This window comes from Rhizobium sp. C104, assembly GCF_022354505.1.
GTDB classification, from domain to species: domain Bacteria; phylum Pseudomonadota; class Alphaproteobacteria; order Rhizobiales; family Rhizobiaceae; genus Rhizobium; species Rhizobium redzepovicii.
This window is the reverse complement of record NZ_CP092348.1, coordinates 742,470-968,156: the sequence shown is the minus strand read 5'-3', so window position 1 is coordinate 968,156 and position 225,687 is coordinate 742,470. Positions and strand designations below refer to the sequence as shown.

The following is a 225,687-nucleotide window of genomic DNA, read 5'->3' as shown; positions in this document are numbered from 1 at the left end:
ACCGATATGCCCCGAGAGCCAGGGATAGAGAGCTGCGAGCGTCGAGACGGCAAGCCAGATATCCTCGACGCAGCCGCCGATGATATAGGAGTCCTTCTTGTCGATTTCGTGCAGCACGTGCCAGGAAGGATTCTGCGAAATCGGCGGATGGGCGCTGAGCGACAGCCCGCGGCAGCAGGGAAAGATCAGCGCCGTTTCCTCGACCGGCAGGTCGAAATCCGGCCGGTCGCGCCCGCCGTAACCATGGCCGACGACGAGACCGCGCCGCACCTGCCCGCCGCGCGGCAGGAGCAGCCAGCCGCCGATCCGGAACGCATTCGTAGAGAGATAGACGAGGTCGAGCACGTGCCAATCGGGATGGGTGAGCTGGCTCCGGGAAAGAACCGGCTGCGGATCGACCGTCAGCGCCTTTTGATAGCGTGCCTTCCAGAATGCGTCGAAACCATCAGGCTCCTCCGGCGGCTCGACCGCAAGGAGTTCCTCGAGCCGCATGCCGTAGGTCGGATCGAAGGAGAAGGGATGGGTTATGGGAATGCTCATCCGGACTTTGTCGCGTGAAAGCGCCCGGCGCGCAAGACGATGTGGCGGCACTTGCCCACCCGCTCTCACCAGCAGCGCTCATGCGCCCGCAGGCCAATAAGCCGATGTGAATTCCCCTAAGGGATCGGGCAGTGGTATTTATAGTGAGCCAAGGTCATCATCAGCTCGTCGCCCGTCGCCTCGCGTATGCCGGGATTTTCTTCGAGGAACGTGCATAGCGCATTGCCGATCGCTTCCGCCGTGGCCCCGGTTGGAATGCAGACGTTAACTCCAACGGCGATTGCAAAATGCGCCGAGTTCACCATCCTGCTGGGTGTGGGAGCGGCCTCGGTAAAAATGCGACGGGCGAGATACTCGTCACTATTCCATTTGTCCAACCAGCCGGCAACATACCCGACGACAAACTGCCGGGACCCGCTGCAATCAGAATAGAGAACGTCACCGCCAGATAATCCGGCGGGAATCTTTGCTGAAACCGTTGCCAACAGGGTGGCGATAAGAATGCCCGACATCACATCTCCCCAAGTCTCAATGGCGCGGAGCTTCGATCGGGAAAATGTCGGAAATGAGCTTCAAACGTGTCATCTTTTGTGCCGCATTCAAAAGTAGCAATGAGCGGCAATATGTGTGCGGTTACGAGGTCGACAAAACGCGGTGCAATCCCACGATACGCCCTCGCCTAAGGAGTTGGACGCACCGGATTCTCGTGATCGCCCGCCGTCAACCGCGGTCGAAACGGCTGACCTCAAGTCCGCTGCCAACCGGCAGCAGCACGCTTGAGATTCCCGGCCTGGCGCGGATGGCTTCGCCGTAGCGCCTTACATCCTCGCCCCGGGCCGGATCATATTGTCGGCGACGATGATCGCGCCCGAATTGAGCTTGGGATAGAAGGCCTCGAGGCAGGGAAGGTAGAGATCCTTCCAGAGATCCACGAGCACGAAGTCGATGCCCTCAGAAAGCGCGTCGATCATCTGGACGGCGTCGCCGACTTTGAACTCGACATGGTCGGCAAGGCCCGCCTTGACGGCCATATCGCGCGCATAGGCCGACTTGTAATCGTGCATTTCCATGGTGATCAGCCGGCCGCCTGAAGCGCGGGCGGCTTCCGCCAGCCATATCCCCGAATAGCCGAAGGAGGTGCCAAGTTCGAGAATGGTCGGCGCCCTGAGGCTCCTGGCGAGGATGTTGATGAACTGCCCGGTCTCCGGCCCGACCGCGCGCAGCCGCTGGTCCTGCCCTCCGTCGCGGCCGCCGGGAGGCAGCTCGCGCGGGCTGTTGCGCTCCGTGTCGATCATGCTGTGATAGATATCGAGCACTTCCTCGATCCTGTTGTCCATCGGCCCGCCCTTCTGTCTCGATTGTTGGCCGACATTGCCCGACCGAACGGGCTGCGAAAAGTTAAAGTTCGGCAATCATCGGGTTTTGCGGCCTCGCTGCGGTTGCACATGCCGCCGCGCTCCGCTACATCAAACCCGTCAATGGCCGGGTCACCCAGCCACGTAAGCGTTAACGTCACTCAACGCGTATGATCGAACGGCTTTGCGGCTTCGATCTGCGCGACTGTGTCCTGCGGATCGAGTTTCAAAAGCTCATGAGGACACATGGATAACAATCAATTCAAAGAGCAGACTTCACCGGCCCCCGGCATCGAGCGGGTGCGCCACGACACACGGCGGCGCACCCTAACGGTCGAAAGCGTCATCGACATCACCCCCGGCATGCGCCGCATCGCATTGAGCGGCGACGATCTCGCCGATTTCACCAGCCTTGCGCCCGACGACCACATCAAGATCTTTGTTCCCGCCGCCGATGGCGGAGAGAGCGCCGGGATTACACGCCGCGCCGCTATGACAATGCCGCGCGCAGATTGACCATTGACTTCGCCTTGCACGAGGGAGGTCCGGTCACGCAATGGGCGATCGGCGCACGCCCAGGCGACCGGCTCGAGATCGGCGGGCCAAGGGGCTCCGCCGTGGTTTCGAAGGCGGTGACGCGATGGTTGCTGATCGGCGACGAGACCGCGCTGCCGGCGATCGGCCGCCGGATCGAGGAGAGTGCGGCCGAAACTGCCATCACCGCGATCGCCGCCGTCACCGGCCCGCTGGAAGAGCAGAGCTTCGAGACCCGAGCGGACCTTGATATCCATTGGGCGCACCGGCCTCTCTCCGAGGCAACCGATGCCGCGGCACTGCTTAAACTGTTGAGCTTGATCGACATCAAGCCGGAAACCTTCGTCTGGGTCGCGGCGGAAGCCTCGGTGACACGCGAGATCCGCGCCCATCTGCTGGAACGGGGCTACCCGCTGAGCTGGATCAAGGCATCCGGCTATTGGGTATTCGGCAAGGCCGATACGACGGAGAAGTTCAGTTAACCCGTAGGACGCCGACGCTGGCCGCCGCTCCGGAAGCCGGAGCGACGGCCGGATACACTGTCAGAAAAGCAGCCGGATACACATTGCGATTTAATCGGATGCGATATATATGTATTCGTAAGCAACCAGAGCGTCGATAGGATTCCTATGCCCACCACCAAAACCGCGAAAAAGCCCGAGATGCCTGCACCCCCGCCCCAGGTGCGGACCGCCGTAAGCTTTCGACTTTCCTGTGCTTCGCGGTCTATTCGGCCAATCTCGCCTTCGGCCGCGCCTACAAGCCGGTCCTGGACGCACTGGGCCTGACCTATACCCAATATATCGCCATGGTGGCCCTCTCGGAGGATGACGATCAGACGGTGAGTATGCTGGGGAAAAACTGTTCCTCGAATCCAACACGCTGACGCCCATTCTCAAGAAGCTGGAGTCCTCGGGCTTTATCACCCGTCATCGCGACCCCGCCGACGAACGCCAAGTGCGTGTCAGCCTGACGCCGGCGGGGCGCGATCTTCTCGACACCGATCCCGGCTCTGTCCTGATCGACGCCGTCGGCCTCGGCGACGATTTCCCCATCGTGCAGAAATCGGTGACGCGGCTGCGCGACAACCTGCTGCGGGCGCGGGCGCAAAAACCATGATCGCGACACATGTCGACATTCGGTGACATGCCCGAGATCGCGATCGGCGCATTGATCGGGAATGGCAGCGTTCTTCTCGCCAGGCGAAGTTCGGAGCGCAGGACGCACCCGGATCGGTGGAGCCTGCCGGGCGGTCACGTCGAAGACGGCGAAGATGCCGAGACCGCACTGCGCCGCGAATTGCTGGAAGAAATCGGCGTGACGCCGCAGCGCTGGCTGTTTGCCGGAAAGTTCGTTTCGGAAAGCCCGCCTGGGGCATCCGCCATCTTCCATGTCTATCACGTCGACCGATGGCAGGGCTCTCCGCGACTTATCGGCGATGAACACACGGCGCTCAGATGGTTTACCGCCGCGGAGATAGAATGCGAAGCGGAACTGGCGCCGCCTCAGCTTGGTGAAATGCTCCTAAAGCTGCTCAGGCGGGAGTGACCCGCAAGACACGATGAAGGAGAGTGCATTCCCACCCTCCTTATTCCTGTGCTCGTCACAGGAATCCAGCCACCGCGCGTCCGCGCGGTGAACGACTCCTTTTTACCTTTAATATTCTCCCGCGCCCAAGGACTTGGGCGCACTGGATTCCTATGACAAGCACAGGAATGAAGGAGGACAAGTAGTGCGAACCCCAGCCTACAACGGGCACGACCGCGCCACCTCCGCAAGTGCGCCCTCCTCCATCATCTCGGCCGCTTTCGCGTAACCGCCGCCCATTCCATCGAGGAAATGCAGATGCGAATCCGGCCGGCCCGATGGCACGAGGCAGGTCATCAGCGCGTGAGACTGGCGGTGCAGACCGAAATCAATCTCGCCGCGTGCCCGGGCCGCAATGAGCATGGCTTCGACACTGTCGATCTGCTCCGGCGCGCAGTCCAGCGTCAGGCGCAGGCCGTCGTCGAACTTGCGGAAATCCGAATTGGAGGCAACGTCCGACCAGCGTTTCGCGCTGACCTGCTTTTCTCTTGCCATATTCGTCCCTCCGGACAGCGGATGAGACCGGCGCGGCGCGGCGTCGAAAACCGCGAGTACGCGTTTCGCCAGCGCCGCAAAGACTTCCGGGCGCGTCTGGTAGCGCGGCTCGACCAACAACGATAGTATCTCGCCGAGCTGGCTCGGGAACGGTGCCCAGTCGCAGCTCAAGCCCGTCAGGTCAGGCTTCATCGCATAACGGCCGGGCTTGACCAGAAGGCGTCCCTTCTTGAGCTGCTGTTCCGCCCATTTGAGCCCGCCTCCGGCAAACATCGCATAGGTCGCACTCTCGGAAGCGGCATAGCGCGCGATCCTGACGTCGCGCCCGTTCGCGCGGATTTCGCCGACGGTGACGAGCCCGACACGCAGGTCGAGATGAAGCTCGGCTTTGGCAAAGCCCGCGACATCACGCAAGGCCGATGTCGCGGCCATGATGCCGTTTTCCGGCAAGGCGAAGGCTGCTCCGTCTCCGCGAAACACAAAGGGAAAATCGAACGAACCCCAGGCATTGCCGAGAGCGGCGATGATCGATGCGCCGGCATAGTTGACGTCTTCATAGCGCCCCGATCGGATTGCCGCGGTCGAGCTGACGACGTCGGTGATGCCGATCAGCCAATCGTCAGGCAACGGCTCGTAGACATCGGGATCGAGCACAAGCGAAAACTCGTCATAGGCTTGGTGCGGCTCGGCCTGGCTGTTGATCATGGCGCATCCTCCGGATCGGCAGGTTGGACTGTTGGCTCAGAAACGGGTCTGCCGCCAATCGGCAGACCCCCGCTTGAAGGTGACGGCGCGAGGCCGGCCCTTCCCGTTCAGACGAGCCTGGTTTCGACGTCGATATTGCCGTGGACCGCCTTGGAATAAGGGCAGATGCCGTGGGCCGCCTCGATCAACTCCTGCGCGATCCCGCGATCGATGTCTGCCAGGCTGACATTGAGCCGTGCGCGCAGGAAGTACGAGCCGTTATCGCCGTTGAGCGTGATCTCTGCATCGACCTCGGGACCGGCTGGCAAGGTGATCTTCCGCTGCGCGGCGGCGAGTTCGATGGCGCCAATATAGCAGGCCGACCAGGCGGCGCCGAACAGGTTTTCGGCCGCCGGATGCGGCTGCGGCAGCTTGATGTCGAGCGTGCCGTCGCTGCTGCGTGCATAGCCGTTGCGGCCGCCGGCGATATGGGTCCTGCCGGCGAAAAGAAGCTTCTCAGTCATTGTCGTATCCTTCCGGTTTGATATTTTTAGCGTATCCGATTTAATCGGATGCGCTCTAATACGCCGAGCCGATTTTGATGTCAACATTATTCCGATTTAATCGGATGCGATTTATTATCCCCCATAGGGCTTGAGCCTGCCGTGCAGGCAGGCCCAAGCGGCGCATAGTCGCGTCTTGTCCGGGAACGAAGCCCTCTATAGGCTCTGCCTTAAGGCCCCGGGACTTGACGAGGAAGACGGAGAATTGAGATGTCCTCCATAGCCGAAGGCAATGCCGTGCAGTATGGCGACAGCCGCAAGCTCGCCGCCCGCGCCAGACTCCATACCGAATATACCATCGCCAAAACCGGCTGGTTTCCGTGGGTTGCCGGGCAGTTGCCCCTGAAACCTGGAGATCGCGTACTCGACGTCGGCTGCGGGCCGGCATGGTTCTGGGCGGCAACGGCAAGTCTGCTGCCGGAGGATCTACTTGTGACGCTGACCGACCTTTCGTCAGGCATGGTCGATGAGGCAGTGGCGCGCTGCAGCGCGCTGCCCTTCAGCTCCGTTCGAGGCTGCCGGGCCGATGCCGCCGCACTTCCCTTCGAAGACGGCGCCTTCGATCTGGTGATCGCCATGCATATGCTCTATCACCTGCCCGACCCGGCCGCCGGCATCGCGGAGATGGCAAGGGTCTTGAAACCGGGCGGCTTTCTCGCGGTCACCACCAACGGCATCGGCAATATGCGCGAGATCTATCGCCTGACGACCGTCTTCGGCAGCGCGCCGACCGATCCGGCCGCCGTAGCCTTTGGATATGACGCAGCCGAGCAAATGATGCGGACGCAATTCGGAAACGTCGCCATGTTGCAGTATCCGGCAAGCATGCGGATTACCGAGCCCGAAGATGTCTTCCTGGCCCTCACCTCCTATCCGCCCGGCGAAGGCGCCGGCGAGCCTCAACTCACCCGCTTCCGCCAAGCGATCGCCGATGCCTTCAGGCAAGGCAGCGGCGCACTCGATGTCAGCAGGGAGACCGGCCTGTTCCTCAGCAGGAAGCCAGTCTGATCGGATCACCACCTTTCAAGATGGCGACAGGCCGGTACAGGAGCGGCCCTCAGGCCTTCTCTTTATTCCTGACCTTTTCCTCTGGCTCCGCCGGTGCATCGGGCGTCGGGGCGAGCAGCTTGCGCAGTGATGCGATCTTGTCCTTCACCAGCGGCCGGAAGCGCGTCGCGCGATAAGGCATGTCGGCCGCGCCGTAACCTTCCGGCCCGTCGTCATTGCCGCGATGGATTTCCGCGAGCTTCACCCCGATGAATGTGCCGTCGACATAATGGGTATATTCCCCCACCCAGCGGATCGTATAGATCTCGCCTTTGCGGATGAGCTGGTCGATGCTGACGTGTTTGAAGGTATCATTGATGCACACGACCTTCTGGCCGACATGGAAATCGTAGCTCATGGATCTAACTCTCAAACGGCAATCCGCCCGGCAATCTATAGCGCGCCGGGCGGCCAGGATGAACCATTTTCTGCCAGCAGGCCTATTTGCCGCGACCACAGCCGCACCCGCGCCGCACGGTTCAAGGGGACAGATATTAGTCGCAATAGACCTTGCCGCTCTTGCGGGAACGAAGGTCGAAGTGGAAGTGGTTCCAGTGCTCCGGGTTGCTGCCGGGCCCGAGCACGGTGTTGAAATAGCGGCAGCTGTCAGTGCGCACCGCCTTCAAGAGCCGACCCTCGCGCAGCGAGAACAGGCCCTTTTTGCGCACATCGATCTCATGGCCGTTCTTCAGCACGAACTTGCCGACGTCGATGGCATTGCCGTGGGCGTGTTCAGACATCGGATTGTATCGCTGCCGGCTGTTGTTCATGCGGCGGCAGGAATAGCCGCCAAGAGGCTGGATCGTCCTGATGCCGCTCCAGTAGCGGTAGCGGGCTGACGGCGCCAACTCGTTCTTCACCCATTTGGCGAAGGCGAGCGTCACCTGACAGTTCAGCGTTACCGCCGGCTTGACACCGATACTGCCGGAAAGCCCCTTCAGCGATACCGGATAGGGCACCTGGCAGGCCGGCCCGTTCGAGATCGGCGGCTTCTCGTCGAAGAGCACGCCCATGCGCTTCAGCTCGCGCCGGCAGGCAAGCTCGGAGGTCGGCATGACGCTGGGATCGACGGGTGCGGCCGGTTCGCTCATCATCGGATTGTTCGGCCGCAACATCGCGACCTCTTCGCTTTCATCCTCTTCCGGAACGCGTGCCGGCGCCACCACAGGGCTGCCGTCGTTCCAGGCGGGCGCCCGGCTCATCTGTGCCTGTGCCGCCGGCTGCGGCATCGGCTGCGGTGCGGGCTGGCGTAGCGGCTGGTTCACCTGCTTAGGACTATCGGTGCCGATGCCGTCAACGACGGGCTCGGTCGCATTGCCCTCGGCGATCTGCTGCTGTTGTTCCTGCGCCAACCCGACGACCGGCTCTGCTCCAAGTTCGTCATCCATATTGACGCCACCGGAAGGGATCGCAAGGTTCTGCGTGCCGCCCCAGTTGCCGCTCGGCTGGCCCGCCGCCAGCGCCTCATCGCTGTCGATCATCGGCAGCCGCCCCCGCGCGCCGCCGGTTGGGAGGGCGCGGCATGACCGGTGCCGGCAAGGTTCGGCGTATTGAGGTAATCGACCGAGCCCTGGCTATTGCCGACCGGCGCATTGGAAACGGGATAGGAAGCCTGACTTTCCACCGGCGCCATGCGCACCGAGGGCGCCATGCGTGCCGCCGGCGCCCGTGCGGGCGAGATCGAGCTGACTCTGGTGCCGCTGTCGACATTGGCCGGCGGCACCAGCCCGTCGCTGATCGAACAGGTCGTCAGCGTCGCCGAGAGCAGCAGGGGCAAAAGGGATCGCCGAGGAAAGGAAACAAACGCCATACTCTTATCGCTTCCGCAGGCCGACTGGGCAGTGACAGAAAAAACTCACTCCAATTTTAATTAAAAACGGTGAATGAAAACTTACCGGCACAATCTGAACGCGACGGAGATGAAAAAGGCCGCTTTCGCGGCCTTTGATCTGTCGTTTAACTCACGCTGCCCGTGTGTACCGGGCTCCAGGCGATTGCCCTGCTCCGCGCAGCCGGAAATTCGAAAGAAGCGTCTCCAGCTGGGTACTTTCGTCGGCCAGCGTGCGGCTTGCCGCCGTCGTCTCCTCGACCATTGCGGCATTCTGCTGCGTCATCTGATCCATATGGTTGACGGAGCCGTTGATCTCGTTCAGCCCGGTCGACTGCTCGCGTGCCGCCGTAGCGATCGACGCGACGTGGTCGTTGACCTTGTTGACCAGCGAACTCGATCTCCAGCAGCGCCTCGCCTGTCGAGCGCACCAGTGCCACCCCGCCCTCGACCTCCGTCGCCGACCGGCTGATCAGTTCCTTGATCTCCTTAGCCGCATTGGCCGAACGCTGGGCGAGTTCGCGCACTTCCTGCGCGACGACGGCAAAGCCGCGGCCCGCCTCGCCTGCCCGCGCCGCCTCGACGCCGGCATTGAGCGCCAGCAGGTTCGTTTGAAAGGCGATCTCGTCGATAACCGAGATGATCTGGTTGATCCGGCTCGAAGATTCCTCGATCCGGCCCATCGCCGTTACCGCATTGCGGACGATCTCGCCGGAGCGTCCGGCGCTCGCCTTGGTCTCGGCCACCATCTCGCGCGCCTCGTTCGCCCGCTCGGATGCCGTCTTGACCGTGGCGGTGATCTCGTCGAGCGCTGCCGCCGTCTCTTCAAGGGCCGCCGCCTGCTGTTCCGTCCGCTTCGACAGGTTGCCGGTTGCTTCGCTGATATCGGAAGCGCTGTCGTTGACGACGCGGCTCGATTCGGCGATCGCGTGGATGACGCCGTTCAGCGCATCGACGGCGGCGTTGAAGTCACCCCTCAGCTTGGCGTAATCCTCGCCGATATCGCCGATCGCAACCGTCAGGTCGCCGCCCGCAAGCTTTTCCAGGCCGACGCCGAGCGCCTGCATCGCGAGTGTCTGCCGCTCGGAAGCCGAACGCAGGCTCGCCTCGTTGCCGCGGCGCTCGTCCTCGATCTGCCGCTGCCTTTCGTCTTCCCGGCCGCGCAGCGCGCTGCGCTCGTCGACGGAATCGCGCAGCACCAGCAGCGCCTTGGCCATCTGGCCGATTTCGTCGCGACGATCGCTGCCGGCGATCTCCACCGATGCTTCCTCGGCGGCGATCGCATTCATTGCCGTCTTCAGCCGGGCGATCGGCACGGTGACGCTGCGCACGATGGCATAGGCGATGGCAATCGTGGCGGCCGCACCGAGCAGGCAGAGCACCGCCGCCCAGATCGCATTCTGGCGATAGAGGGCGGCAAGGTCGTCGGCATAGACGCCGGTACCGACGATCCAGCCCCAGGGCTCGAAGCCGGCGACATAGGAATATTTCAACACCGGCTCGTCGGCGCCCGGCTTCGGCCAGTAATAGTCGACGAAGCCCTTGCCGTCCTTCTTCACCTTGTTGACGAATTCGACGAACAGGAACTTGCCGTTCGGATCCTTCATCTGCGAAATGTCGGTGCCATTCAGTGCCGGCTTGATCGGATGCATCACCATGGTGGGATGCATGTCGTTGATCCAGAAATAGCCGTCGGCGCCGTAGCGCATCGCGCCGATCACGTCTTTGGCGGCTGCCTGAGCCTGCTCGCGGGTCATCGTGCCCGCCTGCTCCATCTTGTAATATTTGTCGAAGATGCCGATCGCCGTCGCCTCCATCTTCTCCAACCCCGCCTTCCGCTCCGCTTGAAGCTCGGAATAGGAATAGTTCAGAAAGAACACCATCGTTGCTGCGAGCACGGCAAGCGTGAAGCCGACGAGGCAGTAAAGGCGTGTGGAAATCTTGATGTTGCGCATGAGGTTCCCGGCGAGTCTTCTATGTGAAATCGTTCACATACTGGCCCATCAGAATTACTGGAGCGTAAAGTTTGATTAGAAGACAATTAAATAACGTAAGGGAGGTATTGGCTTTAATATTCAACCAATTGAAATTGAATGGAATTTGGATCGGTGCCCGGTTCGGCATCTTTCGGCCGCCGTCTACCCCAAGGATCTGGTCCGGCAGTCTTTTACAGCCTCCAGCCTTTGCACTAGGGTACTCATCAGTGAATCGCCGGTCCATGACCCGCACCAGATGGAGAACCCTTGATGACCGATGCCGCCAAGCCGAGAGGCGAACTGACGCTGCGCACGCTCGCCATGCCGGGTGATGCCAACCCGGCCGGCGATATCTTCGGCGGCTGGGTCATGGCGCAGATGGACCTTGCATCGGGTATCCGCGCCGCCGAGCGCGCCAGGGGCCGCGTCGTCACTGCCGCCGTCAAGGAGATGGCCTTCGAACTGCCGGTCAAAATCGGCGACACGCTGTCGGTCTATACCGACATCGAGCGCGTCGGCCGCACCTCGATCACGCTGATCGTCGAAGCTTGGGCGCATCGTGCCCGTTACGCCAAGATGGAGAAGGTTACCGCCGCCACATTCATCATGGTGGCGCTCGACGAAGAGGGCAAACCGAAGGCCGTCCCCGAGGAGTAACACTCTCGAAACCGAGGGATAAGGCATGGAAACGGTCAGCGCGCCGGAAGTCTTCCTTCACATCAAGGTGGTGATGGGCATGGTCATCAGCCTTTCGCTTGCCAGGCTGCTGACCGGCGTTGCCGGCATCGTCCAGCATCCCGGCAAGGCGAAAGTCTATGCCGTCCATCTCGGCTGGGCGCTCTCCCTGTTCCTCTTCATCATTCACATCTGGTGGTGGGAATATCGCCTGCAGGCCGTGCCTGCGATCGGCTTCGGCATCTATCTCTTCCTCGTCTGCTTCTGCAGCCTGTTCTTCCTGCTCTGCGCCCTGCTCTTCCCGGCGAGCCTCGATGAATATGGCGGCTACGAGGAGTATTTCATTTCCCGGCGCAAATGGTTCTTCGGCATCCTCGGCCTGATCTATGCCGTCGATATCCTCGACACGGCGATCAAGGGGCCGGAACGCATCCTCTCGCTCGGCTGGGAATATCCCGCCCGCAACATCGTCTACATCCTGCTGTGCGTCCTCGCCGCCTGGACCCCCAACCGCCGCTTCCACACCGGCTTCATCATCGCCAACCTGGTCTATCAGGTCAGTTTCATCTTCCGGCTCTATGATGTGCTGGGGTGAGGAGCGATCGGGAGCGGCCCGAGCAATCGATCCAGTGAATCGATTGCAGCGACGAACGCCCTGAGCCCAAGCGAAGGGCCGGGCAGCGGCTTGCTCCCTCTTCTCCCCAGCGGGGAGAAGATGCCCGTCAGGCCAGATGAGGGGGTGAGCGGCAAGGCCGCGAATGCGCGGAGCGCAAGCGAAGGGCAATGAATGGCGTACCGCGCGGCCCCCTCATCCGACCCTTCGGGCCACCTTCTCCCCGCTGGGGAGAACAGAGAGCAGCCCATTCACCCTCTCAAAAACTGCGATCCCTTATCAAACCCCAAACCCGGAAAGATCTTCCCCGTCAGATCGTCCACCCCGACATCGAACAGCCGATAGAGCATCGCCGCCGCCACCTCGCGCACGTCGGCGGTCGGCATCAGGTCGCGGTCGTCGAGCAGCTGGCCGTCGCCGATGCCGGGCCACTTGCCGAGAATACGGCCGCCGTTGATCGCGCCGCCCGCCAGCAGCGCACAGCCACCGGTACCGTGGTCGGTGCCGGCGGAGCCGTTCTGGCGGGCGGTGCGTCCAAATTCTGTCATGGCGAGCACCACGGTCTTTGACCAGATCTCAGGCCCGAGCGTCGTCTTCAACGTGTTGATCGCCTGGACGAGATCCTGTGCCGGCCGCTTGAACTGGCTGGCCTGGCCGATATGCGTATCCCAGCCGGTGATCGAGAAACTGGCGATGCGGTAATCGCCCTTCAGCATGTTGGCGGCGAGCGCCGCCACATCGGCAACCTTCTCGCCGCGCTGGCCATCCGGCTCGACCATCATCAAGGCGGCGTCGGCCCGCGTCGCCTCGGCAAGTGCCGCGGCAAACGGCGGATCGCCGGCATAGAGCCGCACCAGGAACTGCATCTCGTCGCGCGCCGGCGCCAGATTGGAATCCGACGCCCAGACATCGACGTCGTTCGGCCCGGAGAGGATCAGCTCGGTCGAGGTATTGACGTCGATTGCCTTGCGCGCATCCGAGCGCGGAATGACCGCAAGTGCCCGGTTCAGCCAGCCGGTCTTTTCCTCGGCGACATGTTCACCGCCCGATTCCAGCATATCCTGACCGTCGAAATGGCTGCGCTGGTCGCGATAGGGCGTCGACACCGCCTGCACGAAGGCGAGTTCCCGGCTCTTCCACAGCGGCATCAGATCGGCGGCGGCGGGATTAAGACCGAAATGTCCATCGAGGTCGAGAAGCCCTGTATCGGGCGTCAGCGCCAAGGTCGGCCGGAGCGCGGCAAAGCCGGCATCGCCATAGGGCTGCACCAGATCCAGCCCATCCATCGCGCCGCGCAGCACGATGGTGACGAAGCGGTTGTCACCCGGCATCGCCGCGAAGGTGACCGGGGTGAAGACGGGAGCGGCAGCGAGACAGCAGGCTGAGGTCAGAAAACCGCGGCGGGAAAGCGAGATCCGGTTCATCGACAGTGTCATGGCGAAAGTCTCCTATCGGCGGTTGAATTCAGGCGATGCCAGCACCAGCGTCAGGCCGCTGATCTTGTTCGGCGCCTGCGACACCACGCGGATCGTCTCGTCGCGCGCAGCATCGGCAAGCGTCGACTTCAGGAATTCGCGCGGATCCTCGTCGCGGCCGAACTGTGCAGAAGCGCGTCTTGCCCAAGCCAGTCGCTCGGCGAGCTGGCTGCCTGTGATCCAGGCGGAAAAACCTTCCTCGAAGCCGGCTGGGCTCGGCGGCAGCCAGGTCGGCTGTCCCATGCGCTTCAGTGCCCCCTGCCCCAGCGCCCGCGCCGTCCGGAAGGCCTTGAGACGCTTGTCCCTCGCCTCGCCGGCAGGATCCTTGGTCACAGGCGATCCCACCATGCCGGGCGTATTGGTCGCCATGTCACCCTCCTCAGTGCCCTGCTGGTTTGCCGCCAGGAAGCTGCCGACGACGCCGTTGACCGGCCCCGCATTCAGCGCCCTGAGACCCGCAACGACGTAGTCGAAGGGCTGTCGCGCCTTGGCGCCCTCGTTCTGCCAGGCGGCGGGATGGTCGAGCATGGCGGTGTAGACGGCGGTGAGATCGCCATCCGTCTTCTTCCAGATGGTCGCCATGTTGGACACCATGCCCTCGTCGGGCTGGTCGGAGACGAAATGCACTGCCAGCTTGCGGCTGATATGCGCCGCCGTCTTCGGATGGACGGAAAGATCGTCGAGCATATCGAGATAATCGTCTCGCGAGCGCTTGCGCCCGCCATAGCTGACGCCGAGCACCTCATGCAGGCCGGGCTCGGAAATATTCGGCCGAAAGGCGATGTCCATCTCCTTGCGGTCGATGGTGAGCCCCGTTAGCACCATGGCCGCCGCCGTCACATCGGCCTGGCTGTAGCCGCTGCCGGCGCCGAGCGTGTGCAACTCCAGCAGTTCGCGGCCGAGATTTTCGTTCAGCCCCTTGTTGCGCTTGATACCGCCGGCCGAATCCGGCCCGAGCGAATCCGCCTGGTCGAGATAGATCAGCATGGCCGGATGGGCCGTGGCGCTGCGCAACAGATCACCGAACTTGCCTGCGATAAACGGCCGGATCGCCTCGGTCTCATAGAGCGGCACGATGAGGCGCATCGGCAGGCTCTTATTGGCGCTGGTGGAGAAATGATCGTTCCAGAAGGTCGAAAGCCGCTCGTAGAAGCCGTAGGGCGACAGCACCGCCTGCATCAGCCGCAGGTTCGCATCATGCTGGAACTGCTGCTGCGCCTGGTGCTGCACGCCCTTTCGCATCTCGCGCCGCGCCGGGTCGTCGGTCACCGTCTTGGCGTCCTCGCGGATCTGCCTCAGCTGCTCCTGCAGGCTGAGGATCGCGCGATGGCGCATGTCGGGACCGCCGAGCGGAAAGTCCGGCGTCGCCGCCACGCCCTTGCCGAGCTGACCGATCAGCTCGTCCTTGTTCTGCGGCGGCGTCTCGCCCGGCCGGAACCCATAGCCGAACCGGATCGCAGCCATCGTCGGGAAAGAGAGGCTCATGGCCGGTCAACTCCTGATCAATAAAGAGTGACAGGCTGCCAGCCGATTGCGACGGCAATCTGTAGGAAATGTGGCGATATCCAGACATGGACGATTTGTAATCTGTTGAAAAAACTACAATTTACGCCCGAAAGATGAAGGATGCTCCAATTGCGATAAGCGCAAAGCCGATCGCGTGATTCCAGGTCAGGTTCTCGCCGAGCCAAAAGATCGAAAAGCCGGCAAAGACCAACAGCGTGATCACCTCCTGCATCGTCTTCAACTGCGCCGTCGTATAGACCGCCGAGCCGATACGGTTGGCCGGCACTGCCAGGCAATATTCGAAGAAGGCGATGCCCCAGCTGACGAGGATGGCAAGGAAGATGGCGCTGCTCTTGTGCTTGAGATGGCCATACCAGGCAAAGGTCATGAAGATGTTGGAGGCAAACAGCATGATGACAGGCCAAAGGGCGGCGGGAGAAAAGGACATGGAGTAACTCGGGCTGTGGAGGAAACGGTCGATCCGGTTCGATACCGGCGAGCTCTACCTAGCACGCCGCCATTCGACGGCAAGCCCCCGAGGCTCGGACCGATCGTCTCATGCGGCAGAGACGAGGCGGATAGCCGGCGGCACGTTTTCCAGCACTGGCCATGGCCGGTAGGCCATGAGCAAAGACCGGCGACATCAGCCGCCGGCCTCTGTAACCGCCGGCAGCGCTAGATTCGCATCGCGCCATGCGGCTCCTTGGCTTCCTCCATGCCGAAGCGCACATCCTTTTCTCGTAGCCAAAGCCGGCGAGCAGGGCGACGGCGAGCGCCACCACCGCCGCGACGATCAGCAGCGCATAGGCGTAATCGCCATCCCAGCGAGCGGCGAGGCCCGCCTGCAGCGTCGCATTGCCGGAGGCCAGCAGGTTGCCGAGCTGATAGGCGAAGCCCGGGAAGGTGCCGCGCACCTCGTCCGGCGACAGCTCGTTCAGATGCACCGGCACGATGCCCCAGGCGCCCTGCACGAAGAACTGCATGAGGAAAGCACCGATGGCGAGCAGCACCGGCCCCGGCGCATAGGCCCAGAGCGGGGCCACCGGCACGGCGATCAGCGCGGCAGTGACGATCGCCCGCTTGCGGCCGATCCGCTGCGACAGCGCCCCGAAGAACAGCCCGCCGCAGATCGCGCCGATATTGTAGACGATGGCAATGGCGCCAACCGTATAGCTCGAATAGTTGCGCTGGCTTTCGAGGAAGGTCGGGTAGATATCCTGCGTGCCGTGGCTGAAAAAGTTGAACGCCGTCATCAAGAGCACCGCCCAGATGAACAGCGGGATATTTTCGCGCAGCACTGTCAAGAACGGCGGGCGCCCCTCGGCCTGCCGTCTCAGAAAGGCGGGACTCTCCTCGACATTCCGCCGGATGTAGAGCACGAGCAGCGCCGGAGCCGCGCCGATGAAGAACATGCCGCGCCAGCCGATGACGGGAAAGAGCAGGAAGAACACGATCGAGGCGATCAGATAGCCCGAGGGATAACCCGCCTGCAGGATGCCTGAGACGATGCCGCGGCTTTCCTCCGGCACCGTCTCCATGACCAGCGAGGCGCCGACGCCCCACTCACCGCCCATAGCAATGCCATAGAGTGCTCGGAGAACCAGGAACATGGTGAGGCCGGTGGAAAAGCCGGTGAGGAATTCGAACAGCGAATAGAGCAGCACGTCGGCCATCAGCGTGATGCGCCGGCCGTATCGATCGGCCGCCAGTCCGAAGATCAGTGCGCCGAGCGCCCGCATGGCGAGCGTCAGGAAGATCGCCACCGAGACGGCGGGGACGTCGGTATGGAATTCCTCGGCGATATATTTAAGAACGAAGACGAGAATGAAGAAATCGAAGGCGTCGAGCGTCCAGCCGAGATAGCTGGCGATGACGGTGTTACGCTGCTGCGGCGTCAGCCGGCGCAGGCTTTCCAAAGCGGACATCTGATATTCCTCCGTCCGAAAGCGGCGGCGAGGCGGGCAATTCCGGATGCCGTCGGAAGGGGTGCCCAAAACGGGCGGGTTGCGGCTGTCAGGGCTGCGGTTGCGGGAAAGCACATTCGCAATCGGAGACAGCGGAAACAACGGCAGCGATGCTGACCGAGTTCCATCACGTTTGTCGTGATTAAGAGCGGCGGTCCGGTGGCGGGAGCACCTCCCGGCGCTCCTTGTCCGCGGGGCGGCACCCACCAATCCCCCTCATGCTGAGGTCCGCAGCCCGACAGGGCGGAGCCTCGAAGTACGCGCCGCAACATTGCTTCTTGCATCCATCAGCCGCCGGAGCACCCGTCTCGCCCTTCGGATGAGGAGCCTCGGAGCATCCGCAACGTCACTCAAACAACCCTGCCCCGGCACGCCCACGCCACCGACGCAAACGACCGCGGCCCATCCGGCTCGCCGGCTTCATATGCCGCCCTGACGGCCGCATCGACTGCCTTTCGCTTGGCCGGGTCCAGCCCGGCGACATATTTGCCGAGCGGCCCCTCGCCAGCGGCGATCGGCCCCCAATAGTCCTCGAAGGAGCCGTATTCCATCCGGATCAGCAGCGACGTCTCCTCGACGTCGACGAGGCCTTGACTGACAAAACTCTGCTTCATCTCCCCCGGCCGCATCATCGGCTGGAAGCAGTATTTGCGACGCAGCGGCAGCGCGTCCTCGTCGAGCATGACAGCCGTGTCCCACATCATCCGCATGACCGGCATGCCGCCGTAATGGTCCCAGACGGCGGCAGCAACCACACCGCCCGGGCGCACGACGCGGGCCATTTCCGAAACAGCCTTGCCCGCCTCCGGCACGAAATGCAGCACGAGCAGCGAGATCGCCCGGTCGAAGCGGTTATCCTCAAAGGGCAGCGCGCAGGCATCCGCCTGCCGGATCGCGATCCGCGGATCGGTATTGCGCCGTGTCGCCACCTCGACAAAAACCGGCGAATAATCGATCGCGGCGATCTCCTTCAAGCCCGGTCTTCCCGCCAGCGTGAAGGTCAGGCTGCCGGTGCCGCAGCCGACATCGAGCACGCGGTCGCCATTCGCAAGACCGGCAAAATCGATCAGCAGCGGCGCCAGCCTCTTGCTCCAGCGCCCCATCAGCCGCTCATAACCATCCGCACTTTCGACATTGAAACTCGACGGCATCGAAACCTCCCTCTTCAACAACGATGGTCTATCGCCTTGGAGCCGAGCGATCCGTCGCCTTGCGCAAGGCGGGTCAGGCTCCCCGTCGTCCCCGGTTCAGGCCGGGGACGACGGGGAGTGTATCAGGCGGATGCCTTGGCGAGAACGCTCCAGTCGAAGCCCCGCGCCCAATCGGCATAGCTGTGCCAGCCGACATCAGGGAAATCGCGGCGCAGGGCAGCGATGTCGGCGTCGTAGCCGGTGCGGTCGAACCATTCGAACATCAGCGCCGCGTCCTCGCTCTGCTGCCGCATGGCGGCGATCGGCAACTCCTGGTAGCGTATCGGCCGATCGAGCGTCTCGGACAGGATCTTCACCTGCTGCTCGCCAGACAATTCGTCACCGGCAATATCGAAACGCTTGCCGAACACCTGTTCGCGCCGCTCGGCCAGTGCTGCAACGAAAGCGCCGATGTCCTTGATGGTGATCTGCTGCAGCGGGCGGGTCGGCGGCAGGGCAGCGGCGTAGACGCCCTGGCGCAACCCGTCGATCGCCCAGGGCGCCACCGTATTTTCCATGAAGGCGACGGGCGCGCTGATCGTATAGGGAATGCCGAGGCCTGCGATATGCTTTTCGACGAGGTACTTGCTGTCGAAATGCGGAATGCCGGTTTTCTTGTCCGCATCGCCAACGGAGGAATAGATCAGGTGACCGATGCCGGCGGCCTTTGCCGCATCGGCCACGGTGATGCCCTGGCGCGTTTCCGCCTCCGTCCCGGCCTCGTAGCTATTGCCCATCAGGAACATCGTATCGACGCCCTCAACCGCCCTCGCCACGGATGCGCCATCGTTGAGATCGCCGGCGACGACCTCGACCCCAGCCGCGGCCAGCCGCTTTGCGCCATCGCTGTCCGGCTTGCGTGAGATCGCCTTGACACGGTGTCCCCTCGCGATCAGGGCGCGAACGACCGCGCCGCCCTGCTGGCCGGTGGCGCCGGCAACCAGAACGTTTCGTGTGTTGTTCATCTGTCTGCTCCTTGCTTGTGACTGATGGAGCAAAGTTAGGGCCTGTTGCATTGGACCATAATGGCCTATAATTGGGAAACATCGTACCATATCAGGCTACAATGCTCGACCTCAACGATATCATGATCTTCGCCCGCGTCATCGAGGCCGGCAGCTTCACCGCCGCGGCGCGCTTGCTCGGCATGCCGAAGACAACAGTCAGCCGACGCATTGCCGCTCTCGAGCGCGAACTCGGCCTGCGCCTGCTGCAGCGCACGACCCGCAGCCTCAGCCCGACGGATGCCGGCCGCCTCTATTACGAGGAAAGCAGCCAGGCGCTCCGCACGATCGAAGGCGCCAACCTGCGTCTTGCGGAGGCAAGGGCGGAGCCCGCCGGCACGATCCGCATATCGGCGCCGGTCGGCTTCGGCGGCCACTTCCTGCAGGACGCGATCTTCGACCTTCTGACGACCTACCCGAAGTCGAGGGTCGAATTGCGGCTGACCGACGACAGGCTGAATCTCGTCGAAAACGGAATAGACCTCGCCTTCCGCACCGGCATTCTGGAGGATTCGACGCTGATCGCCCGCAAGCTCGGCTCTACCCATCGCTTGCTCTGCGCGAGCCCCGACTATCTCGCCCGCTGCGGCGCGCCCGATCGCCCGGCAGATCTCGTCCGCCACGACTGCGTTATCGCCGGCCAATCCACCCATGCGCAATGGCTGCTCGAAGGCCCGCACGGACAGGAAACGATCCCGGTCTCGGGGCGCTTCGCCGCCAATGAAATGCAGGCGGTCATGGCCGCGGCGATCGCCGGTTACGGCATCGCCCGACTGCCCCATGGGGTCGCAAACGCCTATATCAGGGATGGGCAGCTGTGCCGCGTTCTCGACGGCTACACGACCCCAGTCGGCGGCCTGCACGTCGTCTATCCGAGCAGCCGGCACCTGCCGCCTCTGGTCAAGACCTTTATCGAACTCGCCGCCAGACGGTTGAACGCGGGAGCCGATGGCAGCGACGACTTCGCCATCATATAGCGGTAGCCCCGTTACACTTCCTTCAGCACCACCTTGCCGTCGAGGCTTTCTATCAAGGTTGCACTCGCCTGATTGAGGCCTGCGACCTCAACGGCGATGCCATGTGCCTTGAATCGCTGCACGACCTTGTCGAGCGCTGCGACGGCGGTGATATCCCAGAAATGCGCCTCGGAGACGTCGATCAGCACGGTCTTGCCGATCGCGTCCTGAACGTCGAAGGCGTCGACGAAGACATCGGCGGAAGCAAAAAACACTTGGCCCGACACGCGATAGGCGCGCCGTCCGGCGGATTGATCGGGCGCGACATCGATGCGCAGCAGGCGGGCGACCTTGAAGGTGAAGAACACGCCACTGAGCAGCACCCCGACCGTCACGCCCAGCGCCAGATTGGCGGTGAAGACGGTGACCACGACGGTCGCCACCATGACGGCGCTCGACATCCGAGGATGGACCACCACGGCCCGCAGCGACGACCAGTCGAAGGTGTCGATCGAGACCATCACCATGATCGCCACCAGCGCCGCGACCGGAACCTCGGAAACCCATGGCTTCAGGAGCACCATCAGGATCAGCAGGAACGCGCCGGCAAACAGCGTCGAGAGCCGGCCGCGCCCGCCATATTTCACGTTGCTCACCGTCTGGCCGATCATGCCGCAGCCGGCGATGCCGCCGAACAGGCTCGCGGCCGCATTGGCGAGACCGAGACCGGTGCATTCGCGGTTTTTCGAACTCGGCGTATCCGTCAGATCGTCGACGACGCTCGCGGTCATCATCGATTCCAGCAGCCCGACCATGGCGATGGCCAGTGCGGGGCCGGCGATGATCCGCAGGGTTTCCAGCGTCAGCGGCACCGCCGGCAAGGCGAACACCGGAAGCGAATCCGGCAGCCTGCCGAGATCGGCGACGGTGAGAACGGGAAGCCCTGAAGACACCGAGGCGACGGTCAGGATCAGGACGCAGATCAGCGGCGACGGGATCGCCGTAGTGATCCGCGGCGTCAGATAGATGATCGCAAGCCCGGCGCCCAGCACGGCATATTCCATCCAGCCGGCGCCGATAATGTGCGGCATCTGCGCGGCAAAGATCAGGATGGCAAGCGCATTGACGAAACCGGTGCGCACGGATTTGGAGACGAAGCGCATCAGCACGCCGAGCCGCAGCAGGCCGAACCCGATCTGCAGCAGCCCCGCCAGCAGCCCGGCCGCGAACAGATAGGGCAGTCCATGGGCGTGCACCAGCGGTGCCGCCACCAGTGCGACCGACCCGGCCGCCGCTGAAATCATCGCCGGGCGCCCGCCGGTAAACGCAATGACGATGCCGATGACGAAGGAGGCGAACAGGCCGACTTCTGGATCGACCCCCGCCACGAATGAAAAGGCGATGACCTCGGGGATCAGGGCGAAGGTCGCCACCGCCCCGGCAAGCATTTCGCGCATGGGATTGGCGGCCCAATCGCGACGGATAGAGGAAAGCAGCATGGGATGGAGTCTCGCAAAGCATGGCCCGACACGCTCTGCCGAGCGGTCGCGTGATGGCGTGCAGGTTTGCGTTGTCTGGCGGATCGGCGGCCAGAAGAGCCACCCGGGGTCTCACCGGGTCCGTGGTGAATGCCTGGGGTATAGACGAAAATTTTGCCGCAGTGCAACATTCAAATGTGCAGGAATGAAAGCGAAAGCGGCGAGCGAATTGATAACAGCCTGAGCGCGCCGCTTGAGATCACGCCGGACGCCACGATGAAACTCGTCGCCGAGGTGCTCCTTCGCTGCGCGACCGCAGCCGAGGCCCCCTTCATTGCCAGAGGAAATCCGGGCCTGTGCTCTGCGACGTAAGCTTGAGTGTGCCATCCGGTTGAACCACATAGGTCTCGAATACACGATAACCGAATTGGCCGAGAAAGGTATTTTTGACCACAGTCCCCGGTCGATAGGGTGAGTGAACGACCTTTCCGCCATAGGTCAGGCTACCCGAAAGAGGTTGAGGGCCTTCCGCGTTGGCGCAGGCCGTGAGGGTGAAGAGAATGGCAAGGAGTATGTGCCTCATCCGGATGATCTCCCTGGAAGGGTCCAGCGACGTGCACGACGTCAATCTCCTTTTTATCAGATCGCTGCCCTGCTGCTGTCAAAATCTTTGCGTCGGGCCGCCTCTGCTCGCGAGAGCGCGCTGACAATCCTTTCGTCGGTGAAAGGCTTGGAGATCACGTCGAGCGCTCCAGCGATACCGTTGCCGACACTCTCGGGACTACCGGTCACGAAAATAACGTCCACGCCGAAGCGATCGATCAGCCGGCGCGCAAGCTGGGCGCCGCTCAGCCCGTCGGAAAGGCTGAGATCGACGAGCGCTACATCGCTTCTCGGAGCGTAGGCGAGAGCTTGCTCCACCGTCGAAAGCGGCCCGACAGTCTGGTGTCCAGCCTCTTGCGCAATGCGTTCCAGCTCCAGAGCGATAATATTCTCATCTTCAACGATCATGACCTTCATGAATAAGCCTCCTTATCCGGCCGCGGGGCACACCGCCGGCAACGGCTACAACGCGGCTGGTTCCAGAATGTTTCCACTCTGCATTGAATTTCCTTCAAGACCTCGGACGCCGCCCGGTCGAACTTCGGCCGAGCCGGTTGAAATCCGGTCATCGGCGCCCGCCTTGCCGGCTGCTATCCAAGGCCGGCAAGGCAATTGCCCTCTCGTCACGATTTCTCGTTTGCACCCTCGGCCCGGAAAGCCGCCTCGCCGGCATCGGAGACCTCGACCCACTTCTTGTCGGGCTCGGCGTCGGCGACATAAGCGTCGTTCCAGTTCCACCACTTGTAGGTCGCTGTCTGGGGATAACCCTCCGGCGAATCCTCCCAGACTTCCTGGCGGCCGAGCGGCGTGATGTCGAGATAGTTCCAGGTGCCGCCCATCTGCTCGTCGCCGCGGTTGTTGATGAAATAGGTGCGGAAGATGCGCTCGCCGTCGCGGTAGAACACGTTGGTGCCGTGCCACTCGTCGACGCCGAAATCCTTGTCGAAACTGTCTGTGATCGTCACCCACGGCATCGTCCAGCCCATCCGCGCTTTCAGCCGGGCAATATCGGCCTGCGGTGCGCGTGAGGCGAAAACCAGCGTCGTATCGCGGGCGTTGAGATGGGCGACGTGGGCGACCTGATCGGCCACCATCGAGCAGCCTCGGCAGGCGTGCTCGGGCCAACCGAAGACGCCTGGCTCGTAGAAAGCGCGGTAGACGATCAACTGGTGCCGGCCTGCAAACAGATCGAGCAGGCTCACCCTTCCCTCAGGCCCTTCGAAGACATAATTCTCTTCCACGACCACCCAGGGCATGCGCCGCCGCTCGGCGGCAAGCGCATCGCGAGCGCGGGTATGGGCCTTCTCCTTCACCAGAAGTTCCCTACGAGCCACTTCCCAGGCCTGCTGCGAGACGACCGCGGGCTTGTGCATCGCCTGCCCACCTTTTCCATTCTCCGTTGTTGCAGTCATTGCGTCGATCTCCTCTTTGAGGCGAATTCCCGCGCTCCGTTGGCGAAACCGGTTCATCGCGCATTGATCGGAGATAGTTTCGCATCGGAAGATCGGACAGTGGGAGTAACAAGTGTGACCGTAATTCCCCCGGTCGGCGCCGCCGATCCGGCCGCCGGCAACGAAGTGATTGGCTAGCGTTAGCGCAAGTCACCCTCGCAGCGCGACCAGCCCAGCCGGCGCGCATCGATTGGCAAATCTTGTTTCATATGGCGCTGCAGATCGCTTCCCGCCGGTAATAGCCTTAATGAGGCAGCGTTTCGTCAGTCCGGCTGAAAACGCGCGTGCCCTCTTCTTCGATCTGGCTCAATCGACTGTAACCGATGACATTCGGCTTGGCAGCGATCTGGGCGACCAGAATCGCGCCCGCCGAAATACTTCAAACCATCGCAGCCGGTTTGATCGGGAGAGAGTTGCCAAAAGCAGGCGAGTATCGGAAGCTCGCTTTTTTGGCTATCAGGCGACGGATTGTTCGATATGACGACAGCCTCTTCCAGGGAGCCGGCCAGGCACGGCAGCGCCAGGATCTGCCGCGGCTGCTGGGATCAGATGCATATGCCGATCCCGATCGGCGGCCCGCTCGCGCTTCCTTTCCGCGCCTTCGGCATCACCCGCAGCAAGATGAACCCCGATATCTGCACGATCTGTGAACGCTCTTTCCAGTACGTCAAGAAGCAGCGCCAGATCACCGTCGACGCCACCATCCTGTTTGCCGATATCAGGGGATTCACGGACCTGTCGGAGCGAATCGAGGCGGTGCAGCTGAGCGAGATCGTCAGCCTGTTCCAGGATCGCTGCGCCCAGGCGATCTGGGCGCATGACGGCATCGTCAACAAGCAGATGGGCGACGGCCTGATGGCGATCTTCAATTTTCCCATTGTCAGCAAAAATCACGCCAGCGCCGCGATCCTGGCCGCCCAGGAGATCCAGCGCAACTGCGCCGCGGCGCTGAATGGCCTGACGCTCGAGGCCCTACCCGGCCGCACCCTCGGCGTCGGCGTCGGCATCCATTCCGGCGAGGTGCAGATCGGCGAATTCTCGACCTTCCGCAGCGATTTCACCGCCATCGGCGGTGTCGTCAACCAAGCCGCCAGGCTCGAATCCCATGGCGCCGCCGGCGAGATCCTGATCTCGGCAGAAACGGCCGCGAAGGCCCCCGACCTCGCGGCAGGCGCCGAAACCCGCATGTTGGCCCTGAAGGGCATCGAGCAGCCGGTGCAGGCACGTGTGCTGGCCAAGCACTGAGCGACGGCGATTGCGGCCCGCTCAAAGCATCATCCCGCCGCCGACATGGCGGCTGCAGTTTCTCACGCTGTGATTGCGAAACATATTCGATTGCCAGCCGGTTAATCCTCCGGAAACAAACATCGCTTATCTCTAAGCCGTTTAACAGCTGGGGTTTCTCATGGGCAGTTTTTCTCTGTTTCACTGGTTGATCGTCTTGATCCTGTTCGGCGTGCCATTGTTCTTCGTTTTCAGAAAACCGCTGGTTGGGCCGAACCGCTTCGGCGGCCGGCCGCCGGCCATGGGTTTCGGCCAGGCGGTTGGAAGCTATTTCAAGAACTATGTGAACTTCAACGGCAGAGCGAGCCGATCGGAATTCTGGTATTCGGCACTCTTTGTCTCTCTCGTCGCCATCGCTTTGCTTGTCGTGGATCGGAGCCAAACCTTGAACCTGATCTGGTCGCTGGCCACGTTTCTTCCGTGGATCGCCGTGGCCGCCCGACGCCTTCACGACATCAACCGAAGCGGATGGTGGCAGCTTCTTGCACTATTAGTTCCCGTTGGGTCGGTCGTCGTGCTCGTATGGTACTGCAGGGCGTCGACAATGGATGATTCCAGGGAAGCCGTGTTCGCGTGAGCAAGGTGTGAGAATGGTCCTCGCGGGTTGAGCGGGTCCGAGGCACCGGTCATCGTCGTTACGCGGACTGCGGGGTGCGGTCCGCTTCTGACGGCATCCCGAAGGGGACCGGCGCGGTTGGCAAAAGCCCGCCTCTGCCTCAGTACTTCATGTTCCGTAATTCAGGAAAATCATAGTAACGCAGCCGCTTGTCATGGCAGCGATAGTCGTTCTTTTTCAAGTCCACTATCAAGTCGTGTTGCAAGCTCAAGCCGATATAGGACCAGTTCGGATTGCTGCGTTCCGTCGTGCGCGTGCAATAAGCATATATCTGCTTTTCCGGATTCAGCAGAACCACGCTCGAAATCTCGGCCTTTACGAAGTTCCCCGGCTTAATGGTTCCCTGCAGCACATCGACGTGCTCGCGCCGAATTGCGCTGGAAGGCGGCCGCTGGGAATCTGCAACGGATTGCGGAACCGGCGCCTGGCAGCCGGCCAGCGCCAGCAGGGCAGCGCAGACAAGGAATTTGCTTTTCATTCGGCTGGATCTTCCTCTACGAAAATCGATGGACTGAACTTTCCGGATGGACAGCGCTCGCACAACGCTGGGGTAAATCGCGCCGCCACTCAACAATGCCTGGAACGGCGACTCAACCCGAGCCCTCGTCCTGGGTCAGGTCTTCATGCCGGCCAGCTCGGGAAACGGGTAGTAGCGCAGCCGCTTGTCTTTGCAGCGATTATCATTCGCGGTCCCGCCTAGGATTTGGCTATCCGTGAAGGAGATGCCGAGATAGGCCCAGTCTCCCCAGCTGCGTTTGGGCACCACGCGGACACAGTAGGCATAGATCTTCTTCTCGGGATCAAGCAGCACAACGCTCGAAATCCGGGCCCAGACGACTTCTCCCGCTTCGTGTCTATAACTTCTCTTGAATATGAGGTTGATGAAGTTTTGCCGGACGTCATTCGAGGGAGGCCGCTGGGAATCGGCAACGGATTGCGACACCGGGGCATTGCAGCCGGCGAGCATCAGGAAGGCAGCGCAAGCAAGGACTTTTATTTTCATTCAGTTGGATCTCCAAGAATCGGAGCGTAATAAACGCTTCGCATTCTTACAAACAGAGCGGGAACAATATTTGCAATACGCGGAAATGAATATTATTGAACCTGCGCATGTGACTGCATGACAGTGGATATGGCTGCGTCGCTCGACTTATACCGGAGGGTTTGAAACGGAACTTGCGGCCCCGTTCTCATCATCGGCGATTGGTACGCCCGCTTCCAACGCTGCGAGGATAAAAGCCTGCCGCACCGTCTCGGCCGGCATCCGCCCGGCAAGCCAGGCACGACAGAAATCGATGGCTCTTTGCTGATGAACGCCGTCATGGATCGGCCAGTCGGAGACGAGTGCATAAAGCGCGTCCTGCGGTGAGCGGAGAACCAGCCGTTCGCCGGCATCAAGATCGATCGAGATCGTTTTTTTCCAGAACGCGGAATGGTCGCTAATGGCAGTAGCACCTGAAGGTGAATTGACCAGGAATAACTGCGGAAGCCCGATCTCGGTTCCAGTGTGGGTCCGGATGGTATCACTATTGGAAGGGGCGATACGCCGACATGGGAAGGATGCAAGGAGAAGCGTTGCGGCGCGTCCTTTGAGGCTCCGCCCGATTGGGCGTGCGCCTTCAGAATGAGGATCGGCGGGAATGCCGCGCCAGCGCTCAAGAGAGACCTTGAGATGATCGCCGGAACCCAAGAAAGCCTCATCCTGAGCGCCGCCGCTTTCAGGCGGGCAGCTTGCAGTCCTTGCTCATGCCGGCGGACTGCATGGCGGAGACCTTACCCTTTGATGCAGCAATTTCGCCCTCCTTGTCTCCCCCTGCAACGCTGCCGATGGGGACGCCGACAAGAAAGACGCCGAAGGCATCGCCGTTCGCCGCGCTGATCTGCTGCTTCGACAAGTCGTCCAGCTTGGCTCTCTCCTTTTTCAGTTCGGCGGCGAGAGCTTCGCAGCTAAGGTTCGTATAAGCCGCCATTGGAATGTCGACCTGCACAATAGCGTCAGGACGTTTGGCGCAGCCGGCGAGTGCCGCCGTCGCCGCAAATGCGATAATGATCTTTTTCGTGAATGGTCCCCAATTCCCGCAATAGCTGTAACATTGCCGCCCGCAGATGATCCGTCTTTCAACCACAGACTTTTATTGATTTCACTCGGGAAAACCGCATTGCAGACTCTTTGCCGACATTCCGCGCCCAACATTATTCGCCAATCCGAACGATTCATTCGTTTCCCTTTTGTACTCTTCCCTCTTCCCTTTCGCGCTGACTCTCTCCATATTCCCGCCATGGCCAAATCTCCGAAGAAATCCCCCGCCCCGAATGGCTTCGAGGAAGCTCCGCAGTCGTCCTTCGAGGGCGCTCCCCTGTCCGGCTCCGTGGCCGACTGGGTGAAGCAGCTGGAGGCTGATGCCGAAGCGTCGGGCGTCGAGACCCAGCGCCAGATCGCCTCAAAGGCCGGCAAGCACCGCAAGAAGGTGGAAATCGCGGCTTCGAAATCGGCGCGTGGCACTTCGATGGGCGGCTCGACCGACCCGAAGACGCGCGCGGCCGCAGGCCTCAACCCCGTAGCGGGCATGAATACGACGCTGGAGGAAGCCTCGTCGCTGCAGGCCGGCACCGCCGTCACCGCCACCGTCGAGGCGCTGTCGGCGCTGATCGAGAGCGGCAACCCGCTGCATAAGAACGGCAAGATCTGGACGCCGCACCGCCCGGCCCGGCCGGACAAGTCCGAAGGCGGCATCCGCATCCTGATGAAGTCGGATTACGAGCCGGCCGGCGATCAACCCACAGCTATCCGCGATCTCGTCGAAGGGCTGGAGAATGGCGACCGCAGCCAGGTGCTGCTCGGCGTCACCGGCTCCGGCAAGACCTTCACCATGGCCAAGGTGATCGAGGCGACGCAGCGCCCGGCCGTCATCCTGGCGCCGAACAAGACGCTGGCCGCCCAGCTCTATTCGGAATTCAAGAATTTCTTCCCCGACAACGCGGTGGAATATTTCGTTTCCTACTACGATTATTACCAGCCGGAAGCCTATGTGCCGCGCTCCGACACCTATATCGAGAAGGAAAGCTCGATCAACGAGCAGATCGACCGCATGCGCCACTCGGCGACGCGCTCGCTGCTCGAACGCGACGATTGCATTATCGTCGCCTCGGTCTCCTGCATCTACGGTATCGGCTCGGTCGAGACCTATACCGCGATGACCTTCCAGATGTCGGTCGGTGACCGGCTGGACCAGCGCCAGCTGCTGGCCGACCTCGTCGCCCAGCAATATAAGCGCCGCGACATGGATTTCACCCGCGGCAGCTTCCGGGTGCGCGGCGACACGATCGAACTCTTCCCCGCCCACCTTGAAGATGCCGCCTGGCGCATCTCGATGTTCGGCGACGAGATCGACGCCATCACCGAGTTCGATCCGCTCACCGGCCAGAAGGTCGGCGATCTGAAATCGGTGAAGATCTACGCCAATTCGCACTATGTCACGCCGCGCCCGACGCTGAATGGCGCCATCAAGTCGATCAAGGAGGAGCTCAGGCTTCGCCTTGCCGAGCTTGAGAAGGCCGGCCGCCTGCTGGAAGCCCAGCGCCTGGAGCAGCGCACGCGCTACGATATCGAAATGCTCGAAGCCACCGGCTCCTGCCAGGGCATTGAGAACTATTCTCGTTATCTCACCGGCCGCGACCCCGGCGATCCGCCGCCGACGCTGTTCGAATATATCCCCGACAACGCCCTCGTCTTCATCGACGAAAGCCATGTCACCGTGCCGCAGATCGGCGGCATGTACCGCGGCGACTTCCGGCGTAAGGCGACGCTGGCCGAATACGGCTTCCGCCTGCCCTCCTGCATGGACAACCGGCCGCTGCGCTTCGAGGAATGGGACGCCATGCGCCCCGACACCATCGCCGTTTCGGCCACCCCCGGCAGCTGGGAGATGGAACAGTCCGGCGGCGTCTTCGCCGAACAGGTGATCCGGCCTACGGGCCTGATCGACCCGCCGGTCGAGGTCCGCTCAGCCCGCACCCAGGTCGACGACGTGCTCGGCGAGATCCGCGAAACCGCCGCCAAGGGCTATCGCACGCTGTGCACCGTGCTGACTAAGCGCATGGCCGAAGACCTCACAGAATATCTGCATGAGCAGGGCGTGCGCGTCCGCTACATGCACTCCGACATCGACACGTTGGAGCGCATAGAGATCCTCCGCGACCTCCGCCTCGGCGCCTTCGACGTGCTCGTCGGCATCAACTTGCTGCGCGAGGGCCTCGACATTCCCGAATGCGGCTTCGTTGCCATCCTCGACGCCGACAAGGAAGGTTTCCTGCGATCCGAGACATCGCTGATCCAGACGATCGGCCGCGCCGCGCGCAACGTCGACGGCAAGGTCATCCTCTATGCCGACCAGGTCACCGGCTCGATGAAGCGGGCGATGGAAGAAACCGGCCGCCGCCGCGAAAAGCAGATGATCTATAACCAGGAGCATGGCATCACCCCGGAATCGGTGAAAGCCAGAATCTCCGACATCCTCGACTCTGTCTACGAACGCGACCACGTCCGCGCCGATATCTCAGGCGTTTCAGGTAAGGGCTTCGCCGATGGCGGCAACCTCGTCGGCAACAACCTACAGGCCCATCTCAACGCGCTCGAAAAGAGCATGCGCGACGCCGCCGCCGATCTCGACTTCGAAAAAGCCGCCCGCCTCCGCGACGAAATCAAACGCCTCAAGGCCGCCGAACTGGCCGTGATGGACGATCCGATGGCCCGAGAGGAATCCAAGGCAATGGAAGGTAAAGCTCGCGACAAATACCCTTCTCCCCAGCGGGGAGAAGGTGCCGGCAGGGCGGATGAGGGGGCCACCCCCTCCTACTTCGCTAAGCCTTCAATCGACGACATGGGCCCAGGCACCGACACTGCCACGCCCCTCTTCCGCAAACCCGCCCTCAATGACATGGGCCGCGACATCGCCGAACCCGCCAAGAAGAGCCTGTTCCGCAAAAACGACCTCGACGAAATGACGGTCGGCCGCACGGAGAAGCCGGTCGCCGGACAGCTGCCGGAAAAGCCCGATGCCGCCAAGGGTTCGAAGCGGTTTTCACCACTGCTGGAGGGCCAGCCGGAGCGCGACGATGGCCTGCGGCCCGTAGTACGCGCCCGGGTGGGCGCCGGCAGCTACGAGGATCCGGGCGAACAGAAGCGTAAGGGCCGGACGAAGGGGAAGACTGGGCGGCCGGGGCGGTGAGCGAACGGGACGCCGAGTGAGGGAGCCCACTCCGCAAAATAACCAATGCCGCGGCGAACATACTTCCCCCTCATCCAGACCCGACCCTCCCCGTCCCCGCTACCAGCGCAAAATAAATCCGCTCTACCCGACAGGCTGCACTCCTGGCGTTCGCCTCGAACCCCGCCGCCGGCCAGCCGCGCCGAGGGCTGCCGTCGGCCGCAATCAGCCAGTACCAGCGCTCGTCCGACCCCGTCAGGTCGATCTTGAAGATCCGCCCCATGCAGGCATCGCCGTAGAAACCGATGAAATCGTCGCCGGGCTTTTCCTTCCAGGAGTGGCGCCACCTCCCCCGCGGCGTCTCGCCGCTGACGACCATCTCCCAGCTCTTCCAGCCGTTATAGTCCGATTGCGCCGTCAGGGAGCCATCATAGGGTTTCGCCTCGATCTGCAGGCAGCCTTCGAGAAACTCTGCGACCGAGTTGCAAACGCTGTTCCATGCCTCGTCACTGTGCCAGGTCAGTTTGTAGGCGAACTCATCAGAGACATTCTTCAAGGCAGCGGCGACGGTGGAGGCCACACCTTCCCGGCTCGCCGGTTCGCCGCGCAGCCTGATAAGGAGATAGGTGCAGAGAAAATCTGCCGTATCCCGCGCGATCGGTTTGATGACATGAAGGTTTCGGCGCTTGCCGACCTCATAGCCGCCGAAATCCCGGATGCGGCGCTGAGGCTGTTTGCGAAGGGCATTATTGAGGAACGATCTGAGAAGCGTTCCGATATCGTCTTGCATGCGTTTCCTCTCCTCGTGAGGATGTCTCTGCCGCATGGTTTCGTGAATGGCTCCGCCCGAGCCGTAAAATCAGAGCAATTCCGGGCGCAAAACGCCGCACGCTTTTGCCCGGATTGCTTTAGATCAGCGTCGGTTCCGGATCGTCCTCGACCTCTTCGATGATCTCCGGCCTATCGTTCTTCGGAGAGCCGACATCCCGGCCGATCTTCCACATCGTCATCAGTTCGGAGGGGAAGGATTTCAGGAGATCGTTCGGGTCCGGTTCGGGCGACAGCCATCTCTCGTAATCGGCGCGATGCAGAATGACGGGCATGCGGTCATGAATCTCAGACATCATCTCGTTCGGCTCACAGGTGACGACGGCAAAGTTGCGGATGGACACGCCCCCTCTCATCCGTCCACGTCTCCCAGATGCCGGCGAGCGCAAAAGGCGAGCCGTCGGTCATGGCGATGGCATAGGGCTGTTTGTTCTTGCCGGTCCCGTGAATGTCCTTCCATTCGAAGAAGCCATTGATGGGAATGAGGCAGCGACGCGATCGGTATGCCGAGCGGAACATGCCGTTGCCGCTGATCGTCTCGCATCTAACATTGACTGGCGGCGGCCTGCCGCCGGGTTTCGCCCAGGAAGGCATCAGACCCCAGCGCGCGGTCACGAATATAGGCCCCGACGTATCGGGTTCGCGCACGATATCCCTGATGATAATAGGATAATCTTGCGACGGCGCCCCATTCCAGCGGGGAAAGCGGTTTCCCAGCCCGTCGATATCCCCGCCCTTCACTGCAAAGGCGAAATTGCCGATCAATTCTTCAAGCGAAGTTTTTACGAAGATGCGTCCGCACATTGTGCTTCCTGTCGATCGAATATTAGACGTTCTGATTATGTTCTCAGCGGTGACGTCGTCAACGAAGCGTCAGTTGTGGCCGTTCAGGAATGCCCCTTCGCGGCCAGGATGACACAGAAATGAAGGATGAGAAGTAGGCGCCCTCTCGTCGAGGCTGAGAGGAGGCCTGCCCCATCAATCGGTCTATTGCGAAGCAAGGCGAATTGGCGGAAAAAACACGTCAGGCAAGCGGCGTGACAAACGAATCGGAAACCACCCATGCCCGAACTCCGCATCGACCCCTTCCCCTCGCCCGCCGAACTCAACGCCCTCTGGTCGGCAGCCTGGAACACGCCTGAAGCACCGGATTTCTCCCGCATCCTCCCCCGCAGCCTCACCCATATCGGCGCCTATCACGACGACACACTCGTCGGCTTCGTCAACGTCGCCTGGGATGGCGGCATCCATGCCTTCATTCTCGACACCTCAGTGCATTCCGACCTGCGCCGGCAGGGGATTGCGACGCGGCTGGTCAGGGAAGCGACGAGAGTTGCGCGGGAGCGCGGCGCTGAGTGGCTGCATGTCGATTTCGAACCGCACCTGACCGGCTTCTACCGCGCCTGCGGATTTACCCCCACCGCGGCGGGCCTCAACAAGCTCAGATGAGACCGCACCTTCCTGGTCCTGTCTCAACACCAAGAGGTCGCGGGATCGGCCGGAGAGCGTTATCTGCGCTGATAATGAACCGGCAGATGGTTGACGTGGCCAAGCAAGGCGGCGTCGATTTTACCTCCGCTCGGATTTTGAACGAGACTGGACAGCTGGCTCGCCTCGGTTGTGGAATGACGACCGAAGGCGAAAGGCCGCCCGGTGGGATACCTTCCAAAAATGCACCTCCACCTTGATACCCGTTTCGGTTATGATTTCTCGTCATCCGAGGAGAGCCCGCATGCGCCTGCCCACATTCATCCTGGCCCTGGCCGTCTCAGCGCTCGCAGCCTTGCCCGCATCGGCCGAGACGTACAAGACGCCGAAAGCGCTGCTCAAGGCTCTCTACAGTTATAACACCGACAACAGCGACGCCGAGGCGCCCTCGCCTTACTCGATCTTCTTCTCCGACCATCTGAATGAGCTCCTGCAGGCCGACCTCGACAACACGCCCGAAGGCGATGTCGGCGCGATCGACTTCGATCCCGTCATCGCGGGCCAGGATGGCACGGCGAGCGACGTCAGGATCGGCCAGCCGATCCTGCTGGATGACAAGGCCGAGGTGGAGGTGCAGTTCGAAAACGGCGAAGAGGTGACGCTCTTCTACACGCTGGTGCGGCAACACGGCGGCTGGAAGGTTGACGACATCGCCAATCAGAAAGGGGATAATCCGTGGAGCCTGAGCGCGTTGTTGGGTGATGCGCAGTAGGCGATTGTCAATGGCCCCAAGATCAGCCCTCATGGTGAGGAGGCCCGAAGGGCCGTCTCGAACCACGAGGGCGGGCGTGGAAACCTCTGATGCACCGCATCCAGAATCGAGGTGATGGCGCCGGTGGCCGCCCCCGTCTTTCGAGGCTTCAGCCTTTGGCTTCCGCACCTCAAGATGAGGGCGGAGCGAGGGCGGCGCCAGGGGCACTGGACCTCCCAGGGCTGCCCCCACCACCGACGCCAGCCCCCCGGCCATCCACCCTCGTAGTTCGAGACGAACCTGCGGACCTCCTCACCATGAGAGCTGATTGATGTACCGAAGCAGCAAGCGCCGCCAGACGACAAAATCCATGCCCGGCTATCGAATCTACCCGCTCGTCCCGTTTCGGCACGGAATCGCGCTATGGCACAGCCGTGCAAGGAACCGCTAACTTTTGGTCAAGTATCTGAATCTTCGACATTTCCCGACTTCGATGCGGGCATGCCAAAATAATCCCGCTTGCTTTTTGCCCGAAAAGCTGGCACCAATTCACCTACTCGGGCATTTGCATGCCGGTGACTGGACTGATGTGGTAATCCCTTCCGTTTGGAAGGCGGCGCGGGACTACCCGCCTACGTAGACGTTCTTTCCCCGTACGTGACTTCTCCGACTGACCCTTCGTCCCAATCGATCGGGGCGAAAGCTAAAGCCGTCCGCTTCCTCTCGGGGGCGCGGATACTACACAGACTAAGGGAAAAGGACGATCCCAATGGCCACCAAGGGCACCGTAAAATTCTTCAACCAGGACAAGGGTTTTGGTTTCATCACGCCGGACGGCGGCGCAAAGGACGTTTTCGTCCATATCTCTGCGCTGCAGGCTTCTGGAATCCAGTCGCTGCGCGAAGGCCAGCAGGTTACCTTCGACACCGAGCCGGACCGCATGGGCAAGGGCCCGAAGGCCGTCAACATCTCGGCTTCGTAAGTTAGACTTTCCGCTTCGGCGGCATGAACGGCGCTCCACAAGGGGCGCCGTTTCTGTTTGCGTGAACGCCATTTGTCGATCTCACCGCCGGATGTTATATGCGCGCTGAAGAGATGATCCCGCCCCATGGCGGTGCGGCGCCCATGCGGCCCCCAGAGAACAACGAATTATGGAACGTCGATGACGCAGAAGAGCCCGATTTTCGCGGTCGCCCCGATGATCGACTGGACGGATCGGCATTGCCGTTATTTCCATCGCCAGATCAACCGGCAGGCGCTGCTCTATACCGAGATGGTGGTGGCCGATGCGATCATCCACGGTCCGCGCGACCGGTTGCTCGGCCATGACGCAGCGGAACATCCGCTGGCCCTGCAACTCGGCGGATCGGATCCGGCCAAGCTTGCCGAAGCGGTGAAGATATCGGAATCCTACGGTTATGACGAGATTAACCTCAATGTCGGCTGCCCCTCCGACCGGGTGCAGTCGGGCACCTTCGGCGCGTGCCTGATGCTGACGCCGGAAACGGTGGCCGAATGCATCGCGGCGATGAAGAGGGTCGCAACCGTGCCGGTGACGGTGAAATGCCGGATCGGCGTCGACGAGCAAGAGCCGGAACAGGCCCTGCCGCAGTTGATCACCCGCGTTCTCGATGCCGGCGCCGACGCGATCTGGATCCATGCCCGCAAAGCCTGGCTGAAGGGCCTGAGCCCCAAGGAAAACCGCGAGATCCCACCGCTCGACTATGAGATCGTCTACCGGATGAAACAGCGCTGGCCCGATGTCCTCATCGGCATCAACGGCGGCATCCGCACGCTTGATGAAGCCGCCGCCCATCTCGCCCATGTCGACGGCGTCATGCTTGGCCGCGTAGCCTATCAGAATACGGCGATCCTTGCCGAAGTCGACCAGCGCTTCTTCGGCGCTCCCGCGGGAGAACCGGACTGGGAAGACCTGCGCGATCGGATGATGATCTATGCCGAGCGCCATATCGCCAGTGGCGGTCGGCTGCAGCACGTGGCCCGCCACATGGTCGGCCTGTTCACCGGCCTGCCCGGCGCCAGGCGCTACCGACAGATCCTGTCGACCGACGCGGCCAAAAGCGGTGCCGGGCCGGAGGTACTGGCCGCAGCTTTTGCGGCAGTGGATTTTTCGGGAGTGGAGCAGGAGGCGGTAAGCGCCTGACGGAACGTGACGTCTTTGTCACGACGTCCGCGCCACCGGCAACAAGGTCTTCTTTTCGATCCGACCCGCCACCGAGAACACCAGTATCTCCGTATCCCGGTCGATCCTGCTGCCATCCATCAGCCTGACGATATCGTCGACACCGCCGACCGGACTGCCGTCGATGGCGAGGATGTAATCGCCCTCCTGCAGCCCTCCCTTTGCTGCCGGTCCGTCCGGCTCGACGCGCCGGATGCGAACGGAGGTCGTCTGCACCGTGCCAGCCGCAAGCGCGACGCGGCGCGGCAGCACGATCGTATCGCCTGCGATACCGATGAAGGCGCGCCTGACCCGGCCGTAGCGGAGAATTTCCGAAACGACAAAATTGGCGGTATTCGACGCTACGGCAAAAGCGATGCTCTGCGCGCCCTGGATGACGGCGGTATTGACGCCGATGACCTCCCCGCTGGAAGACACCAGCGGCCCGCCTGAGTTGCCGGGATTGAGCGCCGCATCGGTCTGGATGACATCCTCCATCAGGCGGCCGCTGGCTGCCCGCATCGACCGGCCGAGCGCCGAGACGATGCCGGCGGTGACAGTCCATTCGAAACCGAGCGGGTTTCCGATCGCGATGGCGATATGGCCTCGGCGCAACCGCTGGGAATCTCCGAGCCTCGCCCAGGCGCCGGTGCTTGTGTCGGCGCGAATGACGGCGATATCGGTATCGACATCGCGGCCCAACACCCGGCCTTCCGTAACGAAGCCGTCGGGCGTGGTAATGCGGACGACTTTGGCGTCGTCGACGACATGGCTGTTGGTAATGATCAGGCCGTCTGGCGAGACGGCGAAGCCCGACCCATGCCCCTGCCGGCCACCGACCCTCTCGATCCGGCTGACGGCCGGCCCGACCGTGTCGACTGCTGCTGCGATCGATTGTGAATAGGCATCGATCAGCGCCCCATTATTCTGAGGCGCTATCGCTTTGTCCATGTAACCCATGATTTGATCCTCAGGCGGGAATAACCGTCGTCCGCGGCCCAAGCGGTCTTGGTTGCGACGGTTCGCCATCATACTGTTGTTGAGGATTAGATGGTTGGGCCTCGAACGCGGTTCAAGTGAGCGAGGGTAGCTCCCGCAATTGCGATAGCACGCGAGCATAACTAGGCGGACAGCTATATCGAACTACCCGGACAGATATCTTGAACGAACGGCAAAAAACTGGCTCACTGCAGATGTTCGCCCGTGCAATCCGCTGCCCTCGATACGCTATGACCAGCCTGTTACGGCGACAATGCATCGAACCATACAAACTGCGGTCATATCAATAGAATAGAAACAGGCCTTCAATAACAACATCGAGCCGGCGTTGCCTGCGGCTTAACCTTCTTGCCCAAGCCTCGCGCGGCAGCGCTCGTCGTCTTGCCAATTCTGCCGGCAACGGCGCAAATTTCCGACCGCATCAACCCCACCAACAAGGAAGCTATGAAATGAGCAAAGTCACCACCAAGGACGGCGTCGAGATCTTCTACAAGGATTGGGGGCCGAAGGCCGCTCAGCCGATCATGTTCCATCACGGCTGGCCGCTCTGCTCCGACGACTGGGACGCCCAGATGCTTTACTTTCTCGAGAAGGGCTACCGGGTCGTCGCCCATGACCGGCGCGGCCACGGCCGCTCGACCCAGGTCGGCGAAGGTCACGACATGGATCATTACGCCGCCGATGCCGCAGCCGTCGTCGAGCATCTCGATCTCAGGAACACCGTCCATGTCGGCCACTCCACAGGGGGCGGCGAAGCGACCCACTACGTCGCCCGTCATGGCCAACCCCAGGGCCGCGTCGCCAAGCTCGTCATCATCGGCGCCGTACCGCCCATCATGGTGAAAACGGCTGCTAATCCCGGCGGCCTGCCGATCGAGGTGTTCGATGACCTGCGCAAGCAGCTCGCCGCCAATCGCTCGCAATTCTACCGTGACCTGCCGGCTGGCCCGTTCTACAGCTTCAACCGGCCGGGTGCGAAGGTGTCGGAACCGGTCATCAACAATTGGTGGCGCCAGGGCATGATCGGCGGCGCCAAGGCGCACTACGACGGCATCAAGGCCTTCTCGGAAACCGACTTCACCGAAGACCTGAAGATCATCACCGTGCCGACCTTCGTCATGCACGGCGACGATGATCAGATCGTGCCGATCGCCGACTCCGCTTTGCTCTCGTCGAAGCTGCTGCAGAACGCCACGCTGAAGGTCTACGAGAAATTTCCGCACGGCATGTGCACCACCCATGCCGACATCATCAATCCCGACATCCTCGCCTTCATCAAGGGCTGAACGATCAATCCGCCGGGCGCCGATCAGGCGCCCGACGGCCGGCATCACAAAAGGGCGCTGTCGCCGCAGACTGATCGATTGATAGCCGGTGACGCATTTTCTCATGAAACCGTTTTCGCCGATTTGCGTTTAGCGGCCATGACAAGAGAACGTGAACCCTCATCAAAGGCTTACCGGCAGGATCGGTTCGAGAACACCGAGCGAGCTGCCAAGGAAACCATCGAGGCTGAACAGCGGGCCCGCCGGGAGAAAACCAAGCGGCTGAAAGAACTGCGCCTGTCGAAGCAAATCGGCAAGGACCCCACAACCAAGTAGATTTTCTGTCAGGTCGAAACGCTCATCGCTATCATCCCATACCGCGCTGCCTCGCCAGTATCCTTCCGAGTGGGCGCTCCCCGAATTGTTTTGAATATCGGACGTTCGCCCATCTTGCAGAGCAAGGATCGCGAAATTATCTTTTTTTCACCGTTAGCGATTTCACGGCATCGAAAGAGGGTAGATTGCGATGTCAGACAAGCTGTTCAGCACGCGTGACGAACCGCTCGCATCCGAAGACCTCGATGTGTGTAGGCGGGTCCATGAAGCGCTGTGTAGCGAGTTCCAGATCGACCGGTCAGGCGAGCAAGCCGACCGCCTCGGCGCTCTTATCATCGAGCTTTACCGGCAAGGCGTGCATGACGAGAGCCAGCTTCGATTGCTGGCCGGCGGGAAGCGAACCTGATAACGCAATTCCGCCGCGCGCTGGAAGAGCATCCTTCAGCCTCCGGCAGGACACGCTCCGCCGGTGGCCGAGCTGCTTTTTACGTTAGCGGATACGCACATAGGTCATCCCTCCCCATCCCAAAATGAAACCAATTGCCTTCCGCTGCGTTATGCCCTGGATACATCCGTTTACCCAAGGTGAGTGAAATGAACAGGTTCGCCATCATTGCGCTGTCGATAGCCACGGCTTTCTCCGGAGTGCCGGCTTCGGCAGGCCCGGTCTTCGTGCCGAACACCATGCAATCGGCTCCGGGGTCAGGTAATGCCGATGCCCGGATTATGACCGTCGGCTGCAGTCCTTACTCCATCGTCTGCTCGCGCTACGGCGAAACCCGCAGATACAACAATAACCGCAGCTACTATCGCGATCGCCACTATGATCGCGACCGCCACTATCGCGACGACCGCTACGGCTGGGATCGCCGCTACGATCGCCGGTATCGTCACCACGACAATAGCGGCGCCATCATCGGCGGCCTGGCTGCCGGCGCCCTCATCGGCGGCATCATCGCCTCGCAGCCGCGCGCCTATTCTTCACCCGGCTACAGCTCGCATGCCGACTATTGCTACAGCCGCTACCGGTCCTATCGCGCCTACGACAACACCTATCAGCCTAATTACGGCCCGCGCCGCCAGTGCCGCTAGCCAGTCTACCCGTCAGCAGCAAGCCTCGCATGAAGATGCGGGGCTTTTTTTGATCTTGCTCGGGCAACGCCTGCGCCATCAGTGACGCCCGCGCCCCAACACAACTCGCTTCCCAACAGCGCCCAGCCGTGCTTGTCTTCCAGCTTGTGAGCCGCGCGCATCGATGAATTGCGCCGCCGGCTGGTCTCCCGATCCACACCGCGCCGGCGACCAAGCCTATATTTTGGGCGAACTCCAGCGGCTACGCCAGCACAGATCGGGGTTCCTCAACGGCCTCATTGCTGGTGACCAACGGGGCAGCGGGATCCGATCGCCGGAGTTGATCACCCGTCTGTTCTAGATATGGGACGGCGAATTCTGCGGCAGCATCAGCCTGCGTTTTCAAGCCGGCACCGAGGAACTGCCGTCCGAAGTATCGGGACATGTGGGATACTCCGTCGTGCCGTGGAAACAGCGCAACGGCCACGTGACCACCGCCCTTAAACTGCTGCTGCTGGTCGCGGCAAAGGAAGGCCTCCACCGCCTCGTCATCCTCTGCAACGAGGACAATCATGCCTCGCGGCGCGTGATCGAGCGCAATGGCGGTGAATTGTTTATGCGCGGCCCGCATCCCTCCGACAGGCCCGATCAGCTCAAACTCTATTTCCGGCTGAAGGCAGGAGCCACCGGCTGACGTGAAAATGCGGGACGGATTTCCAGACGGACGGAACACGGGCCTTGCCCGCCTTTGCTCCGTCCGTCCCGTCAGCCTGGGCGGGGCTGAGCGCGCATTTTTTCAATAAGTCGCCGCCGGTGTCGGCTTCTTCTCCGTCCATTGCGGCGGCACGCCGTATTTGGCGGCCACCGCGCCGATCAGTCCGGGCGATCGCCCGAAGGCATCGCAGGCGGCGTATTTCGGTTTTCCGCCGAGCCAGGATTTCATCCGCTGCCCAGACGGCAGCGAGATATCCACACCCTTCGGCTCCCTGCCCTTGATCAGCATCCGGGAAAACTCGCTGCTGAATTTCGACGCCAGGCTATAGGCATCGCCGACTTCGGAAACGCGGGGCGTGTTCTGCAGCGAGTTTGCCCCACGCGACCAGACGATCGCCGCCCGCTGCACGCCACCACTGTCGACGGCCTCCGCCTCGACCGCCAGTCCGCCGAGACCGGCCGGCAGCCGCGGCACGGCGACCGGCAGCACGAAACCGGTACCAACGGTGACGACGGTGGAAACACCAGCCATCGCCTTATTGGTCGGCACGATGTCGGTAACGACGGAGCGAATCGTCAGGTCCGCCGGCTGGCCTGAAGAGACCAGCTGAAATTTGTCGCTGAGCGAAATGCAGAGCGCTCGGTCCAGCGCATTCGCCACCATCACACGGTCCGCGTCCGATTTGACACGGGTCGCGGCGCTGAAAGCGAAGCTCGTCGGCACGATGCTCACCGTATTTGCCGAGATAAGGCGCGTCCCATCGACATAGACGCGCGATTTCGACAACTTGCCCTTCGGCGCGCCGAGATTGCCGTAGGAGGAAAGCGTGCCGGCCTCTTTGAGCGGCACCGAGCTGCATCCTGCCCCTGCCATAGCGAGCGCCATCAACACGGCGAGAGACAAGCCTCTCGGCGCCCATGGCAAAGAAAATGGAAATGGATTGCTGAGCACGCTGTCTGGCCTCCGTCGCCGGTAGCGCATAACCCCGAAAGTCGAAATCGATTTTCGGAAAATTATGCGCGGGTTTAAAGCGCTAGAGCGTCCTTGGCGCGTCTTGTAAGACGCGCGGCGCTCTAGGTGTTTAGTCTCCAGCGAAAGTGGCGGTCGAGAATTGCCGCAACATTACAGGCCGCTTCCGACAGGCGTACGCGTCTATGCGAGTTCGATCGTCACCCGCGTCCCGGCAACACTGCTTTCGATGCCGACTTCGCCGCCATGGTTTGCGGCGACCTGCCTGACGAGGCTGAGGCCGAGACCGGCGCCCTTGCTTCTGGGGGTGACGCGATAGAAGGGCTCGAACACCAATTCGCGATGTTCGGCCGGAATGCCCGGCCCTTCGTCGGCGACGCTGATCCTGTCGCCGCCCGAAACCGCGCGCGAGACCGAAACCGTGATCATACCTCTGTTGCCGCCATGATCGATGGCGTTGCGCACCAGGTTGCTGACCGCCCGCGGCAGGGCGGAAGGGCTTCCGCGGCGTTCAAGCCTATCCGCATCGCTTTGAAAGCAGATCTGGTAACCGCCCGCGATTGCCAGCGGCGCGAGGTCGGCCACCACGGTACGGGCGATGCCGACGAGATCGACCGTTTCGTCAAGATCGACCGCCTGGTCGTTTCGCTCGAAATCGAGGAGCTGCTCGGCCGCCTCGGCCAGCCGCGCCACGTCGTCGAGCATCCGCCGCCGCTCCCGGCCGTCGGGCATCCCGTCGATACGTGTCTGCATGATGGCGATCGGGGTGCGCAGTTCATGCGCAGCGTCGATCAGGAAGCGCTGGCGCTTGCGGAATTCATTCTCCAGCCGTTCCAGCGCGCCGTTGAAGGCCGCTACCAGCGGCGACACTTCCCGGGGAATGCCGCTCACGGGAAGGCGTGCGCCCTGCCGGCGCGGGTCGATTGCCGCCGCCTCACGCGCCACCTCGCTGATCCCCCTCAGCGACCGCCCGACGATCCTCGGGACCGCAAAAAACACCGCCGGCAGGGCGATCACCAGAAGCGGCACATAGATCGGATAGGTCTCTGTGAGCATGGTCAGGAAGGTGGCGCTCCGGCTCGGGTTGCCGCCATACATCACCCGCAAAGGCCCGATCCCGGTCTCGACGCTGTCGATCGAGGCACTCTCGCCGACAGATGCGGCACCGCGTATATCGGCCTCCTTGATCAGATACACATAGGGGCCGAGCGCCTGATAGGCCTCCGGCACGGCGCCATAGGAAACCGTCTGCCCGTCCGGCGTCGCCACGACGAACCAGAGCCTGTCGCTCTCGGCCTTGAAGGCGCGAAGACGCGGGCTGTCGGTCATGACGAGCCTGCCTTGAGCATCGCGGGCCAGCGCCTCATCGAGCGCCACAGTCAGCCTGTCCTCCGTGGCGACGTTCGGCGAAAGGATTATCGCCCCATAAATGCAAAGGCCGACGATGACAGCCGCCACCACAGCGACGAAGACGATGCTGAGCTGCCAGCTCGAGTCGCCACCACAGCGACGGATTGGCGTCTTGCGCCTTGGCCATCATTCTTCCTTCATGAGATAGCCGACGCCGCGGATATTATGGATCGCGACGCCAGCGCCGGCATCGATCAGTCGCTTGCGCAGCCGCGAAATATGCGCGTCGAGCGCGTTCGACTGGATCTCCTCCTCGTAATTATAAACCGCCGCCTCCAGCGTCGAGCGGAGCACGGTCTTCTCCTTCCGCCTGGCAAGGGCTGCCAATACCAGAAGTTCGCGTCGCGGCAGGTCGAGCGGCACCGTGCCGACCGTGACGCTGAGGTGCAGCGGATCAATCACCATCCGCCCGGCGGCAATCTGCAATTCGGCAAGATCCGGCGCCCGCCGCAGCACCGCCCGCAGCCGTGCCATCAGTTCTTCCACGAGAAACGGCTTGCCAAGATAGTCGTCGGCGCCGAGGTCGAGGCCTTCGACCCGCTCCTTGGGCTCGTTGCGCGCCGTCAGCACGATGATCGGCGTATGTTTTCCGGTCCGCCTCAGCTCCGGAATGAAGCTCAACCCCTCTCCGTCAGGCAGGCGCCGGTCGAGCAGAATCGCGTCGTAGTGGTTCTGCCGCGTCAACTCGACGGCATCGGCCAGATGCATCGTGTGGTCGGTGACGATCCCATGTTTGCCGAGTGCTGCCGACAGTGCCTCGGCCAGTTCCCTCTCGTCTTCTATCAACAATATTCGCATCGCCCGCCTGTGTCTCAGTTTCCCTTTTCTCCGCCACAAGGGTTGCGGCAGCATTGCGGAGCTTGCAAGGCGCCGGTCATGCTGCCGCAATTGTCGAGGTCCAGCACAGAAGATATCCGCGGCGCCTAGAAATCGAGATGATCAGACCTATCCTTCGTCTCCTCACCAGACATGCCCTCTCCGCCTTCATCGTCGCGGCGCTGCTCGCAGCCCCGCTCGCAATACTGCACTCGCTTCACGGAAAAGCGGCGTTCGAGAGCGGCCTCATGATGGAGGTCCGATGACCGTCTGGCCAGCTGCCTCGCAATAGGCCGAGAAGGCCTGAAGATAGGCCTGCACCCTCGAACGGTTCTCCGCCGTCTCGACCGCCCGCAACACCTCGGCCGGTTCCAGCTTCATCAGAGGAAGCCGGAGAAAGATATCCGCTGCGAACCGATCGGTGATGGTGGCAAGGATCGTGCGCAGGCCCTCCAGCATGTCATCGCCCCGATGCGATGCGTGCAGCAGCGCAACGGGCTTGTGGACGATCTGCTCGCCAGAGACCAGCCAGTCGATCGCGTTCTTCAGGCCGCCGGGGATGGATCGCACATATTCCGGGCTGGCGATGATCACCCCGTCGCTCCCAGCGATCGATGCGACGAAATCCCGCACGGCCGCCGGCAGAGCTTCCCCTCGAGATCGGGCGAGAATACCGGCAAACCTCCCACACCATCGAAGATCGCAATTTCGATATCACTTGGGGCAACGGCGCGGACAGCCCGCAGCATGGCCGTATTGGTGGAATCGCGCCTAGCGCTGCCGGATATTGCGAGAATCTTCATGAGCCCAACAGCGATCGATTGACCGCGGCTGTCAACGCAAAAGGCTGTGGCGCCGCGCGTCTTTTCGGAACGGCAGGCGGCGCGGGAGCGCTTCGAATTGCGCGATTGAGGGAAAGGCAAAAGCGACTTTTGCTTGCACTGGCCGAGCCCGGCGTTAGCTTGGGTTCCAATCCTGACAGCTGCCGAATCGGCGGGAAATACAGATGACGGCTTTGATCGAGGCACGGGGCGTCAGCAAACGCTTCCGGCAGCACAAAAGATTTCCGGGTTTTCTGGGCGCCCTGAAGACGCTGGTGACGAGCGAATATACCGAAGTTCTGGCCGTTTCCGACATCGATTTCGACGTCGCGGCCGGCGAAGCGGTGGGGTATCTCGGCCCCAACGGCGCCGGCAAATCCACGATGATCAAGATGATGACCGGCATCCTCGTGCCGAGCGCCGGCACGGTCTCGGTGCTCGGCCGCACGCCGCATCTGAGCCGCATGGATAATGCTCGCGAAATCGGCGTCGTCTTCGGCCAGCGCAGCCAGCTGTGGTGGGACCTGCCGCTGGTGGACAGTTTTACCTTGCACCAGCGCATCTACGACATACCCGTTGCCCGCTATGCGGATAATCTCCGGCGCTTCAGCGAGCTGCTCGACCTGACGCCCTTTCTCGACCGCGCGGTGCGCCAGCTCAGCCTCGGCCAGCGCATGCGCGCCGAGATCGTCATGTCGCTGCTGCACGATCCGAAAATCCTCTTTCTGGACGAACCGACCATCGGGCTGGATGTGGTCGCCAAGGATGCGGTGCGGCGCTTTCTTGCCGAGATCAACCGCGAGCGCGGTGTGACCATCATCCTCACCACCCACGACCTGCAGGACATCGAGACCATCTGCCCGCGGCTGATCATGGTCGATCACGCCAGGCTGATCTTCGACGGCGAATTGAGGAGCCTGCGCGCCGCTTTGGGTTCGGCCCGGCGGCTGACCCTCGAATTTGCCAGCGACCCCGGGCCGCTGCCGCTCAGCACCGCTTCGCTCGTCAGCGACGAGGGCCTGCGCAAGAACTATCTGATCGAACGCGAAGACGTTTCGCTGGTCAGGATCCTGTCGGAGGTCGGAAGCGACCGCGGCCTCAAGGATGTGGCTTTGCACGAGCCGGACATCGAAGAAGTCATCCGCACCTTTTACCAGGGGCGCAACGCCAGGGCGCGGGCGTCATGAGCGCCTATCTCGCCTTTACCCGGAGTTCCTTCCATTCCCAGCTCGCCTATCGCAATGAGGTCTGGGCCAACATCTTCGGCAAACTGGTGCAAGTCTTCGCCCGCGTCGCCATCTGGCAGGCCGCCTATGCCGGGGTCGGTGCAGTCGTGGTCGACGGCGTCTCGCTGCAGCAGATGGTAACCTATGCGCTGCTCGGCGGCACGGTGATGGGCGCCACCCGGCCTGAAAGGATCATCGGCGAGATCGGCCGGTCGCTCAAAACAGGCGATATCGCTGTCTGGTTGCTGAAGCCGCTATCCTATCCGCTCTATCTCTTCGCCAACGAATGCGGCAGCTTTTTCTATCGGCTGATGACGCAGGTGATCCCAACCATCGCCTTCACCGCATTGTTTTACGGCATGCTACCGCCGGCAAGCCTGTTCCACGCCCTGATGTTCATCGCCTTCTGGGCACTTTCCTTTACGCTCCTATTCCTGATGTCGGCGTTCTTCGGCCTCATCGCCTTCTGGCTGATGACGAGCTTCTCACTCGACTGGATCCTCGGCGCCCTGCTGCAATTGTTCTCCGGCGTACTCGTGCCTTTCTGGTTCTTTCCCGAGCCGCTGGCGACGGTCGCCCGCCATCTGCCCTTCGCCTGGGTCGTCTATTATCCCAATGCCGTCTATCTCGGCCGGCTTTCGACTGCCGACACCTGGCTTCATCTTGGCCTCGGTCTCGGCTGGGCCGGATTGTTCCTCTTGGGCGTCCTTTGGCTATGGCACTCAGCCTCCACCCGCATCACCGTGCAGGGAGGCTGACCGTGCTCCTCCACCACCTCCGCGTCATCCCGTTGCTGGTGCGCATGTATGTCCGCTCGCAGATGGAATATCGCGGCGCCTTCTGGCTCGATCGTCTTGCGCAGATCCTCTCTTACGGCAGCGTCTTCGCCACCATCGGCATCCTGCTAGCGCGATTCGACACGCTCGGCGGCTGGACCTGGCCGGAGTTGGCGCTGTTGTTCAGCTTCCAGCTGCTCGCCTATTCTCTCGGTGCAGCAATGAGCTTCGTGCAACTGCGCGACCTGGAAGAACTGGTGCGGCTTGGCACCTTTGATACGCTGCTGGTCAAGCCATTCAGTCCCTGGGCCTATCTGATCTTTTCCGGTCTCAACATCAGCTACGCCGGCCACGTCATCCTCGCGGTGGCGCTGATGGGCTGGGCCGTCCTATCCGTCGATTTCGGCTGGTCGGTCTGGTCCGTGTCATTCCTCATTGCCACGCTCACCAGCGCGGCGTTGCTGACCGCCTCGTTGATCACGATGATCGGCGCCACGGCACTGATCTGGGTGCGCTCCAATCACTTGTTCTCGATCTTCTTCGGCTTTTGGGAATTGACGCGTTATCCCCTCAACATATTTCCCGGCGGCATTCAGATCACCCTCATCACCGCGGTGCCATTAGCCCTCACCAGTTCGGTTCCCGTCGCCGCCCTGCTCGGCAAACCCGTCCCCATCCTCGGGGACTGGGCCGCGCCTGCGGCTCTGGCGGCCGGCCCGGTCTGGGTGCTGATCGCAATGGCGTACTGGCGCTACGCCACCGGGAAATACCAGGGCGCCGGCGGCTGATCGGGCCGGGTGATTTCCCACGATATCAGGAGGCCAGCGCCGACGATTTCGCTCGGACCTCGAGGAACGCCGCCGTCAGCTTGGCCAGCACCGCCGAGGTGCGCGTGCCGTTGGCTCCGCCGATCGGATCGACGATATGGATTTGCCGGAGATCCTTCATGAAGTCGTCCCAGAGCGGCGGCCCGCCTTCTTCGAGAAGCTGCGCCCGGATGCTCAGCTCCTCGCTGACAGGCAGATGGCGCCGCCCCCAGGCGCCGATCATAGCGAAGACGGGAACAAGCTGGATGGCCGGCTCCTCGAGGCTGTAGATTGCCTTCTGGCTGTGGCTCGGATCGTCCCGCTTGCTGATAAACCCCAGCGAGAGCAGGCGCTTCAGCCTCGCCGCCAGGATGTTGGAGGCGATCCCCTCTTCCGAATGGGTCAGAAGATCGCGGAAATGGCGACGGTTGCCAAACATGATGTCCCGGATGATGATGAGGCTCCACCTGTCGCCCAGCACCTCCATCGTCAGGTTGATCGGGCAGCCCGACCGCAGTTCGATATCCACGACATGCACTCCTAGAAAAAACTGGTTGCAATATAGGATCACTCGTGAGATAACGCAACCGGTTTCAAATCGCAATTAGATGGAGGAGAACATGTCAAAGGTGCGTGTCGCAGGGTTTTCCCTGTCCGTAGATGGTTTCGGTGCGGGTCCGGAACAAAGCATGCAAGATCCGCTCGGCAAACGCGGAGCCGAGATGTTTCAATGGTTTTTCCATACCAGCACTTTCCGCGCGATGCAGGGAAAGGACGACGGTTCACAAGGGATTGACGAGGACTATGCCGCCCGCGGCATGGCGAATTTCGGCGCCTTCATTCTCGGGCGCAACATGTTCGGCCCCATTCGCGGCGATTGGCCTGATGAGAGCTGGAAGGGCTGGTGGGGGCCGAACCCGCCCTATCACGCGCCAACCTTTATCCTGACGCACTACCCGCGCGAACCCCTCGTCATGGAGGGCGGTACGACCTTTCACTTCATCACCGGCGGCATCGAAGATGCACTTAAAAAGGCGAAGGCTGCGGCCGGCGACAAGGACGTGAAAATCGGCGGCGGGGTCAGCACCGTCCGCCAATATCTGCAAGCCGGCCTGATCGACGAATTGCATTTCGCCATCTCGCCCGTCGTGCTCGGCAAGGGAGAAGCGATGTTCGCCGGCATCGACCTGCCCGCCCACGGCTTCCGCGTCGCCGAGCATGTCGCCACTGAACACGCCACACATATCGTGCTGGCAAAATAAACCAGCCGCCGATCTGACTTGATATCGCCTTTGCCAGCGCGCATGCCGCAGGATGTCTGCGGCAAAGATGGCGATGACGACGGTCGGAAGCACCGGCAGCCTAGCCGCATCCAAAGCGTCCGCAACATCAAGACCGAAACCCCGATGCAGAAGATCAGACAATCCTTAGCAGGTGCCGGTCTGACGGCCGTCAATACATCCCGTTGGCCCCTGGAGCCGGCCCGGAACCGTACGTCATCGCACCATTCTAAAATGGCAGTGGTGTTCGCATTTTATAAGCGTAAAATTATATTGTCGGCCATAAGATTTTTCGGCGGGACCGCTTAAGAGTTGCTGCGGGTTCTTGCCGGTCAACGGAGTGCGCGTGATGCTCCAATCCCTGATTTACCTCGACGACCGCGAAATAATCCTCGTCACCGATGCCGTTCGGCAATGGTGCTCCGACAGGAAGGTTGACGTCGACAGCGTCGAAGGACGCCGCGCCGTCACCGCCGCCGTCGATCTTGTCCAGACGACCACCGACCGCGACAGGCTTTTGGCCGAACTGTCGAAGCATCTGGCTCACCAGTAGGGCCATCGATCCATCGAACTTCTTCTAAAGACGCTTTTCAAAAAACGTGTCGGGATATGGGTCGTCATTGAAACGGCCGATCTCAACCCAGCCGCTTCCGCGATAAAGCTGTTGCGCCTCGGAAAGCGCGCTGTTCGTATCCAGGCGCAGGAGCTTGACGGACAGTTCGCGGGAGATGGTCTCGGCGGCCGTCATCAGGCATGTTGCGAGCCCGAGACCACGTGCGGATGGGGCGACCCACAATCTCTTAACCTCTGCGACCTCGCCGCCATCGCCCTTCATTCCAACGCAGCCGATCGGCAGGCCATCGGACATGGCCACCAGAAACGCACCGCGCGGACGGATCATATCCGTGGCATCGGGATCGCGGGACAGCGACACATCGAAACCCTTCTCGAAGCGGCGTGCAAGTTCGCCGTAATATTCGCTTAGGCAATAGCGGGCATCCTCGTGCCGAGGGTCCTTCTCCTCGATCACGATCTGGTCGCGCTTCAGCGAGGAAGCAATCATATCCATGGCGCACAGAAGTTCTTCCGGACGGCGATGGCGCGCCAGAAATGCTTCCGCCTGCGCATTGGAAAGCGCTTCATAGGCTTGAAACTCGGACCGGCCGTTTTCGGTCAATCTGACGACGCGGCGACGTGCGTCCTCAGCGTTCGGCACCGTCTCGATGAGACCCTCCTCTTCCAGGCTGCGCAGCAGGCGGCTCATCAAGCCGGAGTCGAGGCCCAGATAATCGCGGATCGCGGCAACATCCGATTGTCCCCGGCCGATCGAATTGAGCACGCGGGCAGCCCCCAGCGGACGTCCGCGTCCGAGGAACGAGCTGTCGAGAGCCCCGACCTCGGAGGTGACGGCACGGTTGAAGCGACGGACGCGAGAGATAGGATCGCAAACCATATTATCTGACTTAAGTCAGATAACTGCCGCTGTCAATTTGGAGCGCACTGGCCGGTCGCCGGCCTGCAGCTATCTTGCCGATCAGCATCCCCTCGCCTATGGGATGACAACGTCCCGCAAGGCTCTCCCAGTGTCCCGTTTTACCCTCCACGTCCTGATCGTCGTCATTCTGACGCTGCTCACGCAGATCGGCGGCGTCGCCTATGTCATCGCCCTCGCCGCGTCACGCGCCTGGCGCATCCGCCGCTTTCTGGCAAAGCTGACCATCTTCCTGCTTTTTTATGCCGGTGCGTCGTTTGCCGCGGGCCTCGCAGCCCCGATGTTCGGGCGCGTTCCCCTCTCCTGCAGATCGGTCGCCACTGACAGGCTGGTGATCCGCTCCCCGATCTATTGCCTGCTGAACCGCAATTACGTCACGCCTGACCTGCGCGATCTGGCAAAGGCGCTTGCCGCTCACATGGACAAGGAATTTCCGGGCACCGTCACCGTTGCGCTCGATTCAAATTTCCCCTTCGTAAACGGCTTTCCGCTGCTGCCGCATCTGTCGCATGCTGACGGGAAAAAGCTCGACTTCGCCTATTATTACAAGAATGCCGACGGCGCCTTCCTGAATGGCGCCACCCGCTCCCCGATCGGCTATTTCGCCTTCGAAGAGCCGGCACCAGGCGACGAACTGCCATGCCAAGGCCGCAACGACTGGCTGACCACACGCTGGGATTTCGACGCGCTGCAGCCATTGTTTCCGGCCTATGGCATCGAGGAGCAGCGCACATCGGCCGCGGTCGCCTGGCTGACCAGCGAAGGCGTGGCACGCTTCGGCCTGCAGAAAATCTTCATCGAGCCGCATCTGAAGAACGCGCTTGGCATCACCGACAGCCACGTCCGCTTCCAAGGCTGCCGTGCCGCCCGCCACGACGACCATATCCATATCCAGATTGAATGAGGGACGTTGCTCCGTATGAATATTTTCATTCTGCTGATCGGTTTTCCGGGCGTCGGCAAACTCGCGATCGCCAAAGAATTAAGTCCGCTTGTCCCCGCAAAGATTATCGACAATCACTGGTTCAACAACCCGATACTGCGCCTCCTGGATGACGGCGGGACGTCCCCCTCCCGGAAGGAATATGGGAATACACCGGCAGGGTTCGGCAAGCCGTCTTGGATGCGATCGTGGCCTATAGCGCGCCTTCGGCCAATTTCATCTTCACGCATGCCGGGATTGACGGCGATCAGCGAAGCATGCGCACGTTTCAGCAAATTGCTGCCGCAGCACAACAACGCCAAGCCTTGCTGGTGCCAGTGCGAGCTGCTCTGCGATGAGGACGAGTTGGCGCGCCGGATTTCGACACCGGCACGCCGTGCCCACCTGAAATCCACAGATGCGGAGGCGTCGAGAAAACGCAGCCGACAAGCTTGCGTTCTCGATCCTCAACATCAAAACACCCTCGTCCTGGATGTCACTTTCGCGTCACCGCAGGAAAGTGCGGACGCCATTCGAAATCATGTTTCGGAGGCGGTAGGCAAGGCGACGACTGGCCATATTTTGAAAGCGGACAATGGCAGCGCTTAGTATCGACAAAGATCGGCGCAAGGTCACGAGATGGAGCAATCGGTCCCTCATCGGCTGCCAAGGAGAGACGCCATGAATGCCCTCACGATCCTCTTCCTGATTGAAACCTGCCTCTATGCCACCGCTTCGCTCACCCATGCCGGCTTTATCCTTGAAGCTCACGAGCACCGCCAAGCGATGATCGCCGAAGCGGTGATAGCGGCCGTCCTTCTGCTCGGCTTGATCTCGTTCATCCTCAACCGCCCATGGAGCCGAACGGCGGCGCTCTGCGCCCAGACCTTCGCGCTCCTCGGCACTCTCGTCGGCGCCTTCACCATCGCCGTCGGCGTTGGCCCGCAGACCACGCTTGATTATATGACTCATGTGGTGATGACCCTGCTGCTGGGTTTGAGCATGGTCTGGCTCGCGCGAAGGCGGAACCCTCCTGCCGCTGGTTTCTAAGCACGCGTGATCTCTGGCCTCTCCTTCCAGCCCTCATCCCGAGAAAGGCCGGGCTGGCCATCCACCGACATGCAGGATGCCACGCGCACCTATCGCAAAGGCAGTTCGTAGCTCCGCTTCAACGTTTCCATCGGCACATCGGTCTTGACGCTGAGGACGCTCGGAATGCGGGTCAGGTGGTCGGCCTGGAAACGCCAATAGCTGTGCAGGTCGGCAGTGACGATCCGCAGCACGGCATCACATTCTCCTGTCGTCAGGTAGCACTCCATCACCTCGGGAAACCGCCGGACCGCTTCGGCGAAGCGCAGCGTAACCTCGGCATCCTGGGTCTTGAACCATACGCGGGCAAAAACCGTCAGCCCCGCCCCAACCTTTGCCGGGTCCAGCACAGCAACATACCGATCGATAACACCCGCCTCTTCCAAGAGCCGCACGCGGCGCAGGCAGGGCGAAGGCGACAGCCCCACCTCCTTTGCCAGTTCGACATTCGAAATGCGCCCGTCGCGCTGAAGCACGCGCAGGATATGGCGATCGATCGCATCAAGGATGTTCGGCACTTTATAGCTCCGAGTTCTTTCATAGTGGCATAATATGCCAAACGATCGCAATTTTGAGGCTTCTTCGCAAGCTAGTTGCGCAAGACATGACCTATCGTTGCAAGCATCGATATGGAGACGGTTGATGGCAAGACAGATAGATAAAATCGTGCTCGCTTATTCCGGCGGCTTGGATACCTCGATCATCCTCAAATGGCTGCAGGAGACCTACGGGTGCGAGGTCGTGACCTTCACCGCCGATCTCGGCCAGGGCGAGGAGCTTGAGCCGGCGCGGGCGAAGGCAGCAATGTTGGGGGTCAAGGACATCCGTATCGTCGATCTGCGGGAGGAATTCGTTCGCGACTTCGTCTTTCCGATGCTGCGCGCCAACACGCTTTATGAGGGGCAGTATCTGCTCGGCAGCTCCATCGCCCGGCCACTGATTGCCAAGCATCTGGTCGCCATAGCCCGGCAGGTCGGTGCTGATGCCGTTGCCCACGGCTCGACAGGCAAGGGCAATGACCAGGTCCGGTTCGAACTCGCCGTCAATGCACTCGATCCGTCGATTGAGGTCGCTGCTCCCTGGCGCCAATGGAACATCCGCTCCCGCATGCAGCTTCTGGAATATGCCGAGATGCATCGGATCCCGGTGCCGAAGGACAAGCGCGGCGAAGCGCCCTTCTCGATCGACGCCAACCTGTTGCACACCTCGACCGAAGGCAAAATCCTCGAAGATCCGGCCGAGGCCGCGCCCGAATACATCTATCAGCGCACGGTCGATCCTGTCGACGCTCCCGATACCCCCGAGACCGTCACCATCGGCTTCGAAAACGGCGACCCTGTATCCGTGAACGGCCAGGCGATGACACCCGCTGCCTTGCTCACAGAACTCAACAGCTTCGGCGGTCGACATGGCGTAGGGCGGCTCGATCTCGTCGAAAACCGCTTCATCGGCATCAAATCGCGAGGCATTTACGAGACGCCGGGAGGCACGATTTTGCTTGCGGCGCATCGCGGCATTGAAACGATCACGCTCGATCGTGCCGCCGCACACCTCAAGGATGAGATCATGCCCCGCTACGCCGAGCTGATCTACAATGGCTTCTGGTTCTCTCCCGAGCGGGAAATGCTGCAGGCTCTGATCGACCGGAGCCAGGACTTCGTCAGCGGCGAAGTGACGGTACGGCTCTACAAGGGAAGCGCTACGGTCATCTCCCGCACCTCGCCCTGCTCACTCTATTCCGCCGATCTCGTCACCTTCGAGGAAAGCGCCGTCGCCTATGACCATCACGACGCCGAAGGCTTCATCAAACTCAACGGATTGCGGCTCAGGAGCTGGGCAGCCCGCAACGGCAGATGAGCCTGCCTTGCGTCGGCGCGTTGGCAGCCGCGACCGGGAATCCGATTTCAAACGATCTTAAAAAGACACACGAAAAAGCTAATCGATTTTAATTTTATCATTAAAATTTTCTTGTTGCGGCGCAAAAGAATTTAGACATTAGCTATATCGGATGCTCACTGTGTTCGTTGGAAGGAACTCGCATGACTGTGACATTTCCGCTTACTGAGAAGCGCGATGCGGAGGCGTTGCTGAAGCACTTGACGATGCACAAACTCAGTTTTCCGGGAAACTGCGTCGTGTCGCTCAAAACGCATATCGCGCAGGTATCATCCTCGCATACAACAGCACTCGGCACTGCCCGTACCGCCTGGTAGCGATTGAATATTCGGGCTTCTTGCCCGATCTCCGTGCCACTCGCTCATGCTCAGGATCGAAGCAATCCTGCTGGACGGACTTGTGTGGAGAGGATGGGCCGAGCGCGCCGACAACAGCCTATCTCGCTGCAGGCAATCCCATGCCGACGAGCTTCAGGATTTCCTCGACCTTCGCATCGGGATCGGCTCCGGCTTCGACCTGGCCGTCTATCATCAGCAAGGCAAGGCCATGCGTCAGCGACCAGAGGAAGAGCGCGGCGTTCGGCACGTCCCCGGGCCGTCATCCTCGGCGCCGGGTTCGACACCTTCGCACTGCGCAATCCTCATGCCGGCTTGAAGGTCTTCGAAGTCGATCATCCTGCCACGCAGAGCTGGAAGCAGCGGCGGCTGAGCGAGATAGGGGTGACGCAAAATCTGCCGACATTCGTTCCCGTCGATTTCGAGCAGGAAGATCTCGGAACGCGCCTGGTCGATTGCGGTCTCGAACTCGAAACGCCCTCCTTCTTCATCTGGCTCGGCGTCGTGCCCTATCTCACGGAACCGTCGGTGTTTGCCCTGCTGCGCTTCGTCGCCGGCCTGCCGAGCTCGTCCATCGTCTTTGACTACAGCGAACCCTTGGAGAACTATCCGCCCGAACGCCGCGCCCGCGCCGCGGAAATGGGGTCGCGCACGGCCGCTGCCGGCGAGCCATGGCTGACGCACTTCGATCCCAAGCAGCTCGCGGACCGATTGCTGAGCCTGGGCTTCCGATATCTGGAGGGTATCGGCCCGACCGAAATGGCCAAACGTTTCTTCGGCCAGCCCGCAGATGCGCCGGATCGCGGCGCCGGTCCCCATGTCGCATTCGCCGGTAAATAGGAACGGACCCAAGGCTGCCGCTCGCTGCAGGCGGCCATTGCTCCGTTTGCAAAAATTCCTATTCTGGCCGCCGCTATCCCGGCCGCTGCGACAGGAAATTTGGATTGTCTCATGATGACTTCGAGTCACCCCGACCTCAGCGACATCCACCATGGCGACTGGGTGGATCGCCGATTGCCGGTCGCATGGCGGCCTTATACGCGGCTCGCGCGGCTGGATCGGCCGGTCGGAATATGGCTGACGCTTTTCCCGTGCTGGGCTGCCCTCATTCAGGCGTCGCACGGCCTGCCGGACCTCGGTGAACTCGTGATCTTCTCTCTCGGCGCCTTGCTGATGAGAAGCGCCGGCTCCACGGTCAACGACATCGCGGATCGGAATTTTGACGCTCACGTTGAGCGGACCCGTTTTCGGCCGCTCGCAAGCGGCGATATCGGTGCGATGCACGCCTTCGTCTTTCTGGTAGCCGAACTGATGCTCGCGGCCTCGCTTCTGTTTTTCCTGACGCCTTACACGCGTTTGATCGCGATATCGGTTCTGCCGCTCGTCTTCGTCTATCCGCTCTGCAAGCGATTCACCCATTGGCCCCCGGCCGTGCTGGGCGCGGCGTTCAACTGGGGCATGCTGATGGCATGGGCCCAGATTGCCGGCCATATCCCGGCCGGCGCTGTGCTGATGTGGGCCGGGGCCGTCGCCTGGCAGATCGGCTATGATACGGTCTATGCCTATGTCGATGTCAGGGATGACACCCGCCTCGGCCTGAAATCGACGGCAATCCTGTTCGGCCGGCGCGGCAAGTTGTGGATCGGCTTGTTCTATGCTCTGGCCGTTGCGGCGTGGTCGCTCGGGGGTTGGCTGCTGGAGATGTCGTCGCCTTATACGATCGGAATGCTGGTGATCGCAGCCCAGCTTGCGTGGCAGACCCGGCGGATCGACCTTGCCCGCCCGGACCTGAATTATCGCCTGTTCCTCGCCAATATACCGACGGGCGTGCTGCTCGCCGGCACGGCTCTGTCAGGCACATGGTAGACAGCTCAAGGACGTGACGCCGATGACCTATTTTAAACAAGCCGCGTTCGCGGCCACCATGATGCTGGCAGCAACGATGACACCCCTGCATCAGGCCCATGCCGAGCAATGCGACCAGGAGACTTTCGAAGAGGCGAAATACGTCGTCTGCACGCTGCAAACGGGGAAAGCCGACCTGCGCCTGTTCTGGAAGGGCGCCGATGGCGAGCCGTACCGGACTTTTTCAAGCCTTGCCGAAGCCGTTCGCGCCGAGGGGAAGACGCTGGTGCTGGCCGTCAACGCCGGCATGTACCGGGCCGATTTTTCGCCGATGGGGCTGTATGTCGAAAACGCCAGGGAATTGAAACCCGCCAATACCGCAAAGGCCGAAAGCTCCGCCGGCCAGGTGCCGAATTTCTACAAGAAGCCGAACGGCGTATTCTTTCTTGGTGAAGCAGGCGCCGGCATACTGCCGACCGATGAATTTCTGAAAAATGCGCCCAAGGTGCGGTTCGCCACGCAGTCCGGTCCGATGCTTGTCATCGCCGACAAGCTGAACCCGATCTTGATCCCCGGCTCGACGGATCGAACCCGCAGAAGCGGTATCGGCATCTGCGCGGCCGGCACGGTCCGCTTGGCAATCAGCGAAGACGGAGTGAATTTCCACGATTTCGCACGGCTCTTCCGCGACCAGCTGCAATGCCCCGACGCGTTGTTTTTCGACGGCGGAAACGGTGTCGGGCTCTACCATCCGGCGATGGGCCGCAACGACCGCTCCTGGCACGGCGGCTACGGCCCGATCCTTGGGCTTGTCGAATAGTGCCCGAGGAAATCCGCCTGGATCGAAGTGGGCATCGAGCCGCGTACCGCATCTTGATTCGCCTCAAATCGGTTGGGCACTGAAAAACAGTGCAGTGGCGGTGATCAGCTTGTCCAGCATCTCGACGTTCTCAGAAGTGTTGAAGATATGATCCATGGGAGCCTCCCAAACTTGGTGTGCACCCTTGTGCGCCTGAGCGAATTTTGCCGCTGTTCCCAGAGGAATAGCAGTGTCCAGGCTACCTTCAGCAATAAAAACCCGTCCACGATAGTTAGCGATCTCGTTTAACGGATCCAGATTTTCGACGTCGGCAAAGAATTCATGCCCGAGGGTTAGCGACGCGCCCCACGGCATCTGGACATTGGTAGGCGATCGGCTTGCGAGTGCCCGTTCATACACATCGCGCCCGATCAAGGCTGGAAAGGAAACTTTGGGTTCGCCGACGGGGGCCCAGAGCGCAACCGCCGCTGGTCGATTTGTACGGCCCGCCGCCGCGGCAGCAACCAGCCCACCCTGGCTCCATCCCAGCAGAAATATCGCATTTGGACCACCCGACGGCAGATCGCTGACGAAGTCCATCGCAGCGATGCAATCCTCGACTTGGTGATTGTACGTCGCGTCTTGAAAGCGTCCGCCGCTTTCGCCAACACCTCGAAAGTTAATCCTAAGGCTCGAAAACCCCAGAGACGCGAGCTTCTCCGCCGTATGCGCCAGAATACCGGTGCCGGTGTGAGAAATTATGAGTTCGTGCCGCGTTCCTCCGAACCCATGGAGAAGCACGACAATCGGTGCGTTTGCCGAGACCGCCAGACACAATGTTCCGACAACACGACACCCATCGACCTCAAAGCTTACCGTTTCTTCTGCGGCCATAACTTCCTCTAAACTGACCCATCAAAGCCTACCCCCTCCCCGCACGCGTCATTTCGGCCCGCATCCAGCTCGAGTCTCCCCAGGTGGAGAGCCAGATCATCAGGTCGGTCAGGGCACCGATGACGGGCAGGAGCAAGGCGTGGCGCAGGCCCCGTCTCTTCTGGCTGTCTTCGGCTTTCCTGAGATGCGCCAGCTCCTGTTCCTGGATCGACGCGATGAGGGCGTGAAGTTCGGGATCACGCTGGGCGAGGAAGGCCAGCTGGTCTTCGAGATGGCGATGGACCGTGCTTTCCACCGCCTCTGTGCAAATCCAGATCATGTTGCGCCCGCCAAGCGCCGTCAGGATGCCGAGCACGGAACCACCGAGGCTCCAGAAGGCCATGACGCGACACGGCCTGGCGCGCCTTGCAGGCATGGCCTCGCGAAACAGCCGGCAATGCTCGATCTCGTCCTCGCGCATTTCTTCGAGCGCCGGCACGATGCCGGGAAACAGCCGCCGGGCCATCAGGATTTGGGCGCCATAGATCCTGATGGCGCCGAACTCGCCCGCATGGTTGACCTTGAGAATGCGACGGACGGTGACATCGGGGTCGCGCATTCCCGCGTTGCTCGACGGATTGATCATAACCACTCTGCCCCGGTTCCCTTGCCGGCAGTAGGCAGGATTGCCGCCGTGATCGTCAAGAGGCGCCGCGGGCGGGCCCGTCAGCCCTTGAGTGATGGGCCCTTTCAATAACCACCGGCCTCGCATAGGCACTCCGGCCAGCAACGTAGGAAAGCCGGATGGACCATATCAATTCGCTCGCATTGCTCGTCAGCGTCTACATCGCCTCCCTCGTCAGCCCCGGACCGAATTTCATCATCGTCACCAAAACAAGCATGTCGGTATCCCGCGCTGCCGGGCTCTTTGCGGGTCTCGGAATTGCGGTCGCATCCCTGACCTGGGCCGTCATGGCGATGGCCGGGCTCGGGTTTCTCCTGACCCATTTCGAATGGCTGCATATGATGTTGCAGGTGGCCGGCGCATTGTATCTGATCTGGCTGGGGCTGAAGATGATCCGCAACGCGTCCAAGCCCTTGAAGCCGACGGGACCGAGCGAAGCCGCATGGTGCTCCGCCATGCGCCGCGCTTACGTCGTCAGCATGACCAATCCGAAATCGGTGGCTTTCTTCGGCAGCATCTTTGCGCTTGTCATTCCCGCACATGCGCCCGTTTGGCTCTATTGCTTCATCGCCCTGACCTGCTTCCTTCTTTCGGCTCTCTGGTATTGCGGCCTGGCCTTTTTCTTCTCGAACCCGCGCGTTTCCGCCGGCTTCCTGCGCTTCAAGGCCGGCATGGAGCGCGTGATGGGCGTCGCCCTGAGCTTGATCGGCGACCGCCTGCTCTTGGTTCGCTGACGGCATCCCAATTTAGCCTTAGAGATGGCCAGTCGCTCGTCAGGTCGCAGGCGAAGCCGGCAATGCTTCATGAATGTCTTCAGGAATGAAGCCGCCGGTCTGGCGTTTCCACAGACGGGCAAACAGGCCATCGCGTTCGACCAGTTCCTCCGGTCTGCCCTCCTCCACGATCCGCCCGTGATCGAGCACGACGATCCTGTCCATTCTGGCGATTGTGGACAGGCGGTGGGCGATGGCAATCACTGTTTTCCCCTCCATGACGAGGTTTAGCCTTTCCTGGATGGCGGCTTCGAATTCGCTGTCGAGCGCCGAGGTCGCTTCATCCAGCACCAGGATCGGCGCGTCCTTCAGCAGAACGCGGGCGATAGCAACACGCTGCCGCTGGCCGCCGGAAAGTTTGATGCCGCGATCCCCGACGAAGGCGTCATAACCCTTGCGGCCCTCGCCGTCGGCAAGATCGGCAATGAAGGCATCGGCGCTTGCCATCTTCGCCACCTCTTCGATCTCGTCCCGCGTCGCCTCCGGCCGGCCGTAGCGGATATTGTCGCCGACCGACCGGTGCAGCAATGCGACGTCCTGCGCGATGACCCCGATGGCGCGGCGAAGGCTCGACTGCGTGACCGCTCGAATATCCTGCCCGTCGATCAGGATCGCGCCGTCGCCGATGTCGTAGAAGCGCAGGAGCAGATTTGCGAGCGTGGTCTTGCCGGCTCCGGAGAGACCGACCAGGCCCACCTTCTCGCCGGGCCGCACCGTCAGCGACAACGCATCGATGACCGGCTTGCCCGACTTGTAGGCGAAGTGGACTTTTTCGAAGCGGATCTCCCCGCGGCTGACCGTGAGACTCGACGCATCCGGCCGGTCGGTGATGGTCGGCGGCGTCGTCATGACCGGCATAGCGTCCTTGATCGTGCCGATCGCCTGGAAAATCTGCTGTCCCATCTGCAAGAAAGTAAAGGTGTGCCCGGACAGCCGGTGCAGGATATAGACCGCGCCCACGAACTCGCCAACCGTGAGAAAGCCGTTGATGAGCCCGGAAAAGCCGATAGAAAGCATGGCGAGCCACAGCATCATGTTGAGCGCCACGACGATCAATTCCGACGTGCGGTAGATGCGTTGCTCCCTGTGCTGCGTCTGCACGGATTTCTGGATGATTCGTCGGATAGCACCCGCTTCGCTGTCTTCAGCCGCAAACTGCTTGATCATCTGCATGTTGGTGTAGAGATCGGTAATAGCACCGGCGACAAGGCTGCGCTGCTTGGCGGTGCGCCGCGAACGCTCAGTAAAGACCGGCGCCATCCTGGTGGCGAGCGCTACATTGAGCGCGATCCAGATGACGACCGGCAGGGCAAGCTGCCAAGACAAACTCACCAGCAAGAGCACCGAGCCGACCATCTGCAACAGGAAGCGCGGAATGGCCTGGAAGGCGACAACGATCTGCTGCTGGACGGAAGACGCCACTTGTGACAGGCGCGAGGAGACCTGCCCGGCAAAAACATCGTGAAAGAAAGCGAGATCCTGCCGCTCCACCGCCTTGTGACCCTGCCACTGGATTGCGGCAGGCATACCGACACCGAGCGTATGCGAATTGAAAGTGTTGAGAAGAAACGAGGCGATTGGCATGGCTGGAAAAATCAGGAAGCCGAGGAAGGCAAGCAGCGGCCATTCACTGTTCAGGAAAGCAGGCGCGCCCTTTTGGGTCACACCGTCGACAATGACCGCAAGTCCCCAGACGATCGTGAGGTTGATTGCTTCGATTGCCATCGAGGAAAACGCCAAAGCGATGAGAACGCCTCGAAACATCGAAATGAAGTGCAGAAGGACGGCCACAGGCCCGTTAGAAGGAAGCGGTCGGTACGGAATGTCGAGCGGCCGGATCCAGGTTTCAAAGGGACGGTAGATCGCATCGGAAATCGACATGGATCGCTCGGATCAAAAATTGGGAGGAAGCGTGGACTCGGCTACGCCAAGTCGCATGGGATCATCTTTCGGCCGCCATCTCAACTAGAAATTTCATAAATTAACCGAACGGGCTCGCGAGCGGAGGGAAGCGAGGCGCTTGAAAGCCCAATTGTGATCGTCTCGCGATTGGGGCAGGATGCCCGGAAGAAACAGCTGGATGGAACACTCATGCTGACGGGCTCATGTCATTGCGGCAAGGCAAGCTGGACGCTCGAAGGCGATCCCGGCTCGATCACCGCCTGCAACTGCACCCTCTGCCGCCGTTACGGCACCCTCTGGGCCTATGATTACGAAGGAGAGCGTATCGCTCTCAGCGGAGAAACCGCCTCCTATACCCGCTCGGGCCGGGAGACGCCGTCTCTCGAAATCTTGTTCTGCCCATCCTGCGCCTGCGTCTTGAGCTGGCGCGGCCTGCGGCTTCAAAAGGATGGCCGCCGGCGCATGGCAGTCAACATGCGGCTTGCGCCGCCGGATCTCGTCGCCGATCTGCCCATCGATCATTTCGACGGCCTGGACACGTTCGAAGATCTTCCATCCAAAGGGCGCTGCGTGCGCGACCTCTGGTTCTGACAGCGGGGCATCTATTGATTTCGCGCAGGCGCCTCAACCGCGCCGGGCCGCCTCGATCGCGGCGACATCGATTTTCCTCATCGTCATCATCGCGTCAAAAGCACGTTTTGCCTGACCACCGCCTGCCGCCAGCGCTTCGGAAAGGACACGCGGCGTGATCTGCCAGGAGACACCCCATTTATCCTTGCACCAGCCGCACTCACTTTCCTGGCCGCCATTGCCGACGATGGCGTTCCAGTAGCGATCGGTTTCTTCCTGATCGTCGGTTGCGATCTGGAACGAGAAAGCCTCGCTGTGTTTAAACGTGGGACCCCCGTTCAGGCCGATGCAGGCAATACCCGCGACGGTGAATTCAACGACCAATACATCCCCCTGCTTGCCATCCGGATAATCTCCCGGTGCCCGAATGACGGCGCCGACGGCACTGTCGGGAAACGTCGCCGCATAAAAGCGGGCCGCCGTCTCGGCGTCTTTGTCGTACCATACGCAGATCGTGTTCTTTGCCATTGCGCGGGTCCTTTCGCGTTTCGTTTCGAATTCCCTCGGTGAAATAAGAAGCAAACCGTGTTTCTCCAGCCCTTGCAGCTTATTTCCTCGGCGACAGCTGAGCGCTCCTAAATCGCCGAACCCTCGGGTCGCCATGCCATCATTCAGGTTCGATTCGGGGGCTTTGCACTAAGGAAGATCGCGGTGGTTCCGACGGACGAGTTTCGGACGGGCCACCTTGACCCACCCGCCAAGGCGGGTCGACGCGGTTGGATCCGGCGAAATAAAGGATGATGCGGTTACCGCCAGGGTCGAGCAGCTCCGCCTCGCGCCACAGCCAACTCTTGTCCTCGGGTCCGCTCACGAATTGCAGGCCGGCCTCGCTAAGGCGGCTGACCGTCTCGTCCAGGCTCTCACACTCGAAATACACTGTGGTTCCGCCACCGCCACTTTCGCCCTGATGCAGCGAGAAGGTGCTGTCCCCGTCCGGGCAGAGGAAGCGTGAATACCGTGGACGGGCATCAACGACGGGCCTCAGACCGAGGACGCTGTAGAAGCTCCAGCCCAGATCGAGGTCAGGCATCGTAACGGTCACCTGATTCAGGCGCATGATCTATCCTTCTCGACTGAGTTCTCCCAAAACTGCGCGGCGGTGCCATGGCCGCGACGTCCATAAAAACAAGAACCTGAAACCATCGCCTGAATCAAATTCTAAACGACACGCTTTTTGTGTCCTTGCCACAAAACTCGTGTCAGACTGCGTAAGCTGCGCATCGCCTGCGCGCCGATCGAAAGGCTGACCATGCATAAATTCACCGTTGCCCTCACTCGGGAGATCGAGGCCGATACCGCCGAAGAGGCCGCCCTGCTCCTGTATCAGGAACTTTCAAAAGGACCGCTCCCTGACTGCTACGCCGTCACCGACGAGACGAGCCTGACTATGGAGGTGAAGCTGGATCGAGAAAAGGCGGATGAATTCGCCAGCATCGATCACACCGCCGACCCCGGCAACTGGTAAGGACCCGCCGTTCACGGGGACGGCCGGAGGAGATCCCCACTTTGCGCCGGGAGCGGAAGTGCGGTAGGTGCAAATCCCCTTCTCCGGCGCGAACGCCGGATGACGACAGCCCTCCATCGGAATACCGCAGCAAGGAAAAACTGTGACCTCACCAATTAAAATAGCGGTCGCCGGCGCGAACGGTCGAATGGGTCGCGCCGTCCTGCCGCCGCTGGCGGCCGATCCGGCTTTTGCAGTCATTGGCGGCATCGGTCGCCCCGGCTCGATCGGGGAAGGGCTGATCGACCGTTCGGACGCGATCGCGACCGCCGACGTGATCCTGGATTTTACCACGGGACGTGCCGCTGCCGAACTTGCCGGCTTGTGCGCCTCGGCCGGCGGACCGGCCCTGGTGATCGGGGCGACGGGTTTCGAACCGGACGAACTCGAGCGGATCATGGAGGCCGCCCGGACGATTCCCATTCTGCGCTCCGGCAATTTCTCCATCGGCCTGAACATGCTGCTCGGCCTCGTTGCCCAGGCCGCCCGCGCCCTTCCCGCGCAGGGCTGGGATATCGAAATCCTCGAAGCCCACCATAACAGGAAGATCGACGCGCCGTCCGGCACGGCGCTGATGCTCGGTGAAGCCGCCGCCGAGGGCCGCGGCGTCTCCCTCGCCTCCGTCGAGCGGCGCGGCCGCGACGGCATCACCGGCGAACGGCCGCCCGGCGAAATCGGCTTCGCCGTCCTGCGCGCCGGCGGGCTTGTCGGAGAACACAGCGTTCTGTTTGCCGCCGCCGAGGAAGTCGTGACACTTTCGCATTCGGCGCTCGACCGCGGCATGTTTGCCCGCGGCGCACTTGCCGCCGCCCGCTGGGTCGCGGGACGCGCGCCCGGCGAATACAGCATGCAGGATGTCCTCAATCCGGCCTGAGAAAGGGCGAAGAGACAGGGTTGACCAGAGGCTTGAAGCGCGTCGTTGAATCAAATTCTAAGCGCGTCCCTGGTTGTGCCCGGCCTCCAAGAGAGCCTCATCCTGAAGTGCCCCGTAGGGGCCTCGACGGACAAGGCGGGCGCTCCGGCAGCTGATGGACCTCAACGGAAATATGCATGAAAACAAAGACTTGAAGACATCCCCTGAATCAAACCCTACGCCGATGCCCCTAGCCTATCGAGGATTGCCGAAGCGACGACGACTTCAGTTCCCCCAAGGCCGACCGAGCAAAACAACGTCGTCTCCCCGGACGATCCCCGCCCGGCAGCTGTCCCGGCAATGATGTTGGCAAGGTCGGCCATGCGATCTTCGTTGCCGGAGCCGGCGAGGAAAAAGGGCGAAGCGTAAGCCCGGCTTTGTTCGGGGGAATCCGTCGCGATCACGGCAGCGGCATCCGCGATATCAAGACCGAGTTCGTATCCATGAAGCGTTTTCGGACCGACAGTGTTGACGTGCACGCCGGGCTTCAGATCACGCGCATGGATGACAGGCTTTTGGCTCGTCGTCGCGCAGATGACAATATCGGCGTCCTCAACGGCCTCAGTGACGCTTTCGACAGGCTCCACCTCCAGCCCGAGGGCGTGCTGCATCTCGCTTGCGAAGGCGGTGCGATTTTTCTCGTCGCGGCTATAGACGCGGGCGCGATCCAGTTTTCGAACGGCGGCGGCTGCGGCAAGCTGGGTTCGCGCTTGCGCTCCGCTGCCGATGATCCCGACGATCCTGGCGCCGGGCGCGCTGAGGTGGCGGACGGCGAGACCTCCAATGGCACCGGTCCTGAGGTTGCCGAGGCGCTCACCGAGAACAATGCCCTTGAGCCTGGCATCGTCGGCCGACCATACCGCGACGATCTGCGAATGCTCTGCCCCGTCGAATGTTTCGTACACGCGAAAACCCGCAAGTGGTTTGTCGCCAAGCATGCCGCCGACGGTGAAGACGAGATCGCCTCGATCGGGAAAGGACACATGATGTCGGGGCGGAGAGACCAGCCGATTGTCGGCTCTCGCAAGAAAAGCGGTCTCGAGCGCATCGATGGCAACACGCATCAACGTATTGCCGGCCAGATCCTCGTCTTTCAGAATTTTCGTCACGGCAAACCCCCAGCCTCTGCCGGCATCCTGCGACCCCAACCGTGCTTGAGGTCAATAGATCCGGTAAGGCAAATGCGCTGAAATTTCGCGTGAGGCCTAATCGACCAGACGGCGAGCCATGATGACGTCGTCGATCTCCCTGCCCTCTTCCAGAACCCCGGCAGGGATCCTGCCGACCTCGGAGAAGCCCTGTCGATGATAGAACCGGATCGCCGCCGCGTTCTCGGCGCTGACGAAGAGTTCCAGCTGCCGGATGCCGATTTGGCGCGCATGATCGACAACGACATCGAGAAGCCTCTCGGCAAGACCGGTGCCGCGCAGGCTCCTTCCGATGTAGACCATGATGATCGTCGCACGATGGGCCATCTTGCTCGACCGCTGGCGGATCAGGCCCATTATGCCGACGGGCTCACCATCCTGAAACGCGATGAAGACCGGCTCGCTCAGGCGGTTGCGCCACTCATCGAGGGAAAGAGCCGCCCAGTCTTCATAGCGGCTGGCAAAGGAGGCGGGTTCGGTGCGAAGCGCTTCCAGACGAATGCGCCGGAAGGCCTCCACTTCGCCTGCCTGGATATGCCTGATCGTTACGCCGCTTGCATCCATTCTGAGACCTCCCGAGATATCTCGGCTGTCGTCATGACAGTGTGCTCCAGCCGACGCAAGCGGAGACGATGACTCAAATCCGGCCCCCATTGCACCCGCCTAGCGCCAAAGCCTGGAAAAGCCTCAGCCCGAGAAGGCCCGCAAGGGGCCTCGAAGACAAGGCGGGTGCGCGGGCGGCGGAAGAATGCAGGGGTAAATGCTGGAGCCTGTCCTTCGAAACTCCGAGGGCGTCGGAAGAACCGCGCCCCAGACAGCCTTATTCTGAGAGGCCTCGAAGGACGAGGCAGGGCTCCGGCTGCAATTACTGCGCCGGGGTTCCCACCCGGCCGCCCTTCCGGACGCCCGACGGATCGCCGTCCGTCGGCTGGTTCGTTGGCCGGAGGTCCCATTGATTGGACGGCCGGATGGCCGGTCGCTCGGTCGCCGGTTCGCGCGTCGACCGCACAACCAGATTATCCGGCTGATCGGTGGACCCCGCCGCCGATCCATCAGCTGACCACTCGGTCCTTTGATCGCTCGGCTTGTCCAGCTTGAAGGGTGCAGTCTGACGGACAATGACGAGAAGAACCATCCCGACCACCATGCAAATCAGCGTATAGAGAACGAAATACTTCAGTGCATATCCCTCGCTGATTGGCAGAGCGACCTTGACAGCGGCGCGAATGATATTTCCGCATCATTGAATGATACTTGAAAAAAGGCAATAGATTTTAGATGAAACCAGTAAAATTCAGAAATTGACCACGCAGAATAAGATAGTTATTGGCGATTCCCAGACAACATCTCCCGCACTGCTCGATTTATCTTGGCCATCCCGGTAAAGGCGAGACGCGCATGTCAACGTCGGCTGCCGCTCAATCCTCCCATCTCGCTTCCGGAATTCGCGGGGTGCAGTTCGTCAAAGATGCGTGTCGGCTGGCATCACAATGCCTCAGCGCGCGCCAAAACACCTGCCTGTTCCAGACTGATACCCTTGGCGAGGGGATCGGCATGGCGGTGCGCCAACCGCCATTCTTCGTCCTCGCGGCGATAAACCAGGGTGACGCGCAACGGCCAGTCCTGCATCGGCAGACCGCCGACCTCCACCCGGCATCGTTCGATAATGGCGAGGACAATCATGTCGGCTGATGCATAGGCCTGCACGACCTCCTGTTCGAAGGTGCCGTTCGCGAAGAAACGGCCGATCGCCTGCCAGCGCTCCTGCGTCAACTCTGCCTCATGCGTCGGCCGCCCGCCGAATGGCGACATCAGCGTGTAATCGGCCGCGTGCGGATTCAAGGCGCGGTATGCATCGATATCGCCGCGCATCAGCGCCGCATTCGCCTCTGCCGTGCGGCAGATGAGCTCCGCACAGGCCCCTTCGGCGATGGAACTCTCGGCCGGCATCGAACTGGATGGGAATGACATGACCTTGCTCCTTCGGCTATGCGGATGCCGTTTGCGCCCGCTACAGTGCAAATCCCACTTCAGCGGCACTGAATCCAATGATATGATTTCAGCGATATGCTGAATCCAGTTGATCTCTCCCGCAGCGATCTCAATCTGCTCGTGCTCTTCGAGGCCGTGCTGGAGGAGCGTCATGTCGGCCGCGCCGCCGAGCGGCTGAACCTAACCTCTTCTGCCGTCAGCCACGGGCTGGGCCGGCTGCGGCGACTGCTGAACGATCCACTGTTCCTGCGAACGCCCAAGGGCGTCGTGCCGACGGCGCGCGCCACGGAACTGGCGGCACCGATCGCCGATGTTCTCGCCCGCGTGCGAAGGATGCTTTCAGCCGCCGAACCCTTCGATCCCGCAAACTCCACCCGCCGCTTCACGATCGCCGCACCGGACGGTGTTTCGGCCGTGCTGCTGGCGCCGCTCCTGGACAAGCTTCACCGCACCGCACCCGGCATCGATATCGGCATCCGCCAACTGCTGCCGGCGCCCAACGAAACCTCGCCGGAGCGTGCGTGGCGCGACGCATTCGCCGATCTCGACGACCGGCTGACCGACATCGCGGTCATTCCCACCGAGCACATTCCGCAGCGCTTCCACGTCAGCCGGCTTTATGAAGAGGATTTCGTCGTGGCAATGCGGACCGGCCATACCTTCGCCGGCCAACCGACCCTGGTCAGATACTGCGAGATGCAGCATCTGGTCGTCTCGCTCAGCGGCGATCCCCATGGTTTCGTCGACGAGGCCCTGGCCAAGCACGGCTGCGCGCGGCGCGTCGCGCTGACCGTGCCGAACTTCACATTCGCCCTTGCCATCCTCGCCGAGACCGATTTTCTCTGCGCGTTGCCGAGACGGTTTGCCGCCATGCATGCGGCGCGCTTCGACCTGGAAAGCGTCAACGCGCCGCTGGAACTCACGCGACTTCACATCAATGCCGTTCTCCCCAAGGTCGCCTTGATGGATGCCGGCGTCGCCTGGCTGCTGGGCGTTATCGAGCAAACGCTGCCGGCGGCGCCGTAAGGCTGCAAAATTCCGCGACGCCCAAGATCGATCTTATATTTCGCTGCCAAGACAGCGTCGGCAAGATCGGCTAGACTGCATGCGCCGACAGCTTGCGTCGAGGGCATCCAGGGGACGTCGGCGGCAGGGGGATCTGCATGTCGGCAATTGCATCTCTGTTTCAGGAAGCTGCCCGGCTTGCGGCCGGGTTTCGGCAGACGATACCCGCCCGCCATATGCCCGCTCACGACTATGCCACCTCGCTTGCCGCCTTCAGTGAGCCGCTGCCGACGGTCGGTTCGCAAATGCTTGATGTCATCACGCAGCTCGCAGGTGGCGCCGAACCCGGGCTGCATGCAACCACCGGACCACGCTTCTTCGGCTGGGTCATCGGCGGTTCCCATCCCGTCGGCGTCGCAGCCGATTTCCTCACCAGCGCCTGGGGCCAGAATGCCGGAAACCATACCGCCGCCCCGGCCGCTGCCGCCATCGAGACCGTTGCTGCCAGATGGCTTCTCGATCTTCTGAAGCTGCCGGCTGAAAGCTCGGTCGGTTTCGTTACGGGCGCGACGGTGGCGAACTTCACCTGCCTTGCCGCGGCGCGGGGCGAGGTGCTGCGCCAAGTCGGCTGGGATGGCGATGCCCGCGGCCTGTTCGGCGCGCCCGAAATCACCGTACTGATCGGCGACGACGCTCACACGACGGTGTTCTCTGCGCTGCAATTCCTGGGCCTCGGCCATGATCGCGTGCTGCGCGTGCGCACCGATCCGGTGGGACGGATAGACCCGGCCGCGCTGGCGGGCGCGCTCGAGAGGGTCTCCGGTCCCGTCATCGCCATTCTCCAGGCGGGACAGATCAATACCGGCGCTTTCGACGACTTCGCCGCGATCATCCCGCCGCTGAAAGCGAAAGGCGCCTGGGTGCACATCGACGGCGCCTTCGGCCTCTGGGCGCAAGCGTCGGTGAAGACCAGCCATCTCAGCCGCGGCATCGAATCCGCCGATAGCTGGGCGACCGACGGTCACAAATGGCTGCAGACACCCTATGATTGCGGCTATGCGATCATCCGCAATGAAATCGCTCATCGCCGCGCCATGACGATTGCCGCAAGCTATCTGCCGCTCGCCGGCGAAGGTGAACGCGATCCTTCCCATTACGTGCCCGAGCTATCAAGGAGGGCGCGCGGCTTTGCCACCTGGGCGATGCTGAAACATCTCGGCCGCGACGGTGTGGCCGCCCTCATCGACCAGTGCTGCGCTTCGGCGCGGCTGGCGGCCGAATTGCTTGGGCGCGAGCCCGGCATCGCCATTCTGAACGAGGTCACGCTGAACCAGCTCATCATCCGCTTCGCGGCCGACAGTCCGGACGAAGAAGGCGACACCATGACCCGAAAGACGATCGAAAAGATCCAGGCGGATGGCCTGATCTTTGCCGGCGGCGCCAAATGGCACGGCCGCGACGTGTTGCGCCTCTCCGTCACCAATTTCCAGACGACATCGGATCAGGCGGAACTGGCGGCGGAGAGCATCATTGCCGCGTTCAGGAGCGTCGGTCGGGGGTGACACTTCCGTTGCGGCACATCAAGTCCCTGCGTTCTAAGAGGGCGCGGACGCCCACCCGCACTCCCTCATTCCTGTGCCCGTTACAGGAATCCAGTGCGCCCAAGTCCTTGGCCGCGAAGACTCTTTTCCGTTGCAGTATCGGTTCAATCACGCGCGGACGCGCCGTGGCTGGATTCCTGTGACGAGCACAGGAATGAGGGGAGCGTGGGGTGGACGTTCTTGCTCCAATCTTCCGCTGCGACTATAGCTCCCCCCCATTCCGATCGCGCAGAGGAGCAGAGCCATGAAAGCCAGCGACGTCGCCGCCCATTGGGAGAGCAATGCCGAGACCTGGACGATTTATAGCCGGGCCGGCTACGACAAATATCGAGACGCGCTGAATACGCCGGCATTTCTCGAGATGCTGCCGCCGGTCGCCGGCCTTGCTGGGCTCGACCTCGGTTGCAGCGAAGGCTCGAATACCCGCGCCGTCCCGTCTCGGCGCCCGCATGACCGGCCTCGACATCGCGCCGACCTTCATTCGTTATGCCCGCGAGACCGAAATGCAGGCGCCGCTCGGCATCGATTACATCCTAGGCGACGGCCAGTGCATTGATTTCCCGGAAGCGAATTTCGATTTCATCACCGCCTTCATGTCGATGATGGACATGGCCGACCAGCGCCAGGTGCTGAAGGGTATCCACTACGTCCTGAAACCCGGCGGCTTCCTGCAGTTTTCCATCCTTCATCCGTGTTTCATGCCGCCGACGCGCCGCAATATCCGCAACGAGGCCGGCGAGCGGGTCGCGGTAGAGATCGCCGACTATTTCGACGAGAGCGACAGCCGGATCGAGCGCTGGATCTTTTCCTCCATACCCCAAACGGAGCGGGCGATGCTAACGCCCTTTGCCATCCCGCGCTTTCACCGGACGCTGTCGACCTGGGTTTCGATGATCGTCGGCGCGGGGCTGACTATAGAGGCCTTCGGCGAGCCGACAGCGGCTCCGGAGCTGGCAAGGGCCGAGCCTGTCGTCGCCGACACCCGCATCGCGCCGATCTTCCTGCATATAAGGGCGCGCAAACTTTAAACGCGCCGCGATCGAAGGAAGGCACTCTCAAGGGATGGCGGCGAAATCAGCTTCGCAGCAGAGGCCAAGCCGGCATCATCGTCGCACCGCCACGACCGAGCTGGCGCGATACCTGGACAATTGCACCCGGTTGGATTGATTGCCGCCGAACAGGTAGACGTACTGCCGGCGCTGGTCGATGTGATCGAAAAGGCTCACATGAAAGCGCCTGCCCGTGCGGATCACGACGACATCCCCTCGCCTGGCGGCGCGGAAGAACACCGGCTTGCCGAACTTCCTCCAGGACACCGCCATATTGGGGTTGGGCGGCGGTTGTCGCGAAGACCGCTTGGCGACAAAGGCCAGGAACGCCCCGCACCACGATACCCTGCGGGGATTGATGCTGAGGAAGGAGATGGAGCGTTCGTGCATGCTCTTGTACTTGACTGCCGTGCCCAGCATGTCCGCCTCACAGGGCACGGCAAGCACCGTGAGGACGATGACGAGAATAACCTTCATAGTTACCCACCATTGTTTGTATAACGCTGAAATTCAGAAATGTGGCGAAGAATAAAACAGGCGCGGCAACGTAGAAGCCAATTATGGCGTGATTTAGAAACAACTAATACTGGCATTTTGGCGGCGGAAATTAAGCCGGAGAAAGGCACGAAACCGCTGCAGGCAGGGGCTGACCCCGACCAACAAACTCCGCAAACCGCATGTTTGTCGGGCCGAAAGAGGAGAGTTTCACCATCCGAACCCAGCTCCTTCCGGGTTGGATGAACTTCACCCGCAAGTGATTGAGCAACAAGTTGATTCACCAAAAAGTTGACAGCAGTGAGCGACCGCGGCCATCACCTGTACGAGCTATATTTAAGATAGCCACAGTAATACTCAATTTCGATGTGAAATACATTGCGCCCGCGCCCATTCAGGGGCCAAAGGTGGTCGTGCACCACCCTGTCGGTTGCGGAGATAGACACTGCCGGATAGCGGATAGCCACCGCGGCGAGTTAACCGTGAGGTTGCACCGGTTCAGGCCGGTCGGTGACCGGAGCAGGATCCGCGGCAAGCGCCCTGGTGACCAGAAGTGCCGCGACGAGAACAGGGACGACTGTCCAGTACGAAAAGCGGATGCCGAGCTGTTCGGCAACGAAACCGAGCAGCGGTGGCCCCGCGAAAAACACGAGAAACGTCGTCTGCCCGAGCGCTGCAACGCTGACGAGTGCAGGTCGATCCCTGCGCCGGGCCGCAGCCGAGATGGCAAGCGGATAGACCGATGAGCAGCCGATCCCCGTCAGGCCGAAGCCCGCAAGCGCGACAACAGGATGCGTCGCCGTCGCAACCGTCATAACACCGATGACCGTGATCCCAAGGAGGGTTATGGCGACCGGGCGGGGATTGAAGCGGTCGACGACCGGGTCCATGCCGAGCCGCCCGATGGCGATCAGCAAGGAGAAGATGGTCACGCCGAGCCCGCCGACGAAGGGTTCGACGGCAAATACGTCCCGCATATAGATCGCCGACCAATCGACGCTTGCGCCTTCGGCAAGAAGCGGAGCTGCACCGACGAGGCAAAGGGGCAGGAGCCCGACGGTGGGAAAGGCGATAAGCGGCGGATGTCCGGGGTGTGCATCGCGCCGCTTGGGCGCATTCTCGATCCCGGAGAAAACGATCGATCCAGCAATCAAGACAATGACGAGGGTGAGGAAGGTATGCAGTTCGATGGACACGGCAGCCTGCCGCATGCCGGCGGCAACAAGGGCGGTGAGGCAGAAGCCGAGGCTCCACATGCCGTGAGCCCGGTTCATGATGCGATACTTAAGCAGCGCCTCATGGCGATCGGTTTCGATATTGGCGTTGATCTCGAATGCTCCGGTGAAAATGCCGGCAATGAAGAATAAAGGCACCGCCGACGGAGCCGAAGGCATCCAGGGGATCAGCGCCAAAAACAGCGACGCGCCGAAGACGGTGACGAAGGCGGTTTTGCGTGCACCGAGCCTCTCGATGAACCTCACCGCGAACGTCAGTCCGCACAGAACCCCCGAGGACAAGACAGCGAGCAAAAGGCCGAGTTCGCCCTCGGCAAGGCCGAACTTGCGCTGAAGGTCGGGCAGCCGCGAAAGAAACGCACCGACGGAAAGGGCCACTGCAAATTGAATGAAGAAAATGCGATAATGCGGCTTCATCTCGGGGACTTGCTCCGATTGGGGCGGGGTTGAGCCCAAGCATCCGAGATAGCCGGACATTCCGACGAAATGGCGACTGGCCCCAAAATCCGCGGTTTTCGCTTTTCTCCCACCGTTGCTGACAGTTCCTGTCAGCATGCTGACGCCCCCGCTCGTTTCAAGAGCGGTTGGCGGCTCGCCGGAAGCAGCCGTCAAGCCACTGCTTATGACGCCACAAGTGGATGCTGGCCTCCTCAGCCCCGCCTTCTGCCCTCACAAAAAATTCGCATCCGCATCAATTTACTTGCCGTTCTGCAATGCGGCATATGTTTGTGTGCATGGCCAAGTGGCATGAGCGGGGAACCATGACATCAACACGTGCAGACAATACGGGTGAAGGTGCCGGCCATAAGGGCTTTGTCGGATTGGTCGTCGGCGCGATCGGCGTCGTCTATGGCGATATCGGCACCAGCCCGCTCTATGCCCTTCGTGAGGCGCTGAGGCCCTTTGCCGCCGATGGCGTGCATGAGGCCGAGGTTATCGGGCTCATTTCGCTGATGGTCTGGACGCTGACGATCATTGTGACCTTCAAATATGTGCTCTTCCTTCTCAGGGCGGACAATGACGGCGAAGGGGGCACGCTTTCGCTTCTCGCCCTCCTGATGAAGAAGATGGGACGGAACGTTCCCGTGCTCTTTTTCGCCGGCCTGATCGGAGCGGCTCTCTTCATCGGCGATGCAATGATCACGCCAGCTCTGTCGGTCATGTCGGCGCTGGAAGGCCTGAAGCTGGTCACCCCGGCCTTTGCCGACTATGTCCCGCTTGCGTCGGCTGCGATCATGATCGTTCTGTTTGGCGTCCAGTCGAGGGGAACCGCTGCCGTCTCGATGTTTTTCGGGCCGATTACGGTGTTGTGGTTTCTGGCGATGGCGGCGGGCGGTCTGATCCATATCGGTGACGATTGGGCGATTCTGGAGGCGCTCAATCCGGTCAATGCATTCCTGTTTCTTACCCATGCCGGCACTGTCGGCCTCATTGTGCTCGGCGCCGTCTTTCTGACTGTCACCGGCTGCGAAGCGCTCTATGCCGATCTCGGGCATTTCGGACGCCGCCCGATCCAGACGGCATGGTTCGTGCTCGTCTTTCCGGCATTGCTCCTCAACTATCTCGGACAAGGCGCGCTCGTTCTCGCCCATCCCGAAACGGCTGCCAATCCATTCTTTCTGATGTATCCCGATTGGGCCTTGCTGCCGGTGGTGCTGCTGGCGACGATGGCGACGATCATCGCCAGCCAGGCCGTCATCACCGGTGCGTTTTCGCTGGCCCGTTCGGCGGTTCACCTCGGCTTCCTGCCGCGGCTGCGGATCAAGTTCACGTCGGAGACCAACACCGGCCAGATCTACGTGCCGAGCGTCAATCTTCTCCTCCTGGTCGGCGTCCTGATGCTGATCTTCTCCTTCGGCGACTCCGAGTCGCTGGCGACGGCCTACGGCATCTCGGTGACCGGAACCATGGTCATTTCGACCATGCTGGTCTTCCAGTTCCTTCGCGCCGTCTGGGGCTACTCCCTCGTGCTCGCCGCTGCCCTGCTGCTGCCGCTCTTTATCATCGAAGTCCTGTTCCTAGCGGCCAACCTCCTGAAGATCTACGATGGCGGCTGGGTTCCGGTCGCCCTTGCGCTGGCGATCATGATCCTGATGTGGACATGGACCCGCGGGCAGGCCTATCTGAAGAGACTGCGCGCCAACAATGAAATCCCGCTCGACTCCTTCATCAGGTCGATCGAGCGAAAGTCGGACCATTCGCCGGTCACCGTTCCGGGAACGGCAGTCTTCCTGACCAGCGTCCCGGACCGGACGCCGAACGTTCTGCTCCACAATCTCAAGCACAACCACGTGCTCCATCAGCAGAACGTCATCCTGACCGTCTGGACCGAAGACGAACCTTATGTCCCCGACAACAGGCGCATCAAGATCAGCCAACTCTCGCCGCGCTTCGTGCGCCTTGACCTCACCTTCGGCTTCATGGACGATCCTGATGTCACCAGGGCGCTGGCGCTCTGCCGGGAGGGAGGTTTCAAGTTCGAGATCATGAAGACCTCTTTCTATCTCGGTCGCCGGAACCTTGTGAGGACGCCGAACACCGGCCTGCCCGGCTGGCAGGAGCGCATATTCATGGCATTGGAAGGCTTGGCGATCGATCCCTCCGATTACTTCAACCTGCCGTCAAACCGCGTCGTCGAGCTCGGCGAACAGATTGCGATTTAGAGCACGGCAGCGAAGTGAGTTGGGAGAGTTGTCCCGCATCGCGAACTCCGCGGCGTAGGACATTGAACGTCAGGCCTTGGCCGAGATCGCGCTCAGTTCCTCGAGATCGAGATCGCGTTCCAGCTCGTCCAACGTCTCGTCATCGATGTCGCCGGCGCGGTGGAGACGAATGAGTTCCCGGCGCCCGGTCGCGACCGCTTCGAGAACGACGTCGAAGTGAGCGTGCAGCAACGGCACGTAGTGCTCGGTTCTCTCGGCATAGTCGACGATCGCCGTTGCCCTGCGCTGGTAGCGTTCCAGCAATTGCGGGTGGATGAGCTTTCCCTCTGCGTCATAGGCCAGGTTTTGCACGATCCCGAACTGCACCTGTGCCATGGCGGCCTCAGCCTGGCTCATGGTGAGACGCGCTCTTTCCGTCTCCGGCGGTAGCCGCGCCCAGGCAATCACCCGCCCCAATGTCGTGCCCTGCACGAGCACGGTTCCGAGAATGACGGCAAAGGACGTGGCGAGGATGAAGTCGCGGCCCGGGAACCCCTCTGGCAGGCTAAGCGCCAGGGCGAGCGTGACCACGCCGCGCACGCCTGCCCAGCTCAGGACGGTCGCACCGCCGGTTCCGAGCGGCCGGGCGCGTGTGAACCCCAGAGCCGCGCAGACGCGGATGACGAGATCGGAGGCGAAGACCCAGGCAAAACGCGCGACCACGAGCGTCACGAGGATTGCCAGCATCGGCAGCCCCATGGTCGCGATTACGGTAGTCAAACCGCCGCCGCGTTCGACGACATCCCGCAGCGACAGCCCGATCAATGTGAAGACCGCCGCTTCCATCAGGAAGATCATCACCGTCCAGAACGACGTGCCGCGCATGCGCGTCGCCGCTGAAAAGACCGTGTGCTGATGCCAGGAAGCGATCAGGCCCGTGCTGACGGTGGCGATGACGCCGGAGACATGCAGCAGTTCGCCCAACAGATAGGAAATCCAGCCGAGCAGCACGGTGGCCGCGATGATGAGATAATCATCGCCGAGATGGCGGATGAGTTTGACCCAGGCCAATCCGACCGCGATGCCGACGACGGCGCCGCCCAGCGCCAGCACGAAGAAACTGCCGGCGGCCTCCCCCGCGCTGAAAGCGCCTGTTGCGGCGGCGGCAACGGCAAAACGGAAGAGCACCAGGCCGCTCGCATCGTTGAGCAGGCTCTCGCCTTCCAGCAGAATCTGAAGCCGCCGTGGCAGTCGTACGCGCTCCAGCACGGCGCGCGCCGAAACCGCATCCGGCGGCGCAACGATAGCACCCAGTGCCGCGCAGGCGCCCCAGGGAAGTGACGGAAAGATAAGGTGGGCGACAACGGCCACGACGACGCAGGTGAAGAATACCGCGCCGACGGCAAGCGAAGCGATGCCGATCATATGCCGCCGCAGCCGCGACAGCGCGATCGACCAGGCGCCGTCCATCAACAGCGGCGGCAGGAAGATGACCAGCACCAACTCGGGATCGACCGAAATCGCCGGCAGTCCCGGCACAAATGCCAGCAAGGCGCCACCGGTCAGCAGCGCGACGGACGGAGGCAGTCCGAGCCTGTGGGCGGCATAATGCAGCGCGATAATCGCGAGAAACATCGCGATAACAAGCTCGAATAAGTGGGTTGGTTCCATGCGCCCTGCCCCGGCTCGGAAACGAATGTCGAATGCCTGCTGCATAATTGAAACCAAAATCGATTCAAGAAATTTTGCAGCAATTCAACCTGCTTGGTAGCGCATTATCGTGACAAGATTTCACCTGCGATCAACGAGATGCGCACGCGAGGGTGCAGGTTCAAACCGATCGGCGAAATATTGCGTTTCGTTGGCCACCAGGCCTTCGCGGAATTCCATGATGCTCACCGCGTAAGATGGCACGTCGTCGTAGGTCAATATGAAGTCAGTGACCCAGAGGTCACCGCCGCCGATCATTCGCCGCACCGTAAAACGCTTCCTGTTCGGCTGGACGAACCGGCTCTCCTGGATATTCTGCCGGCCGCGGATCAGCTCGCCCGATTGCGGGTAGTAAAGCACGGCGTCCTCGGCGTAGATTTCATGTTCGACGTCGAAATCGCGGGCGTCCGAAGCCTCCCAATGACGCTCCAGCGCCGTCCGCACTGTTCGATCATCCATCACAGTCTCCCATCTTCGCTTTAATGATCGGGAATTCGACGGCGATTATGCCTCAATGACCCGGCCGGCGCATGTAATGATGCTGATATTGGACCGCCGCGCCTTTAGGTTACGCCGTCTAATTTCATCGCGGGAAGTTGCGCCCAGTATGGCCATGGCGACGATACATGACGCGACTTCGACTTGTCTCAGCCTCAAACCTGTTTGCGGGTTGCACGAACGAGACCTGAGAGACCTGGCCCGGGAGGGCGTCCGCAGGGATAGAGTTGGTGAGCGCATCTCTGTCCCTTACAGGGGCGAGAGCTGAGCCGCCATATGTCACCGTCGAGCCCGGCGCTCCCTGGATGCCGAAGATTTCGCTGCCGTCGATCATTGCCAAGATTTAATTGGAGTTTCCGGCCCGCTCCCTTACATGCGTCTTGAGGCAGAGGAAGACAGATGAAGAGGCGGACCCTGGTGCTTGGAGGTGCGACTACTGTCGCTTCGACCGTGGCCGCGGCGGCGATCTGGCCACGGCGGCATATCACTGTTGCCGCCAGGGCATTCGACTGGAAGGGAACAGACTTCCTGAGCGGCGGCACAAAATCGGTCGCACTGGAAAAGCTGCCTGCGCCGCTCTTCCGCAGCCGTCCGAATTGCATCGTGACATCAGCCCAGACCCTTGGCCCCTGCCATGTCAACAATATTCCGGCCCGTCAGGACGTCTCGGAAGGAAAGGCAGGACTGCCGTTGCGGCTGGCCCTTCGCATCGTCCATGCAGCCGATTGCCGGCCGATCGAAAATGCCGATATCGAAATCTGGCATACCGATCGTCGTGGCATCTATTCCGGCCGCGAGGCCGCCGACATGTGTACGCTCGGCGACGCCGAGGCAATCAGCGGCCTCGCTTTTCGCGGACGCCAGCTGACGGATGCAGAGGGGCAGGCAAGCTTCCTGACGACCTATCCAGGATGGTACAAGGGCCGCACGCCGCATGTTCACTGCCGCATCCTCGTCGAGGGCAAGGAGCTTCTCGTCAGCCAGATCTATTTCGACGATACGCTGAGCGACATCATCTATGGCGAGCATCCGGACTATCTCGGACGCCCTGCCCGCGATACCCGCAATGAAGCTGACGGCATCATCCCGGAAGACGCCGCCGATCACATGTTCGACCTCGAGAAGCTCGACGGCGGCGTGCTTTCCGCCACCATCGCGATCGGCCTCTCTTCGTAAGCGGATAGCAGAGAAAGCCGCCGATCGCCAACGGCTGGCCTTGCCGGACTTCCTCCACCATCGGGGTTTTAAAGGACGATCTTGCATCCGGCATGAAACCAGATGCTGCATTCCCGCGTACTAACTCTCGACAGCGGAATATAGGCAGCGAGGGTTGACGGCATGGTCAGGAAAGAAGGCGTAGCGCACATCCCCCGGCAAATCGCCGAACAGGGACTGGCCAGGCTGATGATGAGGCTGCCCGCGACGCGGGCAACAATCAGGGCCGCCGCGGCGAGCCAACCGCATCTTTACGAACTCTGCGGAGCCTATGGCGAGGCCTGCGCCGTTCTTGATCGCATGCGCAAGGATATGTCGGCCGACCCGGCGATCGTCACCGAATACGAGATCATCTGCGCGGAAATCGAAATCGACGTCACCAGAATCCTGCTCGGCGGCCGATGAGTTTGCCGGCATCCCTTGTCAGGTCAGCACGCCGTCCACATCGATGGAGATGCTCAGCGTATCCGTATCGTAATGATGCGCTGCCCCATCCGAAATCTTATAATAGAACGTCTCGCTCACATCTCCGGTAAGCCCGGCAAGCTTCGCCGCGTCGAGCGTGTAGCTGTAGTCGCCATGATCGTCGACATGGATGCTGCCGTATTGGCCGGTCAGCGTCAGACCGTTCTTGCCGACGACTTCGCCGTCGAAGCGGCGAAGCAGCAGGATCCCATTGGCCGAACTGTCGTTTTCGAGGAGATTGCCATGATGGGCAACATCCGTGTCGGCTGAGATCTTCAAACTGTCATGGGCTGCGACGATTATCGGAACCGTGTCCGCATGCGCTGTATCGCCGGCAGCGTGGCTATCAAGGCTCACAAACAGGGCGTCGGCCTCGTCGAGCGTCGTGTTGTTGCTGACGGGAAAGGTGTTCGCGGCGATGATGGCCGGCGATATGCTGTAGGGCGTGACATCGCTGGCGATGACATTGTCGTGGAACGCTCCGGATGCAGGCCTGTCGACCTTCAGCGCCGCCTGCGACAGGTCGTCGAAAATGTTGCTGTGGACATCGATATCTTCGCGAACGTAACTGGTGGTGCCGGCGGAACTGACCACCACGCCCCATACGCCGTCATGGATGTAATTGCCTGAGATATCATAGTCTCTGGTGTCGCCCTGGTCGCCGAGGCCGACGGCGTAGGACCAGCTGTAGCCGCCATACCCCGATATGTCGTTGTCGTGGATGGCGATATTCGTGCCCGCCTGAGCGGCCACCCCGAAGCCGCCGCCAACCAGCGTGTTGTCCTCGATCACGGCATTGACAGGCCGGACGAGCGCCAGCACGCCCTTCGGGCTAATGGCGCCCGTCTGGTCGAGATAGTTGCCGCTGATCAGGATGTTGCTGCTGTCGTTCATCTGCACGGCATCTGCCGTGGTGCCGTGGGCATTGGTAACGGTGTTGTTGAGAAGATTGACGCCATTGATCTTCTCGATCCAGACGCCATCGCCGTTCACGTCGTTGATCGTGCTGTTTTCGATGGTGATATTCGAGCCTGTTCGGAAGGTGACGGAACCGGACTTGCCCGCCAAGCCGGTGTGATCGACCTCGACATTGCGCACGGTCCAGTTCGAGACATAGCCGCCATAAATAGCTGCACCGCCGGTATCCGAGATCTTGATGTTCTCGATGACGATGTTCGACGCATAAAGGCTGTGAATGCCGTCGCCGGGACTATGGATGACCGGCGCATCGCCGATCCCGTAGCTGCCGATGGTGATCGGGGCGCTGGCGGTGCCGGAATATTTCAGGTCGAGTTGGTCGTTGTAAACGCTTCCCGCGGCGAGCAGCACGCTATCGCCGGGCTGCAGCTTCAAATTTTCCACCGCCCAGAAGGATGCAAAAGGCGCATCCTCGCTCGTGCCGCTGTTGTTGTTGGCGCCTGTCGCCGAGTTCACATAATAGACTGTCATATCGCCATATGCTCGCATTGTCGCGCAGCTGTGTGGGGATCAGCTGCGATGAGTGGATCGGATGCGGTCGGGGCGAAAGGCCATAGAACAATCTTCGATTGTCACGACGGCGGTAGACAGGCTGTGGCCTGCAATGCTCCCGAGAAGCCTGGCGGTGGCTGCATCCTCGACAATACAACTTAAGAGAAAATAATCTATAAAATAACGACCGAAAGGTGAATGAAATGGTAATGGACCGTTTGCAATTACCGTAAGGGAACAGCCGCCCTCGCCCTTCAATGCCCCTTACGGGACGCTTCAGGACGAGGGCGGAGAGAGGCCGTCCCCTATCTTAGCTTAGCAAGCCATCCATATGGATGAAGACGGTCAGCGTATCCGCGTCGCTGTGATGGGAGGTTCCATCGTCGATGCCGTACTTGAAAGACTCGCTCACATGTCCACTATGGTCGTCGGGCAGCTTCGTTTCATCGAGCGTGTAGGCATAGTTGCCTTCCCGGTCCACGTGGATGGAACCGTAGTCTCCAGTCAGTGTCAGGCCGTGCTTGCCGACGGCTTCGTCGCCGAAGCGGCGAAGCACCAGCGTATCGTTGTCGGAGCTGTCGTTCTCCAGAAGATTGCCGCGATGGGCTTCGCCCGTATCGGTGAAGATCTTCAGATTGTCGTGAACGGCGACTACTGCCGGGTCGGAGACCGCCTCCGTCGTTGCGGCAACCTTGGCCTCGGTGCTTGCAAGCGCCGTCTCGACACTTGCGACCGTGTGGTTGTTACTGACGGAAAAGGTATGCGCGTCGACGATGGCGGGGGATATGCTGGTGGCCTTGACGCCGGTCTCGATGGTGTTGTTGTAGAAGGAGCCGGATGCCGGCCTGTCGACCTTCAGCGCCGCCTGTGTGAGGTCGTCGAAGACGTTGTCGTGGACCTTGATATTCGTCAGGCTATAGCTGGTGCCGGTGGCGCCGCTGACGGCCACGCCCCAGGCGCCATCGTGAATGTGGTTGCCAGAAATGTCGTAATCCCGTGCGCTGCCCTGATCGCCGAGGCCGACGGCGAAGGACCAGCTGTAACCGTGATATCCCGATATGTCGTTGCCGTGGATGGCGACATTCTTGCCCGCAGGCGCGCTGATACCGAAGCCGCCGCCGGTCAGGACATTGTCCGCGACCACGGCATCGGAGGCCCGCACCAGCGCGATTCCCCCTTCGGACTGACGGCATGGGTCTGGTCGAGATGATTGCCCTTGATCAGAATATTGCTGCTGTCGTTGACCTGCATCGCATCGGCCGTAGAGCCGCTGGCACTGGTGACGGAATTGTTAAGAAGTTTGACGCCACTGACCTTTTCGATCCAGAAACCGTCGCCTTTGACATCAGATATCTTGCTGTCTTCGACCGTGACGTTCTTGCTGTTCCTGAAGGTGACGGCGCCTGCGTTTTCCGACATCCCGCTCTTGGCGATCTCGACATTGCGGACCGTCCAGTTGGTGACATCGCCGCCATAGATGGCCGCACCGCCGGTGTTCGATATTTTGAGGTTTTCGATGACGATGTTCGAGGCATAAAGACTGTGAATGCCATCGCCGCCGCTGTGGATGACGGGTGCGGTCCCCGTCCCGTAACTGCCGAACTTGATCGGCGCACTCTCGGTGCCGGAATATTTGATATCGAACTGCTCGTTGAAGACACTGCCCTTGGCAAGAAGCACGCTGTCGCCCGGTTTCAAAGTCAAGGATTCCACTTTGGACAAAGTCGCAAAAGCCGAGTTCTGGCCCGTTCCGCCGTTGCGGTCGGAGCCAGTCGCTGAGTTCACATAGTAGATTGTCATATCGCCAATGTTGCCCTGTTCGTCGGATCGCTACATCGCCACTCGAATCGACCGGAACCGGCCGTCCGAACGCGGCGGGAGCAACCCGCCACGGCAAAAGGGCGAGAAGATGTTGTCAATGCGGCAGCGGGCCAGTTTGCGGACCTTACTCCACAGGCAATGGCGCGGATTTGCTAACACACTGGAAAGATGCAACTTATCCGAAAATTATCCGGCGGGGTAATTGCATGAATCGGCGGTATGTGGAGCGATGGAGCAATAAAAGATATGCCGTGTAGCCCCCTCATCCCACCCTTCGGGCCACCTTCTCCCCGCTGGGGGAGCAAGCCGAAGGCTTCGTGTCTACACAGGATGCGTTCGAGAAGGGCAAAACGTTCCCACGATTCCACTTCTCCCCAGCGGGGAGAAGATGTCGGCAGGCAGATGAGGGGGCCAAACGGCACGGCAGCCAAGGTCTTCGAGGCACTACTTCACCCCCTCTCCCGCAACGCCGCCCTCAGCGGCAGCCTTGCCGCCGCCAGCGCCGGCAGGGCACCACCGATCACGCCGACCGCCAGCCCGAGCAAACCTGCCGTCAAAATCACATCAGGCGTAACCACAAGGTCAAACGCCATCTTGGTATTGTTTGCGCCCATCGTGCTTGCCTGCCAACCGTCAAAGGCGAGCCGGGAGGTGAGGATGCCGACACCGGCGCCAGCCACCGATAGCAGCACCGCCTCGAACCAGGTGGTGGCGAATGCCGGCAGGCGGGAAAAGCCGAGCAGACGCAAGGTGGCGATCTCAACGCCGCGGTCCGAGACCGAGCTCATCATCGTGTTCAGCGCGCCCGCCGTCGCGCCGACCGCCATCAGCAGCGCGATCGGCCAGCCGAACAGGCGGATCAGGCTCTCGGTGCGTTCGGCCTGCGCGGCATAAAGATCGGCCTCGGGGATTGATGTGAGTGGCGTGCCCGATATATCGGACAGTCTCTCGCGCAGCACCGCCAGCGCACGCGCGGGATCGCCCCCGCCGGCAAGCCGCACGCGCAGGCTCTGCACCTGTCCCTGCCGGCCGAAGGCCGCTTGCACAGCATCCAGATCCGCCCAGATCTCGGATTCGAAGGCGCTGCCGCCGGAAGTGAAATGACCGGCGACGGTCCAATCGACAGCGCCGAACCGCACTCTCCGGCCGACGGCAAAGCCGGGGAAAGCGTCTGCGATGCGGGCGCCGACGACGATCTCGCGTCCGCCCGGCGCAAACAGCCGCCCCTGCGAAAGCCGGGCGCGGCCGCGCAGATCGAGCCCTGTGCGGTCCATGCCCCGCAGCGACAGCGTCTGCTCGGCGCCGTCGCTCCCCTTCACATCGATCGGCACGATGGTCTCGCGCGACAGCGCCAGCCCGCCGGCCCGGTCGCGCGCGATGCCGGTGTCCCCGCTGATGGCGGTCAGGCTGCGGATCGCATCTGCCGGCACGTCGGAACCGGTTTCCTGGTTGGTGCCGCCGCCGAGGATGACGGCGATGTCTGGCGAGCCGGCACCGGCAAGAGCCGCCTCGAAGCCGCGCGCCATCGCTAGAAACCCTGCCAGCACCGCCACCACGAGAGCGACCGACAGCACCATCGACAGCGAAATCGCGAGCCGACGCGGCAGGCTGCCGAGATTGATTCTCATCATGAGAAAGGTCTGCTTGAGCGCTGATGACATTGGATTATCTCGTTTTGAAAGCGTTGACGATCGGCAGACGCATGGCGTTCACGGCCGGCAGCAGCCCGGTCAGTAGGCCGAGCCCGGCAATGATCGCGATGGATTTCAGCAGTACCTCGCCGCTGAAGACGAGGCCGAATTCCGGCCCGATCGACAGTGTCGCGAGCTTGGCCAGGATGAGCCCGCCGGCCCCGCCGATGGCGAAGATGAACAGCGTCTCGCCGAGAATGAGCGCGACGATGCGACCCCGGGAAAAGCCGAGCACCTTCATCACGCCGATTTCGAAGCGGCGCTCCCTGACGGCAAAGAGCATGGTGTTGACCGATATCATCAGGATCGTCACGAAGGCCGCGCCGACGACGAGGCTGACGATCAGCCCGACATCGGCGAACTGCCGGAGAAATCCTTCGAGGAACTGTTTTTCCGATTGCGTCTGGGTCTGCGCCGCAGAATTGGCAAAGAGCGCGTCGATGCGCGCCGCCAGCACGCCCGAAGCGATACCGTCGCGCGGGCGCACCACGAAGGCGTCGACGGTATCCCTGTCCCGCGCGCGGGCGGCATTGACCATGTCGTAGCGAGCGAGCATGAAATAGGTGTCGCTGCCGGCATCAGCCCCCTCGAAGATGCCCGCGATGGTGAAGCTCCAGTTCCGGCTGCCGTCGGCCTTCATGAGCTGACTGGTGAGGCCGATGCGCTGGCCGACCGACCAGTTCTGCGCCTCAGCCAGCGCTCTGCCGACGAGCACCCGGTCGCCGCCTTCTTCCAGCGCCGAGATCAGCTCGGGCGTCAGCCGGAGTTCGGCACCATTGGCCGCGGCAATCGCCTGCGGATCGACCGCGCTGACGGCGACGACATTCTTCTCGACCTCGACGAAGCCGCGCATCCGCGCCGTATAGGCGACGGCGGCGACACCACCTTCCGCCGCGATCCGGTTGAGATAAGCAATCGGCAGCGGCAGCCCCCGGCCCGATTTATTGAACACGCCGAGCAGATTGTCGCTGGCGCCGGCCGCCCCCTGGCTGCCGCTGACGAAACTCGCCGTCAGTCCGTAGATCAGGAAGGCGATGCCGACCGAAAACATCAGCAGAATGGCGCGCAGCCGCTTACGCCAGGCATTGCGCCGCATGAGCTGGAAAAAGGTCATCGGCCTTCCCCCTCGACGAATTCGCCTTTGTTGAGATGCAGCGTGCGCCTCGCAAAGGCGGCGGCCTCGGGATCGTGCGTGACCATGATGATGGTCTTCTGAAGCTCGCGATTGAGGAAGACCAGCATCTCCAGGATATCATTGGCCGATTTCCGGTCGAGATCGCCGGTCGGCTCGTCGCAGAGAATGAGATCAGGATCGGCGACGATGGCACGCGCAATGCCGACGCGCTGCTGCTGCCCGCCCGACATGCTCGACGGAAACTGCCGCTGGCGCCCGGCAAGCCCGACCAGATCCATCACCGTGTCGACACGCGCCCGACGCTCCTTGCGCGTCAGCGGCTTCAAGAGCAGCGGCAACTCGATATTGTCAGCCGCATTCAGCATCGGCAGCAGATTGTAGAACTGGAAGACGATGCCCATGCTGTGCGCCCGCCAGGCGGCCCTCGCCCCTTCGCCCATCTGCTCGAGATGGCTGCGCCCGATCCGGATCTCGCCGGCGTCAGCGCTGTCGATGCCGCCCAGCATATTCAGCAGCGTCGATTTTCCGGAACCCGACGGCCCCATGACCGCAACGAAATCGCCGCGCGGAATGGAGAGGTCAAGCCCCGAAAAGATCGGTATCGTCTCCGCCCCGATCCGGAACGCCTTCCTGACGCCGGCAAGCGCGATATAGGGGTCTTGAGTGTCGGTCATTGCTCTGCTCCTTGGTGGTTTGTTGATCTGTGGCCGGTAACCGGTGGCCGCCCTGGTTCTTCGAGGCCCCTGCGGGGCACCTCAGAATGAGGTCGGAGAGAAGCTGCGATCTCCGGCACAACAAGCCGAACCGCACGGCACCAATCAGCCCGCCTGCCGCACGGCACCCGATCAGCTTTCCAGCCACACGGCACAACAACCAGCCCTCATCCTGAGGTGCGCAGGCCGAAGGCCGGAGCCTCGAAGGACGAGGGCGGGTGATGAGCACCAGCGGCCGACGCACCGGAAGCCGCGGCATCCCCCACCACCAGCCGGATACGCGCCGCCATGGCAGGCCGCATGCCCAGCGGCGGCGACGTCAGCGACAGGCGCAGCGTCACCGTCCCCTTTTCCCGCGAAATGACAGGCGCGATCTTCGACACCTCGATCGCAAAGGGCTGGCCGGGGAAGCCGTCGAGAATCGCCTCGCCCGACAGGCCCGGCCGCATCAGCGCGATATTGGCCTCGGCCACATCGGCATCGATGACCAGGCTCGCCATATCGGTAATAGTGAGCAGGCTTTCATCCTCCCGCACGCTGTCCTCGCGCGACAGCACCGTGTCGCCGACATGCGCGTCGAGCCGCGTGACGATGCCGGAGATCGGCGCACGCACGATCAGCGCCTCCACCCGCTCACGCGCCTTGTCGATCTCGAGCTCCGCCTTTTCAGCATCCTGGCGCGCCTGCAGGACGGCATTCTCGGCCTTATCGACAGCCGTTCTCGCCTCCTCCAGCGACTGCGCCGACATGGCGTCGCGCCCGGCGAGCCGTTCGCTGCGCGCAAACGACAATCGCGCCTGTGCAAACTCGATGGTCCTTGCATCAAGCGCCAGCGCCGCCGCCCGTCCCGATATCTCGGCGCCCCGAAGCGAAAAGCCTGCGCCGGCATCGTCAAGCCGCACCAGCACCTGCCCTGCGACGACGCTGTCGCCCGCGTCGACCTCGACCGCGACGATCCGGCCCTCATATTTGGAAAAGACTGTGGCGATATCGGTGGCGACAACATAGCCGGAGCCGGTGATTTCCCGGGTCGACGCAGCTGTGCTCTTCGCTCCATCCTCGGTCGGAGTCCGCATCGCCCCAACAGCGACGCCGTCTCTGACGCGCCTCTCCACCCTATCAGCGGATATCGCAAGATCACCGCCCGAAAAACCCGCAAGCGCGGTCTCGACACGCTGCAGCGTCTCGGCCCTATAGAAAAGAGCCGCCGCCAGCGGTGCCGCCGCAGCAAGGACAAGCATCGCGCCAGGGATCACGCGCCGCCGGGCACGAGGCTTCGGCGGCGCCATCTTCAAGGTCCCGGGCTCGATCGAAAGCGATCTGAGCTTGGCCGCAAGGTCTCGGTCATGTTCTGATGTCGTGTTCATGCCGGCAAACATCGCCGACCCGACAGCAATCGCGACCTCGAACACGATCCAGGGAGTCCTCGATCGCGATTGTGTACGTGGCAGTGGCCGTCCTTGTCCTTCGAGGATCAGGCCGTCCGCCTCACCCCTTCCTCTGCCGCCACGCAACCGGCGTCATATCCGTCACCCGTCGGAATTCACGGTTGAAGTTGGACTTCGTCTGGAAGCCGACCTCGAACATCACCTCAGTCACTGGTTTCTCGGTGCCGGCAAGCAGCCGGCAGGCCTCGCCGATCCTGTAGTCGTTGACATATTGCGAGACGTTCTTGTCCATCGCCCGGTTGATCGCCGCCGAGATCTGGCGGGCGGGGATGCCGGTCTTGCGGGCCAGCCGGTCGAGATTGAGATTGGTATCGCGATAGAGTTTGCGGGCCTCCATCAGCGCATCGACCGCGGCGATCGTTTCCTTGTCTTCGCTCGTCTCCGGCCGTGGCGCCGTCTCCACCATCTCCGCCGGCGCCCGGCTTCGGCTGGCGGCGGCCGCCGCAATGCCGAGAATGACGAGGACGGCGAGATTTCCGATACTGATCAGCATCAGCGCCCGCGCACTATGGGCCGAGGTGAGGTCGAGGAAGACGAAGGTATCGATCGCAGCCGAGAGACACAGGGCGGCGGCGGTAAAGATGATTGCCCGGTAGGCCGGCACCGCCCCTTCGAAAGGCGCCAGCCGCAGCGCATCGGCGCCCGGGCCCATCAAAAGCAGGATCGCCAGGGCATAACCGACGAAGATCAGCACCAGCGCGATGTCGATCGCCTCCCGCCAAACGGCCATCAGCAGCAGGATAAGGGCGGCGGGCACGGCATGCAGGGCCATCCGCGCCGGCAGCGGCCGCCGGCTCGTTCTCACCAGCCGGGAAACCCCGGCATAGGCAAGCGGCGGCACCATCGCCGCGATCACCGGCGCGACCAACCCAACGGCCTGGACCCCATATCCCCAACGCAGGCCGGAGAGCACGGATTGCAGCGCGGCAAGCAGGATGAGCGCCAGAAACGGCCGGTTCGGCACCGCCTCCTCGTCGCGCCTGAGGACGGCAACGAAGAGGACAAGCAGCAGAAGGGCAACGGCGAAGGGAAGCGGAATAAACAGCATGGCCTGACAGGATCGTGGCGAATAGGCGGCCATCATTGCCGAGATCGTCGCCCGGCGCGACCTCCATCATGTTTTAGGACGCGATTTAGGTGGGGATTTTGTGGGGTCGGTGGCCGCCGGGATCAGCGGCGATCCAGGAATGCGAGCACCCGGGTAACGAGGAGCGCGGTCGCATCCGCGTCATAGGACGGCAGCGAACTGTCGGCGAAATAGTGCTGATCGCCGGGGTAGAGGAAAAGCTCGGCGTCATCGACCTTCGCCACGATCTCGCGGGCCGCGTCGATATCGCCCTCGCCGACAAAAATCGGATCGTTATCCATGCCGTGGATCTGGACGGCGACGCCCTCCGGCCAAGGCCCGAAGGCCCATCTTCCACTGATCGGCAGGCAGGAGTAGAAAAGCAAGGCCCCGCGGGCGCCACGCCGTGTCTGTGCCAACTTCTGCGCCGGCAGCACGCCGAATGAGAACCCGGCATAGACCAGTTCGCGGGGCAGTTCGTCGGCGACCTGGACGCCGCGCTCCCTGATCGCGTCGAATCCGATCTGGCCGATATAGGCAAGCCCCTCCTCGATGCTGTCGAAGATGCGCCCGTCGAACAGATCAGGCGTATGCACGATGTGGCCGGCTGCCCTGATCTCGTCCGCGAAGGCGCGCACGCCAGGGGTCAGCCCTTGAGCGTGGTGGAACAGCAGAATCTCGGCCATCGTTGCTCCGGTGGAGATAGTTGCACCTGATAACCGATGTCTAAGGCGTGGCACCGAAGAAAGCCAGCCGGGTGAAGATCGTATAGTCCGCTTCCGATACCATCAGTGCCACGAAAACCAGCACCAGCACGGGCGGCAGCAGGATCGCGTAGACCAGCGCCAGCCGTTCCCAGGCCATGTGCATGAAGATGGCGACGATCAGCCCGGCCTTCAGCATCATGAACAGCAGGATCAGCGTCCACCGGAGATAGCCGTGGATCCCGAGATAATCGACCATATAGGAAAAGGCGCTGAGCACGAAGAGCAGGCCCCAGACGAAGAGATAGAGCCGGATCGGATGCTGCTGTCCGTGATCTTGCGCGTGCAGTGCTTGTGTATGCGGGCTTTGCCCGTGCGCCGTTGTCTCGCTCATAACGACCTCACCACAGATAAAAAAACGCGAAGATGAAAACCCATACCAGGTCGACGAAGTGCCAGTAGAGGCCCATGATCTCGACGGCCTCGTAGCGCCCTCTTCGGCTGGTGAAAAAGCCGCGCCGCTCCACGTCGAAATCGCCCCGCCAGACCTTGCGGGCGGTAATCAGCAGGAAGATGACGCCGATCGTCACGTGGGTGCCGTGAAAGCCGGTGATCATGAAGAAGGTCGAGCCGAACTGCGCTGCCCCCATGGATTCTCCCAGGGGCGCACGCCTTCGGTGATCAGCTTGGTCCATTCGAAGGCCTGCATGCTGACGAAGGTTGCCCCGAGAGCGGCCGTCAGCAGCATCAGTATCGCGGTCACGCGGCGTTCGCGGCGATAGCCGAAATTGACCGCCATCGCCATTGTGCCGCTGCTCGAGATCAGCACGAAGGTCATGATCGCGATCAGGATCAGCGGAACATCCTGCCCGCCGATATGCAGCGCGAAAACCTCGCTCGGATTGGGCCATGGAACCGGCGTCGACATGCGGGCGGTCATATAGGCGATCAGAAAACAGCCGAAGACGAAAGTGTCGCTGAGGAGAAAGATCCACATCATCGCCTTGCCCCAGGAGGCGGTCTTGAAGGCGCGCTGATCCGAGCTGAAATCGGCGGCGACACCGCGAAGGCCGGCCGGCCTGAGGTCTGCCCCGCCGTGTGTCTCGATAGTCTGTGCCATCTGCAAACCCCTTAGTTCAGTAGTGTGCGGCAGAGATCGACGAAGTCGTTCGCCCAGCCGGCAAAAAGCGCGAAAAGCAGCAGCCAGACGGCGAACATGAAATGCGAATAGATCGCGGAAAGATCGACGCTGAGGCGCAGCCTGTCCGGCGCGACCTCCGCTGAAAATGCCCTGACCGTGGTATGCGTGAGCACGGCGAGTCCGCCGAGAATATGCAGGCCATGCAGGCCGGTGAGCATATAGAAAAAGCTGTTGGCGGGATTGTCGGCCAGCACATAGCCGGCCGCCGTCAGCTCCCGCCATGCCTGAATCTGCCCGGCGAGGAAGAAGACGGCTAGCGCAAGTCCCGTCACCAGCGCTGGCCGCAGGCTTTCCATGCGGCCATGCTGCGCTTCTCGTTTTGCCCATTGCAGCGAAGCACTGCTGAGCGCAAGCGCCGCAGTATTCACCCATAGCAGGCGCGGAACCGGCATCCCCCACCAGTCGGCCGACGCAGCACGCATGAAATAGGCGCTGACGGCAAGGCTGAAGAGCGCGCCGACGACGCCGAGAAACACGAAGAGGCCGATTTTCACCGCCGGCACGGGCGGCCGCTCGGTGCCGTGTTGATCCGGCAACTGCACCGAGCCGGTTTCCAGCCAGGGCTTCGAGGTCAGCCGCTGCCCTGAAAGCCACCAGATGATGATGGCGGCGATGGCGGCGAGGAAAAGCAGGATGACGTTCATGCCGGAGCCTCGCGGGTAACGCCATCGCTTGCCGGCACATTTTGCGGAATGAAATCTTCGGCAGCCCCGGGTACGCTGTAGTCATAGGCCCAGCGATAGACGACGGGCAGGTCCCTGCCCCAGTTGCCGTGCGCCGGCGGCGTCTGCGGCGTCTGCCATTCGAGCGTCGTTGCCCGCCAAGGATTGCCGCCGGCCTCCCGGCCGCGGAAAAGGCTCCAGACGAGATTGAACAGGAAGACCATCTGGCCGGCGCCGACGACAAGCGCCATGACGGTGATGAAGATGTTCAGCGTATGGGCCGATGGCGGAACGAAGGCGGTCTCTCCCATCTCGAAGTAACGGCGCGGCACGCCGAGCAGGCCGAGATAATGCATCGGAAAGAAGATCGCATAAGTACCGAGGAAGGTGATCCAGAAGTGGATCTGGCCGAGCGTCTCGTCCAGCATGCGCCCGGTCACCTTCGGATACCAGTGATAGATCGCCCCGAAGATGACGAGGATCGGCGCCACCCCCATGACCATGTGGAAATGCGCGACAACGAACATCGTATCCGACAGCGGCACGTCGACGACGACATTGCCGAGGAAGAGGCCGGTCAGCCCGCCATTGACGAAGGTGACGATGAAGGCGAGCGCAAAGAGCATCGGCAGCGTCAGGTGGATGTCCCCGCGCCAGAGCGTCAACACCCAGTTGTAGACCTTGATCGCCGTCGGAATCGCGATGATCAGCGTCGTCGTGGCAAAGAAGAAGCCGAAGGCCGGGTGCATGCCGCTGACATACATGTGGTGCGCCCAGACGACGAAGCTTAAGCCCCCGATGATGACGATCGCCCAGACCATCATCCGGTAGCCGAAGATGTTCTTGCGCGCATGCGTGCTGATCAGATCCGAGACGATGCCGAAGGCAGGCAGCGCAACGATATAGACTTCGGGATGGCCGAAGAACCAGAATAGGTGCTGGAACAGGATCGGGCTGCCGCCGCCATGCTGCAATTGCGTGCCCATCTCGACGATGGCGGGCATGAAGAAGCTGGTGCCGAGCACGCGGTCGAAGAGCATCATGACGCAGGCGACGAAGAGCGCGGGAAAGGCAAGCAGTGCCATCACGGTGGCGGTGAAGATGCCCCAGACAGTAAGCGGCATCCGCATCAGGGTCATGCCGCGTGCCCGCCCCTGCAGCACCGTCACCACATAGTTCAGCCCGCCCATGGTGAAGCCGATGATGAAGACGATCAGCGAGGTGAGCATCAGCAGGATACCCCAGTCCTTGCCGCCCGGCGTGCCGGAAAGAACGGATTGCGGAGGATAAAGTGTCCAGCCGGCCCCCGTCGGACCGCCCGGGGCGAAGAAGCCGGCGGCGAGGATCAGCACCGCGAGCAGATAAATCCAGTAGCTCAGCATGTTCGCGTAAGGAAATACCATGTCGCGCGCACCGACCATCAGCGGGATGAGGTAATTGCCGAAGCCGCCGAGGAAAAGTGCCGTCAAGAGATAGATCACCATGATCATGCCATGCATGGTGATGAACTGGTAATAGTGATCGGCATCGATGAAGGCGAAATAGCCTGGAAAGGCGAGTTGAATCCGCATCAGCCAGGAGAGCACCAGCGCCACGAGGCCGATCGAGATCGCCGTGATCGAATATTGCACGGCGATGATCTTGGCATCCTGGCTGAACACATATTTGGTCCACCAGCTGTGCGGATGATAAAGCTCGACATCCTCGACTTCGGCGGAGGGGATGCTGCCGGATGGAATCTCGACCATGATCTCTCTTCCCTTCCCGCCGGTTCCCTGAACCGGCCTGCGACCGCGTCACCGCGTCAGTTTGCCGGCGGCGGCTCTCCCGATGACGCCGTAAGCTGGGTGAATGTCTGTTGCTGCCCGAGCCAGGTCTGGTAGTCCGCGTCGTTATCGACCACGACGGTGCCGCGCATTTGCGGATGGCCGACGCCGCAGAGTTCGGCGCAGAGGATCTCGAAAGTCCCTGTCCGCGTCGGCGTGAGCCAGAAATAGGTGATCATGCCGGGGATCATATCCATCTTGGCGCGGAATTCCGGCACATAGAAATCGTGGAGCACATCGACGGAGCGCAGCAGGATGTGTACCGGCTTGCCGATCGGCAGGTGCAGCTCGCCGCCCTCGATGATGATGTCGTCGAGGCCGCTTGCGTCGTTCTTGTCCAGCCCGAGCGGGTTCTCGGGGCTGACGTCGCGCGTCTCCGCCCGGCCAAGCTTTCCGTCCGCACCCGGCAGGCGGAAACTCCACAGCCACTGCTGGCTGACGACCTCGACCGATGCGGCATCGGCAGGCACCGTGATGAACTGGTTCCACACGATGAGGCCGGGCGCCAGCATCGCCGCGACACCGACCGCCGTTCCCGAGGCGAGCAGCACCTCCAGCCTGCGGTTTTCAGGCTCGTAATGCGCCTGGTTGCCCGGCTTGTGGCGAAAGCGGTAGACGCAATAGGCCATGAACAACACCACCGCCACGAAGACGATACCGGTGATCCAGAAGGTGATGACGAGGGTACTGTCGATATAGGTCCAGTTGGACGCGATCGGCGTCCACCACCATGGGCTCAGCACATGAAACAGCACGGAGCCGACGACAATCAGGACGAGGATCAGCACGACAGCCATTTCCGCTCCTCCTCGAGCAGGTTGACCCGTGAAACCGCATTCCGCAAAAAGTCCGTCTTTATTATCGCACAGATAGAAAATATCGGCAATTACGGCAATTTAGCCATGCGCCACCCCGGCCGCGGCCCGTCATTTGGGGTATTGCCCGTTACTGCGAATATTGCCCATCACTGCGAATACTGTTTGAGATAGGCGATGAGATCGGTGATCTCCTGGTCGTCCTTCACGCCGACAAAGGCCATCTTCGTGCCCTTCACCTTTGCCTTCGGATTATGGAGATAGTCACGCAGAACCGTCTCGTCCCAGACGAGGCCGCCTTCGCCGGCCGCCTTCATGGCGGCCGAATAGGCGAAATCGGGATGCGTCCCGGCCTTCCTGCCGAACAGCTTGTTCAGCGACGGACCGACCTTGTTGGTATCGGACTCGACGACATGACAGGTCGCGCATTTCTTGAAAACAGTGGCGCCGGCCGTCGCATCACCCTCCTGCGCCCCGGCATCACCGGGGAAAAGGGCAGTGACAGTTGCACCAATCAGCAGAACAACACGGTAATCCATGGCAAACCTCATCCTCCTCAAGGTCGCCGGCCACTCACACCCTCCATTATCTCTCGCGTGTGGGTGGTGGTTGTTATGGCTCGAAGCTTAATCCTTCGCGGATGCAAGTCAATCGCCTCACAGTTGGGTTCACCTGAACGCAGATGAGATCAGGTGAACCCGAGGCGGATAACGGCCACTACACCCCGATCGAAAGCGCCTCCTTCACCGCCAAATCGGCCATGGCAAGTGCTGCCTCGCGAGTCTTGGCGGCGGCGATGAAGCGGCCGTTGTGGCAGAAGCTCGCGCCCTCTATGCCGCAAACCGCCTCCAGCTCTCCATTGGCGAGACCGGCCCAGGCTGCCGGCAGATCCGCCCTGAGTTCGAAGCCCTCGTCGGCGCGGCGGATGCCGGTCACGCACCAATCCTTTTCGCGCGGATGGACGACGAACAGCAGCTGCTCGGCGCCTGCCTTGACGATGGCGGGACGGAACGGCATTCCCCTCGGCAACTCCAGAACTCGGCCCTGCCCCGCAGCCTCGATTGCCCGATGCACCATCGCCTCGGCCCGCAATTTTGCGGCACTCTGGGCGATCCTCGCCTCGACGAAACTGCGGGCAATGGCAAGCGCCGCGTGGAAGGCGCGATCGTCGGCCTCGGGTTCAGCTTCGTCGAAAACCGGTTTCAGCGTCTCCAGCAGCGCAGGCAGCGCCAAGCCCGCCAACGGCCCCGAGGGGCTGAGCGCGCCATTGTCGGTCAGATCGATCGGCAGCACGAAGCCCGCATCGAAAGTGCCATGCACCACCTCGACATGGGCTTCGGGAAGGCCGGAGGCTGCGAGATAATCACGGCCGTAATGCTTCCAGATCAAGCCGAACGAGCTGTAGGGCTGGCCATCGTTGCGCATCGGGGCGCCGCGTTGGTGGTGATCGAATATCCCGGCAGCAGGATCATAGGCGCCGCCGACATCGTAGATGATGCGGCCTTCGCCTGGCGTGATCCATTCCGGCGCCCGGCTGCGGACGATACGCGCCTGCGGGAAAAGCCGGGTCAGGATGACGCTCGACAGCAATTCATCGGCATGGAAGCCACCGGAATGGGTGACGAGGAAATCGGGGATCATGGGAGCTTTGCGCCTTGTCGTTCGCGGAGGGTCCGCTTGCGGTCCGGAACCAGATAGCCGTTGCCGGCGACGATCTCAACCCATGCTTGGCGCATTTCACTTCAGCGCCTTGCCGTTCGCCACCCATTCGTGCTCGTTGGGCTTGCGAGCGAGCGCCGCGGAGCCGAGAGCGAGTGAGCATCGATCTTGAAGATCGCCGTTGCAGCCCTTGCAAAACTGCTTATTCTCCCGCGTTGAAATGTTCCTTTGCGAAAGCGAAAGAGGCGGCGCTTGCAGATTCCTCTGCAGTTTCATGTTGCCGAGACCACGGGATGGCTCGTAAACCACCGGATGAAGTCCGCCCTTCCCGGCTATCTCATGATCAGTTCCAAGACCGACACGACTGACCTTTCGGATTTATCGGAAAAGGCGTTGGGCGAATTCGGCCCATTGCTTGCAAGAACGCAGAAGGCGCTGAAACAAGACCTGAATGCTCAGCGCGTCTATATCGGCCGATACGGGCACTCGCCCGGTTATCCGATCCATTTTCATGTCATTCCGATATATGACTGGGTGGAGGAGTTGTTCTGGAAGGACGGCCGGTATCGTCTGCTCGAGAACTTTGCAGAAGGACGCGGAGAAACCGCAGCGGACGGCGCGGAACTGACGCTGTTCGTCTGGCGCGAGTTCTGTGAACGCGCAGTGTCGCCACCGGTCAGAGGGCCGTCGGTCTCAGAGGTCATTGCGCTGTTGCGGGAGGTAATGCGGTTTCCGGCACCTTAGGTCTTTGCGCCTAAGGCAACGCCGGTCCCGCCTGGCTTGCAACGAGCGCACGGCCGGCTGCCGCGCCGGCGTGAAGGCAGACCAGGCCGATCGCGGCCAGAGAATTGATCAGCAGGACATTCGCCACCACAGACGCCGAAAACGCTTCCTCGCCTGACGGAAGCACCGCCGTCGCAGCAAAGAGCACGCCTTCATAGGCAACGAAGCCGGCCATGAAGGCGCCGGCCGCGGTGACGGTCAGGCCGGCCGCAAGGTGAAGCACGCCGAGCGCTGCGGCCAGGGATGCAAATGCGGCAAGACCGATCGCCAGACCCCACGCATAGCTGTCCCAAGTCTGGGGATAGCCGAGCACGAGATACCCGACCATCTGGTGGCGAGCCAGGCCAGCAGGACCGCCGTCAGCGCCATGCGCCGGGGAACAATGACCGCCGATACCGCCGCCAGGGCCACGAAGGGCGTGACGCAGGCAAAAATCAGGCTGAGAGCGACGCTCGCGCCTGAAATGATGGCGACCCAGGCGACAGCGAAGCCGGGGACGACGGGCCGCAGGGGAAACTGATTTCGTTCGAGCATCTCGAAACTCCGTTCGACCGGGCGCAGGCGCCCTCGGAAATCATACGCCAGTCCAGGAAAAAGGCCATTCCTCAATCCAGGACGTATTGGATGTGGTGCCGCCCATGCACTGCCGACTTCTGGACATGGGCGCGAACGCCGAAAACCCTGCCGATCATATCCTCGGTAAGCACCTCCTCCGGCGCGCCCGCGGCGACGACCTCACCCTTCTGAAGCACCGCCAGGCTGTCGCAGAACATTGCCGCCAGGTTGAGATCGTGCAGAGCGACGATGCAGGTGATGCCGAGCTTCGAGATCAGCCGGAGAATGTCGAGCTGGTGCTGGATATCGAGATGATTGGTCGGCTCGTCGAGCAGCAGCTCGCCCGGCGCCTGCGCCAGCGACCGCGCAATATGGACGCGCTGTCGCTCGCCTCCCGACAGCGTCTGCCAGAGCTGGCCCGCCCTCGCCTGCATGTCGACCCGCAACAGCGCCTCCTCGACCGCGGCATCATCCTCCGCGCCGAAGGGCGCAAGCATCCCGCGATGCGGCGTGCGGCCGAGCCGCACCACGTCGCGCACGGTCAGTTGCGTCTCGGTCGTCGATTGCTGCTCGACGAAGGCGATGCGCCGCGCAAGGGCGGCGCGCGACAGCGAAGCGATATCGTCGTCGCCCAGCCGGATGACGCCGCTGCGGACCTTGCGCAGCCGGCAGATCAGCCTCAGCAGGCTCGATTTGCCGGACCCGTTCGGCCCGAGCAGACCGAGCACCTTGCCCTTTGCCACCGTCAGGCTGACGCCGTTGACGATGACCGTGTCGCCTGCGGCGAAACTCACCGCGTCGATCGTAATGCTCATGCGCTCCTCCGCACGCGATAGAGGATGACGGCAAAGGCTGGCGCGCCGAAGAGCGCCGTAACAACGCCGATCGGCAGGACCTGCTGTGGGATGATGATGCGCGAGACGATATCGGCGCCGACCATGTAGATCGCGCCGCCGAGTGCTGTTGCCGGCAGCAGCCGCCGATGGCCCGGCCCGACGAGGAAGCGGGCGGCATGGGGAATGACCAGGCCGACGAAGCCGATCGAGCCGACCATGCTGACGACGCTTGCCGTCATCGCCGCTGTCAGGCCGAACAGCAGGATCTGGACGCGGCGCACCGCAATGCCGAGCGAGGCCGCCGCATCCGTACCGAAGGCGAAGGCATCGAGCGCCCTGACATGGGCCATGCAGATGACGAAACCTGTGAGCGCGATCGGCACCGAGAGATAGACATCCGGCCAGCGCACGCCGCTGAGCGAACCCAGAAGCCAGAACAGGATGCCCCGCGCCTGCTCGGCATTCGCCGATGTCGTCACGATGTAGGAGGTCAGCGCAGTGAAGAGCTGCGAACCGGCGACGCCGCACAGGATGATGCGTTCGCCGGTTCCTCCCGCACCCGTCGCCAGGAAGCCGACCAGCAGAAAGGCAATGACCGCGCCGATGAAGGCGCCGCTGGAAAGGCCAAGAACACCGTAGCCGAGGCCGAGGATCATCACGCAGACGGCTCCCGTCGAGGCGCCGGCGGAGATGCCGAGCACATAGGGTTCGGCCAGCGGATTGCGCAGCAGCGCCTGCAGCACGGCGCCGCAGAGCGAGAGCGACGCGCCGGCGCTGGCCGCAACCAGCGCCCGGCTCAGACGATAATCCCAGACGATGCCCTGGTGGATGCGGCTGAGTTCGAACTGCGTTCCGAACAGCCGGTTGGAGACGGCCTCCGCCGTTGTCGCCAGCGGGATCGCGATCTCGCCGATCGAAACGGCAAGGCTGATCATCAGTCCGAGAAGGAGAAGGGCTGAAATGGTGAGCGCGGCGAGCGCCCACCATCCTTGTTTCCTGACCGACGCTGCCTTCACTGCGAGAGGCCGAAGGATTTGATGCCGTTCGCCAAGGTCTCGATGCCGTCGATCGTGCGGATCGTTGGGTTCATCGATTGCGCGTCCATCATCACGAAGTGCCTGTTCCTGACGGCATCGAGTTCCTTGGTCACGGGGTCGTTCTCGAGAAAATCGATCTTGACCTTCGGATCGTCGGCGGCGTAGCGGCGCCGGTCCATGGTGGCGAGCACGATGACGGCCGGGTTCGCCTGGGCGATGGTTTCCCAGCCGACCAGCGGCCATTCCTCCTCGGTGGTGACGACATTCCTGGCGCCGATCGCCTTCAGTATATAGGCAGGCGCGCTGTTCTTGCCCGCAATGAAGGCGTCGCCGTTGACTTCCTTGCTGGAGAACCAGAAGACGATGGGCAGGCTCTTGCCCGATGCGGCTGATATCGAGGCGACGGCATCCGCCTCGCGCTTCTTCAGCTCGGAAATCAGCGCATCGCCGCGCTCCTTCACGTCGAAGATCTCTGAGAGTTCGGCGATTTCGCGATAGATCAGCGCCATCGTGAACAGCTCCTTGCGCACACCGTCGCCGCCATCGGTGTTGACCTTGGCGACGCAATCGGCCGGCGAAAGATAGGTATTGATCCCGAGATCCTGAAACTGCTCCCGCTTGCCGACGGAGCCCTGCGCGCCGACATGCCATTCGAACTCGGCCGCCACCAGGTCGGGCTCCTGTCCGACGACGGATTCGAAGCTCGGATCATTGTCGGCGAGACGCTTTATCCTGCTGTTCGCCGCGGCATATTGCGGCAGCACGGGACCGACCCAGACGGCCGTGCCGGCGATCTTGTCGGCAAGGCCGAGCGAGAAAAGAATTTCGGTCATTCCCTGGCCGATCGAAACGATCTTCGACGGCGCCTTCTGGAAAGTCACCTGCTCACCGCAATTGGTGATGGTCAAAGGATATTGGGTGGCAGCAAGGCTCGGTGCCGCAAGGCCGATCAGCCCGAAGGCAAATGTCATGGTGGCGAGAATCTGGCGCATGAAAAACCTCGATTGAAGGAAAAAGCACGGTTATGCCGCACGCGCGGCCGAAGGCACGCTGACGCGCGCGCTAGCCGCAGGAGGCCCAATCGAGACGGATGCATGCCGAAATTCGGCGAAGGTTCAGAAGGTCAATCATGTCTGTTCCTTATCCGGGCATCCCCGCCCGGTTGATTGGATCGTGATTGACGGCAGGTCTCCTGGCTTGCGGATATAAGTCGTTCATCCGCCTTCCCGCGATATATCGCAGTGGCAGGGCCATAAGCCCTTCAGAGATGGCCAGTCGCTGGCCACAGCTGAGATGATCGACAATCCGCTTACAGTTGCGGGGGCAGCCACGGTCTCGGTCCCTACTGGGTCGTCCTCACCGTGTTCCCTATTAATCCCCTTGGAGTCATCTTCAGGGAACCGTCACCGCCAGTTACGTCGCCCGCCCGCACGACGTCAATCATTATTGCGGAAGATTGGGTTTGGTGGGCGAAATATGGAGACGGAACGTCGGAGCGCTGTTGGCCGGTATGATGCCAGCATTCTCATCCCCAGGATGGAGTCTCTTAAGCATCCTACTATTCCCGCTGTCGTGGGCGCGGCATCCACCAACCTCCCTCATGCTGAGGTGCGCAGCCCGAACGGGCGAAGCCTCGAAGCACGCCGCAACGCTGCTCCCTGCGTTCCTACAACGCATCCAGCGGAATCTTCAGATACCGTCGCCCGTTCGCCTCCGGTTCGGGCAACCGCCCGCCGCGGATGTTGACCTGCAGCGCATGCAGCATCAGCTTCGGTTTCGGCAGCGTGCGGTCGCGCGCCTGGCGCAGCGCCACGAAGCCGGCTTCGTCGATGCCTGATATATGCGGATTGGCGCGCTTCTGGGCGGCTACCGTGCTTTCCCAGCGCGGGTGACGGCCGCCAGGCTGATAGTCGTGGCCGGAAAAGAGCCGGGTCTCCTCGGGCAGCGACAGGATCGCCTGGATCGAGTGCCAGAGAGCGCTGGCGCTGCCGCCGGGAAAATCCGTGCGCGCCGTGCCGGTATCCGGCGTGAACACGGTGTCGTGCACGAAGGCGGCGTCGCCGATCACATAGGTCACCGAGGCAAGAGTATGGCCGGGCGAGAACATCACGCGGGCTCTAAGCCCGCCGATCTCGAAAGTGTCGCCATCAGCAAACAGCCGGTCCCATTGCGAGCCGTCGGTTTCGAGTGCCGGCCAGTTGTAGATTTCCTTCCAGAGCACCTGCACGTCGGTGACATGGGCGCCGATCGCCGTCGGCGCGCCGGTCTTTCCTTTGAGATAGTGCGCGGCGGAGAAATGGTCGGCATGCGGATGCGTGTCGAGGATCCACTCGACCGTCAGCCCTTCGCTGTCGATATGCGCGAGGATGGCATCGGCATTGGCCGTTCCCGTCGCACCCGACATTTCGTCGAAATCGAGCACCGGGTCGATGATGGCGCAGCGTTTCGTTACCGGGTCTGAAACGACATATTGCACACTGCAAGTGCGGGGTTCGAAGAAAGCCTTCACGACAGCCGCCTGCCCTGCCCGCTTTTCCAGCCAGCGGCGCGCGCCGGCAAGATCGAAGCCGAGGTTTTGACCGAAGGCCTCGACGTCCCCGGGCTGCATCCGCCCGTCAAGCACCTCTCCGAGCGCATAGAGCGTCAACGCCCGGGTGCCGCTCTTGCAATGAGCGACGACCGGCCCGTTTGCTTGCATCATCGCCCTCTGGAAGGCGCGGATATCGGCCTCGGTAATCTCGGGCCCTTTCACCGGCACGAAGCTGTATGCGAGCCCCACGGCAGCGGCAGAAGCCTTTTCCGCCGCATCGCCCGGCTGCCCCGGCTCCTCGCCATCCGGCCGGGCATTGATGACGCCGGCAAAACCGTCCGCCGCAAAAGCAGCAAAACCGGCGGCATCGGGCTGCCCCGCCACCGATATCAGCTCATTGACCCTTACGGATGTCATCGAAGCCCCCGCGCTGCCTGCATCGGCAGTATCGCATGTATATCGGTACAATCTCACAAGTATATTGCCGAGCGCAAGAATAGTCGCTTGGCACTCCGTCGCGCCTGCGCAGGCCGGTGAATGTGGGCGCCAAGACACTCCCGATAGTCGCCCGGCCCGGCGCAGCCAGTCAAAACGACAGCGTTGCCGCGCCCTCTTTGATTTCGGCATGCATGGCGCTGGCGCCGACGATGACGATGCCGTCGAGCATGTCTTCCTGCGTATAACCGCGCGAGGTGACGCAGGGCGGGCAGGCCCAGATCGTGCCGCCGCGCTGCTGGAAATTCTCGATAAGCGTCGACAACGGATCGAGCGGCGGCACATGCGTCATCCGTTGGCCGCCCTTGCGCACAAGGTTCGCAGCCTGCGTCGTCACCCTCACGCCGCCGGCTCGTTGAGCATAGCCTCGATATTGTAACCGTCAGGATCGAGAACGAAGCAGGCATAGTAGTTGTCGGCATATTCCGGCCGCGGGCCGGGCGCACCATTGTCCCTTGCGCCGGCTTCAAGTGCTGCGCGATAAAATGCCTCGACCTCCGCCCTGCTTCGGACCCGGAAGGCAACGTGCAAACGGGTCAGAGGCGGCTTGTCGTCAGTGTGCTGGATTTCGAAGAGGCTGCCACCGACATCGAAAGCCCAGAAAACGCCTTCCTTCCCGAAGGTAGCCCAGAGGGTCGAAAGCGCGTTCATAAAATACCTTGCTCTTTTCAAGGTCACTGACCGCCATGGTGATATGATCGATCATGCCGTGCATCCTATCGTTCAAGCATCCCATGATAGTCGAATCCGCGGCGGAAAACACACAAAACCCACGCGATATCCAGCAATGCCGGCCGCCTCCGTTAGCTCCGACCGGGCGCTCGACATCGGCAACAATATCGGCCTAAAGTCCAGGCGCGATGGACTGGATAACGCTCGCAAATGCCTTACGGGATCAGCCTCAAATGTCTGAACGAGACCGCATCGCCGGTTTTCAAACTCTGGGATGAAGCGGCGGCATTCGAAGAGACGGCTTCGATGCGGACCTTGAATTATCCTCCCCATCTGACCCTCGCAGTTTATCAGGCGTTTGATGCAGATCGATTGGGCGAGGCGCTTGAAAGTGTTTTCCGCGCGCGCTCCACCGTCACCTTAGCCTTTTCGGGCATCGGCTATTTTCAGAACGAGTTCCTCGTTCTCTGGGCGCGCCCGATCCCAGACGACGCTCTTCTCCAACTGCACGCGGCTTTCCATCGAAAGATTGATCCTGCCTTCTGTCATGGGCACTATCGACCCGGCAATTGGGCGCCTCACTGCACCATTGCAGCGAAAGTGCCGGAGGCGAAATCAGCGGCCGCGATCAAATGGGCGAACGAAAATAGCATGCAGTTCTCGGTAAATTTCGATGCCGTCGATTGTGTCCGGTTTCCGCCTGTGGAGATATTGAGCGAGATCAGGTTGGCGCCGCGATGATGCTGCCGGCACAAGGCCACATCGGCGGCGGCCTGATGACTCGACGCCAGTCGCAGAATCCACCGCTGCGACTGACATTTTCAAACCATGCTCCAAAGCCGCTAATGCATGTCGCCAGGAAGTGTGCAGCGGTTCCGGGAGAACGACATCCATTCAACCAAAGAGCTAAAGCGCGTCGCATGAATCAAGTTTGATGCGACGCGCTTTCGACGCGCCCCACTCCATCAGCTGACGCGGCAAACAGCGCGGCGCCAACCTCGCCGGACAGCAGCATCTCGTTGCGCGCCCGGCCCGGCCCGATCATCGGCAGGCGGTCGGCGAGTTCGGCGACGCGGCAGTCGAACAGAACAGGCATGTTCACCTCGATCATCTCCAGGATCGCATCATCGAGTTCGGCGGGCCTCTCGCAGCGAATGCCGTGTCCGCCATAGGCTTCCGCCAGTTTCACGAAATCCGGATTTCCGTGCTGCCGAACCGATCCCTGATCGCCGCTGTTGAGAATGAAGATCTTGATGGGCGCGTTGTGCTGCACGGCGGCCGACATTTCCTTCATCGTCATCTGCACGGAGGCGTCACCGGCCATGTCGATGACGAGGCTGTCGGGATTGGCGATCTGCACGCCGAGGGCGGCAGGCAGCCCGTATCCCATCGTCCCCAGGCCGCCTGATGTCATCCAGCGGTTCGGCTGCTCGAAGCCGTAATATTGCGCCGCCCAGATCTGATGCTGGCCGACCTCCGTCGTGATGTAGGTATCCCGATCCTTCGTCAGGTCGTAAAGCCGCTCGATGGCATATTGCGGCATGATGACGTCCTCGCGCACCGCATAGGAAAACGATCGCCGTGCGCGCCAGCCCGCAATCATGCTCCACCAGTCGGCCAATCTCGCCCGGTCCGGCGCCCGCGGCAGCGCTCGCCAGAGACGAAGGAATTCGGCAAGCACGCCGCCCGCATCGCCCTGGATACCGATATCGGCGCGCACGGTCTTGTTGAGCGAGGCAGCATCGATATCGATCTGAATCTTCCGGGAATGCGGTGAAAAACCATCGACGCCGACGGCCAGCCCGCCGTCGAAGCGCGCCCCGATGCACAGCATGAGGTCGCAGTCCTGCATTGCCATGTTGGCCTCATCGGAGCCGTGAAGCCCGGCCATCTTCAGCCAGTTCGGGCCGGAAGCCGGATAGGCGCCGAGCCCCATCAGCGTCGACGTGACGGGAAAGCCGGTGAGATCGACCAGCTCGCGCAGCCGATTTACCGCTTCGGGACCGGAATTGATGACGCCGCCGCCCACGCAGATAACCGGCCTGCGTGCCGCTGTCATCAAAGCGATTGCAGCCTCGATCTCCCTGATGCCGCAGCTGTTGTCCGGCTGGTAGCTCGGTCCCGGGGCGACAGCCTCACGCAGTGAATAACTGCCGCTTGCAAACAGCACGTCTTTGGGCATGTCGACCAGAACGGGTCCGGGCCGGCCTGATCCGGCGATGCGAAAGGCCTCGTGGATGACCGCCGCGAGCTCATTGACGTCGTTGACCAGCCGATTGTGTTTCGTGCAGGCTCGGGTGATGCCGACGGTATCGCATTCCTGAAACGCATCGGACCCGATCAGCGTCGTCGGCACCTGACCGGACAGGCAGACGAGCGGCACGGAATCCATCAAGGCGTCCTGAAGGGGCGTGATCGCGTTGGTGACGCCGGGTCCTGAGGTCACCAGCATAACGCCGACCTTGCCCGTTGACCGGGCGTACCCCTCGGCGGCATGGCCGGCTCCCTGTTCATGGCGAACCAGAATGTGTCTGATGTCTTCCTGCTGGAAAAGCTCGTCGTAGATCGGCAGTACGGCAGCGCCGGGATAGCCGAATATATGCTTGACGCCATTGTCTCTCAGCGCCTGGAGAACGATTTCAGCGCCGGTCATCTGCGCGCGCGGGGTGTCGATGGAATGACGGGATCTCATGGTTCCGTTCCTTGATCAGTGTGATGATGTGTGGAAAGTCCGACGAGGCGCCCGCCCCGGATTCAGGGCATAAAAAAAGGCCCCGTCAGGAGCCTGCTTACCGCGCATGGGTGCTTTCGCCGGATGGTTACACCATCCTGCCCATGCGCCCGATCACCAATGCCAGAACCATTGCGATTTTCATAGCGTCACAGCTAAAGCCAAATCGGGCCGCCGTCAATGCTTGCGGAGGAGACGAATGGCGGCTGTCGGCGACGGTGGCCTTCGCAAAGCCGCCCGCGAGAGAACGCGGACGGTTGCAATGTCGTGCGGCGTCCCGGCTATGCCAGGATGTTCAAGCCTAGTCCTGGCCCTGCAGGCGGTCCATCACCTGGAGCAGCAGATCGGCGCAGGCCTTCATCGGTTCGTCCTCGGCGCATTTCAGATCGATCCGGGTGTTCCCATCCTCGATCCGGAAATGCGCTGCCTTGGACGGCGGTGGCGGTGACGGGCGATGACCACGGAAACCACGGAAGCCTCTGTCGTCACGGAAACCCATATCGTCTCTAGAACGATGCCACCGATCATCGGGCCGATCTCCCGGCCGCGCATCCGGCTCGCCCATCATCCGCTCGTCATCGGCGGAAGCAGACGGGTTCGTTGGCGGCGGTGGCGGTGGCGAGGCCGGGTCGACCGCAGCGGGTGGGGTCGCGGCGGGCGGCGGGGTGGGCGGTTGTTGAGCGAAGGCGGCGCCGGCGAGTGCGGCAAGAGCAAGGCCTGATAGGAGAAATCTTTGCATGGGAATTGTTCCTTTGCCGGAATTGAGAAGCATGTCTGTAAACACCGCAGCGCGGCTATGGTTCATGGCCCGTCAAGGCCTGTGATCGAAATCCTCAAATCGTCTATGCGGCGGACCTTTCGGCGGACCCAGCGCTTCGGTTCGTCCGTCCTGGCGAACGAGGTAGCTCGCACGCACGAAGCCGTCGTCGAAGCGTCCCTGTACGGTGACAGCTTCGTCACGGCTAACGAGAGTGCCGCCCTCACCGGCTCGGCCGGCTTCAATAAGCGCCTTGCCGCTGTCGTCCTGCAACACGAACTTGTTGCCGTAGATCTCGGCGACCTTGCCTTTGATCGTCACGAGGCTCGATGCGGGCATGGCCGAAATCGCCACCGGCGTCAGCGGCGCCATTTCCGGCGTCGGACGCATCATTTTGACAGCACCGGCGCCCCCGGCAGCCCCAATGACCAGCGCCACGGCGGCGGCGATGATGGGAAGCGCCAGCCGACGCCGGCGCTGTCTTGGCGGGATGGGCATGGCTGCGCCCTCGGTATGCACGTTGTCCTGGTCTTCATTCGGCATATATCTGCTCCTTGCATCAGTCGTTGCCGCACTCTAACCGCCCCGTCCCCTCGCCCGCCTGAACCTCTCCGTTCAGATTGAGTTAAGCTCGGCCCGATAGTTTTGGCCTGTCCCCAGAGATGCCCAGCCTTGAGGAAAGCCCTGCCCCATGCGCGTATTGCTCGTCGAAGATGACGAAGACCTCAGCGGCCGGATCGCCGCCGTGTTGCGATCGGAAAACTTCGTGGTCGATATCGCGCGCAACGGCGAGGACGCTCTCCATGCGGGCCTGACCGAACTCTTCGATGTCGCGATCCTTGACCTCGGCCTGCCGAAGATCGATGGCGTCAGCGTGCTGAAGGAATGGCGCGATGGCAGCCGCGACCTGCCGGTTCTGGTGCTGACGGCGCGCGACGGCTGGCCGGACAAGGTCGCAAGCTTCAAGGCCGGCGCCGATGATTTTCTCGCCAAGCCCTTCAAGGTGGAAGAGCTGGTGTTGCGCCTGCGCGCCCTGGTGCGCCGGGCGGCCGGCCACGCCGCCGCGCGGCTGACCTGCGGCGCGCTGGTCTTCGATGCCCAGCTCGGCACCTTCGAACTCGACGGCCTGCCGCTGAAGTTGACGGCGCTGGAATGGCGAGTGCTCTCCTGCCTGATGCTGCGCAAGGAGATGGTCGTCGACCGGCGGGAGCTGACCGAGCGCGTCTATGACGGTGATGCCGAGGTCGACTCCAATTCCATCGAAGTGATCATCGCCCGGCTGCGCAAGAAGCTCGGGGTGATCGCATCGAGACGGTGCGCGGCCGCGGCTATATGCTGACGTCGGCATCATGAAGGCCCCCGCCCTCAAACCGAGATCGATCGCCGGCCGGCTGCTGATGTTCTCCGGCATCTTCGTGACGCTGGCGCTCGTTGTGGCCGCGATCGTGCTCTGGCTGGCGCTGAAGACGGTGGTGCGCGAGCAGGTCGATCAGCGTCTGGACACCCAGATCGGCGCCCTTGCCGGCGCGGTGACGCGCGATGCGCAAGGCAGGATCACCTTGTCCGCGCCGCTCGACGCACCGCCCTTCGATCGCCCGTCATCCGGCTGGTACTGGCAGATCGACGACGGGCAACAGCGCCTGACCTCCCGCTCCCTGATGAACGGCACGATCGACGCGCCGCCGCCCCGGCAGGATCTGCGCCATGTGCTGATGGGCATGCCGACATCAGGCACGGGCGGTGATCGCGGAAGACGACCGCTCTATCTTCGGCAGGCCATCCGCAGCATCGACGGCATGACGCTGACAATCACCACGACGGCGCCGATGATCGCCCTCGTCGGCCCCGCGCTCCGCGCGCTCTTCTGGCTGGTTCCCTCCATGCTGCTGCTCGGCCTCGTGCTGATGGCCGGCACGCTCTGGCAGATCCGCTTCGGCCTGCGCCCCTTGAAATCCATGGCAGCCAATATCGATGCCATCAACCGGGGAGAACGCGCCCGCCTGCCCGATGAGGCGACCGTCGAGCTTGCGCCGCTCGCGCTGAAAACCAATGCGTTGCTGGCGGCCAATGAGGAGCGGCTCGCGGCAACCCGCATGCAGTTCGCCAACCTCGCCCACGGCCTCAAAACGCCGGTGGCGAGCCTGTTGCTGGCGCTCGACGAGAAAAACGATCCGCAAGGCGCCTTACGCAGCCTCGCCGCCCGGATCGACAACAGGATCAAACACCACCTCGCCGCCGCTCGCCGCGTGATGGCCTCGACGGACAATGTCGCCAGCATCGACCTGGCGGCCTCGGTCGCCGATCTCCACCGGGCCATCAGCCAGATTCATGCCGAGCGCAAGATCGCCTTCGACACCGATATCGCCAAAGGCCTGCGCGTCGCCTGCGACGAAAGCGATGTCGAGGAAATGCTCGGAAACCTGATCGACAACGCCTTCAAATGGGCCACCTCCCACGTCACCCTCCGCGCCCGCCGCGACGGCCCGACCGCCCGTATCACGATCGAGGACGACGGGCCGGGGATACCGGCAGACCGGCTGGATGCTGTGCTGCTCCCTGGCGTGCGGGAGGATGAGCAAGTGCCGGGGAATGGGTTTGGGCTGAGTATCGTGAGCGAACTTGCGGGGCTTTACGGCGGGTCTTTGGTGTTGGAGGCGAATGGGGTGGTGGGGTTGCGGTGTGTGTTGTGTTTGCCGGTGGCGGTGGGGTTGGGGCGGTAGGCGTCGTGCCGGCGGCAACCTTTATGAACCGGACGACGCTTGAGGACGGTGTTATTGTTGGCCGTCCTTCGGACCCTTTATGTAATCACAGATTGACGTGAAATAGAGAGTTTCCCCGGCGTGTTCGGCTTTTGACAAGCCGAATTCGACGACGAATTTCTTATCGCTGTAGTTATATGCCGAAGCGATGAACTCTCCTAAACGACCGCAATCTCCCATACCGGAACCCGTATACATCGACAGGTTTTTGCCCTTGAAGGTTCCCTTCAGCACTTTCTGGATCTCAAATTCGCCACGCGTCATCCGTATTGTTTCGCCGTCCGACCCGCCACCCGGCATCTAGACACCGTAAGTCACCAGCTTCATGCGGCCTCTTACGACCAAATCGGAACTAGCGAAGCTTTCTTTCGTGGACACCTCTTTGCAACTACAGGCGGATGCTTCCGAGGCCGACAGCGCCAGCAAAGCCGAGGCGACAACCAAAACTGCTGCGCGATATGAATTCATGGAAATCCCTCATCGACGTCACCTATGCGAATCGATTTCATAGCATGACCGCAGATCGGGTTAGAATGATGAGATGATCGTCCTCAGTATGGCTAGAAACCGAAAATTCCTGGCGACGGGCGGAGGTCTGGGGGTGGCCGAATTGGCGGGTTTCAATTCCCGACCGTTCTCGACATAAAGTCCCATCGGTGAAAAATCGGAGCGGTACATGCCGGCGTTGACGGCGAGCGTCGGCGTTTTCCCTTCGGCGCGAACAGCTTCCGCAATGCTCGAAAACGTGCGGTACGGCGCGCCATCGGCGTTCTTCCCAAACAATCTGAGGTCGGCTAACATCCACGACGCTTGTGTACGATGAGAGTGATGAGATTGCCCTGCCCAGAGGCGAGCAATCCACCGCCTGGCAACAGCGAACCCAAAAATTGTGCTCGGAAAAGAAAGAATGCGTCAATCTCTATCCTGGTTCGGACTGGCCTTTCAGCGTCAGCAAGGTTGGCGAACACTTCTATATTGTGTATCAAAACTTCATTGACGCGTTTCCCTAGCGATCTCGTAGGGACGGATGCACGATCCGCCTGTCGCCCCAGTGCCGACTGGACAGCCGGCGCGATCGATAGTGGCTTGCGGGAAATCGCTGCGATCACCTGTCGTTGATCGTGGGAAGGTGCGTTTCGACCTCTACGCGGCGCCGCTCATCCAGCGGCTCAATGTTCTTCTGCCAGAAAGCCTCGGCCTCCGGCGTGTCATCCTCCCAGTGGCGGATCTTGACGATATTATCATCGATCTTGGCCAGCCGTTTACCGCCCAGTCGCAGATATTCATCCGCCAGTTCTTTCGATCGGGTCGTATGCATGTCGCGCTCCTCCATAGGTGAACTAAAAGACCGATCGTCCTTCCAGTTAAACAGCACGGGTGCGATCCTGGTTCCAATTCATGGGCCGAAACCGGTCCACGCATCCAGTTCAAGGAGTGGCCGCCACGGCGCCCTCCCTGAAAAGCACCAAGCCCCGTCCCGATCTTGATCTCTCCCGCTGAGACGTCTTTCGCCTCGCCTCCGCCTTGTTGGGCGGCTATCCTAAGCGCCGATTCGCTATCCGCGACGAGGGCGTGGCGTGAACGAAGCATCAAAGGAGAGCGCGATGACGGACGCCAAGGGCGGCATTTCGGGACTGCGGCCGCACATTACTGTGATCGGCGTCGGCGGTGGTGGTGGCAATGCGATCAACAATATGATCGCGGAAAACCTGGCAGGCGTCGAATTCGTCGCCGCAAACACGGATGCTCAGGTGCTCGCCACCTCCAAGGCGACGCGCCGTATCCAGCTCGGCGCCAATGTGACCGAGGGTCTGGGCGCCGGTTCCCTGCCGGAGGTCGGCCACGCGGCGGCCGAGGAATCGATCGATGAGATCATGGATCACCTGGCCGGCTCGCACATGTGCTTCGTCACCGCCGGCATGGGCGGCGGAACGGGCACGGGCGCAGCACCCGTCATCGCCCGCGCCGCACGTGCGGCCGGCATCCTGACGGTTGGCGTCGTCACCAAGCCCTTTACCTTCGAAGGCAACCGCCGCATGCGGATGGCGGAAATCGGCATCGAGGCGCTTCGCCAGGCGGCCGATACGGTCATCGTCATCCCCAACCAGAACCTTTTCCGCATTGCCGATGCGAAAACCACTTTCGCCGATGCCTTCATGACGGCCGACCGCGTGCTCTATGCCGGCGTTGGCTGCATCACCGACCTGATTGTCAAGGAAGGCCTGATCAACCTCGATTTTGCCGACGTGAAATCGGTCATGCGCGGCATGGGCCGCGCCATGATGGGCACTGGCGAAGCCTCCGGTGAAAGCCGCGCGATGAAGGCGGCGGAAGCGGCAATTGCCAACCCGCTTCTCGACGATATCTCGATGCGGGGCGCCAGGGGCGTGCTGATCTCGATCTCCGGCGGTTCGGATATGACCCTGTTCGAAGTCGACGAAGCCGCAAGCCGCATTCGCGACGAAGTGCAGGACGACGCCGATATCGTCGTCGGCGCGATTTTCGACCGCAGCCTTGACGGCAGGTTCCGCGTCTCGGTCGTGGCGACCGGCCTGGAAGGCGGCGCCGTGCCCACCTCCGCTTCTCAGCCAGCCGTAGAGCAGATCCAGACGCGCACGCTGCAATAGCGCCATATCGTGGCTAAGCGTCGCCCGGTGCAAGAACGGACGGGGCGACGTCGCCGCTTGGCCAGCTGAAACCCGGTCAGCGAAGAGCATGTCCAAGATATCCAGACACGGAGATTTCGACGATCTCCGAATTTGGGATGTAGAGAGTATCCCCTGCGGAAAATCATAGACGACGTTGGAGATGAATCGTCTCCGCTAAGGAGAGCGTCATTCTGAGGCGCAGAAGCCGAAGGCTGGCGCCTCGAAGGACGAGCCGGGTGCGCCTCGCATAAGTCCCGCACTGAGAACCCGACTAATACCTCACCCCACCAGCCCTCTGATTTTCTCCGCATCCTCCGCCGTGGCAGGATTATACACCACCATGCTGAGATCCGGGCGGCCATCCACCTGAAATGCTGAGTATTCGAAGGCGAGCAACCCCAGCACCGGGTGCTTGATGTGTTTGGCGCCCTCGCCGTGGGTGCGGACATCGTTGTCACGCCACATTTCCAGGAATTCCGGGCTCTTGCGGCAGAGTTCGTCGACCAAGGGCTCGACCTCGGCCGCAGCACCCGCGCGGGCCGCGTCCACACGGAAGGCTGCAACGACGAAGCGGGCGACGCTTTCCCAGTCGTGCTGGGCTGCGCGCACGCGCGGCTCGAGGAAGATGAAGCGCAGCACGTTGCGTTCTTCCGGCGGCAGTGCGCCGTAGTCGGTCAGCAGCATGGTTGCCGCCCGGTTCCAGGCAATCACGTCCCAGATGGCGTTGCGGATCAGCGCCGGGCTCGGGTCCAGTGCATCGAGCACGCCCTGCAGCCTGGGCGTCACCCCGTCTTGCCTGCAATAGCGCACCTCGGGCGGGCGGCCGAGGCCGATAAGGAAAAGATGCTCGCGCTCGATATCGGTGAGCATCAGCGCCCGCGAAATCCGGTCGAGCACGTCGGCCGACGGCGCGCCGCCGCGCCCCTGCTCCAGCCAGGTGTACCAGGTGGGGCTGATATTGGCGCGGCCTGCTACCTCCTCGCGGCGTAGCCCCGGCGTGCGGCGACGCTCGCCGGCAAAGCCGAGCGCGGCCGGATCGAGCTTGGCGCGGCGGTCCTTCAGATAGGCGCCCAGCCGGTTTTCGGAGGTGACGAATTCGCTCATCCTGTTATGCATTATACCATGATAATATCACTACTTTACCATGATAGCAGCGTGGTCGATATCTGTCTCCAGCAAAACAGGAGACGCTGACATGCGCGTATTCGTAACCGGAGCCACCGGCTGGGTTGGCTCGGCCGTCGTTAGTGAATTGATCGCCGGCGGACACCAGGCGCTTGGCCTCACCCGCTCGGAAAAAGGAGCTGAGGAATTGGCGGCCGCCGGCGCTGCGGTCCATCGCGGCATGCTCGAGGATGTAGAGAGCCTGAAGCGCGGCGCCGCCGAGGCCGATGGCGTCATCCATACGGGCTTCAACCATGATTTCTCGAAATTCGCCGAAAACTGCGCCCTCGACCGGCGCGCCATCGAGGCGCTCGGCGAAGCTCTCCAAGGCTCCAGCCGTCCCCTGCTGGTCACCGCAGGCCTCGGCCATGCGCCCGGCCGCGTCGGCACCGAAAAAGATCCGCCCATGCCCACCACAGAGACCTATCCCCGCGCCTCGGAAATCACCGCGGTATCACTTGCGGCACGCGGCGTGCGCGCCTCGACTGTCCGGCTTCCGCCTTCGGTGCATGGCCACGGCGATCACGGTTTCGTGCCGATCCTGATCGATTTCGCCCGGCGGACGGGCGTTTCGGCCTATATCGGCGAAGGCCAGAACCGATGGCCGGCGGTGCACAGGCTCGACGCCGCCCGCCTCTATCGGCTGGCGCTGGAGCGCGGCGCCGTGGGCGGCCCCTTCCTCGCGGTCGCCGAGGAGGGCGTGCCGTTCCGGAAGATCGCCGAGGTGATCGGGCGGCGGCTCAATGTTCCGGTGGTCTCGAAGTCGCGCGAGGAAGCGGCTGCGCATTTCGGCTGGTTCGCGATGTTCGCGGGCTTCGACGTGCCAACGTCGAGCGAGCACACCCGCGCGCTCCTCAACTGGCAGCCCACCCAGCCGGACCTGCTCGCCGATATTGACCACGCGGCTTATTTTTAAGAGCTCATCCTCACGCCCACCCGCAGGAGCATCGCCGCCCCCAACAAGCCGAAAGCCGGGGTCGGCTTGCCTGCAGACTTAAAGGGGAATTCTTCGCCTACCGCATCCGCCCCTCATTCATATCGGAGGGATCGTAGTTGATGTCCCAATCCTTCTGCGGGTTCTTCTTGTCGGGCGGGTTCTTGTGCACTGTTGCATCTTCGGAGCCGGTGATGACGGTCGGCTTGGCGCTGGCAACGCCGGTGCTCTTCCTGTCGGCGCGGGATTTGGCGAACTGGCCGGCCGCGTCTTTCTCGGGGTTGGCCATCTCATTCGCCCTTCTGCTTCAGCGCATCGCCGAGATCCTTGGTCTCGGGATCGCGGTTGTTTTCGCCCTTCGCGTCGCGATCACGATCCGGATCGTCTTTGGCTTTGAGATAGCCGTGCGGGGTGTTTCCCTTCGGGCCTTCCCATCGGGGCGACTGATCTGTGGTGCCGGGAGCGCCATCTTTGGGGGTCGTCATGCCCATCGTCGTTCCTCCTTGGTTGAAGAGGAAAAACCGGGAAAGGCGCCAAGTGTTCCCGCAGAAAATATGGAACAGTGTCGTCCCCCAACGGTTGTCCCGAGGTCGCAACCTCGAACAGGGAGCCGAAAATGAGCAAGACCAACGTCCGTGAACTACAGAAACGCGCCGAACAGCAGGTCAAAAACACCAGCGCCGGCGGCCACCTCGGCGGCACATATTTCGGTCAGCAGCCCGACGGCAAAACTGCCTCGGACAGCAGCAACGACAGTGCCAAGGCGCGGCCGAACGACGGGAGCAATTGAGCGGCGCGTGCCGCCAGCTTACCTGGTGGCGATATCACCGCCAACAGTTGTGTGGAAGCGCCACCTTTCCCTCATTTCTGTTCTCGGGCTTTGACCCAAGGACAGAGATGAGGAACCCAGTGAGCGCTTCCTGTCAAATGTTGTACAGGCATGCACACGCCGCAACCCCCGCCTGTTCATTGACCGACAACGCCTCTGCCCTACCTTCTACTCGCGGCCGGCCGAGGGGATAGGAGCCGGGGCGAAAGCGGAGGGGCGACGTGGCATCCTATTCTATCGACGATGCCGGGAGCTTGCTCCCGTTTCGTAATTCAGCCCCGGTAGCCCTGGCGCAATCGCGCTATTCCTGGATATCGGGCTCGATCACCCTGGCGAGGTTTTTCAGCGACTCCTGCCAGCCGAGATAACACGCCTCCGGCGGGATGAGGTCGGGCACGCCTGCCTGGGTGATATCAACCTCGGTACCGACCAAGACCTTTTTCAGCGTCACGGTAACTTCCATTTCGCCCGGCAGGTTCGGATCGTCGAACTTGTCGGTGTAGCGGACGCGTTCGCCCGGGACGAGTTCGCGGAATTCGCCGCCGAAGGCATGGCTGTTGCCGGTGGTGTAGTTGCGGAACGACATTCTGAACGTGCCGCCGACGACCGGCTCCATATGATGAACGGTGCACAGAAAGCCATTCGGCGGCAGCCACTTGGCAAGCGCGTCCGCCTCGATAAAGGCGCGATAGACCTTTTCCGGGCTGGTCGCGAAAACGCGGTGCAGGCGTATGGTGTTCGGCATGGTGGTGATCCTTGTGGTGGACGAAATGAACAAGCTAAGGACGGACAAGCCTTCGCCGATCCGACACGGGATCGATCTTTTCTTCAAGAAAAATCGCGTGAGGCTGCGCAGCCGTCAGCTGGGCATGCCTTCGAACTGCGGAAGGTGAAGGGGCGTTGCCCAAGCCAGCCGCCGTTTGGTGAACATCTCGACACCCGACTGTATCAGCTCAGCGCATGCAGCAGCAGGCGTGCGGCCTGCTTCGACGAGGCCGGATTCTGCCCGGTAATCAGTTGATCGTCCTGGACGACATGCACCGCCCAGTCTGCCGTCGTCGAAAACTTCGCCCCCTGCTCTTTCAGCACGTCCTCGAGCAGGTAAGGCACGACCTCGACGAGCTGCACTGCGGCCTCCTCGGAATTGGTAAATCCGGTCACCGTCCGACCCTTTGCGATCGGCCCGCCGTCCGGAGCCTTGACCTTGGTCAGTATCCCCGGCGCGTGACAGACGAGCGCCAGCGGTTTTCCCGCAGCAAGCGTCTCCTCTATCAACGTGTGGGCGTTGCGGTCGTTTGTCAGATCCCAGAGCGGGCCATGGCCGCCGGGAAAGAACACGCTGTCATAATCGGCCTGGTCGATGTCAGACAGTTTTAGCGTGTTGGCAAGCGCAGCCGTTGCCGACGGGTCGCGTTCGAACCGGCGCGTGTCGTCGGTCTGAAACGCCGGCTCGTTGCTCTTCGGATCAAGCGGAGGCTGACCTCCTTTGGGCGAAGCGAGCACGACCTCGGCCCCGGCATCACGGAAGACGAAATAAGGGGCGGCGAGTTCCTCGAGCCAGAATCCGGTCTTCTTGCCGGTATTTCCCAGCTGGTCATGCGATGTGAGAACCATGAGAATTTTCATTGCCCAGCTCCTTCGGCCGGCCGGAGGACAAAGTCCCCCGCGTCCGGTTTAACGGTGAAATACTGCCTGCAATCTCATGTTGAAGTGGAAGAAATCATAGATCGACTGCACCCGCGATACAAGTGTCGCTCAAACCCTGCACCGACCAGCCTCTGTACGTTCCGAGGCTCCGGTGTATGAAGAGGGACGGATTGCCCATAGGATCGATCCGATCGCGTTGGCCATTCCAGGGACCTGAAAAGTGAACAAGCCGAATTATCGGGATATCGCCCGCCATGCCGGCGTCGGGACGGCCACGGTCGAGCGGGTCCTGAACAGACGCGGCGGCGTTCGCCCGGAACTGGTCGAGAAGGTGATCATTGCCGCGCGCGCACTGGATTATCCCCGCAAGCTCCCGGACACGCATCGCGGCCTGCTGCGCATAGAGGTGTTGATGGTCCGTCCTGAAACGACCTTCTATCAGCGGCTCTCCGCAGCATTCGAGAGGATCGCGGCCACCCTCGACCCACTGGTGATCGTGCATCGCAGCTTTACCGAAGAGATGAAGCCGGAAGAAATCGCGCGCCGCATCTTGTCGGCCGGCCTGCGGCGCGCCGGCCTGATCCTGGCGGTGCCCAGCAATCCGGTGATCGGCGCGGCCGTCGAGACGGTCAGCGCCCAAGGCTTGCCGGTGGTCCACGTCGTCACTCGCGCCTCGGAACGGACAGGCGAATTCGTCGGCATCGACAATTATGCCGCCGGCCGGACGGCAGCGCTCTTCATCAGCCGAATGGCACGCCGGACTGGTCCGGTCTTTGCGATCTGCCATCCGATCTATCAGGTGCACCGCGATCGCATCCGCGGTTTTTCGGATTATTTTCTCGAGCATCCCGGCTTCACCAGCTTCCAGCAGTTGGGGTTCGGTCTCGACGACGAGCATCTCGGCGCCGAACTCCTGTCTTCGGCCTTGCGGATGTATCCGGACCTTGCCGGCCTCTACAATGCCGGCGGTGGCAATTCGGCGCTGATCAGTGTGCTGCGGCGGCAGGCGCGCGAACGCGGCATCTTCTTCGTCGGCCACGAACTCACCGATTATACGCGCAGCGCCTTGCAGGACGGCATCATGGATGTGGTACTCGACCAGGCGCCCGAGGCGCAGGCCAGACGATCGCTCGATCTGATCCTGCGCCGGGTTGGCCTGACCGATATCAAACCGGACCAGGCACCAATCCGTTTTATTACCATCACCAAGGAAGGGCTTTGATCTAATCAGATCAAGGAAGGCTTCGGCATTTACCGGCGTCCCTGCTAATTTCCAGTCAGCAGAGAGATGCGGGCGGACGCGGAAACATCCGGCCCGCCGTAAGGAGATGCCAATGGATGATCTGAAATTCGGCAAGCGCAACAAGCGTGGCGACTGGGCGCCGAACCAGCCTGCCGAAACCGCCCCGCTGTTTGCGTTTCCGCCGCGGCTGATGGCGGTCCTGAAATGGCTTCCGCATTACTTCTTTCCCTGGAATGCGATTTTTGCCGCCTCCGCCGTCGCTTATTGGGCCTGGGTCATTCCGCCGGTGGAAACAATGCGCACGCTCAGCTTTGGCTGGATCGCCTGGCTCTATGCGGTGAACGCCGTCGCGGTCTTCCTGTTCTACGGCGCCTTCGAACTGCATCTCTACGTGCTGAAACGGCAGGAAAACCGCTTCAAGTACAATGGCAAGTTCCCGGCCGACCACAAGAGCAACGCCTTCTGGTTCGAACGCCAGAACCTCGACAATATGCTGCGCACCTTCCTGTGGGGTGTGACGATCTGGACCGCCGTCGAGGTCGGCATGCTCTGGGCCTATGCCAATGGCTACGCGCCGTGGCTGAGCTTTGCGGAAAATCCATGGACGCTGGCGCTTGTCGCGCTCGTGGTGCCGATTATTCATGAGTTCCATTTTTCTGTATACACCGGCTGATTCACACGCCCTTGCTCTACAAATGGGTGCACTCGGTCCACCACAATTCGGTGAACCCCTCACCCTGGTCGTCGCTGTCGATGCATCCGATCGAGCACCTGCTTTATTTTGGGACCGCCTTCTACCATCTGTTCCTGCCCTCCAACCCGATCCTCATGCTCTACCAGCTGCACTATGCGGGTTTCGGGGCCATTCCCGGCCATGTCGGCTTCGACAAGGTCGAGATCGGTAAGGAGAAACTGGTCGATAGCCACGCCTATGCGCATTACCTCCACCACAAATATTTCGAGGTGAACTACGGCGACGCACTGATCCCGCTCGATAAATGGTTCGGCACCTGGCACGACGGCTCGCCCGAAGGCGAAGCGCAGATGCAGGAGCGCTACCGCAGGCGCAAGGAAAAACTCGCGGCCCGCAAGGCCCGCCTGGAAGTCGGGGGAGCGGCCGAATGACCTGGGTTTCAGCTGGCAAACTCGACGACATCGAACAGGAAGGCGCCATCCGCTTCGACCATGGCGGGCGCACCTACGCGATCTACCGTGGCCCGGATGATAGCGTCTACTGCACCGCCGGGCTCTGCACCCACGAGGCGATCCATCTCGCCGACGGATTGGTGATGGATTTCGAGGTGGAATGTCCAAAACATTCCGGCGCGTTCGACTATCGCACTGGCGAGGCCATCAGGCTTCCGGCCTGCGAAAATCTGAAAACCTATCCGGCAGAGGTCATCGACGGAGAGGTTCGCGTCGCTCTGGCTTGATGCATGTCGCCCGGACATGCGCAGCGCTTTAGGCCTTGGTTTTTATGTCGTCACGAGCGCCGGCCGCTTTTTTCACGGAGAAAACATGGACGGTATGGTCATCATCGGCGCCGGCGAATCCGGCACCCGGGCAGCCTTTGCCCTGCGTGAAGCAGGCTATTCGGGGCCCGTCACGCTGGTCGGCGCCGAGCCCCACCTGCCCTATGAACGGCCGCCTTTGTCGAAGACCGTCGGCGATGCGGTGCAGATGAAGCTGATCTGCGCTGCAGAAGCGCTGGATGCGGCCGGCATCACCTATCTCAAGGGCTTGTCGGCCGCCGAGCTGGATGCTGGCGCAGGAGCGGTGCGCTTGAGCGACGGCCGGGTGCTCCACTATGAAAAGCTGCTTCTGGCCACCGGCGCGCGGCCGAGACGGCTCACATGTCCCGGTGCAGCGGGCGCACTCGATTTCCGCACCCACGCCGATGCCGAAGCGATCTTCTCCCGTGTTGCGCCGGGCCGGAGCGTGGCGATCATCGGCGCCGGCCTGATCGGGATGGAACTCGCAGCGGTCCTGCGCGGAAAGGACGTTTCGGTCAGCGTGATCGAAGCCGCGCTGAGACCTTTGGGCCGTGCCGTCCCCGCCCGCTTTGCCGAAACGCTGCACGCCAGACATGTTGCGGAAGGCGTGCGCTTTCACCTCGATCGAGGCGTGGCGGCGATCAGCGACGACGGCGTCACCCTGACCGATGGCAGTCTGGTGCATGCTGATCTCGTCGTTAGCGCCATCGGAGTGGTGCCTGACATCGCTTTGGCGGAAGCAGCGGGACTGGCCACCGGCAACGGCATTCTGACGGACGCCGATCTTCGCACCAGCGCACCGAACGTCTTCGCTTCAGGCGATTGCGCGGCGGTGGCCCAGCCGGGCGGCGGATATATCCGCTATGAAAGCTGGCGCAACGCCAGGACGCAGGCGGAGACCGCGGCGCGAAATATGGCCGGTGCCGCCGAGACCTTCGGCGCCCTCCCCTGGTTCTGGTCAGACCAGTATGATCTCGGCCTCCAGGTGGCGGGACTGCCGCAGCCCGCCCATCAGATCGTCCTGCGTTCGGCCGCGGAGGGCGAACTGGAGTTTTATCTCGACGACGGACGCCTCGCGGCATCCGCGGGCCTTGGCACCGGCAATGGCCTGGCCAGAGACATCAAGCTCGCCGAGATGCTGATTGCCGCGGGCCTCAGCCCCAGCCCCGCAGAACTGGCAGACCCGGGCGTAAACCTCAAAATGCTTCTGAAGAGCGCGCGGGCCGCATGACACAGAAGCTGCTGATCTTCCAATCGCTCTGGGCCATGGAGCGGCGGCACACGGATGGGTTCGAGCGCACACTCGACGAGAACATCGCGATGATCTCAGAGGCGGGCTTCGACGGCATCAGCGCGCATTACACCAACCGGGGCGATGTCGTTGCCCTCAACGAGGCCATCCGGGGCAGCGGCTTGAAGATCGAAGGGGGCTGCTTCCCTCGCTGTGTCGACGATCTGCGTCTGCCGCTGGAACTGGCCGCGGAGTTTCCGGTCAGCCACCTCAACCTGCAACCCGATATCCGCCCGCGCCGCATCGATGCCTGCCTGCCGCTTCTCGACGGCTGGATGCGGCTCGCGGAAGATGCCGGCATCCCCGTGTTCATTGAAACGCATCGCGACAGGATGACCGCGGACCTGTTCTTTACGCTGGATCTGCTCGATCAGCGTCCCGACCTCCCGCTGCTGGCCGACCTGTCGCATTTCCTCGTCGGCCGCGAATTCGCCTTTCCGGTCGATGAGGAAAACCACGCTCTGATCCGACGCATCCTAGGGAACACCCAGGCATTTCACGGTCGGGTTGCCTCGCCTGAACAGGTGCAGATCGAGATCTCCTTTCCGCACCACCGGCCCTGGGTCGATCTCTTCATCGAGTGGTGGGAGTATGGTTTTCGCCACTGGCGATCCCGCTCCGCCGAGGACGCTGAACTGATCTTTACATGCGAGCTGGGTCCCAAACCCTATGCGATCACCGGCAGAGACGGCAACAACTCGACCGATCGATGGGCTGAGGCCCTGGCGCTGCGGCAGCTGGTGCGTGAACTCTGGGCCGCCGCTGCCTAAATCCCGTTACTCCGCGTCCTCATCGTGCAAATCCCCTGTTGGATCAGTGCAGTGTGCCCCAAATCGTAAGCGTGTCGGCAGAGGTTTGGGATTGTTAATCAGGGGTGCCTAATGTAAATCTTGACGTGCACAAGTTGTGCGACAGTTGATTTGCTACGATATCTGGTTAGGACATTCGACTGAGAGAGGCCCGAAGATGCGGAAAATTCGTGCGGCCAGCTCGGCCCTCGGACAAACACAGCCAGAAGCTTCGACTTCGATCGACCGGCTTTTGTTCTTTGACCGCGACTTCAATCCCGTCGAGAATTTGCTGGGCAATGAACTGCCTGCTTCCGTCAAACCGGCCGCGTCACTTTGGGAGCATTTTCCACAGCTGGACAAATCAGCGATTACGCTCGCTTTCCGCTCCTTGGATGACAGCGCCCAGCCGTTGCGAATATCGGGCGATCTGGGCAGGCCGGGCGCGCACGGGCTGACGATCTATCGGATCGGAGAGCTGTTTGCCGTGGTTCGCTCCGAGGAGCTTGTCGACGATGAGCGCGCGACCCTTTTGCATCTGGCGACCCACGATCCGCTGACGGGACTGCCGAACCGACGCCAGTTCAGCGACGACCTTGCTGCGCTGCTGCAGGAGACCGCAGGCTCGGACGAGACCCTGTCTCTGATGCAGCTCGACCTCGACGATTTCAAGCCCGTCAACGACACGCTTGGGCATCCAGCCGGTGACAAGCTTCTTCAATTTGCCGCAAGGCGTATTCAAGACTGCCTGACCAGCGATGACAGAGCCTACCGACTGGCCGGCGACGAATTCACGGTCATTTCCAGGGGCTCGGGACATCCGGCCAAAGCGCACCGGTTGGCGGAAGCTTTGGTTGCCGCATTCAAAAAGCCTTTCACGATCGATGGCATCGCGGTCTTTGTCGGCACCAGCATCGGCATATCCACAGCTCCTCCAGATGGAACCAATCCGGAGCAGTTGATGAAGGCATCCGATCTTGCGCTTTATGCCGCCAAGCAAGAGGGGCGCGGCCGGGCAAAAGCCTTCGATGCCGCAATGCTGGAATTGCTGGAGCAACGCGAATTGCTGCGCCGCAGCCTGCGCATGGCTTTGGACCAACAGCAATTCTTCGTCGAATATCAACCCCTTGCCGAAGGCGGCTGCATTGTCGGGTTCGAAGCGTTGCTGAGATGGCACCACCCGCTGCTTGGAAAAATTCCACCGGCGGCATTCATTCCGATGGCCGAGGCCGATGGAATGATGCCTGACATCGGCGCATGGGTTTTGGAGCAGGCATGCCGCGAAGCGATGAAGTGGCCTGAGAATTACATCGTGGCCGTCAATGTCTCGGCGGCAGAATTCCTGACGAGCGGCCTCACGGATCGCATATCGCAGACGCTGGACCTTGTCGGACTTCCGCCCGAGCGTCTGGAGCTTGAGATCACCGAAAGCGTGCTGCTCGAGCGCACCGTCAACAACATCGACACGCTGAATACGCTCAACGTACTGGGGATACGGATCTCGCTGGATGATTTCGGGACCGAATATTCTTCACTCAGCTATCTCAAGACATTCCCTTTCGACACGATCAAAATCGACAAATACTTCATCACCGATCTGGAAAGCGATCCGAAAAGCCAGACGATCGTCCGCTGCATCGTCAACCTCGCACATGGCCTCGACATGCAGGTGACGGCCGAAGGGGTCGAGACGCCGGCTCAGGCGGAATGGCTGCACAGTGTGGGCTGCGACAGGCTTCAGGGCTATCTGGTGAGCAGGCCGCTTCCGGTCGAGGCGATCGGCGAATTCATCAACCGGGCTGAAACACCTGTGAGCCACGCGCTGGTATAGCAAGCCAGAGATTTTTCGCCGTGCTTTTTTGAGGGCATCTGACGCGCCAGACAAACTGATGGAGGCTGTATTGGAAGAGCAAGCATCTGGCTTCGATGACCATGCATTGGCGCCGATGGTATCGCTGGAACTGAATGTTGCGACGTTCAAATCTCAGTGGCAGTTTTGCGACAGGATTACCGAATATCTCTCCGACATTCTCGGCCAAGGTCACAGCGACCCGGCTCGATATTCGAATTTTCTTTCCGTCGCGGCCAACGAACTCATTGAACTTGCCTTCCGCTCGACGCGTGAGCCGGGAAGGATAAGTTTCAGTCTCTATCGCGTCGCGACGTCCAACCGGCTGAGAATTGCCTTTGCCCGCGAGGACCGCGAGAGCACCGGCATGAGGTCAAGTGGACGCCAGCCTCTCCCGGGCGCCGGGCCTGACCTGAAGTCCGACGGGACGATTTTGCTCAAAGATCTGGCCACCATATTCCGTGCCGCTATCCGAATTGAGCAGGACGGCACCCACGGGATGCAGATCATCGCGGATTTCCCCTCGGCCGAGGATTTCCAATGAACCTGCTTGCCCGCCCGTTCACCGTCCATTTTGATCCGACAAATCAGGAGCTGCTGCTGTCCGGCAAGATGCGGCCCGAAAGTGCAAACGAGATTGCCGATGCTCTTAAGCTGGTGCGGCAAACTTTGGAACAATACAGCGGCGTCGTTTACCTGAACGTCAAACGTTTGACGCACATCAACATGACGGCGTTTACAGCCCTCTCCGATATTTTGACGGCACACTGCCGGACAAGGCCGGAACGGAAGATCGTCATCATTACGTCGAGCGTGGTGGCCTGGTCGACCTCATTGTTCCAGACGTTGGCGACATCACAGCCAAACCTGTCGATTGAAGTCTACGATTCGGCGTTTTATCCGGGCCAGACCTTTGTCGAGGATGAGAGCTTCATCCCCATCCTGCGGACCCAGACGAAAATGACATGGAGGCACGAACGCGAGCTGCTGCCGCGCCACGGCCTGCGCAACGGCCTTGTCATGGCGGACATCTGTTGCGGAATTGGTGATTTCGCCGCCTTGGTTCAACGGGAATTCAAACCGGAACGGCTTGTGGCGCTCGATCATTCCATGCGCAGCCTCGACTATGCCCGCAGGGTCGCTGCCGACTTCGATCTGCAGGGGATCGAGTATACCTATGGCGACGCCTCTCAAATGCTGCTTCGGGACAACCAGTTCGACTTTGTGACCTGCCGGCATTCGCTGCAGATTTTCAACCGTCCCGAGATGCTGTTGCGGGAGCTTTACCGCATCTGCAAACCCGGCGGCCGTGTCTACATCACCAACGAAAAAAATTCGCATTGCCTGGGCGAGCCGCATGCGGAAACGATCAAATGGACTTACGAGGAAGTCGCCAAACTGTTCAGGCACTTCGACATGGATGTCGAGATGGGGCCGAAAAGCCGGCATCTTCTCGCCGATGCGGGATTCGATGCCATCAAGGTCGATTGCTTCATGGTGACGAACCTCGACGGGGATCCTCAGGACTTCGCCGACATCATCGTAGCCTGGGAGAATGTCTATGCTGGTGAGATGGCGGTCCGGCGCGGCGACTCGGTGGACTTTATCCGCAGGTTCCGGCAAGGGTTCAAGGATCACGTTTTTGCCGCCCTTCACCCCAAGGGTTATGCCGGCTGGCCGATCTGGGCGGCTTCCGGACGAAAGCCACTGTGATGGGAGGCAGATCACTGAAAAGACCGGCAGGAATAGGCTTTCGGGCAAAGTTCATCCTGGTCGTAGGCGGAGCTGTCCTCTTCGACCTGCTGGTCAGCGGCGGGCTGGCGCTCTGGAACGTTCAGAGGCTGTCGCGCGACGCAACGCTCGAGGTCGGCCAGGGTCTCGAAGCGGCAAGCCAGGAGTACATCCGCACCTACGCGGATTCGACAGCGTCACAGGTGAGTTTGCTGCTGCGGCAGGTTCATAGCGACGTCAGTACGCTCGCCGGCGTGCTGCAGGCGCAGATCGACGATCCCGCGCGCAATTCCGACGTCGGCGCGGCCATCTCCCGCACATCTCCGGGCAGCGTCAGCCTTTCCTATGATCCGCAGGGGAAGTGGTCTCAGAACGCTCCGGGCTCGGTCTCGGTCGTGAGCGTCTGGGGTTACCTGCTCGGACAGGACCGGCAGCCAAGGCAGGACGTCGAGAGCGATATCCGCACGAGCGCGGTTCTGGATCTTGTTGCGCCGAGCCTGCTGCAGCACGGTGCTTCGAAGCTGCAGATGTATTACATCGGCTCGAAAGAACGGCCGATCTTCAGAACGGCGCCCTATACCGACCAGGCCCAGACTTTCGACCGCCTTTATCCCGGCCATAACGAGGCCAATTTCTGGGACTTCTTTTTCCCGGACTTTACGAATCCTGGCAGGGCTGGGCCAAGGATATGAAGACGCGGCCTGTCGCGGATGACATCACCCAGACAGCGCCCTATACCGACGCCATTACCGGCAAGCTGATCGTCAGTTTCTTTCATCCCCTATGGACAGCCGACAGGCAGGATGTCGCCGGGACGGCCGGCGCCGACATCACGCTCGATCAGCTGGCGCAAACGGTTGAAAATGTCAAAGTCGCCCAATCGGGCTTCGGGTTTCTCGCCATGTCCGACGGCAATGTCGTCGCGATTAACAGCACGGGCGAAAAAACCCTCGGCCTGCGCTCCGCAAGCGGTGCGAGCGGAACCGGCGTGACCGGCCTGGAACGCTCGCTGAAGGGAAGCTCCCAGCCTGCAATCGCCAAACTGGCCCTCGACCGCGAACAGGGCATCCAACACTTGCTGTTACAGCAGGACGGCAGCGAGGTCCCGTATATCGCCATCGTGAAGAAACTGCCTGCGACCAATCTCTGGGTCAGCGGCCCGGTTCGCCAAGAGGCAATGCTGCTTGGGGTGGTCGTGCCCGAGCGTGAAATCGACGCCTCGCTCTATGCGGCCCAGGCCAAGATTTCCGAGGCGACGAACCGGATCGTGCTCTACCAAATTCTGGCGATCCTGATGTCCCTGCTGATCGTGACGATCGCGGTCTTTGCGGCATCGAAACGAATAACCAGCGGAATCAGCGCCCTGGCAGGTGCTGCCAAACGAATCCAGACGAAGGATTATTCGGTCAGGGTCGCCATTTCGAGCAAGGACGAAGTCGGTGAGGCCGGTGAAGCCTTCAATCGCATGGCCGAAGAAATCAGCTATCACACCGAAAATCTCGAGCAGCTCGTCGAAGAGCGAACCGCTCAAATCGAAGATGCAAAGGAAGAGATTTCGACGCTGAACGCACAACTGCAGCGAGAAAACAGACGTCTTGGAACGGAGCTCGCCGTCGCCGAGAGAATCCAGCTGATGGTGCTTCCGCTGCATCAGGAGCTCGAGGACTTTCAGGCACTCGAGATCGCCGCCTATATGAGACCTGCGGAAGAGGTCGGCGGCGATTATTACGACGTCTTGAAGAACGGAAGCCGGTTGAAGATCGGCATCGGCGACGTCACCGGACACGGGCTGGAAAGCGGCGTGTTGATGCTGATGGTTCAGTCTGTCGCCCGCGCCCTGCAGGAAGCCGGAAACACCGATGCCGTCGAATTCTTGACAAATCTGAACAGCGCCCTGTTCAAAAATATCGTCAGGACGAAAATCGATAAGCACCTCACTTTGGCGTTTCTTGACTACGACGGAAAAGAGATGATCCTGTCGGGGCAACACGAGGAAGTTATCGTCGTCAGGGCAAACGGCGAGGTCGAACGCATAGACACCATGGATCTGGGCATACCGATCGGGCTGGAGGCGGATATCTCCGCCTTCATCAAAACCCGTGAAATCGCGTTCGAAAAGGGGGATCTCATACTCTTGCATACCGATGGCGTCACGGAAGCCGAAAACGACGCCGGAGAATTGTTCGGCATGGACCGGCTGTGCTGCGAAGCCGTACGCCTCAGGAATTTGAGCGCTGAGAAAGTCGTTTCCGAAATTGTGGCGACACTCATGCTCTTTATCGGATCGCAGAAAATCTACGACGACATCACGCTTCTCGCAGTACGGCATAGGTCGAGTCATGGCGCCAACGGTATACGGCATCGAATCTCTGACTGACATAAGCCTGGATTCGGGCACGCGCCTCACCTTGACCGATGGACCGCTTCAGCTTGGATGGAAGCACTCGGGCATGACGGCCGACTTCATCGCTGAGGTCATGGCCCTGCCCTTTTCACGTTCAAGAAAGGACTACATGCAGGCGCATCATGACATCGGCTATCTCAGCAACGAGCTGATCGAAAACGCCGTCAAGTTTCGACAGCCGGGTGAGATCCTCATTGAAGCCGGCATATCCGAGGGGAGCTTTTTGATACGGGTAAAGAACACCATCGACGGCGCGACAGCCTCACGCTTTCAGCAACTGCTGCGCCGCCTGCAATCGAAGGATCCTGGGGAACTTCTTCTTGAGCAAATCGAAACCAACGCCATATCGTCTGCAAGCGGTTCCGGCTTGGGCTTGCTGACCCTTTTGAGCGATTACGACGCAAAAATGGCATGGGCATTCGAAGAGAATAATAATGAGCGTATTATCCTGACGACGACTGCAGCCGTGGCAATGCCGCCCTCCTCCAATCCGTGAGCGAAGAATGGAAATCAGCGACGAAAACTTCCGTGTATGGGCGGAACAGAACGAAGTCTATTTCGACGGCGTCTTCCGGCTGGCCGGACCGGACGCCTATGCACCGATCTATTCATTGATCTCCGGCCTGCTCCACGACGGACACAAACAGGTGACGTTCAACCTGACCGGTCTCGAGTTCCTCAATTCCTCCGGCATAAATCTCCTGGCCAAGTTGACCATCGAGGCCAGAAAGATGGGCGACCTGCTGCTCATCGTCAAAGGCACGCATCAATATCCCTGGCAAGCCAAATCCCTCCCGAACCTCAAGAAGCTGCACCCGCTTCTTGATTTGCGGTTGGCGTGATTTGGGGCGTCCGTGCTTCAAGGCATTCATGTCTCCACCCCTATTCCTGTGCTCGTCACAGAAATCCAGCCACGGCGCGTCCGCGCCGTGAATGAACCAAATCGCGCGGAAAAAGTCTTTCACGCCCAAGGACTTGGGCGCACGGGATTCCTGTGACAAGCACAGGAATGAGGGAGCACGGCTGGCGTCCACGCGCCCAATCCTCCGCTCACATGGTGTAGCACACACCCTGTTCCTGCTCGCCCCTCCCGCATCGACTCCACCAGATTGGCCGCGATGATGGCCGCCGGCACGTCGGCGGTCAGAACCGACTCTGCGCCGTGAATAGATGTTTGTGCCCGCCCTCCCTCCGTCGTGCTTGGCCTTGAGCCGAGCATCCACCGCATCGTGGCGTGGGTCCTCGGCTCAAGGCCGAGGAAGACGGAGAGTGGGCTGGTTTTCCAGCCAAACTTGGGGGCTTACAAGCCGCTGGGTCTCGGCTGTTTCATCGGGCCGGCACACCTTTCCACCCTCACCAAGTCAGCTAAGCCGGCGTTTCCTCTAAGACCATAGCCGTGGGCCGGGACCAGACCTCAGTCCGATGTGCAGAATGCGATCGCGGTTTAATCTTTCACAACTGCTTACGTCGTGAAACTGCACGGCGCCTATTGATCTGATCCGGAGGAAAACGATGCGGATAGCAACCTTAGCGTCTCTGGCTGTGCTCTCGCTGGCTCTTGCCGCAGGCCCGGTCACGATTGCCGGTATTGATATGGCCGCGCTAGCGAAGGACGGCGGCAATGGTGGTGGCAACGGCGGCGGTAACGGCGGCGGCAATGGCGGCGGTCATGGAAGCAGCGGCAGCCACGGCAGCGACAACCAGGGCAGAGGTTCAGCCAATAGCGGCTCCAAATCGACAGGCTTGAAAGGCAAATCGTCGGAAGCGGAAGGCAAGTCCAAGTCGGCAAAAACAGACAGGGTCATAAAAGAGAAAAACCTTTCGGCGCAGCTTGCGGGCCTGAACTCCTTGAAGCGGAATTACAGGGCGTTGATGCATACCTCGGACCCACGCATGACGGCCATCTCGGCCTATGCCGTGGCTTATGCCCAGTATGAAATCGACAACGGAATCGAGCCCACAGCCACCGATCCTCTGCTTGGGGACGCGGCGCTGGAGGATGCATTGGCTTCCGCAACGAAATCCGGTCAGGTGAGCCCGGCGGTCCTGGCTGAAGCGAAGACCATTCTGGGCGTGGGCGATGCGGACGGTAAGATCGATCAAATCCGCACCTCGCTGGAAAACGCCGCGCCGGCGACGTCAGACGAATAGCCACCAGTGGGTTGCGTGAGGTGCGCAGCTAATCGGTTATGTTGCGCACCAGACTATGAGAGCATTTCCGTCTTTGTTTGAGTAACGGAATGCTCTCTTTTTTGAGCAAATTCGGGGCGCGAACGTGCTCTGAGAGATCGGCAGGGATGCCCCTCATCCACCTGCCGACACCGATCGGAGTCGAGCCACCGGCCTCGATTCCGGTCGGATTAGGGTAACGGGCAGCGACCTGACGCACCGTTCGGTGCACAGGCGGGGTGGCGCCTCAAGCCGCCTTGCTCGACGGAGACTTCCGCTACGACGATTGTCGTATCGCGGCCATAGGCGCGGAAAAACTGGCGGGCCTGGCTGAACCTGCTGCGCGGCGATCGCCACCTGAAAACCTCGCGATAGTCTTCCCTGAACCGTAAGCGCTGTCTCGCTCCCACCTTGAAGCTTCTGCCGTTTCGAAGCCTGCCGTCGTGAAGGTGCGACGGCGCTTCGCCGCAACATAGGGCGTTCCGACAAGGTCGATCAGCGCTATTTTCGGGGCCGCATTGATGCCCACCACTTGTTCGAGATGCCGTTCAGATGATCACGAAGCCTGTCTTCGACATGCTCAGGGCTCCAAACAGCAGCGCATTCTAGGCAGTCCGCCTCTTCAAAGCTGAGCGGAGAGTCGGCATTCGCGATGGCATCATACGCTGAAATTCTGCCCGAAATCCGGTCCTGCTTGAAAAACACCGCGCCGTCCAACGCGGACACCGTGGGTGGATCAACCTTTCCAACGATGGGCCATCGCCCGGACTTCGCAGCGCTGTCCATCACCCATAGCTTGAAGAGAACCGCTCGATCTCGCACGTCTTGAACCGGCTCTTCACGTTCGGTAACACCGTCGAGGAAAGCGAACAGCGGATGTGTTAGGGCGACGGCGTGAAATTGCTTTCCGTTTCCAATGTCGATCCTAACGATATCGCCTCGCTTCTGCTTTCTGCCTCTGACCATCGCGCCCTCGCTGTTCCAGCGGCACGTTTAGCCGGTCCCGAGAAGTCCGCAAAGGGCCGACGAAAGCCTTTGGCACATCCAGCGACGCGGGCACGATGCTGAGTGAGCCAGGTTCGCATGTCCGCAATCAACGAAGCTGATCGTTCCTGCCGCCCGGCGAAGCGAGCTTCTGGGGAAAGATCAACGTAACTCAGCCTCAATGCGATAGAGTTCGCCGATTTGCTTCATGCCTTCCTCTGCAATCGGCGCTTTGCCAATACGAGTGATCTCGACCAGCTTGCGCCCAACAATAGGCTAGCCGGATGTCAGGGCCGACGCGGTCGGGTGCGATCAGCCGACTATATCCGGCATACCCATCGACCTGGAGGACCCGTGCCCCGGTTCTCGATCCCGGTTTCTCGCAAGACGAAGACTGGATACTTCTGGGCGCTGGCGCGGGATGATCGCCCTTGGGGCGGCAGCGGTCCGCCAGGCGTCGCGTGCCCCCACCCGGTGTCGCTTTTACCTATGCTCCCGGCCGTGGCGGGCAGCATGCCGAGCGGATATTGCAAGGGTTCACGGGCGAGGAGCGGCCGCGTAGCCTAGGACCATAGCCGAGGCCGCGAACCCGACCTCAGCCCGATGTGCAATGCGCGACAGCAATCTATCTTTCATCAGGTTAAAATGGCATGCACATTGGGCGCCAAGACAGCCGCCGACCAAGATCTCACATGTCGCCAAGATTATCTGAAATCGCTTAAAGAGACCGGCCGAGAGTTCGCATCTCGGCAAACACGTGAAAGAATTGCTCTCTCATGCTGTCAAAGCTGGACGGTAAATCGTCACCGACCCTTGCCTCAAACTGATAGTCATCGGACGTATCCCTGGTGTGTCGCGTGAGCGAGCCCGAGATTTTCCTTCCACCGCTTTTGGCAGTGTAACTGCTTGACTGTTTATCGTCTGGGCTCGTGAAACGGTTCTTGATGAACTCACATTGAAGTCCGATGAGTGCTGCCGGCACGAATTTTCGTCCCAAGAAAATTGCGACCTCGCTTCCGGCGACGGTCTGAATGAGCACCTCGTTGCTGCTTGGATGGACAAATATCTTGTATTCGAGACGCGGGGGCAGTGCGTTCATAGGTTCCGCCCATGCTCCGTAAACGGAGCGTATCCGTTTAAGACGTCGCATCCGGGATTCCCGGTCGTAGCCTGGAATTTCGTGCTCGTAGAAGCCAGCATTGAAACGATGAACCGCCCTGGTGAACTCGATCCTATCGGCAAGGTCCGGGCTTCGCGTCTGCTGCCAACCATCGAACTTAAGATGGTTCGCGGCCGTACCTAGCGCGGACAACAAGATCTCCATTGCGCTTTCGAAGACCTTTATCTCAGGTTCCGAGAGACCGTTATAGTCGGGGCGCTCGACAGAGGCCGGCCGATATCGCAGCACCGGTTCGAACGGCTTTCGATGCCTTTCCAGCTCACTCAAGCGCTGCAACAGCCTGTAGCCTTCTTGCCTATCCATCGGCACCTCCGCCTTTTATAGAACCCTTCGGTCAAGCGGCCTTCTCAACCGCCGGCTCGCCCATCGCCTGCGGCTTGCCAAGCAGATAACCCTGCGCCTCGTCGCATTGTTCTTCCAAGAGCGTGTCGAGCTGCGCCTGGGTTTCCACGCCCTCCGCCAGCACCGGCACCTCAAGGCTGCGGCCAAGGGCCAGGATGGCGCGGACGATCGCCTTTGATTGCGGGCTGGTTTCGACCTCGGCCATGAAGCTCTTGTCGAGTTTGATCTTGTCGAACGGGAAGGAGCGCAGCGTTTCCAGTGAGGAATAGCCGGTGCCGAAGTCGTCGATGGCGATCGACACGCCGAGCGCCTTGATCTGCCGCATCGTCCGCAAGGCCTTATCCTTGTCGACGATGATCGAGCTTTCGGTGATCTCGATTTCGAGACGCCGCGGGTTCAGGCCGGTTTCCGCAAGGATCTCCGATATGACGGCGGCCATATCGGCATGGCCGAGCTGAATCGGCGAGAGGTTGACGGCGATCTTGTGGCTGTTGTTCCAGCTCGCCGCCTCGCGGCAGGCTTCCCTGAGAACCCATTCGCCGATCGGGAGGATCGCGCCGCATTCCTCGGCAAGGCCGATGAAATCCATGGGCGGGATGTTGCCGCGTTCATGATGGCGCCAGCGCAGCAGAACTTCGTAGCCGGTGATCTCGCCCGTCCGCACCGATTTTTGCACCTGATAGTGCAGATGCAGCTGGCTGCGGTCGATCGAGGCCCAGAGGTCCTTGGCGAGCGAACGGCGGCGGCGCGCATGCTCGTCCATGGCAGCCTCGTAGAAGCAGACCTTCTGCAGCAAGGATTGTTTGGCGCGGTACATGGCAAGGTCGGCATTGGCGAGAAGGCCGTCGACTCCGGCTGCATCGCTCGGATAAACCGCCACGCCGAGGCTGGCGCCCGTCTTGATCTCGAAGCCGTCGATCGTGACCGTCCCGGTGAGCGCGCCTTCCAGCCGTGCGATGAAATCGTGGAGCGCGCTCAGCTCATCGAAGCGCTTGGTCGCGGCGAACTCGTCTCCGCCGAACCGGGCGATGAACTCGCCCTCCTGCCGCGCTTCATCGAGACGCCGCGCCAGCTCGACAAGCACCTTGTCGCCGGTGCCGTGCCCGTGCTGGTCGTTGATCTCCTTGAACTTGTCGAGATCGATGCCGATGACGGCGACATTGCCCCTCACCCGGTCGGCGATCATCATTTCCTCGGAGACGCTCTCGCCGAACTGTAGCCGGTTCGGCAGGCCCGTCAGGCCGTCATGCTTGGCAAGGAAGGCAACCTGCTCCTCGGATTTCAGGCGATCGGTGATGTCTTCGAAGGTGACGACCCAGCCGCCATTGGGCAGCATGTTGACATTCTGCTGGATGGATATGCCGCTCGGATATCTGTGAACCGCGCTGCCGGCGCCTGATCTGATCAGCGCCATGTTCCTGGTATAATGCGCCTCGGCCCGCGCGGCCGCCTCGCCGGGATCCTCCGTATTGGCGGCATAGCCGATGTCGACGATCTCACGGTAGATCATGCCGGGACGCACCGATCCCTCGGGGAACCGGAAGATTTCCAGATAGCGTTTGTTGCAAAGCAGCAGGCGCTCGTCCCTGTCGAACATGCAGATGCCCTGCCCGATATTTTCGAGCGCGACGTCGAGATTGCGGGTGACCTCCTCGATCCGGTCGGCATCGTCCTTCTGCTTGCTGTTATCCTTGGTGATCTTGGCATAGCCGATCAGTTCGCCGGCCTCGTCATAGATCGGGTCGATGACGACATGAGCCCAGAAGGAGGAGCCGTCCTTGCGGTAACGCCATCCCTGGGCTTCGAACTTGCCTTCACTGCGGGCGGTTCGAAGCGCCCGCTGCGGCAGGCCTTTGCGGCGATCTTCCTCAGAATAGAACAGCGAGAAATCCTTGCCGACGATCTCGTCGGCGCTATAGCCCTTGGCACGCTGGGCGCCGGCATTCCAGTTGCTGACCTTGCCATCCGGATCGAGCATGTAGATCGCGTAGTCGGTCACTCCCTGCACCAGGAGCTTGAAGTTGCGCTCCGCCCCGGCCGTCTTGGCCTGCGAGCGCACGGCGAAGATCGCGGCCGCAAAACCCGCCGCCAGCAGCGAAAGGGTGACGGCTGCGATCGTCACCGCCATCAGCGCCGGCGAAAGAAGCATGGCGGGATTGAGCGCAGTGATCCCGGGAATGACCGTGATCCCCGCCATTGCGGTGAAATGCAGGGCAACGACACCAAATGTCAGGAGAACTGTCGGCGCCAGCTTACCCAAAGTCGACCGGCCGCTCCGGCCGGCAAATCGAAAGGCCGCGACCGAAAACGCCACGCCGAGAACGACTGAGGCCGTCACGAAGCCCGTATCCCACGAGATTTCACCGGGGAATTCGATCGCCAACATGCCGGCGAAATGCATAGACCAGATACCGACGCCGAAGAGCACGCCCGCCAGGACGTTCGCCACCCATCTGTCATAGGCGATCTTGGCGGCAACTGCCGCCGTGGTCGCCACGATCGCGACCAAGAGCGAGATCAGCGTCAATCCGGCATGATAACCGACGACGACGCCGGGGTCGTAGGCCAGCATGGCGATGAAATGCGTGGCCCAGATGCCGAAACCACCCGCCGCCCCCGCTGTCGCTAGCCACACCCACCGAACCGCGCCATCGGATAAGGTCGCCCGATGCAGCAGAACGAGCGCGCAATGGCTGGCGAGAAAGCAGATCAGACCCGCAAGCCCGACCAGCGTGAGATCATGCTGGTCGGTAACGCACGTCAGAACGGTAAACATGGAAGAGGCCCTCGATTTCAGAGGGCACGCTAATCAGCGGTCGCTTAAGGAAGGTTGAAATGGGCGGGCGACGAGTGCGGAAATGCCGGTGTTTGGGAGGGTTGGGCGTGGGGTTGTGAGATTAGGGTTTATCGCGGGTGTCTTGGTATGGTGAATGGATTTTCGACTGACGCGGAGGGCGAGGCCCCGCGAAATAGGACTTCCCCTGCCCCACCACGACCGGATGCAGGCAGATCCGATACGCGTCGATCAGGCCAAGTTCGGTCAGGCTGTGGGCGAGCCCCGGGCCGACGACTGAGACTAGATCTCCCCAATTTCACCCAAGCACGGTGGTAGCGGACTTGGATGAGGGAAATCTCAGGATGTCCATCTTGCTAAGAAATTTGTCGCTACTGGTTGGAATAACATTGGCGGTACCAGCCTTTGGCAATTGCTTAACCGCCAATGAGACCAAACAGGGCGTGCTGATGACCAGAGAGGCGCCTTTCTATTCCGTATTCTACAAGCCGAACGGCCCGGGTCTAACCGAACAACGGCTGGTGGAGCGCGACGGTTCGCTGCAGCCAGTCTCGGCTGTATATCTGCACCCCTTGCTCGTCGAAAAGAGAGTGAGTGCCAGCGGGACGCATGAGCTGAAATACGCGAATGCGATTGCGTTAGACGATCTACCCCAGAAGAAGAACTGGCAATCAGACACCACGCTTTTCATCAATGGCAAAAAATCCGTTTCGGGCACGACCTTCATGAGGTTCGACGGCTTGGGAGAGGAAACTATTGCATCTTGTTCCTACAAAGTCTGGGCCATCAACAGCCGTCTGGAACTGACGGAATTGCCTCCGATTATTTTCGAACAATACTATTCCCCCGAGCTTCATCTCGTTCTTCGTTCGGTGAGGCTGAACGCCTCCAACCAGCCATTGAGCGAGGTTCGATTTGATCGATTCCAAATCGGCTGGGGCAACTAGGGGAATGTCCACTCTGTCATCCCAGAAAGCCCGCTGGGCGTGACCTTGCCCCATTGGAATAATCCATTTTGAGGTCAGCTCTGGCCCATTGAGAGGACCAGGGAATGAAGCGCAATCGTTCACAGACGAACAGATCATCGCCGTTCTGAAGGAGCACAGTGAGCCTGCGAACGGCACGCCGGTCTCGGAGCTTTGCCGCAAGCAGGGCGTCAGTGATGCCAGCATCTATAAATGGATGGCAAAATTCGGCGGCATGGACGTATCCTAAGCCAAGCGGCTGAAGACGCTGGAAGACGAGAACACGCAGCGGAAACAATGCACTTTGGCACCAATTTGGCACCGCTTATGCCTAGCTCGACAACATGATACTGCAATACGATAGCGGAATAATCGCTTAAAACGTGGACTTCCCAAGAGCTTCGAAGCACGAGGGCTGCCGCAATAGCCTCAGCCTTCACGCCCCCTCATCGCCCATGAGTTGGTATCGTGATCGGGGTGCTGGTTGTTGCTCTCTTTGATCGCCGCAGCCCAGTCGGCGCCGTTGGTTTCGGTCGCGCCGGTATTTTCGATGCCGGTGATCGTATCGAACCATACCACCATGTTCTCGGTGCAGGTATTGGCATGCGGCGGGAAGAGGTTTGGGTCGTCGAGCGAACCGATCATCAGGTTGGTGCGGCCGTTTTCGAGGTGGTGGAAAAACAAGGGCGTGCCGCAATTGGCGCAGAAGCCGCGCTCGACAAGCTCCGAGCTCTTCCAAATGCCCGGCTTGCCGCGTGTCCAGGTGAGCACATCATCGGGCGCAGCAACGAGCGCGGCAAAGATGTTTCCCGAGGCTTTCTGGCACATGCGGCAATGGCAGAGATGCGAATTGTCGAACATCGCGGTTGCGTGGTAGCGCACGGCACCGCACTGGCAGCCGCCGCTGAGCTGCATCTCGATGCGTTTCATTTTTCTCCTCCTTCAAGAGGTGGGTTGGGCTTCATCTCTTTTAGGTTGTCGTTTTTTGATCGTCCAGCCTGGCCGGAGATTGCAGTTCGGCGAATGCAAGAAGCAGCGTTGGAGGGTGCTTCGAGGCTCCGCCCTTTCGGGCTACACGCCTCAGCACGAGGAGCCTTGGAGAGTACCGCAACCTCTCTCCGACCTCATCCTGAGGTGCCCGCAGGGCCCTCGAAGGACGGGGCGGGTGTGACGGAGCTAGAGATTTCTCTCTCGAAGCGCATCGACGATGACGGAGAAGGCCGGGAGGTTCTGCCGACGGCTTGGGTAGTAGAGATAATAGCCGGCGAATTTGGGGGTCCAGTCTTCGAGGAAGAGTTGGAGACGCCCTTCCGCGATATGCGTTTCGATATAGCTTTCCGGAACGAAGGCGATGCCGTAGCCTTGAAGGGCTGCGGCGACCATTTCGCGATCGGTGTTGAAGGTGAACTGGCCCTCCACCCTCACCCGGACCTCCTCGTCGTTCTTTTCGAATTCCCAGGCGTACAGTCCGCCCACCCGGTCGAGACGCCTGTTGATGCAGTTGTGATGCATGAGCTCCTGCGGTGTCGTCGGCACCGCTCTTGTCTTGAAATAGTCAGGGGAAGCGATGGCCACCAGCCGCCAGTCCGGCCCGATCCGCACCGCGACCATGTCCTTCTCCAGGCTCTCGCCAAGACGCACGCCCGCATCGAAGCCATCCTCGACGATGTTGCGGAAGCTGTTGTCGACGCTGAGTTCCAGTTTGATATCCGGATATTCCCCAAGGACGGGGGCGAGCTTCGGCCAGACCACGCTTTCCATCGCGTGGTTCGAAAGGGTGATCTTGACGGTGCCGGCCGGTTTGTCGCGATAGGCCATCAATGCCGCGATATCCGCCTCGATTTCGGAAATGCGCGGTGCAAGCGATTGCCGGAGACGCTCGCCGGCCTCTGTCGTCGCCACGCTCCGCGTCGTGCGGGTGAGAAGCCGCAACCCCATGCGCGCTTCGAGTTCCTTCACGGCGTAGCTCAGCGTCGATTGCGCGACCCCCAGTTTCGCCGCGGCCCTGGTGAAGCTGCGTTCCTCCGCCACCGCCAGGAAGAGCAGCAGTTCATTGAAATTCTCGCGGGCCACGGCGATATCTCCAGTCATTCCGATCCGACGCCATTAATAGCCGATTTCGATAAGTCCATGCAAATTGCAACGGCTAATCGGAGTTATCGAATGGTGCTATCCATCTCCCAAAGAATGAGACGGGCATTCCGCCCGGACAGGAGATGACCATGCTCGGCACCGTCCTTCGCGCCCCCGGCGATATCCGCTGCGAGGAAGTCGCGGAACCGAAAATCGAGAAACCCACCGACGCGATCATCAAGCTGTCGGCGTCCTGTGTCTGCGGCTCCGACCTCTGGCCCTATCGAGGCCTTCAACCGGTGAATGCCCCGCAGCACATGGGTCACGAATATTGCGGCGTGGTCGTCGAGGTCGGCAGCGAGGTCAGGACCGTCCGGCCCGGCCAGTTCGTGGTCGGCTCGTTCTGCCTGTCCGACAACACCTGCCCGCATTGCCGCTATGGCTTCCAGTCGTCATGCGAACATCGCGAATTCATGTCGGGCGCGCAGGCTCCCTATGCCCGGATCGCTATGGCCGACGGCACACTGGTCGCAACCGACACCATGCCGTCCGACGACCTGATCCCGAGCTTGCTCGCGGCTTCGGATGTCCTTGGCACTGGCTGGTATGCGGCCGATGCCGCGCGGGTCACGCCGGGATGCACGGCGGTCGTGGTCGGCGACGGCGCGGTCGGCCTGATGGGCGTGCTCGCGGCCAAACAGCTTGGCGCCGGCCGCATCATTGCGATGAGCCGCCACAAGCAGCGCCAGGAACTGGCGCTCGAATATGGGGCGACCGACATCATCACCGAGCGCGGCGACGCGGGTGTCGCCAGGGTCAAGGAATTGACTGACGGAGTCGGCGCGGAACTCGGTGCTGGAATGCGTCGGCACTGAGGAGTCGATGATGCAGGCGATCAATGCCTGCCGCCCCGGCGGTTCGATCGGCTATGTCGGCGTTCCCCATGGCGTCAGTCTCGACGGACAGATGCTTTTCTTCGCACAGAAGAACCTGTTGGGCGGCCCTGCCCCGGTTCGCCGCTTCCTGCCGCACCTGATCGATCTCATCCTGTCGCGCAAGATCAACCCCGGAAGGGTCTTCGACCTCGAAGTGCCGCTCGCCGATGTCGCCCAAGGCTACAAGGCAATGGACGAGCGCTCGGCGATCAAGACGCTTCTGCGAATGTGACGTCCGGTTTCCGGATCACCCCCCGAAACTTAGCCGTCCGAGATTTCGAAATCGACGACGCTGGCATGGCTTGTCGGCGCGACCCTGGTCGCCGGAACGGCGACGCGCAGCCGTCGCCCGGCGCCATGAACAACCCCGCTTAGAAGGGACAGCCCGATGGACATCAATTACGACATGAAAATCGAAGCCAAGACGACGCCGTGGAGTGCGGTCATCTGCATGATGCTGACCTCCTTCGTGCTCGTCGCGTCGGAATTCATGCCGGTAAGCCTGCTGACCCCGATCGCCGACGAACTGGCGAGCACCGCCGGCCAGGCAGGTCAGGCGATCTCGATCTCCGGTTTCTTCGCCGTCATCACCGCCTTGTTCAGCAACGTGTTGTTTGCGCGTTTCGACCGACGACTGGTGATCCTCTGCTACACCGTCGTGCTCCTGGCGTCGGGCCTGGCGGTCACCTTTGCCCCCAATTACCTCATATTCATGGTCGGCCGCGCGCTCATCGGCGTGTCGATCGGCGGCTACTGGTCCTTGGCGACGGCGATCATCGCCCGCATCGCCTCCGGTCCCGACGTGCCGAAGGCGCTGGCCATGCTGCAAGGCGGAAGCGCGCTCGCCGCAGTGATCGCCGCACCGCTTGGAAGCTTCCTCGGCAGCCTTGTCGGATGGCGCGGCGCCTTCTTCATCGTCGTGCCGATCGGCATTATCGCCTTCATCTGGCAAGCCATCGCCCTGCCCCGGATGCCGGGTGGCCAAAGCGGATCGCTCGGCAGGACCTTCAGCCTGATGGGCAACCGCACTTTCGCCCTCGGCATGACGGCGATGATCCTGTTCTTCATGGGGCAATTCGCGCTCTCGACCTATCTCAGGCCGTTTCTCGAAGACATCACCCATCTCGGCGTGAACACGCTCTCGCTGGTGCTCCTCGGAATCGGCCTTGCCGGCCTCGCCGGAACCTCGCTGATCCCCTCCATGCTGCGCTCTCACATGGCCCACGTGCTCATCGGGTTTCCGGCGGTGCTGGTGACCGTGGCCCTGGCGCTCGTCGGCCTTGGCCCCTTCGCCTTCGCGACGGCCGGCTTGCTGCTTTTCTGGGGCTTGCTGACGACGCCGGTGCCGGCGGCATGGACGACCTGGATGACCCGGACAGTCCCGCACCATCTGGAGGAAGCCGGCGCCTGGTTTGTCGCCCTCATTCAGTTTGCGATCACTTCAGGGGCATTCGCCGGCGGTCTGTTGTTCGATCATGTCGGCTGGTGGAGCCCGTTTGTGTTGAGTGCGGTGACCATGCTGGGTTCGGCGGTGACTGCGGTTGGGGTGACGCGGGGGTTGAGACGTTAGGCGGTGGCCGCCTGAAACACGGCGTCGCCGTATATTGGTTGGACTTATGTAAGCGCCGGCGTGCCGTGTGCCCACCTCATCCGACCCTGCGGGCCACCTTCTCCCCGCTGGGGAGAAGAGGGAGCAAGGCGCGCCGACATTGTCCAACGAACCCGATTCTTCTGAGGCACTCCATTAAATGGAGTCCAGGCGAAGCGGGATTCTCCCCTCTTCTCCCCAGCGGGGAGAAGGTGGCCCGCAGGGTCGGATCAGGGGGCCACACGGCACACCCTCCATTATCACCGTTCTATGCGCCCTCGCCTCACCCCTCCAACTCCACAATCGCACAGCCATACCCCTCAAGCTCCAGCCTCCCCTTCACCGCCTTCCCCCATCCAGCAGATCTCGCCCGGCCGGCACGCCGCCGATCGTCGCCGGCTGGTCCGTATAGTTCTGCACAAACAGCAGCCGCCGCTCGTCATTCATCCGCATCGTCACCTCCACGCCTTCGGGCAGGCCGCCGACCAGCGGTTCGATGCCTGCCTGGGGGAAGAGGCGTTCGGTCAGCGCTTCGGTCAACTCAGGCGTGAGATAGGTGCCGAGATAGACCACCTGCCCCTTGCCGACCTTGCGGGCGGTCGCCATTGCCCAGCCCTCGGCATAGCGGTTCGACCAGGCGGCGATCACTTCGACGTCGCTATCGACGGTGAGGTTTTCATAGAAGTGGCCGGCGGTGATTTCGCGGTTGCCGATCTTGAAGCGGCGTTGGCGGCGCTGGGATTCGGCCGGTTTGTTCGGCGGGATGACGAGACCGCCGGAGCGCTCCATCACGTCGAACAGGCCGTTGGCGCCGGGGGCGGTAAGACGGCCGAAATCTTCGACGCGTACGCCGGTGAGTTTAGACAGCGCGGTGCCCGGCGCGGTTTGCCGGATGACGTGGTTGTCTTCGTCGCGGGTGCCGGTGCGGGCGCCGATGACGACGGTGCCGCCTGAGGCTGCGAAGGCTTCGAGCTTGGCCGTCCATTCATCCTTCCACATCACCCAATGCGGGACATAGAAAAGTTTCAGCCTGGAAAGATCGTCTTCGGGATGAATGAAACCGCAGGCGATGCCGCGATCGTAGCAATATTGATGCATCAGGATCGCGTCGTCCTGCGGGCTCGGCAGGCCGATCGGATAGGTCTTGTGGGCTTCCTGATTGTCGAAATCGGAGCCGGCGATGCCGACATCCATGCGCACATAGGTGCCGAGGATCTTCGGCTGCAGCGCGATCATCTCGGTCGCGAAGCGCTTGGCCTCCTCATAGCGGTGGCGGCCGATATCGTCATGATCGATGATGCCCATCCAGTAGATCTCGGCGCCGAAATGGGCCGGGCGCCAGCGGAAGAACATCAAGCCGTCAGCCCCGTGGGCGACCGAGGAGAGCGCCATGCGGCGCAACTCGCCCGGCTCCGGCGTCAGCGTGCAGAAGCCCGGCTGGCTGCCGAAACCCGATTGCTGCTCGGGAACGATGTAATTGCCGGAGAAGCCGCGGCAGATATCGAGGTGCAGCGCCTGCACCTTGGCGTGGTTGCCGAGCCGCTGGAACTCGTCATAGAGCATCGGATAGATGTCGTAGCCGACGAAATCGAGATCCTTGCTGAACTGCCCGCGGAAATCGATATCCCTCAAGCCCCCGAGATTGTGGAAGACGAACCAGGAGGGTTTGACGGCTCTGAGGATTTCCACCTGATCGTGCTGGAAGCGCGCTGTGGAGAAGGCGAGGAAGCGGTGGTAATCCTGCAGATGGCCGGGGCTCGGGAAGGTCGGACCGAACTCGATCGGCAGCACCACCTGGTCGAAACCGTCATAGGCCGTCGCCCAGAAATCGCCGCCCCAGGCCCGGTTGAGCTTGGCGATCTCGCCGTATTTGTCGGCGAGGAAGGCCTGGAATTCGCTGAGCGTCGCCTTGGAAAAGCTCTCCGGCATGCTGGTGTTGAGCTCGTTATCGGTCTGCCATCCCACGACATGCGGGTTGTCGCGATAGTGCTCGGCCATTGCCTTGGTGATGCGCTTGCTGTGCTCGCGAAACACAGGGCTTGCCGTGTCGCAATGCTGGCGCGAGCCGTGGCTCATCGGCCGGCCCTTGCCGTCAACCCTTAAAATTTCAGGGTGGGCTGCGGTCAGCCAGCGCGGCGGCGTCGCCGTCGGCGTGCACATGATCGTATCGATGCCGTAACGCCCGAGCAGTGATATGGCACGGTCGAACAGATCGAAATCGAAAGTACCGAGCTTCGGCTCGAGAATATGCCAGGCGAATTCGGCCATGCGCACCACGTTGAAGCCGGCTTTGGCCATGCGCTCGGCGTCGCGCTCCCAATAGCTTTCATCGACATGCTCGGGATAATGCGGCGCACCGACGAGGAAGCGGTCGGTCTTGACGGGGTTCCATACGGAGAGGGTCTTGTCGGACACGGTGGGTCTTTCCTTATCTGTCGAGAATGGTCTTGCGGGCGCTGATCGCGCGGCCGCCTTCGGATGAAAAGAGATAGAGCTCGCTGGCATCGAGCTTCAGCGCCACCTTCTGCTCAGCGGCGAAGGGCGCGACGTAGCTGAGCTGCACGGTGATGTGGCCGGTGCCGCTCTCCGAGGCGATGGTTCGCATATTGCCGGCGTCGACATAGAGAATGGTTTCGCGGCCGAGATGCTCGACCAGCCGGACATCGCCTTCGATCGCCCCGCCCTGGCTGGCATCGGTGACGATCGATATCGTCTCCGGACGAACGCCGAGCGTCAGGCTGGCGCCTTTTCCAAGCGCCGACGGCTGCGCCAGCTCCACTGTCACCGGCACGAGGCCGGGTGCCGAAACGGTGATATTGCGGCCCGACACGTCGTCGACGGTGACGCCGAGGAAATTCATGCGCGGCGCGCCGAGGAAGCCGGCGACAAAAAGATTGTCGGGGTTGCGGTAAAGCTCCAACGGCGAGCCGACCTGCTCGATGATCCCCTGGTTCAGCACGACGATGCGGCTTGCCATGGTCATCGCCTCCACCTGGTCGTGGGTGACGTAGACCATGGTGGCGCCGAGTTCGGCATGCAGGCTGCTCAATTCGACGCGCATCTGGGTGCGGAGCGCCGCATCGAGGTTCGACAGCGGCTCGTCGAACAGGAAGACCTCGGGCGAGCGGGTGATCGCCCGGCCGATCGCCACACGCTGCCGCTGGCCACCGGAAAGCTGCTTCGGGCGCTTGTCGAGCTGATCGGTAATCCTCAAGATCTTGGCGGCGCGTGCAACGGCCACGTCGATCTCGGCCTTCGGGCGCTTGGCCATGCGCAGGCCGAAGCCCATATTCTCCGCCACCGTCATATGCGGATAGAGCGCATAGGACTGGAAGACCATGGCGATGCCGCGATCACCCGGTTCCTGCTTGCTGACGTCGCGGCCATTGATCAGGATCTGGCCGGAGGAAATCTCCTCCAGGCCGGCGATCGATTTCAAAAGCGTGGACTTGCCGCAGCCCGACGGCCCGACCATGACGATGAACTCGCCTTGCGCCACGGAAAGATCGATGCCGCGCAGCGCATGATAGCTGCCGTAATTCTTGTTGATCTCACGGAGTTCGAGACTGGTCATGTCCTGGCCCTCTCTTGTTGAAATGGAAAACGCACGCTCATCCCTTCACCGCCCCCATGGTCAGGCCGGCGATGAAGTGGCGCTGCATTAGGAAGAACATCACCACCGGCGGCACGGCGACGACGATGGTGCCCGCGGAAATCAGGTTCCAGGCCGAGACCCATTCGCCGCGCAGATTGGCAAGGCCTGCGGTGACCGGCTTGACGCTGTCGCTGACGGTCAGCACCACCGCCCAGAAATAGTCGTTCCAGATGAAGGTGAAGATCAGGATGGCAAGCGCCGCCAGTGCCGGCCGCACCAGCGGGATCGCCACATGGATGAGCGTCTGGAAGGGCGACGCCCCTTCGGCGCGGGCCGCCTGAAAGAGTTCGTCCGGCAGGGCGGCGATGAAATTGCGCATGAACAGCGTCGCGAACCCGGTCTGGAAGGCGACATGGAAGATGATCAGCGCCGCCGTGGTGTCGATCAGGTCGAGGCGGACCATCAGGTCGCGCACCGGGATCATCATGATCTGATGCGGCAGGAAATTGCCGCCGACGAACAGCGCGAAGATCAACATATTGCCGGGAAAGCGGTAGCGCGATAGCACGTAGCCGGCGAGCGTCGAGAGCGCCAGCACGCCGATCACCGAGGGAATGGTGATGATCAGGCTGTTGAGGAAGTAGCGCGCCATCGGCGTCTGGGTGAAGACGGCGGTGTAATTATCGATGACACCGATGCCGGTCGGCCATCCCCACAGATTGCCGCCCATGACATCCTCGGTCGAGCGGAACGAGGTGAGGATGATTGCAAACAGCGGGCAGAGCCAGAGCAGCAGCACGATGACGACGGCAAGCACATAGAGGCGGCGCTGCCAGACGGCGGCTTCCGGAATGGGACGAGGATACATCAGCCTCCCCTCTCTTCGCTGCGGATGATGTGACTGAGATACCAGGCGATGAAGACGGCCATGATCACGAAGAGCACGGAGGCGATCGCCGCGCCGTAGCCGAAGCGGTAGGAAAAGATCGACTGCTCGTACATCTGGTAGGCAAGCACCGAGGACGAGCCGAACGGCCCGCCTGAGGTCATCACCGACACCATGTCGAAGGAGCGCAGGGCGCCGACGACGGTGACGGCAATGGCGATGAAAGTGACCTGGGTCAGCTGCGGCAGCACGATGTGGCGCAGCATGTTCCAGCCCCTCGCCCCGTCCACGCGGCCGGCGCCGATCAGCTCTTCGCTCAAATTGTTGAGACCGGCGAGATAGAGCACCATGCAGAAGGTGACCTGCGGCCAGAGAGCGGCGATGACAATGGCGAAGGTGACGAAATGCTCGTCGGACAGAACCGCCGGCGCGACCGCCCCGAAGGCCCGGAAGATCAGCGCGAGAAGGCCGAACTCCGGCGTATAGACCCAGGTGAAGACGACGCCGACGGTCACCGAGGCGAGCACCAGCGGAATGAAGAACAGCGACTTCAGGAAGCGCATGCCGCGGATTTTCTGGTTGACCAGCAGCGCGATGGCAAGCCCGATCGGCGGGGCGGCCATGAACATGACGAGCCAGATCAGATTGTTCTTCAGCGACACGTAGAATTGCGGATCGTTGTAGAGCTCGACGTAATTGCCGAAGCCGATCCACACCATCGGGCCGAAGCCGTCCCAGTCGTGCAAACTGATCCAGACGCTGCGGACGGCCGACAGCAGGATGACGGTCGAAAACAGCACGATCGCTGGTGCGATGAGCAAAGTCGGGGTAAGCCACCAACGCTGGCGGCGCCATAATGTCTGCATGTCAGGAGCCTCCTGTTAGAGGTGCGAGGTCTTTCCGCTCGAGCCGCCGGCAAAGCCCGCCAACCCCTCTTTCGTCATGCTCGGGCTTGTCCCGAGCATCTGCACACGTCGATGCGCAGCAGATCCTCGGCACAAGGCCGAGGATGACGTCGAGTGGAGGAGGGCGTCGCCGGGAGTAGAGCGACGCCCTCGGTTTGCTGGCAAAGCCTGCCAACTCCCCCTTCGTCAGGCTCGGGTTGTCCCGAGCACCTGCAACGATCGATAGGGCAGCAGATCCTCGGCACGAGGCCGAGGAATGACGTTGAGTAAGAGCGCAGTCTGTCACCAAACCGGTTGCAAGCTCAGATCTTATAGATCCGCTTGCGCGTGCCCTCGAGGCGCGTGAGGATCGCCTTGCGCCGGTCGGGCTTGGCCATGAACTCCTGGAAGCCGACGAGGCCGGCCTGGGCCATGTCGGGGTCGCTGTCGCGGTCGTAATATTGCGAGGTGCCCTGCACCGTCTTCATCGTCTCCACAGCGATATTGACGAGCGGATCCTTGCTCTGAGGCAGGTCGTTGCGCGGCGGCACGTTGCCGCCGGGCTCCAGATAGGCCGCCAGGTTCTCCGGTCTGTAGAAATAGGCGAGGAAGTCGCGCGCGCCCTGCTTATTCTTAGCCTTGGCGGGAATATGGATCGAATTGACCGAGAACTCCTCGAAATGGCCGACCTTGGCGTCGAGCACCGGGAAGGTCGCGTAGCCGAGCTGCGGCAGATCCTCGGCGGTGAAGGCCGAGCGCAGGAAGGCGCCGAGGTTCATCATGCCCGCCTTCTTCTGCGCCAGAAGGGCTGCCGCCTCCTGCCAGCCGAACGAGGTATGGTTCGGGGTGAAGAAACCCTTCGCAATCATCGCTTCCCACTGGTCGAAGACAGCGGTCAGCGACGGATCAAGATAGCTCATTTCGCCATTCATCAGCGCCATGTGCTTGTCGAGACCGTTGATGCGCAGGTTCATCTGGTCGAACCAGCCGGCCGCCGGCCACAATTCCTTGGTGCCGATCGCAACCGGGGTGATGCCGGCCGCCTTGCACTTGTCGCCATAGGCCATGAAGTCCTCGGCCGTTTTCGGCACGGTCAATCTATGCTCTTCGAACACGTCCTTGCGGTAGAACATACCCCAGAGCGTGCCGCCGGTGGGAAGGCCGTACTGCTTGCCGTCTTCGGTGACGGCGCCGGCCGTCGCCCCCAACACATCCTTGTACTTTTCCTTCTCGAAGAGATCGGAAATATCGTCGAACAGGCCGCGCTTGACGAAGGCGCGCATGCGGTTGCCGGAAAACCAGGAGCAGACATCCGGCGCGCCGGCGACGAGATAGTTGCGGATCGCCGTCTTGTGGGCCTCGTGATCCATATTGTTGATGACGACATTGACGCCGGCTTCCTTGCTGAAGCCCGCGGCGATCGCCTTCAGCGCGCCGAGCGCTTCGCCATTGTTTTCGGCGGAGATCATCGTGACCTCCTGCGCCTGGGCGATCGCCGGGATCGGGAAGCCGCCGGTGACAGCCGCGGCGGACACCAGGCCCGCGCCCTTCAGGAAGCGCCTGCGGGTGGTTGACGGAAATTGCTTCAAAAATGTCATTGAATTCCTCCCAGTTGATGGATCGACATCTCCCGACCGCCGCCTCCTCCATGAAACGGTCCGACCAGGCTTCAACACCGCGATCCACCCGCAATTCCAGCGATAATCCGCTTGGCTGAGTTGATCGGCGGGCGAACTTATGCATAGATCTTTTCGGCCCGCAATAATTAATTTACAAAATTAAGGAATGCATCGTGAAGTTAAAAGGCGACCAGACCACGGCGAGAGCCATGAACCGACGCCTCATTCTCAACCTTCTCCGGCGCGAAGGGCCGAGGAGCCGCGCCGACATCGCCGCCGTCATCGGCTTGAGCCCGGCCGCCGTCACCTTCGTCGTCACCGACCTGCTGGAGGAAGGCATCGTCCTCGAAGGCAAGACCGTGCCCGGCCTCACCGGCCGCCGGCCGATCCCGGTCGATATCAACTACGAACACGCGCTTGCCGTCGGCTTCAAGCTGATGGTGGATTCGGTCGAGTGCGTGGCGACGGACCTCGCTACCAACCCGGTCGCCGCCATGCGGGTCAGCCTTGCCGGCCACGACCCCGATAAAGTCGCCGACCTGCTGGCGGCGACCGTCCCGGAACTGGTCAAGCTCGCCGGCCGGCCCGACGCCAAGCTTGCCGGTATCGGCATTTCCATGCCCGGCGTCATCAACCACGAGCAGACGGCCTGCGTGCGCAGCTACCGCTTCGGCTGGAACAACGTTCCGCTGGCCGCGCTGGTCGCGGCCCGCGTTCACGTGCCGGTCTGGCTGGAGGACGACACCAACGCCTATGCCATCGCCCAGCAGCTCTTCGGGCTTGGCCGCCAGCACCGCAACATGGCGGTGCTCGCCGTCGGCGTCGGCATCAGCTGCGCACTCGTCATTGACGGCAAGCTCTATCGCGGCGCCAATGGTGCCGCCGGCAAGTTCGGCCACACGCTCTTCGAGGAAGGCGGCCGGCTCTGCGAATGCGGCAAACGCGGCTGTCTGATGGCCTATCACTCGGAACTGTCGATGCTACGCCGCTGGCGGGAAGCAACCGGCCGCGGCGAGGAACTGGGCTTGCCCCAACTCTGCGAGGCACTGTTATCAGGCGACGCCACCGCCCTCGCCCTCGTCGCCGATTCCGGCCGCGGCATCGGCACCGCCCTTGCCAATCTCGTCAACATCACCGACCCCGAAGTCATCGTCGCCGGCGGCGAAGCCGTCTCCCTCGGCGATCCCTTCCTGACACCACTGCGCGAAGCCCTCGCCGCCCGAACCTTCCGCACCGCTCCGCCGCTTTTGCCCGACTGGGAAGACAATTCCTGGGCCCGGGGTGCTGCCGCACTGGTCACCCAGAAGATCTTCGACTTCGAATCGTCGGGCGGGGTGACGGATATTGCGACTCTGGGGAATGTCAGAGGCTCGACGTCGGCGGCTTGAGACGCGCGAGATAGGCCGGATTTGCCGGATAACTCATTCCGTGCAAGGCGGGCTTGCACGGCACGACAGAGGATACATCCAACCCGAGCAGCCACCGCGGCCTAGATACACTCGCTTACAAAAAGGCAGGATTCCCGACACATCTCAGGTTCAATCATCGGCTGAAATGCGATTGCGGCCGATGAGCCGGAAAGGTCAATTCAGGAAGGATGACACGATGAAAACGATCCAGGCTATGGCCCTCGCCCTTGTTCTCGGCGCTGCCACGACAGCGCATGCGGACCAGCCGCTGCAGCGCACCGATCTCGTCCGGAGCGACATCGACGTGCCCGGCCATGAGGCCGTTCAGGTACGCGTCGATTTCGCCCCCGGCGTTCTCGCCCCCAATCATTCTCATCCCGGCGAAGAGATCGCCTTCGTTGTCGACGGCACGCTGGAATACCGGCTCGAAGGCCGGGAGCCAGTGACGCTCAAGGCCGGCCAGTCCCTGTTCATTCCCTCCGGCGTGGTGCACTCGGCCAAGAACGTCGGCAGCGGCAAGGCGTCGGAGCTGGCGACCTATATCGTGCACAAGGGAGAGCCGCTGGTCGTGCCTGCCAAGTGAGCCTGCGTCAGGAATGCGGCGGGCGCCGGAAGCGCTCGCCGCCCGGACTCTTGGCCCGCCCCTGCGTTTGAGTGAGGCTATTGCTGCGGCTGCGCCGGCGGCGGGGTGCCGATCTTTTCCAGAACCTTCTTGGCCAGCGCCGGGTCGCTCTGGGCGGCCGTCAGGATCGAGGAATATTCCTCGACGGAGATATCTTTGGAGGCTTCGACGGTATCGACCATCTGTTTCTTGGCTTCTGCCTGCAGCTTTTGCTTGCCGGCCTCGTCCTTCGTCGCGCCGATCTTGGCCGAATATTCCTGCCTGACCTTGTCGACCTGCAGATAGGCAACGGCAAAGGCCTCGAGCTTCTGATCGCTGACGGCCGCGGGCGCCGCCGTACCGCCGCTCTGGCCCTGCATCGGCGCCTGGCCCTGTGCCGGCGGCTGGGCTTGCGCCTGGGCCATCTCCGCAGCGGATGCCGGGCTGAAAGCAAGCAGGCTGAAGACAGCCGCGGTCATCATTGCCAGGGATGTGTAACGAGTGATCATATTCGTTCCTTTTCACGTGCATGATTTGATTGGCAGCAAGCCGCCTCGGTCGATCGCCAGCCGCTGAATGGCCGGCGAGGTCGCGAACATGGAGCCCTGAAGAGGGCACGGTGCGGCGGTAACGGGGCCATTTGCTGACGATTGAACGGCGGCTTTGTGACGCCGACCGGCCCCACCGCGCCGATGCCGATGGCGTACGTATCGCCTGAGGGTGGCATTCTCGACGCAGTAAGAGGCGGAGTTGTGCAGGCTCTGCGGCAATCGTATGGTCCTGCACTACGCCAAACGGAGGAGCCCAAATGCCCATCGCCGCTTTACCTGAGCCGCCCTATTACATGGTCAGTTTTTCCTCTCAGCGAACCAAAGTCGACGATGGTTATGGCGAGATGGGGTATGCGATGACGGAACTTGCAAAACTGCAACCCGGATATCTCGGCTTCGAAAGCGTCCGCGGCGCAGACGGTTTTGGTATACTCATCTCCTATTGGAAGGACGAGGACAGCATTCGAGCCTGGAAATCAGTCGTCGACCATATCGAGGCGCAAAATCGTGGACGCTCAGATTGGTACAGCCGCTATGAGATTCGCGTTGGGCTCGTCGAGCGAGCCTATGGCTTCAACATTGAAGAGGCGTGAGGAGGCTTGGTGAAAAAGCGCGGCGACGGACCCGTCCGTCAATGGATCCTTTCCTACCGAGCAAACCTCTTTGCGCCGGCGACGCATAGAATAACGGCAACCGTCACAGCCAGCATGCTCCACGTCACAGACTCGTGCAGCAGCGTGGCGGCGAGCGTCAGGCCGAAGAACGGCTGCAGCAGCTGCAACTGGCCGACGGCGGCGATGCCGCCCTGCGACAGGCCGCGATACCAGAAGATGAAGCCGATCAGCATGGAGAACAGCGAGACATAGGCAAGGCCGATCAGCGCCGGCGTTTCTATCGCCGCGAAACTCACCGGCCGGTAGAGGAACGCCACGGCGGCCATCACCGGCAGCGACAGAACCAGCGCCCAGGAAATCACCTGCCAGCCGCCGAGCGTGCGCGAAAGCCGGCCGCCTTCGGCATAACCGAGGCCGCAGACGAGGATTGCCGCCAGCATCAAAAGGTCACCGATCGGTGATGCCGTCAGGCCCTGCATCAATGCGAAGCCCGCCACCAGCGCGCTGCCGAGAACGGAGAACAGCCAGAAGGCCGGCTTCGGCCGCTCGCCGCCGCGGATCACGCCAAAGATTGCCGTCGAGAGCGGCAGCAGGCCGATGAAGACGATGGAATGGGCTGATGTGACGTGCTGCAGCGCCAGCGCCGTCAGCAGGGGGAAACCGACCACGACACCGAGCGCGACGACGGCAAGAGAGAATGTCGCGCCCGCTTGGCCGCTTCTCCCGGAAAGCGATCAGCAGGCCGAGGGCGAGAATGCCGGCGATCGCCGCGCGCGCAACGGTGAGGAAGACCGGATCGAACTGCATCACCGCCACGCGGGTCGCCGGCAGCGATCCGCTGAAGATCACCACTCCGATGAAACCATTGATCCATCCCGATGCCATGCGGTCCATGATGCGTCGCACTCCTTCTTTGCTGGTCCCCTTATCGGCCAAGATAGATGGTCAGGACAGTGACGGTCTGATACGATTTCGCGAAACTGTTATGGTTCAGAAAGCAGTACGGATGAACGAAGGACGCACACGGGTGGAGATGGTCGTCTCAACGATCAGGCAGCGCATTGCCGGCCGCAGCCTGACGCCCGGCGCAAGATTGCCTTCCGTCCGAGGTCTGGCCGCGACATTGAAGCTGTCAACTTCGACTGTGGTGGATGCCTATGAGCGTCTCGTCGCCGAAGGGGCGATCCTGGCGCGGCCGGGCTCGGGATTCTACGTCGCCAACCAGGCAGCCCCCTTTGCGCTCGCCGAGACCGGGCCGAAGCTCGACCGCGCCGTCGATCCGTTCTGGATATCCCGGCAATCGCTGGAGGCAGATGAAACCGACCTGAAGCCCGGCTGCGGCTGGCTGCCGCCCGCCTGGCTGCCGGCGGAAGGCATGCGCCGCGGGCTGAGGACTCTTGCCCGCGCCGACGGGCCGGCGCTTGCCGAGTACGGCTCGCCACTCGGCCTGCCGCCGCTGCGCCAGCTGATTTCGCGGCGTATGGGCGAACGCGGCATCGAAGCCTCCCCCGACCAGATCATGCTCGCCGATTCCGGCACGCAGGCAATCGATCTGCTCTGCCGCTTCCTGCTGGAACCCGGCGACACAGTGCTGGTCGACGACCCCTGCTATTTCAATTTTCATGCGCTGCTGCGCGCCCATCGGGCAAAGATCGTTGGTGTGCCCTACACGCCGTCCGGTCCCGATATCGATCTGTTTGCACAAGTCGTCGCCGAACACCGGCCGCGGCTCTACATCACCAACTCAGCCATCCACAATCCGACGGGCGCAGCGCTTTCCCCGGTGACGGCTCATCGGCTTCTGAAACTCGCCGACCAGTTCGACCTCACCATCATCGAGGACGATATCTTTGCCGATTTCGAATATACGCCGGCACCTCGCCTTGCCGCCTTCGACGGGCTCGATCGGGTCATTCACATCGGCAGCTTTTCGAAGACTTTGTCGGCCTCGGCCCGCTGCGGCTTCGTCGCCGCCAAACCGGAATGGATCGACGGCCTGACCGATCTCAAGATCGCCACCTCCTTCGGCGGCGGGCGGCTGACGGCCGAACTGGTGCTGAACGTCTTGAGCGACGGCAGCTATCGCAAACATACGGAAATGCTGCGACAGCGGCTCTCCCGGGCGATGAGCGAGGTCTCTGCCAAGCTGAAGGCTTTGGGGATAACACCGTGGCTGGAGCCCCAGGCCGGCATGTTCCTTTGGTGCCGCCTGCCCGACGGCATCGATGCGGCTGATGTGGCACGCGCCGCCTTGGAAAAGAAGATCGTGCTGGCCCCCGGCAACGCCTTCAGCCTGTCGCAATCGGCGACGAATTTCATGCGGTTCAATGTGTCGCAGATGCTCAATGCGCGCGTGTTCGAGGTGCTGGGGGAGGTGTTGGGGAGGCAGGGGACGTCAGGCCGGGATTGAGCCGAGACGCTGCGGGCAACGGCTTGCGGCATCCGCGGTCACCTTGCACCAACCTCTCCTCCGTCATTCCTGCGCTTGTCACACGGCGCAGACGCGCCGTGGCTTGGATTCCTGTGACAAGCACAGGAGTGACGGAGGAGAGGTTAGGCGCTAGTCGATGCCGGTCCAGGGCCGCGCGGCACGCCCTTCATCGTCGCCCAAACCATACCTCAAAACGACCGATTGACCGCCTTGTCGTTCTCCAGCCGCGTCACGCAGCCTTCGAGCTTGGCGAGCAGCAAGTCGAAGTCGAGCGGCTTCGTCAGGTAGTCCGCCGCCCCGGCGCGAAGGCCCGCAAGCGTGTTTTCGCGGTCGGTCAGCGCTGTCAGCAGGATGAAGGGGATGTTGGAGAGCTCGGGGTGGTTGATCTGAATTTCGGCGAGAAGCTGGTGCCCGTCCATGACCGGCATGGAAATATCGCTGATGACGATGTCGGGCCATTTCGACAGGATCATTTCGAGCCCTTCGGCGCCGTTTGAGGCCTCGAGCGTCCTGTAGCCGGCTTCGGTCAACTCCTCGACGAGGAGGTTCCGGATCTCGACTTCATCTTCTATGCACAGGACTGTAACCATAAGCTTTTCCCTAAGCTGCGACGTGTTGATCCGACAATAGAGACCCTATTGGCAGACGAATGATAAATGTTGTGCCCTTGCCGAGCTTGCTCGTCACCTCGACGGTGCCGCCATGCAGTTCGACGACCTGCTTGACAACGTTGAGCCCGATGCCGGTTCCGGCAATGCCCGTCGCGCTGCGGGCGCGGTAATAGGGCTGAAACAGCTTCGGCAGATCATCCGCATCCATGCCGATGCCGCTGTCGGCGATGGCGATCTCCAGCGTCTTTTCATCAACCCGGGCGCGAACATAGATATCAGGTGCATTGGGCGAATATTTGACGGCGTTCGAAATCAGGTTGGTGAAGACCTGCTCCATCGCGCTGCGGTCGAATGTCAAACCCTCGGGTATCGGCTCGAGATCGAGATGGAACAGATGCGAGCGGCTGAGGTGGCGCTGTCTGTCGCAGCAGGTGACGAGCAAGGCTTTCAGATCGCCCTCGCTCCGCTTCAATGTAATCTGTCCGGTTTCGAGCCGGCCACTGGCGAGGATACTCTCCATCAGATCGACCATGCGCACCACCGCGCTGCGGATCACGCCGGCTTTTTCGTGAACGTAATCACCGCTGACATTGGTGGTCGAGCGGCAGAGCCGCTGAGCCGCGGCGTCGATGATTGCGAGCGGCGTGCGAAACTCGTGCGACGCCATGGCGACGAACTGGCGCTGGAGCGCATTCACCTGGCGTTCGTGCACCAGCAGCCGGTCCAGCTCCTCCCTCTGCCGTTCGATCTCGGCCGTTCGATCGGCCACCATTTCTTCCAGATGGTTGCGGTGGTGGGTGAGCTCAGCCTGGCTGTCCAGCAGGGTCAGCGAGGTCCGATGCAGACCGCGTCCGAGCCAGAAGACGACAGCGATCAGCAGCGCCAGGCAGCCAAGCCCAGCCGGCGCGATCTGTTGAAAGAGCATGAATCCGGGCAGGATCGGTGGCCATACGAGATAACCGATCGTGCCGCCGTCATGGGACAAGACCGGCACTTGGGCCCGTTCGTCATTGCTTTTCGGCGCGAAATGCAAGCCTTCGAGGCGCGCATAATGGGCGATGCTTTCAGCGGCTTTTCCATCGATGAACTTGACCGAGACGGCGATGAACTCCTGGCCCGCCTCGATCTGCATTCTGGCCGAGCTCGGCAGAATGGGCCGCGCGCTTGCGATCGCCGGCCGATTGCCGATCATGATCGTGCGAACCGTCGCCAGCTGACCAAGCGGTTTGGTGCCGGGCTTTGCCGCCTGCTCGACGAGAACCGCGCGCATCTCTCCGGCAAGCGCGGTCATTTCTCGGCCGTCGTCGCTGCCAAACCGCGGCGGCATGGCATCCGCGCCGTCGCGGAATGCAAACATCAGGCGATTGGTATCGTCGAAGATATAGGTCCGGTCATGCCCGAAATACTGGCTGGTCCACCGGCCGATATTGTCGAGCAGCCATTCATGGTTCCGCTGCTTGGCATAAAGGAAGGCGTCGTCCCATTTGGCAACGCTTTCCTGTTCCCGGGGAAGCGCCGCGATCTGCTCCTCCAGTCCCTGCCGGACAAAGTCGGCCTGCCGGCGCAGCGAGAGATCATCGACCTTTATGGCGGCGAGCCACGCAAATCCGCACAGCAACACAGCCGCCGCAAGTGTCACCAAGACGAATGTAATGTGGGATGTTAGCCTGACCTTCAATATCTGCAACCTTTTGACGGCGTCCGCTGCCGAGAAATTGACACGCAAAGGTTGACGGACCGTGAATTATGCGCTCCCCTGCACCCCGACATGTCTCCGAAGGCATTCGCGACATTCGAAGGAGAAGCGCATGGACGCCGCCGCGTCGGAAACGTCAGACATCAGGATCGAACCGATTGCTGCCGCGCACATCGACAGCTTTCATCGCGCGCTCGACGTCGTCGCGCGGGAGAAAAAATACCTGTCCATGCTTGAGGCGACGCCGCTGCCGGATACGCGCGCCTTCGTGATGGGCATGATTGCAAAAGGCAATCCGCAATTCGTGGCTATCGCGCAAGACGAGGTCGTCGGCTGGTGCGACATCGACCGGCATTTCTTCCCGTCGCACGCCCATCGCGGCAAGCTCGGAATGGGGATTCTTCCCGCCTATCGCAGCCAGGGTCTCGGACGAAAGCTCATCGAGACCACGTTGAGAGCCGCCCAGGAGGCCGGCTTTCTCAGGGTCGAACTCGATGTTTACCAGGACAATCGCCGGGCGATCGCCCTCTATAAAAAAATGGGGTTCGTGCGCGAGGGGATAATCCGGCGCGCCGCGCGTATCGACGGCCGGTTCATCCATGCGATCGGCATGGCGCTCTTGTTCGATGAGGATGGGCCGGCATAAATCGGAGTATCGTCAGCGTTTTTGGACAATAGCGCGGTAATCGATTGGATCGGCGCAGCGCTCAGAAACCCATCCTTAGGGGCCAGCGAAAAGGCTTCTGGTCGAGTGAATCGCGAACCTGGCGGCAGGCACGAACACTTTCGTCGTTCTAACGATCGGGCTTTTATAGATGTGCGCAAATCGGCTAAAGAGATTTCGAACAAGCCGTGGGCACTGTTTAGGACGCCCAGCTCGCCGTCAGGGTTCTTTCGCCCGGCCTGCTCCTATCGGGCGAAAGCCTCGAACGGATTATCGTGGGTCAGGCGCATCAGCGTCCCGTCGTCCACGCCTCGCCGTCTTAGCTCGGGCAGCAGGACCATGGAAAGATGGGTGTAGGGCTTGGGTGTCCCGCCCATCGGCAGCGCCGGATCGTACCAGCCCCGGTCATGGCTCAACAACAGGCGGTCGCCGCAACCAGCCTCCAGCGCCCTGATCACCAGCTCGGCCACTTCGTCGTCCCCGGCCCGGCCGACATGGTCATACTCGATCCACGCACCTCGCTCGGCAACGGCAAGATTATAGGCGAAGTCTTTTTCTTCCTGCGTGTGAATCGAGATGAACCTATCGGCCCGATAGCCTTCCGCCTCGATGACATCGAGCTGATCCATGACGACCCGTCCCCTGATCGTATGACTGCCGATGACGGCGTCCGTCTGGGCAGCGGCGCGCGCCGCTGCCCGCAGGATTTTCGTCTCGAGCGCCGTCATGCCGTCATCACCGGCGCTGAGCTTGATCCAGCCGGCCTGGAACCCGATCTCGTCGATCTGCTCCGTCAGCTCGCGCAGCATCCACGCCTCCAGCTCCTGCTCGGACGCATGGCGGACCCATTCGGGAATCCAGGGTTCACGGTAATTGCCGGTGGGAACGACGATCGGAAAATCCGTCGCAATTGACACGGCAAGATCGATATCCGCACGGCGTCCAACGCCGCCCGTTGAGCATTCGACCAGTGCCGTCACCCCGAGCTTCTTGATGCGCTCGATTTCAGGCGCCATCAGCCGAACAACGTCTTCGGTTTCTGCGTCGGCATAACCGGGCTGGTCGGGTGTCCTGAGGTCGACGAAGACGTGCTCGTGCGGCAGGATCATCCCAAGTTCGGATTTGCTCTTGGGCCCGAGCGTCGTGCGCAGAAATTTCAAAGTCTTCCCCGGTCACGCCAGCTTTGCGTCCAGGCCGATACCGAAGCCTCGACACTGCCGCCAAACTAGATCGTCAGGTCAGGAAATCAATCGCTCACCCGATCGAAATTCTGACAACTAGACCTGGATGCCGACGATTTTGGAGCCGATTTCTAGGCGCGCTAACTATCGCTTGGGGAGAGTTATGCCGCATCGGCCGCATCTATTTCCCTTTCGGCCGGCTGATGGCGCGGATCTTGCCGCTGCCGCCGCCTCCACAGAAGAAGCAGTCGCCGCCGTCGGATTCGAGGCCGGAGACGCCGGCGCCTTCGGGCATGTCCAGCCGCTCGAGCACCTCTCCGGTTTCCGGATTGATGCGCCTGACGTCGCTGTCGTCGCCCTCCCAGGTGCCGTGCCAGAGCTGGCCGTCGACCCAGGTCACGCCGGTGACGACGCGGTTGGATTCGATGGTGCGGAGGATTTTGCCGGTTTCCGGATCGATCTGATGGATCCTGCGGCCGCGATGCTGGCCGACCCAGAGCGTGCCCTCGGCCCAGGCGAGGCCGGAATCGCCGCCATTGCCGGGTGCCGGGATGGTGGAAAGGATATGGCCGGTCTTCGGGTCGATCTTGTGAATGACGTCCTCGGCGATCTGGTAGAGAAACTCTCCGTCGAAAGCCGTCCCCGCATGCGACGCGACCTCGATGGAGCGCACCACCTCGCCGCTTGCGGGATCGAGCGCGTTCAGTCTGTCGCCCGAGGCAAACCAGACGTGCTGGCCGTCGAACGTGACGCCGTTGACGCGCTCAGCGCCGGGAAAAGGCCCATATTCACGCAGGATATTCGCAGCTGATTTTTTCATCTCTTCCTTCCCTGTTACTCCGATCATCCTAATCGCTCGGCAGCGGCCCGGGGAGTAACAAGATCGTCGGGAAACCAGGCAGCGGCGGGCTCATCCAGCGCCGTGCCCGCCCGCGCCCCAGCGATTGCACCTTGCCTTCGCCGGCGAGAGAATCCAGCGCCCGCTGCACCGTGCGGGGGCTCGCCGCAAGCGCAATCGCCAGCGCCGAACTCGACCACGCCTCCCCGTCGGCCAGAAAAGCGAGCACCGCTCCATGCGCCCCTTCGACGATTGGCGCCAGCACGGCAATCTCCGGGGCGCCGCGCGGCGAAAGCGCAAAGCCGCGCTTTGTCGCCGCAACCTCCGCCAGTCCCCGCAGTTCAGCGCGCAGCCGGCCGATCTCGACCCGCAGCCGGGCGCGATGCGATTCATCGGCATGTTTGCCACGGAAGGCGCGGGCAATCAGCGTACCCCTTGCCACATCCCCCGGCCAGGCTTCGGCGAGCGTGCGGGCAAGTGCAAACAGCACCGGCCGCGTCGCGAGCGGGGCGGCGGCGCCCGCGGTCCACACCACATGGCGGCAGGCATCGACGACGAGCGTGCCGGAGGAAAGCAGCGCTTCTACCTCGGCGAGCAACAGCGGACGTTCTTGACCGTGCGAGATCAGCCGCGCCGCCGGGGTGTCGAGCACCAGCGCGGCGGTTTCGACCTCCGCCGTCAAAGCGGGGATCGCGGCAGCCCGCGCCGAAAGCCTTGCCCGGTCGAGGGCGGCGCGCGCTGCCTGCGTCTGCAGGCGCCGAACGGCGATGCCCGCCGCCACCAGTTCGTGGGCAGTCCGCAGCGCCGGCGGCAGCGGCGCCGGATCGAGTGCTGCGAGCGCGCGCTCGGCCTCATCGAGGCGGCCGATCAGCACCAGCCTGCGAATGGCCACATTGCCCGCATGGGCGGCATTGACCCTGTCGTCATGCGCTTCCAGCACCCTGCGCGCCGATTCCAACACCTTCGGCGGCCAGATGAGATCGCGTGAGACCAGCGCGATCTCGGCTTCGGCGACCACGCATCGCGCCCGCGCCACCGCCTCCCGCGGTCCGAAGGCGCGCGCCGCACTCTTCAACAGCGCCTTGGCGCGGACGAGATCACCAAGCTGGGCCATTGCAATGCCGCGCAGCGCCAGCGCCGGCGCGTCGTCGCGCAGCGCCACCCGCTTCAGCGCGCCAAGCGCATCGCCCGATGCCAGCGCCCTTGCGGCCGCTGTGATCAACGAGTCCATTCAAATCCCGTCACACTTGTCACTCCCGCCATTTCGCTGCCCGGCCGTAATCTGCTTGGGACCGGCAGGCAACCCGCGCCGGATGCTACGACGATAGACAGGCAAAGGAGAAGACCCCATGACGGCACAACTCAACGCAACGCGCCAGCAATGGCTGGCAGCAAGGCTCGATCTACTCGAGGAGGAGAAGGAATTGACCCGGCGGAGCGACGCGCTGGCGGTCAAGCGCCAGCAATTGCCGCGTGTTGGGATCGATAAGGAATACCGCTTCGACACCGAAAGCGGCAACATCTCGCTGAAAGAGCTCTTCGGCGGCCGTTCACAGCTTCTCGTCTATCACTTCATGTTCGGCCCCGATTATACCGCCGGATGCCCGTCCTGCTCCTCGATCGCTGACGGTTTCAACGGCGTCTTCGTCCATCTCGAGAACCACGATGTCGCCTTCTGGGCGGTGTCGCGCGCGCCGCTCACAAAGCTTCAGGCATTCAAGCAGCGCATGGGTTGGAGCTTCCCCTGGGCCTCGTCCTTCGGCAGCGATTTCAACGGCGATTTTAGCGTCTGGTTCAGTGCCGAAGATCAGCGCCGGGGCGATATAGAATACAATTACCGGCTCGAGCCGCCCGCCCCGAACCGCTCGCCGGCCAAACCGTGCAGCAATGGCAGCAGCCGGAGGGAGAAGGCCCGGTCGCCCAAATCGCCGCCATGACCGGCACCGATGTCATGACCTACACCCGCGACCGGCCTGGAGTCAGCGCCTTCGAACTCGTCGACGGTAGGGTCTATCATAGCTATTCCAGCTATGCCCGCGGGTTGGACGGACTGTGGGGCATGTATCAATGGCTCGACCGCGCGCCCAAGGGCCGTAACGAAACCGGCATCTGGTGGCGCCATCACGACCGCTACAGCAAGGAGTAATGGCGATGCTGCGTTCCGCCCACACCGCAAAGAGAGGCGATGGCAACGCGCCTCTCAACGACGCCGAATGGCTGTCGCTGGCAGCCGCCGACGAAGTATCAACCGGTAAGCCGAGCGGGAGGATGACCAACCCGGCCGGCAGCATCGCCGCCCATGCCGCCGACCAGCTATCCCTCGCCGCCGCCCCGACATTCGCGCTCATGGCGCTGCTGACGGCCACCACCGGCAGCGCCGACACGATCTGCACCGCGACGCCGAATGCTTTCCCGATCGGCGGAATGGTCCCGATGTACCTGCTGATGAGCGGCTTCCACGTGGCGCCCTGGCTGCGCCTGGCCGCCGGCTGGCGAGGCATGGGCCGAAGGTGATGGTGCCAACGTCGCGACACCTCTCTTCCGTCATCCTGCCCTCGGGCTTTAACCGAGGGATGTCACAGGAATGACGGAGATGGGGTGCGTTCCCGCTGCTCCACTCCGCCGTCTCTGACTTTACACCCCAACCGACGCGACCAGCTTCATGCCCTCACCTCGATAAAGTCGATCGGCCCGCCGGCAACCTCGTCGTCGAACACAGCACAGGAAAGCTTGCCGCCGAAGACGCAGCCGCTATCGATATTGGTGCGGTTTCCTGTCGTCACCGGGTTAGACAGTGAGGGAGTATGGCCGTGGACCAGATGTTTGCCCCAATAGTCGCTGGACTCACCGGGCGGGAACCGTAGCCAGAGAAGATCGAGCTTGGTCTGCCGTTCCAGCGGAAATTCCGGAACAACGCCGGCATGGACAAAGATGCGATATCGATCAACATGCATAAGCGGACGATCACCAGCCCATTGCAAATGCTGAGGCGGAACCCTGCCATCATAGGACATTTCGGTTTCAAGTCCGCCATTGCTGATCCATACGGGTCTGTCGTCGCTATCGGCATATGCAGCGACCATCATGTCTTCATGATTGCCTTTCAGGCAGATCCAGCGCCACGGGCCGGCCGGACCGGCAATGAGCCGGTCGAGGACGCTTTTGCTGTCTGGCCCGCGATCGATATAGTCGCCAAGGAAAACGACTGTGCCCTTGGACGCGTATGTCTCGATGCGATCGATCATGCTGTCGAGCGGATCGATGCAGCCGTGAATATCGCCTATGGCAAACGTGTAGCGCATGTTCCAAGCCTCTCGGCTGCGATGTGACGGCCGGCGATCAAGGACGAAAAGGCGCGCAAGGGCATGGCGCGGAGGCTCACGCCCCCTCCGCCGTCCGTCGCATCATAACAAACGCAAACCCCGGCGCCATCTCCGATTGTCTTCCAGGCCGGAATTGTGTCATGACCTGACAACGCAACAGCGCAAGGTGCGGCATTAACATGAAGAAGATCGGGTTCCTTTCGTTCGGGCACTGGACGCCCTCGCCGCAATCGCAGACGCGCTCGGCGGGCGATGCCCTGCTGCAGTCGATCGACCTTGCCGTCGCGGCCGAAGAACTCGGTGCTGACGGGGCGTATTTTCGCGTGCATCATTTCGCCCGCCAGCTCGCCGCGCCCTTCCCGCTACTATCGGCCGTCGGCGCGAGAACCAGCCGGATCGAGATCGGCACCGCCGTCATCGACATGCGTTACGAGAACCCGCTCTACATGGCCGAGGATGCGGGTGCCGCCGACCTCATCGCCGGCGGCCGGCTGCAGCTCGGCATCAGCCGCGGTTCGCCCGAGCAGGTGATCGATGGCTGGCGCCATTTCGGCTATGCCCCATCGGAAGGTCAGGACGAGGCCGAGATGGCCCGCCGCCACGCCGAAGTGTTTCTTGAGGTGCTGCGCGGCGAAGGCTTTGCCAAACCCAACCCGCGGCCGATGTTTCCGAACCCGCCCGGCCTTCTGCGTCTCGAGCCGCATTCCGAGGGCTTGCGCGAGCGGATTTGGTGGGGCGCAAGCTCCAATGCCACCGCCGTCTGGGCGGCCAAGCTCGGCATGAACCTGCAGAGCTCGACGCTGAAGGACGACGAGACGGGAGAGCCGTTCCATGTCCAGCAGGCCGACCAGATTCGTGCTTACCGTGAGGCCTGGAAGGCCGCCGGCCACACCCGCCAGCCGCGCGTCTCGGTCAGCCGCAGCATCTTCGCGCTCGTCGACGACCGCGACCGCGCCTATTTCGGCTATGGCAGCGACGAGGACGACAAGATCGGTTTCATTGACGAGAAGACCCGGGCGATCTTCGGCCGCAGCTATGCCGCCGAGCCCGACATTCTGATCAAACAGCTTGCCGAAGACCAGGCGATCGCTGAGGCCGACACGCTGCTGCTCACCGTCCCCAACCAGCTCGGCGTCGCTTACAACGCCCATGTCATCGAGGCAATTCTGACCCACGTCGCTCCGGCGCTTGGCTGGCGCTGACGCTCGCCAAAGCACCGGGCGCTCACATTCGCCTGTATCTGGCGCGGAATTCGCGGGGACTGCAGCCCTCGCGCTCGTGGAAGACCCGTGAAAAATAAAAGGGGTCATCCAGACCGATCATGGCGGCAACCGCTTCGATTTTTTCGTCGGTGGTGGCCAACAGCTGTTTGGCATGGTCCATGCGCGCCCGAAGCTGAAATGCCTTGGGCGGCAGTCCTGTTTCCAGCGTGAACCGCCGGCGCAATGTTGCCGGAGACATACCGTGCTCGGCGGCAAAGGCGGCAAGGTCGAGCGGTTGCATCGCCCGCCGCCGTAGCGTTTCCACGATCACGGCCATGGCGGGCCTCTCCTGGCGCCGATCCGCCGCTCCAATTGCCTGTCTGGCGGCTGATATGACGATGCGATGCAGCATCAGTGCCGCCGACGCCTGTCCCAGATGGGTATCGTCGAGCAGATCGGCATGGAGCATCCCGAAGAGCCGCGCCACTTCATCGAGGCGATGCAAGGTCACGACGGGATGCCGTTCGCCAATGATCCTCAGCCTGACGAAGTCCCGCGTGAAGGATCCTTCGAAAAGCGCCCAGCGCTCGTCCCAGCCGCCTTCGTCGGGAGCGTAGGAATGCGCGCGGTTGGGAAACAGCCAGAACAGGGCAGGCCCGGTCAGGCTGAAGCGGCCGCTGGCGGCGGTCTCCAGCCAGCCCTGCCCGCGCTCCACCAGCACGACGGCGAAACTCGGAAGTTTCCGGTCGGTCACCGCATGGCGGGCATGCTGCCTGCCGCTTCCGGTGACCGCCAGTCCGCCGGCCGCGCCAAGCGGCGTTCTGTAAATGGCCTCGGCCTGTTTCATGATGAGCGAAAAGTCCAGCTACCAGTTTCCTCTATGTCGGTTATTCCTGCAGATCAGATAATTAAGCGCAACTCAATTCAAGCTGGGGAAGGCTGAAATGTCGATTGCCGCCGAAGCCGTGCAGGCCCGAACACCGGAATTTCCCCTGACCGCCCACGGCAAAACCTTGACTGCGGAGCGGATCGGCTGGCTCACGCCGACCGATCCCGCCATCGGCGTCGACGCCATCCGCCGCCGCTACCAGAACGACGGCTATGTTTGGCTGAAGGGCCTCCTGCCGCGGGCCGATGTCATCGATTTCCGTGGCTGGGCGTTCGAGCGCCTCGCGGTGACAGGATTGGTCGAGCCCGGCAGCGATTTTTCGCAAGGGATTGCGTCGGCCGCCAGCGTCGACTGGAGCCTGGCGGACCGGCGCCTGATGTCGCTTGTCCGCTCCGCCGCCTATGAAGGTTTTTGCGCGCAGCCGCCGCTTACCCGCTTCATGGACGAATTTCTGCAGGGCATCTCCTATCTGCACAAGCGCAAGATCATGCGTTTCACCCAGCCGGGAACGCCGACGGCCACACCCGCTCACTACGATCTCGTTTATCTCCGCGGCGGCACCAGTCGCCTGGTGACGGTATGGATCCCGATCGGCGACATCCCTGCCGAGATGGGCGGCCTCGTCTACCTCGAAGGTTCGCACGCGCTTGGAGTCAAGATGGAGGCGAAGTTCCAGGCCGCAAGCGGCGATCTTTCTCCGGAAGAGCGGATCAGCGCCTATAACAGCCACATGACGGAAGGCGGCTGGGTCTCGAAAGATCTTCCCGATATGGCGGAGCGCTTCGACACCCGCTGGCTCGCCGCCGATTATGAGGCCGGCGACGTTGTGCTGCACTCGCCCTACATGATCCACGCCTCAACCACCAACCAGAACAGCAGCCGGCGGCTGCGCCTTTCCACCGACATCAGATATCAGAATGTCGACGACGAGATCGACGCCCGATGGAACAACCATTGGAGCCTCGGCGATATGCTGTAGCCCGGCTTCAGCGCCCCGGCAGCGAAGCGTCGGGACCTTACTGCCGCCGTGAGCGTTGATGGTCCAAGCCTTGAATCGGTTGCATGACTGACCGACTTATGGCTGGGACCGAACCGCTCGAGTTGCCTGATGCCGCGCACGAACCTGAACGATATCCTGATCTTCATGGCCGTCGTCGATGCCGGAAGTTTTATCGCCGGCGGCCAGGCCATGGGCCTGTCCCGCTCGGCGGCCGGAAAGGCCGTCATCCGCCTCGAAGACCGGCTCGGCGCACGTCTGCTCAACCGCACGACGAGAACGCTGAGCCTGACCGATGAAGGGCGGGTCTTTTACGAGCGCGGCCTGCAGATCCTTGCGGCGGTCGATGAGGCGGAAGCGAGTTCTGGGAGGCCAGAGCGGCATGCCGCGCGGCCTTCTCAGACTGACTGTACCCGATGCCTTCGGCCGGCTCGTCGTGATGCCGCTGCTGGAAAAATATCTTCGGGCCTGGCCCGACATCCAGGTCGAGGTGAGCTTTACCGATCACCTCTCCGACATCATCGAGGACGGCTTCGATCTGGCGATCCGTATCGGCGCCGCGGCGTCGGATACCCGGCTGGTCTCGCGCGTGATCGCCACCTACAAGACACGCCTCTGCGCCTCGCCTTCCTATCTCGCCGCGAACGGCGAGCCACGCGAAATCGACGATCTCGCAGCCCACGACTGCCTGATTTTCGCCAACCGCAATCAAAGGCAAGGCTGGCGTTTTCGTGGCAAGGGCGGTGCCTGGATCAAGGCGCAGGGGCGCAGCCGCCTGAGGCTCGACAACGGCGAGGCGATCCGCGACGCTGCCCTGGCGGGATTGGGTATCGCGCTCCTGCCCGATTTTCTCATCGGCGGCGATCTCGCCGCCGGGCGTCTTCGGCAGGTCCTGCCCGACCTGGAAGCCGATGACGCCAAGATCGTCACGCTCTATCCCGACAAGCGCCTGCTGGAACCGCGCATCCACCGTTTCGTCGATCTGATGGTCGAGGCACTGGGACACGAGAGATCGGGCGCGCGCTCATCGCCTTGATACGGAAGCACCAACATCGGCAACCGCCCTGTCGAAACCGCGGAAACTTTTCAAGGCAAGGGGAAAGAGAGTGGCGACGAGATAGGCAAACCCGGTGAGCAGCAGCGCCGCGGCAAGACCGATCGTGCTGATCAGCGTACCGCCGACAAGGCCGCCGAAGGGAATGAGGGCGAAGCAGAGGGCGGTATTCAATGCGATGACGCGGCCGGTCAGCGGCTTGGGGATGCGCTCGAAGATCACCGCCGACAGGATCGGGTTGAGAAAGCCCGAGGCGAATCCCCCGATGGCCAGGGTCGTAAAGACAAGACCGAGCGGCGCATCCAGCGCAGTAACGAGAAAACGCGGAAAGCCGGTCAACAGGAATGCCACGGTATAGACGATCAGGCGCGGCATCCGTTCGCCGATTGCTGCGGCGATCGCCGCACCTGCGATCGATGCGCCGGCGAATGCCGCAAACATTGCTCCCAGCAGTTCCGGACCATGGCCGGAATCACGTGTCCAGACAGGCAGCAGCACCGCATGATAGGCCTGATCCAGCAGGTTGGTGATCGCCACCATAACGACGATGCTGACGAGCACAGCATCGCCGCGCAAAAAGCGCCAGCCTTCGCGGAGATCGTCGAGATAAGAAGGTCTCTCGGCCGGTCGGGCGCCGGATAGCTCTGGCGTGCGCCGCATATCGGGGATGCCGATGGCAACGATCAGCGCGGCCGCGGCGAAGGTGGCGGCATTGACGAGGAGCGCCTGACCCGGGCCGATCAGGCCGATCAGCGCCCCGGCTCCGGCCGCACCCGCCGTCGAGGCCAGCCGCTCAATGGCGCTGGCGACGCCAGTCACCCGTTCGAGCGGCACATTCGCGAGCCTGGCGATATCGGGAACCATCGCCTGCTTGGCGGCGTCGGAAGGCCCACGCAGCACGCCCATGGCAAAAACGGCAGGCAGCAGCACCGGCATGCCGAGCAGGCCGAAAAAATCGAACAACGGCACCAACGCCACCACGGCCACCGAAACGCTATCGCAGACGATGGCGATGCGCTTGGCGCCGACGCGGTCGATCAGCGGCCCGCCGAGCGCCTTGGCGACGACATAGGGCAGCATCTCCATCATCGCCGTCACGCCGGTCAGGACAGGGCTGCCCGTCGTGCTCAACACCAGCCAGGGAATGGCGATGGTCGACAGCCGCGTGCCGGAAAGCGAACATGTCTCGGCAGCAGCGAGCGCCAGGAAAGGCCCAGCCTTCCTCACGCCTCGTCCTCCCCTTCGCGATGCGGAAGGCGGCCCGGATAGGGGAAGGCGTGCAGCATGACATAGAAAGGAACCATGTCGGAATTCCGGGACGCCGCCTCGCCCAGCGGCGGAGCCGCCCGCATCGCTTCCAGGATGATGTCGGTCAGCCGTTTCGTCAGAGCCTCGGCCTGTGGCGCCGTCATCGGAATAATGATGTCGTCGGCAGTCGTCGCCTTGCGCCATTCGGCCGGCAGTTCGGCATATTCCTCGAGCGCCTGCTGCATCTGGCCGACCTGCAGCGAGAGCGCCGCCTGGTTGAAAGCGAGGTCGAGATCGAGCGCCTCCCCTCGGCTTCGCTCGGCGGCACCGAGGTCAGCTCATGGCTGGCGCGCCACCAACGGTCTCGCCGTGAGGCATGCGGCGCCTCCTCGATGAAGCCATATTGGGCAAGCTGGCGCAGATGATAGCTCGTCGCGCCGCTGTTCAGGCCGAGCCGCGCGGCAAGCTGCGTCGCCGTGGCAGGTCCATCGATCCTCAGCATGCCGAGCATGCGCAGCCGGACGGGATGAGCCAGCGCCTTCAGCGCGGTCGGTTCGGGCACGACGCGGCTGACGATGCGGGAGGCGGCGGTATCTGCGGCAGGTTTCGGGTGCGGATGTTTCATGCTTCAAGCATATATTTGCAAACATATCTTTGCAAATATTTCTTTGCAAAAGCGATGCGTCTGCCCGCAGGCTCAATCCTCCCGCAGGGTGAAGACCGCGCAAGGATCGGCGATGCCGCGCAGGGTATGCTCTCCGAGCGGCATCAAGGGCGTCCCCGTGTTGGCCGCCACCGCGCCTGAGATCAGCACAGTTCGGCCGAGCGGCTTGCAGAGCCCTTCCAGCCGGCTGACCAGGTTGACCGCAGGGCCGATGGCGGTAAAGTCCAGCCGGTCGGCCGCGCCGATATTGCCCCACAGAATCTCGCCGAAATGCAGCGCCGCGCCGAACGGCAACGGTGCCAGCCCCTGCGCCTGGCGCACCTGGTCGAGATGAACCATGCCGGCGCGGCTGGCGGCGACCGCCCGCAATGCGGCCTCGCAGGCCTCCCGGTCTCCTTCGATCGCTCCGCCAGAAGCCGCCGTCACCGGAAAGATCGCCAGCACGCCGTCACCGATGAATTTCAGCACCTCGCCGCCGAAGGCGTGCACTGCGCCTGCGACGCGGTCGAAATAGGCGTCCAGCGCGGTGATCATCTGGTGAGGATCGGTCACCTCGGAGAGCGCGGTGAAATCGCGCAGATCGGCGCAAAGAAGAGCGGCTCGGATGGTCTCGCCGGTGCCGCGGGCTAGCGCGCCGGCCTGCACTCGGGCCGCACTGCGCCGGCCGAGATAGGCTTCGAGGAGCGCGGCCCGCGCCTCCCGCGCAGCAAGTGCGGCAAGCGGCGCAGCGGCAAAACGCGCGACCTCGCGCAGCAGGCTGATCGCGGCCGGGCCGAATGCGCTGTTTCCTGCCCCGCTGGCAACCCCCGCCCAGCCGAGCAGCGGGCCGTCCGATGCCTGATTATCCTGTGCTGGCCCGATCCTGGTCTCCCACACCGGCCCCAGCCCGGCCAGCCACTCGCGCCCGGCTTCGCTCTGCGGAGTGGCGGCAAAGGCCAATGCCTCGATGACCGCCTCGGTCTCGGCCCGCCACAGCCAGGTGCGCCGCGCGATGATCGGATGCGGCACCGATAGCGTCAGCGCGCCGCCCGAAAGCGGCAGGCCCTCAGCCAAAAGCCGGCGCCCGAGCTCGGCCAGAAACCGTTCGGGACCGGGCGAGGCACCGGCCTCGTCAACCAGCCAGGCAAGGGGAGACGGCAGATCCATGCTGCAACATGACACCGCCCCGGGACGTCCGCAAGGATGCCTTCAGGAGCCTATCGACACCTTGAGCCCTTCCTGCGCAGACAATTCCTGTCGCGAACCTTCCATCACGGGGAAAAGCGAAAAATAACGCTTTAAACTTGCGCCGTTTTGATTTCATTATGCGGCCGTTCGTCATCGTGTGATTGAGGGGTACGATGGGCACGATATTCTGGCCGAAAGATCCGCTGGATGGGAATGACATGACGCTGCTGACGTCGATCCTTCGGCGGTGGTGCGAAAGGTATCAGGTCGAGCTGACGGCGGAGGAAAGCAGCCGCAAGGCAAAGGAACTCGTCGAATGGTTCGAATTCGGCGTCAAGGATCCGATCGAGCTCGCCGAACTGATCGACGACAAGCACTGGCTCGTCAGCAGGATCTGACACACGGGCTGCGGAAATTTCATAGGAAAAGGCCGGGCGAAACATCGCACCGGCCCTCGTCAACTTGGCTCTAACCAAGGCTTTTAGTCATCATCCCGCCAGCGACGGTCGCGATCCCAGCGCCGCTCATGGCTCCAGCGCGGGCCGTCCCAATCGCGGTGACGTCGCTCCCAGCCCCAACGCGGCGGGCCACCGTAAAATGCCACCGGCGGCGGGCGTCGCCAATTCGGCCGGCATTCACCCCAGCGGGTCAGATGCCAGCCGCGGCCGCACGCATAGTCGACCTTCGTGACATCGCTTGTGGCTTTGCTCTGGACATTGATTGTCCCCATCGGCATTGCCTCAGCCGTGCCGATCGAGAGGCTGCCAGCGAGCAAGGCAGCCGCGATAGAAAGTGCCTTCATCGAAAACTCCATTTCATCCAGCCGCCCTGATCTTATGGCCGCCAAATTGAACTGGAGATGAACTGCACGTTCATGTTTAGACGAGAAAAACCAGCGTTTTCGGACGCCCGATCAGGGTATCGCCGCACCGCTTTTCCCGCGGCGTCAAGCGCTTGCGGGCGCCCGCTGCCCGTAAAAAATCGTTCATGTTCTGCCGTGAAAACTGTCAGGACCGGGATCGCGCCCGGCGGCGACCTCGGTCAGCCGTCCAAGGTAGTGCGCCCAGCCTTCTGCATGGCCGGCGCATTGATCGGCGCTCGGCAGGCCGCTATGGGTGAGTCGCAGCAGCGTTCCGTCTCCTTGCTCGATCAGGTCGATCTCGACCAGGCTCGACCCCGGCGGAACCACCTCGCTGCCGTCCCAGCCGAAGCTATAGGCAAGGCGATGAACCGGCACCACCTCGCGAAACGAGCCGCGCGCAAAACGAGCGCCGGTGACGTTGACGAGGTAGAGCCCGCCCGGCTGCGGCTCGACCTGAGCCTCGGTTCCCATCCAGCGCAGAATCTTTCCGGGTCGGTCATCAGCGCAAACACCGCGGCCGGCGGCGCCGCGATATGCGCCTCGCGGTGAACGACGAGGGGATCTTGCATGTCTCTCTCCCATGGTTGTCATGGCCTGCCCTCGCCTCCGGCGGGATCAGCGGGTCATGCTGTGTAGATTGGGTGTCCTCATCGGAATCATGTAGGCAAACGTGTACGTTCAGCAAGGGCGCTCGGGGCGTCATCCTCATATTGCGGACACAGGTAGCCGCTGCTCCTTGCACATTGCAGAAAGCATTTCGCCCTATTGCCAGCCCGCCGCCTTGCCCCTATTGTCCCCGCCGTTCTCAGGGCGGGGTGAAAGTCCCTACCGGCGGTATGCAGTTTCGATTGCGAGCCCGCGAGCGCCTTCTTAAGGAAGGGTCAGCAGATCAGGTGAGATGCCTGAGCCGACGGTCATAGTCCGGATGAAAGAGAACGTGCGTTCCTGCCGCCCTTGCGGCTGTCGGGGACGTTCGTGATCGCCTTGGGTGATGTGTCTGTTCGCCAAAGGAGATTACCATGACACCCACCCGCTACGCCTTTATCAAAGCCAGCTGGCACGCCGACATCGTCGACCGCGCCCTTGACGGCTTCTACCAACTCGTGCCGCCCGAGCAGGTCGATGTGTTCGATGTTCCCGGCGCCTTCGAAATGCCGCTGCTTTCCCGCGATCTTGCCGCAACCGGGCGCTATGCCGCCGTCGTTGCCGCCGCTTTCGTCGTCGACGGCGGAATTTACCGCCATGAATTCGTCGCCCAGGCCGTGGTCGACGGGCTGATGCGCGCCGGCATGGATACCGGCGTGCCGGTGCTGTCGGTTTCGCTGACGCCGCACCAATATCAGGAAACCGACCACCACAAGCAGATCTACCGGGCACACTTCGTCGAGAAAGGGCGGGAGGCCGCAAAGGCCGCGCTGACGATCGGGAAGACACGCGCCGCTCTTGCCGCGTAGCAAGGCTGATCCGCTGAAACCGAGGCGGCGGAACCGATCCCGCCGTCTTCATCAGGCCAATTCCGACAGAATAATTGATTCGACGCCCTCGCCGCGCTGTGGTCCACTCGACCCCGACATGTATCGCCATTCTTAACGCATCCACAACCTCAAGGAGCTGAAGATGAGCAATGCAATGCGCAGTGAACCCCCTATCGAAAATCCGAAAACACGGCCCGTCGACACCAAGCTCGAAGTGGTCGTCATCCCCGTTTCCGACGTCGACCGCGCCAAACGTTTTTACGACGGCCTCGGCTGGCGGCTCGACGCCGACTTCGCCAGTGATGCCGATTTCCGGGTGATCCAGTTCACCCCGCCCGGCTCCGGCTGCGCGATCATTTTCGGCAAGAACATAACCGCAGCCGCACCCGGCTCCGCCCAGGGGCTCTACCTCATCGTCTCCGACATCGAGGCCGCCCGTCGCGATCTCATCGCCCGTGGCGTCGAGGTCAGCGACGTGTTCCATGACGCTGCCGGCGTCTATGCCGGCAAGGACGAACCCTATCTCTTCGGACGGCTGAGGCTCGCCGGCCGCGATCCCGATCACCGCAGCTATCGCTCCTTCGCCTCGTTCAAGGATCCCGACGGCAACGGCTGGCTTTTCCAGGAAGTCACCCAGCGCCTGCCCGGACGCATCGACGCCGACGAGACGGCCTTTGCGACCTCGAGCGACCTTGCGTCAGCGCTGCGCCGCGCGGCCATCGCCCACGGCGAACACGAGAAACGCAACGGCGGCAAACACGACGAGAACTGGCCGGATTGGTACGCCGAATACATGGTCAGCGAACGGGCCGGCCGGGAGCTGCCGTTATAGATGGCGGTAAAGGACGCAGACGCTGGTCGCGTCTGTGTTCCCTCTTAATAATGCTGCAGTCCGCTTGCCTTTCGCTTGCCGCTCAAGGCCAGGCGAAGGACAATAGGAGGCCACACGGCACGTCTTTCATTGTCTCTCGCTTCACCCCGAGCGAAAGCGCCGGCAAGCCACCCCATTATCGGTCAAACATATCCCGCCACTGCTTTTCTCCAATCATGCAGTCTGTCGCCGGCACAGCCCCGGCAATTCTCTGCACCGTTGCCGGCGGGGAAAGGCCGCTGATCTCCAGCACCAGCTTGCGGCGCACGGCAACGGCGAAATCCTCGATCTTGCGCACCGGCAGCACGAAGGCGCCAGGGCCGCCGATCACGCAGTCGGCGTAATATGTGTCGAGCCCGTTGGGGGCATCGGAGGGCCTCAGCATGATGGCAAGGCCGTTGATGATCATGCCGGCTTCAACCGCCTTGTCGCGCGCCGGTGTAACCGGATTGCCGGAATTGTTCGGGCCGTCGCCGGAGACGTCGATCACCTCCCGCCGACCCTGAAACGGGCTGGTCATGATCATGCTGGCGCCCTGGCCGATCGCTGTGGATATCGAAGTGCGCCGTTGCGTGGCGATCGGCCGGGCTTCGATCTTGCCGGCAAAGGCGATCGCGTCCTCTTCCGTCTCGATCACCTGCCAGTCGATCACCGAATCCTGGACGACGTAGCCTGCCCATTCGAAATAGCTGATGGCAATGCGCCCGGTCAGACCGCCCCTCACCGCATTAAGGAATTCCTGGTGCTTGAGCGCCTCGACATACCCCTCGCGCTGAATGCCGATCTCTTCGAAATCCATCGACCGCGAGGTGTCGACGGCGAGCACGAGGCTGACGTCAACCTCGTTCGTCCCCGCCTGTGCTGCCGGGACGAGGCCGGAAAGCCCCATGAGCACCGCAACTGTCGTCAGCATCGGTAAATCCCCGCGCCATCCAAGCCAGCGAACTCTAACACAGCTTGATCGAGGAAGGACGCGCAGCCGCGTGCACGGCTTCAATTTTCGGTGATGGCATCGGGCGCCTCAATGCAGGGGAAGCCACAAGGGGGTCTTCCACGCCTTCAGCGCCTCGAGAAAGACCTGCAGGCGCAAGGGCAGGAAGCGGCGTGTCGGATAGACCGCATGCACGAATATCTCCTCGGACGACCAGTCCGGCAAGAGGCGGATGAGCTCGCCTCTTCTGATCTGATCGTCGCAATAGGTAGAAGGCAGCAGGCCGATGCCGTGTCCGCGATAGGTGAAGGCGCTCACCGCTTCGAAATCCCGGCTCGATACCGGCCCCGACACCTGCTGGCGGACCGATTTGCGGCCGCTGACGAGATGCCATTCCGCTTCGCCGTTACGGCCGTTCAGCAGCACGCACTGATGATCCTTCAGGTCTTCGGGCTTCGAGGGAGGCGCCCTGCCCTTCATATAGTCCGGCGCCGCGACCAGATAGCGCACGCTCTTTCCGAGCCGCTGCGCGACGATCGACGAATCCTTGAGTTCGCCGAAGCGGATGCCGAGATCGATATTCTCGGCGATCAGATCGAGGAACAGGTTGGTGACGAAGAGATCGATCCGGATTTCGGGATAGGTCTTCAGGAAGGTCGAAACGAATTCGTAGAAAACCTCCTGCCCGAAGATGACGGGCACGGAGATCTTCAGCAAGCCTTCCGGCTTTCTCTGGGTTTCCGTCAAGGCCTGCTCGGCGTCGATAAGATGGGAAAGCGGCTCGCTGCACTGATCGAAATAGGCGCTGCCCTGCGCGGTCAGGCTGAGCTTGCGGGTCGTGCGCTGCAGCAGCGTCACGCCGAGTTGCTCCTCCAGCGACGTCACCTTGCGGCTGACGGTCGAGACCGGCATGCCGAGAGAATGGGCGGCACGGCTGAAGCTGCCGTAGCGCGCCACCGTCACGAAAACCGCGATGTCGTTCAGGTCCGCCATGCCGCGATTTTTGCATAGATGCAAAAGAGAATCCAGATATTTCCATCTAATCGAGGAATGGAGTTTTCGCCATATTCACCTTGCGAAAACAATCACAACCCGATGGAGGCGCATTCGCAGCCGCCCCATCTCGAGCGACCCGGCCTTCGCAAGCGCAGACCTCCGTTGCCCGACCAAATTATGGAGTTCAACATGACTACCGCAAAGACTGTCATCGTCACGGGCGCCTCCCAGGGTATCGGAGCCGGGCTCGTCAATGCCTTCATCGAGCGCGGCTACAATGTCGTCGCCACCTCGCGCCAGGTCAGCGCCTCGGATGCCTTTCGGGCTTCGGAGAAGCTGGCGCTCGTCGACGGCGATATCGGCGATGCCGAAACCGCCGCACGGGTCGCACAGGCCGCAATCGACCGGTTCGGCTCGATCGACGCCCTCGTCAACAATGCCGGCATTTTCTTCACCAAGCCGTTCGTCGATTACACCATGACCGACTTCCGCAAGCTGTCCTCAACCAATCTTGAAGGCTTCATCCACCTGACGCAGCTGGTCGTCCGGCAGATGCTCGCCCAGAAGACCGGTGGCAGCATCGTCAGCATCACCACACCGCTGATCGACCATCCGATCGCCGGTTTCTCGGCTTCGGTCGCCATGATGACCAAGGGCGGCATCGACGCGATCTCGAAGAACCTGGCGATGGAATATGCAAGCGAGGGAATCCGCGTCAACACGGTGGCTCCCGGTGTCGTCGATACGCCGCTGCACAAGGATAATCCGAAGGACTTCCTCAGCACGCTGTCGCCCATGGCTGGCATTTCCAATGTTGGGGAAGTCGTCGATGCGGTTGTCTTCCTGACCGAAGCTCCGCGCGTAACCGGGGAGGTGCTGCACGTCGACGGCGGCGCACATCTGGGCAAATGGTAAACCACCCGCAAGCGCAGGCAGCCGGCGCAGAACGGCGGCTGCAGGAACTCGGCATCATCCTTCCCCCGCCGCCGACACCTCTCGGGGCCTATGTCGAGGCGGTCAGATCAGGCAAACTGGTCTTCTTCAGCGGCATGTTGCCGGTTATCAACCGCGAGCCGCGCTATATCGGCTGCGTCGGCGGCGCACTGACGGCTGAAGACGGCAGGAAGGCTGCCGAAACGGCCACACTCAGCGCACTTGCGGCCGCCAAGGACTATCTCGGCTCGCTGGACAGGGTCGCAAAAGTCGTCAAGCTCGGTGTCTATATCGCCACTGAAGGCGATTTCCGCGACCACCCGAAGGTCGCGGACGGAGCGTCGCAAATGCTGCTCCAAGTCTTCGGCGAGGAAAAGCTCTCCGGCCGCGTCGTCCTCGGAGTCGCCAGTCTGCCGCTCGGCGTGCCGATCGAGCTTGAGCTGATCGTTGAGGTCGAGGATTAAAAACGGACGGGCGCGCTTCGGCGCGCCCGCATTCTTGGCTTCTGGCGCTCACGCCGTCCTCAGCCGGCTGAAAAGCTCAAAGCCGCACCCAAGCCTCACACCGCCACCAACAGCAGCACATAAGCAATCACGCTCACCATCAAGCCACGAAACGCAAAGGTCACGCAGCGGTATTTGCTGCGGGCGATGGCGGAGAGGATATTGGCGTTTTCGAGATATTGGTCGAAGAGATAGCGCTCGTCGCGCCTAATCGCCGCGTCGAAGAACAGCTCGCGATGGTTCTGCCAGGCGCCCCAGAACAGCGAGGTCGAGCTATCCAAACGGCGCGGCAGCACGACGAGGATCGCCGACAGGATTGAGAAGACCGAGGCTGCGGCAAGCAGGCCGGAAAACAGCATACTGCCTGACGTGCCGGTGATATAGCGCGCCGGGCTGAAGACCGCCCTCACCTCGCTGGAACTCACCAGGAAGGCCAGCATAAATGTGAAGATATAGGCAGCCTTCTGATCGGATATCTTGACCTGATCATAAAATATATCATTGATTTTCTTGATATGGTCGAAATACTCGACGCCGATATCCGCGCTCGTGGGCTGGCTCAGCATAACCTCAGTTGCAGTTTCGAATTCGCTCACGTGAATACTCCGTCCCCAAGTGTTTCCCTGATATTACACTTGACGGCGAAAGCAAGAACACGTGTGCAATGCGCTTGACTTTTCCACTCTACACGGACAAACGGGAAGTGGGGATGGGGTCTGGGTCATGCGGGGTTATTCCAAGAACATCTGTCGCGCTGGGATGGCGCTTTCGCTTGCTTTGCCCGGTTTCGCGCCGTCGGCAATGGCCGAGCCGGTGCAGCGAGCAACACCGGTCGCCGGTTCCGTCATCGCCCGCAAGACCGGCGAAGAGGTCCGCTTCATCGACGTGTCGAATTGGCGTGTCGTCGATATCAATCAGGATCTCCTGACCGGCGACGTGCTGCGCACCAACGCCAACGGCCAGCTCGCCATCGTCTTTTCCGATCACACCCAGGTTCGCCTCGGCCGCAATTCATCGCTGCAGGTCAAGAAGATGGCGGCAAGCGGCGACACGACACTGGAGCTGCAATCGGGAACGATCTGGGCACGCGCCGAGCGCGGCGGCCAGGGCCTGACGGTCGAGACCCCTGCGGCCGCAGCCGCCATCCGCGGCACCGACTGGACGATGACCGTCGAGGGCAGCAAAACCTCGATGATCGTGCTCGAAGGCCGCGTGGCGCTTAGCAACCCGCAGGGCAGCGTCGAGGTGAACGAGGGCGAAGGGGCGGTCGCCACCATCGGCCAAGCACCGCACAAGCTGGTGATCGTCACGCCCGACGACCGCGAACAGATGCTGTTCTATCTGAACCTGCGCGACGGCTTCGGCCTGATGCCGACTTCGCCGCTGCCGGCAGGCCGCATGGCCGACGAGCGCCGCCGGCTGCTGGCCTTGCCGCCGGAACGTCGCACCACCGAGGACTGGTTGGAGCTTGCCGAAGTGCAGAGCGCCTTCGACGGTCGGCAGGTCGCCGCAGAGACGCTTCTGGAGGTTCGCCGGCGCAAGCTGACGCCCCTCCAGAAGGCGCGCGTTGACTTGATCGATGCCACGATCGCCGGCTCCGAAAAACGTTACGACGACGCCGCAAGGCTGTTTGCGGCTGCACTGCCACATCTCGATCCGGCCCGCCGGAACATGGCGCAGTATGGCGGCTATTTCGCCCGCTCACTTGCCGATCCAGCACATGTCGAAAAGCCGCCGTCATCGGCTGTCGGTCCCTATGGTGCGATCATGCAGGCCTATACGGCGGGTTTCCTCGAAAATCCCCGTGCGTCCATCGACTTGATCAAGGATGCCGAAAAGCGTTTTCCGGATGATCCCACTCTTCCTGCCATCCGCGCGCAGCTGGCGCAGCTGATCGATGACCGCGCCCAGATGCGGGAGGCGGTGAACCGCGCCCTCTCGCTCGATCCCAACCATCCGATCGCCCTTGCCGCACGCGCCTCCTACAAGGCGAGCTACGAAAGCGATATCAACGGGGCGCTTGCCGATCTGAACCGTGCCATCGAACTTGCGCCGGGAGCTTCGGGATCGTTGAACTCGATGGGCCTGCTGCAGAGCGCCCGCGACGCCAATCGCGAGGCCGAGGCCGCCTTCCTGAGGGCGATCGCACTCGATCCGCAGGATCCGGTCCCCCACGGCAACCTTGCCATCCTCTATCTCGACCAATCGCGCATGAAGGAGGCCAGGCGCGAGATCGATGCGGCGCTCGCCGCCGACCCCTCCTTCGACATCGCCCTCCTCGCCCGCGGCCGCTATTACCTGCAGACCGGCGAGCGCGACAAGGCGCTGGCAGACCTGCTGGCCGCCAGCACCGCCAATCCCGCCCATTCGCAATCGCAGCTGATGCTCGCCGCTGCCCATTACGAAAAGGGCGACCGCATCCCCTCCGAGCAAGCCGTCGACAATGCCGACAGGCTCGATAAGAACGATCCGGTCATCTCCTCCTTCCGCACCGCCGTCGATATCGACGATTACGACGCCGACGGCGCGATCCGCAACGCCCAGGAATTTCTCCGCCGTTCGCGCGCCCGCGGCGGCGACTACAGCGCCCTTGGCGCCAATCAGGATGCCGGCTCGACGCTGAACAACGCTTTTCGCCTGCAGGGTCTGGATGCCTGGGGCCGCTATTACGGGGACGCGGTCTTCAGTCCCTTCGAAGGCAGCGGCTATATCGACCAGTCGATCAAGGGCAGCATCTTCCCTTACGTCAACGCAACGAGCTTCAGCGACGACAATGTCATCCAGAACCGTGGCAACGCATCGAGCTATTCATCCTTCATTCAGGGCTTGCTGCTTGATCCGCACATGCTCTCCGGCCGCTCTCGTTCGGCAACGCTGCTGCGCACGCCGTTCATCGAAGGCTCGCTTGGCGGCGGCATCAACAGCGTCGACGGCCATACAAGGGGTATCGGCGAAGCTGAAATCCAGGGTTTCTCGAACGAGACGATCCCGCTCAGCTTCTATGGCAACCTGACCTGGGAAGAACTGGCGCTCGATGGCGACTATCGCGATTTCGGCGGCTTCCAGACCGACAACAAGCTTATCGGCGGCAATGGCTATCTGACGGCAACGGTGACGCCTGACGATCGCGTGGTGGCCTATGTCAACCATGCCAAAAACGATGGAACGCTGAACGCACTGACGCAAGGCTCGTCACTGACGGACTTCCTCAACCTCCTGGGCTTCGGAATTCCAACTGAAGTCTCTTCGGAATATAATTATCGGCGCAATGTCAGCGAAACAACCAATGCCGGCCTCGGCTGGAGCCATACCTTCGGCTACGAAAACATCTTGAACGGCGCCTTCCTCTATTCGGAAAGCAAGTCGCGGACGTCCACCTCTCTTCAGGTCGACGATGCGCCGGTTCTCGGCCTGCGCGATCCCGACATCATCCCATTCTTGGACGGGACCGAGGATCTGTCTTCAAAAACCTATATCGGCGCGCTCAGCCATTCCATCGGCAGCGGACCGCTGACGTGGCGGTACGGCATCGAAGGCGGCTGGATCGATGCCAGCACGACCACCTCTTCTCGCCTTCATGAACTCTTTCCGCTCGTCGTGATCATCCCAGAGACCACGACCGGCCCGGACACATTCAGCAACCGCGTCAATATCAGCCGCGCCTATATCGACGTGCTGCACGAGATCACACCCGATCTCAAGGGCGAATACGCGCTCTTCGGCACGCATATGGAAGGCGACGGAGTCGACGTCAACCGCCTGGAGCCACGTTTCGGCCTTGCCTGGACACCCGCCCAGAACCATTGGCTGCGCGCCGCCTTCATGCGCCAGAGCCTCGACACCGGCGTACCCACTCTTGCCCCGATCGGCGTCCTCGGATTGCAGGCCAACCAATATTCTATCGGCCTCGAGGGATATGCCGATACGGCGGCGCTGCAATGGGACGCCGAATGGACCGACCGGTTTTTTACCTCAGTCGAATACCAGCACCAGGAACTGCATGATTTCTCGATCGATTTTCCGCTGATCTCGCTTCCGGCGGCCGACAGCCTGCCGCTGTCGCGCGGCAGCATCGACCGTGCCGCCCTCACCGCAAACCTGGCGCTCGGTGCCGGTTTCGGCCTTTCCGCCACCTATGCCTATATGGAATCGGAGAACAAGGACCCGCTCGAGCCGAATTACGGCGGCTCCCTGCCCTTCATTCCCAAGAATTCCGGCCAGATCGCGCTGACCTGGGTCAACGAAGCCAAGGTCAAGGCAACGGTTGCCGCCAACTATGTCGGCGAGCGCGACGGCGACGATCTCGGCACCAAGCTCGACGATTACTGGAGCCTCGACGCCCATCTGATCTGGGAACCGCTGGACAAGCGCATCGCCCTCGAGGCCGCCGCCTATAACCTGCTCGACGAGGACTTCGAGATCACGCCGGGCGTTCCCGGCTGGGGTCGCGCCTTCAAGGGCACGCTCAAAGTCCGCTTCTGATGCCGGTGCGGGACAAGCCGCGGCAGGCGAGGCAAACCGGGGGCCGCCGTTTGAGGCTGCTGGTGCTGTCGCTCGCCGTGCTGATCGCCATTTCGCTGCTGTCGCGCCTGCCCGCCTGGTCACTGCTGGAGCTCAGAAGCTTCGACTATCTCTCGACCGTCGACGATCCCCGTCCGCCAGCCGGCGGCCCTGTCATCGTTGCGATCGATGAGCCTTCGCTTGCTGATATCAACGCGCAATGGCCTTGGCCGCGCAGTCTGCATGCCGAGCTTGTCAGCCAGCTGCGCGCCGCTGGCGCCCGCGTCATCGGCCTCGACATCATCATGGCTGAACCCTCGAACCCCGACAACGACGCGGCGATCGCCAAGGCGGTCGGCCCGGATGTCGTGCTGGCCGGCGACGAAACGCTGATCGAGACGCCGCAGGCCTCGCAGCTGATCCGTGCCACACCGCTGCCGCAGCTGACGCAAGCCGGTGCCGTGACCGGCATCGCCTCGATCGATCTCAGCGGCGACGGCATGTTTCGGCGCATTCCGGGCTATCAGGACGGTTTTGCCGCCATGCTGATACAGGCGGCGTCGGGAGCAGCAAACGCCGACCTGCCGGCTGGCCGGCTCATCCAATCCTTCGGCCCGGCCCGCAGCTACCCCACGGTCTCCTACTACCAGGCACTCGACCCCGAGAACTTGCTGCCGCCAGGTTATTTCAGGGACCGCGTGGTCCTCGTCGGCCTCAGCCTGCAGAATGCGCCGGAGATCGACAAGCGCGGTGTCGATGCCTTTGCGACACCCTACACCATCCACACCGGCAAGCTCGTCTCCGGCGTCGAGATCCAGGCGACGATCTACGACAATATCCGCGCCGGCCTGTCGATCGCGGAAGCCCGGCTGCCGGCAGTTGCCGCCTGCATCCTGATATCGGTGCTGCTGGCCACCACGACCGTCTGGCGCTCGACGGGATGGCTGACGATCGTCACCAGTGCGGCGGCCCTCCTCGCCTTCGCGACCGTCAGCTTTGCCGGCATCCGGCTTGCCCATGTCTTCGTCTCACCGCTTGGCCCGACCGTCGCCTATATCTCGGTCGTCTTCGGACAAGCCGCTTTCGACTATGCCGAGGAGCGCCGCAACAAGCGCCAGATCATCCGCGCCTTCGCCCAGTATATTTCTCCCGATCTCGTCAGGCGCCTGTCGAACGATCCCTCGCAGCTGAAGCTCGGTGGCGAGCGGCGCACGCTCTCCGTACTGTTCTCCGATGTGCGCGGGTTCACCACCATCGCCGAGACGCTGAAGGACGATCCGGAGCAACTGACCGGCCTGATCAACCGGCTGCTGACGCCACTCTCCGATGTGGTGATGGATCATGGCGGTACGATCGACAAATATATGGGCGACTGCATCATGGCCTTCTGGAATGCGCCGCTCGACGATCCCGACCACGCCCTCCACGCCGTGCGCGCCGCGCTTGCCATGCAGACAGCGATTTCGCGGCTGAACAACCAACTGGAGCGGGAGGCGGCCGCGCTTGGCGGCAAGCCGCATGTCCTGAAGATGGGCGTCGGCATCAACACCGGCGAATGCATCGTCGGCAATATGGGCTCGACCCGCCGCTTCGACTATTCCTGCCTCGGCGACAGCGTCAACCTCGCCTCCCGCCTCGAAGGCGCCTCGAAGAATTACGGTGTGGCATTGCTGCTCGGCGAAGAAACCGCAAGACTGGTCGCCGAGACCTACATCGTCGTCGAGCTCGACCGCATCATCGTCAAGGGCCGCACCGTGCCCTCGCCGATCTACACTGTCGTGCACAAGGCCGATGCGAAAGCGCTTGCCGCTCACCAGACCTTCATCGAGGCCAAATATGCCGGCACGCTTGCACCGTCCGATCCGGCCTTCGATAGACTGGCCGCTGATATCGCCGAGCTTGCCGGTTATTATGCGATTGTGCGGGATGCGCTGGTTGGTGATGGCGGGGAGTGACGGCCCAGCATTTCTCCACACATGAGTTGGGCGCGGCACTCACCAACGCTCTTCATTCCTGAGGCACGCAGGCCAAGGGCCGGCGCCTCGAAGGACACGCCGCAACGTTCCTCCTTGCAGCCATCAACCGCCGGCGCACCCGCCTCGTCCTTCGAGGCCCCTTGCGGGGCATCTCAGGATGAGGCTCTCTTGAGCGCTGGCGGCATCCTCCAGATTGGCGGGAGGAGATGTGTTATGCGCCCCGCAGCCTCGCAATCTCAGGCCCGACGATTGCGATAAACAATCCGGGATCGCCGAGAGCCCTCGTCGAGAGCATGGCCCCGTGAACCGAGGCCATCAGCATCTGTGCCTGTTCTTCCGGCCGCCTGTCCAGCCGAAGCAGGCCCTGCTCTACTCCGGCCTGCAGTACCGAGGTCAGCCATGCCGCGAGATTTTGGAAATGGGCGCGGACGCGTGATGCGACCTCGTCGGGCAGCATCTGCATTTCGCTAGCGAGCATCGCGCAGACACAGAAGGGTTGCGAAGCGTTCTCGATGCATGAACGCCAGTAGTCGATGTAGAACTGCAGCTGGTCGGCAGGGCTTGCGGCCCGTTCGCGCAGAGACTGCAAACCCGCCTCCGCCTGCTTGGTGTAACGATCGACCAGCACCGCGACCAGCTCGGCCTTGGCCGGAAAATGATGGTGGATACTCGCTTTCCTGATGCCGATCGCGGCGGATATGTCGGCATAGCTGAAGCCGTTATAGCCGCCCGCCACGATGAGCGACTGGGCGATATCGAGGATCTTGTCCGACGTCGAAGACATTGATTTCATAGCGCCGCCTACCTTCTCGTAGGCAGATTGTCAAGACGAGGAGCTTTCTCTTCAATCACAAGAAGGTGTCTGCCCGCAGCATTGACTTCAATCGCATAACCTTCCTACTAGTAGGTAGACAAAACAAGGAAACTGTCGATGCAAGCTCAATCTTCAAACCACTCCTACTGGCTGCGATCCTATTATTTCACGCGCGCCGCATTCTCGATCGTATGGATTGCCGCCGCCATTGCCTTCGCCGGGCAGCCGAGCGCCGCAGCCTTTTTGCTGGTGATCTATCCCTTGTGGGACGCGCTTGCCAATCTGGTCGACGCCCAGGCCAATGGCGGCCTGCAGGCCAATCCGTCGCAGACGTTGAATGTCGCGGTCAGCACGGTCACATCTCTCGCCGTCGTCATCGCGCTCGGCGTGAGCACCTATGCCGTCCTGGCCGTGTTCGGGGCTTGGGCAATCCTCTCGGGTCTGTTGCAGCTCTATACTGGTGTGAGGCGCTGGCGCACCGAGGGCGCCCAATGGGTGATGATCCTGAGCGGCGCGCAGTCTGCCCTTGCCGGCGGCTTCATGATCGGCCGCTCGCTTGGCGCCGCCCCGCCGACGATCCTCGATATCGTGCCTTATGCGGGCTTCGGCGCATTCTACTTCCTGCTTTCCTCGATCTGGCTTGTCGTCGCAGCCTATCGCAAGGCGCAGGCATAGGCCCGGTCCAGTTCCTGCGGCGGCAAACCTAAAGCCGCCGCAGGAGGCCAGAGTACGGCTTATTCCCTTTGCTCTCCGCCGTAGACGAGATTTGCGGGAGACGATGACATTCTTTCGCGCTATGAAAGGCGACAATAGTTCCCGCCCATAGACCCCGAGGTCACTCTCATGGCTTTGAAAGTTCTTTTCATTGGCGGCACCGGCCAAATCTCCTACCCCTGCGTCGAGCGCGCCGTTGCCGAGGGCCACCAGGTCAGCGTCTACAATCGCGGCTTGAGAAGTGCTGCCCTGCCCGCAGGGGTGACCTCGATCGTCGGCGAATTGGGATCGAGCGCCTATGCGGATCTCACCAAGCGTAATTATGACGTCGTCTGCCAGTTCATCGCCTTCACGCCCGACCAGGTCGCCCGCGACATCGAGGTATTCTCGGGCAATTGCGGCCAGTATATCTTCATCTCCTCGGCCTCAGTCTATGAAAAGCCGCCGCGTCACTATCTGATCACCGAGGAAACCCCGGCGATCAATCCTTACTGGCCCTACAGCCAGGCGAAAATCGCCTGCGAGGAACTGCTCAAACTGTCCGGCAAACTCGCCTGGACGATCGTCCGTCCCAGCCACACCGTTCGCACCGGCTTGCCGATTATGATGGGCGACAGTGATGTCATGGCGAGACGCATGCTGGATGGCGAGCCCATCATTGTGGCGGGCGACGGCCACACGCCCTGGACATTGACCCGCTCAATCGATTTCACCATGCCTTTCGTCGGCCTGTTCGGCAAGCAGGCGGCGCTCGCCGAGATTTTCCATATCACCTCCGACCGTGCGCATATCTGGGACGATATCCAGAAGACGATCGCAAGATTGCTCGGCGTCGAGGCGAAGATCGTCCACGTGCCGACGGACACGCTGATCCGGTACAATCCGGAATGGATCGGCCCGTTGCTCGGCGACAAGGCCTGGACTGCGATCTTCGACAATTCGAAGGTCAAGCGCGTGGCGGGCGACTTCACCTGCGCCGAGAGCCTCGATGAAATCCTCGCCGAGCCGATCATGCACCTCAAGCAGCGTCTGGCCATAAGCCGTCCACCGAGGGGTGAACTCGATGCTTTGATCGACCGGATTTGCGCGGCTCAAGGCGCGCTTGGCTAAGATACCCGGGAGGCGTGGAATGATGGCGACAGTGCGCCGCGCACACGCCACCAACTCGTTCATCGAAGAATAACCAGTTGAACACTTCGACGACAGCTCGGCTCTATTTCTTTCTTACATTGATATTGACTGTTACGTCCTTGATTGTTCCCTCGCCGTAGGTCACTCTCACCTTATACATATCCTTCCCGGAGTATCGGCTGTTGGAAGTATAATATTCAGATACGCCAGGAGATTTTCTGGAATTGCACCTGATCTGGGGCGCGCCTGTCGGATAATGTGAAAGAATTTTCTCGCTAACGAATTCTACCGATCCATGTGCGGGGGGCTGCACCAGCTTTATGCTCGGCATTGTCGCAGCGGTGCAGTCTGCATTCAAATTGTAAGACTGGCCCATTTTTGTTCGCTCGCCACTCACGGCGCGGCTATGATCCTGGGAGACTTGCACACCATCCTTGATGGTAACGCATGCAGACAGACCAAAGGTTGCGAAAACTATGGGAGTTAGAATATGGTTTGCTCTGAAAAAATGCGAACGCGGCATGCTTCTTTCAACCTTTGGTTTTAATAATATTACAATTCACCTTATCCAATGGGCAGCTTATTGCAATGGCGCGAGCCTTTCACAGATGCTTCGCGCCTGCCTGATCTCTTCCACCCGCCGAAGGTAAAGCACCATTCTCCAACGCCTCTCCTTGGAGGCGGCATCCTCCAACACTGCTCATCCTGAGAGGCGCGCAGGCCAAAGGCGCCGAAGCTTCGAAGGACACGCGTCAACGCTGCTCTTTGCATCCATCAACGCCGACGCACCCGCCTCGTCCTTCGAGGCCCCTGCGGAGCACCTTTGGATGAGGCTCTCGTGGGCGTTGGCGCCGCAGCAACGCCTTTTTAGAGTGAACTCATCAAGACAACAGTGCTCCTGTATCGACGCCTACTCCAGCCGCCGTGCCTCCAGCGGCGCCTCCTGCCTGAAACCCTCGAAACAGCGGCCGCCATGCAAGGCAAGTTCGCGGTCGGCCAAAGCCAGCAATCGTGTGCCCTCGCCTCCTGCCGCCAACTTGAACGCCGCGTCGAATTCCGCCGCCAGTTGGGTATCGAGCTTGCCGATGAGACGCGGCGCCCACTTGCCGCGGCCGGTCCATTCGCCGCGTCCGAGCAGAATGAGATCGGCGAGCTTCTGGTAGAGTTGCGCGGCGATCGCCGCGATCTCCTCGGGCGGGCGCGTCCCGCGCAGATCGTCGGCAAGATCGGTGACCTGATAGCGCAGCATGTCGTAGCTGGTGCCGGCAAGCGCTTTCGGCCCGGCCGCCAGCATTGCCGCCGCCTTTGCCTGCACGATGCGCGCGCGCCCGGTATCCCGTCCGACCACGCGCCCCGTGGCGACCATGTTGGCCATAACAGGACAGCCGCTCTCGGTATCGGCATGGATATAATACGCCAGCGTCTCTTCATCGTGGACGAAGGCCTCGACCGGAAAGTCCTCGTGGGTGAAGGATTCCCGCCAGGCTCGTTCCAGTGACGGAAACACGACGACGAGATCGATATCCGAAAACGCTGTGCCTTCGCCGCGCAGCAGCGACCCGGTGGCGTAAGCGAAGGCGGCTCCGGCATAGCGGCTGGCAAGAGCGCGGCGGGCGGCGGCAAGCGCCCGCTCCGCAACTATCTGTTTCTGGATGTCGTCCACGATCTCGTCCTCGAATGGCGGCAGACGAGCGGATATGAAAAAACCCGCTCTTTTCCGGCGGGTTGGGTCTCAGCAGCAACGAACGGAATTCAGTTCACGCGTCTGCATCCACCGCCCGGGGCGGTGGTCGTAGACATCGTCGAAACTGCAAAGATCCCGGTCATGGCGGCGAGGATATCGCCCGGCGGCCGGAGCGTCAATGCACCGAGAATGCTTCCCCGGCGCATTGTTTTCCGTCTAATATGCCCCAAGACTCGTCAACCAGGAAGAGCCCGCCCATGTCCGATCCCGCCACCGTCATCCCGCTTCCAAAACCGGTTCTGCTGCCGGTCGAAGGCAGCGATGAGCACTTTCCGGTACGCCGCGTCTATTGCGTCGGGCGCAATTATGCCGACCATGCGATCGAGATGGGCCATGATCCCACCCGCGAGCCCCCCTTCTTCTTCCAGAAGAATGCCGAGAACCTGCTGCCGGCGGGCAGCGCTTTTCCCTATCCGCCATTGTCGAAGGACGTGCATTACGAGGTCGAATGCGTGCTGGCGCTGAAATCAGGCGGCACGAATATCGAGGCCGCGCAAGCGCTCGACTGCATCTACGGCTATGCCGTCGGCATCGATTTCACCCGCCGCGATCTGCAGGGCGAGGCCAAGAAACTCGGCCGCCCCTGGGAAGTCGCCAAAGCCTTCGAACATTCGGCCCCTGTCTCGGCGATCGTGCCGGCCAGCCGCCTCGGCCACCCCGGCGAAGGGCGGATCTGGCTGGAGCAGAATGGCAAACGCGTCCAGGACGGCGATCTCAACCAGATGATCTGGAAGGTGCCGGAGATCATCGCTGAGCTGTCGAAGCTCTTCACCCTTGCGCCGGGCGATATCATCATGACCGGCACGCCGGCCGGCGTCGGCGCCGTTTCCAGGGGCGACTGCATCAGTTGCGGTATCGACGGTGTTGCCACTCTATCGGTCGAGGTCGCCTGAGGAGAGAGCCATGCCCGTCTATGCGCTCGGCGGATCGACGCCGAAACTGCCCGCCGCCGGCCTCTATTGGATTGCACCGGATGCCAATATCATCGGCCAGGTCGAGCTCGGCGAGAATGTCGGCGTCTGGTTCGGCGCGGTGCTGCGTGGCGACAATGAGAAGATTACCGTCGGCGAAGGCACCAACATCCAGGAAGGGGTGATGGCCCATACCGACATGGGCTTCCCGCTGACCATGGGCAAAGGCTGCACCATCGGCCACCATGCCATCCTCCACGGCTGCACGCTGGGCGACAATGTGCTGATCGGCATGGGCGCCACCATCCTCAACGGCGCGAAGATCGGCAGCAACTGCCTCGTCGGCGCCAATGCGCTGGTGACCGAAGGCAAGGAATTCCCCGACAACTCGCTGATCGTCGGAGCACCCGCCCGCGCCATTCGTCAGCTCGACGACGCCGCAATCGAAGCCATCCGCCGCTCGGCGGAAAACTACGTTGCCAACTGGCAACGCTTCGCCCGCGATCTCAAGCAGATCGGATGATCAGGCAAGAGAAGAAGCGGGGCCAGCCGCGTCCTTCGAGACACCCCTATGGGTGCCTCCGGGTGACGGCTCCAGACTGATTTGGTTGAAAAACCGCCTTACTCGGCAGCCTCGAGAAACTGGCTGTTTCGCGAGGAAGAGGCAAGCGCCTGAACCCTGGCTTCCGCCTTGGCGATCAGCTGATAGAATTCGTCCTGCGCTTCGACATCCAGTTGAATGACGGCATTGACGTCATCGGGCGTATCGCAGACGCAGGCGACCGCCGAAATGGGACAGATGCCGCCAGGGTAACGCTTGCCGGTTCCGGTATAGGCGCGACGGCCCCAACGCTCGGAATAGACCGTTTCTTCCCGCTCGAGATGCAGGATCGTTCCCTTGCAGGCGGTTACAATAGCCGCCTTGCCGTAGGCGAACCAATGATAGTTCAGCCTCCGGAGAATATATTTGCCGGTGATGTCTTCGCCAGCCAGTTCGGCAGGGTTTTCAATCATTCTGATCATGAAGGCTTCCCTCAACGTTTGCAGAATATCCTTCATCTCTCTTTACGCAGCAAGTCAAAAAACGCTGCTTTTGGAGACACTTAGTCACAAAGTGTTTCCAATTCTTACATCAGGCACGCGTCGAGCATCGTATTGGGCACACAATTCTTCGTCGAATTTACTGCCATCTGCACCCGATTTACGCATTGTTCGAGGTGGCGCCAGGCACCTTGGCGCCTGAACTACGACACGCCTCAGGAGAACTCACCGGCGCGGGGACCGGCAAGCGTCACGCGCCAGCCCGTGCGCGATTGGAAATCCTGAGTGGCCAGAAACGTATAGCCCGTCATGCGCCAAGGCCTCACGGCACTGGTCAGATTGTCGAGCACAAAATCGCCGCCATCCGTCCGGGCAATGAGAACGACATGGTTTTGATCATGCGGCCCAATGACTACCGAAAGCGCCAGCCGGTTCGATGGAAAACCAGCCTCGATCAGATCCTTCATCTTCTGGAGAGCATAGTCCTCACAGTCGCCGCGGCCGGCAACCGGCAGAGACCAAACATCCCCGTGGGAAGGCGGACGATCTTCTGCGGGAATGATGCGTAGATTTACGGCACGATTGATCTTTTGAAGAAGCGCTATTCCTGCCCCGTCGTTTCGCTGTTGCGCCGCCATCCTGCCGCACAGCCACTTGTACTTGGCACAGGCTGCGCCGAATCCCACAGGCGCGCCGATGCTTCTTGTCACCGGCAGCGATGATCCGGCAACAGCCTGAAAAGCAAGAAAAAAGAATGAAATAGTAGCAAGAGAAAAGAGACGCGCCATAGCCGATTCCCCTATTTGACCCGAGACAATAACAGAGTCGGGATAAAAATTTATTAAAATTTTATACTTGCGAATTTAACCCTATTATATAAGCGATACAGATTAACCATTGTTTATTCTTCACGTTAATTCGTTGTTAGTATAAGAACTCTCCCCATTAACATTCGGTTAACCTTGGGAGACGCATGAAATGATCAGCAGAGCATCGAAAATCGGACTTGCCATTGCTTCCCTCCTGGCAAGCAGCAGCTTGGCAACGGCAGCCCCGGCGGTCGTTAATTGCAGCAGCGCAGTTCGCGGCACGCTCGAATACAGGCTGTGCATGCCGACCAGAGCAATTCAGGCGGATGGCAAATTCGGCCCGAACGATAACGATCGTGGCAGCCAAGGCATCGGCAGCGGCAAGAAGTCGTCCAGCACCGGTTCGGCCACCGGAACCGGTGGCAATGGCGATCAGGTTGCCGACGGCGGCGGATCGGACACCGGCGACGGCAACGGCAACGGCAACGGCAACGGCAACGATGACGATGACGACGACCATGGCGACGGCAAGGACCACGATCACCATGGCGGCAAGGGCGGAAAAGATCACGATCATGGCAAGGACGGCCATGGGAAAGACCACCACGGCGACAAGGACCGCGATCATCACGGCGGCAAGGGCGGAAAAGATCACGATCATGGCAAGGGTGGCCATGGGAAAGACCACCACGGCGACAAGGACGGCGATCATCACGGCGGCAAGGGTGGAAAAGATCACGGGCACGACAAGGATGGCCCGAGCCATGACGGACGCGACGGTCCTGGCAAGGACGGCAAGGACGGCCCCGGCAAGAACGACAATGGCGGCTCCGGCAAGAGCGACAATGGCGGCTCCGGCAAGAGCGACAATGGCGGCTCCGGCAAGAGCGACAATGGCGGCTCCGGCAAGAGCGACAATGGCGGCTCCGGCAAGAGCGACAATGGCGGCTCCGGCAAGAGCGACAACGGCGGCTCCGGCAAGAGCGACAATGGCGGCTCCGGCAAGAGCGACAATGGCGGCTCCGGCAAGAGCGACAATGGCGGCTCCGGCAAGAGCGACAACGGCGGCTCCGGCAAGAGCGACAATGGCGGCTCCGGCAAGAGCGACAATGGCGGCTCCGGCAAGAGCGACAATGGCGGCTCCGGCAAGAGCGACAACGGCGGCTCCGGCAAGAGCGACAATGGCGGCTCCGGCAAGAGCGACAACGGCGGCTCCGGCAAGGGCGGCTCTGAATCCAAGCCGGACTAAGCTTATCCGCACAGAAATGCAAAAGGTGAGGCCGCCCTTGCGGCCTCACCTTTTTGAGTCATCGCTTTGTGTATCGATCGGCAGCACACACGGCGAGGAAACCAACGCCTGGATCGTCGCCTTCGGGCACGCCGCCGCTCCGCCCTCGCTCATTCCTGTCCTCCGGCTTGACCAGCGGGATGTCACAGCAATGAGGGTGGAGAAGTGGGCGCCCGTCAAAGTCCCGTTGGTGCGATAGGATCAGGGTGCCGACGGATAGTGTGGCCGCTTACGCTGCACAAGCCTCGCACAAACCGCGGATCTCGATCGTCGTCTTCGCTGGTTTGAATTTCTGCCCCCGCACCCAGGCCATCAGTCGGTGGTCGACCTCGTGATCGTGGAACTCCGTCACCTGGCCGCAGCTTTCGCAGATCGCGAAGGCGACGATGCCGTGGCTGTGGCAGTCGTCACCCGGATGGGCGCAGGCGACGAAGGAATTGATGCTTTCGAGCCGGTGCACGACACCGTATTCGAGCAGCTTTTCCAGCGCCCGGTAGACCTGCAGCGGCGCGCGAAACCCGTGGTCCCTCAGCTTGTCGAGGATGGTATAGGCGCTGAGCGGCCCTTCGGCCTTTTCGAGCACGTCGAAGACCAGCGACTGGTTCTTGGTGAGTTGCGGTGTCGTCATGAACCTTGTCCTTGCATGCCTGCGCGATGCCGCCTGAGGGGAAGCAGGCTGAGAATGAAGAGGATCAGCGCCGCGACCACGATCGAGGGACCGGAGGGCGTGTCGTAGGTGAGCGAGCCGAACAGCCCGCCGACGACGGCAACCGCCCCGATGACCGAGGCGAGCACCGCCATCATCTCCGGCGTCGCCGAAAAGCGCCGCGCCGCGGCCGCCGGAATGATCAGCAGCGAGGTGATCAGCATGATGCCGACGATCTTCATGGCAATGGCGATGACGACGGCCATCAAAAGCATGAAGAACAGCCGCGCCCGCTCCGGCTTCAGACCCTCGGCCTCGGCAAGCTCGGCATTGACGGTTGCCGCCAGCAGCGGCCGCCAGAGCCAGGCCATCGCCACGAGCACGAAGAGCCCTCCACCCCAGATCAGCGCGATGTCGGTCGTTGAAACAGCAAGGATGTCGCCGAACAGGAAGGCGATGAGATCGATCCGCACCCAGCTCATGAAGGCGACCATGACGAGGCCGATTGCCAATGTGGCATGCGAGAGGATGCCGAGCAGCGCATCGGCCGACAGCGCCTGGCGCTTCTGCAGGAAGAGCAGCAACACCGATACGAGGGCTGCGACGGCAAAGACGGCCAGCGTCAGATTGAGTTCGAAGAGCAGCGACAGCGCGACGCCGAGCAGCGCCGAATGGGCGATCGTATCGCCGAAATAAGCCATGCGCCGCCAGATGATGAAGCAGCCGAGCGGTCCAGTCGTCAGCGCTAGCCCAACGCCGGCGAGGATGGCGCGAACAAAGAAATCGTCAAGCATGGCGGCCCTCCCCACTGTGGGAATGGGCGTGCGAGTGCTCATGTCCATGATGACCATCATGATCATGAGCATGGTCGTGCCCGTGATCATGCGCGTGATGCCCGTCATCGGGGTGGCAATGGTCGGTCACCGAACCGTCGGCATGTTGCACGCGCCCATCCGGCAGATGCGTATGGTCGTGATGATGGCTGTAGACGGCAAGCGTCTGCGCCGCGCGGCTGCCGAACAGACGCACATATTCCGGGCTGCGGCTGACGGCTTCGGGCGTGCCGCGGCAGCAGACATGGCCGTTGAGGCAGATGACCGTGTCGGTCTCGGCCATGACGACGTGGAGATCGTGCGAGATCAGCAGGATGCCGCAGCCGCTGGCGTTGCGGATCGATTTGATCAGATCGTAGAGCGCGATCTCGCCGGAGAAATCGACACCCTGCACCGGCTCGTCGAGCACGAGCAGGTCGGGTTTGCGGGCAATGGCGCGCGCCATCAGCGCCCGCTGGAATTCGCCCCCGGAGAGATGCTGCACCTCGGCATCGAGCATATGGTCGATGCCGGCGGCTTCGAGTGCCGCGCGCATGTCACGTTCCGGCAGGGGTCCGGTCAGCGTCATCAGCCGGCGCACCGAGAGCGGCAGCGTCCAGTCGATCGCAAGCTTCTGCGGGACATAGCCGACCTTCAGGCCGGCCAGACGCTTCACCCTGCCCTCATTCGGCTTCAGCACACCGATCGCCGCCTTGGCGCTGGTCGACTTGCCCGAGCCGTTCGGCCCGATCAGCGTCACGATCTCGCCGCGCGAGACGGAAAATTCGACGCCGCGCACAAGCCAGCGGCCGTTGCGCAGAACGCCGACATTCTCAAGCGAAACTAGCGGTTCGCCCTTCGTATTTGCGGGAGAGAGCATCAAATTTTCCGACAGCGCTGTTGCATCCTGCTATTGCACACGTTATAGCATAACGCAATTGATGTAATAACATAACATCTGCAATTCAAGCGGAGCATTCGATGAAACGCACCCTGGGCCCAGCCCTGAAGATCCTGGCCTTCAAAATTCCGCTCGCCTTCGCCCTACCGGCGCTGGCGGTTCCCGCCTTGCTGTTTGCCGGCAGCATGCGGGCGGCCGATGCGCCCGTCGTCGTCACTTCGATCAAGCCGATCCATTCGCTGGTTGCAGCGATCATGCAGGGTGTGGGCGAACCGGAGCTGATCGTCGATGGCGCCGCCTCCCCGCATACTTACAGCTTGAAGCCGTCGAATGCGCGCGCGCTGCAGGAAGCCAAGGTGATCTTCTGGACCGGTCCTGGCCTCGAGGCTTTTCTGGAAAAGCCGCTGCAGGCGCTGGGCTCGAAGGCCAGCATCGCCGAGCTCGATCATGCCCCCGGCCTCGTCAAGCTGCCCTTCCGCGAAGGCGGCGCCTTCGAGCCGCATGAGGATGGCGATGAGCATCAGGGCGCTTCCGCCGAGGGTGAGGATCACGATCATGCCGCCGGCACCGGCCATGATGATGACCACGACCATGGCGCCTTCGACACGCATCTCTGGCTCGACCCGATGAATGCCAAAGCCATGGCCGCCGTGATCACCACAACTCTTGTCGCCGCCGATCCCGCCAATGCGCTGACCTACCAGGCCAATGCCAAGGCGCTGGACGACAAGCTGACGGCCCTGGACAAGGAAATCGCCGCCACGGTCGCTCCCGTCAAGGACAAGCCCTTCATCGTCTTCCACGACGCTTACCAGTATTTCGAGCATCGCTATGGCATCCGCGTCGCCGGCTCGATCACCGTCAGCCCGGAAACCATTCCCGGTGCAGAGCGCGTTTCAGAAATCCACCGCAAGGTCGGCGAACTGGGCGCCACCTGCGTCTTTGCCGAACCGCAATTCGAGCCGCGCCTCGTCAATGTCGTCATCGAAGGCACGAACGCCAGATCCGGCGTGCTCGACCCCGAAGCCGCAACGTTGAAGGCCGGCCCCGATCTCTACTTCACCCTCATGCGCGGCATCGCCGACAGCATGAAGGATTGCCTCTCCAGCGCATGATAATCATGCGGCGCTGCGGGGAGAGCTGAGGCGGAAAGAGGCGGATGACCCCGTTCCGCCTTTTTTCGGCCCCGCCGATGTAATGATATAACATTAAAATGCGAGGTTTCATGGACAACAGACTTCCGGTCACGGTGCTCTCCGGCTTTCTCGGCGCCGGCAAGACGACGCTGCTGAACTACGTGCTTGCCAATCGCGACGGCATGCGCGTCGCCGTCATCGTCAACGACATGAGCGAGGTGAATATCGACGCCGCCCTGGTGCGCGACGGCGGCGCCAATCTGTCTCGCACCGAGGAGCAGCTGGTCGAGATGACCAATGGCTGTATCTGCTGCACCCTGCGCGACGACCTCTTGAAAGAGGTGCGCGATCTGGCGACCCAAGGCCGCTTCGACTACCTGCTGATCGAATCCACCGGCATCGCCGAGCCCCTGCCCGTCGCCACCACCTTCGAATTCCGCGACGAGAACGGAGAAAGCCTTTCCGACGTCGCAAGGCTGGATACGATGGTGACCGTCGTCGATGCCGCCAACCTGCTCGCCGATTATGCCTCCGCCGATTTCCTCGCCGACCGCGGCGAAACGGCAGGCGATGGCGATACCAGAACCATCGTCGACCTGCTGGTCGAGCAGATCGAATTCGCCGATGTCGTGGTGCTGAACAAGATCGGCACGGCAAGCGAGACGGAACGGGATGCCGCGCGGAAAATCATCACCGTCCTCAACCCGGATGCGCAGCTGATCGAGACGGATTTCGGCAAGGTGGTGCTGAAGCAAGTGCTCGGCACCGGCCGCTTCGATATCGACAGGGCCGAGACCCACCCGCTCTGGTACAAGGAGCTGCACGGCTTCAAGGACCATGTGCCGGAAACCGAGGAATACGGCATCCGCTCCTTCGTCTACCGCGAAAAGCGGCCCTTCCATCCGGCAAAATTGCAAGCCTTTCTCGATCTGACATGGCCGGGCGTGGTGCGCGCCAAGGGCTTTTTCTGGCTGGCGACGCGGCCGCATCATGTCGGCGAGATCAGCCAGGCGGGCGCCCTCGTGCGCACCGGCAAGATGGGTCTTTGGTGGGCGGCGGTGCCGCGCGAACAATGGCCTGACGAACCGGGCTTCATGAATGCCATCGGCCCCTATCTCGACCCCGTCTGGGGCGACCGCCGCCAGGAGATCGTCTTCATCGGCGCCGACCCGATGGATGAGGCTTGGATCAGGAGAGAACTTGACGCCTGCCTCATCGAGACCGCGGTCTTCGCGCCCGATCGCTGGCGCAACCTGCCCGACCCCTTCGCCAGCTGGAGCCGCCAGGCGGCATGAAGGCGACGGCAATCAAACCCTATCGCTGCGTCTGCACGGAGTGTGAACCGCTGCGGCCGATCGAGGGGCTGCATCCGTTGACGCATGAGGGGAGTGTGAAGGTTGATGCCGGAAGACCGAAGGGGTTGCTTGGTATTATTGCAAAGAGGATGACGGCGGCACGGCGGCAGAATTAGGCGGGGCCGAGCCCCATCCACTCTCATCCCTGTGCTCGTCACAGGGATCCAGCGCGCCCAAGTCTGTGGGCGCGGATGACTTCTTTCCAAAATCACATTGAGTCAATCACCGCGCGGACACGCGGTGCTGGATTCCTGTGACGAGCACAGGAATGAGGGAGCGTGGGGAGAGCGACGACGCTGATCGGGACGGCGTTCTGCACCAGACGGTGCCTTCAGACAAGTCACCAGCGGAAATCTCCGCACCCCTCCCAGAATCGGAAAGGGCGGCCAAAGCCGCCCTCCCATACTTCCAATCAATGACCAGCAATAATGCTGGAGATCACACCGCTGGTGATGCCGATCAGCAAGTAGTCGTTGTCGGCCCGGACCCAGCGATAGCCGCGCGGGGGAGGCGCGAGCCGGTAACGGCGGTAGTCGTTGACGTCGTGAAACCAGCGGCGCTCGTTGGCGTTGACGCGGTATCCCTTCTTCCAGTGCGGCCGCACGACCGTTTTCTCGACGATCACCTTCTTCTGCACGACGACAGGCGGACGGCGATAGTCATCAGCGCTGGCCTGGGAGACAACCATCGGGGAGAGAAGGAAGGAAGCGGAAAGGAGAGCTGCAAAAATCTTTTTCATGTCGGGTTCCTTATGTTCGGCGCAGGAGGAAACTAGGCCCGAAAAGATGAACCGAAACTGAAATGAAAATTAAACTTTCGTAATGGAATCCGATGCCTGGGGCGCAAAGCTTATATTACAGATTAGACTTATACACCCTTATCAATAACAGGGGCTGCAACTGGCACGGGGCCCCCGGAAGATCCGATTCGATTTTCGGAAGGATTGGGCGCAGATTCCATTCATGGAGCGTCCTTTGCGCCTCCGATCCAGCGTTCGGCGCTTGTCGGATCATCGTGGGGGATCGCTCGATCCAACAAAGATGGAGGAAACCATGCCCGGCATCAGCATGCGCTATATCGTCGACGACGTCGACGCCGCCTTGGAATTCTACACGAAACATCTTGGCTTCTCGGTCGCTCTTCATCCCGCGCCCAGCTTTGCCATCCTGACAAGGGATGGTTTTCGTCTGCTCGTCAGCGGCACGACCGGTCCGGGCGGAGCGTCCCAGGCAATGTCCGACGGGCGAAAACCCGAACCCGGCGGATGGAATCGCATCCAGATTGAAGTCGCCGACTTGGAGGCGGAAGTTGCCACGCTGCGCCAGGCGGGCGCGCGTTTTCGCAATGAGATCGTGCAGGGCATAGGCGGTAAGCAGATCCTGCTTGAGGACCCGGCCGGAAACCCGATCGAACTCTTCGAAGCGCCGAAGAGATAAATGCGAGGCGCATCAATCATGTGTTCAACTGCGCATTCTTGCGCGCGACACCAAGAAACCGCACATATCATCTGACGACAGCCGGCATCGGCATCGCCGCTGGAAGAATGGCGACCCGTGCCTTGCTACCTCTGTCCGAGCGTGTAGTTTCGGACTCGGATCAATTCAGAGGTAGGGAAACCATGTCCGAATCCGCAGGCGGCGTCTTCGACTATGTCGGGATACTCGCCGTGCTTCTACTGGTGGCTGCTAACGGCTTCTTCGTCGCTGCGGAATTCGCGCTGGTTTCGGTCAGGCGCAGCCGTGTCACCGAACTTGCCGCGGCAGGCCGCATGAATGCCTCCGCCCTCCAGCGCGCTGTCGACAATCTCGACGCCAACCTTGCCGCCACCCAGCTTGGTATCACCATCTCGTCGCTGGCGCTGGGTTGGGTCGGCGAGCCGGCGCTTGCCCATCTGATCGAGCCTCTGGTGTCCTGGCTGCCTGGGCAATGGGCGGCAACAGGCGCGCATACGGTCGCCATCGTCATTGCCTTCGTCATCATCACGGCACTGCACATCGTGCTGGGCGAGTTGGCGCCGAAAAGCTTGGCGCTTCAGCGCAGCGAGGCCACTTCGCTTGCCGTCGTGCGTCCGCTGGGGCTCTTCCTGGTGCTGTTCAAGCCGGCGATCTTCGTTCTGAACGGCATGGGCAATCTTGTGCTGCGGGGCGTCGGCCTTCGCGCCGGAACCGGGGAATCATCGTTCCATTCGCCGCAGGAACTCAAGCTGCTGGTCGCCGAAAGCCAGGAGGCCGGCCTTCTCAACCAGGTGCAGCAGCAGCTCGTCGAGCGGGTGTTCAACATCGGCGACAGACCGATCTCCGACATCATGACCCCGCGTCTCGATATCGAATGGTTCGACGCCGACGACAGCGAGGCCGAGATCCTGAAGACCATCCGCGAATGCAGCCACGAACAATTGCTGGTCGCCCGGGGCTCGATCGACGAACCGATCGGCATGGTGTTGAAGAAGGACCTTCTCGACCAGGTTCTCGACGGCGGCAAGGTCCGGCCGATGGAGGTGATCAAGCAGCCGCTGGTGCTGCATGAGGGCACCTCGGTCGTGCGCGTGCTCGACAGTTTCAAGGCCTCGCCTGTCCGGCTCGCCATCGTCATCGATGAATATGGCAGCCTCGAGGGTATCGTCACCCAGACCGACCTGCTCGAAGCGATCGCCGGCGACCTGCCGGGATCCAACGAAGAGCCCGACATTATCGTGCGGGAAGACGGATCGCTCTTGATCGATGCGATGATGCCCGCCTTCGACGCCTTCGAACGGCTGGGCCTGCGCGATCGTCCGGATGCCGATTTCCATACGCTTGCAGGCTTCGCGCTGCACCAGCTCCAGCACATCCCCGAAGCCGGCGAAACCTTCGTTTTCGATAGCTGGCGCTTCGAAGTGCTCGATATGGACGGCATGCGCATTGACAAGATGCTGGCAACTCGCATCCCCGCGGACGGGGCGGAAGGCTAATGCATGTCGCCCGGAAGTGTGCAACGGTTCCGGACGACATGCATGATATATAAAGAGCTCTAACCTGTCGCCAGCGTCCAGAGCATTCCCGCTATCGCACAGGCAAGCAACGTCGCGATCACAGACGTCTTGAACCGGAAGATCGCGATGGCGGCGGCGGCAGACAGCGCCATTGTCGCCGGCACGGCCGATTGCAGCACGGGGATATCGAGCCGCAAGCCGCCAAGGTGGACGGTCGCGACCTCGGCAAACAGCGTATGCAGGCCAAACCAGAGGACGAGGTTGAGAATGACCCCGACCACCGCCGCCGTGATCGCCGACATCGCGCCGGCGAGCGCCACATTGCCGCGCAGTTTTTCGATGAAGGGCGCACCAAGAAAGATCCAGAGGAAACAGGGTACGAACGTCACCCAAGTCGTCAGGATTGCCGCTAGCGTGGCGGCCAGCATCGGATCGAGCGAACCGGAATTGCGATAGGCGCCCATGAAGCCGACGAACTGAAGCACCATGATCAGCGGCCCCGGCGTCGTCTCGGCCATCCCGAGACCATCGAGCATCTCGCCGGGTTTCAGCCAGCCGAAACGCTGCACGGCCTCCTGCGCGACATAAGCGAGCGCGGCATAGGCACCGCCGAAGGTGACGACCGCCATCTTGCTGAAGAACAGGCCGATCTCGGTGAAAACGTCGTGTGCCCCGAAAGCCGCATAGAGGGCGGCGATCGGCGCGAGCCAGAGAGCGAGCAGCGCTGCCGACATACTGAGCGACCAACCGAGATTGGGGCGTGCATGCGGCGGTATGCCCTCGCCGAGCGCCAACTCCGCATCCGACACCATTGGCCCGCTTCCGGCCTTGTGGCCGCCGCCCGGTTTGAAGGCGGCAATGCCGAAGCGGCCGCCGAGAAAGCCCGCGATGGCGGCGGCAAGCACGATCAGCGGGAACGGCACATGGAAGAAGAAGATGGCAACGAAGGCCACAGCCGCGATCGCAAGCATGACGTTGTTTCTAAGAGCGCGGCTGCCGATGCGGATGACGGCCTGCACGACGACGGCAAGCACCGCCGCCTTCAGCCCGAAAAACAGGCCGGCGACGATGCCCACGCTGCCATAAGCGGCGTAGATATAGCTGAGACAGAGGATCGACAGGAATCCCGGCAGCACGAACAACAAACCAGCGACCAGACCACCCAGCGTGCGGTGCATCAGCCAGCCGATATAGACGGCGAGCTGTTGCGCCTCGGGGCCGGGAAGCAGCATGCAATAATTCAGCGCATGCAGGAACCGGTGCTCGCCGATCCATCGCTTCTCGTCGACGATGATCCGGTGCATGACGGCGATCTGGCCGGCCGGGCCGCCGAAACTCAAGGCGGCGACGCGCAGCCATACCTTGAAGGCCTCACTGAAGGAGACGCCGTGGTGATGCTCCTCGTCCGCATGTCTCTCCATCGTCTTATCCGCGCGGCCGTTGTCCGTCAACTCGGCCATTTCATGCCCTCTTCTTTGGCGTAGGCCAGTTGTGGGTTTCCTCGGTCGCGTCCCGGCACCAGCGGAAGAAGGCATCGTAGAGAAGCATTCCGGCTTCGAGCTGCTCCAGATCGTCGGAAAACATCCTGGAGAGACCGAGCGATGCTGCAAGCAGGCCGGGCGCCTCGGGCGCGAGATCGAGCCTTGCGGTATCCGCCGCCCTGACAATCTGCGCCAGACGAAGAAGCGGTTCGGATGCCAGGCCGAATTCCTCGACCATCACGTCGAAGGTGCAGAGCTCACCGCGATGGCTCCAGAACACGTCTTCGATATCGAAGGAAACCGCCCCGAAGCGTTCGCCAACGGCTATAACCTCGGGCGCCGGCACGAACAGGAAGACGGCGTTCGGATCGACGAAGCGGCGGATCAGCCAGGGACAGGCGATGCGGTCGATCTTCGGCCGCGCCCGTGTCACCCAGGCGGTGCGCCCCTCCGCGTCGCGGCGCGGAAGCTTTTCCGATGGCACGGCCGCCCCGCCGGCAATCCAGGCTTCGAAGCCGCCCTCGAGGCTCTCGGCGTCGATCCCGGCATGGCGCAGATAGGCGGCCACACCGTGGCTGAGCTTGCTGCCCTTTTGACAGACCACCACGACGGTGGCGGCATTCATGCTGTCCGCCCAAGACGCAACCTCGGCATGATCGCGCCGGATCGAGCCCGGAATTAGGCGCGGATCGAGCGCGAAGTCCTCCTCGGTGCGAACGTCGACGATGCAAGGCGCGCCGGGGGTTCCGATGAGGCGGCTGAGTTTGTCGGGAGAAATTTCGAGAAATGACGGCATGACGCGTCCTCCGTTGATCGGTGTTACTGGACGCGATTCTTCAGCATGACGCCTCGTGGGATGATCGCAACCCCATGGCAAAACCATGCGCAAACAGACCCCGCCGTGTCAAGCGGGCGCTTGCATAGAACAGCGGAACGCAGCCGATTCGGGTCAGCTGCCGCCCGGAATGCCTTGATATCAACTGCTTCGCGGTCCCGGTACGGAACAAAATCCTCACTTCGGCATTATTGTTTCACCGAAAGAGGAGAAAGTACCATGACGTACGACCCCAATAATGCCAACGACCCGAACCGCCCGCTGAACCCAAATCTGGATCTGCGCACCACGCCGAGCGCGCGCAGTAATAATACGTGGGTTGTCTGGGTCGCTGCATTGGCCGTGATCGCTGTCGCTGCATTCGCCTATTCGCAGTGGAGCACCCCGGGCACATCCCCGGATACGACAGCCTCCACGACCCAATCCGAGCCGGCACCGGCTGCACCCAAGCCGATCGCTCCGACCGACAACAGCGCAACGCCCGCACCGGCACCTGCACCGGCCACTCCGCCGGCTGCGCCTGCCCAGCAGTAACCGCTGCTCGGCTAAAGGAAGCCGACCCAGTGCCGGCTTCCTTTTCTGTCGTGTGCTCTTGAATACCGGCAGAGAGAGCTTATTTTAGAGATATTGAATTTGTCTCTGATGGCTGACCACGGAGGTACTGGCAGCCGTTATCGAGACAGATCGAGGAAGGGTCGGTGCGATTTTCGCCCGGCCTTTTTTCTTCGGTCTCAGACAGCTCTCGCAGCGGGATATTATTTGGGGATCCTGTTGTAGAAGGATTGGGGGTCGTACACGCACTGGTAGTCAAGAAGGCAAATCTTGCCGTTGGCATCCCTGACCCTTGCCGTGTCGTACTTGTCGCCGAGATTGCACCTGGCCGGAGGATAGCGAAAGCTACGGCCGCCAAAACCCATGCGCACGAAAACCGCTTTGTCTTTACGGATGATCTGCGCAAGCTCGTCGCAAGTATGATCCCTGGCATTGACCTCCACCGCATCGATGGCAAGGGCTGCGGACGGAAACAGCAGCACAAACGCCAGAACAATGCTTTTCATGAAAACTCCTGATTGTGGGAGAACGTCTTTGGCCGAACCCGCCCAAGACCATTTGCTCTACGGAAAATTATAGGGCGATGCGGGATCGAAGACGCAGGCATAGTCGAGAATGCACTGCTTTCCTTGACCATCGCGGAAACTCGTGCTGGTGCGCTTGTCGCCCATGCTGCATTGCGCCGGCGGATAGCGGAAGCTACGGCCGCCGAAGCCGACACGGACGAAGACCTTCTTGTTCTGGCGGATGATCTGCGCAATCTCACTGCAGCTATACGCGCTCGCCTTGATCTCCATCGCCCCCGCAGCGAAGGCCGGCAACGGCAGAGACAAGGCAACGACCAGAACGACGCTTCTCATGGAACCCTCCCGCTTATCAGAGAGCAAATAGGGCGCGGGGATCGACGCTGCCAGACATGCTGACGACACGAACCATGCAGCCCGGCCCGGAACAGTCTCCGGCAGGCCAGAAGATCCGGCCTGAGTTCAAATAATTGGGGATTTTGTGAATGTTTGCTACGATTTTGGCCCGTAGCGGCGCTGGTCAACGGCGGAGGCTGAAGAGGAGAGCATGACTTTGGATTATCCCGCTTCTGACGGTACGGTATTCGCCATAATACTGTTGTCGGTGATTGTTCTGTTTCTGGTTATTGTCGAAATAAGAGAGCTTCTTTTTTATAAGAGAAATAATTGGGATTTCAATTCCGACAGCAACGTCGGATTTAAGATGTATAATGGCGACAGCACCTCTGGAGAAGATCTGACTTCGAATAGAACAAGGGTTTGCTATGGAACTCCGTTCGTGATTTTAGGTTTTTCAATACTTTTAGCCTCGATCGCCGCAATCCATTTGTCGATGTAGATGTATGCAGCGAACTCGTGCTGACGCGAGAGGACGCCATCAGATATATCGTGCGGGAGTGGATGGAGAAGAACACCTATTTGCCGGTGCACGAGCTGGATGAAGATGGCGATGTGGATAGGTCTGCATGAATTTCGACCTAGTGAACTCATAAATTGAGTAGAATCGGTCATGCAAGTCGGCTAGTCGTAGTCCATGCTCGAGTTTGATAAACTACAACTCGGCCAAGGTTGGGTGGCCGAACCAAATGCGCCAGAGCCCCAGGTTTCAGTTGAGGGCTCCTCCATCAACGTCCGTTTCCGGTCGTATAGACCGGTGCGCGACAAAAAGCCGACGGGTATTCTCAGGGCGTTGAGCCTGTTTTCGAAGACCAGCCCGAAATTTGATGAGACATGGGGCACTTTGAGATTTGTTGGTTGCAGCCGCTGGCGCTGGGACAGCACCAATGATCATGAATGGTATAAGGTAAGCGGCCATGGTCGTTACAGCGGTGTGGCTCCTCGTTGGGGCGAGTTCTATGAGATAATCGGTCTCGACCCTGACCGCGACGCCGTGTCTTGGGAAAAGATCGGGGCAGACACCGTTAGCTCTCGGCATTTCCTATATTATTTCCGCGATGAAACGCTTGAGTTCATGGCCGAAGAATGGTCGTTCATCCCGACCTGACGGCCTAAATCGGCTCGTTCGGCGCTGGGACTTTCCTGTCGTTGCCCGACCTGATTCAGATTCAGGGATGAGCTGCCATGATCTGACCGACTTTGAATGGCGCGTAATTGCGCCTCCCCTACCTAACAAGCCGCGAGGCGTGCCTCGCGTCGATGACCGACGGGTGCTCAACGGCATCTTTAGGGTTCTACGATCCGGTGTCCCTTGGCGTGATGTCCCCGAAGGAGACCCGATCATGCAGGTAATATTCTGGCACTATCGGTTGCACTGGCTGGATGCCAGACGCAAATAAGAACAGGCTTTCGTTCAAAGCCTACGAAGTCGTTCTCGCTGTCCGGCCACGTCTTGCGCCAGCTGTATTTGAGTTTCAGCTGTTCCTGCATGCGGCTTGATCTCGGCATGTCTAACCGTATCGCTGGACGATTCTAGGTATCAGGGGTAGGACTCCGAGGGAAACCTTCAAGGGGGCGGTGGAGACAGTGCGGAAACTTCAACTGGACAGTCTGCGCGCCATTGCTGTCTTCGCGGTGATCATCACGCATACATGGCTTGCTGGAAGCACTTATGGCCATCTGGCTGTGCGCTTCTTCTTCGTGTTGAGTGGTTTCCTCATAACCAGGCACTTGCTACGCTCATTTTCCGATGGTCGCCAAACACCCGGCTCTGCATTGCGGGCGTTCTACGTCAGACGCAGCTTCCGCATCATGCCGGCATATTACGCGCTCCTGTTGATCATGTTCTTCCTTGAGGCGGACGGGTGGCGCGATCAATGGTACTGGCATGCGTTCTATGGGACCAATGTGCTCTTTACAAAGACTGATAGCTGGAGCCCATGGTTCTTCTCTCACTTGTGGTCACTCAGTGTCGAACAACAATTTTACTTGGCCTGGCCGCTTGTCGTGATGCTGCTGGGCCGCAAGTTCCTGGCGCCAGCCTGCTTCCTCGGGATCGCTATCGCTGTCGGTGTCAGGATAGTCATCAGCCTGAAGATGCCCGGAACCACTGTGATCTATTGGACCATGCCGACAAGCTCCTGGGACGCTCTTGCCGTAGGTGGCCTTTTAGCTCTCGCTCCTGCAGTCAAAGAGCTGTCTATCTTCAAATGGCGCGCCATGATCCCTGTCTACGCAGGTGTTATCTTGCTCTATTGGCTGCTAGAATACCCGTCTTCCCCGTTTGCTGCAGCCCTGTGGTATGAACTCATCGAAGTTTTGCCGCTTCTAATCTTCGCTCATCTGGTGTTTCTGGGATACCACGATGCCTTGCCGCGCTTCTTGAACTGGCGCATTCTCACGCAGCTCGGGCTCATCAGCTACGGCATCTACCTTTACCATGAACTGGCCATCGACCTTTTTCAGCGTGTCGCAGGCCCTCAATACTATCCAAGTCTGATCCAGTTCGCCGGGGCGTCGGTTATATCAGTGGTGCTCGCGGCTATATCCTGGGTCTTGCTTGAACGGCCTGCTCAGCAAGTAGGCCGTCAATTGAGCAGCCGCAGCCGACCCGAAACTATTCGTTCCAGTGACTTGCGTTTCAGGCGCAAGTAACTCTTCTGCCCGCTGCGGTGATAGGACAGAAGAGATGAGGCTGACCAACCCAAAGATCATCATCCGATTGCAAGAGCTGCGCCGCGTTATAGATCGCCCGCAGGCGCGCGGCCTTGCCAGTGCGGACAGAAGCCGGAAAATCTCGAAGCATCCTATGGGCCGATCTCAGTCATCACCTGCCCTAAGTGCAAGGAGAAGATGACGGTCAAGACGAAACCGTTCTTCCGGAGCGCTCTAACGGAGCTAGATCACGAAGCCGTGCGAGTTATTGGGGCGTGGAACGAGAGGATTGGTGGATGACCGTCCGTCGCCAGCCCACTAACCCGGCCGGCAGCTGGCCGCTGCGCATGACTGCGGACATGGCGGCTGGCGATTGCGGAGAAAAGCACGTCGAGGATTTCCTCGAGCGCGTCGGTACCGCATATCCACAGCCGCGCGTAGTTGACACCACCCGGCGGAAGTTTTGGTATCGTGACGACTTGGACCGCGCGATGAACATCGGCGCCGTCGAAACCGCCTCAAGCATTGGAGCGAAATTCCGTAACAAGATCAGGGAAAAGCGGAACGATCGAACTGCCTAAGCACGTCCACCGCGTCATAAAGCGCCGGAAGAGCGGCGCCGAGACGGTCTACACCTTCTACACCAAGTTCCGAAACACCGCCGCAGCCTGGCCGTCCCTGTCCCTGCCGGAGCACTTGGAACGTGACTTCCAGAGCCGGGTCGCCATTTGCGAAGCGCTGTAGCGCGACGACAAAGGTTTTCTGCTGGATGGCAAGAGGCTCCCCGACCACTCGGAAAAGGGTTTCTGGCCGGCCGCCGAGAAGGCTTTCGAAGCTCTTGAACCCGTCGGCGGTCTTGTAATATTTCGTGCGCGCGCCCGCATGTAGCATCACGCTAGGCGGAGTGGATCGGGATCCAGACCGTCCTTTTCGTCTTCTGCGCCTTGACGGCTATCGTGGTTCCTCCTGCCTTTGGCTTGACCATGGCGAGAACGTCGCCTTGGCGCTGGCCGGTGAAGAAGGCTGACATGGCGATAATCTTATCGTTGGCCGGTATGCGATCGATCCATTTCCTGTAAGGACGGAATGGCAGAAGCTAATGGACGAAGAGTCGTTCAAGCGATTCCGAGAGGAGAGGATCGTCTTCCACGGGCTGCGGAAGAACGCGGTCATCAATCTGCTTGAGGTGGGGTGCACCGAAAACCAGGTCGGATCGATCTGCAACATGTCTGGGCAGATGGTTCAGCACTACGGGCGGGAGGTCGCTCTGAGGAGTTTGGCGAAAGACGCCATGAAGCCCATGGAGGCACGATGGAGCGAGATCGAGCCGGCTGCTTTCAGGAACAGGATCGGAACGTGAATTGGAAACCGCTTCCAAAATGTTGGAAACCGGTAGTCCGGAATTGCCAGCACAATCACATAAAACCCAATAATATCAAGAGGTTTTTGGTGGGTGATGTAGGGCTCGAACCTACGACCCGCTGATTAAGAGTCAGCTGCTCTACCAACTGAGCTAATCACCCGTTCGCGCTTGGCTGCGCGGTGTGACGGGGCGTATAAACAGGATCGGCAGGCTTGTCCAGCGCATCGGCGAAAATTCTTTGGTTAATCGCGAAGATTTTTCGGGATGGGTGAAATGCGGGGCATAATCCCGGAAACCGGGATCGATTTTCGGACAGGATTAGACGCAGATTCAAAGCGATAAGGCAGCGCGCGCGGCTTCGGACGCGCGGCACGCCATAAAATTAAAGGTCGAGCGTGCCGCTCGCCAGCCGCACTGCCTGGCCGCCGATCCGCGCGTTGGAGATCGCGCCGCCGTCGACATCGATATGCAAATGGATGAAGGATGGCCGGCCCATCTCGACGCCTTGCTCAATCATGATCGGGTGATGCCCGTCCGTCAGCCGGTCGAAATGGTGGATCGCGCCGGAGAGTGCCGCCGCCGCCGAACCGGTGGCCGGGTCTTCGACGATGCCCATGCCGCTTGCGAACATTCGCGCATGGAACTTTGCCACGTGGTTGACCCCGCCGCGGCAATAGACATACGCCGAGGCAAGCGCACCCTCGACGAAGGGCACGATCTTTTCCCAGAGCTGCGGATCGAATTCGACCCGCTGCGCGGCTCCGACATCGTGCACCGGAATGAGCAGGAAAGGAACGCCGGCGCTCCAGACCGAGGGCACATGATTTTCAAAGCCGATTTCGGTCACCTTCAGCGACAGCGCATCAGCCATGCCGAGCTTGTCGAGCGGCATGACGGCCGGTTGCGATTTCCGCGGCAGGTCGAATTCGGCAAAGCTCGCCTCGCCCTCCCTCAGCCGCACCGCGCAGCGCACTGGCCCGACGTTTTCCTCAAGCACCGTCACGAGATCGAGCGTCGCCGCGCCATGCGCCCGTTCGGCCAGCGCCACCGCCGTGCCGACTGTGGGATGACCGGCAAACGGCAGCTCACGCCCCGGCGTGAAGATCCTGAGCTTTGCCGCATAGGCGGGATTGCTCGAAGGCTGCACGAACACTGTCTCGGAGAGATTGATCTCCCGGGTGATCGCCTGCATCGCCTCGTCGCTGAGATCGTCTCCGTCGAAGATCACCGCCAGCGGGTTGCCCGCCAGCTTTCGATCGGTGAACACGTCATAGACGCTGTAGCTTCGCGCCACATCGGCCTCCTTGAATCGGTCATCGCGCCGCCAACCTGCCCGACCAAACGGCCGAGTGCAAGGCGCTAAGTCAGATGGATGCAAGGAGCCAAGCCGGAGCGTGTCCTTCGAGGCTTCGGCCTTTGGCCTCTTATGCGCTCGCCTTGCCGAAATACCAGCTAATCACCGGCAGCATGGAGATGTTATAAGGATAGGCCTTGGGATCGGCCGAGCGGATCGCCACTGCACCGGCGATCTCCTTGTCCTCGGCGACCAGCATGTGAGCCTCGATCCGCTTCACCATCTCATCCGCCGTCATGTCGAAGCGGAAGAGCCGCATAAGCGTGACGGTGCGTCTGGAATAGCTGGCGTAGAGCCCCTGCCCTGCCACGGAATCGGAAAGGTCGAGGCCGGTCTCCTCATGGACCTCGCGGCGCATATTGGCCTCGATGTCGCAGCGCCCGTCGACGATATCCTCCTGTTCCAGCGAACCGGCGGCGAAATAGACCTGGCCGGGATTGGCGGTATGCGCGCCCATGCGGATCGCCACCAGCGCGCCGTCTGAGCTTTCCAGCACCGGATAAGCAAAGATATGCAGGCCGCCCTGGCGCTGCGGCTGCCGGCGCCACCACATGAAAGCGGAAAAGGGAGTGACGTAGCCCTCGCCCGCAATCCCGTCTTCACTGAACGACAGCCGCTGCTGGAACACCAGGCGTCCGTCGAACAGCGCCGGGTTGGCGGCGGTTTCCTTGGCCCAGTTCTCGCGGATCGCTGCTTCCTCGGCAAGCACGAAGGGATGGCTGCCGGGCAGGACGCGCAGATCGACGCCGGCGATCGGGAAGACCGTGGCCTCCGGAGGCCAGCCGGCGAAATCATCGGAAAAATCGCTGTTTGCAAAATTCATGTTCAAATTGGTTTTCATGTTCGCTTTCAGGGGAGATCCAGTGTCATGACGACGGGGCAGTGATCGGACGCCTTCGGCCGGTCCCAGCCTGTGCGCGGATAACGCTCCACCTCCTGCCCCGGTGGGAAGATGGTGCGATAGGGCTGCCCACTGCGGATGATGTCAGGCAGGCGGCCGGCATTGTGGGCGGCAAGTGCTGGCGAAAGCCAGAGATAGTCGAGCTGGCAGAGCCACTGCTCCTGCGGCCCGCGGGAGTGATAGAGCGTCCAGCGGTCGAGGGCGGCACGGCGGCGCACGACGTTTTCGGCAAAGCCGTCATGGCTGAAAACGTCGAGCGCGCTTTCGGCCTCGTCCTGATGCTCGAAACGATAGCCGGCCCCGCGGCGGCCGATGACATCGACGCGCTCCTGGTAATCGTTCATGTCGCCGCAAATGGCGAAACTCTTCTTGGCCGTGTGCCCGGCGCCGAAACTATCCTCGATGATGCGGCGCACGGCGCGCGCCTCGGCGCGACGGATCGGCATCGTCGATTTCCGCCCGTCGAGCTCGTCGCGCGGATTGCCCATCGATTTGAAATGCACGACATAGAGCGAGAATGGCCGACCGCCGATCAGGAGATCGAGCTCCAGGCAGTCGCGTTTGAAGATCTTGTCATCGATGCGGTTGGTGAGCGCCAGCTCCTCGTCGAAGAGATCGAGATCGCGATAGGTCGTCATCGCATGACTGCGGACTTCCTTGAGTTCGATCTTCTGGCCGTCGCGCGTTTCCTCGCGCATCAGCACGGCGACATCGATGCCGCGGCTGTCATTGCCCTCGACCAGATACTTCTGCCGGTAACCGTTTCCGACCATGCGGAAGAGATAGCCGTATTCGAAGGCCTGGAGAGCGGCCATATTGTCGATTTCCTGCAGGCAGAGGATATCGGCATCCGCATCGGCGATCGCCAGCGCCGTCATCTGTCTCGTGTCGTCGGTCGCGGCGATCACCCGCGCCTGCTCCAGTTGCTGATAGACGCCCTCGCTCGATACTTGGAAAAGCTTGATGACGCGATCCTGGCGCAACTGGTTACGAAAACCGGTGAAATCGAAACGGGTCAGGAGATTTTCGACGTTGAAGGTAGCGAGGCGAAGCGACATGGCAAAGGTCCGGTTGCGGGCAGTACCTTATCCGGCAATCGCACGGGGAAAAGATGGCGGGGCCAAGAAATATGCGGACAACCACCCCTTTTGAAGCCCCGGATGCAATTGCCTGCCTCGATCAAAGCCGCCAGCCGGCGCGGATGACGACGCGCACCCTTTCACCGGGCACGACAGCCACACGGCTAAAGCCACGCAACGTCTGGCCGTTGCCGAGCGTGAGCTTGACCGCATGACGTTCGCCCTCGAAAAGCACTGCTTCGACGGTTGCGGGAGCCCCCTCGCCGCCGATCGTCACATCTTCCGGCCGCACCAGAATATCGGCGCCGTCGGTGTTGGCCGCGTGGAGCGTATCCTGCAGCTCGTCCCACTCCAGATGGCGTTCGCTGCCCATCACCGGCAGCGTCAGGATTGCCCCTCGCCCGATCAGCCCCCCGACGACACGTCCCTCCGGCCGGGCATAGATCTCGGCCGGCGGCGCCACCTGCAGCAAGCGCCCTTCCGACATGACGGCAACGTCGGTTGCAAGCGCCATCGCCTCGCTCTGATCATGGGTGACGTAGATCATCGTGGCACCCGAGCGCTGGTGGAACTCGCGGAAGGTTTCCTCCATCTCCTGTTTCAGGTGCCGGTCGAGATTGGCGAGCGGCTCATCCAGCAGCACGACGTCGGGCGAGGTCACCAGGCAGCGGGCGAGCGCCACGCGCTGGCGCTGGCCGCCTGAAAGGTCGGCAGGACGCCGCCCGGCATAATCAGCAAGCCGGACGGAAGACAGCGCCTCGCCGACCTTCGCGCGGTAGGCCTCGTCGGAAATGCCGCGCACCTTCAAGGGGTATCCGACATTGTCGGCAACACTCATATGCGGCCAGAGCGCATAGGACTGAAACACCATCGCCATGTTGCGCTTCTCAGGCGGCAGCGCCTGGGCAGCATCGGCAATGACCCGCTCACCGAGATGGATCGAGCCGTCGGAGGGCGTCTCGAAACCGGCGATCATCCTGAGCACCGTCGTCTTGCCGCAGCCGGAAGGCCCGAGCAGCGCCAGGAAGCCGCCCTCCCGCACATCGAGCGAGAAATCGCTGACGGCCGGCCGCCCGGTGCCGAAATCCTTGGCCAGCCGGTTGAGGATCAGCTTCGCCATGGGACTACCCCTTTCGGCAGGCGTTTTGCCAGGAATTCGAGCAGCAGCATCATGACGACCACCATGAGGACGACGAGCACCGAGAGCGCCGAGGCGAGGTCGGAACTGCCGCTGTCGTCGAGATTGTAGGTGGCGACGCCGAGCGTCTGGGTGCCGGCCGACCAGAGAAGCGCGGAGATCGTCAGCTCGTTGCAGGCAATCAGGAAGACGAGGATGACGGAAGCGCCGGCGGCCGGCGCGATCAGCGGCACGATGATATCGAAAAGCCGGCGGAAGAAGCCGGCGCCGGAAAGCCGTGCCGCTTCCTCCAACGCTGGGTCAAGCTGGTGGAAAGCGCTGACGACGGGTTTCAGGCTGACGGCGAAGAAGGAGGAGAGGTAAGCGATCAGGATGATCCAGATCGTGCCGTAGAGCGAAATGTGCAGGAACGGGATGGGTGCCGCGAACACCAGGATGAAGGAGACCGCCATGACGATGCCGGGCAGCGAATAGGGTATCTCGATCAGGCTGGACGCGATGCGGGAAGCAGCATCTCTTCGCCGCGTCAGCGCATAGGCCGCAAGCACGGTCACCGTGAGGAGACAAATAGCGGTAGCGGCGGCGAGCGACAGCGAATTGACAAAGGCGGTGCGCGTCACCGCCTGCCGGAACAGGATTTCCTCGAAGGCATGCAGCGACATGGTCTTGAAGGTGAGCGGCACGCCGTAGGCCGGCACCAGCGCGCCGGCGACGAGCGCGGAGAAGGGTGCTGCCAGCATGAAGAACAGGATCGCCCAGAGAAGCGGCGTGAAGGCGAACCGCCAGGCGCCGAGCTCGAAGGCGGCACTCGCCCCCGACAGGCCGATGATGCGATAATCGCGGCCGCGCAGCGCCCGATCCTGGATCATCAGCCCAGCGACCGAGATCATCGCGATGATCCCCGAGAGCACGGCGACATCGCCGAAGGTGCGGCTGGTGAAAGCGGAAAACTTGGTGAAGATGAGTGTGGGCAGCGTGAAGATCGAGGCCGGAATGCCGAGAATGGCGGGAATGCCGAAATTGCCGGTGCAGGAGACGAAGGAGATCGCCGCCCCGGCGATGATGCCGGGCAGCGACAGCGGCAGGATGATGTCGCGGAACACCCGCAGGCTGGAGGCGCCGGAAAGCCGTGCCGCCTCGACCCCGTCGCGCGGCAGCGTCATCAACCCGGCCCGGAGCGCGAGATAGACCAGCGGCGCATGCTGCACGCCATAAAGCAGCGCGATGCCGCCGACCGAATAGAGCGGCTGCGGCGAGCCAAGCGGTGGGGCGATGGAGAGCGCCTTCAACAGCGGGCTTGATGGCCCCGACATCTGCACCCAGGCCAGCGCCGTCACCTGCGGCGGGATCATCATCGGCAGCACGAAGAAGAAGCTGAGCAGCCCCTTGCCAGTGATATCGGTCAGCGTCAGCAGGAAAGCGAAGAGACAGCCGATGACGAGCGAGATGATCGTGCCGAAAAGCGCCGTGACGATGGTGTAATAGGTCGCCGACCAAACCGACGGGTCGCCGAGCACAGTCAGAACGCCGCCGTTGGCGAAGGCCGCGATCCCGACCATCGCAAGGCGGGCGAGCGGCAGCACGCTGAGGATCAGGACGGTGATGACGACAAAGGGAAACAGCCAGGCGGGCTGGCTGTTTCCGGTTCTGACATAGCCGTGCATGGAAGGATCAGTTCGAGCCGTAGAGACCCGAGAAGGTCTTCAGATCCTGATCGGTATTCTTGAGCGCATCTGCGGCCTTGATCGGCAGGACCTTGATGGTGTCGCGCGACGGAAAACCTTCCGGCAGCTTCATGCCGTTACGGGCCGGGATGTAGCCGAGCTTGAGAAAACCTTCCTGGCCCTTTTCTGAGAGCACGTAATCGACGAACTTCTTGGCGGCATCGGCATTTTTGGTGCTGGCGAGGATGCCGACCGGCTCGGTGACGGCCGAAACGCCTTCCCTCGGGAAGACGAACTCGACCGGAGCGCCCTTGGCCTTCTCGCGGATCGGCAGATAGTCGACGACCATGCCATAGGCCTTTTCGCCCGAAGCGACCGACTTCAAGACGGCGCCGTTGCCGCCGGCGGCAATCGCGCCGTTTTCGGCAAGCGACTTGTAGAAATCCCAGCCGAGGCCGGGAACGGCGGTGAGCGTCTGGGCGTGGATGAGGGCCGCACCCGAAGCGAGCGGGCTCGGCATGGTGACGAGGCCCTTGGCTTCCGGCTTGGTCAGATCCTTCCAACTCGCAGGCTTCATGCCGGCCGAAGTATTGTACATGATGCCGGTCGTGATCAGCTTGGTTGAATAATAATAGCCGTCGGCATCATAGAGCGTGGCGTCGTATTGCCCGGCTTCCGGCGACTTGTAGGCGAGGAGCTTGCCGTCTTCCTTGAGGCGCTCCAGGGTCACCATGTCGGCGATGAGGAGAACGTCGGCAACCGGGTTGCCGGCCTGGATCTCGGCCTGGAGCTTGGCCATGATCTTCGGCGTGCCGTCGCGCACCCAGTCGACGTTGATATCGGGATTGGCAGCCATGAAGCCATCGACCGTCGCCTGCGCGTCTTCGTTCGGCTGGCTGGTGTAGAGAACGAGGTTTGCGGCAAGGGCCGGAACGGCGAGGAAGCTCGCGGCAAGAAGTGCAGCGGCGGAAACGATCGTTTTCATGGGAGGGATCCTCATTGCGGTCACCCCTCCCTTATTGGGGGTCGTTGACAGGGATGTGACAGGCGCCGCCGCTGGACGCCGACAAGCCATCGCTGCAAACCCGGTCGATCGCGGCCTCGCATGCAGGCTCATGCTTGCCAAAAGCCGAGCCACGGCACTTCAGCGCCGTGGCCCTGATCGAATGTTACTTTGCCGCCTCTTCGATGAGGTCTGCCACCTTCTGCGGCTGCGAAACCATCACGACGTGGGAAGCGCCCTCGACCACGACGGTTCGCTTGGACCCGGCCCGTTCGGCCATGAAGGCAAGGGCTGCGGCCGGAATGTTCTTGTCGCCGGTGCCGTAGACGAACCACGACGGCAGCTTCTTCCAGGCAGGCTCGCCCGACTTTTCGTTGAGAGCCGCGTCGGTGACCGGCCGTTGCGCCGCCGCCATCAGGGCAGCCTGTTCAGCCGGCACGTCGCTGGCGAACTGGTCATGGAACTTCGCTTGGTCGATATAAAGATCGACGCCGCCTCCGCTCAGTTTCACCGGCGCCGCAAGCGCAGTACCCAGCGTGCCGCCGGGAAACTTGCCGGCGAGATCGGCAACCGATTCCCCTGCATCAGGTGCGAAGGCCGCGACATAGACCAACGACTTGACATTGTCGTGGCCGTTTGCGGCAGCCGAGATCACCTGCCCGCCATAGGAATGGCCGACGAGGACGACCGGGCCGGCGATGCTGGCGACCACATCGGAAACATAGGCGGCGTCATTGGAAACGCTGCGCAGCGGGTTGGCAGCAGCCACGACCGGGAAGCCGTCCTTTCGCAGGATTTCGACGACGCCGTTCCAACTGGAGGAATCGGCAAAGGCGCCATGGACGAGGACGACGGTCGGCTTGACCGTCTCGGCAACGGTAGTACCGGAAAGAAGTGCGCCCGCCAGGGCGACGACAGCAGCAAACTTGAACATTGGCAATTTCCTTTCGTCGGTTGGGTTTGACTAAGATTCGTACCTGGAGGGCAATCACTCGTCTCCGCATCTCCTGACGCGGCAGGCCGCCCATATTCTCGATGACATATAATTTGTAAGCGATTTGTTTGTGCACGATCTATGTAGGCCAGAAAGCTCGAGACGTCAATAGCTTGCAAATAGATCGCGCACAAATTATATTGAGGCCTGAGGAGAAGGTGATGAAAAACGCCACACCAGATGATCTCACCGACGTGCCGAAGGTAGATGAAATGCTCTGCTTTTCAATCTATTCGGCAGGCCATGCCTTTAACCAGCTTTACCGCCCGCTGCTCGATGAGTTGGATCTCACCTATCCTCAGTTCCTGGTGATGACCGCATTATGGGCGCATGACGACCGCACGGTGAAGGATCTGGGCGAGACCCTGTTTCTCGAACTCGAGCACCCTCACCCCGCTGTTGAAGCGGCTGGAGAAATCAGGCCTCGTCACCCGCAACCGAAATCCCGCCGATGAGCGCCAGGTCCTCCTGCGCCTGACGAAGGAGGGGCACGCCTTGAAGAGCCGTGCCGCCCCAGTGTTCGACTGCATCGGAAAAGCCGTCGGTCTCGACGCCGCGACCGTCAACACGATTCGGGAAACGATCGCTTCCATCCGCGACGACATTCACAAGAAGAACGAGGAAGAGACCTGACGCGGCGCGTCATCGCTGCGCCCGAACGATTTCCGTCGACAAGCCGATGGCATATTGTACGATCAGTCTGCCGGCGCCCTGCCGCCGGAGACGCGCGTCGACGGCGCCCGGCCCGAAAGATGTAGGCGCTCGAAATCTGGCCTAGCCTCACGCAGGCGTGAATACCCAGCCATTGCCATTCCGCCGCGCTGAGGTACGTCACTCGTGTTTTCGATGAAGGAGGAATTTCAATGGAATATCGTCTGCTCGGCCGTTCAGGCCTCAAAATTTCGACTTTGACCATGGGCACGATGACCTTCGGCGGCATCGGATGGGCCAAGATCGTCGGGGACCTCGGCGTCTCCGAGGCGCGGAAGATGATCGATATCTGCATCGATGCCGGCATCAACCTCATCGACACCGCCAATGCCTATTCCAACGGCGAATGCGAAAACATCATCGGCGACGTGCTCTCTGGCAAGCGGCCGCAAGGCGTGCTGGTTGCCACCAAGGCCCGTTTCGGCATGGGTGACGGCCCGAACGACCAGGGACTGTCGCGCTACCACTTGATCCGGGAATGCGAAGCGAGCCTCAAACGCTTGAAGACCGATGTCATCGACCTGTACCAGGTGCATGAATGGGACGGCCAGACGCCGCTCGAAGAGACGATGGAAGCCCTCGACACGCTGATCAAGCAGGGCAAGGTGCGTTACGTCGGCTGCTCGAACTATTCCGGCTGGCACATCATGAAGGCGCTCGGCATCGCCAACGAGCACCGCTACCAGCGCTTCGTCAGCCAGCAGATCCACTATACGCTGGAAGCCCGCGACGCCGAATACGAGCTGCTGCCGATTTCGATCGACCAGGGCCTCGGCGTGCTGGTCTGGAGCCCGCTTGCCGGCGGCCTGCTCTCCGGCAAACACCGCCGCAACCAGGCCGCTCCTGAAGGCACGCGCCAGTTTGCCGGCTGGACCGAACCGCCGATCCGAGATGAGAACCGCCTCTGGAACATCGTCGAGACCCTGGTCGCGATCGGGCAGGAGCGCGGCGTCTCGGCCGCACAAGTGGCGCTCGCCTGGCTGATCGGCCGCAAGGCGGTCACCTCGGTCATCATCGGCGGCCGCACAGAAGCCCAGTTCCGAGACAACATCGCCGCCGCCGAGCTGAAGCTCACGAACGAGGAGCGCAAGCGCCTCGATGCCGTCAGCCTGCCGCCGGTGATCTATCCCTACTGGCACCAGCTGAACACGGTGAGCGACAGGCTTGGTGAGGCCGATCTCGAGCTTTTCGGCCCGCATCTCCAGCAATAGGCGATGATGAACCCGCCATTGCACGGCGAAAGACAGGCGTCATAAAAGATGCACTTTCGCCGTGTTAGCGTAAGAGCCCGCTACTCCTGCGAGGTTCGGCATGCTAAGGAATTACAAGGTCCTGAAGGGTACGGCCAGCGCACTCGCCCTTGACGACGACAACGATCCGCACATCGAGATCCGCATCGAGGCGAACGGTATCAGCTACCGCATCGCGCTCAACGTCCGCTCGAAGGAATCGCCGCACGACCTGCTCTACGCCAACATCGTCGATTTCAAGCACCCGGCGCTGACGGAAGCGCTCGAAGAGCTGCCGATGGGCCTGACCGACATCCGCAAGGACCGTCCGGGCCCTGCGATCGATTATGTCCGCGGCGGGCTGATCGAACGCGAAGACATGAACGTCGCGCCCTTCCAGCTATCCGGCCCGAAGAACGACCTGCGTGATTTCATCGAGCCGATCGTCCAGGAAGGCATTGCCGATTCCGACGTGCATTTCTACGCCTTCGGCGAGGCCTGGGGGCCTGAAAATAACAAGCCAGACCAATATTTCGATTTCGAGCCGGGCAACGGCATCCACGACATCCACATGAACCAGGGCGATGGCGGCAGCTTCAAGGCCACCAACGGGCCGAACCAGGATGGTGCATTGCTCGTCCATTTCAACGACACCGACGAATGGGCAGCGATCTTTCTCTGCTTCCAGTCGCAGAACTGGAACACCGATGCGGCAACGGGCCATCCCGTCTCCGACGGCCGCGGCGGCCAGGGTCGCGGCGAAGGCACCCGCCGGCCGCAACCGATCGTGGCCTCGTCGCTGCGCATCATCGCCGCGCTGATCAACCCGGTAAACGGCGCAGGCGGCACGGAAGCCGAAACGGTGACGCTGATCAACCGCTCCGACATGGCGGCATCGCTCGACGGCTGGAAGCTGGAGGACGAAAACGACAGGACCCAGACGCTGTCGGGAACGCTTGAGGCCGGCGAACTCCGCACCATAGCGCTCGATGCCGCAAGCGGCCCCCAGCTTGCCAACAGAGGCGGCGACATCATCCTGCGCAATGCCGACGGCGCCGTGGCCGACCGCGTCGGCTACGGCAAGAGCGAAACGGCGAATGAAGGGTGGACGACGATTTTCTGATTGGTGAACGTCCATTGCGAATACGAGAGCAAGCGGTTCTCTCCCTCTTCTCCCCTCGGGGAGAAGGTGGCCCGAAGCGTCGGATGAGGGGGCCGCACCGCACGCCTTTGCTTGCCTTCGCTTGCGCTCAGCGCATTCGCTCCTGACGTCGCGCCCCCTCATCTGCCTGCCGGCATCTTCTCCCCGCTGGGAAGAAGGGACTCGTGGCATCGTCGCACCCACACTCTCTCAATCGACAACAATCAGCCGCCGATCTCGGCCGAGATCAGCGCGCCCAGGCGGCCGATGCCGTCCTCGATCACCTGCTCGTTGGCGCAGGAGAAGCTGACGCGGAAAGTGTTGGCGCCGGAACCGTCGGCGAAGAAGGCCTTGCCGGGTACGAAGGCCACCTTGGCGGTTTCGAGCGATTTCGCCAAGAGCTTGGCGCCGTCCATCCCCTCAGGCAGCGTGATCCAGATGAACATGCCGCCTTCCGGCTTCGTCCAGCTCGAGCCTTCGGGCATGTATTTTTCGAGCGCTGCCAGCATGCAGTCGCGGCGTTGGCTGTAGGCGGTTTTGATCTTGGCGACCTGCGCATCGAAGCCGCGCTCGGCGACATCTGATATCGCCATCTGGTTGATCGTCGAAGAATGCAGGTCGGCCGCCTGCTTCATCAGCACCAGCTTGCGGATAACGGGCGCATTGGCGACGATGAAGCCGACGCGAAGGCCGGGCGCCAGCGTCTTCGAGAAGCTGCCGCAATAGATCGTGCGCGTATCGTTGATATGGCCCTTCTCGGCGATTTCGAGCGCCAGGATCGGCAGGATCGGATCGCCGTCGTAACGCAGCGACTGATAGGCCGCATCCTCGATGACGGCGATGTCGAGATCTTCCGCCAGCGCCAGGACCTTCTTGCGGCCATCAAGATCGACGGTTTCGCCGGTCGGATTGGAGAAGTCGGCGGAGAGATAGGCGAACTTCACTTTGCCGCCGGCAGCGGAAGCGGCCGCGCGGTAGGACTCGGGCGTCCGGTTGCCGTTCGGCGTCAGTTGGTCGTAGGCCGGTTCATAGGCGTTAAAGGCCTGCAGCGCGCCGAGATAGGTCGGCCATGTCACGAGCGCGGTGTCGTTCGGTGACAGGAAGAGCTTGCCGAGATAATCCAGGCCCTGCTGCGAACCGGAGACGATGAAGACATTGTCGAGTTCGCAAGGAATGCCGAGAGCAGCCATCTGCCCGACCAGCCATTCGCGCAGCGGCTTGTAGCCTTCGCTGACCGAATATTGCAGCGCCGAATTGACGGCGGCGCCGTCGAAGATATCGGCATAGGCCTGCTTGAACTCCCGATCCGGAAAGAGCGCCGGATCCGGAATGCCGCCGGCAAAGGAGATGATGTCGGGCCGGTCGAGAAGCTTCAGGAGTTCACGGATTTCGGATGCGCGCATGCGCGACGAGCGCGACGCAAACATGGTGTCCCAGTTCAGCATGGGGTTTCCTCGTATTTTCTATACCGTCGACAAACCATGCGGTGGAAATTATGTCAATAATGCTGACCTATTTTCTTGTTATGGTGACAAGTTGGAAATCTTATATTCCAAAGCTTTGGTGCGAGATTGGCGAACGTCTTTGCGACGGCGCTCGATCCCGAATTTGCTGCTCGACGTCAGCCGCATCAAGTGATTATTCCTCTGGTCAAAGCCGAAACCGGCTGATTCAGACCTTTCCAAGACCAGCTCGGCGGCAGTAGTGTCGCCGCCACTATTCAATTTACTATCAAGGTGCCAGCAATGACCGTGACGTCGGCCTCTCCTGAAATCAAAATCGAACTCCACAAGTCTCCCGTCCCGGAAGCCGATCGCATCCAGGCACTGGAGACGCCCGGCTTCGGCAAGCTCTTCACGGATCACATGGTCCTGGCACGATGGACTGCCGACAAGGGCTGGCACGATGCAAAGGTTACGCCGAGGCGGCCCCTGGAACTCGATCCTGCGAGCGCCGTGCTGCACTACGCTCAGGAGATCTTCGAGGGCATGAAAGCCTACAAGGCGGATGATGGCCGGATTCTGCTCTTTCGGCCTGAGGAGAACGCACGCCGCTTCGCGCAATCGGCAACGCGCATGGCGATGCCTCCCGTGCCCGAAGAACTCTTCCTGAAGGCGGTCGAAGAACTGGTCCGCGTCGACAAGGCCTGGATACCCTCCGGCACCGCCAGCCTCTATCTTCGCCCCTTCATGTTCGCCAACGAGGCGTTTCTCGGCGTTCGTCCGGCGCAGGAATACGTCTTCTGCATCATCGCCTCTCCGGTCGGCGCCTACTTCAAGGGTGGCGCGAAGGCCGTCTCCCTCTGGGTCGAGACCGAATACACCCGTGCGGCCGCCGGCGGCACGGGTGCCGCAAAATGCGGCGGAAACTACGCAGCCAGCCTCGTGGCGCAAGCCGAGGCGACGAAGAAGGGTTGCGATCAGGTCGTCTTCCTTGATGCCGCAGAGCATCGCTGGGTCGAAGAACTCGGCGGCATGAACGTCTTCTTCGTGATGAACGATGGATCGGTGGTGACCCCGCCCCTTGGCGGCACGATCCTGCCGGGCATCACCCGGGGGTCGGTGATCGTGCTCGCCGAAGAAAGGGGCTTGCGCGTCGAGCAGCGCCCCTACTCGTTCGCGGAATGGCAAGACGACGCTGCCAGCGGCAAGCTCGTCGAAGCGTTCGCTTGCGGCACTGCCGCAGTCCTGGCGGGCATCGGCCTGGTTCGACATGCCGGCGGCGAGTTTCTGGTCGGAGACGGACAGACCGGCAAGTTGACCAGCGAACTGCGCCAGCAGCTCGTCAGTCTGCAGAAGGGCGTAACGAACGATGAGCACGGCTGGACGCGCCTCATCCCGACCTGAACGTCGGACATTCCACGCGAACGGCGGCGTCAACACCGACAGGGTGCCGCTCACCGTCGCCCGCAAAGCCGTCGGGTTAGAGATATATTCCGCCCTCGCCGGAGCGAGCATATACCGCGAAATGCATGGTGGCGCCCCTCGACACGAGGCTTGCCCACCATGCCGCGGAGATATCGGCAGCGCTCAACCTTACCACCGCTGATGCCATCACCAGCGCGACGGCCGAGCACCAAGATGCGGATATTCTGACCTGCGACGCCGATTTCAAGGATTTCGAGCGGGTCGTGCATATCGATAAAAAAGACTGACCTTGATGTGACCCAAGTGTTCGACGGCGGCGCATAACGCTTCTATCATAAAGTGGGAAATGGTAATCTGGCATCGGAGACGCCGAAACCGGCATGGACGGACGGCACTGAATTCAATGGCGAAAATGACGATCTCTCTTCCGGATGATCTGGCGGGCTATGTCGCACGCCGTGTTGCAAGCGGTGGATATAGCAGTGCCGGCGCCTATCTGGCGGAACTCGTCCTGAAGGATCAGAACCACCGCAAGCTCGATGACGAAGAAGTGCGCGAGATCCTGAGGCTGGCTGAGGAGAGCGGCATCAGCGACCGACGTATTGCCGACATTCTGATGGAAACCAAGGCGAAGCTGCGTGACCACCTATAGGCTGACACGAACCGCAGACGCCGTTTTGTCGGGCATCGACGAATATGCCAGCCTGCATTTCGGCGAGGCGCAGGCGGATGCCTATCTTCTCGATTGGGATAGGATTTTCGTACTGCTTTCGCGCGTGCCCTCCATGGGAGACGAGTGCGACGAACTCGGCTCCGGCCTCCGCCGCCTCCTCCACATGCGCCACGTCGCCTTCTACCGCGAAATACCGGACGGCATCCTCGTCATCGACATTATCGGCGCCGACCGGCTTCCCGAAAGACATCTTCAATCAAGACGACGCTCCCCAACGGCCGACCCGCATGTCTCGTGACAGCACCTCCGCCTTTTATGAAGAAAACGCCAAGACATACGCCAACCGGGCGCGCAGCTTGCCGAAGCGGCAGCTCGACGTCTTTCTCGCCGGTATCGCACCGGGTGGCGCAATCCTCGAACTCGGCTGCGGCGGCGGCCAGGACAGCGCCTACATGCTGTCGCAGGGTTTCCAAGTGACGGCGACCGATGGCTCGGCCGAGCTTGCCAGACAGGCGGAAGCGCTGATCGGCAGGCCGGTCAAGGTCATGCTGTTTCAGGAACTCGACGCCGACAGCGCCTTCGACGGCGTCTGGGCGCATGCGAGCCTTCTTCATGTCCCCAGGGCTGAACTGCCAGATGTCTTCACCCGCATCCGCCGCGCGCTCAGAACCGGCGGCCTTCTTCACGCCAGCTTCAAGGCGGGAGAAGCGGAAGGCCATGACGGCTTCGGGCGCTACTACAACTACCCCTCACGCGAATGGCTGTCGGCGCTTTTGACCAAAGGCGGCTGGCGCAACCTCGCCATCAAGGAAAGCGACGGCGGCGGCTATGACGGCAAACCGACCCGCTGGCTCGCCGTGAGCGCAGAACGATAGAGGCCAAAGTTTCGCCTCGGCCTTAAGCTGCAGCGGAATTACCTTTCGAAACAATGTCAGCGTGTCCTGGCCGTCAGTTGGCAACAGGCTCCCCGCGATGGGTTTGAGCGGTCATGGGCTGCCGCGCCGCGAGCAAATAGAACGCAACCATATGGGTGATCATCAGCAATGGAACATAGACGATCACGACCACATAGGCTGCGCCTAGTTGCCCAGCCAAGGCAGGCAGGCCGGACTGGGCGCCGTGATAATAGTTGATGACCAGATCACCGGCGCCTACGAGATTGAAGGCTACGACGAATAGCCAGAACAGTGGGCGGATGCGGAACGAAATCAGCGCCAGCATGGCCAGCAGCCCGGCAGCAAGATCGCCATAGGCGGCCGTGACGGCAAAGCCGGACGGCAGATCGGGACCGACGACGCCGGGAAGGATGAAGACGAGGCCGAAAAAGCGGAAGCTATGGAGCGTTGCGACGGCCCGCTGCGCCCCGGCGCGGTCCATCGACTTGAGCCGGGGCAGGCCATAGACGCCGATGCAAAGCAGCCAGGCGACGTAGCCGAGCAGCAGGTGAAGCTGGAAGATGGCGGCGGGGGACATTTTGCCTCCTGTTGGGCTGCGGGTTTCCAGCGCAATATACGGCCGCTTATACCGAGCGACTATTCGGGATAATATGGACAGGGCATGAAGCAGAACTTCACAGTCAGGCAGGGCGCGCTCGACGGGGTGGAGGCGTTCCTCAGCGTTGCGCAGCACCGCAGCTTTCGCCGGGCAGCGGCGGAACTCGGCGTCACTCCCTCCGCGATCAGCCAGGCCGTGCGCACGCTGGAGGCGCGGATCGGCGCAGCCCTGTTCATCCGAACGACGCGTAGCGTAGGGCTGACGGAAGCCGGCGAGCGTTTCTTTTCGCGTGCAAAAACAGCCTTCGAAGAGCTCGTCGCCGCAAGCGCTGACGCGCATGAGCTTGGACAGCGACCGGCCGGACGGCTGCGCCTCTCGGTGCCGCGCGCCGTTGTCCCGGTCTTGATCGAGCCGCTGATTGCGTCCTTTTCCCAAGCTTATCCCGAGATCGAGGTGGAAATCGCCGTCAGCGAGAAGCTGATCGACCTCGCGATCGAAGGCTTTGATGCAGGGATGAGGATGGGCCAGTTCATCGATGCCGACATGATCGCGGTTCGGCTGACGCCGCCATTTCGGTTCATCATCGTCGGGAGCCCGATCTATTTCTACAACCGGGATCTGCCAGCGTGCCCGGACGACCTGCGTCACCATGCATGCCTCAGAATACGCCGCTCCAATGGTGCGCTCGCGCGGTGGTCGCTCGACGACAATGGCCGAGTCATCGAGATCGCCGTCGCGGGGCCGCTTATCACTCACGACTTCCCGACAATGCTCGGCGCAGCCATCGAGGGGATGGGCCTGGCCCAGGTGCCGGAGCCGATCGCCGTCGAAGAGATCAGAACGGGAAAGCTCATCGAGGTGCTTGCATCATTCGCGCCGAAGACGCCCGGCGTATTTCTCTATTATCCCGGCCATCGGCAAATGACACCGAAACTACGCGCCTTCGTCGATCACATGAAGAACCATCCGGATGCGGCTGCCAAGACTCGCATTCGGAACAACGGCGAGTAGATCCTACCTAGGCACCATGTAGCCTTTTGGGAGATGACATGCCTAAAACCAAAAAACCGAGCGCGCCGCACGAACCAATGCTCGTGCGGCGCGCTCGGTAAAACGCTTAGTTCACGCTCTTGTCGACCAGCTTGTTCTTGCCGATCCAGGGCATCATGCCGCGCAGCTTGGCGCCGACTTCTTCGATCTGGTGGCTGTCGTTGTTGCGGCGGATACCCTTGAAGCGGGCTGCACCCGACCGGTATTCCTGCATCCACTCGGAGGTGAATTTGCCGGTCTGGATGTCCTTGAGGACGCGCTTCATCTCGGCCTTGGTCTCGGCGGTGATGATGCGCGGACCGGAGACGTACTCGCCCCACTCGGCCGTGTTGGAGATCGAGTAGTTCATGTTGGCGATGCCGCCTTCATAGATCAGGTCGACGATCAGCTTCACTTCGTGCAGGCATTCGAAATAGGCCATCTCAGGCGCATAACCGGCTTCGGTCAGCGTTTCGAAACCGGCGCGGATGAGCTCGACCAGACCGCCGCAGAGAACGACCTGTTCGCCGAAAAGGTCGGTTTCGCACTCTTCGCGGAAGTTGGTTTCGATGATGCCGGAACGGCCGCCGCCGACGCCGCAGGCGTAGGAGAGAGCGAGTTCAAGCGCATTGCCGGAGGCGTTCTGGTGAACGGCCACGAGGCAGGGAACGCCGCCGCCCTTCTGGTATTCGCCGCGAACCGTGTGGCCCGGGCCCTTCGGCGCGATCATGACGACGTCGACCGAAGCCTTCGGCTCGATCAGGCCGAAGTGAACGTTGAGGCCGTGAGCAAAGGCGATGGCAGCGCCGTCGCGGATGTTCGGTGCGATGTCGGCCTTGTAGATGTCGGCCTGCAGCTCGTCCGGGGTTGCCATCATCATCAGATCGGCCCAGCCGGCGGCTTCGGCAACCGTCATGACCTTGAAGCCGTCGGCTTCGGCCTTCTTGACGGTGGGCGAACCGGCCTTGAGAGCGATGACGAGGTTCTGGGCGCCGCTGTCCTTCAGGTTCAGCGCATGGGCGCGGCCCTGCGAGCCGTAGCCGATGACGGCGACCTTCTTGGCCTTGATGAGGTTGAGATCGGCATCACGATCGTAATAGACGCGCATTTGAAGTTCCTTCCCTTGTGCTTGTCTTGTTGACTGTCATTAAAGCGAAATCAGCCGAGAACCGGCATCTCCGCCAGAACCTTGTCCGTGCCATAAAGCCGGAGGAAGGCGGTCACCGCCCTCTCCGCCTGGCGCGCGGTATCCTTGAGGCCCGGTTCGCCGAGCAGCATGCGCACATGCAGGTCGGAAACAACAAGGCCGTAAAGCGTGTGATAAGCCTCATCGGCATCGGAAAAACGCAAGAGCCCTGCCCTCTTTCCCGCATCGATCAGCGCCATGGCGCGGCGGTCGATCTGCCGGCGGCCGCGCTCAAGCAGCAGCTTGCCGAGCTTCGAGCCGTCGCGGTTCGACTGGCCGATGGCGAGCCGGTTCAGCGCCAGCGAGACATCACCGGCCAGCACCTCCAGCAGGTCACGCGCGAAAATGACGACATGGTCATGAAGGCTCGCCGCCGTCAACCGCTCACCATTGCGCTCGAAGGTGCGCACCTTGCTCGCTTGATAGGCAATCATCGCCGACAGCAGACCATCGCGGTCGCCGAACCACTTGTAGAGGCTTTCCTTGGAGCAATTGGCGGCGCGCGCAACCCCCGAGGTCGTCAGCGCCTTCTCGCCGCCATCGACGAGCAACCGCAGCGCCTGCTCCAGAACGGCGTTCTGGCGCGGCGAAAACTCGCTCGGCTCTGCAGTATCGACGGACACGGTCACGGCTCCCATATACGTACCGTACGGTACGGTTCGTGAGCTTTATGCGGCAAACCCATCGGGCCGTCAAGCAGCTCCGGCAGATTTTTATACGGGAAAGACCGGCACGGCACCAGAATTGGATAGGCGGAGACGCCGTGGTGACTGCATAATGCTGCGGAACCCTATTTGCCGGAGCCTCCATGTCGCGCCTTTCTGCTGCCCTTCTCCTGGCCGGAGCGATGCTCCTCGCCGCGACGCCCTTCACCGGTCGCGCCGCCGCGCAGTCGGACAACGAGGTCTATAATCGCATCGAAGAGCTGCATGGCAATGCCCGGGCCTTCGATCAGCCGCTGCGCCAGCTCGTTCTGGCGATGCGCTCCGGCGATGCCGAGACCGTCGCCGGCCTTGCCGAATATCCGCTGACCGTCAAGGCCAATGGTGAGACCTATGATGTCGAGAACGCCGAAGATTTCGTCGAGAATTTCGACGATCTGGTGACGCCGGAGACCCGCCGCGCCGTCGGCCATCAGCAATATCAAGACCTCTTCGTCAACAGCGACGGCGTCATGCTCGCCAACGGCGCCGTCTGGATAGGCGCGGTCTGCGACGACAACGCCTGCGAGGAGAGCCATTGGGCGATCATCGCCATCAATAATTAGCCCCGAAGCGTTTGTCGTGCAGCGATGTCAGGCATCGCTGCGAAGCTTGCGCGCGAGCGTCTGAAGCTCCTTGAAGGCTTCGTAACGCTTGCCGTGGAGATCCGAAATCTCACCCTCAGACGGCTGAAAGCGTGTTTCCACCTTCGTAAGCCTGCTCATCGCTTCGCCGACATCGACAAATAACCGGCCGGCGACGGCGCCGAGGATGGCCGCCCCGAGCAATACCGGCTCCTCGGCCTTCGTGGCGACCACCGGCTTGCCGCTCGCATCGGCAAGCACCTGGCGGACGAAATCGTGCTGGCCGGCGCCGCCGCTGATGACGATGTTTTCGACGGTGACCCCCGCCTCGGCCTGCGTTTCGATGATCTGTCTCAGGCCGTAGCCGATGCCGCAGAGCCCTGCGATGTAGAGAGAGACCAGGCTGTCGACATCCCGCTCCATGCCGAGACCGGCAATGATCGCTCGGGCATGCGGATCGGCAAAGGGCGCACGGTTGCCGAGGAATTCGGGAACGACGTGCAGGCCGGCCGCCAGCGTGACGGCATCGGAAGAACGGCCCGCCTTGCCGGCAGCCATGTCTGCAAGGAGCACCGGCAGCGGAACGCCCGCGCTCTTCGCAAGCTCCCTCGCCTCGCCGGCCGCCGGATGGAAGGAAAGAAGCTGATCAATGGCAGCGCCGGCAGCGCTCTGGCCGCCCTCGTTCAGCCATAAGCCTGGCACCATCGCTGAATAATAGGGTCCCCAGACGCCGGGAACGAAAGACGGTTCTGCCGTCGAGGTCATCGTGCAGGAAGAGGTCCCGAAGACATAGGCAAGATTGGCCTGCGGATCGGCGCCGACAGTCCCGACACCGCCGGCATGAGCGTCGATCAACCCGGCTGCAACGGCCGTTCCGGGCGTCAGGCCAAGCTCCTCTGCCGCAGCAGCAGTCAGTCCCTCGCCGAGCGCTGAACCGGGCTCGACGATAGTTTTGCCGATGCGGACAAAACCTTCGTCTGCCAGCACTCCGAGGCCGATCTGGTGGAAATAACTGTCGTCCCAACGCTTTTCATGGGCGACATAGGTCCACTTGCAGGTGACCGTGCAGGTCGAGCGTGACAGATCGCCGGTCGCCCGCCAGGTCAGAAAATCCGCAAGATCGAAGAATTGCCAGGCGGCATCGAACACCTGACGCCGGTTTTCCCAGAGCCAGAGAAGCTTGGGCGTTTCCATCTCTGGCGAGATGCGGCCGCCGACGTAACGGAGCACGTCATGACCCAACGCATTG

At 61.7% G+C, this 225,687-nt stretch carries 208 protein-coding genes, 1 tRNA gene, 37 pseudogenes, 2 riboswitches and 1 other annotated feature (2 of these 249 running past the window's edge); of the genes and pseudogenes, 111 read left to right on the top strand and 135 right to left on the bottom strand.

Translation table 11 applies throughout. The features are described 5' to 3' along the window. The 3 genes and pseudogenes from MF410_RS05935 to MF410_RS05925 all read right to left on the bottom strand — a co-directional run. Window positions 1-540: the 5' portion of an acetylxylan esterase gene (locus tag MF410_RS05935; protein WP_097625843.1), read on the bottom strand. It extends 420 nt beyond the left edge of the window; the window shows 540 of its 960 coding nt (coding positions 1-540); its start codon is at window positions 538-540; the stop codon falls past the left edge of the window. Between the two features lie 116 nt (window positions 541-656). Then, window positions 657-1,052 (bottom strand): Rap1a/Tai family immunity protein, encoded by a 396-nt coding sequence (locus tag MF410_RS05930; RefSeq protein WP_097625844.1) that lies wholly within the window; start codon window positions 1,050-1,052, stop codon window positions 657-659. Window positions 1,053-1,260: 208 nt separating this feature from the next. After that, window positions 1,261-1,877: pseudogene (locus MF410_RS05925) on the bottom strand (DUF1442 domain-containing protein). 264 nt (window positions 1,878-2,141) lie between these two features. On the opposite strand from MF410_RS05925, the pseudogene MF410_RS05920 reads away from it, so the two are divergent. The 3 genes and pseudogenes from MF410_RS05920 (at window position 2,142) to MF410_RS05910 (ending at window position 3,977) form a co-directional block, all read left to right on the top strand. Continuing rightward, window positions 2,142-2,911 (top strand): annotated as a pseudogene (locus MF410_RS05920) (siderophore-interacting protein). Between the two features lie 180 nt (window positions 2,912-3,091). Then, window positions 3,092-3,548, top strand: a pseudogene (locus MF410_RS05915) (MarR family transcriptional regulator). Between the two features lie 27 nt (window positions 3,549-3,575). Next, on the top strand, window positions 3,576-3,977 hold the full coding sequence (locus MF410_RS05910) for an NUDIX domain-containing protein (protein ID WP_097626054.1): 402 nt from the start codon (window positions 3,576-3,578) through the stop codon (window positions 3,975-3,977). Between the two features lie 198 nt (window positions 3,978-4,175). Here the strand turns inward: MF410_RS05910 and MF410_RS05905 are convergent, their stop codons facing one another. Together MF410_RS05905 and MF410_RS05900 are read right to left on the bottom strand one after the other, a co-directional pair. After that, a complete protein-coding gene (locus MF410_RS05905) occupies window positions 4,176-5,216 on the bottom strand; it encodes a DUF3095 family protein (RefSeq protein ID WP_097625848.1) in 1,041 nt (346 codons plus the stop codon). A gap of 107 nt (window positions 5,217-5,323) precedes the next feature. Further along, window positions 5,324-5,719, bottom strand: coding sequence for an Ohr family peroxiredoxin (locus MF410_RS05900; RefSeq protein WP_097625849.1), 396 nt, complete (start codon window positions 5,717-5,719; stop codon window positions 5,324-5,326). A 249-nt stretch (window positions 5,720-5,968) separates the two neighbouring features. Here MF410_RS05900 and MF410_RS05895 point away from each other — a divergent pair, with 249 nt between their 5' ends. Beyond that, complete coding sequence (locus MF410_RS05895) at window positions 5,969-6,766, top strand: class I SAM-dependent methyltransferase (protein ID WP_097625850.1); 798 nt, start codon at window positions 5,969-5,971, stop codon at window positions 6,764-6,766. Between the two features lie 49 nt (window positions 6,767-6,815). Here MF410_RS05895 and MF410_RS05890 read toward each other — a convergent pair whose 3' ends face one another. From MF410_RS05890 to MF410_RS05880, 3 genes and pseudogenes are all read right to left on the bottom strand, one after another. Then, window positions 6,816-7,163: a CAP-Gly domain protein gene (locus MF410_RS05890; protein WP_097625851.1), complete on the bottom strand. Its 348-nt coding sequence runs from the start codon at window positions 7,161-7,163 to the stop codon at window positions 6,816-6,818. A 136-nt stretch (window positions 7,164-7,299) separates the two neighbouring features. Further along, window positions 7,300-8,615: pseudogene (locus tag MF410_RS05885) on the bottom strand (extensin family protein). 151 nt (window positions 8,616-8,766) lie between these two features. Then, a pseudogene (locus tag MF410_RS05880) lies at window positions 8,767-10,588 on the bottom strand (methyl-accepting chemotaxis protein). Between the two features lie 291 nt (window positions 10,589-10,879). Here MF410_RS05880 and MF410_RS05875 point away from each other — a divergent pair. Both MF410_RS05875 and MF410_RS05870 read left to right on the top strand, forming a co-directional pair. Continuing rightward, window positions 10,880-11,266, top strand: coding sequence for an acyl-CoA thioesterase (locus MF410_RS05875; protein ID WP_097625854.1), 387 nt, complete (start codon window positions 10,880-10,882; stop codon window positions 11,264-11,266). Between the two features lie 25 nt (window positions 11,267-11,291). Continuing rightward, entirely contained in the window at window positions 11,292-11,879 is a 588-nt protein-coding gene (locus tag MF410_RS05870) for a hypothetical protein (RefSeq protein WP_097625855.1), read from the top strand. Window positions 11,880-12,148: 269 nt separating this feature from the next. On the opposite strand, the gene MF410_RS05865 is transcribed toward MF410_RS05870, so the two are convergent. The 6 genes and pseudogenes from MF410_RS05865 to MF410_RS05840 all read right to left on the bottom strand — a co-directional run bounded on the left by MF410_RS05865 (window position 12,149) and on the right by MF410_RS05840 (window position 18,997). Continuing rightward, complete coding sequence (locus MF410_RS05865) at window positions 12,149-13,333, bottom strand: DUF1501 domain-containing protein (protein WP_097625856.1); 1,185 nt, start codon at window positions 13,331-13,333, stop codon at window positions 12,149-12,151. Window positions 13,334-13,345: 12 nt separating this feature from the next. Next, window positions 13,346-14,857 (bottom strand): DUF1800 domain-containing protein, encoded by a 1,512-nt coding sequence (locus MF410_RS05860; RefSeq protein WP_239620262.1) that lies wholly within the window; start codon window positions 14,855-14,857, stop codon window positions 13,346-13,348. Window positions 14,858-14,978: 121 nt separating this feature from the next. After that, on the bottom strand, window positions 14,979-15,326 hold the full coding sequence (locus MF410_RS05855; protein ID WP_097625858.1) for a DMT family protein: 348 nt from the start codon (window positions 15,324-15,326) through the stop codon (window positions 14,979-14,981). A 227-nt stretch (window positions 15,327-15,553) separates the two neighbouring features. After that, a pseudogene (locus MF410_RS05850) lies at window positions 15,554-16,803 on the bottom strand (MFS transporter). A 389-nt stretch (window positions 16,804-17,192) separates the two neighbouring features. Beyond that, a complete protein-coding gene (locus MF410_RS05845) occupies window positions 17,193-17,993 on the bottom strand; it encodes a class I SAM-dependent methyltransferase (protein ID WP_097625860.1) in 801 nt (266 codons plus the stop codon). Between the two features lie 122 nt (window positions 17,994-18,115). After that, the gene (locus MF410_RS05840; RefSeq protein ID WP_097625861.1) at window positions 18,116-18,997 is read right to left on the bottom strand and encodes an NmrA/HSCARG family protein; all 882 of its coding nucleotides are present in this window, start codon (window positions 18,995-18,997) and stop codon (window positions 18,116-18,118) included. 101 nt (window positions 18,998-19,098) lie between these two features. Here MF410_RS05840 and MF410_RS05835 point away from each other — a divergent pair, with 101 nt between their 5' ends. After that, a complete protein-coding gene (locus tag MF410_RS05835; RefSeq protein ID WP_097625862.1) occupies window positions 19,099-20,013 on the top strand; it encodes a LysR family transcriptional regulator in 915 nt (304 codons plus the stop codon). Window positions 20,014-20,024: 11 nt separating this feature from the next. On the opposite strand, the gene MF410_RS05830 is transcribed toward MF410_RS05835, so the two are convergent. The 4 genes from MF410_RS05830 to MF410_RS05815 form a co-directional block, all read right to left on the bottom strand. Beyond that, entirely contained in the window at window positions 20,025-21,491 is a 1,467-nt protein-coding gene (locus MF410_RS05830) for a SulP family inorganic anion transporter (RefSeq protein ID WP_097625863.1), read from the bottom strand. 69 nt (window positions 21,492-21,560) lie between these two features. Next, window positions 21,561-21,616, bottom strand: a sequence feature (sul1 is cis-regulatory element that is thought to sense ions involved in sulfur or methionine metabolism; They are found in Alphaproteobacteria). A gap of 185 nt (window positions 21,617-21,801) precedes the next feature. Beyond that, a complete protein-coding gene (locus tag MF410_RS05825; RefSeq protein WP_097625864.1) occupies window positions 21,802-22,053 on the bottom strand; it encodes a hypothetical protein in 252 nt (83 codons plus the stop codon). 56 nt (window positions 22,054-22,109) lie between these two features. Beyond that, complete coding sequence (locus MF410_RS05820) at window positions 22,110-22,490, bottom strand: response regulator (RefSeq protein ID WP_097625865.1); 381 nt, start codon at window positions 22,488-22,490, stop codon at window positions 22,110-22,112. 206 nt (window positions 22,491-22,696) lie between these two features. Continuing rightward, window positions 22,697-23,485, bottom strand: coding sequence for a DUF899 domain-containing protein (locus MF410_RS05815; RefSeq protein WP_097625866.1), 789 nt, complete (start codon window positions 23,483-23,485; stop codon window positions 22,697-22,699). A 229-nt stretch (window positions 23,486-23,714) separates the two neighbouring features. Here MF410_RS05815 and MF410_RS05810 point away from each other — a divergent pair, with 229 nt between their 5' ends. The 3 genes from MF410_RS05810 (at window position 23,715) to MF410_RS05800 (ending at window position 25,385) form a co-directional block, all read left to right on the top strand. After that, window positions 23,715-24,005 (top strand): hypothetical protein, encoded by a 291-nt coding sequence (locus MF410_RS05810; RefSeq protein WP_131711505.1) that lies wholly within the window; start codon window positions 23,715-23,717, stop codon window positions 24,003-24,005. Continuing rightward, window positions 24,002-24,769, top strand: a complete 768-nt coding sequence (locus MF410_RS05805) for an adenylate/guanylate cyclase domain-containing protein (RefSeq protein WP_097626055.1) — start codon at window positions 24,002-24,004, stop codon at window positions 24,767-24,769. The genes MF410_RS05810 and MF410_RS05805 overlap by 4 nt, the downstream gene beginning before the upstream one ends. A gap of 160 nt (window positions 24,770-24,929) precedes the next feature. Further along, window positions 24,930-25,385 carry a DUF805 domain-containing protein gene (locus MF410_RS05800; RefSeq protein WP_097625867.1) on the top strand — a complete coding sequence of 152 codons (456 nt, stop codon included), beginning with the start codon at window positions 24,930-24,932 and terminating at the stop codon, window positions 25,383-25,385. Window positions 25,386-25,524: 139 nt separating this feature from the next. On the opposite strand, the gene MF410_RS05795 is transcribed toward MF410_RS05800, so the two are convergent. The 4 genes from MF410_RS05795 to MF410_RS05780 all read right to left on the bottom strand — a co-directional run bounded on the left by MF410_RS05795 (window position 25,525) and on the right by MF410_RS05780 (window position 27,475). Beyond that, window positions 25,525-25,902, bottom strand: a complete 378-nt coding sequence (locus MF410_RS05795) for a hypothetical protein (RefSeq protein ID WP_097625868.1) — start codon at window positions 25,900-25,902, stop codon at window positions 25,525-25,527. 135 nt (window positions 25,903-26,037) lie between these two features. Next, window positions 26,038-26,427, bottom strand: coding sequence for a hypothetical protein (locus MF410_RS05790; RefSeq protein WP_097625869.1), 390 nt, complete (start codon window positions 26,425-26,427; stop codon window positions 26,038-26,040). 147 nt (window positions 26,428-26,574) lie between these two features. Next, on the bottom strand, window positions 26,575-27,114 hold the full coding sequence (locus MF410_RS05785; protein ID WP_239620260.1) for a DUF982 domain-containing protein: 540 nt from the start codon (window positions 27,112-27,114) through the stop codon (window positions 26,575-26,577). A 28-nt stretch (window positions 27,115-27,142) separates the two neighbouring features. After that, a complete protein-coding gene (locus MF410_RS05780) occupies window positions 27,143-27,475 on the bottom strand; it encodes a hypothetical protein (protein WP_165503951.1) in 333 nt (110 codons plus the stop codon). 228 nt (window positions 27,476-27,703) lie between these two features. Here MF410_RS05780 and uvrB point away from each other — a divergent pair, with 228 nt between their 5' ends. Continuing rightward, entirely contained in the window at window positions 27,704-30,652 is a 2,949-nt protein-coding gene (gene uvrB / locus MF410_RS05775; RefSeq protein ID WP_097625870.1) for an excinuclease ABC subunit UvrB, read from the top strand. Window positions 30,653-30,722: 70 nt separating this feature from the next. Here the strand turns inward: uvrB and MF410_RS05770 are convergent, their stop codons facing one another. Continuing rightward, complete coding sequence (locus MF410_RS05770; RefSeq protein ID WP_097625871.1) at window positions 30,723-31,421, bottom strand: hypothetical protein; 699 nt, start codon at window positions 31,419-31,421, stop codon at window positions 30,723-30,725. A 118-nt stretch (window positions 31,422-31,539) separates the two neighbouring features. Continuing rightward, a pseudogene (locus tag MF410_RS05765) lies at window positions 31,540-32,263 on the bottom strand (SOS response-associated peptidase). 258 nt (window positions 32,264-32,521) lie between these two features. Here MF410_RS05765 and MF410_RS05760 point away from each other — a divergent pair. The 4 genes from MF410_RS05760 (at window position 32,522) to dusA (ending at window position 35,802) form a co-directional block, all read left to right on the top strand. Beyond that, window positions 32,522-32,908: a GNAT family N-acetyltransferase gene (locus tag MF410_RS05760; protein WP_097625873.1), complete on the top strand. Its 387-nt coding sequence runs from the start codon at window positions 32,522-32,524 to the stop codon at window positions 32,906-32,908. A gap of 283 nt (window positions 32,909-33,191) precedes the next feature. Beyond that, window positions 33,192-33,659: a DUF3828 domain-containing protein gene (locus tag MF410_RS05755; RefSeq protein WP_088937801.1), complete on the top strand. Its 468-nt coding sequence runs from the start codon at window positions 33,192-33,194 to the stop codon at window positions 33,657-33,659. A 748-nt stretch (window positions 33,660-34,407) separates the two neighbouring features. Then, complete coding sequence (locus MF410_RS05750; RefSeq protein ID WP_003540801.1) at window positions 34,408-34,620, top strand: cold-shock protein; 213 nt, start codon at window positions 34,408-34,410, stop codon at window positions 34,618-34,620. Between the two features lie 180 nt (window positions 34,621-34,800). Next, window positions 34,801-35,802, top strand: coding sequence for a tRNA dihydrouridine(20/20a) synthase DusA (gene dusA, locus MF410_RS05745; RefSeq protein WP_239620258.1), 1,002 nt, complete (start codon window positions 34,801-34,803; stop codon window positions 35,800-35,802). An 18-nt stretch (window positions 35,803-35,820) separates the two neighbouring features. On the opposite strand, the gene MF410_RS05740 is transcribed toward dusA, so the two are convergent. Then, the gene (locus tag MF410_RS05740) at window positions 35,821-36,780 is read right to left on the bottom strand and encodes a trypsin-like peptidase domain-containing protein (RefSeq protein WP_097625918.1); all 960 of its coding nucleotides are present in this window, start codon (window positions 36,778-36,780) and stop codon (window positions 35,821-35,823) included. A 488-nt stretch (window positions 36,781-37,268) separates the two neighbouring features. Here MF410_RS05740 and MF410_RS05735 point away from each other — a divergent pair, with 488 nt between their 5' ends. The 5 genes and pseudogenes from MF410_RS05735 to MF410_RS05715 all read left to right on the top strand — a co-directional run. After that, window positions 37,269-38,105: an alpha/beta hydrolase gene (locus MF410_RS05735; RefSeq protein ID WP_097625919.1), complete on the top strand. Its 837-nt coding sequence runs from the start codon at window positions 37,269-37,271 to the stop codon at window positions 38,103-38,105. Window positions 38,106-38,183: 78 nt separating this feature from the next. Beyond that, window positions 38,184-38,420 (top strand): hypothetical protein, encoded by a 237-nt coding sequence (locus MF410_RS05730; protein WP_097625920.1) that lies wholly within the window; start codon window positions 38,184-38,186, stop codon window positions 38,418-38,420. Between the two features lie 190 nt (window positions 38,421-38,610). Continuing rightward, window positions 38,611-38,826, top strand: a complete 216-nt coding sequence (locus tag MF410_RS05725) for a hypothetical protein (RefSeq protein WP_097625921.1) — start codon at window positions 38,611-38,613, stop codon at window positions 38,824-38,826. 188 nt (window positions 38,827-39,014) lie between these two features. Beyond that, window positions 39,015-39,512, top strand: a complete 498-nt coding sequence (locus MF410_RS05720) for a BA14K family protein (protein WP_097625922.1) — start codon at window positions 39,015-39,017, stop codon at window positions 39,510-39,512. Window positions 39,513-39,684: 172 nt separating this feature from the next. Next, a pseudogene (locus tag MF410_RS05715) lies at window positions 39,685-40,185 on the top strand (GNAT family N-acetyltransferase); the annotation flags it as partial. A 102-nt stretch (window positions 40,186-40,287) separates the two neighbouring features. Here the strand turns inward: MF410_RS05715 and MF410_RS05710 are convergent. The 4 genes and pseudogenes from MF410_RS05710 to MF410_RS05695 all read right to left on the bottom strand — a co-directional run bounded on the left by MF410_RS05710 (window position 40,288) and on the right by MF410_RS05695 (window position 44,204). Further along, complete coding sequence (locus MF410_RS05710) at window positions 40,288-41,187, bottom strand: DUF3313 domain-containing protein (protein ID WP_097625923.1); 900 nt, start codon at window positions 41,185-41,187, stop codon at window positions 40,288-40,290. A 171-nt stretch (window positions 41,188-41,358) separates the two neighbouring features. After that, window positions 41,359-42,712: pseudogene (locus MF410_RS05705) on the bottom strand (HAMP domain-containing sensor histidine kinase). Further along, complete coding sequence (locus MF410_RS05700; protein WP_097625925.1) at window positions 42,712-43,383, bottom strand: response regulator transcription factor; 672 nt, start codon at window positions 43,381-43,383, stop codon at window positions 42,712-42,714. The pseudogene MF410_RS05705 and the gene MF410_RS05700 overlap by 1 nt, the downstream one beginning before the upstream one ends. Before the next feature lie 264 nt (window positions 43,384-43,647). After that, window positions 43,648-44,204 (bottom strand): annotated as a pseudogene (locus tag MF410_RS05695) (NADPH-dependent FMN reductase). Window positions 44,205-44,407: 203 nt separating this feature from the next. On the opposite strand from MF410_RS05695, the gene MF410_RS05690 reads away from it, so the two are divergent. The 3 genes from MF410_RS05690 to MF410_RS05680 are packed head-to-tail and all read left to right on the top strand — an operon-like array spanning window position 44,408 to window position 47,012. Further along, on the top strand, window positions 44,408-45,409 hold the full coding sequence (locus MF410_RS05690) for an ATP-binding cassette domain-containing protein (RefSeq protein ID WP_097625926.1): 1,002 nt from the start codon (window positions 44,408-44,410) through the stop codon (window positions 45,407-45,409). Next, complete coding sequence (locus MF410_RS05685) at window positions 45,406-46,206, top strand: ABC-2 family transporter protein (RefSeq protein WP_097625927.1); 801 nt, start codon at window positions 45,406-45,408, stop codon at window positions 46,204-46,206. The genes MF410_RS05690 and MF410_RS05685 overlap by 4 nt, the downstream gene beginning before the upstream one ends. Then, window positions 46,164-47,012 carry an ABC-2 family transporter protein gene (locus MF410_RS05680; protein ID WP_179867122.1) on the top strand — a complete coding sequence of 283 codons (849 nt, stop codon included), beginning with the start codon at window positions 46,164-46,166 and terminating at the stop codon, window positions 47,010-47,012. The genes MF410_RS05685 and MF410_RS05680 overlap by 43 nt, the downstream gene beginning before the upstream one ends. Before the next feature lie 25 nt (window positions 47,013-47,037). Here MF410_RS05680 and MF410_RS05675 read toward each other — a convergent pair whose 3' ends face one another. Continuing rightward, window positions 47,038-47,559, bottom strand: coding sequence for a helix-turn-helix domain-containing protein (locus tag MF410_RS05675; protein ID WP_097625929.1), 522 nt, complete (start codon window positions 47,557-47,559; stop codon window positions 47,038-47,040). 91 nt (window positions 47,560-47,650) lie between these two features. Here MF410_RS05675 and MF410_RS05670 point away from each other — a divergent pair, with 91 nt between their 5' ends. Next, on the top strand, window positions 47,651-48,292 hold the full coding sequence (locus MF410_RS05670) for a dihydrofolate reductase family protein (RefSeq protein ID WP_131711771.1): 642 nt from the start codon (window positions 47,651-47,653) through the stop codon (window positions 48,290-48,292). Window positions 48,293-48,659: 367 nt separating this feature from the next. Beyond that, on the top strand, window positions 48,660-48,863 hold the full coding sequence (locus tag MF410_RS05665; protein WP_097625931.1) for a hypothetical protein: 204 nt from the start codon (window positions 48,660-48,662) through the stop codon (window positions 48,861-48,863). Window positions 48,864-48,887: 24 nt separating this feature from the next. Here the strand turns inward: MF410_RS05665 and MF410_RS05660 are convergent, their stop codons facing one another. Further along, on the bottom strand, window positions 48,888-49,763 hold the full coding sequence (locus MF410_RS05660; protein WP_239620256.1) for a bifunctional helix-turn-helix transcriptional regulator/GNAT family N-acetyltransferase: 876 nt from the start codon (window positions 49,761-49,763) through the stop codon (window positions 48,888-48,890). A gap of 130 nt (window positions 49,764-49,893) precedes the next feature. Between MF410_RS05660 and MF410_RS05655 the strand changes: the two genes are divergently transcribed. From MF410_RS05655 to MF410_RS05645, 3 genes and pseudogenes are all read left to right on the top strand, one after another. Next, on the top strand, window positions 49,894-50,706 hold the full coding sequence (locus MF410_RS05655) for a hypothetical protein (RefSeq protein WP_097625933.1): 813 nt from the start codon (window positions 49,894-49,896) through the stop codon (window positions 50,704-50,706). A 15-nt stretch (window positions 50,707-50,721) separates the two neighbouring features. Next, window positions 50,722-51,333 (top strand): annotated as a pseudogene (locus MF410_RS05650) (chloramphenicol phosphotransferase). A 72-nt stretch (window positions 51,334-51,405) separates the two neighbouring features. Beyond that, window positions 51,406-51,774: a hypothetical protein gene (locus tag MF410_RS05645; RefSeq protein WP_131711772.1), complete on the top strand. Its 369-nt coding sequence runs from the start codon at window positions 51,406-51,408 to the stop codon at window positions 51,772-51,774. Between the two features lie 89 nt (window positions 51,775-51,863). Here MF410_RS05645 and MF410_RS05640 read toward each other — a convergent pair whose 3' ends face one another. Further along, on the bottom strand, window positions 51,864-52,331 hold the full coding sequence (locus MF410_RS05640) for an Lrp/AsnC family transcriptional regulator (RefSeq protein ID WP_097625935.1): 468 nt from the start codon (window positions 52,329-52,331) through the stop codon (window positions 51,864-51,866). A gap of 34 nt (window positions 52,332-52,365) precedes the next feature. Between MF410_RS05640 and MF410_RS05635 the strand changes: the two genes are divergently transcribed. Then, window positions 52,366-53,670 (top strand): argininosuccinate synthase, encoded by a 1,305-nt coding sequence (locus tag MF410_RS05635; protein WP_331813658.1) that lies wholly within the window; start codon window positions 52,366-52,368, stop codon window positions 53,668-53,670. Window positions 53,671-54,144: 474 nt separating this feature from the next. On the opposite strand, the pseudogene MF410_RS05630 reads toward MF410_RS05635, so the two are convergent. After that, a pseudogene (locus MF410_RS05630) lies at window positions 54,145-54,297 on the bottom strand (TetR family transcriptional regulator); the annotation flags it as partial. Between the two features lie 2 nt (window positions 54,298-54,299). Here MF410_RS05630 and MF410_RS05625 point away from each other — a divergent pair. The 3 genes and pseudogenes from MF410_RS05625 to MF410_RS05615 form a co-directional block, all read left to right on the top strand. Continuing rightward, a pseudogene (locus MF410_RS05625) lies at window positions 54,300-54,884 on the top strand (SAM-dependent methyltransferase); the annotation flags it as partial. A 111-nt stretch (window positions 54,885-54,995) separates the two neighbouring features. Further along, the gene (gene ubiA, locus MF410_RS05620) at window positions 54,996-55,910 is read left to right on the top strand and encodes a 4-hydroxybenzoate octaprenyltransferase (protein WP_131711774.1); all 915 of its coding nucleotides are present in this window, start codon (window positions 54,996-54,998) and stop codon (window positions 55,908-55,910) included. A gap of 22 nt (window positions 55,911-55,932) precedes the next feature. Beyond that, on the top strand, window positions 55,933-56,709 hold the full coding sequence (locus tag MF410_RS05615; RefSeq protein WP_097625938.1) for a phosphodiester glycosidase family protein: 777 nt from the start codon (window positions 55,933-55,935) through the stop codon (window positions 56,707-56,709). Between the two features lie 63 nt (window positions 56,710-56,772). Here MF410_RS05615 and MF410_RS05610 read toward each other — a convergent pair whose 3' ends face one another. Both MF410_RS05610 and MF410_RS05605 read right to left on the bottom strand, forming a co-directional pair. Beyond that, a complete protein-coding gene (locus tag MF410_RS05610; RefSeq protein ID WP_097625939.1) occupies window positions 56,773-57,582 on the bottom strand; it encodes an alpha/beta fold hydrolase in 810 nt (269 codons plus the stop codon). 28 nt (window positions 57,583-57,610) lie between these two features. Next, window positions 57,611-58,207: a demethoxyubiquinone hydroxylase family protein gene (locus tag MF410_RS05605; RefSeq protein ID WP_097625940.1), complete on the bottom strand. Its 597-nt coding sequence runs from the start codon at window positions 58,205-58,207 to the stop codon at window positions 57,611-57,613. A gap of 158 nt (window positions 58,208-58,365) precedes the next feature. Between MF410_RS05605 and MF410_RS05600 the strand changes: the two genes are divergently transcribed. Next, window positions 58,366-58,980, top strand: a complete 615-nt coding sequence (locus tag MF410_RS05600; protein WP_097625941.1) for a LysE family transporter — start codon at window positions 58,366-58,368, stop codon at window positions 58,978-58,980. A 39-nt stretch (window positions 58,981-59,019) separates the two neighbouring features. Here the strand turns inward: MF410_RS05600 and MF410_RS05595 are convergent, their stop codons facing one another. Continuing rightward, on the bottom strand, window positions 59,020-60,900 hold the full coding sequence (locus MF410_RS05595; protein WP_097625942.1) for an ABC transporter ATP-binding protein: 1,881 nt from the start codon (window positions 60,898-60,900) through the stop codon (window positions 59,020-59,022). A gap of 210 nt (window positions 60,901-61,110) precedes the next feature. Between MF410_RS05595 and MF410_RS05590 the strand changes: the two genes are divergently transcribed. Beyond that, complete coding sequence (locus tag MF410_RS05590) at window positions 61,111-61,512, top strand: GFA family protein (protein WP_239620253.1); 402 nt, start codon at window positions 61,111-61,113, stop codon at window positions 61,510-61,512. Window positions 61,513-61,545: 33 nt separating this feature from the next. On the opposite strand, the gene MF410_RS05585 is transcribed toward MF410_RS05590, so the two are convergent. After that, window positions 61,546-62,019, bottom strand: coding sequence for a VOC family protein (locus tag MF410_RS05585; RefSeq protein ID WP_097626067.1), 474 nt, complete (start codon window positions 62,017-62,019; stop codon window positions 61,546-61,548). A 139-nt stretch (window positions 62,020-62,158) separates the two neighbouring features. Next, a complete protein-coding gene (locus MF410_RS05580; protein ID WP_097625944.1) occupies window positions 62,159-62,608 on the bottom strand; it encodes a VOC family protein in 450 nt (149 codons plus the stop codon). A gap of 192 nt (window positions 62,609-62,800) precedes the next feature. Here MF410_RS05580 and MF410_RS05575 point away from each other — a divergent pair, with 192 nt between their 5' ends. Continuing rightward, on the top strand, window positions 62,801-63,016 hold the full coding sequence (locus MF410_RS05575; protein WP_097625945.1) for a hypothetical protein: 216 nt from the start codon (window positions 62,801-62,803) through the stop codon (window positions 63,014-63,016). A 142-nt stretch (window positions 63,017-63,158) separates the two neighbouring features. Further along, window positions 63,159-63,929: a 4-hydroxy-tetrahydrodipicolinate reductase gene (gene dapB / locus MF410_RS05570; protein WP_097625946.1), complete on the top strand. Its 771-nt coding sequence runs from the start codon at window positions 63,159-63,161 to the stop codon at window positions 63,927-63,929. Between the two features lie 215 nt (window positions 63,930-64,144). Here the strand turns inward: dapB and MF410_RS05565 are convergent, their stop codons facing one another. The 3 genes from MF410_RS05565 to MF410_RS05550 form a co-directional block, all read right to left on the bottom strand. Continuing rightward, the gene (locus MF410_RS05565) at window positions 64,145-65,077 is read right to left on the bottom strand and encodes an NAD(P)-binding domain-containing protein (protein WP_097626068.1); all 933 of its coding nucleotides are present in this window, start codon (window positions 65,075-65,077) and stop codon (window positions 64,145-64,147) included. Between the two features lie 96 nt (window positions 65,078-65,173). Next, the gene (locus tag MF410_RS05560; protein WP_097625947.1) at window positions 65,174-65,680 is read right to left on the bottom strand and encodes a GNAT family N-acetyltransferase; all 507 of its coding nucleotides are present in this window, start codon (window positions 65,678-65,680) and stop codon (window positions 65,174-65,176) included. Window positions 65,681-66,601: 921 nt separating this feature from the next. Beyond that, the gene (locus MF410_RS05550; RefSeq protein ID WP_097625949.1) at window positions 66,602-67,087 is read right to left on the bottom strand and encodes a nuclear transport factor 2 family protein; all 486 of its coding nucleotides are present in this window, start codon (window positions 67,085-67,087) and stop codon (window positions 66,602-66,604) included. Window positions 67,088-67,183: 96 nt separating this feature from the next. Here MF410_RS05550 and MF410_RS05545 point away from each other — a divergent pair, with 96 nt between their 5' ends. From MF410_RS05545 to MF410_RS05535, 3 genes and pseudogenes are all read left to right on the top strand, one after another. Continuing rightward, complete coding sequence (locus MF410_RS05545) at window positions 67,184-68,134, top strand: LysR family transcriptional regulator (protein ID WP_131711775.1); 951 nt, start codon at window positions 67,184-67,186, stop codon at window positions 68,132-68,134. Between the two features lie 137 nt (window positions 68,135-68,271). Beyond that, a complete protein-coding gene (locus tag MF410_RS05540) occupies window positions 68,272-69,675 on the top strand; it encodes an aspartate aminotransferase family protein (RefSeq protein WP_097625951.1) in 1,404 nt (467 codons plus the stop codon). Window positions 69,676-69,958: 283 nt separating this feature from the next. Then, window positions 69,959-70,742 (top strand): annotated as a pseudogene (locus MF410_RS05535) (class I SAM-dependent methyltransferase). Between the two features lie 75 nt (window positions 70,743-70,817). Here the strand turns inward: MF410_RS05535 and MF410_RS05530 are convergent. Next, window positions 70,818-71,240: a TIGR02594 family protein gene (locus MF410_RS05530; protein WP_097625952.1), complete on the bottom strand. Its 423-nt coding sequence runs from the start codon at window positions 71,238-71,240 to the stop codon at window positions 70,818-70,820. A gap of 494 nt (window positions 71,241-71,734) precedes the next feature. Further along, window positions 71,735-72,910 carry an MFS transporter gene (locus MF410_RS05525; protein ID WP_097625953.1) on the bottom strand — a complete coding sequence of 392 codons (1,176 nt, stop codon included), beginning with the start codon at window positions 72,908-72,910 and terminating at the stop codon, window positions 71,735-71,737. 344 nt (window positions 72,911-73,254) lie between these two features. Here MF410_RS05525 and MF410_RS05520 point away from each other — a divergent pair, with 344 nt between their 5' ends. After that, entirely contained in the window at window positions 73,255-75,156 is a 1,902-nt protein-coding gene (locus tag MF410_RS05520) for a potassium transporter Kup (protein WP_097625954.1), read from the top strand. A gap of 69 nt (window positions 75,157-75,225) precedes the next feature. Here MF410_RS05520 and MF410_RS05515 read toward each other — a convergent pair whose 3' ends face one another. Further along, window positions 75,226-76,806: a Na+/H+ antiporter gene (locus MF410_RS05515; RefSeq protein WP_097626069.1), complete on the bottom strand. Its 1,581-nt coding sequence runs from the start codon at window positions 76,804-76,806 to the stop codon at window positions 75,226-75,228. 120 nt (window positions 76,807-76,926) lie between these two features. After that, window positions 76,927-77,304, bottom strand: a complete 378-nt coding sequence (locus tag MF410_RS05510; protein WP_097625955.1) for a nuclear transport factor 2 family protein — start codon at window positions 77,302-77,304, stop codon at window positions 76,927-76,929. A 438-nt stretch (window positions 77,305-77,742) separates the two neighbouring features. Between MF410_RS05510 and MF410_RS05505 the strand changes: the two genes are divergently transcribed. Both MF410_RS05505 and MF410_RS05500 read left to right on the top strand, forming a co-directional pair. Next, window positions 77,743-78,519, top strand: a complete 777-nt coding sequence (locus tag MF410_RS05505) for a protocatechuate 3,4-dioxygenase (protein ID WP_097625957.1) — start codon at window positions 77,743-77,745, stop codon at window positions 78,517-78,519. Window positions 78,520-78,681: 162 nt separating this feature from the next. Beyond that, a complete protein-coding gene (locus MF410_RS05500; RefSeq protein WP_097625958.1) occupies window positions 78,682-78,963 on the top strand; it encodes a nodulation protein in 282 nt (93 codons plus the stop codon). An 18-nt stretch (window positions 78,964-78,981) separates the two neighbouring features. Here MF410_RS05500 and MF410_RS05495 read toward each other — a convergent pair whose 3' ends face one another. From MF410_RS05495 to MF410_RS05425, 15 genes and pseudogenes are all read right to left on the bottom strand, one after another. Continuing rightward, a complete protein-coding gene (locus MF410_RS05495; RefSeq protein WP_097625959.1) occupies window positions 78,982-80,472 on the bottom strand; it encodes a right-handed parallel beta-helix repeat-containing protein in 1,491 nt (496 codons plus the stop codon). Window positions 80,473-80,803: 331 nt separating this feature from the next. Further along, window positions 80,804-82,293: pseudogene (locus tag MF410_RS05490) on the bottom strand (right-handed parallel beta-helix repeat-containing protein). 470 nt (window positions 82,294-82,763) lie between these two features. After that, the gene (locus MF410_RS05485; protein ID WP_097625961.1) at window positions 82,764-83,975 is read right to left on the bottom strand and encodes an ABC transporter permease; all 1,212 of its coding nucleotides are present in this window, start codon (window positions 83,973-83,975) and stop codon (window positions 82,764-82,766) included. A 4-nt stretch (window positions 83,976-83,979) separates the two neighbouring features. After that, on the bottom strand, window positions 83,980-85,119 hold the full coding sequence (locus MF410_RS05480) for an FtsX-like permease family protein (protein ID WP_097625962.1): 1,140 nt from the start codon (window positions 85,117-85,119) through the stop codon (window positions 83,980-83,982). Further along, the gene (locus tag MF410_RS05475) at window positions 85,116-85,814 is read right to left on the bottom strand and encodes an ABC transporter ATP-binding protein (protein ID WP_097625963.1); all 699 of its coding nucleotides are present in this window, start codon (window positions 85,812-85,814) and stop codon (window positions 85,116-85,118) included. The genes MF410_RS05480 and MF410_RS05475 overlap by 4 nt, the downstream gene beginning before the upstream one ends. A gap of 206 nt (window positions 85,815-86,020) precedes the next feature. Continuing rightward, window positions 86,021-87,265: an efflux RND transporter periplasmic adaptor subunit gene (locus tag MF410_RS05470; protein WP_097625964.1), complete on the bottom strand. Its 1,245-nt coding sequence runs from the start codon at window positions 87,263-87,265 to the stop codon at window positions 86,021-86,023. Between the two features lie 76 nt (window positions 87,266-87,341). Continuing rightward, window positions 87,342-88,385 carry an AraC family transcriptional regulator gene (locus MF410_RS05465; protein WP_179867123.1) on the bottom strand — a complete coding sequence of 348 codons (1,044 nt, stop codon included), beginning with the start codon at window positions 88,383-88,385 and terminating at the stop codon, window positions 87,342-87,344. An 86-nt stretch (window positions 88,386-88,471) separates the two neighbouring features. Then, window positions 88,472-89,053, bottom strand: coding sequence for a dienelactone hydrolase family protein (locus MF410_RS05460; protein ID WP_097625965.1), 582 nt, complete (start codon window positions 89,051-89,053; stop codon window positions 88,472-88,474). A 40-nt stretch (window positions 89,054-89,093) separates the two neighbouring features. Beyond that, complete coding sequence (locus MF410_RS05455; protein ID WP_097625966.1) at window positions 89,094-89,465, bottom strand: cytochrome C oxidase subunit IV family protein; 372 nt, start codon at window positions 89,463-89,465, stop codon at window positions 89,094-89,096. A 7-nt stretch (window positions 89,466-89,472) separates the two neighbouring features. Then, a pseudogene (locus tag MF410_RS05450) lies at window positions 89,473-90,191 on the bottom strand (heme-copper oxidase subunit III family protein). 11 nt (window positions 90,192-90,202) lie between these two features. Then, window positions 90,203-90,916: a cytochrome c oxidase subunit 3 gene (locus MF410_RS05445; RefSeq protein ID WP_097625968.1), complete on the bottom strand. Its 714-nt coding sequence runs from the start codon at window positions 90,914-90,916 to the stop codon at window positions 90,203-90,205. Beyond that, window positions 90,913-92,682 (bottom strand): cytochrome c oxidase subunit I, encoded by a 1,770-nt coding sequence (gene ctaD, locus MF410_RS05440; protein WP_097625969.1) that lies wholly within the window; start codon window positions 92,680-92,682, stop codon window positions 90,913-90,915. The genes MF410_RS05445 and ctaD overlap by 4 nt, the downstream gene beginning before the upstream one ends. 56 nt (window positions 92,683-92,738) lie before the next feature. Further along, window positions 92,739-93,557: a cytochrome c oxidase subunit II gene (locus tag MF410_RS05435; protein ID WP_097625970.1), complete on the bottom strand. Its 819-nt coding sequence runs from the start codon at window positions 93,555-93,557 to the stop codon at window positions 92,739-92,741. Window positions 93,558-93,724: 167 nt separating this feature from the next. Beyond that, window positions 93,725-94,114, bottom strand: coding sequence for a cytochrome c family protein (locus MF410_RS05430; RefSeq protein WP_097625971.1), 390 nt, complete (start codon window positions 94,112-94,114; stop codon window positions 93,725-93,727). A 178-nt stretch (window positions 94,115-94,292) separates the two neighbouring features. Beyond that, window positions 94,293-95,216, bottom strand: coding sequence for an MYG1 family protein (locus MF410_RS05425; protein WP_097625972.1), 924 nt, complete (start codon window positions 95,214-95,216; stop codon window positions 94,293-94,295). A gap of 270 nt (window positions 95,217-95,486) precedes the next feature. On the opposite strand from MF410_RS05425, the gene MF410_RS05420 reads away from it, so the two are divergent. Then, complete coding sequence (locus tag MF410_RS05420; protein WP_097625973.1) at window positions 95,487-95,978, top strand: HIT family protein; 492 nt, start codon at window positions 95,487-95,489, stop codon at window positions 95,976-95,978. 10 nt (window positions 95,979-95,988) lie between these two features. Here the strand turns inward: MF410_RS05420 and MF410_RS05415 are convergent. The 7 genes and pseudogenes from MF410_RS05415 to MF410_RS05385 all read right to left on the bottom strand — a co-directional run bounded on the left by MF410_RS05415 (window position 95,989) and on the right by MF410_RS05385 (window position 102,176). Then, window positions 95,989-96,551: pseudogene (locus MF410_RS05415) on the bottom strand (hypothetical protein). Between the two features lie 71 nt (window positions 96,552-96,622). Continuing rightward, window positions 96,623-97,387: an ABC transporter ATP-binding protein gene (locus MF410_RS05410; protein WP_097625975.1), complete on the bottom strand. Its 765-nt coding sequence runs from the start codon at window positions 97,385-97,387 to the stop codon at window positions 96,623-96,625. Then, window positions 97,384-98,424, bottom strand: a complete 1,041-nt coding sequence (locus MF410_RS05405; RefSeq protein WP_131711779.1) for an iron ABC transporter permease — start codon at window positions 98,422-98,424, stop codon at window positions 97,384-97,386. Before MF410_RS05405 ends, MF410_RS05410 begins: the two co-directional genes overlap by 4 nt. Beyond that, entirely contained in the window at window positions 98,421-99,437 is a 1,017-nt protein-coding gene (locus MF410_RS05400) for an ABC transporter substrate-binding protein (RefSeq protein WP_097625977.1), read from the bottom strand. Before MF410_RS05400 ends, MF410_RS05405 begins: the two co-directional genes overlap by 4 nt. Window positions 99,438-99,609: 172 nt before the next feature. Further along, window positions 99,610-99,865: riboswitch (cobalamin riboswitch) on the bottom strand. 246 nt (window positions 99,866-100,111) lie between these two features. Next, window positions 100,112-101,392, bottom strand: coding sequence for a bifunctional sulfur transferase/dioxygenase Blh (gene blh, locus MF410_RS05395; RefSeq protein WP_097625978.1), 1,281 nt, complete (start codon window positions 101,390-101,392; stop codon window positions 100,112-100,114). A gap of 169 nt (window positions 101,393-101,561) precedes the next feature. Further along, a pseudogene (locus MF410_RS05390) lies at window positions 101,562-101,789 on the bottom strand (DsrE family protein); the annotation flags it as partial. A 20-nt stretch (window positions 101,790-101,809) separates the two neighbouring features. After that, window positions 101,810-102,176, bottom strand: a pseudogene (locus tag MF410_RS05385) (VOC family protein). Window positions 102,177-102,352: 176 nt separating this feature from the next. Between MF410_RS05385 and MF410_RS05380 the strand changes: the two are divergent. After that, window positions 102,353-102,883: a 2'-5' RNA ligase family protein gene (locus tag MF410_RS05380; protein ID WP_097625979.1), complete on the top strand. Its 531-nt coding sequence runs from the start codon at window positions 102,353-102,355 to the stop codon at window positions 102,881-102,883. Between the two features lie 184 nt (window positions 102,884-103,067). Here MF410_RS05380 and ilvB read toward each other — a convergent pair whose 3' ends face one another. The 3 genes from ilvB to MF410_RS05365 form a co-directional block, all read right to left on the bottom strand. Further along, window positions 103,068-104,795, bottom strand: coding sequence for a biosynthetic-type acetolactate synthase large subunit (gene ilvB, locus MF410_RS05375; protein WP_165503976.1), 1,728 nt, complete (start codon window positions 104,793-104,795; stop codon window positions 103,068-103,070). A gap of 379 nt (window positions 104,796-105,174) precedes the next feature. Continuing rightward, on the bottom strand, window positions 105,175-105,612 hold the full coding sequence (locus tag MF410_RS05370) for a hypothetical protein (RefSeq protein ID WP_097626072.1): 438 nt from the start codon (window positions 105,610-105,612) through the stop codon (window positions 105,175-105,177). Between the two features lie 72 nt (window positions 105,613-105,684). Further along, window positions 105,685-106,173, bottom strand: a complete 489-nt coding sequence (locus MF410_RS05365; RefSeq protein ID WP_097625981.1) for a hypothetical protein — start codon at window positions 106,171-106,173, stop codon at window positions 105,685-105,687. A gap of 148 nt (window positions 106,174-106,321) precedes the next feature. Here MF410_RS05365 and MF410_RS05360 point away from each other — a divergent pair. Together MF410_RS05360 and MF410_RS05355 are read left to right on the top strand one after the other, a co-directional pair. Then, window positions 106,322-106,983 (top strand): annotated as a pseudogene (locus MF410_RS05360) (response regulator transcription factor). After that, the gene (locus tag MF410_RS05355; RefSeq protein WP_097625983.1) at window positions 106,980-108,350 is read left to right on the top strand and encodes a HAMP domain-containing sensor histidine kinase; all 1,371 of its coding nucleotides are present in this window, start codon (window positions 106,980-106,982) and stop codon (window positions 108,348-108,350) included. The pseudogene MF410_RS05360 and the gene MF410_RS05355 overlap by 4 nt, the downstream one beginning before the upstream one ends. Window positions 108,351-108,401: 51 nt before the next feature. On the opposite strand, the gene MF410_RS05350 is transcribed toward MF410_RS05355, so the two are convergent. The 3 genes and pseudogenes from MF410_RS05350 to MF410_RS05340 form a co-directional block, all read right to left on the bottom strand. Beyond that, window positions 108,402-108,653 (bottom strand): hypothetical protein, encoded by a 252-nt coding sequence (locus tag MF410_RS05350; protein WP_097625984.1) that lies wholly within the window; start codon window positions 108,651-108,653, stop codon window positions 108,402-108,404. 345 nt (window positions 108,654-108,998) lie between these two features. Then, window positions 108,999-109,184 (bottom strand): annotated as a pseudogene (locus MF410_RS05345) (hypothetical protein); the annotation flags it as partial. Between the two features lie 310 nt (window positions 109,185-109,494). Further along, window positions 109,495-109,707: a hypothetical protein gene (locus MF410_RS05340; protein ID WP_245426816.1), complete on the bottom strand. Its 213-nt coding sequence runs from the start codon at window positions 109,705-109,707 to the stop codon at window positions 109,495-109,497. Between the two features lie 286 nt (window positions 109,708-109,993). On the opposite strand from MF410_RS05340, the gene ftsZ reads away from it, so the two are divergent. Next, on the top strand, window positions 109,994-111,016 hold the full coding sequence (ftsZ, locus tag MF410_RS05335; protein ID WP_097625986.1) for a cell division protein FtsZ: 1,023 nt from the start codon (window positions 109,994-109,996) through the stop codon (window positions 111,014-111,016). Window positions 111,017-111,316: 300 nt separating this feature from the next. Here the strand turns inward: ftsZ and MF410_RS05330 are convergent, their stop codons facing one another. Next, on the bottom strand, window positions 111,317-112,141 hold the full coding sequence (locus MF410_RS05330) for a helix-turn-helix transcriptional regulator (protein WP_097625987.1): 825 nt from the start codon (window positions 112,139-112,141) through the stop codon (window positions 111,317-111,319). Window positions 112,142-112,232: 91 nt separating this feature from the next. Here MF410_RS05330 and MF410_RS05325 point away from each other — a divergent pair, with 91 nt between their 5' ends. Continuing rightward, on the top strand, window positions 112,233-113,117 hold the full coding sequence (locus MF410_RS05325) for an SDR family oxidoreductase (RefSeq protein ID WP_097625988.1): 885 nt from the start codon (window positions 112,233-112,235) through the stop codon (window positions 113,115-113,117). A gap of 97 nt (window positions 113,118-113,214) precedes the next feature. On the opposite strand, the gene MF410_RS05320 is transcribed toward MF410_RS05325, so the two are convergent. Both MF410_RS05320 and MF410_RS05315 read right to left on the bottom strand, forming a co-directional pair. Then, window positions 113,215-113,424 carry a hypothetical protein gene (locus MF410_RS05320; protein ID WP_097625989.1) on the bottom strand — a complete coding sequence of 70 codons (210 nt, stop codon included), beginning with the start codon at window positions 113,422-113,424 and terminating at the stop codon, window positions 113,215-113,217. Between the two features lies 1 nt (window position 113,425). Further along, window positions 113,426-113,626 (bottom strand): hypothetical protein, encoded by a 201-nt coding sequence (locus tag MF410_RS05315; protein ID WP_097625990.1) that lies wholly within the window; start codon window positions 113,624-113,626, stop codon window positions 113,426-113,428. 125 nt (window positions 113,627-113,751) lie between these two features. Here MF410_RS05315 and MF410_RS05310 point away from each other — a divergent pair, with 125 nt between their 5' ends. Then, entirely contained in the window at window positions 113,752-113,925 is a 174-nt protein-coding gene (locus MF410_RS05310) for a hypothetical protein (RefSeq protein WP_003593709.1), read from the top strand. A gap of 340 nt (window positions 113,926-114,265) precedes the next feature. Here the strand turns inward: MF410_RS05310 and MF410_RS05305 are convergent, their stop codons facing one another. The 3 genes and pseudogenes from MF410_RS05305 to MF410_RS05295 form a co-directional block, all read right to left on the bottom strand. Then, on the bottom strand, window positions 114,266-114,709 hold the full coding sequence (locus MF410_RS05305; protein ID WP_097625991.1) for an SRPBCC family protein: 444 nt from the start codon (window positions 114,707-114,709) through the stop codon (window positions 114,266-114,268). Window positions 114,710-114,823: 114 nt separating this feature from the next. Further along, window positions 114,824-114,919 (bottom strand): annotated as a pseudogene (locus tag MF410_RS05300) (aldehyde-activating protein); the annotation flags it as partial. Beyond that, window positions 114,913-115,590, bottom strand: coding sequence for a type 1 glutamine amidotransferase domain-containing protein (locus MF410_RS05295; RefSeq protein ID WP_097625992.1), 678 nt, complete (start codon window positions 115,588-115,590; stop codon window positions 114,913-114,915). The gene MF410_RS05295 and the pseudogene MF410_RS05300, both read right to left, overlap by 7 nt. A gap of 241 nt (window positions 115,591-115,831) precedes the next feature. Here MF410_RS05295 and MF410_RS05290 point away from each other — a divergent pair, with 241 nt between their 5' ends. From MF410_RS05290 to MF410_RS05235, 12 genes and pseudogenes are all read left to right on the top strand, one after another. Continuing rightward, window positions 115,832-116,833, top strand: coding sequence for a LacI family DNA-binding transcriptional regulator (locus tag MF410_RS05290; RefSeq protein WP_097625993.1), 1,002 nt, complete (start codon window positions 115,832-115,834; stop codon window positions 116,831-116,833). Window positions 116,834-116,945: 112 nt separating this feature from the next. After that, window positions 116,946-117,979, top strand: a pseudogene (locus MF410_RS05285) (sterol desaturase family protein). Then, window positions 117,976-118,287: a MocE family 2Fe-2S type ferredoxin gene (locus MF410_RS05280; protein ID WP_097625995.1), complete on the top strand. Its 312-nt coding sequence runs from the start codon at window positions 117,976-117,978 to the stop codon at window positions 118,285-118,287. Before MF410_RS05285 ends, MF410_RS05280 begins: the two are co-directional and overlap by 4 nt. An 85-nt stretch (window positions 118,288-118,372) precedes the next feature. Beyond that, window positions 118,373-119,578, top strand: a complete 1,206-nt coding sequence (locus MF410_RS05275; RefSeq protein WP_097625996.1) for an FAD-dependent oxidoreductase — start codon at window positions 118,373-118,375, stop codon at window positions 119,576-119,578. Then, complete coding sequence (locus tag MF410_RS05270; RefSeq protein WP_239620249.1) at window positions 119,575-120,408, top strand: sugar phosphate isomerase/epimerase; 834 nt, start codon at window positions 119,575-119,577, stop codon at window positions 120,406-120,408. The genes MF410_RS05275 and MF410_RS05270 overlap by 4 nt, the downstream gene beginning before the upstream one ends. Before the next feature lie 196 nt (window positions 120,409-120,604). Continuing rightward, the gene (locus MF410_RS05265; protein WP_097625998.1) at window positions 120,605-122,257 is read left to right on the top strand and encodes an EAL domain-containing protein; all 1,653 of its coding nucleotides are present in this window, start codon (window positions 120,605-120,607) and stop codon (window positions 122,255-122,257) included. A gap of 70 nt (window positions 122,258-122,327) precedes the next feature. Next, window positions 122,328-122,819 carry a hypothetical protein gene (locus MF410_RS05260; RefSeq protein ID WP_239620247.1) on the top strand — a complete coding sequence of 164 codons (492 nt, stop codon included), beginning with the start codon at window positions 122,328-122,330 and terminating at the stop codon, window positions 122,817-122,819. After that, window positions 122,816-123,988 carry a class I SAM-dependent methyltransferase gene (locus MF410_RS05255; protein ID WP_097625999.1) on the top strand — a complete coding sequence of 391 codons (1,173 nt, stop codon included), beginning with the start codon at window positions 122,816-122,818 and terminating at the stop codon, window positions 123,986-123,988. The genes MF410_RS05260 and MF410_RS05255 overlap by 4 nt, the downstream gene beginning before the upstream one ends. Next, window positions 123,988-126,383, top strand: a pseudogene (locus tag MF410_RS05250) (SpoIIE family protein phosphatase). Before MF410_RS05255 ends, MF410_RS05250 begins: the two are co-directional and overlap by 1 nt. After that, window positions 126,346-126,906, top strand: a complete 561-nt coding sequence (locus tag MF410_RS05245) for a hypothetical protein (RefSeq protein WP_097626001.1) — start codon at window positions 126,346-126,348, stop codon at window positions 126,904-126,906. Before MF410_RS05250 ends, MF410_RS05245 begins: the two are co-directional and overlap by 38 nt. 7 nt (window positions 126,907-126,913) lie before the next feature. Further along, window positions 126,914-127,252 carry a hypothetical protein gene (locus tag MF410_RS05240; RefSeq protein WP_003593689.1) on the top strand — a complete coding sequence of 113 codons (339 nt, stop codon included), beginning with the start codon at window positions 126,914-126,916 and terminating at the stop codon, window positions 127,250-127,252. A gap of 670 nt (window positions 127,253-127,922) precedes the next feature. Further along, window positions 127,923-128,561, top strand: coding sequence for a hypothetical protein (locus MF410_RS05235; RefSeq protein WP_097626002.1), 639 nt, complete (start codon window positions 127,923-127,925; stop codon window positions 128,559-128,561). Between the two features lie 519 nt (window positions 128,562-129,080). Here MF410_RS05235 and MF410_RS05230 read toward each other — a convergent pair. Together MF410_RS05230 and MF410_RS05225 are read right to left on the bottom strand one after the other, a co-directional pair. Then, entirely contained in the window at window positions 129,081-129,545 is a 465-nt protein-coding gene (locus MF410_RS05230) for an Imm26 family immunity protein (RefSeq protein ID WP_097626003.1), read from the bottom strand. Window positions 129,546-129,622: 77 nt separating this feature from the next. Further along, window positions 129,623-129,915: pseudogene (locus tag MF410_RS05225) on the bottom strand (transposase); the annotation flags it as partial. Between MF410_RS05225 and MF410_RS05220 the strand changes: the two are divergent. Next, a pseudogene (locus MF410_RS05220) lies at window positions 129,914-130,108 on the top strand (transposase); the annotation flags it as partial. The pseudogenes MF410_RS05225 and MF410_RS05220 overlap by 2 nt on opposite strands. A gap of 173 nt (window positions 130,109-130,281) precedes the next feature. On the opposite strand, the gene MF410_RS05215 reads toward MF410_RS05220, so the two are convergent. From MF410_RS05215 to MF410_RS05205, 3 genes and pseudogenes are all read right to left on the bottom strand, one after another. Continuing rightward, on the bottom strand, window positions 130,282-131,046 hold the full coding sequence (locus tag MF410_RS05215) for a hypothetical protein (protein ID WP_097626004.1): 765 nt from the start codon (window positions 131,044-131,046) through the stop codon (window positions 130,282-130,284). Window positions 131,047-131,077: 31 nt separating this feature from the next. Further along, window positions 131,078-133,861, bottom strand: coding sequence for an EAL domain-containing protein (locus MF410_RS05210; RefSeq protein ID WP_131711347.1), 2,784 nt, complete (start codon window positions 133,859-133,861; stop codon window positions 131,078-131,080). 172 nt (window positions 133,862-134,033) lie between these two features. Beyond that, a pseudogene (locus tag MF410_RS05205) lies at window positions 134,034-134,162 on the bottom strand (dihydrofolate reductase family protein); the annotation flags it as partial. Between the two features lie 61 nt (window positions 134,163-134,223). Here MF410_RS05205 and MF410_RS05200 point away from each other — a divergent pair. Further along, window positions 134,224-134,826, top strand: a complete 603-nt coding sequence (locus MF410_RS05200) for a hypothetical protein (protein WP_097626006.1) — start codon at window positions 134,224-134,226, stop codon at window positions 134,824-134,826. A gap of 88 nt (window positions 134,827-134,914) precedes the next feature. Next, window positions 134,915-135,091, top strand: a pseudogene (locus tag MF410_RS05195) (transposase); the annotation flags it as partial. A gap of 182 nt (window positions 135,092-135,273) precedes the next feature. Here MF410_RS05195 and MF410_RS05190 read toward each other — a convergent pair. Both MF410_RS05190 and MF410_RS05185 read right to left on the bottom strand, forming a co-directional pair. After that, on the bottom strand, window positions 135,274-135,774 hold the full coding sequence (locus MF410_RS05190) for a GFA family protein (RefSeq protein ID WP_097626007.1): 501 nt from the start codon (window positions 135,772-135,774) through the stop codon (window positions 135,274-135,276). Window positions 135,775-136,020: 246 nt separating this feature from the next. Continuing rightward, window positions 136,021-136,917 (bottom strand): LysR family transcriptional regulator, encoded by an 897-nt coding sequence (locus MF410_RS05185; protein ID WP_097626008.1) that lies wholly within the window; start codon window positions 136,915-136,917, stop codon window positions 136,021-136,023. Between the two features lie 149 nt (window positions 136,918-137,066). Here MF410_RS05185 and MF410_RS05180 point away from each other — a divergent pair. Both MF410_RS05180 and MF410_RS05175 read left to right on the top strand, forming a co-directional pair. After that, a pseudogene (locus tag MF410_RS05180) lies at window positions 137,067-138,084 on the top strand (zinc-dependent alcohol dehydrogenase family protein). A 156-nt stretch (window positions 138,085-138,240) separates the two neighbouring features. Further along, window positions 138,241-139,422 carry an MFS transporter gene (locus tag MF410_RS05175; RefSeq protein ID WP_097626010.1) on the top strand — a complete coding sequence of 394 codons (1,182 nt, stop codon included), beginning with the start codon at window positions 138,241-138,243 and terminating at the stop codon, window positions 139,420-139,422. 301 nt (window positions 139,423-139,723) lie between these two features. On the opposite strand, the pseudogene MF410_RS05170 reads toward MF410_RS05175, so the two are convergent. The 5 genes and pseudogenes from MF410_RS05170 to MF410_RS05150 all read right to left on the bottom strand — a co-directional run bounded on the left by MF410_RS05170 (window position 139,724) and on the right by MF410_RS05150 (window position 146,403). Next, window positions 139,724-141,855 (bottom strand): annotated as a pseudogene (locus MF410_RS05170) (beta-galactosidase). Between the two features lie 13 nt (window positions 141,856-141,868). After that, a complete protein-coding gene (gene ugpC, locus MF410_RS05165; RefSeq protein WP_097626012.1) occupies window positions 141,869-143,014 on the bottom strand; it encodes a sn-glycerol-3-phosphate ABC transporter ATP-binding protein UgpC in 1,146 nt (381 codons plus the stop codon). Window positions 143,015-143,051: 37 nt separating this feature from the next. Further along, a complete protein-coding gene (locus tag MF410_RS05160; protein WP_097626013.1) occupies window positions 143,052-143,903 on the bottom strand; it encodes a carbohydrate ABC transporter permease in 852 nt (283 codons plus the stop codon). Beyond that, window positions 143,903-144,787, bottom strand: coding sequence for a sugar ABC transporter permease (locus tag MF410_RS05155; protein WP_097626014.1), 885 nt, complete (start codon window positions 144,785-144,787; stop codon window positions 143,903-143,905). The genes MF410_RS05160 and MF410_RS05155 overlap by 1 nt, the downstream gene beginning before the upstream one ends. Window positions 144,788-145,128: 341 nt before the next feature. Further along, window positions 145,129-146,403, bottom strand: a complete 1,275-nt coding sequence (locus MF410_RS05150; protein WP_239620245.1) for an ABC transporter substrate-binding protein — start codon at window positions 146,401-146,403, stop codon at window positions 145,129-145,131. A 194-nt stretch (window positions 146,404-146,597) separates the two neighbouring features. On the opposite strand from MF410_RS05150, the gene MF410_RS05145 reads away from it, so the two are divergent. Together MF410_RS05145 and MF410_RS05140 are read left to right on the top strand one after the other, a co-directional pair. Then, entirely contained in the window at window positions 146,598-147,812 is a 1,215-nt protein-coding gene (locus tag MF410_RS05145) for an ROK family protein (RefSeq protein ID WP_239620242.1), read from the top strand. Window positions 147,813-148,029: 217 nt separating this feature from the next. Then, entirely contained in the window at window positions 148,030-148,416 is a 387-nt protein-coding gene (locus MF410_RS05140; protein WP_183855275.1) for a cupin domain-containing protein, read from the top strand. 77 nt (window positions 148,417-148,493) lie between these two features. Here MF410_RS05140 and MF410_RS05135 read toward each other — a convergent pair whose 3' ends face one another. Beyond that, complete coding sequence (locus tag MF410_RS05135; RefSeq protein WP_003593648.1) at window positions 148,494-148,943, bottom strand: DUF4168 domain-containing protein; 450 nt, start codon at window positions 148,941-148,943, stop codon at window positions 148,494-148,496. 299 nt (window positions 148,944-149,242) lie between these two features. On the opposite strand from MF410_RS05135, the gene MF410_RS05130 reads away from it, so the two are divergent. Continuing rightward, entirely contained in the window at window positions 149,243-149,578 is a 336-nt protein-coding gene (locus tag MF410_RS05130) for an antibiotic biosynthesis monooxygenase (RefSeq protein ID WP_097626018.1), read from the top strand. A gap of 53 nt (window positions 149,579-149,631) precedes the next feature. Here the strand turns inward: MF410_RS05130 and MF410_RS05125 are convergent. Continuing rightward, a pseudogene (locus tag MF410_RS05125) lies at window positions 149,632-150,493 on the bottom strand (DMT family transporter). 91 nt (window positions 150,494-150,584) lie between these two features. Here MF410_RS05125 and MF410_RS05120 point away from each other — a divergent pair. Then, window positions 150,585-152,009: a PLP-dependent aminotransferase family protein gene (locus MF410_RS05120; RefSeq protein WP_239620240.1), complete on the top strand. Its 1,425-nt coding sequence runs from the start codon at window positions 150,585-150,587 to the stop codon at window positions 152,007-152,009. A gap of 209 nt (window positions 152,010-152,218) precedes the next feature. On the opposite strand, the gene MF410_RS05115 is transcribed toward MF410_RS05120, so the two are convergent. Together MF410_RS05115 and MF410_RS05110 are read right to left on the bottom strand one after the other, a co-directional pair. Further along, on the bottom strand, window positions 152,219-152,620 hold the full coding sequence (locus tag MF410_RS05115; RefSeq protein WP_003593640.1) for a response regulator: 402 nt from the start codon (window positions 152,618-152,620) through the stop codon (window positions 152,219-152,221). 10 nt (window positions 152,621-152,630) lie between these two features. Next, window positions 152,631-154,367: an ATP-binding protein gene (locus MF410_RS05110; protein WP_239620237.1), complete on the bottom strand. Its 1,737-nt coding sequence runs from the start codon at window positions 154,365-154,367 to the stop codon at window positions 152,631-152,633. Between the two features lie 82 nt (window positions 154,368-154,449). Here MF410_RS05110 and MF410_RS05105 point away from each other — a divergent pair, with 82 nt between their 5' ends. Beyond that, window positions 154,450-154,983 carry a GNAT family N-acetyltransferase gene (locus MF410_RS05105; protein ID WP_239620234.1) on the top strand — a complete coding sequence of 178 codons (534 nt, stop codon included), beginning with the start codon at window positions 154,450-154,452 and terminating at the stop codon, window positions 154,981-154,983. A 263-nt stretch (window positions 154,984-155,246) separates the two neighbouring features. On the opposite strand, the gene MF410_RS05100 is transcribed toward MF410_RS05105, so the two are convergent. The 3 genes from MF410_RS05100 to MF410_RS05090 form a co-directional block, all read right to left on the bottom strand. After that, complete coding sequence (locus tag MF410_RS05100) at window positions 155,247-156,161, bottom strand: esterase (RefSeq protein WP_239620232.1); 915 nt, start codon at window positions 156,159-156,161, stop codon at window positions 155,247-155,249. Window positions 156,162-156,363: 202 nt separating this feature from the next. Continuing rightward, window positions 156,364-157,002: a PQQ-binding-like beta-propeller repeat protein gene (locus tag MF410_RS05095; protein ID WP_097626023.1), complete on the bottom strand. Its 639-nt coding sequence runs from the start codon at window positions 157,000-157,002 to the stop codon at window positions 156,364-156,366. Window positions 157,003-157,030: 28 nt separating this feature from the next. Further along, window positions 157,031-158,251: a helix-turn-helix domain-containing protein gene (locus tag MF410_RS05090; protein ID WP_239620230.1), complete on the bottom strand. Its 1,221-nt coding sequence runs from the start codon at window positions 158,249-158,251 to the stop codon at window positions 157,031-157,033. 118 nt (window positions 158,252-158,369) lie between these two features. Between MF410_RS05090 and MF410_RS05085 the strand changes: the two are divergent. Further along, window positions 158,370-159,166 (top strand): annotated as a pseudogene (locus MF410_RS05085) (DUF899 family protein). Window positions 159,167-159,171: 5 nt separating this feature from the next. Beyond that, window positions 159,172-159,534, top strand: a complete 363-nt coding sequence (locus tag MF410_RS05080; protein WP_239620228.1) for a hypothetical protein — start codon at window positions 159,172-159,174, stop codon at window positions 159,532-159,534. A 146-nt stretch (window positions 159,535-159,680) separates the two neighbouring features. Here the strand turns inward: MF410_RS05080 and MF410_RS05075 are convergent, their stop codons facing one another. Continuing rightward, on the bottom strand, window positions 159,681-160,322 hold the full coding sequence (locus MF410_RS05075; RefSeq protein WP_097626027.1) for a metallophosphoesterase family protein: 642 nt from the start codon (window positions 160,320-160,322) through the stop codon (window positions 159,681-159,683). Window positions 160,323-160,522: 200 nt separating this feature from the next. On the opposite strand from MF410_RS05075, the gene MF410_RS05070 reads away from it, so the two are divergent. Further along, window positions 160,523-161,545, top strand: a complete 1,023-nt coding sequence (locus MF410_RS05070) for an LLM class flavin-dependent oxidoreductase (protein ID WP_097626028.1) — start codon at window positions 160,523-160,525, stop codon at window positions 161,543-161,545. Window positions 161,546-161,567: 22 nt separating this feature from the next. On the opposite strand, the gene MF410_RS05065 is transcribed toward MF410_RS05070, so the two are convergent. Then, the gene (locus MF410_RS05065; RefSeq protein ID WP_097626029.1) at window positions 161,568-162,392 is read right to left on the bottom strand and encodes an AraC family transcriptional regulator; all 825 of its coding nucleotides are present in this window, start codon (window positions 162,390-162,392) and stop codon (window positions 161,568-161,570) included. A 97-nt stretch (window positions 162,393-162,489) separates the two neighbouring features. On the opposite strand from MF410_RS05065, the gene MF410_RS05060 reads away from it, so the two are divergent. Further along, a complete protein-coding gene (locus MF410_RS05060; protein WP_183855289.1) occupies window positions 162,490-163,413 on the top strand; it encodes a phytanoyl-CoA dioxygenase family protein in 924 nt (307 codons plus the stop codon). A 129-nt stretch (window positions 163,414-163,542) separates the two neighbouring features. Next, window positions 163,543-164,467 (top strand): annotated as a pseudogene (locus tag MF410_RS05055) (LysR family transcriptional regulator). Here MF410_RS05055 and MF410_RS05050 read toward each other — a convergent pair. From MF410_RS05050 to MF410_RS05040, 3 genes and pseudogenes are all read right to left on the bottom strand, one after another. Continuing rightward, window positions 164,456-165,712: an MFS transporter gene (locus MF410_RS05050; protein WP_183855293.1), complete on the bottom strand. Its 1,257-nt coding sequence runs from the start codon at window positions 165,710-165,712 to the stop codon at window positions 164,456-164,458. The pseudogene MF410_RS05055 and the gene MF410_RS05050 sit on opposite strands and share 12 nt — an antisense overlap. Continuing rightward, window positions 165,709-166,358, bottom strand: a pseudogene (locus MF410_RS05045) (helix-turn-helix domain-containing protein). The gene MF410_RS05050 and the pseudogene MF410_RS05045 overlap by 4 nt, the downstream one beginning before the upstream one ends. Window positions 166,359-166,430: 72 nt before the next feature. Further along, entirely contained in the window at window positions 166,431-167,543 is a 1,113-nt protein-coding gene (locus MF410_RS05040) for an adenylate/guanylate cyclase domain-containing protein (protein WP_097626034.1), read from the bottom strand. Window positions 167,544-167,737: 194 nt separating this feature from the next. Between MF410_RS05040 and MF410_RS05035 the strand changes: the two genes are divergently transcribed. After that, window positions 167,738-167,962, top strand: a complete 225-nt coding sequence (locus tag MF410_RS05035; protein ID WP_003593606.1) for a hypothetical protein — start codon at window positions 167,738-167,740, stop codon at window positions 167,960-167,962. Between the two features lie 83 nt (window positions 167,963-168,045). Here the strand turns inward: MF410_RS05035 and MF410_RS05030 are convergent, their stop codons facing one another. Together MF410_RS05030 and MF410_RS05025 are read right to left on the bottom strand one after the other, a co-directional pair. Beyond that, window positions 168,046-168,366: a hypothetical protein gene (locus MF410_RS05030; protein ID WP_097626075.1), complete on the bottom strand. Its 321-nt coding sequence runs from the start codon at window positions 168,364-168,366 to the stop codon at window positions 168,046-168,048. A gap of 183 nt (window positions 168,367-168,549) precedes the next feature. After that, a pseudogene (locus MF410_RS05025) lies at window positions 168,550-168,995 on the bottom strand (SRPBCC family protein). A 228-nt stretch (window positions 168,996-169,223) separates the two neighbouring features. Then, window positions 169,224-169,367, top strand: a riboswitch (FMN riboswitch). Between the two features lie 78 nt (window positions 169,368-169,445). Between MF410_RS05025 and MF410_RS05020 the strand changes: the two are divergent. After that, on the top strand, window positions 169,446-169,880 hold the full coding sequence (locus MF410_RS05020) for a 6,7-dimethyl-8-ribityllumazine synthase (RefSeq protein WP_012558171.1): 435 nt from the start codon (window positions 169,446-169,448) through the stop codon (window positions 169,878-169,880). 163 nt (window positions 169,881-170,043) lie between these two features. Further along, a complete protein-coding gene (locus MF410_RS05015) occupies window positions 170,044-170,733 on the top strand; it encodes a VOC family protein (RefSeq protein WP_097626036.1) in 690 nt (229 codons plus the stop codon). Between the two features lie 175 nt (window positions 170,734-170,908). Here MF410_RS05015 and MF410_RS05010 read toward each other — a convergent pair whose 3' ends face one another. Next, window positions 170,909-171,685 (bottom strand): DUF1194 domain-containing protein, encoded by a 777-nt coding sequence (locus MF410_RS05010; RefSeq protein WP_097626037.1) that lies wholly within the window; start codon window positions 171,683-171,685, stop codon window positions 170,909-170,911. Between the two features lie 108 nt (window positions 171,686-171,793). Further along, entirely contained in the window at window positions 171,794-172,696 is a 903-nt protein-coding gene (locus MF410_RS05005) for a LysR family transcriptional regulator (protein WP_097626038.1), read from the bottom strand. Window positions 172,697-172,888: 192 nt separating this feature from the next. On the opposite strand from MF410_RS05005, the gene MF410_RS05000 reads away from it, so the two are divergent. Continuing rightward, a complete protein-coding gene (locus MF410_RS05000; protein WP_097626076.1) occupies window positions 172,889-173,614 on the top strand; it encodes an SDR family oxidoreductase in 726 nt (241 codons plus the stop codon). Beyond that, window positions 173,608-174,096: a RidA family protein gene (locus MF410_RS04995; protein WP_097626039.1), complete on the top strand. Its 489-nt coding sequence runs from the start codon at window positions 173,608-173,610 to the stop codon at window positions 174,094-174,096. The genes MF410_RS05000 and MF410_RS04995 overlap by 7 nt, the downstream gene beginning before the upstream one ends. A gap of 95 nt (window positions 174,097-174,191) precedes the next feature. Here the strand turns inward: MF410_RS04995 and MF410_RS04990 are convergent, their stop codons facing one another. Then, complete coding sequence (locus MF410_RS04990) at window positions 174,192-174,731, bottom strand: Pycsar system effector family protein (RefSeq protein ID WP_003593591.1); 540 nt, start codon at window positions 174,729-174,731, stop codon at window positions 174,192-174,194. Window positions 174,732-174,858: 127 nt separating this feature from the next. On the opposite strand from MF410_RS04990, the gene MF410_RS04985 reads away from it, so the two are divergent. Together MF410_RS04985 and MF410_RS04980 are read left to right on the top strand one after the other, a co-directional pair. Next, window positions 174,859-178,617 carry a FecR domain-containing protein gene (locus MF410_RS04985; RefSeq protein WP_239620226.1) on the top strand — a complete coding sequence of 1,253 codons (3,759 nt, stop codon included), beginning with the start codon at window positions 174,859-174,861 and terminating at the stop codon, window positions 178,615-178,617. After that, the gene (locus tag MF410_RS04980) at window positions 178,617-180,590 is read left to right on the top strand and encodes an adenylate/guanylate cyclase domain-containing protein (RefSeq protein ID WP_097626041.1); all 1,974 of its coding nucleotides are present in this window, start codon (window positions 178,617-178,619) and stop codon (window positions 180,588-180,590) included. Before MF410_RS04985 ends, MF410_RS04980 begins: the two co-directional genes overlap by 1 nt. Window positions 180,591-180,822: 232 nt before the next feature. Here the strand turns inward: MF410_RS04980 and MF410_RS04975 are convergent, their stop codons facing one another. Further along, window positions 180,823-181,404, bottom strand: coding sequence for a TetR/AcrR family transcriptional regulator (locus MF410_RS04975; protein WP_097626042.1), 582 nt, complete (start codon window positions 181,402-181,404; stop codon window positions 180,823-180,825). A gap of 138 nt (window positions 181,405-181,542) precedes the next feature. On the opposite strand from MF410_RS04975, the gene MF410_RS04970 reads away from it, so the two are divergent. Continuing rightward, window positions 181,543-182,100, top strand: coding sequence for a DUF308 domain-containing protein (locus tag MF410_RS04970; protein ID WP_097626043.1), 558 nt, complete (start codon window positions 181,543-181,545; stop codon window positions 182,098-182,100). Between the two features lie 168 nt (window positions 182,101-182,268). Then, a complete protein-coding gene (locus MF410_RS04965) occupies window positions 182,269-183,249 on the top strand; it encodes an SDR family oxidoreductase (protein ID WP_097626044.1) in 981 nt (326 codons plus the stop codon). A gap of 931 nt (window positions 183,250-184,180) precedes the next feature. Here MF410_RS04965 and MF410_RS04960 read toward each other — a convergent pair. Then, window positions 184,181-184,933: a nucleotidyltransferase domain-containing protein gene (locus tag MF410_RS04960; RefSeq protein ID WP_097626045.1), complete on the bottom strand. Its 753-nt coding sequence runs from the start codon at window positions 184,931-184,933 to the stop codon at window positions 184,181-184,183. A gap of 278 nt (window positions 184,934-185,211) precedes the next feature. Between MF410_RS04960 and MF410_RS04955 the strand changes: the two genes are divergently transcribed. Further along, window positions 185,212-185,907: a fumarylacetoacetate hydrolase family protein gene (locus tag MF410_RS04955; RefSeq protein WP_097626046.1), complete on the top strand. Its 696-nt coding sequence runs from the start codon at window positions 185,212-185,214 to the stop codon at window positions 185,905-185,907. Window positions 185,908-185,917: 10 nt separating this feature from the next. Beyond that, entirely contained in the window at window positions 185,918-186,448 is a 531-nt protein-coding gene (locus MF410_RS04950; protein ID WP_097626047.1) for a gamma carbonic anhydrase family protein, read from the top strand. A gap of 98 nt (window positions 186,449-186,546) precedes the next feature. On the opposite strand, the gene MF410_RS04945 is transcribed toward MF410_RS04950, so the two are convergent. Both MF410_RS04945 and MF410_RS04940 read right to left on the bottom strand, forming a co-directional pair. Beyond that, on the bottom strand, window positions 186,547-186,948 hold the full coding sequence (locus MF410_RS04945) for a hypothetical protein (RefSeq protein ID WP_012558183.1): 402 nt from the start codon (window positions 186,946-186,948) through the stop codon (window positions 186,547-186,549). 233 nt (window positions 186,949-187,181) lie between these two features. Further along, complete coding sequence (locus MF410_RS04940; protein WP_097626048.1) at window positions 187,182-187,754, bottom strand: transglutaminase-like cysteine peptidase; 573 nt, start codon at window positions 187,752-187,754, stop codon at window positions 187,182-187,184. Window positions 187,755-187,944: 190 nt separating this feature from the next. On the opposite strand from MF410_RS04940, the gene MF410_RS04935 reads away from it, so the two are divergent. Then, window positions 187,945-189,024 carry a hypothetical protein gene (locus MF410_RS04935; protein WP_239620224.1) on the top strand — a complete coding sequence of 360 codons (1,080 nt, stop codon included), beginning with the start codon at window positions 187,945-187,947 and terminating at the stop codon, window positions 189,022-189,024. A 268-nt stretch (window positions 189,025-189,292) separates the two neighbouring features. Here MF410_RS04935 and MF410_RS04930 read toward each other — a convergent pair whose 3' ends face one another. Genes MF410_RS04930 through MF410_RS04920 form a run of 3 tightly spaced genes read right to left on the bottom strand, consistent with a single transcriptional unit; the run spans window position 189,293 to window position 191,401 of the window. Further along, window positions 189,293-189,691 (bottom strand): Fur family transcriptional regulator, encoded by a 399-nt coding sequence (locus tag MF410_RS04930; protein ID WP_003593569.1) that lies wholly within the window; start codon window positions 189,689-189,691, stop codon window positions 189,293-189,295. Next, window positions 189,688-190,503 carry a zinc ABC transporter permease subunit ZnuB gene (znuB, locus tag MF410_RS04925; protein ID WP_131711351.1) on the bottom strand — a complete coding sequence of 272 codons (816 nt, stop codon included), beginning with the start codon at window positions 190,501-190,503 and terminating at the stop codon, window positions 189,688-189,690. The genes MF410_RS04930 and znuB overlap by 4 nt, the downstream gene beginning before the upstream one ends. Next, window positions 190,496-191,401 carry a metal ABC transporter ATP-binding protein gene (locus MF410_RS04920; RefSeq protein ID WP_097629380.1) on the bottom strand — a complete coding sequence of 302 codons (906 nt, stop codon included), beginning with the start codon at window positions 191,399-191,401 and terminating at the stop codon, window positions 190,496-190,498. Before MF410_RS04920 ends, znuB begins: the two co-directional genes overlap by 8 nt. Before the next feature lie 101 nt (window positions 191,402-191,502). Here MF410_RS04920 and MF410_RS04915 point away from each other — a divergent pair, with 101 nt between their 5' ends. The 3 genes from MF410_RS04915 (at window position 191,503) to MF410_RS04905 (ending at window position 194,029) form a co-directional block, all read left to right on the top strand. Continuing rightward, window positions 191,503-192,537: a zinc ABC transporter substrate-binding protein gene (locus MF410_RS04915; RefSeq protein ID WP_097629379.1), complete on the top strand. Its 1,035-nt coding sequence runs from the start codon at window positions 191,503-191,505 to the stop codon at window positions 192,535-192,537. 110 nt (window positions 192,538-192,647) lie between these two features. Next, window positions 192,648-193,853, top strand: a complete 1,206-nt coding sequence (gene zigA, locus MF410_RS04910) for a zinc metallochaperone GTPase ZigA (protein WP_097629378.1) — start codon at window positions 192,648-192,650, stop codon at window positions 193,851-193,853. Then, window positions 193,850-194,029: a hypothetical protein gene (locus MF410_RS04905; protein ID WP_097629377.1), complete on the top strand. Its 180-nt coding sequence runs from the start codon at window positions 193,850-193,852 to the stop codon at window positions 194,027-194,029. The genes zigA and MF410_RS04905 overlap by 4 nt, the downstream gene beginning before the upstream one ends. A gap of 296 nt (window positions 194,030-194,325) precedes the next feature. Here MF410_RS04905 and MF410_RS04900 read toward each other — a convergent pair whose 3' ends face one another. After that, the gene (locus tag MF410_RS04900) at window positions 194,326-194,652 is read right to left on the bottom strand and encodes an RcnB family protein (RefSeq protein ID WP_097629376.1); all 327 of its coding nucleotides are present in this window, start codon (window positions 194,650-194,652) and stop codon (window positions 194,326-194,328) included. A gap of 313 nt (window positions 194,653-194,965) precedes the next feature. Here MF410_RS04900 and MF410_RS04895 point away from each other — a divergent pair, with 313 nt between their 5' ends. Beyond that, complete coding sequence (locus MF410_RS04895; protein ID WP_097629375.1) at window positions 194,966-195,349, top strand: VOC family protein; 384 nt, start codon at window positions 194,966-194,968, stop codon at window positions 195,347-195,349. Between the two features lie 182 nt (window positions 195,350-195,531). After that, window positions 195,532-196,863, top strand: coding sequence for a hemolysin family protein (locus MF410_RS04890; protein WP_097629374.1), 1,332 nt, complete (start codon window positions 195,532-195,534; stop codon window positions 196,861-196,863). Window positions 196,864-196,922: 59 nt separating this feature from the next. Here the strand turns inward: MF410_RS04890 and chrA are convergent, their stop codons facing one another. Further along, a complete protein-coding gene (chrA, locus tag MF410_RS04885) occupies window positions 196,923-198,344 on the bottom strand; it encodes a chromate efflux transporter (RefSeq protein WP_239620221.1) in 1,422 nt (473 codons plus the stop codon). 1 nt (window position 198,345) lies between these two features. Further along, entirely contained in the window at window positions 198,346-199,161 is an 816-nt protein-coding gene (locus MF410_RS04880) for a chromate resistance protein ChrB domain-containing protein (protein ID WP_097629372.1), read from the bottom strand. A 258-nt stretch (window positions 199,162-199,419) separates the two neighbouring features. On the opposite strand from MF410_RS04880, the gene MF410_RS04875 reads away from it, so the two are divergent. Beyond that, on the top strand, window positions 199,420-199,734 hold the full coding sequence (locus MF410_RS04875; RefSeq protein ID WP_012558192.1) for a hypothetical protein: 315 nt from the start codon (window positions 199,420-199,422) through the stop codon (window positions 199,732-199,734). A gap of 221 nt (window positions 199,735-199,955) precedes the next feature. On the opposite strand, the gene MF410_RS04870 is transcribed toward MF410_RS04875, so the two are convergent. Continuing rightward, on the bottom strand, window positions 199,956-200,258 hold the full coding sequence (locus tag MF410_RS04870; protein WP_097629371.1) for a hypothetical protein: 303 nt from the start codon (window positions 200,256-200,258) through the stop codon (window positions 199,956-199,958). Between the two features lie 57 nt (window positions 200,259-200,315). Further along, window positions 200,316-200,612, bottom strand: a complete 297-nt coding sequence (locus tag MF410_RS04865) for a hypothetical protein (RefSeq protein WP_097629370.1) — start codon at window positions 200,610-200,612, stop codon at window positions 200,316-200,318. A 211-nt stretch (window positions 200,613-200,823) separates the two neighbouring features. On the opposite strand from MF410_RS04865, the gene MF410_RS04860 reads away from it, so the two are divergent. From MF410_RS04860 to MF410_RS04835, 6 genes and pseudogenes are all read left to right on the top strand, one after another. Further along, a complete protein-coding gene (locus MF410_RS04860) occupies window positions 200,824-201,114 on the top strand; it encodes a hypothetical protein (RefSeq protein WP_165503934.1) in 291 nt (96 codons plus the stop codon). After that, window positions 201,114-201,245 (top strand): annotated as a pseudogene (locus MF410_RS04855) (CopG family transcriptional regulator); the annotation flags it as partial. The gene MF410_RS04860 and the pseudogene MF410_RS04855, both read left to right, overlap by 1 nt. 64 nt (window positions 201,246-201,309) lie before the next feature. Continuing rightward, window positions 201,310-201,780 (top strand): hypothetical protein, encoded by a 471-nt coding sequence (locus tag MF410_RS04850; RefSeq protein WP_097629369.1) that lies wholly within the window; start codon window positions 201,310-201,312, stop codon window positions 201,778-201,780. 67 nt (window positions 201,781-201,847) lie between these two features. After that, entirely contained in the window at window positions 201,848-202,072 is a 225-nt protein-coding gene (locus MF410_RS04845; protein ID WP_275593023.1) for a transposase, read from the top strand. 187 nt (window positions 202,073-202,259) lie between these two features. Then, window positions 202,260-203,327: an acyltransferase gene (locus tag MF410_RS04840; protein ID WP_165503935.1), complete on the top strand. Its 1,068-nt coding sequence runs from the start codon at window positions 202,260-202,262 to the stop codon at window positions 203,325-203,327. Between the two features lie 347 nt (window positions 203,328-203,674). Then, window positions 203,675-203,908, top strand: coding sequence for a hypothetical protein (locus tag MF410_RS04835; protein ID WP_165503937.1), 234 nt, complete (start codon window positions 203,675-203,677; stop codon window positions 203,906-203,908). Here MF410_RS04835 and MF410_RS04830 read toward each other — a convergent pair. Further along, entirely contained in the window at window positions 203,877-204,221 is a 345-nt protein-coding gene (locus MF410_RS04830; protein WP_222149025.1) for a hypothetical protein, read from the bottom strand. The two genes, MF410_RS04835 and MF410_RS04830, sit on opposite strands and share 32 nt — an antisense overlap. Window position 204,222: 1 nt before the next feature. After that, a complete protein-coding gene (locus tag MF410_RS36565; protein ID WP_275593022.1) occupies window positions 204,223-204,357 on the bottom strand; it encodes a hypothetical protein in 135 nt (44 codons plus the stop codon). Window positions 204,358-204,426: 69 nt separating this feature from the next. Between MF410_RS36565 and MF410_RS04825 the strand changes: the two genes are divergently transcribed. Next, window positions 204,427-204,687, top strand: coding sequence for a hypothetical protein (locus MF410_RS04825; protein WP_239620219.1), 261 nt, complete (start codon window positions 204,427-204,429; stop codon window positions 204,685-204,687). An 87-nt stretch (window positions 204,688-204,774) separates the two neighbouring features. On the opposite strand, the gene MF410_RS04820 is transcribed toward MF410_RS04825, so the two are convergent. From MF410_RS04820 to MF410_RS04785, 8 genes are all read right to left on the bottom strand, one after another. Next, window positions 204,775-204,850: transfer RNA gene (locus MF410_RS04820), tRNA-Lys, on the bottom strand. 222 nt (window positions 204,851-205,072) lie between these two features. Beyond that, window positions 205,073-205,984: a PhzF family phenazine biosynthesis protein gene (locus MF410_RS04815; RefSeq protein WP_097629366.1), complete on the bottom strand. Its 912-nt coding sequence runs from the start codon at window positions 205,982-205,984 to the stop codon at window positions 205,073-205,075. Window positions 205,985-206,114: 130 nt separating this feature from the next. After that, a complete protein-coding gene (locus MF410_RS04810) occupies window positions 206,115-206,885 on the bottom strand; it encodes a DNA mismatch repair protein MutT (RefSeq protein ID WP_097629365.1) in 771 nt (256 codons plus the stop codon). An 8-nt stretch (window positions 206,886-206,893) separates the two neighbouring features. Further along, window positions 206,894-208,003 carry an endonuclease/exonuclease/phosphatase family protein gene (locus MF410_RS04805; RefSeq protein ID WP_097629364.1) on the bottom strand — a complete coding sequence of 370 codons (1,110 nt, stop codon included), beginning with the start codon at window positions 208,001-208,003 and terminating at the stop codon, window positions 206,894-206,896. Window positions 208,004-208,124: 121 nt separating this feature from the next. After that, on the bottom strand, window positions 208,125-209,144 hold the full coding sequence (locus tag MF410_RS04800; protein ID WP_097629363.1) for an ABC transporter ATP-binding protein: 1,020 nt from the start codon (window positions 209,142-209,144) through the stop codon (window positions 208,125-208,127). After that, entirely contained in the window at window positions 209,132-210,826 is a 1,695-nt protein-coding gene (locus MF410_RS04795; protein WP_097629362.1) for an iron ABC transporter permease, read from the bottom strand. Before MF410_RS04795 ends, MF410_RS04800 begins: the two co-directional genes overlap by 13 nt. 7 nt (window positions 210,827-210,833) lie before the next feature. Further along, window positions 210,834-211,811: an ABC transporter substrate-binding protein gene (locus MF410_RS04790; protein ID WP_097629361.1), complete on the bottom strand. Its 978-nt coding sequence runs from the start codon at window positions 211,809-211,811 to the stop codon at window positions 210,834-210,836. Window positions 211,812-211,995: 184 nt separating this feature from the next. Continuing rightward, window positions 211,996-212,763 (bottom strand): alpha/beta hydrolase, encoded by a 768-nt coding sequence (locus MF410_RS04785; protein ID WP_097629360.1) that lies wholly within the window; start codon window positions 212,761-212,763, stop codon window positions 211,996-211,998. Window positions 212,764-212,984: 221 nt separating this feature from the next. Here MF410_RS04785 and MF410_RS04780 point away from each other — a divergent pair. The 3 genes and pseudogenes from MF410_RS04780 (at window position 212,985) to MF410_RS04770 (ending at window position 215,886) form a co-directional block, all read left to right on the top strand. Continuing rightward, window positions 212,985-213,456 (top strand): annotated as a pseudogene (locus MF410_RS04780) (MarR family transcriptional regulator). Window positions 213,457-213,686: 230 nt separating this feature from the next. Further along, entirely contained in the window at window positions 213,687-214,745 is a 1,059-nt protein-coding gene (locus tag MF410_RS04775; protein ID WP_097629358.1) for an aldo/keto reductase, read from the top strand. Window positions 214,746-214,845: 100 nt separating this feature from the next. Continuing rightward, a complete protein-coding gene (locus MF410_RS04770) occupies window positions 214,846-215,886 on the top strand; it encodes a DUF2278 family protein (RefSeq protein ID WP_097629357.1) in 1,041 nt (346 codons plus the stop codon). A gap of 242 nt (window positions 215,887-216,128) precedes the next feature. Here MF410_RS04770 and MF410_RS04765 read toward each other — a convergent pair whose 3' ends face one another. Continuing rightward, complete coding sequence (locus tag MF410_RS04765) at window positions 216,129-217,349, bottom strand: PLP-dependent aminotransferase family protein (protein WP_097629356.1); 1,221 nt, start codon at window positions 217,347-217,349, stop codon at window positions 216,129-216,131. Window positions 217,350-217,649: 300 nt separating this feature from the next. On the opposite strand from MF410_RS04765, the gene MF410_RS04760 reads away from it, so the two are divergent. The 5 genes from MF410_RS04760 to MF410_RS04740 all read left to right on the top strand — a co-directional run bounded on the left by MF410_RS04760 (window position 217,650) and on the right by MF410_RS04740 (window position 220,319). Continuing rightward, window positions 217,650-218,750: a branched-chain amino acid aminotransferase gene (locus MF410_RS04760; RefSeq protein ID WP_239620217.1), complete on the top strand. Its 1,101-nt coding sequence runs from the start codon at window positions 217,650-217,652 to the stop codon at window positions 218,748-218,750. A 125-nt stretch (window positions 218,751-218,875) separates the two neighbouring features. Beyond that, window positions 218,876-219,058, top strand: coding sequence for a PIN domain-containing protein (locus MF410_RS04755; protein ID WP_097629354.1), 183 nt, complete (start codon window positions 218,876-218,878; stop codon window positions 219,056-219,058). A gap of 116 nt (window positions 219,059-219,174) precedes the next feature. Further along, window positions 219,175-219,423, top strand: coding sequence for a transcriptional regulator (locus tag MF410_RS04750; protein WP_097629353.1), 249 nt, complete (start codon window positions 219,175-219,177; stop codon window positions 219,421-219,423). After that, window positions 219,410-219,742 (top strand): type II toxin-antitoxin system RelE/ParE family toxin, encoded by a 333-nt coding sequence (locus MF410_RS04745; protein ID WP_097629352.1) that lies wholly within the window; start codon window positions 219,410-219,412, stop codon window positions 219,740-219,742. The genes MF410_RS04750 and MF410_RS04745 overlap by 14 nt, the downstream gene beginning before the upstream one ends. Further along, window positions 219,732-220,319, top strand: coding sequence for a class I SAM-dependent methyltransferase (locus MF410_RS04740; protein WP_097629351.1), 588 nt, complete (start codon window positions 219,732-219,734; stop codon window positions 220,317-220,319). Before MF410_RS04745 ends, MF410_RS04740 begins: the two co-directional genes overlap by 11 nt. 73 nt (window positions 220,320-220,392) lie before the next feature. On the opposite strand, the gene MF410_RS04735 is transcribed toward MF410_RS04740, so the two are convergent. Then, window positions 220,393-220,917 (bottom strand): hypothetical protein, encoded by a 525-nt coding sequence (locus MF410_RS04735; protein WP_097629350.1) that lies wholly within the window; start codon window positions 220,915-220,917, stop codon window positions 220,393-220,395. A gap of 84 nt (window positions 220,918-221,001) precedes the next feature. On the opposite strand from MF410_RS04735, the gene MF410_RS04730 reads away from it, so the two are divergent. Further along, entirely contained in the window at window positions 221,002-221,949 is a 948-nt protein-coding gene (locus tag MF410_RS04730; protein WP_097629349.1) for a LysR substrate-binding domain-containing protein, read from the top strand. 106 nt (window positions 221,950-222,055) lie between these two features. On the opposite strand, the gene ilvC is transcribed toward MF410_RS04730, so the two are convergent. Beyond that, window positions 222,056-223,075: a ketol-acid reductoisomerase gene (ilvC, locus tag MF410_RS04725; RefSeq protein ID WP_003593524.1), complete on the bottom strand. Its 1,020-nt coding sequence runs from the start codon at window positions 223,073-223,075 to the stop codon at window positions 222,056-222,058. Between the two features lie 50 nt (window positions 223,076-223,125). Then, window positions 223,126-223,791, bottom strand: coding sequence for a TetR/AcrR family transcriptional regulator C-terminal domain-containing protein (locus MF410_RS04720; RefSeq protein WP_012558289.1), 666 nt, complete (start codon window positions 223,789-223,791; stop codon window positions 223,126-223,128). A gap of 170 nt (window positions 223,792-223,961) precedes the next feature. Between MF410_RS04720 and MF410_RS04715 the strand changes: the two genes are divergently transcribed. Beyond that, entirely contained in the window at window positions 223,962-224,420 is a 459-nt protein-coding gene (locus MF410_RS04715) for a hypothetical protein (RefSeq protein WP_097629348.1), read from the top strand. Between the two features lie 27 nt (window positions 224,421-224,447). Here the strand turns inward: MF410_RS04715 and MF410_RS04710 are convergent, their stop codons facing one another. Next, on the bottom strand, window positions 224,448-225,687 hold the 3' portion of the coding sequence (locus tag MF410_RS04710) for an FGGY-family carbohydrate kinase (RefSeq protein WP_097629387.1). The gene runs 392 nt beyond the window's last position; the window shows 1,240 of its 1,632 coding nt (coding positions 393-1,632); its start codon lies beyond the right edge, outside the window; its stop codon occupies window positions 224,448-224,450.

Coding starts and splice junctions, on each gene's coding strand:
- MF410_RS05905 (WP_097625848.1), bottom strand. CDS start 5,216: ATGATCAACAGCCAGGCCGAGCCGCACCAAGCCTATGACGAGTTTTCG.
- MF410_RS05690 (WP_097625926.1), top strand. CDS start 44,408: ATGACGGCTTTGATCGAGGCACGGGGCGTCAGCAAACGCTTCCGGCAG.
- MF410_RS05930 (WP_097625844.1), bottom strand. CDS start 1,052: ATGTCGGGCATTCTTATCGCCACCCTGTTGGCAACGGTTTCAGCAAAG.
- chrA (WP_239620221.1), bottom strand. CDS start 198,344: ATGGCCGAGTTGACGGACAACGGCCGCGCGGATAAGACGATGGAGAGA.
- MF410_RS04930 (WP_003593569.1), bottom strand. CDS start 189,691: ATGACGACACCGCAACTCACCAAGAACCAGTCGCTGGTCTTCGACGTG.
- MF410_RS04765 (WP_097629356.1), bottom strand. CDS start 217,349: ATGCTGAACTGGGACACCATGTTTGCGTCGCGCTCGTCGCGCATGCGC.
- MF410_RS05815 (WP_097625866.1), bottom strand. CDS start 23,485: ATGACTGCAACAACGGAGAATGGAAAAGGTGGGCAGGCGATGCACAAG.
- MF410_RS05760 (WP_097625873.1), top strand. CDS start 32,522: ATGCCCGAACTCCGCATCGACCCCTTCCCCTCGCCCGCCGAACTCAAC.
- MF410_RS05865 (WP_097625856.1), bottom strand. CDS start 13,333: ATGACACTGTCGATGAACCGGATCTCGCTTTCCCGCCGCGGTTTTCTG.
- MF410_RS05840 (WP_097625861.1), bottom strand. CDS start 18,997: ATGAACAACACACGAAACGTTCTGGTTGCCGGCGCCACCGGCCAGCAG.
- MF410_RS04995 (WP_097626039.1), top strand. CDS start 173,608: ATGGTAAACCACCCGCAAGCGCAGGCAGCCGGCGCAGAACGGCGGCTG.
- MF410_RS05830 (WP_097625863.1), bottom strand. CDS start 21,491: ATGCTGCTTTCCTCTATCCGTCGCGATTGGGCCGCCAATCCCATGCGC.
- MF410_RS05115 (WP_003593640.1), bottom strand. CDS start 152,620: ATGGTTACAGTCCTGTGCATAGAAGATGAAGTCGAGATCCGGAACCTC.
- ctaD (WP_097625969.1), bottom strand. CDS start 92,682: ATGGTCGAGATTCCATCCGGCAGCATCCCCTCCGCCGAAGTCGAGGAT.
- MF410_RS05270 (WP_239620249.1), top strand. CDS start 119,575: ATGACACAGAAGCTGCTGATCTTCCAATCGCTCTGGGCCATGGAGCGG.
- MF410_RS04870 (WP_097629371.1), bottom strand. CDS start 200,258: ATGAAAAGCATTGTTCTGGCGTTTGTGCTGCTGTTTCCGTCCGCAGCC.
- MF410_RS05090 (WP_239620230.1), bottom strand. CDS start 158,251: ATGGACTCGTTGATCACAGCGGCCGCAAGGGCGCTGGCATCGGGCGAT.
- zigA (WP_097629378.1), top strand. CDS start 192,648: ATGGACAACAGACTTCCGGTCACGGTGCTCTCCGGCTTTCTCGGCGCC.
- MF410_RS05505 (WP_097625957.1), top strand. CDS start 77,743: ATGAAGAGGCGGACCCTGGTGCTTGGAGGTGCGACTACTGTCGCTTCG.
- MF410_RS05365 (WP_097625981.1), bottom strand. CDS start 106,173: ATGCCGAATGAAGACCAGGACAACGTGCATACCGAGGGCGCAGCCATG.
- MF410_RS04860 (WP_165503934.1), top strand. CDS start 200,824: ATGACTTTGGATTATCCCGCTTCTGACGGTACGGTATTCGCCATAATA.
- MF410_RS05355 (WP_097625983.1), top strand. CDS start 106,980: ATGAAGGCCCCCGCCCTCAAACCGAGATCGATCGCCGGCCGGCTGCTG.
- MF410_RS05065 (WP_097626029.1), bottom strand. CDS start 162,392: ATGAAACAGGCCGAGGCCATTTACAGAACGCCGCTTGGCGCGGCCGGC.
- MF410_RS04850 (WP_097629369.1), top strand. CDS start 201,310: ATGCTCGAGTTTGATAAACTACAACTCGGCCAAGGTTGGGTGGCCGAA.
- MF410_RS05370 (WP_097626072.1), bottom strand. CDS start 105,612: ATGCAAAGATTTCTCCTATCAGGCCTTGCTCTTGCCGCACTCGCCGGC.
- MF410_RS05635 (WP_331813658.1), top strand. CDS start 52,366: ATGCCAAACGATCGCAATTTTGAGGCTTCTTCGCAAGCTAGTTGCGCA.
- MF410_RS05075 (WP_097626027.1), bottom strand. CDS start 160,322: ATGCGCTACACGTTTGCCATAGGCGATATTCACGGCTGCATCGATCCG.
- MF410_RS05120 (WP_239620240.1), top strand. CDS start 150,585: ATGGTTCAGAAAGCAGTACGGATGAACGAAGGACGCACACGGGTGGAG.
- MF410_RS05540 (WP_097625951.1), top strand. CDS start 68,272: ATGTCGGCAATTGCATCTCTGTTTCAGGAAGCTGCCCGGCTTGCGGCC.
- MF410_RS04905 (WP_097629377.1), top strand. CDS start 193,850: ATGAAGGCGACGGCAATCAAACCCTATCGCTGCGTCTGCACGGAGTGT.
- MF410_RS05280 (WP_097625995.1), top strand. CDS start 117,976: ATGACCTGGGTTTCAGCTGGCAAACTCGACGACATCGAACAGGAAGGC.
- MF410_RS04720 (WP_012558289.1), bottom strand. CDS start 223,791: ATGGGAGCCGTGACCGTGTCCGTCGATACTGCAGAGCCGAGCGAGTTT.
- MF410_RS04965 (WP_097626044.1), top strand. CDS start 182,269: ATGGCTTTGAAAGTTCTTTTCATTGGCGGCACCGGCCAAATCTCCTAC.
- MF410_RS05770 (WP_097625871.1), bottom strand. CDS start 31,421: ATGCAAGACGATATCGGAACGCTTCTCAGATCGTTCCTCAATAATGCC.
- MF410_RS05520 (WP_097625954.1), top strand. CDS start 73,255: ATGACATCAACACGTGCAGACAATACGGGTGAAGGTGCCGGCCATAAG.
- MF410_RS04900 (WP_097629376.1), bottom strand. CDS start 194,652: ATGAAAAAGATTTTTGCAGCTCTCCTTTCCGCTTCCTTCCTTCTCTCC.
- MF410_RS05500 (WP_097625958.1), top strand. CDS start 78,682: ATGGTCAGGAAAGAAGGCGTAGCGCACATCCCCCGGCAAATCGCCGAA.
- MF410_RS04980 (WP_097626041.1), top strand. CDS start 178,617: ATGCCGGTGCGGGACAAGCCGCGGCAGGCGAGGCAAACCGGGGGCCGC.
- MF410_RS05275 (WP_097625996.1), top strand. CDS start 118,373: ATGGACGGTATGGTCATCATCGGCGCCGGCGAATCCGGCACCCGGGCA.
- MF410_RS05015 (WP_097626036.1), top strand. CDS start 170,044: ATGAGCAATGCAATGCGCAGTGAACCCCCTATCGAAAATCCGAAAACA.
- MF410_RS05380 (WP_097625979.1), top strand. CDS start 102,353: ATGCCTTACGGGATCAGCCTCAAATGTCTGAACGAGACCGCATCGCCG.
- MF410_RS05515 (WP_097626069.1), bottom strand. CDS start 76,806: ATGGAACCAACCCACTTATTCGAGCTTGTTATCGCGATGTTTCTCGCG.
- MF410_RS05410 (WP_097625975.1), bottom strand. CDS start 97,387: ATGAGCATTACGATCGACGCGGTGAGTTTCGCCGCAGGCGACACGGTC.
- MF410_RS05480 (WP_097625962.1), bottom strand. CDS start 85,119: ATGACCTTTTTCCAGCTCATGCGGCGCAATGCCTGGCGTAAGCGGCTG.
- MF410_RS05550 (WP_097625949.1), bottom strand. CDS start 67,087: ATGTCATTCCCATCCAGTTCGATGCCGGCCGAGAGTTCCATCGCCGAA.
- MF410_RS05445 (WP_097625968.1), bottom strand. CDS start 90,916: ATGAACGTCATCCTGCTTTTCCTCGCCGCCATCGCCGCCATCATCATC.
- MF410_RS04760 (WP_239620217.1), top strand. CDS start 217,650: ATGACCGTGACGTCGGCCTCTCCTGAAATCAAAATCGAACTCCACAAG.
- MF410_RS05680 (WP_179867122.1), top strand. CDS start 46,164: ATGGCACTCAGCCTCCACCCGCATCACCGTGCAGGGAGGCTGACCGTG.
- MF410_RS04890 (WP_097629374.1), top strand. CDS start 195,532: ATGTCCGAATCCGCAGGCGGCGTCTTCGACTATGTCGGGATACTCGCC.
- MF410_RS04755 (WP_097629354.1), top strand. CDS start 218,876: ATGGTGGCGCCCCTCGACACGAGGCTTGCCCACCATGCCGCGGAGATA.
- MF410_RS04790 (WP_097629361.1), bottom strand. CDS start 211,811: ATGAAAACGATCGTTTCCGCCGCTGCACTTCTTGCCGCGAGCTTCCTC.
- MF410_RS05080 (WP_239620228.1), top strand. CDS start 159,172: ATGCTGCGTTCCGCCCACACCGCAAAGAGAGGCGATGGCAACGCGCCT.
- MF410_RS04735 (WP_097629350.1), bottom strand. CDS start 220,917: ATGTCCCCCGCCGCCATCTTCCAGCTTCACCTGCTGCTCGGCTACGTC.
- MF410_RS05890 (WP_097625851.1), bottom strand. CDS start 7,163: ATGAGCTACGATTTCCATGTCGGCCAGAAGGTCGTGTGCATCAATGAT.
- MF410_RS04835 (WP_165503937.1), top strand. CDS start 203,675: ATGACTGCGGACATGGCGGCTGGCGATTGCGGAGAAAAGCACGTCGAG.
- MF410_RS05465 (WP_179867123.1), bottom strand. CDS start 88,385: ATGATGGCCGCCTATTCGCCACGATCCTGTCAGGCCATGCTGTTTATT.
- MF410_RS04715 (WP_097629348.1), top strand. CDS start 223,962: ATGTCGCGCCTTTCTGCTGCCCTTCTCCTGGCCGGAGCGATGCTCCTC.
- MF410_RS05150 (WP_239620245.1), bottom strand. CDS start 146,403: ATGACATTTTTGAAGCAATTTCCGTCAACCACCCGCAGGCGCTTCCTG.
- MF410_RS05855 (WP_097625858.1), bottom strand. CDS start 15,326: ATGTCCTTTTCTCCCGCCGCCCTTTGGCCTGTCATCATGCTGTTTGCC.
- MF410_RS04880 (WP_097629372.1), bottom strand. CDS start 199,161: ATGCCGTCATTTCTCGAAATTTCTCCCGACAAACTCAGCCGCCTCATC.
- MF410_RS05400 (WP_097625977.1), bottom strand. CDS start 99,437: ATGCGCCAGATTCTCGCCACCATGACATTTGCCTTCGGGCTGATCGGC.
- MF410_RS04865 (WP_097629370.1), bottom strand. CDS start 200,612: ATGAGAAGCGTCGTTCTGGTCGTTGCCTTGTCTCTGCCGTTGCCGGCC.
- MF410_RS05900 (WP_097625849.1), bottom strand. CDS start 5,719: ATGACTGAGAAGCTTCTTTTCGCCGGCAGGACCCATATCGCCGGCGGC.
- MF410_RS05580 (WP_097625944.1), bottom strand. CDS start 62,608: ATGCGCCTGAATCAGGTGACCGTTACGATGCCTGACCTCGATCTGGGC.
- MF410_RS05070 (WP_097626028.1), top strand. CDS start 160,523: ATGAAGAAGATCGGGTTCCTTTCGTTCGGGCACTGGACGCCCTCGCCG.
- MF410_RS05245 (WP_097626001.1), top strand. CDS start 126,346: ATGGCGCCAACGGTATACGGCATCGAATCTCTGACTGACATAAGCCTG.
- MF410_RS04750 (WP_097629353.1), top strand. CDS start 219,175: ATGGCGAAAATGACGATCTCTCTTCCGGATGATCTGGCGGGCTATGTC.
- MF410_RS04785 (WP_097629360.1), bottom strand. CDS start 212,763: ATGTTCAAGTTTGCTGCTGTCGTCGCCCTGGCGGGCGCACTTCTTTCC.
- MF410_RS05105 (WP_239620234.1), top strand. CDS start 154,450: ATGGACGCCGCCGCGTCGGAAACGTCAGACATCAGGATCGAACCGATT.
- MF410_RS05595 (WP_097625942.1), bottom strand. CDS start 60,900: ATGTCGATTTCCGATGCGATCTACCGTCCCTTTGAAACCTGGATCCGG.
- MF410_RS05725 (WP_097625921.1), top strand. CDS start 38,611: ATGTCAGACAAGCTGTTCAGCACGCGTGACGAACCGCTCGCATCCGAA.
- MF410_RS05660 (WP_239620256.1), bottom strand. CDS start 49,763: ATGGTTTGCGATCCTATCTCTCGCGTCCGTCGCTTCAACCGTGCCGTC.
- MF410_RS04940 (WP_097626048.1), bottom strand. CDS start 187,754: ATGGCGCGTCTCTTTTCTCTTGCTACTATTTCATTCTTTTTTCTTGCT.
- MF410_RS05005 (WP_097626038.1), bottom strand. CDS start 172,696: ATGGCGGACCTGAACGACATCGCGGTTTTCGTGACGGTGGCGCGCTAC.
- MF410_RS05875 (WP_097625854.1), top strand. CDS start 10,880: ATGACCGATGCCGCCAAGCCGAGAGGCGAACTGACGCTGCGCACGCTC.
- MF410_RS04740 (WP_097629351.1), top strand. CDS start 219,732: ATGTCTCGTGACAGCACCTCCGCCTTTTATGAAGAAAACGCCAAGACA.
- MF410_RS04970 (WP_097626043.1), top strand. CDS start 181,543: ATGCAAGCTCAATCTTCAAACCACTCCTACTGGCTGCGATCCTATTAT.
- MF410_RS05495 (WP_097625959.1), bottom strand. CDS start 80,472: ATGACAGTCTATTATGTGAACTCGGCGACAGGCGCCAACAACAACAGC.
- MF410_RS05190 (WP_097626007.1), bottom strand. CDS start 135,774: ATGAAACGCATCGAGATGCAGCTCAGCGGCGGCTGCCAGTGCGGTGCC.
- MF410_RS05030 (WP_097626075.1), bottom strand. CDS start 168,366: ATGAAGGCACTTTCTATCGCGGCTGCCTTGCTCGCTGGCAGCCTCTCG.
- MF410_RS05585 (WP_097626067.1), bottom strand. CDS start 62,019: ATGGCAAAGAACACGATCTGCGTATGGTACGACAAAGACGCCGAGACG.
- MF410_RS04795 (WP_097629362.1), bottom strand. CDS start 210,826: ATGCACGGCTATGTCAGAACCGGAAACAGCCAGCCCGCCTGGCTGTTT.
- MF410_RS04770 (WP_097629357.1), top strand. CDS start 214,846: ATGCTAAGGAATTACAAGGTCCTGAAGGGTACGGCCAGCGCACTCGCC.
- MF410_RS05575 (WP_097625945.1), top strand. CDS start 62,801: ATGCATAAATTCACCGTTGCCCTCACTCGGGAGATCGAGGCCGATACC.
- MF410_RS05845 (WP_097625860.1), bottom strand. CDS start 17,993: ATGCCGTCGAGTTTCAATGTCGAAAGTGCGGATGGTTATGAGCGGCTG.
- MF410_RS05035 (WP_003593606.1), top strand. CDS start 167,738: ATGGGCACGATATTCTGGCCGAAAGATCCGCTGGATGGGAATGACATG.
- MF410_RS05510 (WP_097625955.1), bottom strand. CDS start 77,304: ATGGATGATCGAACAGTGCGGACGGCGCTGGAGCGTCATTGGGAGGCT.
- MF410_RS04920 (WP_097629380.1), bottom strand. CDS start 191,401: ATGCTCTCTCCCGCAAATACGAAGGGCGAACCGCTAGTTTCGCTTGAG.
- MF410_RS05710 (WP_097625923.1), bottom strand. CDS start 41,187: ATGCGCTACCGGCGACGGAGGCCAGACAGCGTGCTCAGCAATCCATTT.
- MF410_RS05040 (WP_097626034.1), bottom strand. CDS start 167,543: ATGGATCTGCCGTCTCCCCTTGCCTGGCTGGTTGACGAGGCCGGTGCC.
- MF410_RS05685 (WP_097625927.1), top strand. CDS start 45,406: ATGAGCGCCTATCTCGCCTTTACCCGGAGTTCCTTCCATTCCCAGCTC.
- MF410_RS05310 (WP_003593709.1), top strand. CDS start 113,752: ATGAGCAAGACCAACGTCCGTGAACTACAGAAACGCGCCGAACAGCAG.
- MF410_RS04935 (WP_239620224.1), top strand. CDS start 187,945: ATGATCAGCAGAGCATCGAAAATCGGACTTGCCATTGCTTCCCTCCTG.
- MF410_RS04775 (WP_097629358.1), top strand. CDS start 213,687: ATGGAATATCGTCTGCTCGGCCGTTCAGGCCTCAAAATTTCGACTTTG.
- znuB (WP_131711351.1), bottom strand. CDS start 190,503: ATGCTTGACGATTTCTTTGTTCGCGCCATCCTCGCCGGCGTTGGGCTA.
- MF410_RS04985 (WP_239620226.1), top strand. CDS start 174,859: ATGCGGGGTTATTCCAAGAACATCTGTCGCGCTGGGATGGCGCTTTCG.
- MF410_RS05175 (WP_097626010.1), top strand. CDS start 138,241: ATGGACATCAATTACGACATGAAAATCGAAGCCAAGACGACGCCGTGG.
- MF410_RS05210 (WP_131711347.1), bottom strand. CDS start 133,861: ATGTTTACCGTTCTGACGTGCGTTACCGACCAGCATGATCTCACGCTG.
- MF410_RS05255 (WP_097625999.1), top strand. CDS start 122,816: ATGAACCTGCTTGCCCGCCCGTTCACCGTCCATTTTGATCCGACAAAT.
- ftsZ (WP_097625986.1), top strand. CDS start 109,994: ATGACGGACGCCAAGGGCGGCATTTCGGGACTGCGGCCGCACATTACT.
- MF410_RS05740 (WP_097625918.1), bottom strand. CDS start 36,780: ATGGGTTACATGGACAAAGCGATAGCGCCTCAGAATAATGGGGCGCTG.
- MF410_RS05340 (WP_245426816.1), bottom strand. CDS start 109,707: ATGCATACGACCCGATCGAAAGAACTGGCGGATGAATATCTGCGACTG.
- MF410_RS05130 (WP_097626018.1), top strand. CDS start 149,243: ATGCCCATCGCCGCTTTACCTGAGCCGCCCTATTACATGGTCAGTTTT.
- MF410_RS05860 (WP_239620262.1), bottom strand. CDS start 14,857: ATGAGCCTCTCTTTCCCGACGATGGCTGCGATCCGGTTCGGCTATGGG.
- MF410_RS05700 (WP_097625925.1), bottom strand. CDS start 43,383: ATGCGAATATTGTTGATAGAAGACGAGAGGGAACTGGCCGAGGCACTG.
- MF410_RS04975 (WP_097626042.1), bottom strand. CDS start 181,404: ATGAAATCAATGTCTTCGACGTCGGACAAGATCCTCGATATCGCCCAG.
- MF410_RS05560 (WP_097625947.1), bottom strand. CDS start 65,680: ATGGATGCAAGCGGCGTAACGATCAGGCATATCCAGGCAGGCGAAGTG.
- MF410_RS05600 (WP_097625941.1), top strand. CDS start 58,366: ATGGACCATATCAATTCGCTCGCATTGCTCGTCAGCGTCTACATCGCC.
- MF410_RS05235 (WP_097626002.1), top strand. CDS start 127,923: ATGCGGATAGCAACCTTAGCGTCTCTGGCTGTGCTCTCGCTGGCTCTT.
- MF410_RS05645 (WP_131711772.1), top strand. CDS start 51,406: ATGAATGCCCTCACGATCCTCTTCCTGATTGAAACCTGCCTCTATGCC.
- MF410_RS05140 (WP_183855275.1), top strand. CDS start 148,030: ATGAAAACGATCCAGGCTATGGCCCTCGCCCTTGTTCTCGGCGCTGCC.
- MF410_RS05215 (WP_097626004.1), bottom strand. CDS start 131,046: ATGGATAGGCAAGAAGGCTACAGGCTGTTGCAGCGCTTGAGTGAGCTG.
- MF410_RS05820 (WP_097625865.1), bottom strand. CDS start 22,490: ATGAAGGTCATGATCGTTGAAGATGAGAATATTATCGCTCTGGAGCTG.
- MF410_RS05805 (WP_097626055.1), top strand. CDS start 24,002: ATGACGACAGCCTCTTCCAGGGAGCCGGCCAGGCACGGCAGCGCCAGG.
- MF410_RS05615 (WP_097625938.1), top strand. CDS start 55,933: ATGACCTATTTTAAACAAGCCGCGTTCGCGGCCACCATGATGCTGGCA.
- MF410_RS05790 (WP_097625869.1), bottom strand. CDS start 26,427: ATGAAAATAAAAGTCCTTGCTTGCGCTGCCTTCCTGATGCTCGCCGGC.
- MF410_RS04805 (WP_097629364.1), bottom strand. CDS start 208,003: ATGTCGCTTCGCCTCGCTACCTTCAACGTCGAAAATCTCCTGACCCGT.
- MF410_RS05720 (WP_097625922.1), top strand. CDS start 39,015: ATGAACAGGTTCGCCATCATTGCGCTGTCGATAGCCACGGCTTTCTCC.
- MF410_RS05670 (WP_131711771.1), top strand. CDS start 47,651: ATGTCAAAGGTGCGTGTCGCAGGGTTTTCCCTGTCCGTAGATGGTTTC.
- MF410_RS05000 (WP_097626076.1), top strand. CDS start 172,889: ATGACTACCGCAAAGACTGTCATCGTCACGGGCGCCTCCCAGGGTATC.
- MF410_RS05750 (WP_003540801.1), top strand. CDS start 34,408: ATGGCCACCAAGGGCACCGTAAAATTCTTCAACCAGGACAAGGGTTTT.
- MF410_RS05755 (WP_088937801.1), top strand. CDS start 33,192: ATGCGCCTGCCCACATTCATCCTGGCCCTGGCCGTCTCAGCGCTCGCA.
- MF410_RS05160 (WP_097626013.1), bottom strand. CDS start 143,903: ATGTATCCTCGTCCCATTCCGGAAGCCGCCGTCTGGCAGCGCCGCCTC.
- MF410_RS05800 (WP_097625867.1), top strand. CDS start 24,930: ATGGGCAGTTTTTCTCTGTTTCACTGGTTGATCGTCTTGATCCTGTTC.
- MF410_RS05330 (WP_097625987.1), bottom strand. CDS start 112,141: ATGAGCGAATTCGTCACCTCCGAAAACCGGCTGGGCGCCTATCTGAAG.
- MF410_RS05825 (WP_097625864.1), bottom strand. CDS start 22,053: ATGAGGCACATACTCCTTGCCATTCTCTTCACCCTCACGGCCTGCGCC.
- MF410_RS05430 (WP_097625971.1), bottom strand. CDS start 94,114: ATGGATTACCGTGTTGTTCTGCTGATTGGTGCAACTGTCACTGCCCTT.
- MF410_RS05425 (WP_097625972.1), bottom strand. CDS start 95,216: ATGATCCCCGATTTCCTCGTCACCCATTCCGGTGGCTTCCATGCCGAT.
- MF410_RS04875 (WP_012558192.1), top strand. CDS start 199,420: ATGACGTACGACCCCAATAATGCCAACGACCCGAACCGCCCGCTGAAC.
- MF410_RS05590 (WP_239620253.1), top strand. CDS start 61,111: ATGCTGACGGGCTCATGTCATTGCGGCAAGGCAAGCTGGACGCTCGAA.
- MF410_RS04915 (WP_097629379.1), top strand. CDS start 191,503: ATGAAACGCACCCTGGGCCCAGCCCTGAAGATCCTGGCCTTCAAAATT.
- MF410_RS04730 (WP_097629349.1), top strand. CDS start 221,002: ATGAAGCAGAACTTCACAGTCAGGCAGGGCGCGCTCGACGGGGTGGAG.
- MF410_RS05795 (WP_097625868.1), bottom strand. CDS start 25,902: ATGAAAAGCAAATTCCTTGTCTGCGCTGCCCTGCTGGCGCTGGCCGGC.
- MF410_RS05320 (WP_097625989.1), bottom strand. CDS start 113,424: ATGGCCAACCCCGAGAAAGACGCGGCCGGCCAGTTCGCCAAATCCCGC.
- MF410_RS05455 (WP_097625966.1), bottom strand. CDS start 89,465: ATGAGCGAGACAACGGCGCACGGGCAAAGCCCGCATACACAAGCACTG.
- MF410_RS36565 (WP_275593022.1), bottom strand. CDS start 204,357: ATGTCAGCCTTCTTCACCGGCCAGCGCCAAGGCGACGTTCTCGCCATG.
- MF410_RS05230 (WP_097626003.1), bottom strand. CDS start 129,545: ATGGTCAGAGGCAGAAAGCAGAAGCGAGGCGATATCGTTAGGATCGAC.
- ubiA (WP_131711774.1), top strand. CDS start 54,996: ATGATGACTTCGAGTCACCCCGACCTCAGCGACATCCACCATGGCGAC.
- MF410_RS05545 (WP_131711775.1), top strand. CDS start 67,184: ATGCTGAATCCAGTTGATCTCTCCCGCAGCGATCTCAATCTGCTCGTG.
- MF410_RS05530 (WP_097625952.1), bottom strand. CDS start 71,240: ATGAAGGTTATTCTCGTCATCGTCCTCACGGTGCTTGCCGTGCCCTGT.
- MF410_RS04950 (WP_097626047.1), top strand. CDS start 185,918: ATGCCCGTCTATGCGCTCGGCGGATCGACGCCGAAACTGCCCGCCGCC.
- MF410_RS05605 (WP_097625940.1), bottom strand. CDS start 58,207: ATGATCAATCCGTCGAGCAACGCGGGAATGCGCGACCCCGATGTCACC.
- MF410_RS04810 (WP_097629365.1), bottom strand. CDS start 206,885: ATGAAAACCAATTTGAACATGAATTTTGCAAACAGCGATTTTTCCGAT.
- MF410_RS05325 (WP_097625988.1), top strand. CDS start 112,233: ATGCGCGTATTCGTAACCGGAGCCACCGGCTGGGTTGGCTCGGCCGTC.
- ilvB (WP_165503976.1), bottom strand. CDS start 104,795: ATGACCGGCGCTGAAATCGTTCTCCAGGCGCTGAGAGACAATGGCGTC.
- MF410_RS05910 (WP_097626054.1), top strand. CDS start 3,576: ATGCCCGAGATCGCGATCGGCGCATTGATCGGGAATGGCAGCGTTCTT.
- MF410_RS04845 (WP_275593023.1), top strand. CDS start 201,848: ATGAGCTGCCATGATCTGACCGACTTTGAATGGCGCGTAATTGCGCCT.
- MF410_RS04945 (WP_012558183.1), bottom strand. CDS start 186,948: ATGATCAGAATGATTGAAAACCCTGCCGAACTGGCTGGCGAAGACATC.
- dusA (WP_239620258.1), top strand. CDS start 34,801: ATGACGCAGAAGAGCCCGATTTTCGCGGTCGCCCCGATGATCGACTGG.
- MF410_RS05315 (WP_097625990.1), bottom strand. CDS start 113,626: ATGGGCATGACGACCCCCAAAGATGGCGCTCCCGGCACCACAGATCAG.
- MF410_RS05610 (WP_097625939.1), bottom strand. CDS start 57,582: ATGGCCGCAGAAGAAACGGTAAGCTTTGAGGTCGATGGGTGTCGTGTT.
- blh (WP_097625978.1), bottom strand. CDS start 101,392: ATGACATCCGTAAGGGTCAATGAGCTGATATCGGTGGCGGGGCAGCCC.
- MF410_RS04955 (WP_097626046.1), top strand. CDS start 185,212: ATGTCCGATCCCGCCACCGTCATCCCGCTTCCAAAACCGGTTCTGCTG.
- MF410_RS05060 (WP_183855289.1), top strand. CDS start 162,490: ATGTCGATTGCCGCCGAAGCCGTGCAGGCCCGAACACCGGAATTTCCC.
- MF410_RS05460 (WP_097625965.1), bottom strand. CDS start 89,053: ATGGCCGAGATTCTGCTGTTCCACCACGCTCAAGGGCTGACCCCTGGC.
- MF410_RS04895 (WP_097629375.1), top strand. CDS start 194,966: ATGCCCGGCATCAGCATGCGCTATATCGTCGACGACGTCGACGCCGCC.
- MF410_RS05350 (WP_097625984.1), bottom strand. CDS start 108,653: ATGACGCGTGGCGAATTTGAGATCCAGAAAGTGCTGAAGGGAACCTTC.
- MF410_RS05895 (WP_097625850.1), top strand. CDS start 5,969: ATGTCCTCCATAGCCGAAGGCAATGCCGTGCAGTATGGCGACAGCCGC.
- MF410_RS05010 (WP_097626037.1), bottom strand. CDS start 171,685: ATGCTGACGACAGTTGCGGTGCTCATGGGGCTTTCCGGCCTCGTCCCG.
- MF410_RS05485 (WP_097625961.1), bottom strand. CDS start 83,975: ATGTCATCAGCGCTCAAGCAGACCTTTCTCATGATGAGAATCAATCTC.
- MF410_RS05135 (WP_003593648.1), bottom strand. CDS start 148,943: ATGATCACTCGTTACACATCCCTGGCAATGATGACCGCGGCTGTCTTC.
- MF410_RS05020 (WP_012558171.1), top strand. CDS start 169,446: ATGACACCCACCCGCTACGCCTTTATCAAAGCCAGCTGGCACGCCGAC.
- MF410_RS05475 (WP_097625963.1), bottom strand. CDS start 85,814: ATGACCGACACTCAAGACCCCTATATCGCGCTTGCCGGCGTCAGGAAG.
- MF410_RS05305 (WP_097625991.1), bottom strand. CDS start 114,709: ATGCCGAACACCATACGCCTGCACCGCGTTTTCGCGACCAGCCCGGAA.
- MF410_RS05735 (WP_097625919.1), top strand. CDS start 37,269: ATGAGCAAAGTCACCACCAAGGACGGCGTCGAGATCTTCTACAAGGAT.
- MF410_RS05095 (WP_097626023.1), bottom strand. CDS start 157,002: ATGAAAAAATCAGCTGCGAATATCCTGCGTGAATATGGGCCTTTTCCC.
- MF410_RS05155 (WP_097626014.1), bottom strand. CDS start 144,787: ATGCAGACATTATGGCGCCGCCAGCGTTGGTGGCTTACCCCGACTTTG.
- MF410_RS04800 (WP_097629363.1), bottom strand. CDS start 209,144: ATGGCGAAGCTGATCCTCAACCGGCTGGCCAAGGATTTCGGCACCGGG.
- MF410_RS04825 (WP_239620219.1), top strand. CDS start 204,427: ATGGACGAAGAGTCGTTCAAGCGATTCCGAGAGGAGAGGATCGTCTTC.
- ugpC (WP_097626012.1), bottom strand. CDS start 143,014: ATGACCAGTCTCGAACTCCGTGAGATCAACAAGAATTACGGCAGCTAT.
- MF410_RS05835 (WP_097625862.1), top strand. CDS start 19,099: ATGCTCGACCTCAACGATATCATGATCTTCGCCCGCGTCATCGAGGCC.
- MF410_RS05525 (WP_097625953.1), bottom strand. CDS start 72,910: ATGAAGCCGCATTATCGCATTTTCTTCATTCAATTTGCAGTGGCCCTT.
- MF410_RS05295 (WP_097625992.1), bottom strand. CDS start 115,590: ATGAAAATTCTCATGGTTCTCACATCGCATGACCAGCTGGGAAATACC.
- MF410_RS05200 (WP_097626006.1), top strand. CDS start 134,224: ATGTCCATCTTGCTAAGAAATTTGTCGCTACTGGTTGGAATAACATTG.
- MF410_RS05870 (WP_097625855.1), top strand. CDS start 11,292: ATGGAAACGGTCAGCGCGCCGGAAGTCTTCCTTCACATCAAGGTGGTG.
- MF410_RS05435 (WP_097625970.1), bottom strand. CDS start 93,557: ATGGCTGTCGTGCTGATCCTCGTCCTGATTGTCGTCGGCTCCGTGCTG.
- MF410_RS05665 (WP_097625931.1), top strand. CDS start 48,660: ATGCTCCAATCCCTGATTTACCTCGACGACCGCGAAATAATCCTCGTC.
- ilvC (WP_003593524.1), bottom strand. CDS start 223,075: ATGCGCGTCTATTACGATCGTGATGCCGATCTCAACCTCATCAAGGCC.
- MF410_RS05240 (WP_003593689.1), top strand. CDS start 126,914: ATGGAAATCAGCGACGAAAACTTCCGTGTATGGGCGGAACAGAACGAA.
- MF410_RS05265 (WP_097625998.1), top strand. CDS start 120,605: ATGCGGAAAATTCGTGCGGCCAGCTCGGCCCTCGGACAAACACAGCCA.
- uvrB (WP_097625870.1), top strand. CDS start 27,704: ATGGCCAAATCTCCGAAGAAATCCCCCGCCCCGAATGGCTTCGAGGAA.